Genomic DNA, 228,231 nt, shown 5'->3' on the forward strand with positions numbered 1-228,231 from the left:
GCTGAAGCGCTCGCAGCCGGGCATAAACAAATGATAGACGTCTGCAAATCGGATGACAGCTATTTTTTGAACTTCTGGGGGATCGGGCTGATCACTGAAGCATCGAGCCATATTAATGAAAAAGAAAAGGCATTGCTCGGGAAAATCAGCTATTTCACGAGCGCCTTGCGGACGATGACAAGCGCAAACCCTTTTCCCGTCAGATTGACGATCGACGGTGAGGTGAAAGAAGACGAAGCCGTTATGGTGCTTGTTATGAACGGGCATTTTATCGGGACAAACAGAGTTCCCCTGCCTGATGCCAGCCTTCAGGACGGGTTAGCCGATGTGTTAATCTGCCGCAGCACAAGCCTTGCCGCTTTGCGGGAGCTGATGACGATGGAGCAGGGTTCATTTGATGATTTTAAAGGGGAGCTTTCGTATATTCAGGCTTCCAGGATTGAAATCGAAACTGAACGTGAAATGGACGCGGATACGGACGGCGAAGTATATGGAAAGGCGCCTTGCACGATCGAAGTAAAAAAACATCATCTCACCATGCTCGTTCCCGAAGATTCAGAATGAAACTGAAAAAAACTCCCTTTGCCGCCAGGGCAAAAGGGAGTTTTTTTTAATAGACTGAAGTATTTTCGTCAATGTTTTCTAAAATTTCTTTGACGCGTCCGAGGAAACGGCCGCATACGAGCCCGTCAAGCACTCTGTGATCTAAAGACAGGCAAAGATTAACCATATCACGCACGGCAATCATCCCGTTATTCATGACAACCGGACGTTTGACGATTGATTCTACCTGAAGAATGGCTGCCTGCGGATGATTGATAATGCCCATAGACTGAACCGAGCCGAAAGATCCCGTGTTATTGACGGTAAAGGTGCCGCCCTGCATATCATCGGCGGCAAGTCTTCCGTCTCTCACTTTTTTCGCAAGATCCGTTATTTCTCTGGCTATGCCTTTAATCGTTTTTTCATCAGCATGCTTAATAACCGGAACAAACAGCGAATCTTCTGTGGCAACGGCAATGGAGATGTTGATGTCTTTCTTTTGGACGATTTTGTCCCCCGCCCACATGCTGTTCATTTGCGGGAACTCTTTAAGAGCCTGCGCCGCCGCTTTTACAAAGAAAGCGAAGAATGTTAAATTGAAGCCTTCTTTTTGTTTAAACGAGTCTTTAATGCTGTTTCTGTACGCCGTCATGTTCGTGACGTCAACTTCCATCATCGTCCAGGCATGCGGAATTTCTGTTTTGCTTTTATGCATATTGGCTGCGATGGCTTTTCTGACGCCTGTAACCGGAATTTCAATATCACCGGCTGACAGAGCTGGTGCCGGCGCTTGTTTTTGCTGCTGTTTCGGCGCTTGTTGCGTTGTCTGGACGGCAGCCGGTGCCGGTGCTTCCGTCTTCTGCTGCATTCCCGAATCAATGATCTTTTGAATGTCTTTTCGCGTAATTCTTCCGCCTGCACCCGTTCCTTCAACTTCTTCAAGCTGAATGCCGTGTTCTCCCGCTAATCTGAGCACAGCCGGCGAATATCGCGCTTTATTTGACTGATCTTTACCTGCACGGTTTGAATCGGTGTCTGCAGGGGGATTCTGCACTTCTTCCCGCTTCGGCGCCTCTTCGGCTGCCGTTTCTTCTGTTTCAATTTTGCAGATGATCTCGCCTACTGCAAGAGTCTGCCCTTCTTCCCCTACTAGTTCTGTAATCGTACCGGTAAAAGAAGACGGCACCTCTGCATTCACTTTATCTGTCATGACCTCCGCGATGGGGTCATATTTATTCACTTGATCACCCGGGGATACCAGCCATTTGCTGATCGTCCCTTCCGTCACGCTCTCTCCGAGCTGAGGCATAGCCATTTGTTCAATCGCCATGTCAAAAACCTCCTTACGTCTTTAAAACTCCGCTAATTCTCTCATCGCGGCTTCTGCTTTGTCAGGATTCATCATGAAGTATTTTTCCATTGCCGGCGCATAAGGCATCGCCGGAACGTCAGGACCCGCAAGCCGCTTGATCGGTGCGTCTAAATCAAATAAGCAGTTCTCAGAAATAATGGCGGCGACTTCGCTCATAATGCCGCCTTCTTTCGTATCTTCTGTGATCAGCAATACTTTACCCGTTTTAGATGCGGCTTCAATGATGGCTTCTTTATCTAACGGATAGACCGTACGCAAATCTAATATGTGCGCGGAAATTCCGTCTTTTTCAAGACGCTCGGCAGCCTGCAGAGCGAAATGGACGCATAAACCGTACGTAATGACAGTAATGTCGCTGCCTTCGCGTTTTACATCCGCCTTACCGATCGGAAGGACGTAATCATCAGCAGGGACTTCGCCTTTAATCAGGCGGTACGCCCGCTTATGCTCAAAAAACAGTACGGGGTCTTCGTCACGGACAGCAGCTTTTAACAGCCCTTTTGCATCATAAGGAGTTGAAGGCATGACAATTTTAAGGCCCGGCTGGTTGGCAAAGATGGCCTCCACAGATTGGGAATGATACAACGCCCCGTGCACGCCGCCGCCATAAGGCGCTCTGATGACCATCGGACAGCTCCAATCATTGTTTGAACGGTAGCGGATTTTTGCCGCTTCTGAAATGATTTGGTTGACCGCAGGAAGAATGAAATCGGCAAACTGCATCTCCGCGATCGGACGCATGCCGTACATGGCGGCGCCGATGCCGACACCCGCAATCGCTGATTCCGCAAGCGGCGTATCCATCACCCGCTCTTCTCCGAACTGCTCATAGAGACCTGCCGTGGCTTTAAACACGCCGCCTTTTCTCCCGACGTCTTCCCCGAGAACAAAAACGCGCGGATCTCTTTCCATTTCTTCTTTCATTGCTGCATTAATACTGTCAATATAAGACATTACAGACATAAGTATTCCTCCCTACTTCGCATAAACGTGATCAAGCGTTGATTCAGGAGATGCATATGGCGCTTTCTCCGCTTCGTCTGTCGCTTCGTTTACGATCGCCATGATGTCATCCAGCATGGTCTTTTCTTCTTCTTCACTAAGAAGCCCGGCTTCTTGAAGGTATGTTTTGTATATAAGAAGCGGATCTTGTTTCTTTGCTTCTTCTACTTCTTTGCGTTCTCTGTAGCTGCTGTCGTCGTCGTCACTCGAATGCGGCGTCAAACGGTAGGAAACCGTTTCGATTAATGTAGGGCCTTCGCCTTTAGACGCACGTTCGCGCGCTTCTTTCACGACACGATAAACTTCAAGCAGATCGTTTCCGTCAACAGTGATGCCCGGCATGCCGTAGCCTACCGCCCGGTCGGAGATATTCTCGCAGGCCACCTGTTTGTCATACGGGACAGAAATGGCATACTTATTGTTTTCACACATGAAAATGACCGGCAATTTATGCACGGCGGCAAAGTTCGCCCCTTCGTGAAAATCTCCCTGATTGGAAGAGCCTTCTCCAAAGGTCACGAAAGAAACGATATCCTTTTTATCCATGCGTCCCGCAAGCGCGATCCCGACTGCGTGAGGGACCTGCGTCGTAACAGGAGAGGAGCCCGTTACGATTCTGTTTTTCTTTTGACCGAAGTGTCCCGGCATCTGCCTTCCGCCTGAGTTCGGGTCAGCCGCTTTCGCAAAACCGGACATCATCAAATCCTTTGCAGTCATACCGAATGCAAGCACAACCCCCATATCTCTGTAGTAAGGAAGCACATAGTCGGTATCGCGGTTTAAAGCATAGGCCGCGCCTACTTGTGCCGCTTCCTGCCCTTGACATGAAATAACGAACGGAATTTTGCCCGAGCGGTTTAACAGCCACATTCTTTCGTCGATTTTTCTGGCTAACAGCATGGTTCTATACATTTCAACGGCTTCCGCGTCAGAAAGCCCTAATGCTTGATGGCGGTTTGTAGTCATTCAAACCCCTCCTTCTTTCCTTTTAAAAATGAATCGCGTTTCCGTCTGCGGCTAGTGCAGCTTCTCCAATCGCCTCTGAAAGCGACGGGTGCGGGTGTATGGACTGGCCGATTTCCCACGGCGTCGCATCGAGCACCTTGGCAAGCCCCGCTTCAGAGATCATATCAGTGACGTGCGGACCGATCATATGAACACCGAGAATATCATCTGTGTTCCGGTCGGCGACGATTTTGACAAAGCCGTCGCTTTCCCCGTAAACAAGAGCTTTTCCGATCGCCATGAACGGAAACTTTCCGATCTTAAGTTCGTGTCCTTTGCGTTCGGCTTCTTCTTCTGTCAAACCGACACTCGCAGCTTCCGGATTTGAATAAATGCATTTTGGCACAAGAGCGGCATCAAGAGGCGCCGGATTAAGACCCGCCATATGCTCAACGGCAATGATGCCTTCACGGGATGCCACATGTGCAAGCTGCAGTCCGCCGACAACATCACCGATCGCATAAATGTGCGATTCCTTCGTCTGTCCGGCTTCATTTACGACGACAGAACCGTTTTCCGTTACAATGTCCGTGTTTTCAAGGCCGATTCCTTCAATGTTCGGCTGGCGGCCGATGGAAACAAGCATTTTTTCTGCATGATACGTTTCGCTTTTTCCATTCTTTTCAGCATCAATTGAAACACCGTCCGCTTTCTTCAATGTATCCGGAAGCACTTTCGCACCCGTCACGATCTTAATTCCTTTTTTCGTTAACAGTTTTTCCATTTCGCTTGAAATATCACGGTCCTCAGTCGGCAAAATGCGGTCCGCATATTCGATCACAGTGATATCGACGCCGAAATCGTTCAGCATGGATGCCCATTCAATACCGATGACACCGCCGCCGACGATCATCATGGATTGGGGCAGACGTTCAAGCTCAAGCGCTTCATCTGACGTCAGAATATATGTACCGTCAGCTTCTAAACCCGGCAGCATTTTCGGTCTCGAACCGGTTGCGATAATCAATTGTTTCGGTATCAGCATGTCGTTTTCTTCGCCATTTGCGTATTCAACGGAAACTGTACCTGGAAGAGGTGAGAAGATGGAAGGGCCGAGCATACGTCCGTACCCGTTGAATACATCAATCTTCCCCTTTTTCATCAGGTGGGCTACACCGCCGGCCAGCCGGTCAACGATTCCCTGCTTTCGTTTTTGCACACTGTCAAAACGGAGGGAGACACCTTCCGTTTCAATGCCGAACGATGCCGCTTCCTTTGCGGTTCGATACACTTCCGCGCTTCTTAACAGCGCTTTACTCGGGATACATCCTTTATGAAGGCATGTTCCGCCGAGTTTTTCTTTTTCTACAACGGCCGTTTTTAAGCCGAGCTGGGCCGCTCTGATGGCGGCGACATAACCGCCAGTTCCGCCGCCCAGAATGACCACATCATACTCAGTCGCCATCTGTTTTCACTCCTTCGCCGATCTGATATTGTTTTGCCTGCTCCTCACCGGCTAAAACCCGAAGTGCGCCTTGCGCGAGAGATTGCAGTTCATTTTCTCCCGGATACACCAGTACATCCGAAATCCAATCTATGTACGATCTGATGGCGGATACGAAACGTTTCCCGTACGCTAATCCGCCCGTCAGGACGATAATGTCTACTTTTCCTTTTAAAACGGCGCTTGCCGCCCCGATTTCTTTTGCTACTTGATAAGCCATGGCATCATAAATGAGCCTTGCATGCTCATCTCCGTCCTGAATTCGTTTTTCCACTTTCAACGCGTCCGTTGTTCCCAGGTAGCCGGACAGTCCGCCGGTGCCGACAAGTTTTTTCATCATATCGGCTTTTGAATATTTGCCGGAAAAACACATTTCCACCAGATCTCCAGCCGGAACGGTTCCCGCACGTTCCGGACTTAAAGGTCCTTCACCGTGAAGCCCGTTGTTGACATCCGTCACCCTTCCGCAGTCATGAACGCCGACTGTGATCCCTCCGCCCATGTGGGTGACGACCATCTTCATCTGTTCATACCGCTTGCCGAGGGACGCCGCCGCCTGACGGGCAACGGCTTTTTGGTTTAAAGCATGAAAAATGCTTTTCCGCTTGATTTCAGGCATCCCTGATACTTTAGCGAGCGGAGTCATCTCATCCACCACGACCGGATCGACGATGTATGCCGGGATATTTAGCCCGTCAGCAATTTCCCTGGCAATAATTCCGCCCAGATTGGAAGCATGCTGGCCGTTGTAGCCGTTTTTCAAATCAGTGATCATGGCGTCATTCACTTCATATGTTCCGCCCTCAATCGGTCTGAGCAGGCCGCCTCTGGCACAAACGGCATCAAACTTTGAAATGTTGATGCCCTGTTCGTGCAGAGACTCAAGTATGCTTATTTTTCGAAATTCGTATTGGGCGATAATGCTGTTAAATGTTTTCAGCTCTTCTTCGGGGTGCCGCAGCGTCTTTTCAAATATACAGCGTTCATTGTGAAAGACGCCGATTTTCGTTGATGTTGAGCCTGGATTCAGAATGAGAATGCGTTTTTCCTGTTCGAACATTTTCATACCTCCAGATCAATTTCCTACCGTCTGCTTAATATGCTTTGGCCGTTTTGCAGAAACTGGCTTCTTGAACGGCGCATGCGCTCAATTCGTTCCTCAGCAAGACGGTCAGCCGCTAAGTATGTCGGAATGCCGTCACGCGCAGAAATATCGAGCACCCGTTCAATGTTTGCATAGATGCCTTCAACCTTTTTCAAAGCCCGCTCTGCATTGTAGCCGTAAAGCTCATCTGCTACATTGATGACGCCGCCGGCATTGATGACATAGTCCGGTGCGTATACGATTCCCATCTCATGAATGGTATCGCCGTGACGTGTTTCTTTCAGCTGGTTATTGGCCGCTCCCGCAATGACTTTCGCCTTCAGCTGTTTAATCGTGTCATCGTTAATGACAGCGCCGAGAGCACACGGAGCATAAATATCGCACGCCTGTGAGTAAATGTCGTCCGGATCGACTGCACGGGCGCCAAAGTCCTCAACGGCACGTTTAACAGATTCTTTATTGATATCCGTCACGATTAAAGAAGCGCCTTCTTCGTGAAGGTGGCGGCAAAGATTATAAGCCACATTTCCCACGCCTTGCACAGCAATTGTTTTTCCTTCCAATGAATCAGTGCCGAACGCCGCTTTAGCAGCAGCTTTCATCCCTTTGTATACGCCGTACGCCGTAACCGGAGACGGATTTCCTGAGGAACCGAATGCAGGAGAAATCCCTGTTACATAGTCTGTTTCATCATGAATAATATCCATATCTTCAACGGTGGTGCCGACGTCTTCCGCCGTAATATATCTTCCGTTTAAGCCTTGGATGTACCGGCCGAATGCACGGAACATTTCTTCATTTTTATCCTTGCGCGGGTCCCCGATAATAACGGTTTTCCCGCCGCCCAGGTTTAGTCCGGCAGCCGCATTTTTATAAGTCATGCCTTTTGCGAGTCTTAATGCATCTTCAATCGCAGCTTCTTCACTGTCATATGTCCACATTCTTGTTCCGCCGAGTGCAGGACCGAGCGTTGTATCATGAATCGCGATGATCGCTTTTAATCCAGATTGTTCATCTTGGCAGAATACCAATTGTTCGTAATCATAAGTCTCCATATATTTAAAAATTTCCATAGGTTCGTTCCTCCTACTGTTCTTGTGATGCGCAAATCGCAAGCGCAATTGAATACAGTTTATTTTCTGCGGTATCCGCTCTGCTCGTTAATGCAATCGGCGCCTTCGCACCGGCGATGACGGCAGCAACATTTGCTTTCGCAAAATAAATCATTGACTTGTAAAGCATATTTCCGGCCTCAATTGAAGGAACCAAGAGAATATCCGCCTGGCCCGCAACGCTTCCGGAAATTCCTTTTTGGAGCGCGGCCGCTTGGGATACGGCATTATCCAAAGCAAGCGGTCCGTCCGCAATGCAGCCCGTAATTTGTCCTCTATTGCACATTTGGACGATTGCAGCGGCGTTCAGCGTCGCCTCCATTTTCGGGTTGACCGTTTCAATTGCGGCAAGGACTGCAGCTTTTGGCATAGGGTTCCCTACTGAATGCGCGACATAAACCGCATTTTGCAGAATATGCCGAAGCTCTTCAAGAGACGGGGCAATGTTCAGCGCCGAATCCGTTACATACATCAGCCGGTCATAGTCCGGCACCTCAAAAACGGCTACATGTGATAACACCTTTTTTGAACGCAGCCCTTCCTGTCGGTTTAACACCGATTTCAGAAGAGTTGAGCTCGGCAGATTCCCTTTCATTAAAATATCAGCCTCTTGTTCACGCACTGCCCGCACTGCTTTTGCCGCAGATTCTTCAGGTGAATCGGCGTGGACGATTTCAGCATTAAACTTCGGCTCGTTTGCCAGGAGTTCTTTCAGCTTTTCACTGTCACCCGTCAGTAAAAATCGTGCCGATAAGTGTTCTGCCGCCATTTTGACGGCTTGGATCACTTCTTTATCTGCTGCGTGGGCCACTGCAATGGTTTTTGCGTTTTTTGCCGCGGCTTTTTCAACTAGGTCTCTCAGCTTCATTTTGTACCACCTTCCTTGTGCGAATCCGCTTTTATCAATGCAAGTTCCGTGCCAAATATGCGGGAGGGTTATTCCGGCCTTTTTTCAAGAAAACATGCAGCTGGTTGCGCTGTTTCTGCAATTTATTGCATGCCGTCATTTGCAAGGCCGTACTTGTCCATTTTGTAGTACAGATTCCGAATGCTGACGCCAAGCGCTTTTGCCGTTTTGGTTCGGTTGAATTTGTGCTTTTCAAGTGTTTTTTGAATGACATGCGCTTCAAATTTTTCAACGGCTTGAGAGAGTTTTTCTCCTTCCACATCCGGAAAATCACTTTGAGCGCCGTTTTTTTCATTCAGCTCTGTTTCAAAAACAGGCAGATGCTGCTGTTCGATCCGCTCCATGTTCGGCTCTAAAAATATCATCGCCCGGCCGAGCACATTTTCAAGCTCTCGTACGTTTCCAGGCCAGCTGTAGGCTGATAAAGCACGCAGCGCGTTGGGCGAGAGTCCCTTTACATTGCGTCCGTAATCCTGATTGATTTTTTCAATGAGCCGAATGCTCAGCGCTTCAATATCTTCTTTACGCTGCCGAAGCGGCGGGATGGAGATCGGATAACGGTTAATCCGGTAATACAGGTCTTCCCGGAACGTCCCTTCCGCCATGGCTTTTTCGATGTTGACATTTGTCGCTGCGATAATTCTGACATTGACAGGAATCGCTTTAGCGCCGCCGACTCTGATAATTTCTTTTTCCTGCAGAACCCTGAGCAGCTTCGCCTGGGTGCTTTGGGTCAGCTCCCCGATTTCATCTAAGAAAATGCTGCCGTTATTCGCTTCTTCAAAAAGCCCTTTTTTGCCCCCGCGCCTCGCGCCCGTAAACGCGCCTTCCTCATAGCCGAAAAGCTCGGATTCAAGCAGGGATTCAGACAGGGCTGCACAATTGACCCTGATGAATTTATTGTATTTTCGGTCGCTTTCGTTATGGATGGCGTGGGCGAAAAGTTCTTTCCCGGTGCCGGATTCTCCCCGCAGCAGAATCGTCGCCGGCGTTTTCGCCCCGAGCTTCGCCTGTTCAAGGGCGACCAGCATTTGTTCACTCGTGCCGATAATGTCATCAAACGTGTATTTCGCTTCAAGCGTGCGGATGATCTGGCGCGCCCGGTTCAATTCAGCCGTCAGCGTTTTAATTTCTGACACATCGTGAATGACGCCGACGCTGCCTTTTAAAATACCGTCGACAATAACAGGGGCAACATTCACGATGACATCCTTTTTATTGGGGCCGACTTTCATCCTTACCCCCCGTACGGGCCGCCTTGTCCCCAATACTTTCAGATGCATGCTTTCCCCTTCCGAAATATCGGTGGAGGCGGGTTTTCCGATGACTTCGCTTTCTGCCAGTCCGGTCATTTTTGTATACGCTTTGTTGATTAACATTCCGATGCCGTTTTCATCAACGACGGAAATGGCTTCGTCTGACGATTGAATAATCGCTTCAAGCATAGTGCGGATTTGTTTTAAGTTCGTGACCTCTTCTGCCAGCTCAACCGCGTCCGTGATGTCTTTAAACACACATAACGCCCCGAGAAGCTTCCCGCCTTCATCAATGATCGGCAGTCTTGTCGTGACAATCTGAAGGTGCTTTCCGAGGAGCTGCTTCTGGTTATACTCCGGCTCTCTCGTTTCCAGAATCCGCGGCAGTTTTGTATTCGGCACTACGTCTTTAATTTGGCGGCCGATGACATCTTCCCGTTTTTGACCGACCATTTTTTCAGCCATTTGATTAAATAAAATGATCGTTTCATTGACGTCTATAAAAATCATGCCGTCATGCGTTGAATTAAAAATCCGGTCATGCTTATACGTCTGGGACTTCAGCATTTGAATAAGCTCCTGTTTTTCCTCCATCAGCTGAAACATCATGTACGCCAATTTTCCCGGCATGACGATGGTTTGTTCTTTTTTTTGTTGGAGCAGCTCATCCATGACCGCCTTGTCGCCCGTTGTATGGATGATGATATCTATATCTTCGGTTATGTAAGATTTCCAATCTGATGAGGTTGCAATTCCATATTTCCGGGCTTCTTGCAGCCCTTGCGCCTCCGGATCTTGATCAACCACCGCAATAATTTGGATCAGCTTTGTTTTCATCAAAATCTGTAAGAGCGCCGTGCCTCCTTTACCAGCACCTATAATCAGCACCTTCTGCATCCCGATACCCCTTTATATGAAAAAATTTGCACACCTGTATTTTCCGTTGCAATAATTTGCACAACCCCTATGTTACCATGTTTTCATCTCTTGACAAAATATTTTTTCGATTGGACAATAAAGGAAATCACATCGTAAAGGGGTTTTCTGAATATGAGCCGGCTTGTTGCGCTTTTGATTCTCGTCCTCCCCGGCGCTGTCGCGGCGCTCGGCATTAAGCTGATGAGAGATGCATTATTCGGGCATGTGTTTGCCCCGTTTCCGTCCTTTTTTCTTCAGGGAGCTGCCGGACTGGCGTTTTTTTTATTCGGCCTTTATATTGTGGCAGGGTTTATTCTGTACAGAGATCGGAAACGCAACCAAGTCAGCCCGCGGTTCAGGAAAAAAAAGCTGTAAAAAAAGCCCTTGCAAAAAAGGGCTTTTTCAGTCGTCCGGCAGTATCGTTTTAGCAATGGATTGATCCAGTTCTTCATAGTCATCGTAAGCGATCGTTTCATATAATTCTTTTCTCGTCTGCATATCGGAAAGCCCCGCTTTTTGCGAGCCTTCTTCTTTTATAAGGCGGAAAATACGCTCAAAGGCCTTGGCCGCCGTTCTGAGTGATGTGACCGGGTAAATGACCATGTGACAGCCCATATCGGAAAATTCTTCCGCACTGTAATACGGCGTTTTTCCGAACTCGGTCATATTTGCGAGAACCGGCACACTGGTTTGTTTGGAAAACGCTCTGAATTCGCTTTCTGATTGGAGCGCTTCCGGAAAAATAGCGTCAGCCCCCGCTTTTATATAAGCGGCCGCTCTTTTTACGGCGCCATCCAGCCCTTCCTGCTGTCTGGCGTCTGTCCTTGCAACAACGAGAAGAGTCGGCGCGGCCTGCTTGACCGCTTTGATTTTCTGCGCCATTTCTTCAATCGGCACGAGCTGCTTCCCATTCAGATGCCCGCATTTTTTCGGCAGGCGCTGATCCTCCATCTGCACGGCGGCTGCGCGCGCTTCATACATTTCTTTCGCCGTCCGGGCAGCGTTCAGGATACCTCCGAAACCCGTATCAATATCCACAAGGACCGGCAGATCAGACGAGCGGACCAAATCTTTAACCCGTTCAGCCATTTCCGCCGACGTGATGATGCCTAAATCGGGCAGCCCCCTGCTCGCCGTGTAAGCCGCACCTGATAAATAAAGAGCCGAAAACCCCGTTTTCTTGGCGATAAGAGCAGCCATCGCATCATGAGCGCCGGGGATCTGCAATACATCCGGCGCTGTCATCAGCGTACGGAACCGCTCTGCAAGCTCCTCTTGAGACGACTGCCTGCTGACGATCCACGTCATGTTTGTCACCCTCCTATTTTATATGAGAAATAAGTCCATAAATTCAATAACGCTGAGCTGCTGCATCCGTCCGCTATGTCTGCAGGCTTCTTCTATTTTACGCTGCTGCTTCAATGAAAAATGAGTGCTGATGTTTGCTGAAAACTTGGCAAGAATATTCGGTACGGCTTCGTTTCTGCGGAACCGGTGCCCGAGCGGGTATTCACATTCGATCCGTTCCGTAGCTGTGCCGTCTGTAAAATGCACCTGTACGGCATTTGAGATGGATCGCTTATGCGGGTCTAAGTAATCCTTTGAGTACGCTTTGTGTTCCGTCACCTCCATTTTACCCCGCAATGTATCAATTCGCGGGTCAGACGCCGTTTCCTCTTCATAATGATCTGCCTTTATATCTCCGAAAAGAAGCCCGATTGCCGTAATGTACTGCAGGCAATGATCCCGGTCTGCCGGATTGTGAAGCGGCCCTTTTTTATCGATAATCCGGATTGCTGATTCATGCGTCATAATCGTGATCCTGTCGATTTCCCCGATGCGGCCTTTCACCTGCGGATGGAGCCGGACCGCGCATTCCGCCGCTGTCTGGGCGTGGAATTCTGCCGGATAGGATACTTTAAACAATACATTCTCCATCACATAGGACCCAAGCGGGCGGGCAAGCTTTATTTCCTGCCGGTTAAATAATACGTCTTGAAATCCCCACACCGGTGCGGTCAGCGCCGTCGGGTACCCCATTTCACCTTTTTGCGCCACGAGGGCCAAATACACGCCTCTGCTTGTCGCGTCACCGGCCGCCCATGATTTGCGCGACCCGGTGTTCGGCGCATGCCGGTACGTTCTGAGGCTTGAATTATCAAGCCAGGCGTGAGATACGGCGTTATTGATTTCCGCTTTTGAGCCTCCCAGCATGTGGGCGCAAACAGCCGCAGTCGCCACTTTCACAAACAGCACATGGTCAAGCCCGACTCTGTTTAAACTGTTTTCTAAAGCGAGAATCCCTTGAATTTCGTGCGCTTTGATCATTGCGCGAAGCACATCGCGCACGGTAAGCGGTTCTTTCCCTTCAGACATTCTCACTCTGGAAATATAGTCCGCACAAGCTAATATGCCTCCGAGATTGTCAGACGGATGACCCCATTCAGCCGCAAGCCACGTATCATTATAATCGAGCCACCTGTTGATGCATCCGATATTAAAGGCGGCAGTGACGGGGTCTAATACAAAAGGCGTGCCCGGGACCCGGCTGCCGTTCGGCACAACGGTTCCCGGGACAATCGGGCCGAGCAGCTTTGTACATTCGGGATAGCTGAGCGCCAAAATTCCGCACCCTATCGTATCAAGAAGCACATGTCCTGCCGTAGTGAAAGCTTCTGAACTGTCAATCTCCTGATGGAGCACGTAATCAGAAATCTCTTCGATCACGGCGTCCATTCGGCGGGTTTCTGTCATGATTTTCATCTTCCTTTCTTATCTGTTTACAGGCGCGCTCCGGTATAGCGGACACGCGGGCGGAAAAGCCGGTTTCTGCTGTGCTGTTCAATGATGTGCGCACACAGGCCGACGGTTCGTGCGCTGAAAAATATAGGCGTGTACAGCGGTATCGGAATGCCGAGCATGTAATAGACCGGCGCTGCGTAGTAATCTAAATTCGGATAAAGGCCTTTTTTCTCCCGCATGACGGTTTCGCCGGCTTCACACATGTGATAGAGACGGAAATCCCCCGAGAGATCAGACAGCTTTTTCAATGCTTCTTTCATCATGAGCGCCCTCGGATCCATTTTTTTCATGTAGACACGATGGCCGAAGCCCATGATTTTTTCTTTGTTTGCGAGTTTCTGAGTTAACAATTGAATAAACCCGTCTGTATCCTTCGCTTCTTCAAGCATGTACATAACCGCTTCGTTCGCTCCGCCGTGAAGGTTTCCCTTAAGCGAGGCGACGGCTCCGGTGAGAGCGCCGTAAATATCCGATTGCGTCGAAGCGATGACACGGGCTGTAAATGTTGAGTTCGGCAATTCATGCTCACTGTATAAAAGAAGCGACCTGTCGAATATTTCTTCTTCCAAGGAGGACGGCGTTTTTCCGGTAATCATATATAAAAAGTTTGCGCTGTACGATAAGGTTCCGACAGGCGCTAAAGGTTCCTGACCGTTTATGACACGATAGCTGTTGACGGTCAGATTGGGCATTTTGCCTATCAGCCCGCGTACACGGTGCCGATTTACAGAAGAGGTGCGGTCATCAATATTCTTGTCAAAGCCGCCAAGTGCGGACAAGCCTGTCCTCAGACCGTCCATCGGATGAGTATGTTCAGGCAGCAGACGGCATATATGCAAGATTTCCTCGGGAAGGTCTCCGCCGCGCCGGATGTCATCTTCAAGCGCCGCCTTCTCTTTCGCATCAGGAAGTCTGTCTTCCAATAAGAGATGGACAATATCCATATAGCCGGCCGTTTTAGAAAGCTCGATCAGATCATGGCCTTTGATTAAAATCCTGCCCTGCTGTGTATCCAGAAAAGAAATCCCCGTTTCCACCGCAATGACGCCATCTAAACCGGGAGAATAAGATTCCATGGTTTCGCTCCTTTTCCGCGCTTTTTATTGAAGAAGATACTTAGAAATAATCAGCCTTTGAATCTCATTGGTGCCCTCATAGATTTGCGTGACCTTCGCATCCCGAAATAAACGCTCCGCGGGATACTCTTTCATATAGCCGTAGCCGCCGTGAATCTGCACAGCCTCCACTGCCGCTTTCATCGCCGCATCAGACGCGAATTGCTTTGCCATCGATGCTTCTTTTCCGCACGGAAGCCCGCGCTGATACAGATCAGCGGCATGATAGACCAATAATTTGGCAGCTTCCGCATTCGTCGCCATGTCAGAAAGTTTAAAAGAAACCGCCTGATTCGAGGCAATGGGCCTGCCGAACTGGCTGCGGGTTTTGGCGTATTCCGCCGAGCAGCCGAGCGCCGCTTCGATAATTCCGAGCGCCTGAGCCGCTATGCCGATCCGTCCGACATCTAAGTTTTTCATGGCGATTGAAAAACCCTCGCCCTCTTCGCCGAGCCGGTTTTCAATTGGAATTTCCGCTTGGTCAAATTGCAATTCGACGGTATTGGAACCTAACAATCCGAGCTTTTTTTCTTTCTTTCCGACAGAAAAGCCGGGTGTGTTTTTTTCAACGATAAAAGCGGAAATCCCCTTTCTCCCTTTTCCCGGGTCCGTTAAGGCAAATGTCAGATACAGATCTGCCGCTCCGCCGTTTGTAATAAAGATTTTTGAACCGTTCAGAATATATGAACCGCCTTTTCGCACAGCCGTTGTTTTCAGGCTTCCCGCATCAGATCCGGATTGAGGCTCAGTAAGCGCAAAAGCCCCGACGTATTCGCCCGCTGCCAGCTTTGGAATATACCTTTGTTTTTGGGCTTCTGTCCCGAAATGCAGAATCGGGTTTGTCCCTACCGATGTGTGGACGGATAAAATGACGCCGACAGCCGCGCTGACTTTTGATATTTCATGAATCGCTAAAATGTAAGATGTTGTATCAGCCCCCGCTCCGCCGTATGCTTCCGGGACGGGGATGCCCATTAAACCCGCTTCTCCCATTTTTTTAATCAGCCGGTCCGGAAATTCATCGGTTGTTTCCATGATTTCAACCATCGGTGCGATTTCCTTGCGTGCAAAATCGCGCACCATTTTTCTCATCATGATGTGCTCTTCTGTAAAATGCACGGCTGCAGGCCTCCCCCATGATTTTTATGTCATCTGTTGTACTCATAAAAACCGCGCCCGCTTTTTTTGCCGAGCCAGCCGGCGCTGACATATTTTCTGAGCAACGGGCATGGGCGGTATTTCGAATCTCCGAACCCCGCATAGAGAACCTCCATTATGGAAAGGCATGTATCCAATCCGATGAAGTCGGCTAATGTTAAAGGCCCCATCGGATGACGCATGCCGAGCTTCATCACTTCATCAATCGCTTCCTTTGAAGCCGCCCCTTCGTAAAGGCAATAAACGGCCTCGTTAATCATCGGCATTAATATACGGTTAGATATAAAGCCTGGAAAATCATTGACTTCGACAGGCGTTTTTTTCATCCGGACGGCAAGCTTCTTTACTGTTTCAGCCGTTTCTTCCGACGTAGCAAGCCCTCTGATGACCTCGACAAGCTCCATGACAGGAACCGGATTCATAAAATGCATGCCGATTACTTTGTCAGGCCTTTTTGTGACAGCGGCAAGTTCCGTAATGGGAAGAGAAGACGTATTGCTTGCCAATACGGTATGAGGGGGACACATTTTGTCAAGTGTGCCGAGTAATTCAGTCTTTGCTGTTTTGTTTTCGGCAATGGCTTCTATTACAAAATCAGCATCTCCCGCTTCTGTGAGCGCTGCCGGGGAGATGCGGCTGAAAACGGATTCTGTTTCATGCCGTGTCTTGCGTCCTTTCGCCTGATCTTTCTCCAGATTTGTCTTTATGCGGTAAAGGCCTTTTGTCACCGATTCCGGCTCCACATCGTATAACATGACGGAAAACCCAGCTTCTGCAGCCGTCTGCGCGATACCTGCTCCCATCTGACCGGCACCTGCGACCATGATTGTTTTCATCTTCATCTGACGCTCCCCTCGTTATATCAGTACACCTCCAGCAGGACGGCGTCTCCTTGGGCCGCTCCGCTGCATATTGCCGCTATGCCTAAACCTCCCCCGCGCCGCTTTAATTCGTATATCAAACTCATGATGATTCTGGCGCCGCTTGCGCCGATCGGATGGCCAAACGCGATCGCCCCTCCGTTTACATTCACTTTCTGCCGGCTGAATCCGGCAATCTTTTCGCTGACGAGCACGACGGACGCAAATGCTTCGTTTACTTCAAACAAATCAATATCGTCAACGGACAGTCCGGTTTTTTTCAAAAGCCGGCTGATCGCTTCTCCCGGTGCGCTGGCAAGCTCAGACGCTTCCAGTCCGACAGACGCAAAGCCAAGTATCGCAGCGAGCGGTCTGACATGCTGCTTCGCGGCCTTTTCCTCTGACATCAGCACAAATGCTCCGGCGCCGTCATTTACACCGGGAGCGTTTCCCGCTGTAACCGTTCCGCCGGCTGTAAAAATAGGCTTAAGCTTTGCGAGCTGCTCAAGGCTCGTATCAGGGCGCAGCCCCTCATCCTGCGTAACAGTATGCTGTTTTCCCTTTTTGCCGGTCCAGGTAACCGGAACGATTTCTTCTTGCAATTTGCCCGTCTCAGCCGCCTCGGCCGCGCGTTTCTGGCTTGAAAGAGCGTAATTATCCTGTTCATCTCGGGAAATGCCGTACTTTTCGGCCGCAGCGCTTCCGTGGACAGCCATATGCACCTGATCGAACGCACAGGTCAGCCCGTCATGGACCATTAAATCCTGAAAAACCCCGTCTCCCATTCTTATACCCCAGCGGCCGGCCGGAATGGCGTACGGGATGTTGCTCATGCTTTCCATTCCGCCTGCAATCAGCACGTCGGCATCATTTGCCCGGATGATTTGATCACAGAAGGTAACGGCTCTAAGCCCCGATGCACAAACCTTATTAATGGTTTCAGCCGGAACGGACCATGGAAGCCCGGCATACCTTGCAGCCTGCCGTGCCGGAATCTGCCCCGCACCCGCTTGGACAACCATTCCCATCACCGCTCCTTCTGCTTCGCTTTCACCGATGCCGGCGCGCTTGATTGCTTCTTTTATGGCAATGCCGCCAAGCTCGGCTGCTTTTACCTCTTTTAATGCACCGCCGAATTTTCCGAACGGTGTTCTTGCCGCACTGACGATAACCGTTTTCCCCACACTTTTGCCTCACTTTCAGTAAAATAAAAGATAACGCTTACATAAAACGCCCTGTTACACTATATGAACCTCCTGATCACGTTATGATCGCCCCTCCGGTTTCTGCCCATAAAAAAAAGACTGTCTGAACAGTCTTCTTAATGGCGGCATTCTTCTTTTATAGAAACAGCCAGCTTTGGATAATCGGTAAAAAATGCGTCTGCTCCCGCTTTTATCAGCTGCTTCATATCTTCCGGACGATTAACGGTGAACGGACGGAGCTTCACTTGGTGTTTTACAAGATATTTGATCGCTTCAGTGCTGACCGCCGGCGTACCAAGCTTAGGATGATAACCTGAAGCAGGGATTGAAGCGAGATACTGTTCAGGTCGGTACAGCACATCCATCGTCAGCACCGCCCGTTCAATCTCAGGCGCCAAGGCATGGCAAAGCGCAAGGCTCTCATGATTAAATGAAGAAAAAATAACGCGCTTTTCCAATCCGTAATACCTGACTTTTTTGATCACTTCTTTTTCCATACCCTCGTAGCGGAATACACTGTTTTTCAGCTCAATATTGATCAGAAAATCGGCGCGCTCCGCAAAACGCAGCACGTCTGACAAAAGCGGAATTCTGAATCCTTTAAAAGAATCTTTCCATTTTCCGGCGGCATCGGCGGTTCTGATTTTGTCATACGCCGTATCTTTCACAAATCCTTGTAAAGACGTCGTTCGGTCAAGGGCTTCATCGTGAATGACCACGATACGGCCGTCTTTTGTCATCTGTACGTCAAGTTCGATTCCGTCCGCCCCGTCCTCAATCGCTTTTGTGAACGCGGGCATCGTATTTTCGGGATAGTCGCCCGACGCCCCCCGGTGGGCAAAAATAGTCGTCATATGTGTCACCTCAGGTGTTTGTCATCGGTTTTCTCTATTATAATCGTTATGCACGTAAGGTGGTCGCTATTTTCACATATTTTACGATTATTGGCCGCTGTAATAGGTTTCGATTCCATTTACAATGGCGTCGGCGGCGTGTTCTTGCCCGTCAGCGTTTTTCAGCTTGTCCGCATCTTGAGGATTTGTGATAAAGCCTAATTCAGCCAGCACACTAGGCATTTTTGAATATGTAATGACATAAAAAGGGGCTTCTTTTACACCTCTGTCCCTCATCTCTAGAGACGAGACAAGCTGCTGTTGGATATCAGAAGCAAGCCTTTCGCTGTCTGCTCCTTCATATGTTGAATTAAAATACGTTTCTGTACCCGATGCCGTCGATACGGCTGAGTTCGTATGAAGGCTGACGAATAAATCGGATTGGCTGGCGCTTGCTTTCGCCACCCGCTCGTCCAAACTCAAAAAAGTATCGTCAGTCCTTGACGCAACAGGTGTTGCACCTTCTGCTTCCAATTTGGCGGCTACCTTGTTTGACACCGCTAAATTGATGTTTTTCTCCAGCAGTCCATTTCCCCCGGCCCCGCTGTCCTCTCCGCCATGTCCGGCATCAATATAGATGGTCTTCCCTTGCAAAGGCTCGGCTGCATAAGCGGACGGCGCAAGCAGAAGAAGGGCGGCACCGAATGCAGCAGCGCTTTTTGTCAGTAGGCCCACGTTTTTTCCTCCCCGTTTTTCACATATCTGTTTCTTTTTTCAGTTCTTCAAGCCGTAATTGTCCATTGCTCTCTTTTTTATAGGTGATTTGCACCGCCGTATGTTCAGGCAGAAACTGACATTCAAGCCGCTTAGCAAAAGGCACCTTCACCTCTTGCCTTTCTCCGTCAATTTCGACCGCGATCATATCTTTTCCGGCCGCTTTTATAAATGTTCCGTCCTGTGTAAATGACGGCGCCGCATCAGCCTCCGCGGTATACTCGCACCCTGATAACAGCCATGCGGTGAAGATCAGAAGTATGGCAGACTTCACACAGATCACCTCACGTTTTCTCATTCGGCTTTATCTTTGAACAGAATGGCCGATTTGTAAAGGGAGCCTCCATCCCTCCAGCGCTTTTCCATATTTGGAATAAAGGCTTTCTGACCCGCTGATTACCTGAACTTAGAAAGAAAGCGAGCTGATCCGTCTATGAAAAAGGTTCTGTCTTATGGCCGGATATGCAAAATTTAACGGAAACGGACGACTTTCTATTCATTTTGAAAAAATGACAGATCGGCAAAAAAAGAGAGCCCGTCATGCGCTCTCCCGAACAGAATGATTCATATTTATTTTGAGCTTTTCATAAAATGAACGGGACAACTTAAAAGAGCAGCGTATTGACGGCAATGATGAGAATAATCACTCCGCTCAGCACCGTGCTGAACTGTCCGACATGGAAAGAACCGATGCGCAGTGACGCAGCTTTTTTCCCAAGCAGGCAGCCGATCCATATGGTCAGAAAGCTTCCGATCGCCGCAGTGATGGAAATGGCAGCGGGAGAAAGCCCGATCAGGCCCGCGCTTAATCCGTTGGTCAGCGCATTTGCGGATACGGCCACCCCGAGAACCATGGATTCCAATATACCGATTTCTCCCGAACCGTCAGCATCCGCTGTCTCCGGATTTTGCAGCAGACCGGCGAAACGGCCTTTTTTTCCAGATGTGTCAGCAGGCGCTGTATTTTCTTTTTTTCTCGGCACGGCCAGCAGGATGATGCGAATGCCGATCACAGATAAAATAAAAGCCGCCAGCAAAACGGGAAAAAAGCCCGGTAAAACGGCTGAAATCCATTTGCCGAAATAAATTCCGATATAACTGAATAAAAAACAGATAAAAGCGATCATTATATTTGATGCGTGCGATATTTTGATCTTTCTGATGCCGTATGACATCCCCACTCCTAAATTATCAATGCTCGAGGACACTGCCAAACCTAAAATCAATAACCAAGCCATGTTATGTTCTCCCCATTCTTTGATGTCTTTTCAACATGTTGTGCTGTTCCAATCTACACTATCCTATTCATCAGCACAGAAAAGGTACCTTTTCTGCAAAAATTATTGACTGATTATCATCATTCCGGCGGAAACGAGGTGACACCCTTGGCAGAAAATGAACATAAGACATTGGGCCCCCTTTTAAAATCACTGCTTGATAAGCACTCTCTCTCCATGAGAAAACTCGGCGCATTAGCCAACATTGATACGGCCACCATCTCCCGGATTATAAACGGCAAGCAGAAGGCCAATTTAAAGCATCTTCAGGAATTTTCAAAGCACCTCCGCACCCCGCTGGAGGAATTGCTTGAAGCGTCAGGAATAGACATCGGCCATGAAAAAGAGACTGCGCCGCAAGATCCGATGCACGCGATTCAGGATATGCTGAACATGGCGGAGATGTTTGATCAGCCTTTTTCCCGTGAACAAATTGAACGCGAGCTGACCAGGTATGAACAATATGCCAAAACCCAGCAGGGCCATCGCCTGATTTGTGATGAGTTTCAAAAGAAAATGAATAATGAAGAAAGTGTCGGCCCTTTTATTGATCACTTGAAAAACATGCATCATCAATATATGGATGAATCAACACCGGCTGAAGACCGCCCGATTCTCGGGAGTGCGCTCCTGTATTATATTTTAGCGACAGACGTGATTCCGGATTACATGTTTCCGATCGGCTATCTGGATGACGCCATCGCCGTTCAAATCGCTTTGCATCGGCTGAAAAAAAAGTAAAGGCGCCTAAAAAGCGCCCTTTTTTGTTGAAAAATATGAAACACCGCATTACGGTTTTGTCAAAACAGAGACAGCTGTCATATGATACATTAACCTAACAAAAAGGAGGGTGTCTTCTATGGACAGCAACACAGTTGTGGCAGTCTGCGCTCTGTTAAGTGTTGTGATTCAGATCGGAACGATATTCGCCGCAGGAAAGTGGAAAAAAGAATAAAAACAAATTTGACGGTTTTTTCACACAAGCGTATGCTTATAAATAACCTTGTAAAAGATAAGAAAGAAGATATGCATATGAAAAAAATCATTCTCCTATTCGCCGCCGCTGTCATATTCAGCTCGATCGGCCATCAAATTTCAGGCGGGTATAAAGACCCTGAAAAGGAACGGAGAAAACCGTTCCAGTCGTTTAAATGGTTCGGCCGGTCATAACCTCAGGAAGAAGAACAAGCAAAATAATTGCACACAATTAAAACATAAGCTAGAATACGGACGAGTTAAACTTTTAAGGAAGAAGGCGAAATAATGAAGCAAACATATAAACCGCTGTTTGAACCTTTTACGTTCGAAAGCGGCGTTACCATACCAAACCGTATTTCCGTTGCACCGATGACACACTATTCATCAAACGATGACGGAACGATTTCCGAACGTGAATTGAGCTACATTACTCCCCGTTCAAAAGAAATGGGCATGGTTATTACGGCATGTGCAAACGTAACACCTGACGGCAAAGCGTTTCCCGGCCAGCCCGGCATCTATGATGATTCTCACATTCCCGGCTTGAAAAAACTCGCTCAAGCGATCCAGTCTCAAGGAGCGAAAGCCGTTGTGCAGATTCACCATGGCGGATTGGAATGCCCTCCTGAACTCGTGCCGAATAACGACGTCGTCAGCCCAAGCGGTTCAGAAGAAGACGGCAGACAAACTTCCCGGGCTCTCACTGAACAAGAGATTGAGCACATTGTAAAAGCATTCGGCGAAGCGACACGCAGAGCGATTGAAGCCGGCTTTGACGGTGTTGAAATTCACGGGGCAAACGGATACTTGATTCAACAATTTTATTCTCCGAAAACAAATCAGCGCACAGACCGCTGGGGCGGAAGCGATGAAAAGCGCCTTGCGTTCCCGCTTGCAGTCGTTGACGCTGTCAAACAGGCGATTGATGCACACGCTGAACATCCATTTGTTCTCGGCTACCGTCTGTCACCGGAAGAGCCGGAAACGCCGGGGCTTACAATGAAAGAAACATTCATGCTAGCTGATGCACTTGCGGAAGAAAACTTGGATTATCTGCATATTTCACTGATGGATGTCAATTCCAAAGCCCGCCGCGGCGCAGATACTTCACGGACACGGATGGATTTATTAAACGAACGCGTCGGCCACAAAGTGCCGCTGATGGCGGTCGGTTCCATCTATACCGCGGACGAAGCGCTCGCCGTATTAGAAAGCGGGATTCCGCTGGTGGCTCTGGGACGTGTCATTTTAATTAACCCTGAATGGGCGGTGCTGGTCAAAGAAGGCCGCGAACAGGAAATCGAAAAAGCCATTAAAGCATCTGAAATTGAGAAATACCGACTTCCTGAACCGTTATGGGAAATGATCCAGAATACAGGCGGCTGGGTGCCGTTTGAAAAGTAATCAAAAAACTGCCGGACGTCCGGCAGTTTTTTTGTTTCATAACTTTTTACCGCTTTGTTTACTCCTATTTCTGATTCGCAGCGTACATATAGTAAATAGATTAATAGAAAGGAGACCGTATATGATGGCTGGTTTTCCTATTACGATTAACAGTCTTTCCGGAAACGGAGTTGTCAATGTCGGCGGGGCGTTTTCGATAAGCCCTTTAACCGTATCAAAAACCGTCTACGGCTCAGGAGGAGGAAATATAGGTATTGTTCTGCAATTAAACCAATTCAGCACGTCTCAATCTCTAAACTCGCAATTCTCTGATCAAAATGTAACGAAAACACTATGATATCTGTATTTCCCTCCCTTTCCGGCTCACAGCAGCCGGTTTTTTTTGCCGTTTTGTTTAATCTTATTTCATATTACAGCGTACATATAGATAGTAGACTGTGAGAGAAAGGAGAAAAAATAGAATGAGCGGTTGCCCGATTACGATAAACAACGTATCAGGAAACGGCGTTGTCAATGTTGGCGGCGCCATATCCATCAGTCCGCTGACTGCATCAAAAACCGTTTTCGGTTCCGGAGGGGGAAATATCGGCATTGTCATTCAAAACAATGCTGTAAGCCAGTCCAAAATGTTTGAACACCAATTTTCAGATCAGAATATTGTGAAGTCAATTTAAGGGCTGCCATGCAGCCCTTACTGCATAAATAAAGCAGGCGCACTGATTTCCCGAAAACCCGATTTTAAACATCAGCGGTCACCTTCTCATGTTTTGAATGATTTCAGTTCAGTGTGAATAAAATGCAGATTGAAAGCATGAAAACACGTCAGTACTGAATCTCATTAAGGAAAGAAGGAATCGCGATGAAAAAACTTTGCCGGGAAGTTTGGATTGAAGTTGACCTTGATGCGATAAAAAAGAATGTACGGGCGATCCGCCGCCATATTCCGAAGAAGTCAAAGATTATGGCCGTCGTAAAAGCAAATGCTTATGGCCACGGCTCTGTGGAAGTAGCGCGGCAGGCACTGGAAAGCGGCGCGAGCGAGCTCGCGGTTGCCAGCGTCGAAGAGGGAATTGTGTTACGGAGAGCGGGAATTAAGGCACCTATCCTTGTGCTCGGCTTTACAGCTCTCAGCTGTGTAAAAAAATCTGCCTTGTGGAATATAACATTATCAGCGTTTCAAGTCAGCTGGGTCAAAAAAGCAAATCAGATATTGGAAAAAGAAGCTGATTCGAAACGGCTGTCCATTCATATCAATGTGGATACCGGAATGGGCCGGCTCGGTGTACGCACAGAAGAAGACCTTTTAGCAGTTGTAAAAGCGCTCAAGTCGAGTACATACCTGTCATGGGACGGGATCTTTACCCATTTTTCAACAGCGGATGAACCTGATACTGAATTGACAATGCTGCAGCATGAAAAGTTTATCAGCTTTCTCCGCTTTTTAAAAAATCAAGACATCCCGCTGCCTACTGTCCATATGTGCAACACAGCCGCCGCTATCGCTTTTCCCGAATTCAGCGCCGATATGATCCGTTTAGGCATCGGTTTATATGGACTATACCCGTCCGCTTATATAAAGGAGCTGAACCTCGTAGATCTCACGCCCGCACTCAGCTTAAAGGCGCGTATCGCTTATGTGAAAGCCATGGTGACAGAGCCCCGGACCGTCAGTTATGGCGCCACATATATCGCCGAACCGGGTGAAATCATCGCGACAATTCCGATCGGCTATGCTGACGGCTACTCGCGCGCCCTTTCCAACCGCGGGTTTATTCTTCACCGCGGCAGAAGAGTGCCGGTGGCAGGGAGAGTGACGATGGATATGATTATGGTCAGTTTGGGTGATAGTGAGGGCAAACAAGGAGAAGAAGTCGTCATTTACGGCAAACAAAAAGGAGCCGAGATTTCCGTTGATGAAATTGCCGAAATGCTCGGTACGATTAACTACGAAGTCGTATCTGCGTTAAGCCGCCGTGTCCCCCGCTTTTATATCAGAGACGGCGAAATCATCAAAGTATCAGCTCCCGTGTTATATGTGTAGATGCCGTAAATCCCGCTTTTATGCAGCATTAAGATTCCTCGGGCCGGAGAGATCATCGTCAGAAAAACTCAAAACGCCTTCTCTTCCGCATTCATGCACGGAAAAGAAGGCGTAAAACGTCATCTTGCCATAAAGCTTGCGTTACGAAGCTTTATGCTCCAATCTCAGCTTGTCAGCAACCATCGCAATGAATTCTGAGTTGGTTGGTTTTGCTTTTGTCATGCTTACGGTATACCCGAACAGCGAAGAAATGGAATCAATATTTCCCCTGCTCCAAGCGACTTCAATCGCGTGGCGGATGGCCCGTTCTACACGGCTTGCGGTCGTGTTGAATTTTTTGGCGATGTCGGGATAAAGGACTTTTGTGATGCTGCCGAGGAGTTCAATATCGTTGTACACCATGGAAATGGCTTCCCGCAAATAAAGATAGCCTTTAATATGGGCAGGCACACCGATCTCATGGATAATGCTTGTAATGCTGGCATCGAGATTTTTCCGTTTCGGCTCCGGCTGGCTGCGGATAATGCTGCTTTGTGCAGACGGCGCACGGTGTGTGACGCTGCTGACATTTCCGCTTACCTGGCGGATATGGCCGACAAGGTTTTCCATATCAAACGGCTTCAGGATGAAATAGGACGCTCCTAAATCGACGGCTTTTTTCGTAACGTCTTCCTGACCGAATGCCGTCAGCATGATAACGTTCGGCTGTTTCTCAAGCTCTGATTCACGGAGCCGCTCCAAAACCGCCAGTCCGTCCAGATGCGGCATAATAATATCTAAAACGAGCACATCGGGATTTTTATCTTTAAACAAAGAAAGACATTCCTGTCCGTTATAAGCAACGCCGATTACTTCCATATCATCCTGTCCCTCTATATATTCACTCAACAGGCTTACAAGCTCTCGATTATCATCAGCAACACAAACTTTAATTTTCTCCACGTTTCTTCCTCCCCCAATGTATTAACAGGACACAACCTATTTGACTGCTACATGTTACATTCGACAAAACCACTACTTCCCCTTTTAAAAAATCCATATTTACCAATAATAGTGGAATATCTTTGTTTTTCTAGCATTTTCTAGGTTTTTCGACTAAAAATTAAGTTTGACAAATCAGGAAACGTGAATTTGTCGAAAAATCTTCATGTCTTATTTTACATGAATCCTGGAAAGAAGTGAAGAACGCGCACATAAAAAAAACTGCCGGATGATCCGGCAGTCAGCTTGCTTTGTCTTTTCCATAAACATCAACACCCGCTTCAGAAAGCATCCATTCGATATGAACGCCGTAGCCGCTTGTCGGATCATTGACAAACACGTGGGTTACGGCTCCGACGACCTTCCCGTTTTGGATGATCGGGCTTCCGCTCATTCCCTGAACGATTCCGCCGGTTTTTTTCAGCAGTTTCGGATCGGTCACTTTTAACACCATTCCCTTAGTTGCCGGGAATTTTTGCGGAGTGGTGCTGACGATTTCAATATCAAATTTCTCTACTTTATCGTTTTCAATAACCGTCAGCATTTGCGCCGGTCCTTTTTTCACTTCATTTGACAAAGCAATCGGAAGCGCTTTGTCTGAGATGTTGTTTTTAATCGGCTGATGCAGTTTCCCGAAAATGCCGAACGGACTGTTGCGGTTAATATCGCCGATCGTTTTCCGTTCTGACGAAAACCTCGCCAGTTTTTCGCCGGGATTGCCGCCTTTTCCTTTTTCAATTGATGTTACAGTTGAACGGACGATTTCGCCGTCTTCCACAACAATCGGTTTTTTCGTATCCATATCAGAAATGACGTGGCCCAATGCGCCGTATTTTTTTGTTTTCGGTTCAAAAAATGTCATCGTGCCGATGCCGGCTGCCGAATCACGAATATAAAGGCCGATTCGATATTTTCCCTCAGCTTCGTCCTTTGTCGGAATCAGCTTTGTCTTGATTTTTTGCTTATCGCGTTTCACCAACAAATCCAAAGATTCCCCGGTCTTACCCGCTTTTTGAATAAACGGGGCGATGTCGCTCATTTTTTCAATTTTATGTCCGTTCATTTTAATAATGATGTCGCCAGATTCAATTCCCGCTTGTTCTCCCGGAGACTTTTTCCCATCCTTTGTCATCACCTGGTGAAAGCCGACGACCAAAACACCGACTGAATGCAGTTTTACACCGATGGACTGTCCGCCCGGAATGACCTTCAATTCAGGAAGGACACGCACTTTCGTTTTTTTAATGGGAAACCCGGCAAGATCATATACTACTTCTGACCGGCCTTGTTTTTGCCCTGTTATGTTTGCATGACCGTGCTCTTCTCTCAGCGTAAAGGCTTCTGATAATTCACCCTTTTCAGCGCTTATTGATGCATTGACCGGAACGGCTTGTGTCTGGTTTTCAAAGACGCTCATTTCTGACGGTATCAGTAAATATTCTTTAAATGGCTTAAAAAAGCCTACACTTAGTAAAGAAACAAGGAGAATTACACCTATTGCTTTCCTCATGTTATCGTGCATTCATTCCTTCACTCTCCTCGCTCCTATCCCACACCACTTTCTTTTTCTGCTACCTCTATACTTTTGCCTTTCTGCACTTGATTTATAACCGGCATACGAAGAAAAACATTGGATACACTGTTAGAGAAATGGAACAAAAAAATAAGCTGCCTGTATCAGCAGCTTATCCTGTCGTTTTTACCTGTCCGGCCTGTTTTAAAAGCTCTTGCGCATGCCGTTTTGTCAGATCGGTCACTTCAACACCCGCAATCATGCGGCCGATTTCCGCTACCTTATCCTGCTTGGAAAGCGGCGTGACATGTGTTGTCGTCCGTCCGTCTTTGAATTCTTTTGCGATCAAAAGGTGCGTATCCGCCATAGCGGCAACCTGCGGCAGGTGTGTAATGCAGAGCACCTGTGAACCGGTCGATACTTTATGGATTTTTTCCGCGATGGCTTGAGCAACCCGCCCGCTTACGCCAGTGTCCACTTCATCAAAGATGATGGAAGTGACATCCTGCTGGGAAGAAAAAATACTCTTCAGCGCCAGCATCACCCTTGAAAGTTCGCCGCCGGATGCGACCTTTGACAGCGGTTTTAACGGCTCACCTGTGTTCGTTGAAATTAAAAATTTCACGAGGTCAATTCCCTTTTGGGTAAGCTGCACGGGCTGGCCGTTGACAACCGGCGCTTCACTGGCAGACGGATCGGTTTTCACGAGAAATTCCGTATCAAACGTTGATTTGCCCATATACAGGCTTTTTAATTCCCGATGAATTGCTTCCGCCAGTTTTTTCGCCCAGGCTTTTCTGATTTTTGATAAATTGGCGGCTTCTACGGCCACATCTTTGCCGACGGACTCCAGTTCCTTCTTCAGCGCTTCAAGGTGGCTGTCGCGGTTTTCGATTTGATCGATTTCCTCTTCTATTTTGGAGCCGTATTCCAGAATGTCTTCGACCGTCGCTCCGTATTTACGCTTCAGCTGTTTAATCTCGTTTAAACGGGTTTCAATAAAATTCAGCCGTTCCGGGTCATACTCCAGATCATCTAGCAGATTGCGCATTTGAAAGGTTGCATCCTCCAGCAGATAATAGGAACTTGACACACTTTCTGACAGCTTTTGCAGCGGTTCATTGATATCCGAAATGTCTTCAAGCTGGGCAGAGGCCATTCCGACCCAGTCAAGCCCCCCCTGTTCGCTGCGGAGCGCATTATAGGCGTTTTGCAATGATTCATAAATTTTTTCAAAGTTGGATATCTGCTTCCGCTCTTCTTGAAGAAGCTCGTCTTCATTCAATTCAAGCTTCGCTGATTCGATTTCTTCAAGCTGAAATTGGATCAGATCTAACCGATGCGCCATTTCCTGTTCGCTTTCCGACAGCTTCTTCACTTTTTTGAGCAGCTTCATATAACGGTCGTAGCCTTCTTGGTATGCCTGAAGCGCTGATTCGGCCTCAGCGCCCGCAAATTTATCCAAAAGCTCTAAATGTTTGTCATCTTCCATTAAAAGCTGGTTGTCATGCTGCCCGTGAATATCTAATAAAAGTCTGCCGATCTCCCTCAAAGCCGCAATCGTTACTAATTTTCCGTTGACACGGCAGACGCTTTTTCCCCCGGCATTAATGTCTCTTCTCATGACAATCATGTCGTCAGATGCGTCTATTCCCTGCTCACGGCACACCTCAAAAACGGGATGGCCGCTGTCCAAAAGAAACAGTCCTTCAAGCTCGGCCTTTGTTTCACCGTAACGGACAAATTCAGACGACCCGCGGCCGCCGACTAACAGGGAAACGGCGTCTATAATAATTGACTTGCCGGCCCCTGTTTCTCCCGTCAGGACGGTGAGCCCCCGTTCAAACGAAATCGTCAGTTCCTCTATAATGGCAAAGTTTTTTATTGATAGTTCAGCTAACAAACAGCATTCCACCTTTTATCTGATAATTACGCTACAGCAGCTCCAAAAGACGGCTTTGAACGCCCTCCGTATCTTCAGGCGTCCTGCAGATGATTAAAATTGTGTCATCTCCGCAGATCGTGCCCATGATTTCTTCCCATTCGAGATTATCCATCAAAGCGCCGATTGCCTGCGCATTCCCCGGCATCGTTTTTAATACAATCATGTGGCTTGCTGAGTCAATTTTTACGAACGCATCCATTAATGAACGCTTCAGTTTTGACAGCGGGTTGAACCGCTGATCCGCCGGCAGGCTGTATTTGTAGGAACCGTTATTGGTCGGCACCTTTACGAGATGCAGTTCTTTAATGTCCCTGGAAACAGTCGCCTGGGTTACCTTATACCCTTCTTCTCTCAGCATGTCAACTAAGTCATCCTGCGTTTCAATCTCATGGCTTGTAATAAGCTCTCTGATTTTTATATGCCTTTGGCCTTTTGTCATGTAAGCACCTCTGTTTTCAAGCTGTTCTTGTCATTATGTTAACCGCTTCTTGATAAAAAGTACATGATGGCAGAAAAAAGGAATAATAGCCCCCTATTATTCCGGTACATCTGTCTTTTTGGCTTTTAATGTTTCATGTGCTTCGCGGACGGTACGGAGAATATCTTCTTCCGGCAGTTCAGCGCCGCTTCCGTCTTCTCCCTCCCACTTCAAATGAAGCAGAAACTCGATATTGCCGTCTCCCCCTGTAATCGGTGAGAAGGACAGTCCTTTCACTGTATATCCTTCAGAAGCGGCAAACTGATTCATACGGCGGAGAACGTCAGCATGAACGCCGGGATCTCTGACAATGCCTTTTTTTCCGACTGATTCACGTCCGGCTTCAAATTGCGGCTTCACCAGTGCGATACAATCGCTTCCCGGCACAAGCAGCGTTTTTAAAACCGGCAGAATAAGACGGAGTGAGATGAAAGAAACATCGATCGTCGCGAATTCCGGCAGACCCTCTGTGAAATCGGAAGGCTCGGAATAGCGGAAATTCGTCCGTTCCATGACGACGACCCTCTCGTCCTGTCTCAGCTTCCAAGCAAGCTGATTATAGCCGACATCCACTGCGTAGGACCGCTCAGCTCCGTTTTGGAGGGCGCAATCCGTGAATCCCCCTGTAGACGAGCCGATATCAATCATCGTTTTGCCTTTTACTGAGACGGGAAACACCCCAAGAGCTTTCTCAAGCTTTAATCCGCCTCTGCTGACGTATTTAAGAGGGTTTCCTTTTACCGTTAACGGAAGATCCCGGGCGATTTTTTCACCCGGTTTGTCCAATCGGTTTTCATTTGAGTATACGATGCCCGCCATAATGGCGCGTTTCGCTTTTTCCCGCGTTTCCGCAAGGCCTTTTTCTACAAGAAGTACATCTAATCGTTCTTTTTTTGCTGTCATGATCCAATTCCTTTATGTGTCTTCGGCGGCATCAGCAGTTTAATCCGGTTCATAACCTCAGCCTTTGTGAGACCGATTTCTTCAAGCAGGGCGGTTACGCTTCCGTGCTCAATGAACCGGTCAGGAATGCCCATTCTGTCAATCGGCGTATGATACATGCCGAGGTCATGAGCGAATTCAAGAATCGTGCTTCCGAATCCGCCTTCAAGCACGGCTTCTTCAATCGTTAAAATCGGCAGACCTTCATTAAGAATCGCCTTCATCATTTGTTTATCAATCGGTTTTATGAACCGCGCATTGACGACACGCACGGACAGGCCTTCTTTTTGCAGTTCTTCAGCCGCTTCGAGCGCCATTTCAATGGTCGTTCCAAACGTTAAAATCACCGCGTCTTTTCCGGGACGGAGCACTTCCCATGTTCCGATCGGGATGGTTTTCAGCTCTTTATCCATCTTTACGCCGAGCCCGTTTCCGCGCGGGAAGCGCATCGCGATCGGACCCTCCTCATAAGCAAGAGCTGTATTGACCATATGGCGGCCTTCATTTTCATCCTTCGGCATCATTAAAACGAGGTTCGGTATATGACGCAAAAAGGCAATGTCAAAGACGCCTTGATGGGTCTCCCCGTCAGCGCCGACCAAACCCGCGCGATCAATGCCGATAAATACATTCGCGTTTTGACGGCAGATGTCATGGACGACCTGGTCATACGCCCGCTGCAAAAAGGTCGAATAGATCGCGAGAAACGGCTTCATGCCTTGAAGCGCCATTCCCGCGGCCATCGTCGCCGCATGCTGTTCTGCGATTCCGACATCAAACATGCGCTCCGGAAATTCTTTCGCAAACCCTTCCAGCTTAGAACCGACCGGCATGGCCGGTGTAATCGCGACAATTCTGTCATCCTCGCGCGCCAGCTCCTGCACGGTGCCGCTGACGAGTCCGCTCCATGAAGGCGCCGCGGCTTTCGGCTTGACGAAATCACCCGTATTGATTTTGTACGGGCCAGTCCCGTGCCATGTCCCGATTGTGTCGGTCTCTGCCGGTTTATAGCCTTTGCCCTTTTTTGTGATGACATGTAAAAGGACTGGGCCTTTTGTTTTTTTGGCGTATTGCAGGTTTTCAAACAGCTCGTGGTAGGAATGACCGTCTACCGGGCCTAAATACGTAAAGCCCAGCTCTTCAAAAAACATGCCTGACACAAGCATATATTTTAAGCTGTCTTTTATCCGCTCAGCCGTGGCGGCCAATTTTCCGCCGACGGCCGGGATGCGCTTAAATAAATATTCAAGCTCGTCTTTTACCCATTGATATTTGCCGGCCGTGCGAAGCCGGCCGAGCATAGAATGAATCGCCCCGACATTCGGCGCAATGCTCATCTCATTATCATTCAGGATGACGATCATATCTTTTTTCTCGTCGCCGATATGGTTCAGTGCTTCAAGCGCCATTCCTCCGGTTAAAGCGCCATCCCCGATAATCGGGATGATATATTCTTTCGTCCCTTTAATATCGCGGGCGGCAGCCATTCCCATCGCGCCTGAGAGCGATGTTGAGCTGTGGCCTGTTTCCCATACGTCATGTTCGCTTTCGCTGCGTTTCGGGAAACCGCAAAGCCCTTTATATTGGCGCAAGGTTTCAAACTCCTTGCCGCGTCCGGTTAACAGTTTATGAACATAGGACTGATGTCCGACATCCCATAAAAATTTATCTTTCGGACTGTCAAATTCTTTGTGAAGCGCAATCGTCAGCTCGACAACCCCAAGGTTCGGCCCGATATGGCCGCCTGAGGCAGACAGCGATGTGATGAGAAAATTGCGGATTTCCTCACCCAGCTCTTCCAGCTGTTCAATTGACATCTTTTTAAGAAATGACGGGTCCTGTATTGATAAAAGATCCAAAGCGGATCAACTCACTTTCAGCATGAATTTCTGCAAATTAAACAGTGTCTTTTTGAAAAAAGAAAAAGACTCTCTTTTTATTTTCATCGAAACTGCTTACATTTTACCATAGGAGCGGCAGCCCCTTCAAATCAGGATCGTTTTAATGATCTCTCGCCGCTATTAAATCGCAGAGGTCATGCAGCAGTTCTTTCTGAAGAGACAGGCCGCTGATGATCCGTTTCGCCTCGCTGATATGATACGAAAGCTTCTCTTTCGCACCTTCAAGCGTTAAAAGCGACGGATACGTTGATTTTTCATTCGTCGTGTCTGAACCGACCGGTTTGCCGATCTTCTCCTCATGCCCTTCAATATCAAGGATGTCGTCTCTGATTTGAAATCCGATGCCGATATGGCTGCTGAACAGACGCAGCTTTTCGATTTCATCCTCCGGCGCATCTGCCAAAATAGCGCCTGCCGTCACGGAAAAACCGAGGAGCTTGGCCGTTTTCCGCTCATGGATGGATTCCAGCTCCTCAAGCGTTACCTGCTTTTGTTCCGCTTCCATGTCGGCAGCCTGCCCGCCGACCATTCCTTCCGTTCCTGCCGCTTGGATCAGTTCCTCGACGAGACGGAGCCGTTTTTCCGCTGAAACCGCGTCAGACACGTGTGATGTGATTAATTTAAAGCTTTCTGTCAGAAGTCCGTCTCCGGCCAATACAGCTGCCGCTTCTCCGAAGACTTTATGGTTTGTCGGCTTTCCCCGGCGCAAATCATCATCGTCCATGCAAGGCAGATCATCATGGATTAAAGAATACGTATGAATCATTTCAACAGCGCATCCGACCGGAATCCCGTCTTTTTCATCTTTTCCGTAAGCATTCAAAACGGCTAAGACAACGAGGGGGCGCAGCCTCTTTCCGCCCGCTTCCAAAGAATACAGCATAGATTTTTTGAGGGTTTCCGGCATGGCGAGCCGTTCTGTATACAAGGAAAGATTCCGCTCAATCAGTTGTTTGCGCGATGCTAAAAATGCGTCCAGTTTATTTGTCACCTTCGTCTTCCTCCTGAACGCTGAAAGGTGCAAGTTCTCCGTTATCTTTTAAAATAAAGTCCATTTGTTTTTCGACATGCTGAAGCTTTTCATGGCACATTTTTGAAAGGGCCATTCCTTCCTGAAAATAATTAATCGCCTGCTCCAGCGGCACGTCTCCTTCTTCAAGCTTTGCGACAATGCCTTCAAGGCCTTTCATCGCCTCTTCAAATGTCAGCTCTTCACTTTTTTTGGTTTCTGTCATTATCGTTCGCCTCTCTTTTGCAATACTTCACACGTCAAAACGCCGTCTGTCATCTTTACTTCAAGCGTATCATGTTGTTCCACTTGATCAACGCTTTTGATCAGCTCTTTGTCTTTATAGGCCAGACTGTATCCTCTCTCCATAACTTGAAGGGGACTTAATGCATTCAGTTTACCAAGAACCGTCTGAAACTGCGAATGAAGCTGCTTCAGCTGGACATTCATGCTCCGCGTCAGCTGATTTGAGCGCTCTTCGTACCGTTTTTTCGCCTGTTTCAGCTGGGTTTCAGGGTGAAGCGCCGTTAATCTGTACGTATTCCGCTCCAGCTGCCTTTCTTTCCGCTCCGTAAGCCCTGTGAGCTGTGCTTGGAATTGCTGATACAAAAGATCAAACTGCTGTTCTTTTTGGGTATACAATCGTTTCGGAAAACGGAATGCGTAAGATGACTGGAGCGATTGAACCCGTTCTTTTTTCTTGCCGATATGCTGCTGCATCGCTCTTGTCAGGCGGACTTCTGCCGTTTTTGTCCGTTCCATTAAGTCCGTCGTGTGAGGAACGGCGATTTCTGCCGCTCCTGTAGGCGTTGCAGCCCGGATATCCGCGACGAAATCACTGATTGTAAAGTCTGTTTCATGTCCGACGGCCGATATAACCGGAATGGCGGAAGCAAAAATCGCCCGGGCGACGATTTCTTCGTTAAACGCCCACAATTCTTCGATCGAGCCCCCTCCCCTTCCGACGATCAGAACGTCACACATCTTTTGCGAATTGGCTTCTTCAATGCGCTTCACAATCGATCTGCTGGCGTTTTCACCCTGAACGAGCGCGGGAAGCACAATGACTTTCACCAGAGGGTATCTTCTTTTGAGTGTGGTAATGACGTCTCTGACGGCCGCTCCCGTCGGTGACGTGACAACCCCGATCGTGGCTGGAAAAGCGGGGATGGCCTGCTTATGCCGGTCATCAAACAACCCTTCGCCGGCAAGTTTTTTCTTTAATTCTTCATAGGCTAAGTAAAGCGCCCCAACACCGTCCGGCTGCATTTCTTTCGCGTACAGCTGATAGCTTCCGCTCGGTTCATAGACGGAGATGCCGCCTCTTACGATGACCTTCATTCCGTCCTCAGGCTTAAACGCAAGCCTTGAACTTTGCCTTTGAAACATGACGGCCTGCATGCGGGCATGCTCATCTTTTAAAGTAAAATAGATGTGGCCTCTTGTATGGATTTTAACGTTGGACAGCTCACCTTTAATCCAAATGTCTTCAAGATGAGGGTCTACATCGAATTTTCGTTTAATATATTTGGTCAGTGCGGAAACCGTGACATATGCCGCTTCACTCACATCCTGCACTCCTTTCATAAAGGCTTTTTGCCCTAAACTAAGAAAAAAACCCGCTCTGGCTGAAAGGAGCCTTAAGAAGCGGGTATCGTGCTCATTGTCACACTTTTTGTGACTGCCTCCGGTTATCTATGATAACGTACGTCTGGCAGATTTAACAGTATTATGCGCAAGCATCGTGATGGTCATCGGACCTACTCCGCCCGGGACCGGCGTAATGAAAGATGCTTTTTCTTTCGCTTCATCAAACTGAACGTCTCCGCAGAGTTTTCCGCTTTCGAGGCGGTTGACGCCGACATCAATGACAATGGCGCCCTCTTTAATTTGATCAGCTGTGATGAAGTTCGCTTTACCGACCGCAACCACAAGAATATCTGCTTTTTTCGTATGCTCAGACATATTTTTTGTACGGGAATGGCAATATGTGACGGTCGCATTTTCGTTCAGCAGCAGCTGGCCGACCGGTTTACCGACAATATTGCTTCGTCCGACTACAACAACTTCTTTGCCGGAAAGATCTACGTTCGTCTTTTTCAATAACTCGACAATTCCGTGCGGTGTGCAAGGAAGAAATGTATCTTCTCCAAGCAGCATTTTCCCGACGTTGAGAGGGTGGAAACCATCAACATCCTTATCAGGGGAGATCCGCTCGATGACGGCTTTTTCAGAAATATGATCCGGGAGCGGCAGCTGGACGAGAATGCCGTGAAATTCCGGATTTTGATTGTACTCGTCAATCACTGTTAAAAGCTCCGCTTCGGTTAAGCTTGAGTCAAAGCGGTCAAGCTTAAACTTCATTCCCATTGTTTCAGCGGCTTTTTTCTTGCCTGTCACATATGAAACAGAGGCGGGATCGTCGCCGATTAAAATGACCGCCAAGCCCGGCACTACGCCTTGTGCTTTCAGCTCTTCTACTTCTTTTGCCAATTGTTCGCGTTTTTCTTTAGCCGTTTCTTTTCCGTCGATGATTGTTGCAGTCATTTTCTTTCCTCCTATGATTCAATATCAGTTTTGATGTTAGAAAGAACCCCGTTTACGAATTTTGCAGCTTTATCGTCGCCGAACCGTTTTGCCAGCTCGATGGCTTCGTTTAATGACACGTTAGCAGGAATGTCGTCAGTATAAACCATTTCATACACCGCCAGACGGAGGATCGCGCGGTCTACGTTTGCAATCCGGTCAAGCTTCCAATTGACGAGATGGCCGGAAATCATTTCATCAAGCTGCACCTGATGTTCAAGCACTCCGTACACCAGCTGTTCAAAGAAGTCATCTGTTTTTCCGCCATCAAGCGCGTGCTCGATGGCCTCGTTCGGTGCAATATCGCTGACATCAATCTGAAAAAGTGCCTGCAAAGCTTTTTCTCTAGCTGTTCTTCTTTTCATTTTCTTTCTCCTTCAGATCCTCTTTATCCGCTTGTCGTTAAGCCTAAAGAGATCATAACATATTTTTTTCCCAATCGCATGTCGAAATTTAGGTTTTTTCACCCTAATACCGAATGTTTTTACAAACCCTTCGAATTTCATTCGGATTTCACAGCATGAAGAAACTCGGCTGCCGTTTGTAAGCCGGCTTTCTTCATGCCTGAAAAGAAGGGAAACGTATAAAAAACCAAAGGGCTGCCCATCCCCTTGGTTTTTATACGCTCATTACATTTCTTCGTCGATTTCGACTTCTTGGGCTTTCGTGTCAAATTGAATGCCGACGATATGAATATTGATTTCATTGATGGTCAGAGACGTCATATTTAATAAGGTTTGGCGGATATTCTCCTGAACGCTTGCCGCCACTTTCGGGATCGAAATCCCGAATTGAACGACGCAATAGACGTCAATAGTAATCCCGTCATCGGCTAAATCGACCTTTACGCCTTTGCCGTGATTGATTTTGCCGAAGCGTTCTACGACGCCTGTGGCGAAATTGCCGCGCATTTCAGCTATTCCTTCAACCTCGGAAGCGGCGATGCCGGCAATGACTTCAATGACTTCAGGAGCAATTTCAACTTTGCCTAAATGACCCTCATCATGATCCATTTTAAGCACACTGTTGTCTTCCATTCAATTCACCTCCCGCAAAAATTATGAGCCCATTACATCATATGTTTCTAAAAACTTTGTATTAAACTCTCCGCTGACAAATGTTTCATGTTCAAGCAGTTTCAGATGGAACGGAATCGTTGTTTCAATACCTTCAATCACAAATTCGCTCAGCGCGCGTTTCATCCGTGCGACCGCCTCATCACGCGTTGTTCCGTATGTGATGACTTTGGCAATCATGCTGTCATAGTACGGCGGGATCGAATAGCCCGGATATGCGGCTGAATCCACGCGCACGCCGAGTCCGCCCGGCGGCAGGTACATGTTAATCTTACCAGGTGAAGGCATGAAGTTTTTCGCAGGATTTTCAGCGTTGATGCGGCATTCAATCGCCCAGCCGTTAAATTCAACGTCTTCCTGTCTGAGCGAGAGCTCCTGTCCGGATGCCACTTTGATCTGTTCTTTGATCAGATCCGTTCCCGTCACCATTTCTGTGACAGGGTGCTCTACTTGAATACGCGTGTTCATCTCCATGAAGTAATAGCGCTGTTCTCTGTAGTCATAAATGAACTCTACTGTACCGGCTCCCGTGTAACCGACGGCCTTCGCTGCTTTTACCGCTGCTTCACCCATCTGCTCTCTGATTTCAGAATCAAGCGCAGGTGACGGCGACTCTTCAAGAAGTTTTTGCAGACGTCTTTGGATAGAACAGTCACGCTCTCCAAGATGGATCGTGTTTCCGTAATTATCGGCAAGCACCTGAATTTCAACATGGCGGAAATCTTCTATGTACTTCTCGATGTACACACCCGGATTTCCGAATGCCGTAGCGGCCTCCTGCTGGGTGATTTCGATGCCTTTAATCATCTCTTCTTCTGTGCGTGCGACCCGGATGCCTTTTCCGCCTCCGCCCGCAGTGGCTTTTATAATCACAGGATACCCAATTTCACCCGCAAGCGAAACCGCTTCTTCGGTATTTTTTATGATTCCTTTTGAACCGGGCACAATCGGCACGCCCGCTTGCTGCATCGTGTCACGTGCGATATCTTTTGTCCCCATCTTCGAAATGGCGTCAGCCGAAGGGCCGACAAACGTCACGTTTAATTCCTCGCACAGCTCGGCAAAATCGGCGTTTTCAGCTAAGAATCCGTATCCCGGATGAATCGCATCCGTACCGGTCAGCTTTGCGACGCTGACGATGTTCGTTACATTTAAATAGCTGTCTTTTGATGTTTTCGGCCCGATACAAAAAGCCTCATCGGCCATTTGGACATGCAGGGCCTCTTTATCTGCCTCAGAATAAACGGCTACAGTTTCAATGCCAAGCTCTTTGCAGGCCCGGATGATTCTGACGGCAATTTCTCCTCGGTTGGCGATCAATAGCTTTTTAATCATAATAGCAGGTCTCCTTACTCAGCTTTTACAAGAAATAGAGGTTGTCCGTATTCGACCAGCTGGCCGTTTTCAACTAACACTTCAACGATTTCTCCTTTTACTTCCGCTTCAATCTCGTTAAAGAGTTTCATTGCTTCTACGATACAAACCACTGTATTTTCGTTCACTTTTGAACCTTGGTTTACGTAAGGGCCGGCTTCCGGCGATGAAGAAGCATAAAACGTTCCGACCATCGGAGACGTAATTTTGTGCAGGTTTTCATCTTGTTTCGGCGCTTCCTGAACAGGATCAGCTTCGCGCGCTTCCGGTTTTGCAGCCTGCGGAGCAGGTGCGTAAGCGGCGGGAACAGCTGGAGCTTGTCCCGTTATATTCACTGCCGGCGCTTCATTTTTTTTCAGCTTCAGACTTACGCCTTCCATCTCGTAAACAAATTCGTCAATGGAAGATTCATCGATTCTTTTTATCAGTTCATGAATTTCGTTGATTTTTAACATCAGTTCCACTCCTATGTATAAAAAATAGAAATTTATGGGTTGCTACTAAAAGTACATACTATGTTTATCTTACAGGAGCGGTTGTGTAAATTCAACACTGATCTAAAATGACAGCAAAAAAGCCCGCAGCGGGTGCGGGCGGTTCAGGCATCTTATTTTGTCGGTTCAAACGTAACGGCGACGTCTTTCATCGACTTGATTTCTTTTTTCACCAGGTCAATGATGGCGGAAGCTTTTGCGTTGGAATGTTTGTCAGACATGACCGTAATGTTGATTTTGTCACCTTCAGCATCCACGAGCGCATCTTTGTAGCCTTGCGTTTTAATGAGCGTTTCCAGCTGTTTTTCTTTCCCTTCCGCATTGCTCAGCGCCGTCATTTTATCGTAGGCTTCGCTTTTTTCTTTTGCTGTCGCATCATCGCTTGAAACGATGCTGTTTAACTGTTCTCTTTCTTTGCTTCTCGCGTCTTCAAGTTCCAAGCGGTATGCGGTAAATAAATTTTCATCAGCTGTTTCTGTGGCGACCGATCCGTCTTTTTCCGATGCTTCGGCTGACGTTTCTTTATCCTCTTTTGTGCCTTTAGAATCTTTCGTTCCTTTTGTTCCGTCTTCTTTTTCTGTGCCGCCTTCGCTCTTTTCTTCCGTTTTAGGAGCCGGCGTTTTTTCTGTGGCGATTTCCCCGCTGCTTTTTTCGGTTTTCATCTGCACGGCATTTTTGCTTTCCGGCGACATAATATAATAAACACTTAATACCACGACGAGACTGAGCATTGTTAAAAGCCAAACCGTTTGTTTTTTCAGCATGATTTATGAATCCTCCTTGATTTTTTTAGGGGCAACCGCTACACGGTAGCTCGGAACATCAAGCACCCTTGTGACGGCATCAATGATGGTTTTTTTTATTTGAACGTTGTCCACTCCTTGAGCAACAACGAGTACACCGCGGATATCGGGTTTTTTCGTCTGAACGACGACCGGGGTTTCCTGATCCCCGTTTCGAATCATGACAATTTGTTCTTCAGAGGTTTGATCGGTTACGCTTCTTTTGCCGCCTTCTTTATCGGTTTCTTCAGTGGTGGTGTCTTTTTTCGTTTTATTTTTCTCAAACACTTTTAAAGATGTGGCGTCTACGTTTACGACTATTGATACATCCTCCACGCCGATAATCGTTTCAAGGATCTCTTTCAGCTGGTTTTCATAGTCTCTCTCGTAATCATCAATCGTGTTTTTGGCGCTGCTGTCTTTTGATGCTTTAAAAACGGGTGCGCTTTTTTGCCCGCTCTTATCGTCTGTACGGCCGGACATGACGGTCTGCGCCGTTTCGCCCTTCCCGGTTTTTTCCGGTGAAGAGAACATCTGGCTGACCAGCATAAAAGATACGCCGAGCACAAACACGAACAGAAAGTAATGATATTTTGTCAGTTTTGGTTTTTCTCCGTCTTTCGCCTGTCCGATCATCAGCTGTTTTTTGAGTGTGGTCCATAGTCCGTTTTTATTCATGGCCGTTTTTCTCCCCGCCTTCCATATAAACCGTAATTTTCTCACTGCCGATTTCCCATATATCCGCAAGTTTTTCTTTGATGACTGCGGCCTCCTTTTTGCCGGCTGCGCCTTCGGGTTCGTATTTGCGGTCTGTGCGGATGTCGATCGGTGCGACGGTTTGCACGGTTTTTTCAGAAGATGGGGCCATATACACGCTGATCGTTTTTACATCTTCTTCTGAACGAACCTGTTCTTCCGCTGTAAGGCGGATGTCGTCTATTTTGTATTCGTCATGACTGAACATCTCCTCCGCTTTCTTTTTTAGTTGGACAGCCATTTCTTCTAAAACATATGCGCGGTTTGATGCTTGTATTTCTTTTTTTTCTGATTTGATTTGATTTTTTATGTCAGCGGATTGAGATTGCTCTTGTTTTGTCAAATAATCGAAGATGATCTCCGGGTCTGTTTTGAAAAGTTTGAATATCGGGTTGAGCATGACAATGATTAACAGCAGGCTGACAACCATCTTTGCGTATTTTTGCATACTGGAGCTGGGCAGCAGCATGTCGATGACGATGGCAAATAAGATAAACAAAATAATGCTTGTCAGCCATTCTGTTAAAAAGCTCATATCCAATGGGCCTCCTTTATTTCATCATCATGGTGAGATTTCCTGCTGTAATAATGACTGTGATGCTGAGGAAAAACATGAGAGAGACAATGGCGAGCGCCGCAAAAATATAGAGCACGCTTCTGCTGATGACGCCGAGACACGTAATGACGGGCCCGCCTCCGAGCGGCTGCAGAATGGCGGCCGCGAGCTTATAAATAAAAGCGAGAGAAAGCACTTTGATCGCCGGAAATGCGGAGATACAGATCAAAATTCCGACACCGAGGATTCCCACAGTGTTTTTTAATAAGAGTGAGGCGCTGATGACCGTATCGGTCGCATCCGTAAACATCCGGCCGAGCACGGGAATAAAATTGCCCGTTATAAATTTTGCAGTCCTGAGGGTGATCCCGTCTGTCACGGCAGCCGAAGCCCCCTGAACGGAGATGACGCCGAGAAACACGGTGAGGAATACGGCAAGCGCGCCGATCGCGATATTTCTGAGGAGATTGGCAAGCTGTGTGACTTTGTATTGATCTGTCATTGTACTGACGATGCTTAAAATCGCTGACAGGAAGATAAGCGGCATGACGATGTTTTGAATGAGCAGGCCGCTCGTATTCATCAGAAATAAAATAACGGGGTGAAAAAAGGCAGCGGAAACGGCTCCACCGGAAGATGCCAAAAGCGCGAGCAAAAGCGGGATCAGCGCGAGAATGAAGCTTGTCATCGTCTGAATCGCTTCACTGGCATAATTGACGGCAACATGAAAGCTGTTTAAAGCGAGAATAATCAGTACCATATAAACAATCGCATAAGCCACTTTGCTGACGGTGCTCTGCTGGAACGCATTTTGCAGCAGCTGCAGAATGACGCAAAAAATGGTGAGAAGGATTAAAGTTCCCAGAAGTTTTCCGTTTGCGAGCACTTCATGAAACAGATAGGAAAATAAGGCCTTCAGCCACGCCTCAGGCGAGAACGTTTTTTCTCCGTTAATAAAGTCGATGATGCTTCCCTTTTGGCTTTCCGGCAGAAGACCGCCGTATTCTGTCATAATGTCGTCCCAGAACTTTCCGATGCCTTCTGTTTTCAGCGCTTCGGCCTGCTTTTTCGCCGCTTCATCAGCCGTTTCTTGGTGAACTGCGGTTTCCTGCGCCGCACCGTCTGTTCCGGCAGCTTGTACACATTCAGTCTGAAAAATTAAGAGGAGGATGAACAAAAAAGCCCCCGCCCACCGAAAGCGCTTCATTTTTTGCGCCCCCTTTCCCTTTATGATTAAGAAGGAATAAGTCCGAGAATCGTTTCAATAATAACGGTCAGTATCGGCACGGCCATCACGAGGATCAAAATCTTCCCGGCCAGCTCTATTTTCGAAGCAATCGCTCCCTGGCCCGCATCTTTTGTCAGCTGTGCTCCGAATTCAGCGATGTAGGCGATGCCGATAATTTTTAAAATGGTTTCCACATAGACCATATTGACATTTGCATTGACGGCTATTTTTTCTATCATTCTGATAATGTCGTAAATCTGGTCGATGAGATAAAGAAAGATCACGCAGCCGCTGAAGACGACAATCATAAACGCGAAAGTCGGTTTCTGTTCTTTTACGATCAGGGAGAGAAACGTGGCAATCAGGCCTAAACCTACAATTTGAACAATCTCAATCTGTAAGCCCCCCTATCCTTGGAATAGAAACACAGCTTTGATCTTTTTGAACAGGTCATCGACAATCGTCGCCACCATAAATAAAATATAGATAAAGCCAAGCAGCGTCACCCATTGGGCGTATTCTTTTTTTCCCATTTGATCAAGTATGGTGTGCAGAAACGCAACCACGATACCGACTCCGGCGATTTGAAAAATGACATTTACGTCGACTCCCATTTTATGTTTGCTCCCCTCATGTTTACATCAATAGAAGAATGAGTAACAGTCCGGCTAAAAACCCTAAACTTTTCACCATTTTTTCATTTTTCGCCTGCGCCCGTCCGGCATCCGCTTCCGCCGCTTCCAAATGTGTAAGCGCAAGCTTGATATGTTTCTGCTGAGAAACGCGGTCATGGAGCCCAAGCGTCTCCCCAAATTGCTTCAGCACATCGTATTCGCTTTTTTTCATCGCCATGGAGGGCCAGTTATGTTTCAAGCTCTGTTCCCAGGCTGTTTTGGCGGAATCGCTTCCCTGCTCAAGCCTCCTGCTGAAAGCTTGAAACAATGACGATACAGGCTTGGAAAGCTGTGCGGCGATTTGTCCCGAAGCAATGTGCAGCGGCGTATGCCCGAACATAATTTCCGCTTCAAGCGATTGCAGCGCCGCACGCAGCTGACGGATCTGTCTCGGCCTTTCAATATAGATTTTGGCGATCTCAAATCCCGTCCATGTCGTCGCCGTCAGAATGAACACGGCACCCAAAAGCTTCAGCATGTCATCACGCTCTCAGCATGCGGAACCGGTTCTCCGTCCTTTCCATACATCCTGCTGATCGTTCCCGGACCGCGGCGTCTTGACAGCTCTACATACCGGTCAAACACTTTTTCCTCCCAAAGCATTTTCAGCGACGGCCTCTTGACCAAGTCTTTCATATTCCATCCGTGCGCGGATACGATAACGGTTACGCCGGCATGGAGCGCCTCCATCAGCGCTTTTGAGTCTTCCATTCTCCCGATCTCATCTGCGATCATGACATCGGGACTCATAGAGCGGATCATCATCATCAGCCCTTCCGCTTTCGGACAGGCGTCAAGAACATCCACTCTGCGGCCGAAACTGTGCTGGGGAATGCCCCGCAGGCAGCCGGCAATTTCTGAGCGTTCATCTACGATAGCGGTCTTTTTCGCCGGAATACGTTTCGATCCGGTGCTTGAAAGCCGGGCCAAATCACGAAGCAAGGTCGTTTTCCCCGTTTGCGGAGGGCCGATGATCAGCGTATTCAGCCAGTTTTCTTTCCATAAGAAAGGGATGAGCGGTTCTGCGATGCCAAGCTTCTCCCGGGCGATTCGAATATTAAAGGAGGTAATATCCCGGAGTCCTTTGACGGCTCCGTTTTCGACGATGACTCTTCCGGCGAGCCCCACACGGTGGCCTCCTCTGATTGTGATATATCCTTTTTTCAGCTCTTCTTCCAGCGTGTACATGCTGTAATTGCTGAGCCGGCTGAGGATCAGCTGTGCGTCGCCGGCCGTACAGATATATGACAAAAACAAAGGTTGTCCTTTTCGGATCAGTTCAACCGGCCTGCCGACGCGGATTCTGATTTCCTCTGTATCCCGCCACGCTTCTTCAGACACGGCGGAGATGTTATCTCTCAATAATTCAGGGAGAACCTCTGTAATTTCATTCAATAGAGTCTCCTCCTTTTTTACCGATTGGCTTCTTTAAAATGTATGATCCGGGACAGACTTTATGACACCCGGACCCCTATTTGTGAACACCAGCTAGAATCAGCACAACCCCCGCGAAAATCAAAATCAATTTTGCATATGAAAGCTGTCCGGCAATCTGATAAATACCGATCGTCATCGTGATGATAAAAATCAGCGGGCCGACGATTGCCAAAATACTATTTACCACAACCGCTTTTCTGATGTCGTTTGTAACAAGCATGATAATGGCCGCCGATAATTCAATGAGAGAGGACAAAACTCGTAAACCGGCCATCGTTAAAACAGTAGAATTGATTGAACCAAACAAAAATTTCATTGCAATCCCCCAACTTCAAGCATTTTGTTACACTATATGCTCTAGCTGACGGAAGTAGTCTCACTATTTTCATATAGAAGAAAGATTCTGTTTCAGAACGCAAAAAAAGCCTGCCCCGTAAAAGGAGCAGACTTCGTATGTCTTTGACTATGCTCTTGACACGTAAGAGCCGTCTGATGTATTTACAACAAGCGTATCGCCTTCGTTCACGAAGAACGGTACGTTTACGACAAGACCTGTTTCCGTTTTGGCAGGTTTTGTGCCGCCTGACGCCGTGTCGCCTTTAATTCCCGGCTCTGTTTCAACAACTTTCAGTTCAACTGTGTTCGGCAGTTCAATACCGAGCGTTTCAGATTGATACATCATGATGTGCACAGACATATTTTCCAAAAGATATTTTAATTCTTCTTCGATTTGGTTTTCGTTCAATTCAAGCTGTTCATATGAGCTTGTATCCATGAACACGTGCTGATCTCCGTTGGCATAAAGATACTGCATCGTTTTTGTTTCGATTTGCGCTTTCGCCACTTTTTCACCAGCACGGAATGTTTTCTCCTGAATAGCACCCGTGCGCAGATTGCGAAGTTTAGAACGGACAAATGCCGCGCCTTTTCCCGGCTTTACGTGCTGGAAGTCAACGACGCGCCAAATGCCGCCGTCTACTTCAATCGTTAATCCTGTACGAAAATCGTTAACTGAAATCATGTTTGATGTCCTCCTATATTCCAATCACAAAATAATTAATTCTTTAGGGGAATGCGTAATTGTCCGGTTGCCGTCCTCTGTGATGATGATATCATCTTCGATTCTTGCGCCCCCAACTTCCGGTATGTATATGCCCGGCTCAACCGTTACCGCCATGCCCGGCTCAAGAACGGCCGATGACCTGAAAGACAGCCCCGGTGATTCATGGACCTCCATTCCGAATCCGTGTCCTGTTGAATGGCCGAAATACTGTCCGTAGCCTTTTGCGGTGATGTGATCCCTCGTCAGGGCATCCGCTTCTTTTCCCGTCATGCCGGGTTTAATATGCAAAACGCCAAGCGCCTGGGCATCGTATACGACCTGATAAATTTCTTTCAGTTTATCACTAGGCTCTCCGACCGCGACGGTGCGTGTGATATCAGAACAATAGCCTTTATAATACGCGCCGAAATCGAGCGTGACCAAGTCTCCCTTTTCAATCAATTTGCCGCTTGCCACTCCGTGCGGAAGGCTGGATCTCACTCCCGAGGCGACGATCATATCAAAGGAAGAACCGTCTGCTCCCTGACGTCTCATATAAAATTCAAGCTCATTCGCAACTGAAATCTCTGAGATGCCCGGTTTGATAAACGTCAGAATATGTTCAAACGCATCATCCGCAATCTTCGCAGCTTCCTCTAATATCTTAATCTCTTCACTTGACTTAATCAAGCGCAACTTTTCAACGGAATCCGCGACGGGAACCATCTCCGATTCCTGCAGCACCGCTTGGTAGGATGCATATGTTCCGTACGTCATGCTGTTTTGCTCAAAGCCGAGTTTTTTAATGCCGTACTCAAGAATTGTATCCGCAGCGGTTTGGATTAAGCTTCCGCCGTGCTCGATAATATCGAAGCCCTTTACTTGCGCCTTCGCCTGCTCGGTGTAACGGAAATCCGTGATAAATGCCGCGCGTTCTTTCGATATGACCGCAAGGCCTGACGAACCCGTAAATCCCGTCATATACTGCAGATTGGCAGAGCTTGTCACCAACATTCCGTCTATATCCAGCTGACCGAACAGATTTCGCAATTTCTCAAGTTTCATTCCCTTTCTCCTCCTCGCCGATTCTTGACTGCCGCCTGACACCGCGGGAGCATCCCCATCCGGTTTTCAGCATAAAAAATGTTCACTTCTCGTGAACATTTTACCATACCGGACAGGGATTATACACTTATTCACTTGTTGCCGAGCGCCCTTGCAAGCTTGTCTGACGTAAGCTCATTGTAGTTGAAAGAAATCGAGTAGCCGACAAACAAACCATACAGAATGTAAAGGCAAATCGTCGTCACGATTGTATCTGATTTCAATTCAGTGACAGATTTCACGTCTTCGAAAATCGGATTGAATAAGAAAAAAACCGCGCACCATAAAATGACGCCGTATACCATCCCCGGCCACATCGTTTTAAAACGCTTCAGACAGACGAAATATATAAATGCCCCGGCAATCGAAATGAATCCGATGACAACGATGCTGACCATCGTGCCGAGCCATTGTTTTTTCCATTCTCCGATCATAAACGGCTGAAGAATCATGTTGGGACTGATCTCTGAAAAATGAAAGATATATCCGAGATAGCCGATCAAACTCCAAAATACACCGCCGGCAAATCCGATACCGCAAATTCTGCCGGTAAATGAAACAGGCTGCTGATCATCACCCTGATTCTTTTTTTCTTCCTGTTCTGAATGTTTTTCGCTGGTCATCATGGCACCTCCAGTCATAGAATGCCCCAAAATTGAAAAGTCATAAAAAGTTCCGCCATATTTTCATTTAATGAGTAAATTCTAAGGAAACCGGGTATACTGCTTGTAGAAAAAGCATTGATTTTCCGGCTGTCAAACTAGAGGTTTACTGCTGTTTCCTGTACAATAGAGTGAAAGGAAATGGTTAGTAAATCCTAAGAAAACAGGCAGGTTGATAAACAATGTCCAAACACAAAACGCCGCCCGCATACGGCGGTCAGGCTGTCGTTGAAGGGGTTATGTTCGGCGGCAGAAAAAATTATGTTACCGCCATCCGCAGGAATGACGGAAGCATTGATTTTTTCAAGCTTCCGAGAGTGCCGAACCCCAAGCTTTCGGTTTTAAAAAAGATTCCTTTTTTGCGGGGAATCGTCGCAATTATCGAGGCAAGCGCCAACGGCACAAAGCATTTAAACTTCTCCAGCGAACGTTACGGGCTTGACCCCCAAGATGACGCCAAGCTGGAACAGGAAGATAAGAAGGGTTCGGGATTATCGATGTTTTTCAGCCTGGCGGTGATCGGCGTTCTATCGTTTTTGTTCAGCAAATTCGTTTTTACGCTCGTCCCGGTCTTTTTAGCTGAGCTTGTAAGGCCCGTTTTTTCCTCAGACGCAGCGCAGATCGGCATCGAAAGCCTGTTTAAGCTTATCCTGCTTCTCGGCTACATTTATTTTTTATCAATGACGCCGTTAATTAAAAGAGTGTTTCAATATCATGGAGCCGAACATAAGGTCATAAACTGTTATGAACAGAATTTACCAATTACGATAGAAAATGTTCAGAAACAGTCGCGGCTGCATTACCGATGCGGTTCAAGCTTTATCTTATTTACGATCATTGTCGGCATGTTTGTCTATTTACTCGTTCCGACAGATCCGCTTTGGGTGCGGATTTTAGACAGGATTGCGCTTATACCGGCCGTCCTCGGCATCTCCTTTGAAGTGCTTCAGCTGACGAACAGGGTTCGGAATATCCCCGTTTTGAAGGTGCTCGGTTATCCCGGCCTGTGGCTGCAGCTTTTAACGACAAAGGAACCGGAAGATGACCAAGTCGAGGTTGCCATAGAAAGCTTTAACGAGCTTCTCAGACTGGAAGACATTTCAGAACAGAGCGAAAAGCCGTCTCACAACGCAATCTGAACCGTTACCTGTTATTATTTTCGGAGGTGGGCAGTTATGAATCATCGTGTACAACCTTTTTTTGCTGTATTAATAGCGCTTGGCGCATTCGGTTTCATTTATGCGGCGGTCACAAACCCCGGACAGATGATCTCAAGAGCGATCACCGTCATTATCGCAGGCATCATTATTTATTTTATCGTGAGATCGGTCCTGAACCGCCGCGCCGGACGTGACGGAACCGCTTTCAGAAAAGCGGCCAAACAATCGCGGCTCCGAATGAAGGAGCAAAAAGCGAAGCACCGCGCCGGCCACAGGGGGCGGGTCAGCCATTTGCGGAGCGTGCCGAGCAGCAGCAGACCGAAGCCGATGATTCTTAAGAAAAAAAGCGAGACCCAGCTTACCGTCATAGAAGGTAAAAAGAATAAAAAGAAAAACAGAGCGCTTTTTTAATAGCTCCATTTCTTCAAAAATTGCTCTGTTTTGCTTTTTCCTAGCTCAATGAGAGCTAGTTTTTTTTGCGGTGTGAGGTGAAACTCCGTCGCCATCACATGTTCCACGGGAATAAAAATAATATTCTGTTCGTACTTTGTCGCGATATGTCTGGCATCATGAGCGTCTTTCATCGTTTCAAACAAAGCGCCGAACAGCTCAAAAGCGTTCCGGATTGATTTCTTCGGACGCTCTTTTTCATTAGGGGAAAGTGAAATTCCGATGACCGGCCGTTTGCGCTCTTTTGAAAACAGCCAAATCGGAAAATTGCTTAACACGCCGCCGTCAACAACCGTTGAAATGCCTTTTTCGGTCTTCAGTTTAATCGGTTCAAAAAAATAAGGGATGCTGCAGCTCATTCTGACAGCTCTGGCAACCGGGAACACCTCCGGATTTAATCCGTAGCGGGGAAGGTCGTCGGGAAGCACGATCATCGTTCCGTTCGTCAGATCTGAAGCGATCAGACGGAGCGATCCTTTTTTCATATCGCCGAACGCGATGATGCCCTTCGCTTTTAATTTATCCGCAATCCACTTTTCCAGCACATCGCCTCTGTATAATCCGAGGCGCCAATATATCGACACCCACTGCAGGATTTTCAGCGGGAGGAATGAGCATCTCTGATCAAGCAATTGCCTTCCGTCCACATCATCGATGATCGCATGAACCTCTCTGCTCGTGTAGCCCGCAGCGATCAATGCGGCAATAATCGCGCCGGCGCTTGTTCCGGCGAGCCTTTCAAAGCGAAAGCCCTTTTCTTCCAGCGCTTCATAAGCGCCGGCAAGCGCCACCCCTTTTATTCCCCCGCCCGAAAATACGCCGTCAATCTGCATAGCGCGCCCTCTCCCTTCCATCCAAGGTGTATTATTATTTTAAGAAACGGCTTGGGGAAATAGACCAAAGAATGAAGACATTAAAAAAAGGGCGCCCTATTTGGGCCGCCCTTTTATTCACCGGGAGTTTCGGTTTTTTTCTGTACGGATTTCAATTCTTTTTTCCGGCTGTCGTCATCTTCAAAATACTGGACGAGATCGCCGATGCGGTCAATGCTGTTCCAGCTCAGATGATGTTCGATTCCTTCTACATCATTGTAAATCTTCTCTTCATCAACACCAATGATTCGTAAAAACTGCTCAAGCAATTCGTGTCTGTATACGAGCCGTTTGCCGATCTTTTTGCCTTTTGACGTCAATACGAGCCCGCGATATTTTTCATAAATCAAATACTCGTCTTTATCTAGTTTTTGAACCATTTTCGTTACAGAGGAGGGATGGACTGCCAAAGCTTCCGCGATATCAGAAACCCGCGCATATCCTTTTTCTTCTATCAGCATATAAATCTGTTCAATATAATCTTCCATACTTGGTGTTGTCATCGTACCCCTCCCAAAAAGCACCTTAACTTAATAAACCATTACAAGTTTACACTAACGGTTATGAAAAAACAAGGATGCTTCCGGCCTGTCAAGCCTTAATCAGCGCTTATAATTCCATTCGTCAGACGCGTATTTCGTCTCGGCCAGCTCATTGACAAACGCAAGCTCTTCAGGAGTGAGCGTGTAAGGTTCAAGATGAATGTTCAGGCCTTCCTCAAAGCCAGCTTTAAAAGCGGTTCTGGCTTCATCCATCGTTACCGGTTTTTGGGCTAAGGCGTTGATGGCTACCGCTTTGTTTTTGAAATTCCGCTGCATGCGCTCACGGACTCTGTCGCTCGGATATAAAAACAGATCAAACAGCTTGTCCTCATCAATGTCAAGCAGGATGGAGCCGTGCTGAAGAATAACGCCTTTTTGGCGTGTCTGGGCGCTTCCCGCAACTTTCCGTCCTTCGACGACCAGCTCATACCACGAAGGCGCATCAAAGCAAACGGACGAGCGCGGATTTTTCAGGCTTTCTTTTTCTTTCTCCGTGCGCGGAATCGCAAAGTAGGCATCAAGCCCAAGGTTTCTGAATCCCTGCAGAATGCCTTCTGAAATGACCCGGTACGCCTCTGTCACCGTGGCCGGCATTTCCGGGTGATCCTCTGAAACGATGACGCTGTATGTCAATTCTTTATCATGCAGAACACCCCGTCCGCCTGTCGGTCTTCTGACAAACCCGAGACCGTGTTTATGTACTGCGTCAAAGTTAATTTCCTTCTTAATATTTTGAAAATATCCGACAGACAATGTTGCCGGATTCCACCCGTAAAAACGGATCACCGGGGGAATTTTCTTTTGGCTGTGCCAATATAAAAGCGCTTCATCCAGCGCCATGTTAAATGCCGGGCTTTCGTTCTCTGAGTCAATAAACCGCCATGTTTCTTTTTCCATACACTGAACCCTTCTTTATCATTTTAATAAAATCAGTTTATCAAACTGCCGTGAAAATGAAAAATATTTCGTTTCATTAAGGATGACAATCGCTCCATGCTTTACTATAATAGTATTTGTCCCAAAACGTCCGGTGAGCCTTGTTTTCAGGAAGCAGGGTTTTGATTTTATAAGCTAAAGGAGTAGAATCGCATTGTCTAATATGATTGCTTTAATTATTGTTGCGGCGTTTATCGTTTATATGATCGTGTCGTATTTTTACCAACAGCGTTTAATGAAAACACTTACGGAAGAGGAATTCCGCGCGGGCTACAGAAAAGCGCAGCTGATTGACGTCCGTGAACCGAATGAATTTGAAGGCGGCCATATTCTCGGCGCGCGCAACATTCCGCTGTCACAGCTGAAACAGCGCAAAAGCGAAATCCGTCCTGATAAACCCGTTTATCTGTACTGCCAAAACAATGTCCGCAGCGGACGCGCGGCACAGACGCTCCGCAAACACGGCTGCAAGGATATTTACAACCTGAAAGGCGGATTTAAAAAATGGGGCGGAAAAATTAAAGCAAAGAACCAATAATGAAAAAGAGCTTTCCGTTTATACGGAAGCTCTTTTTTTTACACCCCTTCAGATGTATGTTCGTATTTTAAAACCGGCTTTCTTGCGGCCTTGGTTTCATCCATTCTTTTGACTACCGTGGTATGCGGCGCCTCCTGAACGATTTCAGGCGATTCCTCCGCCTCCCGCGCAATTTGAATCATCGCATCTATAAACGCATCAAGCGTTTCCTTGGATTCCGTTTCCGTCGGTTCGATCATGATGCTTTCTTCAACATTCAGCGGGAAATACACAGTCGGCGGGTGATAACCGAAATCTAAAAGCCGTTTAGCGATATCAAGCGTTCTTACGCCGAGCTTTTTCTGCCTTCTTCCCGATAACACAAATTCATGCTTGCAATGACGATCATACGGGAGATCATAATAAGGCGCGAGTCTTCTCATCATATAATTTGCATTTAAAACCGCGTTTTCGGTCACTGCTTTTAAGCCGTCAGGCCCCATAGAACGGATATACGTGTAGGCTCTGACATTAATGCCGAAGTTGCCGTAATAAGGCTTTACGCGCCCGATCGATTGCGGGCGGTCATCGTCAAAAGTCAAACGGCCCTCTTTTTTCGTGAGAACGGGTTTCGGCAGATACGGAATGAATTCTTTTTTTACTCCGACCGGCCCCGAACCCGGTCCTCCCCCGCCGTGCGGCCCGGTAAATGTTTTATGCAGATTAAGGTGAACGACGTCAAATCCCATATCTCCCGGTCTTGCTTTACTTAAAACGGCATTTAAATTCGCTCCGTCATAGTAAAGTTTTCCGCCGGCCTGATGGACGATTTCAGCCATTTCCGTAATGTTTTCCTCAAATAATCCGAGGGTGTTCGGATTCGTCAGCATCAGCGCCGCTGTTTCTTCATTTACCGCTCTTTTCAGATCTTCAATGTCAACCAATCCGTGTTCATTCGACTTGACGGTAATTGTTTCAAAACCGGCGACCGTAGCGGATGCCGGATTCGTGCCGTGAGCTGAATCAGGGACAATGACCTTCGTCCGTCCGAAGTCCCCGCGCGCTTCATGATAGGCGCGGATCATCATCAGGCCGGTCCATTCGCCGTGAGCGCCCGCGGCAGGCTGCAGCGTCACCTCGTCCATGCCGGTAATTTCCTCCAAATGTCCGCTTAAATCGTATAAAAGCTCAAGTGCCCCCTGAACCGTGTCCTCGTCCTGAAGCGGGTGAATGGCGGAAAAGCCAGGGAACCGGGCAATTTTTTCATTTAATTTCGGATTGTATTTCATCGTACAGGAGCCGAGCGGATAAAAACCTGAATCAACTCCGTGGTTTCTTCTGGAAAGAGCGGTATAATGCCGCATTATATCAAGCTCTGATACTTCCGGCAGCTTTGCGTCTTCATCGCGGATGTAGTCACCGGGAAGAAGGCTTTCAAGCTCTGTTTCCGGCACATCAAGCTCCGGAAGGCTGTAACCGATACGCCCTTCGCGGGACATTTCAAAAATAAGCGCCTGATCTTGATTATTCATGTTGATCCCCCAATCCCGCAATAAGCGAATCGATCTCTTCTTTTGTTCTCAGCTCTGTGACGGCAATGAGCATATGCTGATTCAATTCCGGATACGCAAGGCCTAAGTCATATCCGCCGATGATGCCGTCATTGAGGAGCCGCCGGTTTGCTTCCTTGACGGGGAGGTTCAGCCTGACGGCAAATTCATTAAACATCGGGCCGTCGAATGCTACGTGCAAGCCGGCTTTTTTCGCTTGGCGTCTCGCGTAATCGGCTTTCAGTATATTTTGGCGGGCCATGTCTTTGACGCCGTTTTTTCCGAGCGCCGTCATCGCGACTGAAGCTGCTAACGCATTCAGCGCCTGGTTTGAGCAGATGTTAGAGGTGGCTTTGTCTCTTCTGATATGCTGCTCGCGCGCCTGAAGGGTGAGAACAAAACCTCTCCGCCCGTTTTCATCCTCCGTTTGGCCGACAAGCCGGCCCGGCACCTTTCTCATCAGTTTTTTCGTTACTGCAAAATAGCCGCAGTGCGGGCCGCCGAACGCCGCAGGTATGCCGAAAGGCTGCGCGTCCCCGACGACGATATCAGCTCCGTATGCTCCGGGCGGAGTCAAAATACCGAGGGCGAGCGGGTTAGAAGAAACAATCAGCTGGCTGTTCCCTTTATGTGCGAGCGGCTCAATGTCCTTTAACGGCTCAATTTGTCCGAAGAAGTTCGGATACTGGACGATTACGGCGGCCGTTTCATCACAGACGGCATGTTCTAATGCGTCAAGGTCTGTGACGCCGTTTTTTGCAGGCACCTCTACAACTTCAATATATTGGCCTTTTGCGTATGTTTTCAGGACATCTCGTGATTCCGGATGCACGGCGGCGGAAATGACGATTTTTTTCTTTTTCGTATGTCCTGACGCAAGCATCGCCGCTTCTGCCAGCGCCGTTCCCCCGTCGTACATGGAGGAGTTTGCGATATCCATACCTGTTAATTCGCAAATCATCGTTTGAAATTCAAAAATCGCCTGCAGCTCTCCTTGTGAAATTTCCGGCTGGTAAGGCGTATATGCCGTGTAGAACTCTGACCGGGAAATCACATGATCGACGATAACCGGCTGATAGTGATCGTACACTCCCGCCCCCAGAAAAGATGCATATGTAACAGCGTCCTTATTTTTCGCCGCAAGCTTTGTCAGCTCTCTCGTCAGCTCTGTTTCTGATTTTGCTTTTTTAATTTGGTAGTCTTTTTGAAACCTCACATTTTCCGGAATATCGGCAAACAGTTCATCAATTGAATGTGCGCCGATGGCTTTCAGCATTTCTTTTTTATCCTGTTCTGTCGCGGGCAAATATCGATGCTTCATATGACTCTCCTTTTTCAGCTCTGTTTTGGGCGTTTATAAAACGGTGTGCGGACAATCTTTGCTTTTACCGTTTTTTTGCGGATTTCCACTTCGACTTCCGTTCCGATTTCACTGAATTCCGTTTTGATTAAGGCAAGGCCGATATTTTTCTTTAACGTCGGGGATTGTGTGCCTGTCGTGACTTCCCCGATCAGAGCACCGTCTTTTTTTACGGCATAACCGTGTCTCGGAATCCCCTTTTCAATCATCTCAAGCCCGACCAGCTTACGCGGAGCTCCTTTTTCTTTCTGTTCACTCAATACAGACTTCCCGAAAAAGTCGGAATCTTTCTTGTGTTTTACGGCAAATCCGATCCCGGCTTCAATCGGCGTAATGTCTTTCGTCAATTCCTGACCGTATAAAGCGAGCTTCGCTTCAAATCTCAGCGTATCACGCGCGCCGAGACCGCACGGAACGATTCCTTCATTCTCTCCCGCTGTAAGAATCTCCTTAAACAGAAGAACCGCATCTTCATTTTTACAATAGAGTTCAAACCCGTCTTCACCGGTATAGCCTGTTCTTGAAAGCAGAACTTGGCGGCCGGCAACGTCAGCTCCATCAATAAACGTAAACGGTTTTAAGGAAGACAAATCACGTTCAGTCAGCTTCGCAAGAACCGCCTGAGCATTCGGCCCCTGAACGGCCAGCAGTGAAATCCCGTCAGACTGATTGGTCAGCGTGACATCCCCTTCCGCGTGTTCTGTCAGCCAAGCGATGTCTTTTTCAATATTGGACGCGTTAATCACAAGCAGATAGCAGCTCTCGCTTTTCTGATAGATCAGCAAATCATCGACCGTACCGCCGTCAGGATAACACATGGCGGTATAGAGGGCGCTTCCCGGATTTAAATCGGCAACGTCATTTGTCATCATTTTTTGCAGAAAAGACAGGGCGTCTTTACCGGAGACTTCGACTTCTCCCATATGGGATACATCAAACAGACCCGCCTTTGTGCGGACGGCTTCATGCTCCTCTTTAATAGAAGAAAATTGAACCGGCAGCTCCCATCCTCCAAAATCAATCGTTTTTCCGCCGTATTCTTTATACACGTCATAAAGCGGTGTTCGTTTCAGCATCATCTTCCCCCTTCAGTCATTGGCGCATTGTAAAGACATATAAAAAAGGACAGAGAAACACCTCATAAAAATGAAGGTTTCTCTGTCCCGGCACCTGAAAGTTTACTTTATGAAAACATCATAAAGACGTCCCCTTTGGTGGTCTGCTGCTTCAAATCGCAGACACTCTCCAGAGTTGCGTCGAGCAAGAGTTCTTTTGCCTGAGAGATTCACTCCGCAGTTTGCTCCTTCGGCGCCCGGATGCACATTTTTCGTCCGAGTCTCTCCCCTTGCTGTCATTCGCTCATATTTACCAATTGTTATGGACATACTAAAGCAATATCTTTTAGTGAAATGATTACTTATATCCTACCACCCTCACTTACGTCCGGCAACAAAAATGATGATAAATCAGTTTTTTAAAAGAAAGGCGGTTTTGTTACATATGACAGCAGAGATCATATTTGATGCAAACTGGCCGGGAGAGTTTTCTGAGCGGCTGAAAACCGACGGTCCCTGGTCAAATTGGGAGATGTACAAACTGTCGGCTGAAGTCCAGCAGACCCTTGCCATTCCTGAATTCGAAGGGTTGAGGGCTCCTTTGTACCTTCCCGATTTCACTCCGCTTCCCCATCAGCTTGAGGTCGCGCAGAAAGTCGTTGAAAAAATGAACGGCAAAGCGATTTTGGCTGATGAAGTGGGGCTCGGAAAAACGGTCGAAGCGGGACTGATTTTAAAAGAATACATGATTCGCGGGCTGGCCAAAAAAATCCTGATTCTTGTGCCGGCATCACTCGTTTCCCAGTGGGTGAAAGAGCTTCAGGAGAAGTTTTTAATACCCGCTGTTGAACAGAAAAAAAGCTATGTGTGGGAACAGTGCGATATCGTCGTTTCTTCTATTGATACGGCCAAGCGTTCGCCTCACAAGGAGATTGTGCTTTCGATTCCGTATGATCTCGTCATTATTGACGAAGCGCATAAGCTCAAAAACAGCAAAACGAAAAATTATGAATTTGCGAGAAGTCTTGTGAAGAAATACTGCCTGCTTCTGACGGCGACGCCGATTCAAAACCGGATCGAAGAAATCTTCAATTTAGTGTCACTGTTAAAACCCGGCCACTTAGGAAATGAAAGCGGATTTCAGGAAACGTTCAATCAAAAGGACGGGATTGACGCTCATGAGCATTTGAAAGAGCTCGTCAATAAGGTGATGATCCGCAACACACGGAGCGACACGGGGCTTACATGGACGAAGCGCCACGTGGAAACAGTGCCGATCACCTTTTCACCGACGGAACAGGCGCTCTACGATGACATTAACGCACTGAAAAACGGCACGGAAAAGCCTGCAAGCGCATTTTCCATTATGACACTGCAACGGGAGTGCTGTTCAAGCAGGGAAGCCGTGTATATGACACTTAAAAAAATGCTTGATCAAAAAGACAAACAAGCGCCCGCTTTCGATGAACAGACGATCGCCAATTTAATGGACCGCATCAATCAAGTCACGCAAAACTCAAAAGCGATTCAAGTTGTTGACTTGATTAAAAAGATTAATGACAAGGTCATTATTTTTACTGAGTATCGGGCGACACAGATTTATCTGCAATGGTTTCTCCAGCAGAACGGCATAAGCTCCGTTCCGTTCAGAGGCGGATTTAAACGCGGGAAAAAAGACTGGATGAAGGATCTCTTCCGCGGCAAAGTGCAGGTCCTGATCGCTACAGAAGCCGGAGGGGAAGGAATCAACCTGCAATTTTGCAACCATATTATCAACTATGACCTCCCGTGGAACCCGATGCGGCTCGAACAAAGAATCGGAAGGATTCACAGACTCGGTCAGGAAAGAGATGTCCACATCTACAATATGGCGACAAAACATACGGTGGAAGAGCATATCTTAAAACTCTTGTATGACAAAATTCATTTATTTGAAAATGTCGTCGGAGAACTAGATGACATTTTAACAAAAATCAAAGTGAGCAATTTTGAAGATCATTTACATGATATTTTATGCCACTCGCTGACAGAGGAAGAAATGCGGATCAAAATGGACAACCTTACCTCTTTCTTATCGTACGGTACGGAAAAACCCGCCAGAAAAAAAGGCTCTTAATCTAAAAGGAGGAAGCGCGACATGAGACAGCAGGAGGTTCACCAATTTTTACTGCGCTTTTTTGAAGCGAACCACTGCCCGATTACTGAACACGGGCCGGGTTTTATGACGGTTCAGTTGACGGTCGAGATGGACAAACAAATTATGAACCGCCCGTTTTATTGGCATTGGCGTGAAAAAACGGGCGGCGAACCGAACCCGATGAAGATTACGTTCATCACTGATAAAGAAATGGCTCCGGAGGATATGGACGGCGAGTTTATTTACTTTGGAGCCCCGCGCCTCTTTCAAATCTTTCAAGCAGTTAAACAAAATGGGAGATTTACAAGAATATATGAGAAAATTGTATCAGCCGGAGCCAGAGTGCCGCTTCAGCCCTGGCTTGGATTAAATGTAGTGATTTCATACCAATCCGACATGAAAAAAGACAGACTTTTGTCTTTAGGCCTGCATCTTGTTTCTGGAACAATCGTTGAGGGATTTCAGCAGAAGCTTGCACCTCTGCCGATGACATCACAAATATCAGACTATTGCTTTACCATATCGCCGATGATTAAGCCGGAAAGCGGAATTAAAAGGATGGAGCATTACTTAAAAGACGCTGCCGCCAAAGAGCCGTCAGACTGGGCTGACAGCGCGATCGCCAGATGGAAAAAGGACCTCAGGCTGCTCGATCAGTTTTATGAGCAGACAGAAGAAAAACCTGAGGAATACCATTTGGAAAAACAAGCGCTGAAAGCCTTATATCAGCCGAAAATTCATATTCAGATTGAAAACGGCGGTTTATTTTTCCTGCAAAGTAATTTTTCTGGATAAGCGTTATCCATTCGACACCTTTCCCGTTTTTTCTGGAAATTCTATATTATAATAAAAGTATATAGAAAAAATTTCTGGCGTTTCGCATGCGATGAATCACTTCCAGACATGTAAAGATAAGGTCATGGGCGGATTGGCTGAAATACATAAACAAGTATTTTAGGAGGAGAAAATGCATGAAAAATGCAAAAATGGAATTTTCGCAATTAGATAAGGAATGGGTTGAGCTGATATTAGAAGCTCAAAAAGCAAATATCAGCCTGGAAGAAATACGCAAATACCTGCATTCGCATAAAAAGTCTTCTCAACATATCCAGGCCGCCAGAAGTCATACCGTAAATCCTTTCTGAATGTGCTATAATATCACAAGGAAGGTGATGACATTGATTGGCCAGCGTATTAAACAATACCGAAAAGAAAAAGGCTACTCACTATCAGAACTAGCTGAAAAAGCTGGGGTAGCGAAGTCTTATTTAAGCTCAATAGAACGAAATTTACAGACGAACCCCTCCATTCAATTTCTAGAAAAAGTCTCCGCTGTTCTGGACGTCTCGGTTCATACTTTACTTGATGAAAAACATGAAACCGAATACGATGGTCAATTAGATAGTGAATGGGAGAAATTAGTTCGTGATGCGATGACATCCGGGGTATCAAAAAAACAATTTCGTGAATTTTTAGATTATCAAAAATGGAGAAAATCGCAAAAAGAGGAGTAGTGCCGCCATATGTGCACAACTCCTCTTTTATCTGCCCGACGTTCGGATTAGTTTTTATCCTCACTGTGAGCCTTTTCGTTTTCCTTCACGTAACCGTCTTTATCCGTATGATCTTTTGTAATGGTCAAGCCGTTCCATTGCGTCGCTTCAAAAGAGAATTGAAGAGAAATCGCATTGCCTTGGAATTTGTTTTGGACACTCAGTCCGTCCGCACCTTTTGCGGTATCATTTTTAAATTGGATTTCCATCCGCACCTGATCATAATCAACAGGCGTTTTCGGAACTCCGTCATACTCAGGCGCCGTCTTGCCGTTAATGGTTGCCACATTGACTTTTCCGCTTGCACTCAAGAATTTCGGATCAATGTGTTTGCTGATCGCTTCGGCAGCTGCTTTATCCTGTTTTGTTGACATTAAGTATAAGTCTTTCAGGCTGGCTGCCTTCAAAATGATATTTTTAGGATAGCCGTTGCCGCCTTCTTTGCCGACTGTCAGAACTGTAATTTCAAACTGGCTGAGGAAATCTTCCGCAGATTCGTTTCCTTTTTTCGCTCCTTTGAAGTCAGTAAAATTCAAAGCCATCAGCACTTCTTTAATGGCAAGTGAACCATTATTTCTAAATTCAAAATCTTTCGTCAATTTATCACCTGGTTTTAAGTTTGACAAATTGACATTGGCTGATTGTTCTTTAGCTGATAAATCAAGCGTTCCTGACGCAAATGTGGCGTCCGTCGACTTCACATCATTAAATGCGGCCCATGTGCCTCCTCCCACTAATGCTAAACCGAGTGCGGCTGAGGCAACGCCCAAGCTTAATTTCTTTTTCATACCCATGTTTGTATTCCCCCTACTTTTTCTTTTTTGTTATCAAATCCTGTCGCCAGGTTGCAACCGTATTCATGTGGACATCGTCCCGTTTTTCGCATGTTCTTCCAACGCTTTCGTCTTCCGCTCGATATCGCGGAGAGCGCTGACAATAACTGTTATTGAGTAAATCAAAAGCATGACGCCGGGAACGATTAGCAGAATCGCCGTTCCGATCGGCTGGCTTGCCAAATGTATGACATATCCCGCATACGGAAGCTGATATCCCGTATACTGAGCCACCACGTTTTCAGCTTGAACAGGAGCGGCATCCGGAGCGGCATTATGGTCTCCTTTTGTCTCAAACATCAGGTGCCCGCCCTTTTTTGTGATCCCGATAATTCTGTGTGTTACGGCTGATCCGTCATTTTGTGTAAAAGTGATGACATCGCCTTTTTTTAAATCATTCACGTCAGAAATTTTCTTTACCGCTATGAGCGAACCCGTCTTAAATTCCGGGTCCATTGAACCCGACAGCACGGATTTCAGCGTATAGCCGAAGATGGCCGGCTCACCGCCGGAAGCCCGGGTCGAGATCACCGTTAAGGTCAGCACAATAATCAAACTGAAAATGACGGCATACAAAATATTACTGATCAGTTTCAGCGTTCTTTTCATGTTCTTCCCCGCTTTCTTTTACCGGCTCAGCCGGTTGTTTTTCTGTTTTCTTCTGATCGGAAGCCGTCGCCTTTTCCTGGCATTTGACAAGCTTCATCGGTTTTGACCACTCATACTTTTCATCATTCGCAGGATACCCTTCAGGCTTGTAAACCTTGAATGCGTATATGCCTGGCTGCAGGGCCCGCTTTGACTCAATTTTATAAATCGTTTTGCTTTTTTTATCAGTAATAAGCCCTTTATCCACAACATTTCCGTTTTGCAGAGGCTGTTGCTGAGAGGCGATTTTATGGAGTTCCCACCTCCAGTCAGAAACAGTCCGCTCTTTTCCCCTATTCTCCAGCTCTGCATAGAGTTGAAGCGGCGCACACACGGCGCCCGACGTATCAGTTTGATTTGTTATATGTAAATCACTTTGATCCCAGCGTTCGTCATAACGGCAATTGTCATCTGTATATCGAAAATCTCCGCACGTTTGAACCGGAAGACTGAAGCTTTTCACATCATTAAAGGAGGAACTCGTGTCACCCGTAAACTGAGCACATATCGTCACGGACAGGCAGAAAATGAATGAAAGCCGCAAAAACAGCATTATCCTCCATCTCCCCTTACCCCTTTTCTCCATTCGCCACAATCGGAACATGCCTTACCCCCTGTAAAACTGTTAATAAATATAACAATCGTTCTTTTTAAAGAACTGCACAAACAAAGTATAATCAAGGTTTATCGTCTTGAAAAATGTCAAAAACGGTCAAATTGTTCGTTTTTAAGAATATAATCTTTTAAAAACATCGTTTTGCTCCAAATTACACACCTTTTTGGAATTTTTTCTAATAAAATGTGAGAAAATAATGAAGTGTTCAGAACAAATTGGAAATCATATACAGCGAAAGGACGAAGAATGATGATCAAACAAAGTCTGATTTGCCTTTCTCTTCTTGTTTTCGGGGTTTCAGGAATGGATCAGGCGGAAGCGGCGCCTTACTATGCTGTTCACCATAAATCAAAATGGGAAAAAATCGCGGAAAAAGAAGCTAAAAAAAGATATCCGCTCGCTCAAACGTTATTTATTCAAAAGGTGTGGGACCGTAAAAGAACAGATGAAGCGGTAAAACAATACCACCTGACATTGCGGGAAGGCGCTAAAGAATTTGGTGTGTTTGTTACGATTTCTTTTAATCCCTACAGCCAAAAAGTAAATAAAATTGCCGTCATTGAGGAATACCAATAAAGGCCCTCCTGTATCAGGAGGACCTTCGTGTGTTACACTTTATTTTTTCCGCTGCATCCACAGCTTAAAACCATACGGCAATATTCCGAACCAGTGCTGGGAAGCTGGCACTTTCTTTTCTTTCCGCACTTCTTTTCGCTCTTTCCGTTCCTGTTTCGGCGTATCGAAATATTTAACGAATTGCTCAGTCATATATTTTACATAATCGTTTGTTTTCACGGCTCTCACCTCATATTGCTGTCTTTACTATGAAGTGTTGTCCCGCCGCCTCTTTTTTATACTTCTGTCCATTGAATCAGCTGTTTCTTCTTCTGATTGAACAAAAGGTGAACCTCCCGTCTCGTCCCTGACGCTGTTTCCGCCTGAATTGCAACCTGAACCGTTTCCGGGTTATCGCTTTCGGTGATCTGAAAGGAAACGGTTCCGTACGGAAAACGATGTGTACCGGTTCGGTCCTTTTGTCCCTGTATCACATGACGGCTTGACAGCAGCGCGCCGTTTTGAAGCAGGTTCTCACCGATCCAGTACTCCCCGGCCTCTTTTGCAAAGGTTTTTCGGGTGATGAAATCAGATGAAGTATAGCTGATGACAAGTAAAACCGCGGCAGAAACAAACAGAACCGCGGGATATATAAACCCGTCAGATTTGTACATTTAATCACCTTTTAAAGAGCTGTAAACCGGAATGGCTGCCTGATTCTTTTTACCTGTATCGCTTGAGATCTCTAATAAAAGCAGGCCGTTTTTCACTCCAGCCGTTAAAGATGCCGCATGATGCAGGATCGGCACGTGGCCTTTTCCGTTCACTCTTTTCCTTATCATCGTATGGTAGATTTCAAAACGCACTTCTTCGCCTCCTGTTTTCCGGCAGCTTAATGCCCGTCCGCCGTCCGCCGGCTTTACAGTCTCTGCCTGTTTACATTCATTCATAATCTGCTGAACGGCAATGTGATACTCCCGGCTGTCTATTCCGCCGTTATCGCTTTGGCCTGATAAAAACAAATGTAAAATCGGGCTCAGGGTGCTTGATAAGAAGAGACAGACTGCCAAGGAAAACAAAACATTAAGAAGCGTAAAGCCAGTCTGTTTTGAGAATGCTGAGACACATTTCTTTTTCGCCGCGGACAGCCGTACAAACTTTATAATAATCACCATCCTCCTTCCACGTCACACCGGAAGACGGCTGCTTTTTTCCGGACATCATATAAGCGCTGATACGTTCCTGGAGAAGCTGGCGCGCTTTTTGACGTTCCTCTGTTTTCAGATTATCCGTCAGCATGTCCGTCCAGACCGGAACGATAGAAATCATAAGAAACAGCCAAATGGCCATTGCTGATAGTGTTTCAATAGTAGAGAACCCTTTATTTCCGTTCTGCATGGACATTTCCGCTCCCTAGGTAAACTGTTATTTCATAAGTGACCCCTGCGTGCTTCAATTGAATCTTTCCGCCGGAATTCGGATGGCCTTTTTCATTAAATTCAAGGCTCTCCGGCAAGGTCATAAGTGTAATATGAAGCGAATCAAATGAACGCTCGACAGCCTTTCCGGCTGACTGGAACTTGTATTTATGCTCTTTTGGGAGAAAAATGATTTTTGTTCTTTTATGCTCTGCGACAGCCGTTTCCTGAACAAGCTGGATATCTTTTTGGAGCTGTTCCGTTTTTTGCCGAACGGCCAGATGGGTATAAACCGGCGGAAGCGCCGTGAACAAGACTGTCAGCAGAACGGACGCCAGGCTTAACACAATCAGGCTTTCAAGAAGGGTGAATCCGCTTTCTGTCAGCCTGTTATTGTTCAACTATAACTTCCCCGCCGCTAATTAAAATCTGTTTTCCATTCGGACAGGCTGTATTCTTTTTGATATATCCCTCTGACTGTAAGTCTTTCATATCCGGCATTTTTCCTTCATGGTCGATTTCGTACGCCGTCACTTGGGCTTTCACCATATTCTGCAGTCCTTCACAGCCTTTATGCTGTATGCTTTGATTATGTTTTGTAACGTTAGGAATCGTTATTAAAAGCAGAATTGAAACGATAAATAACACGATCAGCATTTCAATTAAAGTAAATCCATCTTGATTTTTCAGACGAAGCACTCCCTTACATTTGGTTCATCATCTGGTACATCGGCATCATCATTGACATATAGACAATCAGAATCATACCGGCCACAACGCCGTAAATGACAGGCTGGAGAATGCCTGTATACTTCTCCGCGTTTTGTTCAAGGCGCTCCATCATAAACTGACTGTACGTATAAAGCTCGCGATGAAGCCTGCCGTTTGCCTGTCCGTGGCTGACTGCAGCCGCTAGATCTTTTTCATAACACGGATGCCCGGAAAGAGCGGATTCTATTGTCTCACCTGCTTTCAAACGTGTAATGAGCATATCCGCTTCTTCACGATAAAAAGGCAGAAAAGATTGTTCCTTAAAAGCCGTTAAGCTGTCATAGATAGAAAGACCGGATTTCAGAAGGCTGCTGAGCTGTAAAGAGAAAAAGTAGCTGTTAAAAAGAACGGCTGCTTTTCCTATTAAGGGGATTTTCACAACAATAAGCATTTTGTCTTGCGGGGATTTTTTCTTACATAAAAACCAAACGAACAAAAACAAGCTGAGAGCGGCTGACAGCACCAGTGCGCAAGCTTCGTGAAAATGCTGAAAAAACGAAAAAATGAAACTGACGCAACCGGAAGTATTCATATTCATTGATTGATAAATCCCTGAAAATTGCGGGATGATCATACTTTGCAGAATATAAAACATGACAAAGACGGAGCAGATTAAAAACATCGGATACCGGAGCATTTTTTTGACTTGATTCGTCTGCATGAGCTTTCTCTGTAACAATTCGCCGCTTTGTTTCATCGCCCCGGGCAATTCTCCGTGTTTTTCCGCGAAATAGCAGATAGAGACGGCTTCTTTATGAAAAGACAATGCCTCAAGCACTTCGTAAAACGCATCGCCTTCCCTCAGCCGGCGGATTCCGTCCGTCAGCTCTGCAAGCTGGCGTTTATGAAGCTGGAGTTTCAGCAGTCTGAGCCCTTCGATCAGACTGTACCCTTTTTCGGTCATTTCACCGAGCCTTTTCAAAAAAGCCGCTTGATCCTTCAACGGCCAGGTTCTTTTAATCCGCTTCATGATACACCCACCGATCGTAGTTGTCAGTCGTGACATAGCCGAGCGCGATTCCTTTTCGGATCAGCCTGCGGAGCGTCTGATATTGAAAATTGGCGTGCTCTCCTTTTGCTTCCTGAAAGCATTGGGTGAGATTTTTCCCGTAAAGCAGTTCATATATTCCCGCACGGCGCGTCTGCCTGTACAGCCGGCAGTACACGGAACAGTTTTCCGCTTTGCAAAACGGACATGTTAAATCAACCAGACGCTGAGCGGCAATGGCAATAACGGTTTGTTCAATTTCCGTCATGTTCACCCCAAACTCCAGCAGCCTGTATATAGCGCCTTTTGCATCTCTTGTATGCAGGCTTGAAAGAACAAGATGCCCCGTCATAGCCGCGCGGACTGCGATTTCAGCCGTCTCGGCATCCCTGATTTCCCCTAAGATGATCATATCGGGGTCATGTCTTAAAATCGCTTTTAAACCGGCGGAATATGTGACTCCGGCTTTTTCATTCACCTGAACTTGTAAAACATCTTCATCTCTCGTTTCTACGGGATCTTCAAGCGTGACAATCCGCCGGTTGAAATGACGTTTTGCATAATTGACAAGCGAGTAAAGAGTGGTCGTTTTTCCAGATCCGGTCGGACCGGTAAAAAGAATCAAGCCGTGGGAATGCTTCAGAAAGGACAAGAGTGCGGCGCCTGCCCCCGGAAATAAGGACAGTTTATCCAGAGGGGGAATCTGCCGCTTAGGCAACAGCCTGATGACAAGACTTTCATCATTCATTGTCGGTAAGGTTGACATCCTTAAATGAACGGTTTCGGATGGAAGCGGCAGAGACAATGATCCGTTTTGCGGCTTTCGTCTTTCTCCTATATCCATCGCCGATAAAAACTTAAAATGAGAAATAAGCCTTACGCATTCCTCTTTTTTTAAAACTCTTTTTTTCACAAGAGCATGACCAATGCGAAAATGAATGAAAGCATCCCTTTCACGCGGCACAATGTGTATATCTGAAGCTCTTGCCGTATAGGCCTCGTTTATAATGTTCCTGCTGTATGTTTCTATATTCTCCATAAGATTTCCCTCCTTCCGACACGTATTGTAAATCAAATAGACAAGAGCCGGCAAAAGAGAAATAATGCTTTTTACACAGTGTAAAACGTAAAAAAATCAAAAATCAGCTGTATGATATTGATTTACTGAATGAAATCCGGAACCATTCAGTCATTTTCGGCCGCCAAAAAAGCAGGCATGTGCCTGCTCTTCTTAGCGTTTCTTCTCTTTCCGCAAATATTTCTTTTGATTCTCCCGCAGAATATCCCCTGTCCAGCCCTTCTGCCGCAGATAAATGTAAATCAGCAGGGTGGATACGATAATAAGCACGATGGAACAAATATACGAATATTTCCAATGAAGCTCCGGCATATTATCAAAGTTCATCCCCCAGAGAGCGCCAAGTGCCGTCATCGGTGTAAAGAGAGTTGTAAAGATCGTCAATGCTTTTACAATTTCATTTCCTCTTTGAGAGGTGATGACTTCCTCGGCATGCAGCAGATTGCTCAGCTCCTGATCGAACTCATTGATATATGTAATCCCTCTTTCCATCTTTTGATGAGCCCTGAGGTAATCTTTCTGCCTGTCATTTTTCGGAAGAAACGCTTCTTTTAAAGCCATTTCCACTTTTTTAGCCCCCAGTATCAGGCCTTTCCAAATGAACAGCTCATGGCGCAGCTTATGCACGTTTTCCAAGATTCCTTTGCTGTTGTCATCATGAATCTGCCATTTGAGCGTCCGCTGCTTGACTTCAAATTCATCCAGTCCGATCAGATAGGAATTCATCAGCTCTCCCAGCAGAACAAAAAAGCCTTCAATCGGATTTTCACAGGTTTGAATCTGCTGTGTGGCATGCTTTTCTTTTACACCGCGCAGCAGCGAAAAATCAAAATTAATCGTAAAAAAGAAGTCTCTCGTAATATAAAAGTGAAATACGGTATGGTTTTTTTCATCATCTAATCCTTGATGATAGATTAAAGATCCGAAAACTGCTTCATTATTTTGATCATTTGTATCTGCACGCAGAAAGTTTATATGATTTTCATGTTCAAACCACTTTTCGCATTGCGGCCAGTGATTGTGGTGGATCATTTTTTTTGCTTCCGCTTTTTCATGCGGACCGAGCTGGTACCAAAACCAGTCCGTCCCCGAATGTATCTTCATCTCTTGTCAGCCTCCAGTTTCGCTTTCTTGTTTTTAATTACCGTAAATGAAGTTGGCTAAACCAGGTTTGATGTTTGAGCAGCTTTCCAGAGTGGTATTATTCCGAAAAAAGGGAGGTGCAAGCCTTCCTTCGCGGAAGGCGTTACATTGTATATCATCAAACTGACTGCCATCGTACTATTTATTTTATTAACGGCGTGTTTTGTCGCCATCGAGTTTTCAATCGTTAAAGCAAGGCGCTCCCGCATCAATCAGCTCATTCAGGAAGGTGTGAAAGGGGCAAAAGCAGCCAAGCATGTCATTACACACCTTGATGAATATTTATCGGCGTGCCAATTGGGCATCACCGTAACCGCCTTGGGACTCGGCTGGCTTGGTGAACCGACAGTCAAAGCAATGCTTCAGCCGTTATTTTTAAAAACCGGGCTTCATGAAGCGGTTTCCCATGTACTGTCGCTGATTATCGCATTTTTGCTTGTTACATATGTGAATGTTGTCATCGGTGAACTCGCCCCGAAAAGTTTTGCCATTCAAAAAGCCGAGCGGATTACGCTTTTGTTTGCCAGACCGATCATTTTGTTTTATAAGTTAATGTTTCCGTTCATCTGGCTGCTTAACCATTCCGCCCGCCTGATTACAGCCCTGTTCGGCTTGAAGCCGGCTTCAGAACATGAAATGGCTTATACGGAAGAAGAATTGCGGGTGCTGCTTGCTGAAAGCTACCGAAGCGGCATGATTAAAAAAAGCGAGCTGCATTACGTAAATAACATTTTCACATTTGATAAGCGCACTGCGAAAGAAATCATGGTGCCCCGGAATGAAATGGTGAGCCTGCCGTTAGACAGCGGATCAGGACATAAGCTCCGCGACATTATCAAAACAAATAAATATACCCGGTATCCCGTCGTAAAGGGAGATAAAGATCATGTTGTCGGCATCATCAATATAAAAGAAGTTTTATTCAGATTCCTGTCTGAAGGGGCATCGTTTACAAAACACGAGCTCAGCCCTTACATTCAGCCGGCCATCCACGTGATTGAGACGATCCCGATTTATCAATTGTTCGTAAAAATGCAGCGGGAACACGCCCATATGGCCATTCTCATTGATGAGTACGGCGGAACCGCGGGATTAGTAACCGTGGAAGACATCATTGAAGAGATCGTCGGCGAGATCCGGGACGAATTTGATACGGATGAGACACCTTCCGTTCAAAAGCTTGGAGACAGCCGTTATCTTCTGAACGCCAAATTGCTGATCAGTGACGTCAATGACGTACTCGGAACTGAGATTACGGCCGATCAAGTCGATACACTCGGGGGCTGGTTCCTTACTCAGCATATTGATGCAAAACCCGGAAGCACCATTGATTTTGAAGGGTACACATTTACAGTAAAAGAAATCGACAGCCATCATATCATTACGATTGAAGCTGACAAAGCTGAATAGCTGAGGGGAGAATCCCTCTCGGCCATTCAGCTTTATATCATCTTAATGATTCTTTTACGACAAAACCGTTTTTTGCCAGCGCCTTCGCCAGACTCTGCTCTGTTTTCACCTGAGAAAAGTCGATGCCGAGCTTCACGACGGTTTGCGCGATTTCCGGCCGGATGCCTGAGATTGTCGTTTCTATGCCAAGAAGTTTTGTGCTGTCAATCACTTTAAAAATTTGATAAGCGACCATCGTATCCACAATCGGCACACCTGATATATCGAGAAATAAATAAGAAAGCCGGAGCGAGGAACATTGGTCAAGCACCGATTCCAAAATCATTTTTGCCCGGTAAGTGTCAATTTCGCCGACAAGCGGCAAAATTCCAATACCGTCGGCAATCGGCATAATCGGCGCACTTAGTTCGTTAATCATTTCTTTTTGGGCGTTTAATTGCGTTATCGTCACTTTATGATATTCCTCTGTAAATACTTCAATCATATGGTCAATTGCTTGGTTCAGCTTTTCTCCCCATGTAAATACCGCATTTGTATCAGGCTTCTCAGACATCGTTTCACTGCATGTCTGTATGCGGTTCCAGACCAATCTCCGGAATTCTTTAAAGCTTGCGACGCTTTCATAGACCGGGACTTCATGCACGGCCCTGTCTCTTGCGAACTGCAGCGCCCACTTTGTCAGCTCCTCTTCTCCGCCGTCTTTCCCCGATAAAATGCCGGCAACGATTTCAATTAACAGGCGGTGCTGCGTTTCCGCTTTCTGATCATCTGAAGGCCGCCCCGGTTCGGGGATGAGCAGCCATTGACGTATGATTTCGCCTGATTCTTCAATTAATACTTGAGATAATACTTCATTTAAATGTTTCACGGGTTTCCTCCATTCAAATCTGACTTAGTATGTATAAACCGGCGCCGGATGCACATACTGTAATTAGCATTCGATGGGCTATAGCCAAGCGGTAAGGCAATGGACTTTGACTCCGTGATCGTTGGTTCGAATCCAGCTAGCCCAGTCCTGGAACCGCAAAAAACGAAGATTAGCTGATAATGTTTGATCAGCGGATCTTCGTTTTTTTCTTATGATACAGATTGATGTACCGTTTTTTTCTTCGTCAGCTTCATCAATTCTCCTGGATTATATCCGACAACAAGCTTTTTGCGATCGATCAGGATCGGACGCCGCAGCAGCTTCGGCTTTTCAGTCAAAAGCTTCAGAACTTCATTTACAGTCATTTCTTCAATGTTCAGGTTGAGGTTTTTAAATGTTTGGCTCCTCGTCGCTAATATTTCATCAATTCCTTCGGTTGTTAAGGATAAGATTTGCTTCAATTCATCAATTGACGGTGTCTCCCTGAATAGGTGGCGCTCTTGAAAGTCAATATTGTGGGCTTTTAACCAATGTTTCGTTTTTCGGCATGATGTGCAGCTCGGGTATGAATAAAAAATAAGATCTTTCATTTTTAAAAATTCCTCCCTCGGATTATCCGTCTCTTTGTTAACATAAGTACCCTGAACTTTTTTTCACTAAACATCTTTCAAAAAGATTTTTCGGATCTTTTTTAGAGAACGGCATAAGATATAAAACACAGGGAAAGACATAAATTCCACAATAAATATAATCATGAAAATGTTTACATTTTAACTGCCGATCTATTATAATAAACTTCAGATAGACTCTCGGGAGGGGATAAGGAATGAATCGCATGTTCCGGGTGTTAGGATTTTGGACGGGGATTTTTGCAGTCATGTTTTTTTTAGGCGGCATGAAAGACGCATCTCTTTTGTTTTTTGGACAGACGATCTTTTTCGTATTTCTTTCTTATTTGAATCTGACTGAGCGGATGTATATTTATATTTTCGGAGCGTACTTAACCGTATTTTTCGCCGGATTTACATATTACTCTATTTTTATTATGACACCGGGCGGCGGAACCCACTGACTGAAAAAGACAGACCGATTACGGTCTGTCTTTTTTCGTTTACAATGAAAATCCATTAATAAACGGATTTCGCTCCTGCTCTGTCTGGATGTCCGTTTCCGCGCCATGACCGCTTAACACAAGTGTATGTACGGGAAGCGTGAGCAGTTTTTGATGGATGGAATCAAGCAATACGTCTTGATTTCCTCCATGTAAATCCGTCCGGCCGATGCCTCCCTGAAAGAGAACATCGCCTGAAATCACCAAATCAGCGTCCTTCACATAATAAGAAACGCTTCCAGGTGAATGTCCCGGCGTAAACAGCGTCTCCAAATGGAAAGGACCGATGTCCAATATGCCGTCGCCTTCAATCAGCCGATCGGCGGGCCGTGCCGTGACAGCGATGCCGCGCAATATGCCTGATCCGTTTAAGGAAGAGTCCTCCAGCCACTTTTCTTCATTTTTGTGAAGATATACGGGAACATCCCATCTGTCTCTTACCTCGTCAAGCGCGCCAATATGGTCAAAATGGGCGTGCGTCAGCAAGATCGCAAGCGGCTTCAAATTGTTTTCTTTTATGTAATTGTTGAGTTTGTCCGCTTCCCCGCCCGGATCGAAAATTAGACAGGATTGATCCTCGCTGACGAGAAAATAGGCGTTTGCCTGAATCGGACCGGCCGGCATTCGTCTCCATTTCACTTTCATCACCTCTTTATGTATATGCCCTTATTATGAAGGTTTTCTGCCGAAGATTCAATGAATGCGGCTGGGAAAACACTATCGACAAACAAAATGAAAACGGTTAAAATAAAATGGAAAGATTTTCAGGTTCCAATGACAAAGGGGGAGCATGATGTTACTTGTTGTAATCTTCGGCCTTGTCGCATTATTAGCTGTGTTAGGAGTCCTGCGGGCTGTCAGACAGAGAAATATCCTGGGATTTTTGTTAGCCGCCGCCACACTGGGCGTGTTCGGCTGGTTTACCGTAATGACCGTTGTTACAAGCGGATATCCGACTGCACATTAAAAGCCTGTATCCATTAGGATACAGGCTTATTTTTTATTGCTGCAAATGTTTGCTGACACTTTTGATTTTGCTCTCCAGCGTCGTTTCTTTATCACGCCTGTCATCAATGCGGATATTGGTCGCCACTCTGTGCAGCCCTTTTTGGAACGGGGCTTCGTGGATCTCCTGAATGCCCGCGAACAAGTCGCTCAGCTCCCCTTCAATCAAAGTGTTCATCGGTGTGAGCTGAAATTTGATTTTGCCGGCTGCTTTGTAGCCTTCCAAAATCTTTTGCACATCCGCTACATACTCACTGACGCTTGGTGTTTTTGTCCCGATCGGAATAATTGTCACATCTGCGATTGCCATTTGATTCAAACTCCTTTTTCATTTGTTATGATTGGTTCTGTCAGTCCTGTTTTCAGTGAAATCAGACGATCATACGTAAAGCCGTATAAAGCGTATTCCCCGTTCGGAGAGATCTGAATCGGTTCCATTTCCGTATTGTTAAGCACCGTCCGCTCCCGTTTGTCCCCCAAGTCAAAGCTGATCAGCCTGTATAACCGGCCCTCCGGCTTAAACGTGTAAAACCGCTTGTGGGTCTGATCGTAATCATATTCCATCGGCGCAAAGCTCTCATACTTTTTTTGAAGAGGAAAGCGGTGTGTCACGGATGCCGGCTTTTGGAAAAGGAACTCGCCGTCGCCGTCCGGTTTATCCGTTTGTCTGACGGCAAGCGTCATACCCGGGCGGGAACCTGCCCAGATGACATGCTGTAGCACTCTTTTTTCTTTTGCCGTCTGCAGATCATAAGAATATAATGGGCCCTCTTCCTCCGTTTTTCCTTGCTTAATATATTGAAATTCATCGGAGGACGTCCAATGGACAAAGGGGGCTTGAACGGGACTCATTTTTAAAATGCCGCGTTTCATATCGGCTGTATAGGTTGTGAAGTCCCATGTTGCAGAAAAAACGGTAATCATCATTTGGTACGGGTCATATGGATTCCAAGCCGTCTCCAGCTCATAAGAGTTAAAGGCTTTGTGATAAAGTCTTTTCCCCTGCTTGTTCATGAGCACAAGCTCAGTCTGTCCGCTGTTTGTCACTTGAACGAGAATCAGCTTTTTTTTCAGGCTGATCTTTACATTGACAATATGGCCCTTTGTTTCGCAGAGCGGTTCGGATTTTCCGCTGAAAAGGTCATATTTCATCAGCTGATTATGTGCTGTATACAGAATGGTCCTGTTATCCAGCCATCCTTCCGTTTTCTCCGCTTCATTTTTACTGAGCGGAACGATTTTTTGTTCTGCTGCTTTTGCTGAGACGTCTGTGTCAGGCTGCTGATGAGATGGTTCACAGGCCGCTAAACACAGAACGAACGCGGACAGCAGAACACAACACAAGTATCTCACCAGCCTTCCCTCCATTCTTTTCTATTGTCCCATATTTGTTAATATAAACAAATGAGAAATTTCACAGATGTCTCAAAAAACAAGCGCCCTCCACAATATTCCTTCCGTCGCTTGATAAATATCTGAAAACTGATGAAAAGGCAAAGGATTTTTCCCCTTCCCGAGCTCAACGGTATAGCCCTCTTTTCCGTATTGCTGTATAAACCAATCCCTGAAACCGGCATGGCTGTCAATGGTTTTTACACCTTGATAGCGGTTTCCGCTTATCGCTTCGAACTCCCGGATGACCTCACATGATTGCTCCGGTTCACATCCTTCGTACCCCCAATAAATCTCTTCTCCCTGTGTATGAAGCGCGATCAGCCTGTCAGGCGGCTGCTCCGTTATCAGCCGGTGCATTGCCTGCGCCTCCGGTTCAGTGAGCGGCGCCGTGCCCGGAAAATCACGGTACGAGGGAGCCTTCGGTTTGCGCCTCTGTTCAATCTCCCAATTCGATGGGAAATGTTTATTTAAATCAACGCCGTTTATATTCGCCTTCCATTCGCGGAAATCCGGGCGGTGCTCATTTAATTCATTGAGAAATTCATTTTTTTCTGATAAATCTTCACATCCGTAAAGTACGAGATCCACACCGTCAGGATTTACGAGCGGAACGAATGATAAGGATGTCCGGCTGAATATATCAATAGCGGAATGTCCGAAAACCGTTTTATTTTCGCATAATGCCGCGCAATATTCTTTGCACCATTTAATCGCAACTGACGTGGTAATCCATTCATTGGCATGAAAAGAGGCGTTTACATGCACGTTTCTCTCGGCCGTATCCGCGCCTATTCTCAGCTCATAGAGCGGTTTTCCCAAAACGGAACTGCCGATTTTACGGCACGTGACAAACGGAAAGACATCCGTTATTTTCTCAATTTCTTCATAAACCGATTGAGAGCCATACACCTTTTCTTCCTTCACCCATTGATCAGCGGAAAGAACGCTTTCATAGTGCCGGATGTATTGCGAAAGCCCGCTAAGCGTTTCTATCGGACATTCTGGCTGACCGCTCACGAGGAAGCCGGGACAAAATAATTCATCGCTTTCCGCCATTTTATTGGCGTCTTCCAACAGTTTTTCATCAATTGAAAGCACCTGTGCAACATCTTTCATATGCCGTTTTATTTCAGGTTTGACACGAATTCCCGCCATGTTCATCCCCCTTTTTTAAAACTATATGACAGGGGAGATAAAAAAAGAAAGCCGCCCGTTATATGGGCAGGCAGACTTTCTCTAGCAGTTTTGATATTTAAGCCATTCATTTTTGGCAATCCACGCTCCGCCGATGACTCCGGCGTCATTTCCCAGTGCCGCAATCGAAATATCGGCCGCTTCCGCAGAACGCGGGAACGCGGTGATTTTGAAGGTCTCTTCCACTTTTGACCGCAGTATTTCGCCTGCTTTAGACACGCCTCCGCCGAGCACGATTTTCGTCGGGTTCATGGCGCTTGCCAGATTTCCGAGCACGAGGCCTAAATGTTTTGCGACATAATCAACGACTTCAAGCGCTGTCTTATCCTGCTGTTTTGCCGCATCGAACACGTCACGTGCCGTCAGATCACTCACCTGCAAGAGCGAAGAGTCGGAAACCGACGCAAGTTTTTCTTTTGCGATGCGGACGATGCCGGTTGCGGACGCAATCGTTTCGATACAGCCGGATTTTCCGCAGTTGCACGGAGCTCCCCCTTCCGGAATGCTGCAAATATGACCGATTTCTCCGCCGGCCCCGTTTTTACCGTGAACAATTTCACCGTTGACGATGATGCCTCCGCCGACACCGGTTCCGAGCGTCACTAAAATGACATCTTTGGCTCCGTCACCTGCGCCTTTCCACATTTCTCCGAGCGCCGCGATATTGGCATCGTTTTCAATAACGGCCGGAATACCCGTTTCCGCCTCCAGATGGTCTTTCAAAGGATAGTTTTTCCACCCCATATTAGTCGTCTCATAAACCATCCCTGTCGCTATTTCCACGGGTCCGGGCGCTCCCATGCCGATCCATTTCAAGATTCGTTTCGGCTTGTTCAATTCTTCCAGCTTCTGGTCAAGCGCTTTTGCAATCGTGACCGTTATAGTGTTTCCTGTCTTATCGGTCGGAACCTCCCATTTATGCTGGATTTCACCGTACATATTGATAAAGGCCAGCTTGATAGTTGTTCCGCCAAGATCAATCCCCGCAAACCAAGTCTCTTCCATAATGATCTCCTTTTCTTATTAAATCCTGCTGTTGTCTCTTCTTTTGATCCTCTCAGATTCCTGCTGTAGAACTCCGGAGGCCTTCAGCCATAAGTCTCTTTCAATCACGTTTGACAAGTACATTTCCTTTAATTCATCTTTCATAAAGTCAATTTCAGCTTGTCTGTCACCGAAATACACGATATGTCCGAATGACTTAAACAGCTGCTGTACGTCATAAAATGAATTCATCTTTTTCACCATTTCTTTTCTTCTCAGTATAAGCGTATTTCATCTCTAAAGCAGGCGTCAAGTAAAAAACAATTGGATAAAATTCACTTGTGTCTTTTTGGTAAAACCTATATTCATAATTGTAAAAAAACACTCATTTATGCGTTTTTCTGTTACAATACTTTCGTGCCCAAAAGCACAAAAGGATTAAAGTTTGATGGGGTGTTGTTTTGAAACAAGAAAAAAGGCTGACGTTCATTTCAGCCATCGGTTTATTTGTTTTAATGTTAGCAGTCATTATTTCCTGCCTGTTTTTCTTTCATACGGAGCCGCATATGCCGCTGTTTTTTTGTGTCATTATTCTGTCTCTGGCAGGTTTGCGGCTCGGTTTCTCGTGGGGCAGTCTTGAAAAAGGAATTGTCAGCGGATTGAAAAACGGTGTACAGCCGATTATCGTGCTGGCTTTGATCGGTGTGCTGATCGGCGCCTGGATGTACAGCGGGGCCATTCCCGCCGTCACCGTTTACGCTTTATCGATTATACAGCCGAGCCAGCTGCTTTTGACCGCATTATTTTCATGCATGATCATCAGCACGCTTGTCGGCTCAAGTCTGACAACTGTCAGTACAATCGGCGTCGCGCTGTTAGGGGTGGCAAGCGCGGCGGGAGTTCCGCTCGAATGGACGGCGGGAGCAGTTATTTGCGGGGCTTGTTTCGGTGATAAAATGTCACCGATGTCCGACACGACGAATTTTGCCGCCGGTATCGGCGAAATTCCGATTTTTAAGCATATCCGCCATATGATGGGCACGACCGTTCCGGCACTTCTGATCACAATCGTTCTTTTTTATATTCTCGGTTCATCCGTTTCAATAAATGCCGCTTCAACGCAAAATATTGAGGCGGTCATTTCCGGAATTAAAGAGGCCGTGCACGTTACGCCTTGGTCGCTTCTTTCACCTCTTTTGGTGATCATTTTGGCGGTCAGACGGGTTTCTGTTATTCCGGTGCTTACCGCCGGTATTATTTCCGCAGGGCTTCTGACTGCCGTTTTTATTCCCGACAGCAGCATTCAAGGATTTATATCCGCCCTGCAAAGCGGCACGGCTTTTAAAACCGGCGACCAGGCTGTAGCCAGCATTATCAACAGAGGAGGACTCCAATCCATGATGGGGTCAGTCTCTCTGATCATGATCGCCTTTGCGCTCGGCGGCCTGATGGAAAAAACAGGCCTGATCGCAGCGCTGCTTCAAGGATTGATAAAAGGCGTGCATACGAAAGGACGTCTTGTCATGGCGACCGTCTTCTCAAGCATTGGCGTAAACCTTGCGACAGGCGAGCAATACTTGTCGATCTTAATTCCAGGTCAGTCTTATAAACCTTTATATGACAGGCTCAGCATTAAGCGGCTTCACCTTGCACGATCGATTGAGGACGGCGGAACATTGATCAATCCGCTGATTCCTTGGGGAGTAAGCGGCGCTTTCATGGCAAGCGCATTAGGGGTTTCTGTCATCGATTACCTGCCGTTTACCTTTTTCCTGTACATTTCATCGATCATTTCAATCCTTCTCGGTTTCCTGAAAAAAAACTGATATTACGAGAAAAACCTGCCGTCATTACAGGCAGGTTTTTTCATGCAAAAAATCCCGCTGAAAACGGGATTTGTTTAAAAGGCCTGCTGAATGAACTTATTTCTGATAAACGGTATTTTTAAAAAGAGATGAATAAACGACCGTCTGATCCCCGGCTGGCTGAGCACGGTGTTCATCAGACGGTAGCGGTTTTGGTAAACGGCAAAAACAGAGACGGCGCATAATGAGTAGATCAACAATTTTTTCATTTTATCCCTCCTGCCCCTATCGTTTGTCAAACAGCGAGAATTATTCGGGTGCAAGAGGTTTTTTATGCGATGGTTTCAGATTCAGTCACGATCATATCGACCGGGATATCGTGGGGCATGCGGGGAATGCGGTCTGTCAGCTGGCAGTCGAAGAGAAGCGACACGGTACGGCCTTCATAACCGGTCAGAAACCGATCATAATATCCGCCGCCGTATCCGATTCTGAAGCCTTCCCGGTCAAAAGCCACACCGGGCACAATAACAAGATCAATGTCTTTTTGAGCCGCTTTTTCAGTCAGGCTTTCGATCGGTTCACTGAGACCGGCATATACGGTTTCCAGCTGATTATCAGCAGAAAATGTACGGAATTCCATCGCTCCCGTCTGGGGGAAGCATTTCGGGATACAGACTTGTTTTCCCTCTTTCCAAGCCTGTTCAATAATCGGCCGTGTCGGAATTTCCAAGCGTTTCGAGATGGTCACGGCAATCATGCGGGCTTGTTTCCATTCTTTTAAAGAAAACAGCGTTTTGTGCATGCTGCGGCTTTTTGCCTCCCATTCACTTTCTGTTATGCCGGAAAGCTTTGCTTTTATATCGGTTCTGATTTGTGCTTTCACGTTTCTCAAACCTCCCTGAAAGACAAAAAAGCCAGAACTTTATTGAAAGCTCCAGCTTTTTCCGCCGTTTTAAACAGCTTATTTTGTTTCACGGTGTAACGTAGATTTTTTATCACGTGGGCAATATTTTTTAAATTCAACGCGGTCCGGATTGTTGCGTTTGTTCTTTTTAGAAATATAGTTACGCTCACCACATTCAGTGCAAGCCAAAGTAATATTAACGCGCATTATTTTCCCTCCAAACTAAATATCATTTACTTATTCAGACTTATACATAATACCACTATAATGCACGGAATGCTAGAGCTGATTTACATGAAATGTTGTTTAAGTGCAGAAAACATCAGATTATGTTTCTGATCCTCTGAGTGACCTTGCGCAAGACACATACAAAAAATGACGAAACAGGACAAAAAAGGGCTTTCATATGCGAAACCTATAGAGAAATATCCGTTTGCCCCCCGAATAAAAAAGATTTTCCGACAAAATTCTGTTTTTTTCTCTATTTCCTTTAGAATGGCGGCGTTTTATGGTATAAAAAAGAAGGGCAAATTAATAATAGAAGGTGATGAAACGTGGAAATTGCTATTATTGCGTTGTTTATCGTCAGTATAGCGCTTATTGCATTCTCATATTCTCAAAGAGATCCGATGAAAGACGTGGAACAGGAGCTTGAAACGCTTCAGCTTTCCGCCATGCAGGAAATTTACAAGTTAAAAAAGAAAATGACGGTGCTTGAAGAAGAATTGCTGGAAACCAACCTCGTCATCCGCAAAACCAAAAGCAGCGGCATTAACCAAAAAATCGCCAAACAAATCATTTCAAAATATAACAACGGGATGTCTGCCGAAGCCATCGCAAAAGCGGAACACGTGTCTGTCGAGGATGTCAATACCATTATTAAAGATAATGAGAAGGTGCTCGTATGACAAAACGGGGCATTCAGGCTTTTGCAGCAGGCATGATTTTAGCGACGGCCGTCCTCGCCGCTGTCTTCTATTTGACTGACCATGACCAGGCAGCTGCCGTTAAAACTGAAAAAACAGCATTGACAGAAAAAGAAGTAAACAGCTACCTCGACTCTCAGCAAAAAGTCTCCGTCAAACGGGATGACTATCAAAAACTGCTTGACGCTAAAGAAAAATCGTTAAACAACGATCAAAACACGGACGCCAAAAAGAAAAAGGTCACATACAAACTTACGATCAAAGACGGAATGAGCACTGCTGATGTGTCATCCATCCTTGAAAAAGAAGGAATTATTCCTTCAGCGAAGGACTTTAATGATTACGTCATCGACGCAGGCTACCACAAAGAAATCCGCGCCGGCCATTTCAAAGTCGACTCAGATATGAGCTTCAAAAAAATCGTCAAAACATTAACCCGCTAAAAAAGCTTGCAGGCATCGTCCATTCATGGATACGGCCGGCAGGCTTTTTTAATAGGCCATATAAAACGGGCCCGGTCAATGGCCGGGCCCGTTTTTTCATCCGAATTTTCCGGTGATATAATCATGTGTTTTTTGATGATCCGGCTGGGAAAAGATTTTGCCCGTATCGCCCCGCTCTACAAGTTCGCTCATATAGAAAAACGCGGTTTGATCAGAAACTCTCGCAGCCTGCTGCATGTTGTGCGTCACAATGACAATTGTATACTTCTCTTTTAAGGCCAGAATCAGCTCTTCTATTTTCCGGGTGGACACGGGATCAAGAGCAGACGTCGGTTCATCCATCAAAAGGACATCCGGTTTTGTGGCGAGCGCCCTTGCGATGCACAGCCGCTGCTGCTGTCCGCCTGACAGGGAAAGCGCCTGCTGATGGAGACGATCCTTCACTTCATCCCAGAGCGCTGCTGCCTTTAATGATTCTTCGGCGATTTCATGCAGTTTCTTTTTATTTTTTTCGCCGTGTATTCTCGGTCCGTACACGACATTTTCAAATATGGACTGCGGAAACGGATTGCCTTTTTGAAACACCATACCGATCTGCTTTCTTAATTCTGCCGCATCCGTCTTTTCCTTCAGCAGATTGCGCCCGTTATAAATCATATCGCCTGTCACTTTGACATTCGGAGCCATTTGCAGCATTAAGTTTAATGTTTTAATAAACGTGGATTTCCCGCAGCCGGACGGACCGATGATGGCAGTTACCTTGCGCTCCTCAAACCCGATCGTAATGTTTTTCAAGGCCTGATGAGCTCCATACCATACGTTCATGCCTTGAATATCAAATAGATTCTGTGTGTGCACCGCTTCTTTTACAACGCTCACGGTCCTTCCCCCTATCCGAACTTTCCGTTAATATAGTCATCCGTCTTTTGCTCTTTAGGACTAGTAAAAATCTGTTCTGTCTGTCCGTACTCCACCACTTCTCCGTTTAAAAAGAAAGCCGTGCGGTCAGACACCCTCAGCGCCTGCTGCATGTTATGCGTAACGATAACAATCGAATAATCTTTTTTCAGTTCTGTCAAAAGCGTCTCGATTCTGGCGTTTGAGATGGGATCCAGAGCTGAGGCCGGTTCATCTAAAAGAAGCACGGCAGGTTTCATCGCAAGCGTCCGGGCGATGCAAAGGCGCTGCTGCTGGCCGCCTGATAATGAAAGAGCCGATGAATGAAGACGGTCTTTGACTTCATCCCAAAGCGCAGCTTTCGTTAAGCTTTCCTCTACCGCTTCGTCCAAAACGGCTTTTCTTCGTTCACCCGCATACTTCAGAGCATGTGTGATGTTATTGTAAATGGATTTGGGGAACGGATTCGGTTTTTGAAACACCATACCGATCTCCCGTCTGAGAGACACGACATTAATCTCTTCCCCCAAAATATTCAGTCCTTCATAAAGGATTTCCCCCTCGCTTCTTGCAGAAGGGATGGCATCGTTCATTCTGTTGATCTGCCTCAGAAATGTTGATTTCCCGCAGCCGGACGGGCCGATCAGAGCCGTCACCGCATGTTTTTCAATATCCATATTCACACGCTTAACCGCTTGTTTGTCTCCGTAGTAAATGGACAAATGATTCACTTCCAAAATCGACGACTCCGGCGAGCGCTCTGTCTGTTCCGCTTGTTCCCTGACGATGTGATCAATCATGTTTTCGCCTCTTTCCGATTAATTTGCCGTAAGCTTTTTATAAATGGCAGATCCGAGCCATCTTGCACAAAGGTTAAACAAGAGCACTGAAATCACCAGCACTGCCGAGCCGCCGTTTGCTATTGCTTCTGCATCGGGAATGATCCCCTGGGTATTGACGCTCCATATATGAACCGCCAGCGTCTCAGCCGGCCTGAAAATGTTTAATGGAGAGGCTTCAGAAAACGGGTTTAAATCGGTAAAATTCAGCCGCGGCGTTGTCAGTCCCGCTGTAAATAACAATGCCGCCGCTTCTCCGAACACTCTTCCTGATGCCAAAATGGCTCCGGTTAAAATCGAAGGAATCGCGCTCGGAATCAGCACCGTTTTGACGGTATGCCATCTCGATACGCCTAAAGCGAGAGAAGCTTCTTTCAGTTCTTTAGGAACTGCAGTGAGCGCGCCTTCTGTCACCCGGACCATTACGGGAAGGTTAAAGACCGTTAAGGCGAGCGCGCCCCCGATAATCGTGTACCCCCACCCCGTCAGGTTCACAAACATCAGCATGCCGAACATCCCGATGACAATCGACGGAAGCGACGACAGAACTTCAATACAGGTTCTGATAAAATCAGTGATTTTATTTTGCGGCGCATATTCAGCCATAAAGACGCCGCCCCCCACACCAAGCGGTATCGTGATCAGCATGGTGATGAACAGAATGTAAAAGGAGTTAAAAAGCTGATCCCGAATCCCGCCGCCTGACGCGATAGCGCTTGATTTTGACGTAAGAAAATGCAATGTGATTTCCGAGACGCCGTGAATCAGAATATACAAAAACAATCCTGCTAAAATCGCCGCAAGCACAGCGGCGCATAAACCGAATACACCGGTGGCCAATTTATCCGTTATTTTCCGGTTCATTATACTTTCCTCCTAGATGACAAGTAGCGTATGAGCAGTATAAACAGAAACGACATGATAAGAAGAACAAGCCCCATCGACCACAGCGTATTATTTTCGATACTTCCGTATGTGGTATGGCCCATGTTTAACGTGATAATCGTCGTTAACGTCCCCGCCGTATCAAGCAGGCTTTCCGGGAGAAGCTTTGTATTTCCGATAACCATCTGTACAGCGAGAGCTTCTCCGAACGCTCTTGCCATTCCAAGCACGACAGCGGTCAGCAGTGTCGGAAACGCCGCCGGGATAAGCACTTTCCTGATTGTCTGCCATCTCGTTGCACCTAGCGCATATGAACCGTCACGAAGGTGTTTCGGTAATGACGCAAGCGCATCAGCGGAAATCGACGTAACGGTCGGCAGAATCATCACCGAAAGTACGATCGTTCCCGCCAGCAGACTGTGACCCGTTCCGCTTGATTTAAAAGATCCGATAAACGGAACCAATACTGTAAGACCTATGAATCCATAAACGACGGACGGAATGCCGACAAGCAGCTCGATTACTGGCTGCAGCACTTTTTTTCCCCAAGTCGGCGCAATTTCCGTCATAAACACGGCACCCGCAATCCCGAGGGGCGCGGCGATCAGAGCGGATAGAACCGTGACCGCGAATGATCCGAAAATAAAAGGCAGCGCGCCGAACTCAGGCTTTGCCTGGGTTGGATTCCAATTCAGACTTGTTAAGAATTCAATCGGGCTTACACCATTTACAAAAAAAGATTGCAGCCCCTTTATGCCGAGAAAGATGGTGATTGCCGCTGATGCCGCAATGATAATCGCCGCACATACAGACACAATCACTCTTCCGCGGACTTCATCCAATTGCCTGTTTTGTTTTGAGCTTATTAAGCGTTCGCTTACAGACTCTTTTTCTCTGTGATTTATCATTTGTTTACACTCCTATAAAGAAGAAGGACGGGGAGCCCGCCCTCCCCTCAGCTTTGCTTGCCTTTTGCGTCACGTGTGACTTTCATATCAGAGATCGGAATGTAGCCCTGATCTTTTACGATACTTTTCTGTACTTCATCGCTGTTCAAATAGTCAAGAAATGTTTTGGTCAGGCCAGATGCTTCACCTTTCGTATAAGAGTGCTCGTAAGCCCAAATCGGATATTCGCCTGTTACAACATTTTTCTCTTCGGGTTTGATGCCGCCGATTGATAAAGGCGTTACTTTGTCATCGTTTATATAAGAGAAAGCCAGATAACCGATTGCTCCCGGTGTTTCCGCAATGATTTTTTTGACTGTATTGGAGGAATCCTCTGTGATGCCCTCTGCAGGCTCCGCTCCGTCAAGCGCATATTTGACGAACGTAGCGCGTGTGCCTGATGAATCAGGACGGTTGACGAGTGTAATCTTTTGATCTTTGCCGCCAAGCTCTTTCCAGTTTTTAATTTTGCCTGTAAAGACGTCTGCCAGCTGTTTTTTGGTTAAATCCTTTACGCCCGCACCCGGGTTGACCGCAGCCGCCATCGCAACTACCGCTACACGGTGATCATTCAGGGCTTTAGCATCAATGCCTTCCTTTTCTTCAGCAAAGACGTCTGAGTTACCGATTTGCACTGCACCTTCAGACACTTGTGAAAGACCTGTTCCTGAACCTCCCGCTTGCACCTGCACATCAGCATCCGGATGTTTTTCCATAAACTTTTCCGCCGCTGCCAGTACTAACGGCTGCATGGCTGATGAACCAGAAATGGTTAAAGAACCTGATGCTTTTTTATCCTCACTTGCAGATTGGCCGTCCGTCTTGCCGCTTTCCTTTGCATTTCCGCATGCTGCAGCAACGATCATAACAGCAGCCATCAGAAGCATAAGCATCCATTTGTTTTTTTTCATTTCCTGAATTCCCCCTGCGTTTAATGTGTAATTTGTCCTACACGTATAGAGTAAAGGGTTCGTGTAAAATGCGTATAAATCGAATGTTAAGGTTTTGTAAATCCGGATGTTTTTTTGTATAAAAAAAACGCCCACAGACTGTGAGCGTTTCTTCTATCAGTTATTTGTATTGCCGTTAGCGGCGTCTTCCTGAATTTTATCTTCGTTTTTCTGCTTCGTATTATTATCTTCTTGTTTCTTTTTCAGCTCGAAGTATTTATCCAGAGCTGCTTCCCCAATGTCATTAGTTATAGAATACCTGTCATTATAATCTTCATAAGCCCATGGAACCACTACCGAAATAGCAACTTCAGGATGATCTGCAGGAGCATAAGCCACTAAGGTTGTGTTATAAGTAGAAGCACCAGTTCTTGATTTTATAGGTCCATCATAGAAAGCTTGTGCTGTTCCAGTTTTACCGGCAGGGTGATAACTTTTATTAGCAAAATTTGCTCTCGCAGTCCCTTGAGCTCCATTCATAACAAGTTTAAAACCTTGTTGAACACGTTTAATTTCACTTTCCGTCATATCAAGACGGTTCATCACTTCCGGATTAACAGATTCAACGACGGCCCCGATACCTTTTTTGGAAGGTTTTCTTACTTCTTTCACGACTTGGGGCTTCATACGATAGCCGCCATTAGCAATGGTCGATACATACTGAGCCATTTGAAGCGGAGTGTATGTGTCATATTGGCCAATCGCAAAATCAAGCAAGAAACCTGACTGTCTTTTAGTTCCCACATATCCTGTAGCTTCGTTAGGCAAATCAATTCCTGTTTTTACCCCTAAACCGAATTCACTGAAGTAATAACGAAATTTATCAAATGCGCTGTAATCAAGCGGCAATGGATGTCCTGATATATATTTACCCTTACCAATTGCAATCGCAGTTTTAAACATATAAACGTTAGATGAGCGCTCAAGTGCAGTTAAATCATTTATCGGCCCCATTACACTTACCGATTTTTTAGGAGGAGAGTCTTTAATATTTAAAACTTCATCCGTAAATATATTTCCGATTTTAATAGCACCTGTTTGATAACCCGTTAACAGTGTTGCCCCTTTTACAGCTGAGCCCATGTTGTACGAGGAAGTCATTGTTCCTAGTGCATAATCATCAATTTTATATTTGCCGTCTACTTGTTTAATCTGTTTACCCGCCATTGTAAGCACTTCTCCATTACGGGGATCCATCATTACGACAAATGCTCTGTCAAGCAACTGTGTACTCGGCCTTGCCTTTGCAGCCCTTAAATTTTTCTCAATAATTTTTTCAACGTCTTTTTGCAATTCGGTATCTATAGTGAGCACTAAATCATCCCCGGCTTTACCTTTTGAAACCGTTTCTGTATCTGTTACGTTTCCAGAGGAATCTGTCACACTTCTCACTTTTTCTTTTTGTCCCTGCAACAGATTTTCATATTGATACTCTAAATAACTTTTTCCTACTCTGTCATTCCTGCTGTAGCCGAGTGACAAATAATGCTCAAGAAGATTTGAAGGGAGTCCCTCATTGGAGCTCGAGACACTGCCGAGAACTGATTTTAACAACCCTTTATTTGGATAAGACCGTTCCCAGTCAGACGTCACGTCAACCCCTGGCAGCTCATCTAAATGTTCGCTGACGACGGCCATTTCTTTTGCTGACACTCCTTCATTTTTGATGTATTGAGGCGTCAGTGAGTAGCCTGAATCCATCTGCCTTTTGATCGCGAGGATCTGCATATCTTTTGAAGTGAGTTCATTCAGCTGTTTGTCCGTAATGCGTTTCAGCTGGAGCTGGTATAAATCATCATCAGACAGTTTTTTGTCTTCAGCTTTTTGCTTTTCTTTGGCCGTAATCAGTTTTTTCGCTTCATCAGGCCTCGTTAACATCCAATAGTCTTTTTTATCGCGTTCAGTCACCTTTTTGGTGCTTACCTTAATCATACCCGACAGTTTTTTTGCGATTTTCAAACGCTGTGCCTGGGTGGTTGAGGCTGAACGTGTATATGTAATCGCATTTAATGCTTTATTCGTTACGATGGGATTAAGGTTCCGGTCGTATATTTTCCCTCTCGGAACAGCTGTGCTGACATCAGACTCTTCTTGCTTATTGGCGGCGTTTTTATAGTCATCACCCTGAACGATCTGCTTGATGCCAAGCTCGACGATAATCCACGTGAAAATAAGAAACGCGGCCAAAAACAAAAAATTAAGCCGGATCGGCAATGATTTTTTCTTTTCTTTGCTTACTGCTATTTTCTTTTTATTTCTCCTCATGACATCACCTTTTCTTATTTACAGAAAGAAATGACACCTTTTGTTCAGGTGCCATTTTTCATTCTAAAGGTTTTTTCGATAATTTTCTACAGATAACCCTTTTATCTTTCTCCTTTTATAAAATTCGGTTCACCCGCCTGTTTTTGTCGGTCCTCTTCCACTGTTTCATCAGAAGTTTCCGTATCCAGTTTGACGTCTTTAATAAAGTAATAAATCAGCGGATGACCGGCTCCGAGCAGCACGAGCGCCGCCGGTATTCCCACTTTTTCCTTCAGCAATGTAACGATCAAAAGAAAGCACAGGATGGAAACGATCCGGCCTGCATTTAAAAACAATTCCCTGAGCACGATGTACTCAATTCTGGCCTTTCTGGCAAGCCGCGCCCGGCCTATTACATCATATGTAAGCGAGACATACGGCACGAGCAGAACAGGATAGCCGATCGCAATAAACACTCCGTATATAAGAAGCGTCGTAAAGCTCATATGAAAAATAATGAGAAACAGGGCGCCGTACACAATCAATCCGCCGATAAGAATCGCCTTTTTACGCGATCTTTTTTTGATGAGCCTTGATGCAAAATAGTAAGCAAAAAAAGAAACAGCGGAATTGACGAGACCGAATGTCCCGAGCGCCAGCTCACTGTTTGTCGCAATGAACACAAATACGCTGATTAAAAAAACAAAAATCCCTTCTCTCAACCCTTGAAAAAAGTGCGCGTTTGTAATCCGCCGCCAATTCAGATTCGTGTGACGCTCATCATAAACTTTTTTCAGCATAAACCGGCCTTTCGACTCTCTCCGCTTGAGAAAAAAGCTCATGACCACGGCAAGGGCAAATAAGCCGAGCGACAGGCTGAAAATGACTGTATACCCCGTATTGTTTTGAAGTCTTGAGATGACAAACCCGGCCACAATCGGGCCGATCATCCCTGCCGACGAAGATAAAATGCCTAAAAATCCGTTGAAAAAATCTCTCGTTTCAGGTTCCGTAATTTCGAAAGTCAGCACATTAAAGGCCAGCCAGTAAAAACCGTATCCCACTCCGAGCACGGCACCGATCAAAATGAGGCGGGAAGCCGCATTTTCCCCGGCAAGGAGCACACTTAAATAAAAAGCCGCCAAAAAGATAACACCGAACCTGAGAATAAACACCCTGTCAATTTTTTTAGCCAGCCGGCCCGCCAGAAGAAAGGTAATCGGCTGCATCGTCACGACCGATAAATTGTATATGGCCAAATCAATGAATTTCCCTGACTGTTTCCATAAATACACATTGACAAATGTATTTGACAGCGCGATGCCTAATGAGTAAAGGCCGCCAATCGTCAATAACAGCAGCAGACCTTTATTTACTTCGATGTCGCCGATAATTTTTTTTATTTTGCTCATCATTGACTCCCCTTTACTACACATTAGTCTGTCTCACTCAAACTGAGATATGTAAAAAGGAATCAAAGTCAATAAAAAAACAAGGCCTCCTCGGGAGACCTTGTTTGATTGAACGATTTATTTTGCTTCGCTGTAAAGGCGGGCAACTTCATCCCAATTTACAACATTCCAGAAAGCTGAAATGTAATCAGGACGGCGGTTTTGGTAGTTCAGGTAGTAAGCGTGCTCCCAAACATCAAGACCGAGGATAGGCGTTTTACCCTCTGAAAGCGGTGAATCTTGGTTTGGCGTGCTTGTAATTTCAAGTTTGCCGTTGTTTACAACAAGCCAAGCCCAGCCGGAACCGAAACGGCCGGCAGCAGCTGCAGCGAATTTTTCTTTAAATTGATCGAAGCTTCCGAACGTGCTTTTGATCTCTTCAGCAAGCTCACCAGTCGGTTCGCCTCCGCCGTTTGGAGATAAAAGAGTCCAGAATAAAGAGTGGTTTGCATGTCCGCCGCCATTGTTGCGGACAGCTGTGCGGATATCCTCCGGCACTGCGTTTAAATCAGCGACAAGCTCTTCTACAGATTTCTCTGCAAGAGCTGATCCTTCGATCGCTTTGTTCAGGTTTGTAACGTATGTGTTATGGTGCTTCGTGTGGTGAATCGTCATTGTTTCCTTATCGATATGCGGTTCTAAAGCATCATAAGCGTAAGGCAGTTCTGGAAGTTTGTAAGCCATAATTTTTTCCTCCTTTAAATATATGTACTGAAATGCCGCTTTTAGCGAACTTTTCTAATCTCAATGTAACAAAAGAAAGCATGGTAATCAATGAAAAAGCTCACAATCCGGCGATTCCAGCAGACATATTACACTTTATCCGTTCACGGCCGAAATTAAACCTTCTAAAGCACCGTCCATAAGAAGTATCCAATCATAAAGAGCTGAATGACTCCTTTGGCCGCGACGCTTGTTAAAAAGCCGATTAACGAGCCCAGTCCCACTTTTGCCGCAGACTTGATATCCTTTTGATGAACAAATATCTCAGCGCAGACAGCACCGATAAACGGGCCTAATATAATGCCTGCCACGGGAATAACGAAGGGCCCGATCAATAATCCGATCGTGCTCCCCCAGATCGCCGCCCTGCTTCCTCCGTACCTTTTGATGCCAAGTAAGTTTGACACATAGTCAGCTGCAAATAAAACGGCTGCAAATACCGCTTCAATGAGCCAGAAGAGGTAAGAATAAGGACTGAAAGAAAACAGAAATCCGTAGAGGAGAAAACCGGCCACGATAAATATAACGCTTGGGATCACCGGATAGACAAGACCGATGAAAGCAATGACGAAGACCGCAATAATAATCAGCCAATACAAAACACTCATGACTTAAACACCCTCCTTTGTTTTACGGAGCATTACCGCCTCCGCTTTTTCTTAATATGTATGATTCCTTACTGCCGCTTTAAATACTCTCACTTGTGTTCATCTCCGGTGAACGATACAATAAGCAACATATACCAGTTTAGGCTAGGAAGTGAAGATGTTGAACATATTTACGGCTTTATTGAAAAGTACATACTCTCCGGCAGATATTGCAAAAACACGGTTTCAGGGGATAGGAAAAGCGATCCTTTATGTATTTTTGCTGTCTGTCCTTTTTACGCTGCCGAGCGCTTATTACCTTTGCTCCGGCACCGTAAACTCAATGAACGGTTTCAAAACCGTGTTAGAAAAAGATTTCCCTGATTTCAAAATTTCAAACGGTGAATTGCAGACGAAAGCTTCCGCCTCTAAGGAAACGGAAGCGAACGGTTTTGTCATCGTGTTTGATCCCACTGATGCGTACGGCGCTAAACAAATAGCGGCGAAACAAAACGCGATCGGCATTTTGAAGAATAAAATGGTGCTTGCAGTAGACGGACAGGCGACAGAAATGAATTATTCATTAATGCCTGCTGATATCACTAAAAGTGAAATCATATCAGCTTTAAACCAAAATAAAACGATGATCGTCACCGTCCTTTCCGTTTTGCTGTTCATTATGACGGCGGCCGGCAAATTCATTGAAGTCTCATTTCTCGCCGTCATCGGCCTGATTATAAAAAATGCGCAAAGAAAGACATTGAATTATCAGCAGCTTTGGAAGCTTTCAGCTTATTCCATTACGCTCTCCACCATATTCTTTACGATTATGCGCGCGCTTGTCATTACGGTGCCGAGCGAATTTTTAGTGAATTGGTTTGTAAACTTTATCATCCTTTTCCTCGTCTTAAAAGAGATACCGCCAAGAAAGACTGCTGTGTAACAAAGACCGCCCCGGCGGTCTTCTTTTTTTGTCATGAACAAAATGGGACAAGCATACAATGAAGTAAACATGTATGCGGGAGGCGGTTGGAATGAAGCGGCTTACTTTTGTATTCGGCAGTTTATTTGTGATATTTATTATCTTTTATGATCTTAAAATCGGCACGATCCCTTCTCAAGGCCTTCCTGCATACGCTGCGGCGGCTCAGCCTGCAAATCAGGAAACATCATACAGAACGGTTACGGTCAAAAAAGGTGATACGGTAATGTCGATCGTCGGCGCACATAAAGCGCCGGATGATATTGTACAAGATTTTGAAGCGCTGAATCCGAATGTGAAAGCAAACGCCATTCAGGCGGGCACCGCTTATAAATTCCCCGTCTACCGTAATTAAACGTTAATTTCTTGTCAGTTCGGCAAATACACTGTTACAATATAATATGTAAATAGAAGTTGCCTGACATGTAAAAGGCTCAGCCTGCAGAAGCGGTAACTACAATTAAGGAGCGATTGACAAGTGAGTGAAATCACACATCGTACAAAAACGCGTCCCGTCAAAGTGGGACCTTTAACAATAGGCGGAAATAACGAAGTCGTCATTCAAAGTATGACGACGACCAAAACACACGACGTAGAAGCAACAGTGGCGGAAATCAACCGTTTAGCCGAAGCCGGCTGCCAAATTGTCCGGGTGGCATGCCCTGACGAACGCGCGGCGAACGCAATTGCCGACATCAAAAAACGAATTTCCATCCCTCTCGTTGTCGATATTCATTTTGATTACAAGCTCGCATTAAAAGCAATTGAGGGCGGCGCCGACAAAATCAGAATCAACCCCGGTAATATCGGCCGCCGTGAAAAAGTGGAAGCGGTCGTAAAAGCGGCTAAAGAAAAAGGAATTCCGATCCGGATCGGCGTAAACGCGGGATCATTGGAAAAACGAATTCTTGAAAAGTACGGCTATCCGACTGCTGACGGCATGGTTGAGAGTGCGCTTCATCATATAAAAATCCTGGAAGACCTTGATTTTCATGACATCATCGTCAGCATGAAAGCGTCTGACGTCAATCTCGCCATAGAAGCATACGAAAAAGCGTCAAAAGCATTTGATTATCCGCTCCACCTTGGAATTACAGAATCAGGCACGCTGTTTGCAGGAACGGTAAAAAGCGCGGCCGGACTCGGAGCGATATTAAGCAAAGGAATCGGAAACACGCTCCGGATCTCCCTGAGCGCCGACCCTGTTGAAGAAGTAAAAGTAGCCAGAGAGCTGCTGAAATCATTCGGTCTCGCTTCAAACGCGGCTACGCTTATTTCTTGCCCGACATGCGGACGGATCGAAATTGATCTCATCAGCATCGCAAATGAAGTCGAAGAATACATTTCTAAAGTCAAAGCGCCGATTAAAGTAGCCGTTCTCGGGTGCGCCGTTAACGGACCGGGCGAAGCAAGAGAAGCCGATATCGGTATTGCCGGCGCCCGCGGCGAAGGACTTCTTTTCCGCAAAGGCCAAATCGTCCGCAAAGTCCCTGAAGAAACAATGGTCGAAGAGCTGAAGAAAGAAATCGACAAGCTGGCAGAAGAACACTACGCAAAGCTTGAAGCAGAAAAAGCAAAAGCAGAACAAGAAACACAAAAAGCTTGACGGATAATCCGCCAAGCTTTTTTTTGCGTGTTAGAAAAACGGTGTAATGAAGATGCCCAGCACAAGGGAAACAATACCGATTCCCATCGCCCAGCCGCCTAGAGCGCCCGCTCCTCTTCTTCTGGCGATATAGCCGACGATAATGCCGCATGCCCCTAATAAAACTGGGAGCACGAACAGGGAGATGATAGAAATAGCCAATGCTGCATACCCTATACCCCGGCCTTCGCTTACTCCGTCCCGGTTATCATCGCGGTCTGCTGCTCGGTCAGAAGCACGATATGGCTCTGAAATTTCGGCCGCTGTCTCTTCTGAATAAACATCACGCGTGATATCCGTTCCTTCCGATCCATGATCCACATAGTAGTCGTTGCCTTTTCGATTTTCGTAATCGTATGCCACCTTCAATTCCCCCTTTTTCTTTTATGAAAGGAGCTTTTTTAGTTTCCGCGTTTTTCACGGAATCATGTTTGCTAAACTTTGCTGGTATTGTCAATTGTTTATGTTACACTTGAAGGGATGAAAATATAGGAGTGTGGACATGTTACGGTTAGGTATAGATATTGACGGCACGGTTACAGCACAGGATACATTTGTCCCTTATTTAAACCGCTCATTTCATCTTTCCATTACCTTGGATGATATGACTGATTATGATCTGACCAAGCTTTTGAACATTACAGCTGAGGAGTTTTGGGAATGGATGAATGTTCATGAAGCAGCCATATATAAAGAAGCGCAGCTCGCGGAATTTGCGAAGCAGGCGCTGGACGGACTGAAAGAAGAGCATCGCCTCATTTACATTACGGCAAGACGCAGCCACTTAGAAGATGTCACGCTGGACTGGTTTGCAAACCGGGACGTTCATTACGATCACATTGAGCTTGTCGGGAGTCATCACAAAGTGGAGGCCGTCAAAAAACACGGCATTGACCTGTTTTTCGAAGATCACCACGGCAACGCGACAATGATCGCAAAAGAAGCAGGCATTCCGGTTATCCTTTTTGATTCCCCTTATAACCAGCTCCCCACCGATTCCAACATTATCAGGGTGCAGAATTGGCTTGAAGCCGTCGCCTGGATCAATAAAAACAAACACAGTCTTCAGCATGTCAGAAGCTGAAAAAACCTCCTGCTTATACAGGAGGTTTTTTTATCGGCACGCCGGACAGGTGCCGTAAATTTCAAATTTATGACCGCTGATGTCATACCCTTCCAAATCATCGTGAAGCTTATCCATCGGACAGGACTCAATTTCCTTCGTCTTCCCGCAGGTTAAACAGATAAAATGGTGGTGGTGATGGGTATAAGAGCATGTAAATCGGAACAGTTTTTCCCCGGACAGCTCCGTCGTTTCTAAAATACCGAGTTCTTCATATAACGAAAGATTTCGGTATATGGTATCAAAGCTCAAACCCGGATAGTCGTCGTTTAATGCGGCAAGCACGTTTTTGGCCGTCAGATATTTATCAGAATCAGCAAAAAGCTGCAGCATGTCTTCTCGCTTACTCGTATATTTATACCCTTTTTCTTTCAGCAGGTTCAACGCTTCTTGGACGTTCATGAGGACCTCCCCTTTACAACACGGTATCGCTCCAAAAAGAAAATGGCAGCTGACTGAACAGCAGGCCATTTTCTTATGCTGTATAAAATTATACCTATAAAATGACGAAAAGTAAACGAAAGCCTAGTGAATCGCGGTTTTGAACTTACCGCCCCTCGTTTCATGGGTATTCATGATCGTAATAAATGCGTTTTTATCAATTTCAAACACAATGGATTTCAATTTAGTCACTTCAAGCCTTGTCACGACCGCGTAAATGACTTCTTTGGTTTCATCCGTATATCCGCCTTTTCCCTGAAGCTTGGTAGTTCCCCTTCCAAGCCGGTGCAAGATCGCGTCTGAAATTTCCGCATACTGGTCTGCCACAATAATGACCGCTTTTGTTTCATCGAGACCCTGAATGACGGCGTCAATCGTTTTCATGGCAATATAATAAGTCATGAAAGAATACATCGCCTGCTCCGGACCGAACACAAAACCGGCCCAAATAAAAATAAACACATTGATGAGCATAACGAATTCTCCGACTGAAAAGGGCAGCTTTTTTGTGAGAAGGATACCGAGTATTTCAGTACCGTCCATCGAGCCTCCGTTTCGGATGACAAGGCCTACCCCGAAACCGAGCAAAAGCCCGCCGAATACCGTCGCCAAAATAGGCTGGGTCGTAAAGGCCTCCACATGGTGCAAGGAGGATTCAATCAGCGCTAAACCGACGATTCCGATAACCGTAGAGATGAGAAATGTTTTTCCGATATATTTATATCCGAAAATCATAAATGGAATGTTGAGTAACACAACGAATAAGGCGAAATTGAGGAGGGGATTGGACATAAAGAGGTGGTCTAAAATTAATGAAACACCGATAATGCCTCCGTCGATAAAATTATTAGGGACCAGAAACAATTCAATACTTACGGCGGCTGAACCCGCCCCGATCAGAATCATGATGACCCTGAAGATAAAGTGTAAAAATGATTCTTTTTTGTGCTGTTTATTTGGGGTCATAAAATCTCCTTTCCTGTAATAACTATTTTAAACAGTAAGCAACTTCATTTTACCATTAAAAGCTGTAACATTTTAATAATTTGCTCAATACATTATGTCTAAAGAGGTGAAAGTATCGATGATTTTAATACAAAGAATCATTTTGCAGCGGCTCAATCAAGCCACTGCGGACGACCTGCTGAAATATTCAAAGCAATACGGAATCAGCATTACGAGAAGCCAAGCGGCTGAGGTAGCGGCTCTGATGCACGGAAAAAACATCAATATTTTTGATGAACAGGAGCGGCTTCGCCTGCTGAAAAAAGTGGAAACGATTACCTCAAAAGAAACGGCTCGGAAAGTTAACGAACTTTTCAATCAATTTTCAGGGTAAAAAAAGGAGGGGCAATTCCCCCTCCTTTTTATTGAGCTGATATTTTTTCAAGAAGCTCCTTGTCAAACTGCTTTTCTTTCAGCATTTCGATTTCAAAACGGTATGGCGGCTTCTTATTTTTCTTGTCTTCGCCTACATACGGTGTTTCGAGGATTTTCGGAATATCGGCAAGCTGCTCGTGATGAACAATGTACTGCAGAGCGTCAAAACCGATCTCTCCGAACCCGATGTTTTCATGACGGTCTTTACGGGCTCCCCTGATATTCTTGCTGTCATTCACATGAAGGACTTTTATCCGGTCGATGCCGACGATTTTATCAAACTCATTAAGAACACCGTCAAAATCATTGGCAACATTATATCCTGCATCATGGGTGTGACAAGTGTCAAAGCAGACGGAAAGATGTTCATTATGTGTGACGCCCGCAATGATCTCGGCAAGCTCTTCAAAACTTCTTCCGCATTCTGACCCTTTGCCCGCCATTGTCTCCAGCGCAATCTGGACGCTTTGGCCCGGATCAATCACTTCGTTTAATCCTTCAATGATCTTTTTGATGCCCGTTTCAGCACCGGCTCCGACATGCGCTCCTGGATGAAGCACGATCTGTTTCGCGCCGATCGCTGCCGTTCTTTCAATTTCAGAACGCAGAAAATCAACGCCCAGCTCAAACGTTGCCGGGTTTGTCGTATTTCCGATGTTAATGATGTACGGCGCATGCACGACAATGTCACCGATGCCGTTTTCCTTCATATGGGCGCGGCCCGCTTCAATATTCAAGTCTTCAATTTTTTTGCGGCGCGTATTTTGGGGAGCGCCCGTATATATCATAAATGTGTTCGCCCCGTATGAAACGGCTTCCTTGCTTGCGGCAAGGAGCATATGTTTTCCGCTCATTGAGACGTGTGAACCTATTTTCAGCAACCCGATTCCCCCTACTTTCCTCTGTTAGATTGGTTTCTTCTCTGCTTCTTTCTGATTTTTTCCATTTCGTAGCTCATTTTCTTTTTATAGCCCGGCTTTACTTTTTTCGGCTTTTTCACAAGGCGTTTCGCCATTTGGTCAGCCTCATTTGCCGTCTTTTTGCGATTTTTACGGCGGTGGCGGTCATCGCCTTTCTTCCATTCCCCGTTTACAAGCTCCGCATAGTCAAACACAATGCCCATCTTTTCGAGTTTTGCGAGCGCATCTTCGTCAGAAAGCTCGTATATAGTCAGTGCTTGGCCTGATGAACCGGCGCGTGCGGTTCTTCCGACGCGGTGAACATAAAAATCCAGATCGTCCGGAAGCTCGTAGTTGATGACATGGCTTACGCCTTTAATGTCAATTCCTCTTGCCGCAAGGTCTGTCGCAATGACATAAGTGAATTCCAGATCATTAATCTGCTTCATTACCTTTTTGCGTTCACGCGGCGTTAATCCCCCGTGCAGAAGGCCGACTCTCATGCCTTTTTCGGTCAGGTATTTCGCAATATGATCAGCCGTATTTTTCGTATTGGCAAACACGATGCCCAGATAAGGATTCAGATTCGACATCATATCAAAAAGCAGTTTGTCTTTATCACGCTGTTTAGAAGGAACCAAAACATGTTCAATCTTTTCGGCTGTGATCCTTTTCGGCTCAACATGAGCGTATTTCGGATTTTCCATATACTTTTTCAAAAACGGCTTCAGCTTTTCCGGAATCGTAGCTGAGAAAACAAGCATCTGCAGTTGTTCCGGCATACGGGATCCGATGTAATCAACGTCTTCTAAAAAGCCCATATCAAGCATCAGATCAGCTTCGTCAATGACGAGAGACTGCGCTTTATAGACGTTCAATGCCTGCGCTTTAATCAGATCCGCAATCCGGCCCGGCGTTCCGACGACGAGATGTGGCTGTGTTTTCAGCTTATCAATTGATTTTTGCTTGTCCGTTCCGCCGATAAAGCATTTTGTCCGGATCGGCCCGTCCTCGGCACCCTGTGTGATTTTGAGCGCTTCCTGATAAATCTGATTGGCAAGCTCTCTCGTCGGCGCCGTGATAACAGCCTGCACCGTATCAGAATCCGAATCAATCCGATTCAGAATAGGCAATAAATAGGCGTGGGTTTTTCCCGTCCCCGTCTGGGACTGCCCGATCACGCTTTCGTTTTTCAATACAGCAGGTATCAGCCGCTTTTGAATATCTGTCGGTTCATAAAAACCAAGGCGGTGAACTGCATCTATAATAAACGGTTTTAAGTTGTATCCATCAAATTTAGTTTCTTTCATTTTTCCCAGCTCCTTAAAGCGGCACATTCTGTGTCCATCATCACATTATAACCGATTTTACTTAAAAACACCATGTCTTGGGGGAATCCTGTTTTCTGGACAGAAAAGCAAATGCCCCCTCAGATGCATATTGTAATAGCAGAGAGACAGAAAGGAGGTACAAGTATGTTTCCACAGCAGCCGATGAGAAATATGGCGCAGCAGGGCCGGCCGTTGATGAACCCGCGGATGATGATGAGAGGCAGACCGTCATTGCCGGGCCGGCAGATGATGCAGCAGGGCCGGCAGTTTTTCCCTCAGCAGCAGATGGCCGGAGCAGGTTTGAGAAACGCAGGCACAGGCGGAGGAGGCTTAAAAGGAATGCTTTCCCGTTTTTTACCCGGATCAGGAGGAAGCGCTGCCGGGTCCGCACCGGCAGCGGCCAGCGGAGGAGCAGGCGCAGGCCTGCAGGGATTGCAGGGAATTCAGAGTCTGGCAAGTCCGGCATCCCTGTCGAGCATGCTCGGCAATGTTCAGAAGGTGCTCGGCGTGGCGCAGCAGGTTACGCCGATGATCCAGCAGTACGGCCCTTTAGTCCGGAATCTGCCAGCCATGATGAAGCTTTACAGTCAATTAAGCAGCAGCGATGATGAGAATGAAGATAGTGAATCCGGCGAGACAAAAGAAACAGCCGAACAGGACAAAAAGGATGAAGATGAAAAAACGGACGAAACTGAAGGTGAAAACAAATCAGACGCCTCATCTAAAACATCAAAGAAGACATCTGAAAAAGCATCCGCTTCACAAGAAAAAGACGAAACTGAAGCAACATCAGCGGAACAGCCGCGTCCAAAAAGAACATCGGGCAGATCAAAGCCGAAATTATATATTTAACATTCTTTGATATCTCACGAAAGATTAGCTATAATGAGATCAGAAGAATGCAAGATTTGAGCCGTTTAACTACGGCTTTTTATATTGCCTCTACACTCACTTTTGATAGGAGGACATCTAATTGGACGTTATCAAAATCTCGCCGCGCGGCTATTGTTACGGCGTTGTTGATGCCATGGTCATAGCCAAAAACGCGGCACTCGATAAAAATTTGCCAAGACCTATATATATACTCGGAATGATCGTTCATAATAAGCATGTCACAGATGCGTTTGAAGAAGACGGAATTTACACGCTTGACGGCACTAACCGTCTGGAGATTTTAAAGCAGGTGGAAAAAGGAACCGTTATTTTCACCGCACACGGAGTATCTCCGGAAGTAAGAAAAGCCGCTGAGGAAAAAGGGCTTGTTACGATTGACGCCACATGCCCGGACGTCACGAAAACACATGACTTAATCCGAAAAGTAAAAGCAGAGGGCTACCACGTCATTTATATCGGCAAAAAAGGCCACCCCGAGCCAGAAGGAGCCGTCGGCGTCGCCCCTGAAATCGTTCATCTCGTTGAAACAGAGGAAGACGTGAGAAACCTCGATATTCAGGCTGAGAAATTAATCGTTACAAACCAAACGACCATGTCCCAGTGGGACGTCCATGATATTATGGAATCAGTCCAAGAAAAGTACCCGCACGTGGAATATCACCAGGAAATCTGCCTGGCTACACAGGTTCGTCAAGAAGCTGTCTCAGAGCAAGCAAAGAAAGCGGACTTAACCATTGTTGTCGGCGATCCGAAAAGCAATAACTCCAACAGGCTGGCTCAAGTGTCAGAAGAAATCGCCGGAACAAAAGCCTACCGCATCGGAGACATCAGTGAATTGAAACTCGAATGGCTCAAAGACGTCAATACCGTCGCCGTTACCGCGGGCGCGTCAACACCGACGCCGATTACAAAGGAAGTCATCCGGTTTTTAGAGCAATTTGACCATAACGATGAATCGACATGGCAGCTTGAGCACAATGTGCCGCTCAAAAAAATCCTTCCGAAAGTAAAAATAAAAAACTGAGGCCCCGGGCCTCAGTTTTTTTATAGGAAGGTAAATGGATTTGTGTCTGTTTCGGAAGCAAAAATACGCACGTCGTAATTTTTCTCCCCGGCCATTGCCGTAAGCTTCTCAGCAGTTCCTTTTCTCATGATCTTTTCAGCATAATGCCCCGGGTCCACGACGTTTAACCCCATCATCATCGCATCATGCGCTACATGGAAATAAAGGTCGCCCGTCACGTAAACATCTGCACCCTTCCTCTTAGCCTGGTAAATATATTTATTTCCGTCACCGCCAAGCACTGCGACTTTTTTCACCTTGCTGGTTCGCTCTCCGACCATCCGGACTCCGTTAACGTCAAATTTTTCTTTCACAAACAGCGCAAACTCTTCAAGCGTCATGTCTTGCTGAAGTTTTCCGATGCGGCCGAGTCCTTTTTCAAGCGGGGACTGCTCCACCGGATAAATATCATACGCCACCTCTTCATACGGATGGCTTTTTTTCAGCGCTTTTATGATGGTTTTCTCCATACTGGCCGGATAAACGGTCTCAAGTCTCACTTCATGGACGAGTTCCAGCTCTCCCGTCTGTCCGATAAACGGGTCTGCCCCGTCCAGCGGTTTAAAGCTGCCGATTCCCTCAGAAGAGAATGCGCAATGGCTGTAATTGCCGATATGTCCCGCTCCGGCATTGCCGAGTGCGGTTCTTACAGCTTCTTCATAGTCTTTCGGCACATACACGGCAAGCTTTTTCAGCGGGTCCGAATATGTCGGAACGAGCACTTCTGTGTCTGTCAGGCCGAGAGCTTCCGCAAGCAGATCGTTAACACCGCCGTCCGCCACATCGAGATTCGTATGAGCCGCATATACGGCAATATCATGCTTTATACATTTCTCAATCAATCTTCCGCCAGGCTGATCAGTGGTGATCTGTTTAAGCGGCCGAAAAATCGGCGGATGATGAGCGATAATTAAGTCAACCTTTTTTTCGATGGCTTCGTCCACCGTCTGTTCCAAAACATCCAGCGTGACCATGACGTTTTTCACCGGCTTATTCAATGTGCCGATCTGCAGACCGATTTTGTCTCCTTCCACCGCAAAAGCCTTCGGTGAAAATTGTTCAAACAGCTGGATGATTTCCTGTCCGTTCACATGTTTAGGCATGTCCGATTACCTCCTTCAGCAGTAAGATCCGCTCTTTCAGTTCAGCTAATTTTTCCTGGTTTTCATTCTTTGCGCTGCGGCTGATCTGTTCATAAATTTGTTCAGTATGCTTAAGTTCCTGGGTCCATTTCCGAAGAAACACTTCACCCTTTTCTTTTAACAAAAACGGACCGGCAAGCATTCCGGCAGCCATCGTGGTGTCCCGGTACGGCGCATCACGGTCGCCGGTTTCTGCGACGAGTATTTCATAACACTTTCCATCTTCTTCGAGAATCACTTCGTCAATCAGTTCATAGCCTTCCTGATAAAGCCACTCTCTTATATGAACGGCATGAATATTCGGCTGCAGAATCAGCCGTTCACGCCCCGTCAGTTTTGTTTTTCCGGACTCCAAAATATGAGCGATCAGCGCTCCGCCCATGCCCGCGATTGTGATGGCGTCCGCTTCTCCCTTTTCAAGGACGCTCAGCCCGTCACCTTTCCTTACGGAGATAAGAGCGCTTAAGTCCAGTTTTTCTACCTGCTGTTTGGCGGATAGAAACGGCCCGTCTGTAATTTCACCGGCGATTGCGCGGCTTGCCAAATGATTCAAAACGGCATAGCAGGGAAGATACGCATGGTCTGACCCGATATCAGCCACCAGGGCACCCGGAGGGATATATTCCGCTACAGACTGCAATCTTTTAGATAACTTCATTTCATTCACAATATCACAACTTTTCTCAGGTTCTTTTTCCTTTACTATCATATAAAAAAACCGCCCGGAATCCAAGCGGCGGATAGAGTTTTTCATATGTCTTTTATATAGGGACAGGTAAAGCTTTATTTAATCTCAGAAACCCATTTTGCCATGTCATCCAGCTTTTCGGCCGGGACAAGGCCGGCTGGCATCCCGTTGCCGCCTTTTTCAATTCTCGTTTTAATCGCAGCGACATCTTTTCTTTTGCCGACGCCTTTTAAGCTCGGACCTGAGACACCTTCATAGTTTTCCCCGTGACAGGTGATGCAGTTCGCTTTATAAATCTCTTCAGGTGAAGCGTTTGCAGTTTCCTTTTCGGCATTTTTGCTTTCACCACCGCTTGCGATCTGATGTGCATCTCCATTTCCTTTTACTGACAGAAAGAAAGTCAGCCCTATTCCCAGAACTGCGATGAGCAAAAAAGGAATCAGCGGATTCCACTTCATATCTCCATCCCCCTTTTTCATTCTCCCCCTATGTAAACACTTCTAATTCTAACTTATTTTTACAAAATGTAAATGGTCTCATTAAGCAAATTCATTGATTTCACAATTTATACATAAACAAAAATAACTGTTTTGTTTACCCAAAATTGTCTTTATTCTATTGTATAATGAATTGTATACGCTTACAATAAGGAATATAAATTAACTTATCCCGCTTTCCCTCTATTCAGGACATGCCGCATTTTTTCCGAACCCATTTGCAAAACACATGCTTATCCAGTAAAATAAAGGTATATTATCCATATATCTTATACGTAAAAAAGAACGGATCAACAGACCCGTTCCATTCTATTCGAGAAAATCCTTCAGACGTTTGCTTCTGCTTGGATGTCTCAATTTACGAAGCGCTTTTGCTTCAATTTGGCGAATACGCTCTCTCGTTACTCCAAACACTTTGCCGACTTCTTCAAGCGTTCTTGTGCGTCCGTCATCCAGACCGAAACGGAGACGCAGCACGTTTTCTTCACGATCCGTCAACGTATCCAGCACATCTTCCAGCTGTTCTTTCAAAAGCTCATATGCCGCATGATCCGACGGAGACGTCGCTTCCTGGTCTTCAATGAAATCACCGAGATGTGAATCATCTTCTTCACCGATCGGCGTTTCTAAAGAAACAGGCTCTTGGGCAATTTTTAATATTTCACGAACTTTTTCAGGCGTAAGATCCATGTCTTCAGCAATCTCTTCCGGTGACGGCTCTCTGCCCAGATCCTGAAGAAGCTGACGCTGCACACGGATTAATTTGTTGATCGTTTCCACCATGTGAACCGGGATACGGATCGTTCTCGCCTGGTCAGCGATGGCGCGTGTAATCGCCTGTCTGATCCACCAAGTCGCATACGTACTGAATTTATATCCTTTACGGTAGTCAAACTTTTCGACGGCTTTCATGAGACCCATGTTTCCTTCTTGAATCAAGTCTAAGAAAAGCATGCCGCGGCCGACATACCGTTTAGCAATGCTGACAACTAAACGAAGGTTTGCTTCAGCCAATCTGCGTTTAGATTCTTCGTCACCTTCTTCAATTTTTTGAGCATAGGTGATTTCTTCTTTAGCAGAAAGAAGATTTACCCGTCCGATTTCCTTAAGGTACATGCGGACTGGATCATTGATCTTTACGCCAGGCGGTACGCTGAGGTCATTAAGGTCAAATTCTTCTTCGGCTTTGGCAAGCTGTTGAATATTAGGATCTTCCGTTTCTTCATTTTCACTAATTAATTCAACACCTTGTTCTCCTAAAAATTCATAATACTCATCCATTTGGTCTGATTCAATTTCAAAGCTGGACATGCGTTCAGCAATTTCTTCATATGTTAAAACGCCACGTTTTTTTCCGGTTTCAGTAAGCTGGTCTTTTACCTGATCCAGTGTAAGTTCTGTTTCTGTCTCGTGGGTTTGTTTATCAGCCATTATGGATCCCTCCTTCCAAAGCTTGCAACGAATTCTAAAAGCGGTATGTTTCTTATCCGTCCCGGGAGCCTTCTCTCTTTTTCAGCATGCAGGGCAGCGGATAATAAGTGACAATTCATGATGAGGTTAAGCGATCTATTTGCTCCTCCGCAAGGAATCATTGCCAAGAGAACGCAAGCCTCTTTTTTGATGTTATTTTAATGATCGGTTCAATGCGACAATTTCTTGAGCCAGAGACGCAGCTTTCACAAAGTCTTTCTGCCTCTCTGCATCCGCTCGTTCTGCTTCTTTTTCCTTTATCATTGACCATTTTCGGTGATCCAACACTTTTTTTACGTAATCGGATAACTCGGCCTCTGAGAGCTCCTCGTTTATTTGGAGCATCCCTATATCTGAAAGCAGCTGGCTGATTTCATCATCCTGCATTCTCGCCATAAGATGCTGCGGCGTCATTTCAGCGCCCTCTTCATAAACAGCGTACAGATATGCTGCCAGCGCACGATGTCCGTCAATGTTAAATTCAAAGCCGACACGCTCAATCACTTTCTTTATGACGTTTCGGTCTCTCAGCATATGAGCGAGAAGAAGTCTTTCCGCATTCTCATAGGCGGGACGGAGACGGCGCCGTTTCGCTTTTGTCATCACCCGGGCCCGTCTTGGCTGCGGTTCGGCGTTTTTGCCGCCAGGGGCGTTTTGGGCGGCATAGATGGAAAGCTGTTCAGTCAAAGATTCTACCGAAAGAGAAAATTCGGAGGCGAGCTGCTTCACATACATTTCCTGCTCAAGCGACCCTGAAAGAGCGCTGATTTCTTTCAGCACTTCTTTCATGTAAGCGAGCCGGTCTCCTTCGTCAGATAAGTTTTTCCCTTTGCGGAAATATTGCATTTTAAAAGCCATGACCGTAACGCTTGCATCAATGATATCTGTCTTGAATTTTTCTCCGCCCTGAGTTCTGACATAGTCATCAGGATCAAGACCGTCAGGCATCATGCTTACTCTTACCTTACAATCAGCTTTCTGAAGCAGGTCGGCCGCTTTCAGCGTAGCTTCGTACCCGGCTTTATCCGAATCGTAGCAGAGAATGACCTCCTGAACATTTCTTCTCAGGATTTTCACATGCTCTTCGGTGAGCGACGTCCCCATTGTGGCGATACTTTCTTTTACGCCTGAGCTGACGGCGGAAATGACATCCGCAAAGCCTTCAAACAGAACGGCTCTCTCCTCTTTCCTGATCGGCAGGCGGGCCTTATGGAAGTTGTACAGCAGCTTAGATTTATGAAACAGCGGCGTTTCCGGACTGTTCATATATTTCGGCTGCTGGCTTCCGAGCGCCCTTCCTGAAAAAGCCGCCACGGCTCCGTGATGATCATGAATGGGAAACATGATTCTGTTTCTGAAACGGTCAAAATATCCGCTGCCGTCTTCCCTTCTGATCAGCAGACCCGCTTTCTCCATCAGTTCTTCCTCAAAACCGCGCTTTTTCAAGAATTTCGTCATGAAATCCCAGGAATCCAGCGCGTAGCCGATTTCAAACTCATCTATGAGCTCTTTCGTAAAACCCCTTGATAAAAGGTAATCTAACGCTTCCTGGCCTTCCTTTGTATTCATTAGCAAATGATGGTAAAATTTCTTCAGAAGCTCGTGAGCTTCCGCCATCTTCTGGTCTCCGGAAGATTCCGGCCTGGATGCAGAGTGAATCGTTATATCATCAGGGAAATCAATCTGATATTTATCAGCAAGGTGAGAAACAGCTTCCGTAAATGAATAGCCTTCCATCTGCCGTAAGAAAGAGAAAACGTTCCCGCCCGCTCCGCATCCGAAGCAATGAAAGATCTGCTTATCACTGGAGACGGAAAACGAGGGCGTGTTTTCACCGTGAAACGGACAGAGCCCAAAGTAGTTGCGGCCTTGCTTTTTCAATTGGACATAATCACCTATGACTTCAACAATGTCTGCTGACTGCTGCACCTGATTAACTACTTCATCTGGTATGCGGTTTCCCATCTTATAACACTCCGTCGTACATTATTCGATGTTTTGATTTGAAATCCCTTCATCATTCGACAGGATTTTTTTAAGCAGGGTAACAAATCGATTCCGATCTTCTTTATTTAATTTTTTAGGTCCTTTGGAATAGATGCCGCTTCTTCTCATTTTGCCCGACATATGACGGCTCATCAGAGCGAAGTCAATCGTGTCTTCAGTATAAGAACGGCCCCTTTCCGATAAGACGGCGATATTTCTGTTCAGCAGAAGAGATGCTAAACCGATATCCTGCGTGACTACGACGTCTCCCGATCTCACATGGTTTGCGATGTATAAATCTGCCGCTTCTTTATGAGGATCAACGTATATCCAGTTCTCGTCTTTGCTTCTGGAAAGCTGGTAGTGTTCAAATGATGCGACGAAAATAACACGAACGCTGAATTGCGATGCAATGAGCAAGATTTCCTCTTTTACGGGGCATGCGTCTGCATCGACAAAAATCGTCTTTTCTTTTTCATTTAGAAGACTAATTCTCCATCCCTCCATCAATCTCCTGCATAAAAACAAGCGAAATCGCATATGCTCCATGACTGCGGATCTATTTTGAGTCTTTGTCGAAAAATTTCCGGGAGTTATTCTTGACATCTTACCCGTAATAGTTTATTCGTATCACACTAAGCTTAAACCTAAAAATAAACATTTTATCACAATTTTTTATTATAATACAAACTTCGCGAAGATGCCATCCTTTTTGTTTATTCCCTATTTGCATACCCAAAAACCCAGGATAAAGCGTCCTGAGTTATCGGCCCTTTGTTTTCAGATGATGAATGATGTTCGCTGTTTCCTCGACCGCTTTGTTCGAAACGTCAACGACTTGGCAGCCGATCCGATCCACGATTTTCTCAAAATACTCCAGCTCTTCTTTAATTCTGTTGATGTTAGCGTAAATGGCTTTGTCATTTAAGCCGAGAGATTTTAACCGTTCTTTTCGAATATGGTTCAGTTTATCAGGGCTGATTTTTAACCCGATGCATTTTTTCGGATCAACGCTGAACAGTTCTTCCGGCGGATCGACTTCAGGTACGATCGGCACGTTGGCCACTTTCAGGCGCTTATGGGCAAGATATTGAGATAATGGGGTTTTAGACGTTCTTGATACGCCAAGCAGGATGATATCGGCTTTTAAAATGCCTCTTGGGTCCCTGCCGTCGTCATATTTAACGGCAAACTCGATCGCCTCGACCTTTTTGAAATAATCTTCATCAAGCTGGCGGACGCGGCCCGGTTCATATTTCGCCGTCAGACCGTAGGCTGTTTCCATTTTGTCGATGAGCGGACCGATAATATCGTAGTACATCACATTCGCTTTTTCCGCTTGTTCAACTAAGTATTTGCGCATTTCAGGAACAACGAGCGTAAAACAGATAATGCCGCCGTCCGCTTTGGCGAGAGACACGACTTCATTAATGGTGCCGATATCTTCCACATAAGGTATTCTTCTGATATGCGTATCATCGGCTGAGCCGTTAAACTGGCTGAGCGAGGCTTTTACAACGAGTTCGGCGGTTTCTCCGACTGAGTCTGATACTACATAAATGATGCGATTGTCCATGTTATCCCCCCGTTAGTTTTCAAGCTTATATGATTTCATTCTCTGATAAACTGACAAGTATCTTGGTCATATTCGTTTTGGTAAAGCGGCCGATGACCTCAAAGCCTTTATCCGTATCTTTAATAACGGGCAGGGCATCGATTTGTTTCTCAATCAAATATTTGGCGATGTCCATCACATAATCGTCACGCCGGCAGACGGCGATATTCGGCATTCTGGTCATAATAATATGAACCGGTATTGAGGCAAGTTCCTGCTGGCCGATGCTCGCCCGCAGCAAATCTTTGCGTGACAGCACACCGACTAAGACAGCATCACGATCTACGACAAATAACGTGCCGACATCTTCTAAAAACATGGTGCAGATGGCATCGTATACCGAGACGTTTTCATTGATGACGACAGGGATCGATTGAAAATCTTTCACTTGCAGCTTTTTCAGTTTATCCGCAAGCAGCTGATTTCCCGTTTTTCCGGTATAAAAATAACCGACCCGCGGACGGGCCTCTAAGAAGCCTGACATGGTGAGTATGGCCAAGTCCGGCCGCAGCGTGGCTCTTGTTAAATTGAGCTGTTCTGCAATATGCTCTCCGGTAATCGGGCCGTTTTCCTTTACAATTTGTAAAATTTGTTCTTGCCGTTTATTTAATTCGATCGTACTCACCACCTTTATGGAAGGGTTTCATTATCTATGTTTTTCATTCTGTGATGTTTATGTAAAAGGGGAAAAGACGATTGCCGATCACACAGCAACCGTCTTTTTCTTTATTTTACAATAAGATGATTCATATTAGCAAAAGACTTGATCACATCTGCAAGTGCAGTCATTTGCGCTAAACGGTTGGTTTTTAATGCTTCATTGTCCGCATTTACCATCGTGTGATTAAAGTAATCTTCGATCGGCTCCTTTAACCCGCTGAGCGCGGCCAGCGCCTGTTCATAGTTTTTAGAGGCAAAGCTTTCCGCGACACTGTCTTTTGTTTTTTGATAAGCGTCAAACAGCTTTTTCTCCTGTTCATTTTCAAACAGATCAGGCTTGATATCACGGCTCTCGCCTTTTTTACTGATGGAGATGACCCGTCCCAATGATTCAGCCGTTTCTTTAAATCCAGGTGTGCCGAGGTGTTTCTCAAGCACTTTTGCTTTAGAAACAGCTGCATACGGCTCAAGCTCTGTGCTGTCCAGAACGGCTTCAATCACATCATGACGGATGTCTTCAGCGTTTAAGACGTATTTCAGACGCTGTGTAAAGAAATCGAGAAGCTCATTTTCTTTTTCCGTTTCTGTCAATGACAGCAGTTCTTTAAAAGAGATGCCCCAGTTGCGGTCGATCAGAATGGAAACGATGCCGCTTGCCTGACGGCGCAATCCGTACGGATCCTGAGAACCTGTCGGGATCACGTCAATGCTGAAGAAGGAAGCAATCGTGTCCAGTTTATCGGCTAATGCCACGACCGCACCGATAAAGGTTGAAGGCACCTCTCCCCCGGCCGCTCTCGGCATGTAGTGCTCATTTACCGCGGCAGCGACGGCTTCATCTTCACCGAGCATGCGCGCATATTTTTCTCCCATGACGCCTTGAAGCTCAGGGAACTCATAAATCATATGTGTAACAAGGTCAAATTTAGAAATCTCTGCGGCGCGCTTCACATGTTTTTGCGTCTGTTCATCAGCCTTCAGGCGGACGGCTAGTTTACCCGCAATGGTGACCACTCTTCTTACTTTATCCCCAAGGGAACCGAGCTCTTCATGGAAAACGACATTTTCCAGTTTCTTCACATTTTCATCAATGTTCAGCTTTTGGTCTTCCTTGTAGAAGAACGCAGCATCTGAAAGTCTTGCTCTCAGCACTTTCTCGTTTCCGCGGGCAACATTTTCAAGGGCATGGCTGTTCCCGTTTCTTACCGTAATAAAATGAGGCAGCAGATTCCCGTTTTCATCTTTTACCGGGAAGTAGCGCTGATGCTCTTTCATGGTTGTCACAAGCACTTCTTCAGGTAAAGAAAGAAACTCGGGTTCAAAAGAGCCGTAAAGCGCTGTCGGATATTCCACCAGATGATTGACTTCGTTCAGCAGATCTTCATCTATCGGAATATTCCATTTCTTTTCGTTTGCAAGCGCGTCCAGCTGCCCCTGAATCATTTGTTTGCGCACTTTCGGGTCGGCAATGACGTGCTGTTCTTTCAGCAGCTCTTCGTATGATGACGGTGCATCAACAGATACTTCTTGGCCGAGAAAACGATGTCCCTGTGTGTTCCGGCCCGTCTCTACGTTCGTGATGTCAAACGGAATGACGTCTTTTCCGAAGAGAGCGGCAATCCATTTGATCGGACGGATATAACGCAGATCCTGTGTGCCCCAGCGCATGTTTTTCGGGAAATGCATTCCGGTAATCAAGTTTTCCAGCTGCGGTAAAAGTGTTTTCGTCTCTTGTCCCGCCTGGAATTTTTGGACGAAAACATATTCCGTGCCATTTACATCTTTAATATACAGGTCATCCACTCCGGCGCCTTGGCCTTTGGAAAAACCGATAGCGGCTTTTGTCCAGTTTCCGTCAGCATCGAGAGCGATTTTTTTAGCCGGTCCTTTTGCTTCTTCCTGAATATCAGCCTGTTTTTCTGCTACGTCTTTTATATATACTGCCAGACGTCTCGGTGTATTAAAAAGTTTCACTTCACCGTGGGCAATATTTTTTTCAGCCAGCCAGCCGGTCAGTTTGTCACCGAGCTGCACCATGCTGTCATGTAAAAAACGCGCCGGCATTTCCTCGAGTCCGATCTCTAAAAGCAAATCTTGTTTACTCATGGGAAGAGCCCTCCTCTTTAAACATTGGGAACCCTAATTTTTCCCGTTCTTCATAATACGTTTTTGCTACTTTTCTCGCTAAGTTGCGGACCCTTCCGATATAACCCGTCCGCTCTGTCACTGAGATTGCGCCTTTTGCGTCAAGCAGGTTAAATGTGTGAGAGCATTTCAGCACATAATCATAGGCCGGATGCACAAGGCCGTTATCCATTTGTCTGATTGCTTCTTTTTCGTAAGTGCTGAACAAATGGAAAAGCATATCCACATCTGATGTTTCAAATGTATAAACGGAATGTTCATATTCAGCCATCATAAACAAATCTTTCACTGTGAATCCTGATGTCCATTCCAGATCAAAGACGTTTTCTTTATCCTGAATATAAGACGCAAGACGCTCAATACCGTACGTAATCTCAACAGACACCGGTTTACATTCAATTCCGCCCACCTGCTGGAAGTACGTAAACTGGGTGATTTCCATACCGTCAAGCCATACTTCCCAGCCAAGGCCTGCACAGCCTAAAGACGGGTTTTCCCAGTTGTCTTCTACGAAACGAATATCATGCTCGAGCGGATCAATACCGAGCGCGCGCAATGAATCTAGGAAAAGCTCCTGGATGTTATCAGGCGACGGCTTGATAATGACTTGGAATTGGTGATGCTGATAAAGCCTGTTCGGGTTTTCTCCGTACCGTCCGTCCGCAGGCCGTCTGGAAGGCTCAACGTAAGCCACTTTCCACGGCTCGGGTCCGATGCTTCGTAAAAATGTATACGGGCTCATTGTGCCTGCGCCTTTCTCCACATCATACGACTGCATGAGCACACAGCCTTCATTAGACCAGTGCTTCTGCAAGGTTAAAATCATATCTTGAATGTTCATTTCAAGCACCTCCACTTTCTCCATTCTTTTACAAGTGCGGCGGCAATCAAAAAACTCCCGTCTCTATGCTTGCCAGCCGCAAACATAGGGACGAGAGTTCTCCCGCGGTTCCACCCTAGTTGCTGAGGATGTGAATCGCTCAGCCTCTTTTTAAAGAGTTGCTCAAGAATGCCTTTCGTTGCGCGCTCATCCCTAGCTTACACTGTCCTAAGGTCGCTTATATGAGTTGGACGCAAGTACTTCTTTCTGTCACTGCAACATATTTTATAATAAATCATCATATAAAAAGATGGGCAGAATGTCAACTTTTGTTTTCATCCAAAAGGTTCTTCATGCTTTCCATCTGATCTAAAAACCGCTTTGACTTTAAATAAAGCCCTGAATATTCCTCGTAATACAGATCAATGACCCGTTTTATTTCATTTTTGGTTTCGTGCTTTAACGAGACGCTGCCGAGCCTTCCGATATCAAAGTAATAAAAAAGCCTTAGCAGCCTTGCCGTTTGCGGCGAAATCGGAACTTTGTACGGATCCTTTTCAAAGCAGCGGTGGCAGATAAAACCGTTATCTCTTATGGAAAAATGAAACGTCCCGTCCCGGCTTTTACAGTGGACACAATGATTCAGCTCCGGATACAGCCCCATGACGCCAAGCATTTTCATCTGAACGATAAAGGTGATCACGTCCGGGTCAGTCCCCTCATTCAGCCTCTTAAAGGATTCGAGAATCAATTCGAATAAATAGGGGTTCGGTTTCTTCTCCTCCGTTCCTTTGTCAGTGAGTTCAGCGATAAAAGCGGCATATGCCGTCAAAAACAAGTCTTCTCTGATCGTTCTCATGCCGAGAATCATTTCACCCTGCTGGAGCGTGCCGAGTCCGGATGTTCTTTGCATTAAAAATGACCCGTACAAAAAAGGCTGGCTGACTGCTGACAGCCGGCTGGCTGACTTCCTGGCACCCCTTGCCATGACGCCGATTTTGCCGTGTTCCCTCGTCAGCAATGTCACGATTTTATTCGTCTCTCCGTAGTCATTCGTACGAAGCACGATTCCTTCACATTTTGTCAGCATTTCCGCACCTTCCAACAACGGGAGGGGCCAAGAGGTTTACAAAATTGGAAAATCAATACGGGCTAGCTCATCTTCCGGTTCTTCGGGTCTTTCCAGGTTCTCTTTTTCCAGTTCTTTAAAAAGAAGGTACGTATCAACACTTCCTGTTTGAGAAAATACGTTCCAGGTAAAATTCAACACAAAAAACCCACCTTTCATCATTAAACTAGCTTGCCAATCCAAATTCTTACCCTTATCTTGACCTGATGTCCTCCTTTTCATGTTAAACAAATTTTGCTAACGAATCCCTGTTTCTGTGAGGTAATCCCACACATCAGGCATGCGCCTCAGATGACTTAATATTCATCCTCTTTGAAGCCGAAATCACGCAGCTGAGACATTTTATTCCGCCAGTCCTTCTGCACCTTCACCCAAAGTTCCAGGTAAACACGTGAGCCCAGCAGCGCTTCAATATCAGCCCGCGCTCTTTTGCCGACTTCTTTCAGAAGAGCTCCTTTTTTCCCGATGACGATTCCTTTTTGAGAATCCCGCTCGACCACGATGGTGGCGGCGACATGGACGGAGCCGTTCTCCTGCCCTTTAATGGACTCGATAGCGACAGCGATGCTGTGCGGCACTTCTTCCCTTGTAAGATGGAGCACCTTTTCCCTGATCAGTTCAGAAATAATAAACCGCTCAGGATGGTCAGTCACCTGATCGCTCGGATAGAACTGAGGCCCTTCCGGTAAATACGCTTCAATCTGCGTGAGCAGGGTCTCGACGTTGTTTCCTTCCAAAGCTGAGATCGGCACGATTTCCTTAAACGGATAGCGCGAACGGTACTCATCAATTAAAAGAAGGAGCTGATCAGGGTGGATCTTATCAATTTTGTTTACGATCAAAAAGACCGGCGTGGACGTCTGTCCAAGCTTTTCAATGATAAACTCGTCGCCCTTTCCGTATCCTTCCTCGGCGTTAATCATAAATAACACCAAGTCAACTTCTTTCAGCGTGTTCTGCGCCACTTTCATCATAAAATCGCCAAGCTTGTGCTTCGGTTTGTGAATGCCCGGTGTATCAATAAAAATGGTCTGCGATGTGCCTGTTGTCAGCACCCCTTGGACTTTATTTCTCGTTGTCTGGGGTTTGTCGCTCATGATGGCGATCTTTTGACCGATGACCCTGTTTAAAAAGGTCGACTTTCCAACATTCGGTCTTCCGATGATTGATACAAATCCTGATTTAAAGCTTTCGTTCGTCATGTAAATCCTCCGATGAAAATGCGCCCGGCAATAATTCTTCCGCAGTCATTTCTTTTATTTGTCCTTGTAAGTTGGTCAGAATAACAAGCATATCCTTTGAGCACAGCTCGGAAATTACTTGTCTGCAGGCTCCGCACGGTGAAACCGGTCCCGGAGTGTCCGCAGCCACGGCGAGCATCGCAAATTCCGTATCCCCCTCGGAAACAGCTTTGAATATCGCCGTGCGTTCAGCACAGTTGCACATGCTGTATGCCGCATTCTCAATGTTGCAGCCTCTGTACACTTTTCCGTCTTTGGTAAGAAGAGCGGCTCCCACTCTGAAGTTTGAATACGGCACATATGCTGTGTCCCGTGCTGTTAATGCTTCTTGAATCAATTCTTGTCTGTTCATGTGTACTTTTCCTCTCTTACCTTAATCCTGAATGATACCGCTGTCACTTTTATTTTACATAATTATGATTGGTTTTTCACGCCCATTTTTGGCAATGTAAAATAATTGTAAGAATCTTCTGCTAACATATCTTCGGCAAGAAGATGAGTAAACCAATAATACACGAAATCACGGCAAAGACGCAAACGGCTCCGGCGGCCGCATCCTTTGCCGCTTTTGCGAGCGGATGATACTGATCGGTAACTAAATCAACAACATGCTCTATCGCCGTATTTACAAGCTCAAGAGCAAGCATTCCGCCAATCAGGATCAAAATAACGGCCCATTCGGCCGTACTGAGCCCGGTGAGAAAACCGCAAAGGATAACGGCGCAGGCTGCGATAATATGAAATTGAAAATTCCGCTCTGACCGCGCCGTTTTCCAGATTCCCCTCCATGCATGGACAAAGCTTTTCAGGAATCTGCTCCACTCGTTTTTATGATCTCGTGAGTCCATACTCATCCAGCAAATCCTTTTGCTTTGAAAACATTTCTTCCTCTTCTTCTTTTGTCATGTGATCATAGCCCAGCAGATGCAAAAAGCCGTGGACGGCCAGAAAGCCGAGCTCTCTCATAAACGAATGGCCGTACTCTTCAGCCTGCTCCTTCGTTCTGTCGGCACTGATGATAATATCTCCTAAAACAGGCGGCATGTCGGCGCCTACGATTTCAACCTCGTCTTCGCCTTCTTCTTCAAGCGCAAACGAAATGACGTCAGTCGGAGTGTCTTTTCCCCGGTAGTCTCTGTTGATTTCTCTGATTTCTTCATTTGTCACAATCGTGACCGATACTTCAGCCTGATCCTGAACGCCTTCTTTTTCTGCCGCGAATTGGAGCAGCTTCTCCACTTCTTGGAGCGCATCAGCTGAGACGCTGTTCGTTTCATCAACAATATCTATGAGTAAACCCATTTATTTCACCTTCTTCGTAGCCTCCGGATATTCAATCCGGGAGTGGAAAATTCCTTTTAAAGTCGCACATAGTGTTTTGGCGATCGTATCCAGTTCTCGGAACGTGAGATCACATTCTGAGAATTGTCCGTCCTGAAGCTTATCGGATATAATTCCCCGCACCAGTTTTTCGATCCGCTCGGGATTGGGATTATGCATGGAACGGACGGCGGCTTCAACGCTGTCGGCCACTGAGATAATAGCCGCTTCTTTCGATTGCGGCTTCGGCCCCGGGTAGCGGAACTCTTTCTCTGTAATCTGGTCGCCCTTTTCTTTCGCTTTATAATAAAAGAATTTTAAAAGGGACGTTCCGTGATGCTGCTCCGCGATATCCACAAGCTCTTTCGGAAACTTATAGCTTCTGAGCATATTCGCACCGTCTGTCGTATGCGCGATAATGATATTTTTGCTGAGCTGAGGAGACAGCTTGTCATGCGGATTATCCATATTCATTTGATTTTCAATAAAATATTGCGGGCGTTTCGTTTTGCCGAGATCGTGATAATACGCACCGACCCTTGCCAAAAGACCGTTTGCCCCTACAGCTTCACAGGCCGCTTCCGACAAATTCGCCACCATGACGCTGTGATGATATGTACCGGGTGTTTCCGTTAAAATCTTTCGAAGCAGGGGATGGTTCGGATTAGACAGTTCAATCAGCCTCATCGTAGAAAGAATGCCGAATCCCGTCTCAAAAAACGGCATCAGACCGATAATCAAAACGGATGAAGCCAGTCCCGAGACGACCCCCATCAGCATCAGCGTTCCGATTTCAACAGGCGACAGCGCCGTGTTTTGGATTAATAAAAGCGACAGCACGATAATCATATTAATAAATGAGACGAACAATCCCGCCTGCAATATTTTAGATCTCGCGTTATGTTTCCCCAAAAACAGAATGCCTGAAATGCTGCTGATTAAATAGTAAATGCCGATGACGTAATTAAATGTTCCCGTCACACCCTGATTAAACATCATACTGCCGCAGATCGCCAGAATGATGCTTCCTAAAATGGCAAGCCTTTCATTGAGCAGCAGCCTGATCAAAATCGCGCCGGCGGCGATCGGAACCAGATACCCGATGTTGGTGTATTCAATCTTCTGAAAGAGACTGACGACTTCCATTATGACGAGAATAAGCGTTGTAATGATAGAAAACAGCAATAGGGATTTATTTTTCAGCTTAAGCTCCTGCTGCTGTTTCTCGAAATAGTAGACAAGCGTGGCAATAAACAGCCCGATCATCAGAAGAAGACCGCTGATCGGCTTTAATAGGTTGGAATTATTCAAAAGCCCCGTCAGTTCGAGCTTTCTGTATACTTCCCGGTCGATCAGGTCATTCTCTTCCACGAGAACCTGTCCTTGTTTGATCTGCACCGGCTGAACGCTGTCTGACGCTTCCTGACGTTTTTCATCGGTCGCTTTCGGATCAAATACGTAATTCGGGATTACCGCATATTTTCCGATTTCAGTCGCAGCCGCTAAATATTTTGACGGCACGGAGGCGCTTTTCAGCTCTTTGGCGACCTTATCCTTCGCTTCTGCAAGCTTTTCAGAAGGAATTTCACTGCTCATCACCGTGTTCACCGCGGTTATGACAGAATCCCTCACAAATGAAAAATCTTCATTGTTCGCATGGAGAAGCGATTTAATGGCATCTTCCGAGATGGATTCATTGACATCCTGTGTCAGCTTGCTTTTCACCGATTTGACCAGCGATTTTTCCGAAGGTGACTTTTTGTCTTTATCCGCATCTGTTTTCACTTCGCCGATGCTGTCAAATATGGAAGTGATCAGGTCAAGCCGGTTGTCGGTATAGCCTTTTTTCAGAGTGTATTGATCTTCTACTGCATCTTCGGCCGCTTGTTTTTTCGCTTCCGTCGCCTGCTGATCTTCCACTGTGGCGGGCGCGTAAATCGTCTTATCACTGACTGAGAACAAATCCAAATTAAGTGATTCAGGTTTTACATGAATAAAGAGCAAACCAAACATGATCGCTGAAAGCAGCAGATACAGCAGCACATGGGCTGAGCGGGCATGTCTGAAAGTGCGGAACCGTTCCCGGGCGCTTTTACCCTTTCCCTTCTTTTTCAAAACAAGAACCTCCTCCCTGAAACATCAGGAACACATCATATAAAAATGACCCGATAACGGGAGATCGGGTCATTTTTGCATTACTTTTGCTTATCATAAGCTTCAATAATCTTTGCAACAAGCGGATGTCTGACCACATCTGTCTGGTCAAGTTCAATCACGGAAATGCCGTTTATGTTCTTCAGCATATCCCTCGCTACTGCAAGTCCCGATGTGACGCCTTTCGGCAGGTCAATTTGGCTTACGTCGCCCGTAATGATCATTTTAGAGCCAAAACCCAATCTCGTCAAAAACATTTTCATTTGAGCGGGAGTGGTATTCTGGGCTTCATCAAGAATCACATACGCGTCGTCAAGCGTCCGCCCTCTCATATAGGCAAGCGGGGCGATTTCGATAACCCCTCTTTCCATCAGACGCTCCGTATGGTCGCTTCCGAGCACATCGTGGAGCGCGTCATACAGCGGGCGCAGATAAGGATCTACTTTTTCCTTTAAGTCTCCGGGCAGAAAACCGAGGCTTTCGCCGGCTTCCACAGCGGGTCTTGTTAAAATGATTTTTTTAATGTGGCCGTTTTTTAAAGCATGCACCGCTTTTACGACCGCCAAATATGTTTTGCCGGTTCCCGCCGGCCCGATGCCGAACACCATGTCGTTTTTCTTCATCGCCGCAACATATTCTCTCTGGCCGATGGTTTTGACGCGGATCGGCTTGCCTTTTGCCGTTTTCGTTATTTCCTCTTCATACATGCTTTCAAAATAGTCCAGTTCATCTTTCTTTGCCATTTTCACGGCATACAGCACATCACGTTCCGAAATCTCGATCCCCTTGCGGATTAAAGTAAGGAGCGAGCCCAATAATCTGTCAGCAATCTCAAAAGACTCATCATTGCCGGAAACGTAAATGGTTTCACCGCGTGTGATGATGCTTACGCCCAGATCCTTCTCCATTAAATGTAAAAAGGCATCTTGGCTGCCGAACAAAGAAAGTGCTTCATCCGGGCTTTTCAGTTTGTGATTAATCGCAAGTAAATGTTCTGCCATTCTTTAGTCTCCCTGAACAATAGGTGTGGTTTGCACGATATCTTCTATAACTTGGTAGAGAATAATCAACTTTACTTTACCATTCTCAACGGATTGGTGCAAAACTTTTTCACTTTCCACCTCTCCGCTGCCGCTTAATCGCTTCTCTACGTCTTGTCTGCCCATTTTGATGCCGGCCTGAACCGCTTCGTCCTTCGTATAAGACCGCACGGAGTTTTCACTTTCTCTTGTCTGTTCTTTGACGTAAGATACCGGAAGCTTCAGCCCCAGAAATTGAAACGGATGCTTTTCTTCCTCTGTTTTCGGATGTTTCAGCGGCGGCTCATTAAACCCGAAGCCCCAAAAAGGCACGCCCCATGATCCGAAAGACAGCTTGTGCTTCGTCCTTACTTTACCCGTATATAGCGTAAATGATGTTTCAAGAGGCACAGTTACTTCTGACTTGTACCATGTTTCTCCGTAGATTTCCGCTTTTGAGGCAACTTTTCGGTCTTCATTTCCGATCAGTCCTGAGACGAGGAGCTGTCCTTTGTCAACATGATCGTTCACAAAAGCCATCGGCTGCCCCTTTTGCACGAACATCCTTTTGATGACCGCCTTCTTTTTGGCAACGATATGGCGGGGGCTCACGTACTTTTCTTTTGTCGGTTCATTTTTTTCAACCACTTTCATATGAAGGGCTGTCCCGTTCAATTCCACACCGACCCACGTAATATTATCGATGCCGTTTGTTAATGATTTTTGAATTTTCTCCGGCGTCATCATCAGAAATTGCAAACGGCCTTTTTTCACACCGATTTCTTCCAGGTGCTTCATCATCTGATGCTCGGTTTCAGGCTTGGCCCCTTTAATATCAATGTCCCAAATCATGTTGGACAAAAGAAACAATATAATGAAAAATATCACAAACCCTGCAGTAAAGCCCATGTTTAATTTTGATTTGAGAAGCAGAAAGGGCAGGCCCTTTCTTTTCGTAAAGCTTGCTTTGCATTCATGTTTTCTGATGACTCTTCTGAAAGCATGTACATCTTGAAGCTGAATCATCAGCAGAACACAGTCTTGCTTTTTTTTCACCGCAAAGATGGCGATTCCGTTTCTCGTGCATTCATTAAGCAGCCGTTCAATCCCTTTTCCTTTGACTTCCATTTGGACTTTACCCGAAAAAAATGACAGCCATTTGTTTTTCACATTATTTCCCCCCGGCTTTATGAATCGACATATCTTACGTGATCTATCGTGCCTTCCAAAAGAATTTCTTCAGGAAGGATTGCCTTAATGACCAAGTTTTTTCCTGATATGATACATTGCCCCTGCTTGAGCATCAGCCTGACTTCTTCTTCGCTGAACAGCAAGAGACCTCTGTGATTCTCTATGTAGATATGAAGTCTGCCGACCATCGTAATGCGAGGCAGATCCATCATAACGTCCGGGGGAATTTCCAATGCTCTAGTCAGCCACGCCTTTACACGATTCTTTCTTTGCCCCATAAAAAAAGAACCCCCTTTCATCTCATATGTATGATTTGAAAAGGGGTTCTAACACTTTAATTTTTACCGATGCTCCGCATGGTCCGGTGCGGTTTTTTTGCACGGGGCGGACCTAAAATCTCACTGAATATGATGCCCTGCACCGCAGTTTCTTTCTTAATTTTGAGGGCTGATTTCTTCAGAGACGCATTTCGTGCGCGTTGAGATGTCAGCTTATATTCCAGCCCATTGAACATCTGCTCTGTCTCCGCAAGGCGCTTTTCAGCTTCCCTTCTTTTTTGCTCAAAAGGGTTCTCTTTGGAAACGGCAGGCATTTCTTCCGCTTCCGGCTTGTGCTCTTTCGGCGGCTGTGTGTGATCCTGCTTTTTTTTCTGATCTGCGGGACGTCTATTCGGCGGGCGTTTTTCATCTTTGTTTTTCTTGCCGAATATTGCCGATATAATGCCGATGACGGCGGCAATGACGAGCGGATTTGTCAGAATCTCGTGCATATAGCGGCTCCCTCCTTAATAGAGAGGTTATTGTTGGTCTTCATCTTGCTGGTCATTCGTCAGCTTGCCGATAGAATCCCTCATGTCCGTGTCAGCGTCGATATTTTTTATGTTCATATAATCCATGACACCGATGTTTCCTTCACGTAAGGCTTCAGCCATCGCAAGCGGCACTTCCGCTTCAGCTTCCACGACTTTCGCACGCATTTCTTCTACGCGCGCACGCATTTCCTGCTCTTGGGCGACGGCCATGGCACGGCGTTCTTCGGCTTTGGCCTGCGCAATGTTTTTGTCTGCTTCCGCCTGGTCTGTCTGCAGAATCGCTCCGATGTTTTTGCCGATATCCACGTCGGCGATGTCAATCGAGAGAATTTCAAATGCGGTGCCTGAATCCAGCCCTTTGCCAAGTACGGTCTGCGAAATCATATCAGGGTTTTCAAGCACTTTTTTATGATTATGTGAAGAACCGATTGTTGAGACAATCCCTTCTCCGACACGGGCGACAACCGTCTCTTCTCCCGCTCCTCCGACAAGGCGCTCAATATTGGCTCTTACCGTGATTCTGGCTTTTGCTTTTACTTCTATTCCGTCCATGGCGACACCCGCGATAAACGGTGTTTCAATGACCTTCGGATTGACGCTCATCTGTACAGCTTCCAACACGTCACGCCCGGCCAGGTCAATGGCTGCGCAGCGTTCAAATGTCAGCTCAATATTGGCGCGCTGTGCCGCAATTAGGGCATTGACTACCCTATCGACATTACCTCCGGCCAGGTAATGGCTTTCGAGCTGATTTGTTGTTGCGGACAGGCCGGCTTTGTGCGCTTTAATTAACGGATTGACAACGCGGCTTGGAATGACGCGGCGCAGCCTCATCCCGACCAAAGTGAAAATGCTGATTCTGACTCCTGCTGCAAGTGCCGAAATCCATAGCATTACCGGTACAAAGGTGAAGAATATGGCTAACACAATTATGGCAGCTGCAACTATTGCTAAAATCGCCAAACTTGACAGTTCCATCTAATTCCTCCTCAAGATTATCATCTATATTTCTCTCACGACAATGCGTGAGCCTTCCGCTTTCACCACTTTCACCTGTCTGTCTTTTTCAGTGAATGATCCTTCTGAAACGACATCAAGGCGTTCATCATCAATAATAACGGTGCCTGACGGTCTGAGGGCTGTAGCGGTAACACCGACTTTCCCCAACAGCTCCGTCCGGTTCTGATTTGAAACATAACCGTTCTCTGTGCTTGTTGAATCAGTTAATATCAATTTCTTAAAGAATTTCATTCGTTTCCCCAACACCCTTGTTAATATGATAAAGGCAGCAATAGACACACTAAAGGCGATCAAGAGAGAAACCGCCATTACAGTAAAGCTGCCCGCAGCGAGAAAGAGGCTCGCGATGACACCTGCAACACCGATAAGACCGATTATGCCTCCGGGCAGAAATATCTCTAAAAGGATAAAAGCCAAGCCCGCGCAAAACAAGAATACACTGTCATAGCCGGCGAATCCGGCAGCGATATGCCCGGTGAAAAACAGCAGCATGGCCGTCAGTCCGACGGCGCCCGGTATGCCGAGGCCCGGCGAGAACAATTCAATGGTCAAACCAAGCAAAGCGAGCGTTAATAAGACGGGGACAACAAACGGGTTTGTCAGCCATCTTCCCAATTTTCCGACAAAACCCTCTTTTGCATGGTGAACATCGGCTTTGTCAAAACCGAGCTTTGTATATAAAGCATCGAGGTTTGAAACCGTTCCCTCCGAATATCCGACTTCCTTGGCTTTTTCAGCTGTCAGTGTCAGCAGTTTTCCCTTTGGAGCGCCCGCTTCTTTTGCATTGATGGCGGGGTCTGCCATGGCCAGGGCGTATTTCGGATTTCGGTTGTTTTTAGCGGCTGCGTCCTCCATTTCTGCATGCCACAGTGATTGGGCCTTTTTGTCTGCCGCGTTTCCTTTGCCGTCGATGATGGCTGCGGCACCCATTTTTCCGCCCGGCGCCATATAAATGTCATCCGCCTGAAGCGCTATATATGCCCCGGCAGAAAGCGCCCGTTTGTTCACGTAAGCGGTAACAGGCACATCCGCGCCGCCGATGACATCTGCAATATCCAAAGCTGATTGAACGGCGCCTCCCGGTGTATTGATGTCAAGAATAATGTGTGACGCGCCGGATTCCTTCGCTTCTTTGAAAGAACGCGTTAAAAAAGCGGCAAGCCCATGTTCGACATTTTTCTCAACCGGGATGACATAAACCGATGGACGATCAGCTTTTGCGTTCAATTGAACTCCTAATAAAGATAATACAAATAAGCCCAATAGAGCAACAGCAATTCCGGATTTTTTTCGGAACAAGGCAGATATACCCTCCTTCCCGTTTCATTCTTCTTTATATACGTAACAAATGTACTTTAGTTTCATTTTTTTATGTATAAAAAAAGACATCTCTCGAGGAAAGATGTCTTTTTCTTCGTCAATTAAGATAATTGACTGCTGACAAGCCTGTTAATCACGCTGCCGTCAGCTTTACCTTTTACTTTAGGCATAATAGCACTCATCACTTTGCCCATGTCCGCTTTCGAGCTCGCACCGACTTCAGCGATGGTTTCATTTACGATTGTCTGCAGCTCTTCTTCAGAAAGCTGTTTCGGTAAATAAACTTCTAAAATGTCCAGCTCTTTTTGAACTTTATCTACTAAATCTAAACGATTAGCGTTTGAAAATTCATGGAGGGAGTCTTTACGTTGCTTAAGTTCACGAGATAGGACAGTAAGTTCCTCATCCTCGGTCAAACTGTCTTTCTTAAGCTTAATTGCTTCGTTTTGAAGTGAAGCTTTCACCATTCGAACGACAGTCAGTTTGTCTTTCTCACGGCTTTTCATATACAGCTTCATATCTTGGTTAAGTCGCTCAAGAAGACTCATAAATCCACCCTCTTTTAGAATTTGCGTTTTCTAGCAGCTTCTGACTTTTTCTTGCGCTTTACGCTAGGTTTTTCATAAAATTCGCGCTTTCTTGCTTCTTGCAAAGTACCTGTCTTTGATACACTGCGTTTGAAGCGACGAAGAGCATCTTCAAGCGATTCGTTTTTTCTAACGACCGTTTTTGACATTCTCTTTCCCTCCCTCCGAATACACCAATCGACTACCTTTAAAAAGATACACATATAAACATGTACTTTGACATTATAATATAAGCCATGAGTCAGGTCAACTAAGTGAGTTCACTTTTCCGTCATGAATAACGCGGCTTGTCTATATAATGATGGAAAGGGGTGTTTCGTTTGCTGATACTGATTCTCTTTACCGCACTTATCCTGGTTTTTTTACTCGGAATGAGCCTGCTCAGACAGGGGCTGATCGCTTTAACGTATTCAAAAATTGAGAAGAGCCTCCTCTTGTTTACCGACCACCCTTTGAAAGCTTTTCTCATCAGCATTGTATTCACGGGTTTTCTTCAGAGCAGCTCAGCTTTTATGGTTATTGTGATCGGCTTTGTCAGTGCAGGCGCTTTACCTTTTAAACGGACCATTCCGATGATTCTCGGCACGAATGTCGGCTCCACATTTACGACGGAGTTTTTGGCCATAAAGATGGATGTGCTCATCTGGGTGCTTTTGATCGGCGGCCTTGTGTTTATTCTTATCCGGAAATATCCGTTCAGGCAGATCGGCGTAAGCTTTCTCGGTCTCGGCATCATCTTTTTTTGCATCACGTGCTTCAGCCGTCTTGCCGTTCCGCTGACAGAAATGAAGGCGGGAGCGGGAGTTTTGCGCCATGTAAATGATTCAAGCTGGTCCGCTCTTTTGATTGGCATGATATTGACGGCCATCATTCATTCAAGCTCCGTCTGCATCGGCATTTTAATGAGCTTTATGAACGAAGGGATGATCGGCATTGAACAGGCGGTCAGCGTCGTTCTCGGATCTAATATCGGGACATGCGTCACGGCCGTCATGGCTGCTGTTTCAGGGGGTTATGCCGCGAGACAGACCGCCGGCGCTCACGTGGTCTTTAATATTCTCGGCGTACTTCTTGTCTTTCCCTTCCTGTCCGCAGCAGCAGGTTTTACAGAGCGGCTGTCTGACGATCCCGCGCAAATGATCGCGCATTTCAGCCTTTTGTTTAATGTTGTCACCGCGTTATTATTTCTACCGTTCACGCATTTATTTTATCGGCTGATTGACAGGCTGATCCCTCCGAAACCGTAAAAAACCGATGCGTGAAAGCATCGGTTTTTTATCTGTTACGAAGACATGCGAATGTTCTGAGTCATTTCTTCTTCAACAACGCGGACGAATTGTCCTTCATTGTACGGATAGCCCGCTTTTTGAATTTTGACTTTGACAAGTTTGCCGATTAAATCTTCCGTGCCTTTGAAGACGACTTTCATGTAGTTGTCTGTATAGCCAACGAACATGCCGTCTTCATCAGACTCTTTAAACGTCTCTTCCGGAATGATTTCAAGAACCTCTCCTTCATAATCGGAGGCGTATTCTTTGGCAAGCTGGTCAGACAGAGCAATCAGCTTGTGCACCCGTTCATTTTTCACATTCTCGTCAACCTGGTCTTCCATTCTGGCCGCAGGCGTTCCGGTGCGTTTGCTGTATGGGAACACGTGAAGCTCAGAAAATTTATGTTCTTTAATGAACCGGTATGTTTCCATAAATTCTTCTTCCGTTTCACCCGGGAAACCGACGATAACATCAGAAGTGACAGCAAGACCCGGCAGCGCTTCTTTCAGCTTATTTAAACGGTCCGCGAAAAATTCCATCGTATATTTGCGTCTCATCCGTTTCAGAACGGTGTTTGATCCTGACTGAATCGGGATGTGAAGGTGGCGGACAATTTTATCAGACGCATCCAGCACTTCAATCACTTCATCAGTGATTTGGCTTGCTTCAATAGATGAAATTCTGATCCTTTTCAGTCCCTCTACACGTGTATCCAATTCACGGAGAAGCTTGGCGAAATTATAATCTTTCATATCTTCGCCGTAGCCGCCCGTATGAATCCCCGTTAGAACGATTTCTTTATAACCGGCATCCACCAGCTGCTGCGCCTGTTTAATGACTTCTTCAGGATCGCGGGAACGAAGCAGGCCGCGCGCCCAAGGGATGATGCAGAACGTACAGAAGTTGTTGCAGCCTTCTTGGATTTTCAATGACGCTCTTGTCCGGTCAGTAAAAGCGGGAACATCCAGCTCTTCAAACACGCGTGCTTTCATAATGTTGCCGACGCCGTTGATCGGCTGACGCTCTTCTCTGTACTGCTCAATGTAACCGAGCATTTTTTCTCGATCCTGCGTGCCGACGACGATGTCAACGCCCGGGATGGCCATAATTTCTGCCGGAGATGTTTGCGCATAGCACCCTGTTACGCAGATGACGCCTTCAGGATTTTGGCGGATCGCCCGTCTGATGACTTGACGGCTTTTTTTATCTCCCGTGTTTGTTACCGTACATGTATTAATGACATATACATCTGCTGTCTGCTCGAATTCTTTTCGTTCATAACCCGCATCTTTAAACAGCTGCCAGATTGCTTCTGTTTCATAATGATTGACCTTGCAGCCAAGGGTATGAAAAGCAACAGTTGCCATTACTGATCACCTCTTAATAACTCTGTATGATAGGAAACTGCGCTTAACGCGTAAAGCGGCGCAGTTTCAGTCCGTAAAATTCTTGGTCCGAGGCCGCATAAGACGGCGCCTTTTTCTGAAAGCTGCTGAACTTCAGACTCAGTCAGACCGCCTTCAGGGCCGAATACGATGAGAAGAGACGAACCTTTCGGAAGGCTTTTGAGCTCCGCAGCGAAAGCGCCCGTTTCTCCCTGTTTTGATGACTCCTCGTATGCAACGACACATTTATCGACATTCTCCGCCATTTCAAGCAGCTGCCGGAACGTATGAACGGTTTTCACTTCGGGAATTTCATTGCGGTACGATTGCTCCGCCGCCTCCTTCGCGATTTTCGCCCATCTTTCCCGCTTCTTCTTTGCCTTTTTGTCATCAAGCTTAACGACGGATCTGGCGCCTTGAAAGGGGATGAACATACTTGCCCCGAGCTCGGTCCCTTTTTGAATAATCCATTCAAGCTTATCGCCTTTCGGAAGGCCGCTGGCGATCCTGATTTTTAACGGCAGCTCACGGTTTTCACCCGTCCATTCAGCAATGCTGCATGATATATGATCTTTAGAAACCTCTTTGAGCAGGCATAACGCTTCATGGCCGTCTTTCGAACAGCAGATTATCCGATCTCCTGCACTCATTCTCATGACGTTTGCAATGTGGTGGACGTCTTCTCCCGTAATTTGAAAATCGGGGGTTTCGTCCATCTCCTGCTTCGTGAGCTCGATAAAATATCGTTGCATACGCTGTGACACCTACTAACTGTTATTTTTTCGCGATGATGCTGACCCAATCTTCCATAGACAGAATTTCTGTAATGGTAAAACCGGCTTTTTCCAACGCTTCTTTTACTTCCTGTTTTTTCTGGCCGATAATGCCTGAAGTAATAAAGTGGCCTCCGTCTTTTAGCAGGTCGTACGCCTGCGATGTAAAGCGGAGAATCACTTCCGCCAAAATATTCGCGACAATGACATCGTGTTCGCCTGTGATGCCGTCTAACAAATTGTTCTGTTTCACTTCGGCCGTATCGCTTACTTTGTTCAATTTCACATTCAGACGCGCGCTTTCGACAGCGACCGGGTCAAGATCATACGCATGAACCGATTCAGCCTCAAGCATGGCGGCTGCAATGCTCAAAATTCCTGAACCGGTGCCGACATCAATGACACGGTCGCCTTTTTGAACGATACGCTCAAGCGCCTGAATGCACAGAACGGTTGTCGGATGCGTTCCCGTACCGAATGCCATGCCCGGATCCATTTCGATAATCAGTTCATCGGTATTCACGGGTGTGTACGTTTCCCATGTGGGTACGATCGTAAATTTTTCAGAAATTTTGACCGGATGATAATACTTTTTCCAAGCTGTCGCCCATTCCTCTTCATTAACTTCAGAAATGGTGATTGTGTTTCTGCCTAAATCAATGTCGTACAAAAGCAGATTATTAATCGTCTCTTTAATGCCGTCGACCGTTTCACCGAGGAAACTGTTAATCGGCAGATACGCTTTGACAATGACACCCTCATCGGGGTAATCATTGGGGTCGAGCTGGTAGATTTCCCCGTAAACATTCTCACGCTCTTTCATTAAATCAAGCGGATCTTCGATGACAACCCCGCTCGCACCAGCTTCATGCAAAATATTTGAGATGGGTTCAACCGCTTCATGTGTTGTGTGAATGCTGATTTCGGACCATTTCAAAACTACCAACTCCTATCCAATCATTACTCGCCTTTAAATGCGCGTTTTACTTTGTCAAAGAAACTCATTTCTTGTTCATCCGGCAGGTTGCCGCTGACTTCAGCGAACTCACGGATGATGTCTTTTTGTTTATCTGTCAGATTCGTCGGCGTAACGACGCGGACGACAATGTGCTGGTCGCCTTGTCCGTAGCCGCGGACATTCTGCACGCCTTTGCCTCTTAATCTGAATTTTGTGCCGGTTTGTGTGCCGGCAGGAATTTTTAATTTCACTTTTCCGTGAAGCGTCGGCACTTCAACTTCGTCTCCGAGTGCCGCTTGGGCAAACGTTAACGGCATTTCACAGTAAATATCATCTCCGTCACGCTCAAAGAACTCGTGGGCGCGCACATGGAATACGACAAACAGATCTCCCGGAGGGCCTCCGTTTACACCTGGTTCACCTTGACCCGGTACGCGGAGCTGCTGTCCGTCGTCCACACCGGCAGGGATCGTAACGTTGATTTTTTTCCGTTTTTTCACTTTGCCCGTGCCGCCGCAGTCAGAGCACTTGTTTTTAATGATTTTTCCTGTTCCTTCACAGTGGTGGCAGACTCTTCGGTTAACTACTTTGCCAAACGGCGTGTTCTGTTCGACATTCAGCTGGCCTGAACCGCCGCAATGCGAGCATGTTTCCGGCTTTGTCCCCGGCTTCGCGCCTGAGCCTTTGCATGTTTCACAATTCTCTTCACGAGGAATTTCAATGATCGTCTCTTTTCCGAAAGCCGCATCTTCAAATGACAGGGTCATTGTATACTGCAGATCCGCGCCCTGCCGCGGCGCGTTCGGATCACGGCGTCTCGTGCCGCCGCCGAAGATGCTTGAGAAGATGTCATCGAAACCGAAGCCGCCGAAGTCTCCTCCGCCGCCGAAACCGCCGCCGAAGCCCTGATTAGGGTCAGTATGGCCGAATTGATCATATTGAGCCCGTTTTTGGTCATCTGAGAGCGCTTCGTATGCTTCTTTTACCTCTTTGAATTTTTCATCTGCTCCGGATTCTTTATTGATATCAGGATGATATTTTTTTGAAAGCTTCCGATAGGCTTTTTTGATTTCATCCTTTGAAGCGCTCTTACTTACTCCAAGCACTTCATAGTAATCACGCTTACTCATCTCGCTTCACTCTCCCGAATTTCTCACATAAATTAGATTGTATCATTTTGAATTATGTTTTTTCAATTCCTTTTATCCCGGGCAAGAAAAAAAGTCAAAGCCAAGAGATGCCTGACTTTGACTTTCTGTCTGTTGAATCAGAATATGCTGTGTGTTCTTCCGCGTTCTGCGGAAAGAACTTATTTTTTCGTTTCGTCGTCTTTTACTTCTTCGTATTCCGCATCGACAACGTTATCGTCCGCTTTTTTGCCTTCAGCGTTTGCTGCGCCTTCAGCCTGCTGCGCTTTTGCCGCTTCTTCATAAAGCTTCATGGAAAGCTCTTGAACGATTGTTTGAAGCTCATCTTTTTTCGCTTTGATCTCTTCAATTTCGTTTTTCTCGATAGCTGCTTTCAGCGCGTCTTTCGCGTCGTTTGCTTTTTTCACTTGCTCTTCATCCACTTTGCCTTCCAGGTCTTTTAATGTTTTTTCCGTTTGGAACACAAGCTGGTCAGCTTCGTTGCGGACTTCGATTTCTTCTTTTTTCTTCGCATCAGCGTCAGCGTTTTCTTCCGCTTCTTTCACCATGCGTTCGATTTCGTCATCAGAAAGACCTGAAGAAGATTTGATTGTAATGTTTTGTTCTTTGCCTGTGCCTAAGTCTTTCGCTCTTACGTTTACGATACCGTTTTTGTCAATATCGAAAGAAACTTCGATTTGCGGCACGCCGCGCGGTGCTGGCGGGATATCAGTAAGCTGGAAGCGGCCGAGTGTTTTGTTGTCGGCAGACATCGGGCGCTCACCTTGAAGCACGTGAATGTCAACGGCTGTTTGGTTATCAGCAGCAGTTGAGAACACTTGTGATTTGCTTGTCGGAATTGTCGTATTGCGATCGATCAGTTTCGTGAATACGCCGCCCATTGTTTCAATACCGAGTGACAGCGGTGTAACGTCAAGAAGAACAACGTCTTTTACGTCTCCTGTGATGACGCCGCCTTGAATTGCAGCACCAAGCGCTACAACTTCATCAGGGTTTACGCCTTTATGCGCTTCTTTGCCTGTTTCTTTTTTGATTGCTTCCTGTACGGCAGGAATACGTGTAGATCCGCCGACAAGGATAACTTTGTCGATTTCGCTTGCAGAAAGATCCGCATCTTGAAGAGCCTGACGGACAGGAGCCATTGTGCGCTCAACGAGATGAGCGGAAAGCTCTTCGAATTTAGCGCGGGTCAGTGTCAGTTCAAGGTGAAGAGGACCTGCGTCTCCCGCTGTGATAAACGGTAAAGAAATTTGCGTAGATGATACGCCGGAAAGATCTTTTTTCGCTTTCTCAGCCGCATCTTTCAAACGCTGAAGCGCCATTTTGTCTTTTGACAGATCAATGCCGTTTTCTTTTTTGAATTCTGCTACGAGATGGTCGATGATGACTTGGTCAAAGTCGTCCCCGCCAAGACGGTTGTCACCGGCAGTTGAACGGACTTCAAACACGCCGTCGCCAAGTTCAAGCACAGATACGTCAAACGTACCGCCGCCAAGGTCGTAAACAAGAATCGTTTGGTCTTCGTCCGTTTTATCAAGTCCGTATGCAAGCGCTGCTGCAGTCGGCTCGTTGATAATACGCTCTACTTCAAGACCGGCAATTTTACCGGCATCTTTTGTCGCTTGGCGTTCTGCATCGTTGAAGTATGCAGGAACCGTGATAACAGCTTTAGAAACTGTTTCGCCAAGATAGCTTTCAGCGTATGCTTTCAGATGCTGAAGGATAATGGCTGACACTTCTTGAGGTGTGTAGTCTTTTCCTTCGATTTCTACTTTATAGTCAGTACCCATATGGCGTTTGATAGACATGATTGTGTTAGGGTTTGTGATAGATTGGCGTTTTGCCACTTCCCCTACTTGGCGCTCGCCGTTTTTAAATGCAACGACTGACGGAGTAGTACGGTTACCCTCAGCGTTGGCGATAACTGTCGGCTCGCCGCCTTCAAGCACTGCCACACATGAGTTTGTCGTACCCAAGTCAATTCCGATTACTTTACTCACTTTGAATTACCTCCTGCTATGTAGTTATTGATTCACTTTAACCATTGAAGGACGGATGACGCGGTCCTTCAGTTTGTAGCCTTTTTGCAGTTCTTCGATAACAATATTGCTGCCGAAGTTTTCATCTTCCACCTGCATGACGGCTTGGTGAAGGTTCGGATCAAATTCCTGACCGACAGCTTCGATGGCTTCAACGCCTTCTCTTTCAAGAGCGTCCATCAGCTGGCGGCGGACCATTTCCATACCTTGCAGCAAGCTTTTTGTCTGCTCGCTTTCAGCTTCTACCTGTAAGGCCCGTTCAAAGTTGTCGAGAGCCGGAAGGATTTCCGTTACGACGTTTTGAGAACGGTATTTCTGAGCAGCTTCCATTTCAAGGCGGCTGCGTCGTTTATAGTTTTCAAAGTCTGCTTGAACACGCAAAAGCTTATTTTCTTTTTCATCAAGCAAACCCTGCAATTCATCAATTTGGTGCTGAAGGGCTTCTTCCTGACCTGCCGTTTCTTCATGCTGTTCTTGTGAAGCGGCTTGTTCTGCCTGTTCTGTCGTTTCTTCTTGTTCTGCTGCTTCAACCTGTTCTGCGGTTTGTTTTTCTTCTGACATTGTGTTCACCTCCCTCAAATGCTGTAAAAAGATGACTGAAAATGATTGCCAAAATTCCCTTATTCATCATACAAACTTGTGAATGCTTTTGACAAGTCCGAAGTCACATGCTGCAGCAGGCTGACGACTCTTGAATAATTCATGCGCGTCGGCCCGATAATGGCGATTGATCCGATCTGCTTCGTGTCAACCGTATAGGTGGCCGTGATCAGGCTGCAGTTTTCCATTTCTTCGTAGTCGTTTTCTTTTCCGATTTTAATTGAAATCCCGGCTTTTGACGACTGAAACAGCTTCAGAACATCCTGCTCTTTTTCAATTAAGGATAAGAGCGAGCGGACCCGTTCAATATCATGGAACTCCGGCTGATTCAGCATATTGATTTTTCCGCCGAAAAATAATTTCTCCACATGGCCCGCCGGATGGAATGTGGAGCGGAGCGATTCGAGAATGCTGTCATAGTTGGCGATATGCTGCCTTAAATATGTGACAACCTCTTTAAAAATACGCTCATTCAGTTCGTCCATCGGAACGCCCGCTAATCGGTCGTTCAATATATTGACCAGTTTTTCAATATCGGCCAAATCCACTTTAGCCGGGAAATTGATCGTGCGGTTTTCGACATGCCCCGTATTCGTAACGAGGATGGCGACCGCCTTATCCGGCTGGATCGGAACGATTTGAATCTGCTTAAGATAATTCTCGCTCAGCGTCGGCCCGAGAACAATCGATGTGTAGTTTGTCAGTTCGGACAGGATCTGCGCTGATTTTTGGACTGTTTTTTCAAGCTCGAAGATTTTTTCTTTAAATATCGAGTGAATTAAATCCAGATCGGTTTTTGTCAGCTTGACAGGTGACAGCAAATGATCGACATAATACCTGTACCCTTTTTCCGACGGAATCCGTCCTGAGGATGAATGGGTTTTTTCAATAAAGCCCAATTCCTCCAAGTCAGCCATCTCGTTTCTGATCGTTGCAGAGCTGAATGTAATCTCGTCTTTTTTTGAAAGAGTTCTTGATCCTACAGGCTGCGCTGATTGTATAAAATCATTAATAATCACTTGCAGGATCAACAGCTGACGATTTGTTAACATCATCATCACCCCTGTTAGCACTCAAGGTCAGCGAGTGCTAATTCTATATCAAAAGTAACAAACGAAAAGAAAAATGTCAATTATAACTCACCCAAAAAAGCGCCAAAAACCTCATTTCCTAATAATTTGCCTTCATGCGTTAATGCTACCGATTTTTCCGAGTCACAGATCAGGCCTTTTTCAGTTAAATCTTTGAAAATATCAGGAAACAGTTCGTCGACTGAACGTCCGAATTTATCCAAGAAAGCTTTTTTTTGCACGCCTGACATTTTTCTGAGACCGAGGAACATTTCTTCCTCAATCTGCTCTTCACGTGTCACCTCGTGCGTGTCCCGGTAAGGCAGCCCTTTTTCTTCGATGAGCTGAATATAATGTTTCACGGGGCCGGCGTTGACGGTGCGGGTGCCGCTGATATATCCGTGAGCCCCTGCGCCAAAACCGAAATACTCTTCATTGCTCCAATAGGTCAGATTATGCTGCGACTCGTACCCGGGCTTTGCAAAGTTGCTGATTTCGTATTGGCGGATGCCCGCTTCACTCATCTGCTTCATGACCGTTTCATACATCTCAGCCTCTTGTTCTTGCGCCGGGAGATGCAGGCGGCCTTTTTGCATTAAATTATAAAACACCGTTTTCGGCTCGACGATCAGCGAGTAAACGGAATAGTGCTCTGCATCCAGCGACAAAGCCGTTTTAACAGAATTGTCAAGGTCAGCCAGCGTCTGTCCTGGCAAGCCGAACATTAAATCGAGACTGATGTTGTCAAAACCGAGCGCCCTCGCCCGTTCAAAGGAGCTGAATACGTCTTTTTGTTTATGCACCCTGCCGATTTTCTGCAAAAGCGCGTCTTCGAAAGTTTGAACACCGAAGCTCAGCCGATTGACACCGGCATTTTTCAGGATTTTTAATTTTTCCGAGGACAAGTCATCCGGATTCGCTTCCGCGGCAAATTCAATGAGTCCGTCAGAAGGCTTGAGCACGCGGTGAATGGAATCCATCAGTTTTTCAAGCTGGGCGGGTGAGAGCGAAGTCGGCGTGCCTCCCCCGATAAAAATTGTGCGAAGATCAGGGCGGCCCGTACGTTCTATCGTATTTATCATTTCCTTTTCGAGTGAGTTTAAGTACTCATCGACAGGCTGGCTCTGAATAAAATATTTATTGAAATCGCAATAGTGGCAGATATGCTCACAAAACGGAATATGAATATAAGCTGATTTCATTTGAAACACCTTCTTCTTTACAGAAAGAAGCCGCAGTGCGGGACTGCGGCGGCTTCCGTTATTTTTTAGGGCTGTCATCCATTTTAAGGACGGCCATAAACGCTTCCTGCGGCACTTCGACTGAGCCGACCTGCTTCATCCGGCGTTTTCCTTCTTTTTGTTTTTCAAGAAGCTTCCGTTTCCGCGAGATGTCTCCGCCGTAACATTTTGCAAGAACGTTTTTCCTCATGGCTTTAATGGTTGAGCGCGCCACGATTTTCTGTCCGATCGCCGCCTGCACCGGCACTTCGAATTGCTGGCGCGGGATCAGCTCTTTTAATTTTTCGACGATGACTTTTCCGCGCTCGTATGCGTAATCGCGGTGGACGATAAATGACAGCGCATCAATTTTTTCTGCATTCAGCATAATGTCCATTTTGACGAGTTTAGACGGCTTGTAGCCGATCAGCTCGTAATCGAAAGAGGCGTACCCTTTCGTACTGGACTTCAGCTGATCAAAAAATTCATAAACAATTTCCGCAAGAGGCATCTCGTATACAATGCTGACCCGGTTAGCGTCTAAGTACTGCATATCGATAAAGTTGCCCCGTTTCCCCTGACAAAGCTCCATAACCGCTCCGACATAATCGTTCGGAACCATCATCGTCGCTTTGACATAAGGCTCTTCCACCCGTTCTATTTTTTGCGGGTCAGGCATGTTTGACGGGTTATCGACGACGATCTTTTCACCGTCCGTCATATATACGTCATAAATAACGCTCGGCGCGGTCGTGATGAGATCAATTTTAAATTCCCGTTCAATCCGTTCTTGAATGATCTCCATGTGAAGCATTCCTAAAAAGCCGCAGCGGAAGCCGAAGCCGAGAGCTTGTGACGTCTCCGCCTCGTATTGAAGGGAGGAGTCATTCAATTCAAGTTTTTCCAGAGCCTCGCGCAAGTCATTATATTTGGCTGTGTCAATCGGATAAAGTCCGCAATAGACCATCGGATTGAGTTTGCGGTAGCCCGGAAGCGCTTCTGCCGCAGGTTTAACCGCGCTTGTAATCGTATCACCGACTCGGGTGTCGCCGACATTTTTAATTGCGGCTGTCAAATAGCCTACATCACCGACTGTCAATTCGTCAGCGGGCTGTGCTTTCGGCGTGAAGACGCCGACTTCGATGACTTCAAACTCTTTTCCGGTCGCCATCATTTTAATTTTCTGGCCAGGTTTTACCGTTCCTTCTACGACTCTGATATACGCGACGACTCCGCGGTACGCGTCATAAAGGGAGTCAAAGATGAGCGCTTTCAGCGGAGCTTCCGGATCTCCTGAGGGAGCAGGCACTTTTTCTACGATCTGCTCTAAAATGTCTTCGATGCCGATACCCGCTTTCGCTGAAGCGAGGACGGCGTCTGAAGCGTCAAGGCCGATAACGTCCTCAACTTCTTGACGCACACGTTCCGGCTCTGCGCTCGGGAGATCGATTTTATTAATGACAGGAAGAATCTCAAGGTCATTATCAAGCGCCAGATAGACGTTCGCCAATGTCTGCGCTTCAATTCCCTGGGCCGCATCAACAACGAGAATCGCGCCTTCACAAGCAGCCAGGCTTCGTGATACTTCATATGTAAAGTCGACGTGTCCGGGCGTGTCGATGAGATGGAATATATATTCTTCTCCGTCTTTTGCTTTGTATTTCAGCTGAACGGAATTTAATTTGATGGTAATTCCCCGTTCGCGTTCAAGGTCCATTGAATCAAGCAATTGTTCTTTCATTTCCCGCTGGGTGATCGCCGATGTTTTTTCTAAAATCCGATCCGCCAAGGTCGATTTGCCGTGGTCTATATGGGCGATGATCGAGAAATTCCGGATTCTTGACTGCCTCTCTAAACGCTTTTCTTTATCTGTCACAATCTATCACTCCTACTATTAAACGCAAAATACACTAGCTTAGATTATATCAATAGGATTGTAAACATTCAATTAAAACAAGAAAGAGAAAAGCTTCCTGTTTGGAATCGTCCGCTTTTCTCCTTAAAATGCTATCGGTTCAGTTTCGAAACCCACTCGTACATCGCCTGGGCTGAGTCCGTCACGGTATTTGAAAGGGTTTCCCCGGCTTTTGAAAACAGGTTGAAGGTTTCCGCCTGTTCCAGCTGTTTTTGTTTTTCTTCCAGATCTTTCGCCGTAACGGTTTGGCCCAAAATGGATGCCTCTTTTTCCTGACCCTCTCCGCCGCTAAGCGTGAATGCACCTTTTAAGGAGGGGTCTTTGTATCCTTTCATATCAAGCATTCCGCTGTTTGCCTGCTGCATGCCGAACAAAACGCCGACAAACATGACGATGGCGATCAGCAGGCATTTGCCGGTAAATCGGATCATTTGCATCACCTGATTTCTATTGTTTTTTCTTCTCTCCTGATTGCGAGCTGACTTTTTCAGCATCCCAGTACAGTTCGCTGAATACATCGGCTACGGCTTCGGATGCGCGTCTCAGTTCTTCAAGGTTGTTATCCACGCCTCCGAATTCCAGCAGAAGCGACCGGTCGTTTAAATCCTGGTTGTATACTCCATTATCTCCCGGAGAGCCTTTTGATAAAACACCGACGCTTAAGCCGGGGTATTTTTTCTCCATGAGCTTATGAAGTTCACTTGCGAGCTTATAGTTTTCTTCAAAATTGGCGCTTTTTTTGCCGACGACGATGGCCACTCTGGCATAGCTTTTTCCTTTAATATCGGCTGTCGTATTTTTCTTACGGCGGGAATCCCGGTGAATATCTATGGTATATTGCAGATTTTTATTTTTGGCGAGCGCACTTTTTACAACCGGTCTTGATTCGTCATAGCTTCGCGCATAATTTAAACCGTCTTTGTTCAGGCGGCCCTGAATGTCGGTTTTATCTACGTCCGCTCCTACGCCTTGCGCTTCCAGCGCTTTTCCGAACATATCTCCGACAAGCGTGACATTGGCCTTCGAATGGCGGGCGTTATCCGGATTTGTTTCCCCTTTTAACAGAGGGAGATAGGATTCGGTATTGTGAGTGTGATAAATAAAGACGACTTTTTTGCTGCCGGTCGAATGCTTCGGCGGCGCCGTTTCTTCTTTTTTCGTTTTATTTTCGATTTCTGCAAGATTCACTTCTTTTTCTTTTTCCATCACCTTTGACGGCGGCGGAGATTCAGCCGGCATATTCGTATAGTCCGTCCCCTGCCCCGCCAACAGGATCTCCGTATCGTATTGGGCGAATCCCGGCAGCTCACGTCCCAAGAAGCTCCGCGGGTCTTCCAGATTAATGCTTGTCGCCAGTTTTAAGGAAAGCCGTGACAGCTGAAATGAGTCTTTTTCAGGAAGCTCTGATGCGAAATAATGATTTTCCATGCCAAGGAGGTGTGCAAACGCGTCACCCGGAAGCTCTCCGGCAATTCCGTGAAGAGAATCGGAAGAAAGCCTCAGTTCAGGGCGAAGCGATGTGAGCACACCGGATAATACGAAAATAACGATAAGGCTTGTCATAAACAAAAACATGCCCTTGAGCGCATTTCCACCGTTTACTGCAATGACAATTTGACGGTTTCTGCGTTTTTTTCTCATGATTTGAATCCCTCCAGCGCTTGTCTAGTAATTACTCTATGAACAAGCTAGAGGAGGTAGAACCATTTTAATGATTATAAGAACCTTTGTTATCTTGTGAGACCTTTTCATGAAGGGCGGTGTTTAACCCGTTTGCTAGCACGTTCGCCATATCATCAATAAAGGTGTCAATCTCCTTCGGCGTGACCATCAGATTATGGCCGAGCGGAGAAAGGACTTCATGAATCAGCTGGCGTTTTTCGTTTTCGTCCAGCGTGCCGACAATGCCTAAAAAAGATTGGCGCTCTTTTTCTCCGGGAAGATCTTCATCTGTGAGCACCTTCTTTTTGCCGAAGTTCATTCCGGCGGGCACCAAAGACCTCGACGGGCTGTCATCTTTCATTTCTCTGCCGAAATGCTTTAATATGTAGTCCACTGTATCGCTTGCGATCGTAACCGCATCAACGACAGTCGGGACACCGATTGCGATGACTGGGATGCCGAGCGTTTCTTTGCTTAATTCTTTTCTCTTATTGCCGACGCCTGATCCCGGGTGAATGCCCGTATCAGAAAATTGGATGGTCGTGTTCACCCTTTCAACGGCTCTTGCCGCAAGAGCGTCTACAGCAATCACAAAATCCGGCTTCGATTCTTTGATCACGCCTTGAATAATATCGCTCGTTTCAATTCCCGTTAATCCCATCACTCCGGGAGCAAGCGCGCTGACCGGCCTGTACCCTTCCTGCACATTTTCCGGCTGAAGCTTGAACAAATGCCGCGTCACAAGCAGATTTTCGGTCACGAGAGGGCCGAGTGCATCAGGCGTCACATTCCAGTTGCCGAGACCGACGATCAAACAGCTTGCATCCTTTGGAATGTTTAATGCCGACAGATAGGCGGAAAATTCCTCGGCAAACACTTCCGTTACTTTTTCCTGCATTTCAGAGTCATGCTCCCTCACACCCTGCGCTTCGATCGTGACATAGCGCCCCTGCTTTTTGCCCGATAGCTCGGCGCCTTCTTTTGTAATATCCACCGTTCTGACTTTAATGCCGCCCTTGTCGCGTTCTTTTTCAATAAACCCGTTTATTTCTTTTTTCTGACCGGCTTGTCTGTCTTTTACCGCCTGTTTTGTTTCTACCGCTAAATCCGTCCGTATCAGAAATTGATTGACATCCAGTTCGTTGTTTTTCACGGGGAAGACCTCCTTCAATCATCGTGGTACATAGTGTGGCCATTTGTAAAACGAATCATGCGAATTTACCCATCAACGAAAAATACTTTACATTTATATTGCAATCTAAAGTTCTGTTTGATAGAATACAATTTGTTCTATTGTGAAGAAGATTTAACCTTAAGACACTGTGCTACAGGTTGTATCTTAGGAGGTGAAACACATGCCAAACATTAAATCAGCGATTAAACGTACAAAAACAAACAACGAACGCCGCGCTCATAACGCGACAATCAAATCTGCTATGCGTACTGCAATCAAACAAGTAGAAGCTTCTGTTGCCAACAACGAAGCGGATAAAGCGAAAACTGCTCTTTCTGAAGCAGCGAAACGCATTGATAAAGCAGTGAAAACAGGTCTTGTACACAAAAATGCCGCAGCTCGATACAAATCTAGACTTGCGAAACAAGTGAACGGACTTTCTGCATAATACAAAAACGATCCCTGGTAACGGGGATCGTTTTTTTCATTCGGTCCGGAGAAGTTCAAGGAGAAAGAGCTCCAGCAAGAGCTGCTTGTCCTTTTTCCCGGTTTTCATTTCGTAATCCATCACTGCGAGTTTCTCTATAATACGTCTGAGCTCTTCTTCAGAAAAAAGCCTCGCCTGGTCCATCGCCAGCTTTACCCGGAAAGGGTGCACCTTTAAATTGGATGCGATTTGCTTTTGACCGTATCCTTGTTCGGCAAAATACTTCGTCTGCATAATGAGACGGAACTGGTTGGCGATCAGCGCCATGATTTTGATCGGTTCTTCGTTTTGTTTTAAAAGATCATAAAATATTTGAAGGCTTTCCGTCCGTTTTCGGTTCACGATTTTGTTGATCAGCTCAAAAATATTCTGCTCTAAACTTCTCGCGACAAGCTCCCGGACATCTTCAAGCGTAATCTCATGTCTGTCTCCGGTGTAGGCGGAGAGTTTTTGTATTTCCTGGTATATGGAGGACAGGTGGCCGTTTGCAAGCAGAACCAAATGCTCGGCAGCTTCTGTGTCAATCGTTTTATTTTCGGATTTTGCCAGATTAATCGTAAAGTCAGTCGTCTCCTTTGCATTCAGCTCCTTCGCTTCAATCATCAGAGCTTGCTGCTTCAGCGCCTTCGTCAGTTTTTTCCGCTCATCCAGCTTCTCATACGGAGCCACAATCACAAAAACCGTATAAGGCGCAGGCTCCTTCAGATAAGTCTCAAGAGCGCCTGTATTGTGCTCTATTTTTTCTTTCTTTTTTTCCCCTGTTAAAAAAGACGGGTTTTTCACAATGACCAGCCGCTTCTCCCCCATAAACGGAAACGTTTCCGCATCGGTTATTGCCTGGTCAAGCGGATCCTCTTCAAGATCAAAAACAGACAGGTTAAAATCTTTTGTCCCCTCATCAACGACAGCTTGTCTGATCCGGCTGACAGTCTCTTGGAGAAGATACGTTTCTTTTCCGTATAAACAATAAACGGAGCGGACATCCCCTTTTTTCAGGGCTTTCCAAACATCAAATACCATGATCGTATGACTTCCTCTCTTTCTTGATCCCCTTCTATCCTAAATTGAGTTAGGCAAATAGTAAAGAGGAAGCTTTAAAAAGGACAGCTTCCTCATTTATAATAAACGCCTGATTCACAAGCTCCCGGGGCTGCTTGTAAAAAGGCGATAATCACAAGAACAGAAAACGTTACCATCACTTCTAGATTTTTCAAAACAATTCCAGTATACTTAGGGAAGTCAGGAGGGATGAAATTGAATGATTTTGAAAAAAACGTTCAAAGCAAACGAAATGATGCTGTTGACTCAGCTGTCGGTTTTGTCGTGTCCTTCGGATTTTTCGCCTTTTTGTTCGTGATGGCAACAGCCATCCATCTTATCGGCTCTTAGCCGCATTCCGGGCTGCTGTCAATCGGCAGTCTTTTTTACTTCCTGCGCCCTGGTTTCTTCTATATCATATGGAGGAAAGACAGAAAACGTTCCGGCGCCTTTTTTAAATCTGTATTGAATCGTTCCGCTGAGATCGGTGCGAAGTACATTGACAGAGTACGCTTTCAAACGATCCAGCACCTCTTCATGCGGATGATGGTAACGATTATCTTCACCTGCCGAAATCAGTGCCGCTTCCGGCTGAAGCTGTTTCAAAAAAGCTTCACTCGTAGAGCTTTTGCTGCCGTGATGACCGGCCTTCAATATATCAGCCTTCAGATTCGGATACGCTTTCAGCACTTCCGTTTCGCCGTCCGATTCTAAATCTCCCGTCAAAAGCCAGCTCACTCCGCCTAAAACCGTCCAAAGCACCAGTGACGAATCATTTTTACTCTTTCCGTCAGACGACTCCGGGGACAGCACCTGAAATTGAAGATTACCGGCTGTAATGGTGTCGCCCCGCTTTGCTTCGGCAACGGGAATGTTGTTTTCCTTCGCCATCTTCAATATGTCCTGGTCCTTCGGTTCCTTCACGAATCCCGTGGGAACAATCAACCGTTTGACTCTATGTTTTTTGATTAATACTCCGGCTTCCCCGATATGATCCTGATCCGCATGGGTTAAAATCAGCGCATCCAGCTTTTTCACCCCTTTTCCGTTCAAAAACGGAATCAAAACCTTCTCACCGATAGAATACGGGTGGCGTTTTTCTTTCCATGATTCTCCCGGATAAGCCACCACTCCCCCTGTATCAACCATTACGGTTCCTTTGCGGTGCGGCGCACTTATAAACAGCGAGTCTCCCTGCCCGATATCAAGCATATCCGCTTCTCCCCAGGGACTGAAATAAGGACGGAACATTAAATAAACCAAAACCGTGCAGAAAAAAAGAGGCGATTTTCTGAGTTTCAAAAAACTCCCTTTTTCCAAAGCTGCAAAAAGCGTAAACACGGAAACCGCAAGCAGAAGAAGGGAAAGAAAGTCAGGCTTTGACACAATCATTGTAAATAAATCAACGGATGCCGCATATGTCATGAAATCATGCACAGGCTTCATCACAAGGTCAAACATATAAAACAAACATTCCCCCATCTGCCTTGAAAGTAAGAGAAGAAGGAAACCGATGACCGAAAACGGAATGACAAATAACGTATAAAAAGGCACCATCACCATATTCATCGGAAAACTGACAAGCGAAATCTGCTGAAAATGATAGAGCAGAAACGGAAGCGAACTGAGCTCCGCAATGAATGAGGCCATCGCAAGCCCGGCAAGTCTTCTTTTCCCTGCTTTCTTTAAAATGGAGGATGACAGAATTAAAGCGGCGCTTACCGCAAAAGAAAGCTGGAAGCCCGCCTGCCAAAGGAGGTAAGGATTAAACATGAGGAGCAGCAGATAAGATACGGACAATGCAGCCGAGGAATGAATTCTGCGTTTAAAAAGAGTTCCGGCGATATAAAATCCCAGCATGAGGGATGCGCGCAATACGGACGGGGCCGCACCGCTTAACAGCGTATACACCGGTAAAAAAAATAGCAGTAAAACCCCCGCCTTTTCTCTTGTCAGCCCGATTCTGATCAGAACATAAAATATTCCTGCGGTAATCAGACCGACATGCATTCCGGAAATGGCCATTAAATGAACGACTCCCAGATTTTGATAAGCGTTCAGTATATCGTCCTCTATAGAAAATCTTTCACCCAAGGTCAGCGCTTCGACAATTCCGGCAGAGGATTCAGGCACGTGATTTTGAATGATCGAAATCAAATTCTTTCTGATGTTCAGCAGTTTATACAGCGGCATGCCGGATTTTTTACACTGCTGAATGGAAGTCACGGAAAATAACCAGTGAATATGCTGAGAATTAAGATATTCCTTATAATCAAAACCTCCGGGAATCGTCGCGTGTCCGGGCTGTTCCAAAGAGCCGGTAAACACGCAGCGCATCCCCGGTTCCAGCTGTTCAATCAGACCTTTTTCTTCAAGAGACCGGATTTTGTATGAAGCGGCCCATTTTTCTTTGTCATGAGTTCGGATAACGGCTGACATTTTCGCCCCGTCAACCTTCGGAATATTTGTGATGACGGCCTGTTCAGTATAGCTCCCGGCCTGATACCGGGATACATTCGCAGCGTCATAAACCGTATACAGAAAGAAATAAAGACAAAAAGAAACGAGGCTGATGATAAACGGTGTGTACTGCTTTGTTTTCACAAAAATAAAGAGAAGATACAGAAGGAAAAAGAATAGAACCCAGAAGAAATTTGCGGCGGCAATTCCCGCGGTTGCAGAAACCGCCGCCAGAGGCAGAAGAAGGTATTTATATTTCATTTATACGTAACTGGTAAACAGCTCATTGGCCTGTTCATGAATTTTTTTCAGTTCATCCGCCTTAACTCCCGCATCAGATAATTGCTGAATCAGACCGGCTACAAAAGACAATTTTTCGCGGTTTTTCAGATCAATGATCATTTCATCAAGTTCAACCTGCTCCACCTTGACTCCGGCTTGGGTGAACAGCTCTTTTGCGTATGGCTGTGTTTTGTAATCTTCGGCATAATAGACCGTTTTGATGCCCGCCTGAATAATTGATTTACAGCATTGAATACAAGGATAATGCGTCACATAAATTTCGGCGCCCTCAGTCGGCACACCGAACTTAGAACATTGCAGAATTGCATTCATCTCTGCATGTATGGTCCGCTGGCAGTGATTATCTATTAAAAGACATCCTTCATCAGCACAATGGACGCCGCCGGCAATTGAACCGTTGTACCCGCCGGCAATCATCCGCTTGTCTCTGACAACGGTTGCTCCGACTGACAGTCTCGGACATGTGCTTCTCAGCGCCAGCAAATGGCTTTGCGCCATAAAATATTGATTCCATGAGATTCGTTCCACAAGTGTTCCCTCCAAAAGTCTTGTTGCTTTTCTAAGTTTACATAGTTTTGAGCAAAGCCGTCAATTCACTTTACCGTAATGGAAGTTTTTATCCGCTCAAATGACTTTTCTCCAAAACCTGATACATTCATCAAATCTTCAGCAGTCTGAAAACGTCCGTTTTCTTCCCGGTAGGCGATAATCGCTTCCGCTTTTTTCTGTCCCACACCGGAAATCGCCTGAAGTTCGTCCAGAGTTGCCGTATTGATATTGACAGGGGCATCTTCCTTTTCACCTGCTGCAGTTTTCGGGCGATTCTCCTCTTCGCCTTTACTCGGAATATAAACGACCGTCCCATCTTGCAGCTGCTCTGCTAAATTAACATTCAGTTCATCCGCCTTTTCCTTCAGGCCGCCGGCTTTCTCAATGGCTTGTGTCACTCTGTCTCCCGCCTTCATTTCATACACGCCGGGATTTCGGACCGCGCCTTTCATATCAATCATAATCTTATCGTCTGCGGTTTCTGTTTTGTCCGTGCCGGATGCTGAGGCTGTTTGGCCGAGCACGGACTGCTGTTTGACCGGTTCTTCTTTTTCAGGACGAAACAGCCAAATGCAGATGAAAATCGCTCCTGCCGCAAGACAAACACCCAGAATTTTCAGGTTCCGCCGCAGCTGCTCCGTCATCATCGCTTTCGTCATATTGCATTGCCTCCCCGCATAAGGTTTAGAGGATTAAGGGAAAAAGGAGGGGAATTCATTGAAAATAGGCTTTATCGGCACCGGAAACATGGGAACGATCCTGATTGAATCGTTAATTGAATCAAACGCTGCCGATCCCTCACATATCACCATCACAAACAGAACAATCGAAAAAGCATTAAAACTAAAAGAGCGTTTCAGCGGCATCCAAGTCACCGAGGATCAGGAAAAGCTCGTACAGGAAAATGAAATGATATTCATTTGTGTAAAACCGCTGGATATATATCCTTTGCTGAAGAAGCTCACACCTCATTTACGAAAAGATCACATTTTAATCTCCATTACCAGCCCCGTTCAAACGGAACAGATTGAACATACGGTTCCGTGCCAGACGGCCCGTGTCATTCCGAGCATTACAAACCGCGCCTTTGCCGGTGTCTCGCTTGTTACGTTCGGCAATAGCTGCAGTGAGGCTGCAAAAGCGGATATCCAAACGCTGATCACTCATATTTCAAAGCCTGTAGAAATCAACAGCGGCATAACAAGGGCGGCGTCAGACATTGTCAGCTGCGGCCCTGCTTTTATGAGTTATCTCGTTCAGCGCTTTATTGACGCGGCAGTGGAAGAAACGGACATCACCAAAGAAGAAGCCGTAATTATGTCGACGGAAATGCTTGTCGGTCTCGGAAGGCTTCTGGAAACAGGGCATTACACCCTTCCCGCCTTGCAGGAAAAAGTATGCGTAAAAGGCGGCGTCACCGGAGAAGGACTGAAGGCGCTTGAAAGCGGTGTACAGGATATGTTCAACCGTGTCTTTCAGCGTACACATGACAAATACGATGAAGATATATCTTTAGTGAAGAAGCAATTTCACGTGTAAATGAGTATGCCATAAAACGCTATAACGCGCCAATCGGCAAAAATGCATTTTAAAAACCATCGTTTTGTTTAAACGATGGTTTTTGGTTTGCCTGCCGTAAAGAAAAGACGCTCGGACTCTCTTGAAGGAGGCCGGTCTGTAAAATCAGCCGTCACTTTCTTCAGTTCAAATCCTGTCTCTGCAAGCATTTGTTCATATTCTTCAATGTAAAATGTTTTTTGCTCATGCGTCTCGTCATAGCGGTCATAAGTTTGTCCGTTCCATACGAAAAAGGACATATCATGGATGACAGAAAGCTCTTCATCGCCGGCAAAGCTTTGCCAAATATAGCTGATCTGCTCATCCTGGTCCGCATGGGTGCTGTCCGGAAAAAGCTCCGTCATTTTATATGGGGAATGGACGTCAAACAGAAGCAGGCCGCCCTCCTTCAAAACTTGAAAAACACTTTTGAAGGTGTTCAAGACATCATTTTTCGTTTTTAAGTAATTGAGGGAATCACAGCAGATGACTACAGCATCAAACTGTTCTTCAAAACCGGAAAGCTCTCTCATATCCTGCTGGAGAAAAAGAATCGGCTTTCCCGTTTTTTTCTGCTGGGCACAGCTCAGCATGTCTTCACTCAAATCAATCCCCGTGACTTCGCAGCCTTTTTCGGCAAGCCTGATGGATATTTCTCCGGTTCCGCAGGCAAGATCAAGCACCCTTCCCTTTTCCGGAAGAGAGGCTTCGATCCAGCCCGCCCATTCATCATACGGCGCATGGGACATTAACTCGTCATATACGCCGGCGAAGCCTTGGTAAATCATGAGTTCAAGCCGAGTTCAAGCTCTGCGAGCGGCGCGTCGCCCCATAGCTTTTCAAGATTGTAGTAGCTTCTTTCATCTTTATGGAAAACGTGAACAATGACATCGCCGAGATCAACTAAAATCCAGCGGGCCTCATCAAACCCTTCCATCTTTTTGACATCAATGCCGTTTTCTTCTGCCTGATCTTTAATTTCACGTGCAATTGCCTGAACCTGTTTATCAGAATTCCCGTGGCAGATTAAAAAGTAATCCGCTACAAGTGAGATTCCTTCCATGTCCAGCGCTAAAATATCCTCTGCACGTTTATCGTCGCATGCTTTTGCTGCGATTTTTAATACGGAAGCTTGATCCATTTCCATATTCCTCCTGTCAATTTTGAGACACCAGCCAGTTATAGGTTGCAAACGTCTCCGGGAAGACCGGCTGGTTTTTTTTCATCAGAAATATCATTGTATTTTTCATTGCTTGTATTAGCGCTTCGTTCAGATCCTTTTCTGCCAGGCGCCGCACATCTTCCACCCCCGGAAAATGGCGGCCTGGTTCAATGTAATCCGCCACGTAAATGACTTTGTCTAAAAGGGTCATTCCGGGACGCCCTGACGTGTGATAGCGGATCGCGTCTAATATCTCGGGGTCAGTGATCCCCGCTTCCTTCTCAGCCAGATACGCCCCCGCAGGAGCATGCCACAGCTCGGCATTGTAATCCAAAAGCTCAGCCGGCATTTTTTCCCGCACGATGATCTGCTTCATTTCTTCTTTCGGCCGGAATTTGGCGTAATCATGAAAAATAGCCGCCATTTCCGCTTTTTTCGGATCTGCTCCGAACCGGCCTGCGAGAATAACCGCCGTATCTGTCACGCCGATTGTGTGGATGTAGCGATGCTCGGTCAGCTGTTCTTTGACGCAGGCAAGTGCTTCCTCACGATTCATATAAATCATTCTCCTCTATATACTGCCTCACTTTATCCGGCATTAAGTATTGCGTCGTTTTTTTTGCTTTGAGACGTTCTCTCACCATCGTTGACGATACGTCAAATTCCGGAACGTCAGCAAAAAGCAGCGGATACGGGGTCTCAATATGATACCCCGGGCGCCGCACTCCGATAAATTGAATGAGTGTAAGCAGTTCGTCCAGTTTGTACCATTTCGGCAGATATTCAATCATATCCGCCCCGATAATAAAGAAAAGCTTGTCGTTCGGGTGCCGCTCCTTCAGTAAACGGACAGTATCATAGGTATAAGAAGGACCTTTCCGCTCCATTTCCGCCAGCTCAAGCTTAAAACCGGGATTTGAGCTGATGGCAAGCTTCAGCATCTCAACCCGGTGCCGGCTGTCGGTAAAGTCTTCATTCTGCTTATGCGGGGGAATTTTATTCGGCATAAACCAAATCTCATCGAGCTCCGCCTGATGAAGGACTTCATTAGCCATCAGAAGATGACCGTTATGCGGAGGGTCAAATGTGCCCCCGAATATTCCGATTTTCTTCATGTCAACCACCTTACGGAAGCTCGATTTGTTTATTTTCCTTTGATTCCTTATACAATACGATCGTATTTCCGATCGTCTGCACCAATTGTGAACGGCTGCCTTTCACAAGGGCTTCTGCGACATCGTTTTTATCGTCTTCGCAGTTTTGAAGCACGCTGACTTTAATCAGCTCTCTTGCCTCTAAAGCCTCGGCAATCTGTTTCACCATGTTTTCGTTGACTCCGCCCTTTCCCACTTGAAAAATAGGCGTTAAATGATGCGCTTTTGAACGCAAAAACCGTTTTTGTTTTCCTGTTAACATTGTGTTCCTCCTAGTTTTCCTTCAACAATTGCTCTCATCAGGCCGCTGTCAGGCTCCTGTTCCGTCCACAGCTTGAAGGACAGTGCGGCCTGTTCCACAAACATGCCGACGCCGTCAAGGGTAGTCAAACCTCTTTTTTCGGCTTCTTTTAATAACGCCGTTTGAATCGGGTTGTATACGATATCACAAACGATGGCGCCCGCTTTGGCCCGTTCCAATGAGAGCGGCACGGCATCCGTGTTCGGATACATGCCGACAGATGTTGTATGAATAATGACGTCATATTGCTCAAGCTGATTTTCAGCTTCTTCTAATGTAAGAGCGCGTTTCTGCTGAAAAGAGGGAGCGGCCGCAATCAGACTTTCTGCTTTTTCCGGCGTGCGGTTGCAAACGTCAAACTGTTTCGGCTCTTTGCGGACGATCGTCGTAAAAATCGCTCTTGCCGCCCCTCCCGCTCCTATCATTAGAATGGAGAGCTCTGATATCGGTTTGTCCAAAACTTTGACTAAGGATTTATAAAATCCATCTCCGTCAGTATTATACCCGATGAGCCTGTCTCCCTCTCTTTTGACGGTATTTACAGCCCCGAGTACTTTTGCGCTTTCATGTATTTCATCCAGATGCTCCATGATCGCGACTTTATGCGGGACTGTAACGTTAATTCCGCAGATGCCCAGTGCTTTAATTCCGTTAACGGCGTCCTTGAGGTTGTGAGGTTCCACCTGAAACGCAAAATACTGCCCGTTGATGTTCTTATCTTTCAAAGCCGCGTTATGAATATCGGGTGACATTGAATGCCCGATCGGATTTCCGATTACTCCGTACAATTGTTTCATGCTCCCTCTCCCCTTCTCTCTATATTAATGAACGGCGGACAAATACGTGTACGCCTTTCGGAGCGTATGCCGTTATTTTTTTATCTGACTGCTGCACCGTGACCCATCCGAGACCGGAAAAAACGATATCCGTCTTTCCTTCTTTAATCGTAAACGTGTGAGCCGTAAGCTCCGGAAATTCATCCAAATGATCTTTCCCGGGCGGGGTGAGCAGTTCACCCGCGTGCTTTTCGTATAAGGCGTCAGCATTTTCAAGCTTTGTTCTGTGAATCATCAATTCATTCGGCATATAGCAGACAAACGCCGATTTATCGCCTGAAACATAATCAAACCGGGCAAGCCCGCCGAAGTAAAGCGTTTGTTTCTCATTCAGCTGGAAAGTGCGCGGCTTCAGTTCTTTTTTCGGTGTCAGCACCTTTAAGTCACGCTTGTCGACATAATGCGCCATCTGGTGATGGTTAATGATTCCCGGGGTATCATAAAGCGCGGACCCGTCATCAAGCGGGATTTCAATTGCATCAAGCGTCGTGCCCGGAAATTGAGATGTGGTAATGATATTCTCTTCCCCTGAGACCTCTTTAATAATCCGGTTGATAAATGTTGATTTGCCGACATTCGTACAGCCCACCACATACACATCGCGGCCTTCGCGGTAATGTTCAATGGCGTCAATGACTTCTTTCATCCCTTGCCCGCGTGAAGCGCTGATTAAAAAGACATCAAGAGGTTTTAAGCCGTATTCTTTCGCTTCGCGTTTCATCCATTGAACGAGCCGTTCCCGTTTTACGGATTTCGGAAGGATATCAGCCTTATTACCGACAAGAATGATCGGATTTCCGCCGACAAAGCGGTTCAGTCCGTTTATCCAGCTTCCGTTAAAATCAAAAATATCAACGACTTTGACAATAAGAGAGTCAGTATCGCCGATTGTGTGCAAGATATTTAAAAAGTCATCGTCCGTTAATGAAACATCTTGAATTTCATTGTAGTTTTTCAGTCTGAAGCAGCGCTGACAGATGACATTCTCTTTTGTGAGCGATGCCTTCGGCGCATACCCGAGACCTTGTTTATCCTCGGTCTGGATCGTTACTCCGCAGCCGATGCAAACAACCTTTTCCATTTCTAATCCTCCCACTGAATATGGCCTTTACGTTTCAAAGAACTCAATATTCTCCGTTCAATCCGGCGGTTAAAGCGCGTCATGACCCCGTCAGAGGAAGCGACCGGCACGACGAGGATCGTATGATACCCGTGTCTGTTTCCGCCGAGAACATCAGTAAGCAGCTGATCGCCGATGACCACACAGTCTTCTTTTTTCAGATCCATGCTGCTGACGGCTCTTTTAAAGGCGCGTCCCATCGGTTTTCTTGCCTTATAAATAAACGGTATGCCAAGCGGCTCCGAGAATAATTTCACTCTTCGTTCATTATTATTGGAGACGATCGTGACTTTAATGCCGTGCTCCTTCATTTCTTCAAACCACTCGATTAATCGAGGTGTCGCACTCGGTCTGTCCCACTCCACAAGCGTATTGTCAAGGTCTGTAATAATCCCTTTCACATTGCGCTCCTTGAGCTTTTCCGGTGTGATATGAAATATATTTTTCACAAATTCGTCAGGTAAAAAAAACTTTTTTAACAAAACCCGCACCCTTCCCTTTTTCTTTCTATCATCTATATGTCGAAACCTGTCGGATTTAAAAACAAAGTCGGACTCAGCAAAAAAATTTCGACAAAAATTGGGTTTCTTCACCAGTTGTGGATAAAATTACACACATTATCCACTCTTATTACATCCGGATTTATCCAGATTATAAACAAGATACTAACAAGTTATCCACTTATGAGTGTGGATAACAGAACGATTGTTCTTATTTGTATTTCATGGTAGATTAAAGATAACCTCACCATGATTGAAACGCAACCTTCCATCATATGCTCGCGTCTGATGATTGATTACAACTGTTAAGGAGGTGCCACTCCCATTAATTGGGTCCCCGGCATGAGAAAGCTTTCTGATGAATTACTAATAGAATCTTATTTCAAAGCCAATGAAATGAATTTGAGCCGTGAATTTATCGAGTTAATTGAAAACGAAATCAAAAGAAGATCGCTCGGACACATTATTTCCGTTTCTTCTTAAACAGAAAAATTTTCCGGGCGAATTCCCTTTTTTTACTCAGATGACTGATATTATATCACTTCGGTTATACGCTTTACTACCACTTTCAACAAAAAACACCCCTAACAGAGGTGTTTAAGAGGACGGCTGTTAAATTTTGAACCAATACAGGCCGCCCAGAACGAGAAAAACGACGAGCAGCACAACAAAAAATGCGTACCAGTACCCCGCACTCACCCGAGGAGGCGGGCATACAGGATATGGCGGAGGGAAACCGCGGTTCATAGCAAATCGCCTCCAAAAAGATGTTTTTCTACAGCCTATGATGCACGAGCAAAACGGCTTAGGCAGCTGACGACGTCAGCGTTCCAAAATCCGCCCATTTTTTATGCCTTCAATTAAGATTCTGGCCCCTTTTGGCGTCATGTGATTTCCGGAAGGATCTATCAGTCCGGATTGGATGAGCGCCCGGTCTGTATCTTTGCCGCCGTCCGCGCGTATAAAGTGCTTCCAATTATCCACCAGAGGCACTTTTAACTCTTTTGCAACCTGCCTTGTAATACCGTTATAGGAATTATGCCATTTTCTCGCTCCGCCTTTTTCTTTAAAGGCTGAAGCTTTATATCTTGAATAGTAATAGAGATGATGCGTTCCGTTTCCTTCTATAACTGGGATGCACGTCATTAAAATCGGCTTTATGCGGTGCTTCCGGCTTTCGTTTACAAAATAAGTCAGGTTTTCTTTAAACCGTTTCTTTGATACTCGCGGCTGTTGTCCCGTCAAAATGCCTGCATCATTTGTTCCGAACATGATAAATAAATATTGAGGCTTGCGGTCAAGCACGTCGCTTTGAAATCGCAGGCGCGCATCCTCAGTCGTCTGACCGCCTATTCCCGCATTTATAACCGTAAGACGGCCGCGTTCCGTTGTTTTTAACATGTTTACCCACTGCTGCGCCTTTGGATAATCACGATAATCCCAATTGGAACCGCGCGTATTGCTGTCACCGAAAGCGACAGCGCTTTTCTCTTTGCCCGCGGCGCATCCTGATAACAGACAGGCTATCGTAATAAAAAGAACAGCAAACTTCATTTTTTTCTCCCCCCAAACCTTACATCCTATATGGTACACGTCTCTTTTGCGGCTTTCAACGCGGCGCTCTCTTTACTGGATATGAAAAGGGCCGGCATCCTCTCCGATCAAATCCGAAACCTTAACAAACGTGTAGCCCTGCTTTTTCAGCTGGGGAATAATTTCTTTCAAAGCCTCAACCGTCTGGCGCCGGTTGCCTCCGCCGTCATGCAGAAGAATAATATCTCCATCTCTGGCATGTGAAACAACGTGTCTGACGATTTTTCCTTTTCCGGGCCTTCTCCAGTCCCTCGGATCTTGGTTCCAAGACCACATGATGATATGATAGCCCTCTTTTAAGATGCTTTTGAAAGCCGTATGGTTCAGCGATCCTCCCGGCGGGCGGAATAACTTGTCCCCTTCCGGCTGAAGCGATGTGATATGATGCGCTGAGCTGTGAAGCTCTTTTAAAATGTCTTTGCGTTTCAGACGGTGAAAATAAACATGGTTCATCGTATGGTTGCCGATTTCATGTCCTTCTTCAATAATGCGCTTTGCCGTTATAGGGTAATTGTCTATACGGCTTCCAATACAAAAAAAAGTCGCTTTAACATTGTACTGTTTCAGCACGTCTAACACAGCCTCTGTATAGACAGGGTGGGGGCCGTCATCGAAGGTTAAAGACAGTTTCTTTTTTTCAGACCTTATATCCCAATACACGTTTCCCGTCTTCTCCATGTCACTTCTTTTTAATGATTTTGCATCGGCGGACACGGCAGTGAGACTCGTGAGGACGCATATCATAATGATCAGATGAAAGCATCTCAACGTTTACACCTCCAGTAAACACTACTGTTAACGTGTCCCCTTTTTTAAAAATCATTCTCGCGCAAATAATGTACATCACCCGCTTCTGCTGTAAGAAACAGGTAATGTCGAATTATGACAGCACTGCTGCCAGCTTGTCTTTCGTTTTCGGACCGTAAATCCTGTCAGCCTGCAAGCCGTTCATGATTTGGAACCGCTTTACGGCATTGGCGGTTTTGGGTCGTATATTCCGTCAACTCCATGATTTTCCGTATTTTTATCAGGATAAAAATCAGCGGCGGCAAGGACTCTTTGCACTTGAGTCACCTTTTCGCCCTTTGTATAAGGGGTCGTCAGTTTAATGATTTATTTGCAGAGTCGTCAGAGCCGTTTACGCCTTTAAAAGGCTTCCCAGCTGTTCAGCAGCCTGCCGGGGCAATTTTTTATGGGGAACGGCGCGATCAAGAGGTATATTATGATCTTTCATGAGCTTTTTGCGCGCATCTTCGCGTCTGCGCCCTTGTCCGTGTTGGATGTATGATGGGCGGTAATATAATCCGGGTCCATTGCATATCTCGGCCGGTTGCCGTTTGATCTCGGTATCGGGTCTTTTTTTTATGGATATCATTTTATCCCTCTCCTATTAAACAATGCAAAAGCACGCTTATCGGACACTCTTTTTTAATAGAAGGAGATAGATTTGTACTGTATACTATTTGAAAAGAGGTGAACGTACAGATGATAAAAAAAGGATTCAGTCTTGCCGTTATCATTGCTGTTGTGGTGATCGGTTTTATGCAAAAAGACGTCTGGCTCGGCATGATTCGGGCGGGCGGAATGTACGCCGTGCTCATGAGTATCCTGCTGGTCGCAGCTGACGTATTTTTCCCGATTGTTCCATTCGCCATTATCGCGGCCTTAAACGGAGCGGTTTTCGGGATTGTAAACGGGGTGTGGATTACATTGTCAGGCGCGATGCTCGGGACAATGGCCTTGTTTTTTCTCGTTCGGTACGGATTCAGAGACTGGGCCAGAAAAAAGCTGCGGTCTTACCCGGCCGCGGCCCAATATGAAGATTCATTTCATCAGCACGCATTTACGGCGGTGCTTTTCGGGCGGCTGATTCCGATTATACCGTCGCTTGCCATGAATACCGTATGCGGGCTGAGCAACATACGATGGCCTATCTTTTTTTCCGCATCGGCGCTCGGCAAAATTCCGAACATTGTGATCGTGACAGTCGCAGGCGCTTCATTTACAAGCAACAAACTGCTGTCTTTCGGAATTTACGGAATGTATATGCTCGTGTTAATGGCGGTCATTTATAAAAAGTTTCCCGGCCTTTTAAAAACGACGAAAAAATGAAGCGCGTACCGCCCTCTATACCGGCGGTACGGCTCCTCTCATTCTGAGAACCTTTCCGTTTAATTCTGAACCGAGCACTTTCAGGTTTTGCTTTTTGTAAAATGACAGGGCCGCTTTATTGTCCGGAGAAACTCTAAGATGATATTCCGAAACACCATTCGTTCTGAAAAACTGATTCGCGTATTGATGGAGCTTCGTCCCGTACCCCATTCCCCTCTGCCGCTCAGTAATATAGTAAAGGTGCACATAACCGATTTTTTGATCGCGATAAGGTTTAATGGAGGCTTCAAGCTGTCCGATCGGCTGCCCGTTATGAAAAAGCAGCACAAAACCGTCGGGAAAGCTCTTGATTTGAGATGACAGCCATCTGAGATACTCATCCTTATTAAAATGATCCGCCGTGCCAAAGCTGACGTGAAACGAATCTTCGCGAAATGAAACGGCCGTCTCTTTATGTTTGTTTAAATTGATTCGCTTGAAATCCATCAAGTGTCCTCCTTTTTGCGGCCGCAAGTAAGAATGAGCATAAAACGGCTGCCAACATCAGCATAACGGCTGCGCCTGTGATGACGATATGGCGGACGGAAGAACTGACTGCCGCCGCTCCGAAAACCGCCGTTATCAATATAATGAAGACGGCTTCAACTAATGAATAAAAGCTGCCCACCCTCCCCATAATGTCCACCGGAACATTTTTTTGATAAAACGTCTGAAATCCCGTATTGGCAAATGCCAAGAAAAAAGCCAGAATGAAAAACCCGCAAGCAGCCGTCCAAAAAACGTGAGAAAACGCATAAATCATATATCCCGCCGCTGTGAAAAAAGAGCCCATTCCCATCAATAAAGAAGCCGGCATTTTTTTATTAAAGAACACATTGGCAAGCGCCCCCGCTATAACCCCTGCCCCTGACACACTGACGAGAAAACCGTAATCAGCATCAGTCAGCTGAAGAACCTCTTTTGAAAAAGCGACTTCAAGCGAATCAAGTGCAGACAACATCACGGTCATGACCAGACTGAATAAAAAATAAATGATCATGACGTTTCGCGCCGTTCGGCTGAAGCGATAGACGAGCTTCCAATCTTCTTTGCACACTGCCAAAGAAAGCTTCTGCCTGGGAGAATGTACGTGAGGCTCATTTTCAAGATTCGGCAGCATCATCGTGATGAAACCGGACAGCATTAAAGCAGCCGCATTCACCCAAATCGCAAAAATCGGCGTGCCGACGATAAAAAGCAGCCCGGTCGCAGCCGGCCCGAGGAGAAAAGCCCCTGATTCCGGCAAAGCCCTTAGTGAATTGAATCGTTTTCTCCTTTCAGCCGGGATAAGCATCGTCACATACGCCATGGAACACGGATGAAACATCGCATTAGCCATATGAATCAAAAACACGATACAATAAACGGAAAATAGAGACCCTGCAGTAAACATCAGCGGCAGAACGGCAATGAATCCAGCCCGGATGAAATCAAGCGACATCATCATACTTCGTTTGTTACACCTGTCGATGATGCTGCCCGCCCACCCATTTGTCATCAAAACAGCCGCAGGCCTGATTAAATAAAGAATGGAAACTGCAAAAGCAGACCCTGTTTCTTTTAAGACAATAAGATTAAGAGACAGAAAATAAATCCATTCACCAATATTCGCCACCCCGATTCCGGTTAACAAAAGCACCGGGTGCCGCCAAGACTTCCAGTTTTTCATCTTATCCCTCCCTCAGAAAATAAAAAACGCCCTCAAGACAATGAAGTCTTGAGGACGGGAAACAGCCCGCTATGCCACCTCAATTCGGTTTGGCGCCGGCCTTGCCGGTACAAAGCTTACTCGGTAACAGGAGTATCCGCCGCATCATCCTCGTTTTGCATGATTCCGATGCGAAGCTAAGAGGTTTGTTTCAACACATCCATTCATACTCCTTCCCAGCTCCCGGAGCTCTCTGTCATGAATGATATCTGTCTACTCTTCTCTTCAGCGCTTTTCACGTTATATTCTTTTCGACCTTACTTTTTTTAACAATATATAGGCTCAATCAGAAAAAATCAAGAGGCTGTAAGAAATAAAACTTGCCTTTGATTAATTTCCCTGTACAGACACAAACAGCCTGACTGCCACATACAGTTACATATAGGCTTTTGCCTACATAACTTTGTGGAGGTGAGGATGGTGACAGGTGTTTTTGCAGCGCTCGGGTTTATTGTGAAAGAACTCGTGTTTTTAGTATCATACGTGAAAAATAATGCCTTTCCACAACCGCTCTCAAATAGTGAGGAGAAAAAATACTTAGACCTTATGGCTGAAGGAGATGAACACGCCCGCAATATGCTGATCGAACATAATCTCCGTTTAGTCGCCCATATTGTAAAAAAATTCGAAAACACGGGAGAAGACGCAGAAGATCTGATCTCCATCGGTACAATCGGGCTGATTAAAGGCATCGAAAGCTATTCAGCCGGAAAAGGCACGAAGCTTGCGACATATGCCGCACGATGTATTGAGAATGAGATTTTAATGCATCTGCGCGCCTTGAAAAAAACGAAAAAAGACGTTTCCCTTCATGATCCGATCGGCCAGGATAAAGAAGGGAATGAAATAAGCCTGATCGATGTGCTCAAGTCGGAAAGCGAAGATGTGATTGACACCATTCAGCTCAACATGGAGCTTGAAAAGGTCAAAAAATATATCGACATTTTAGACGACCGCGAAAAAGAAGTGATCGTCGGCCGCTTCGGCCTTGATTTAAAAAAAGAAAAGACGCAGCGCGAGATCGCGAAAGAGCTCGGCATTTCAAGGAGCTATGTATCCCGGATTGAAAAACGCGCGCTGATGAAGATGTTTCATGAGTTTTACCGGGCGGAGAAAGAGAAGCGGAAGAAGTCGAAGGGAAAGTAAGCGAAAAGCCGGATCTGACATTCCGGCTTTTTCTGTTTTATCTTTTTCAACACAAGCAGCAGAATATATGAAAAATCGTTCCTTACATATACTCTATCAACCTGGATCAAAAAGCTGAATATCCCCCTGTTTATTCACTCCACATGCAGCTTAATATCTCATCAATTATATGTTCATTCAGGTATAACGAACGCGGCATGATCAATACAACATAAGATGCATTTCATTTCCCTCTTAGAGTTAATTTATTTAACCGTCACAAATACTCATATATACTTAAGTTATTGAATTATTTCCCTTTAATATCCGCACATTGTTATCAATAAAATATATTTCATTTCACAATCATGATTTGATTATTTTAGAAATTTTGCTGATTCACCTGATACTAAAAGGAACTAAAGTGACAAAAAGTAACTAAAAAAAGAGATATCAACCTTTTTAATTCAAAGTACCCAAATACATTTCCATTATTTTTGTTACAATAAATGCATAAGTTATTTTTCATCCATATTTATTGAAGGAGGACATATAATATGGGCGAGTCGAAAGATTTACAACCTAAAGTAGAAAAAAGTTTCGAGATAATTGGAAAAAAATGGACAGGGTTAATTATTTATGTGCTAATGAGCGGTCCTAAGCGCTTTAGTGAGCTAAGCGAGAGCATGCCTTCCTTAAGCAGAAGGATATTAACGGAACGGATTAAAGAATTAGAAGAACAGGGAATTGTTGTCCGAAATGTAATCCCCGATCGTCCGATACGTTCTGAGTACTCTTTAACTCAAAAAGGAACAGAATTAGGAAAAATATTAGGACCGATTAGTCAATGGGCGGAAAGCTGGGTCAAGGATTGACAGTTCTTTTAGTATCTATGCCAATAAACACAGCGCTGTTTTTCATTATCTAATAAGGAAGGAAGATCTCCATGTCTAATGTTCTCTATATCACAGCACATCCTCTGCCTGAAGATGAATCACTCAGCATGACCGTAGGAAAAGAATTCATTGAAAGCTACAAACAAACACATCCTGAAGATGATGTTGTCCATTTAGATTTATATAAAGCTGATATTCCTTATCTAGACGCAGATGTATTTAATGGTTGGAAAAAACTTCGCTCTCAAGCTTCACTTCAAGATTTATCAGTAGATGAACGGTTAAAAGTCGCCCGTTTAGCTGAATTAGGCGGACAGTTTTTGTTAGCTGATAAATATATTTTTGTAACACCTATGTGGAATTTTTCCGTTCCGGCCATCATGAAGACCTATATTGATGCAATCGCAGTGTCAGGTAAAACCTTCAAGTATACTAAAGAAGGTTCAAAAGGATTACTAAAAGGAAAAAAAGCTCTCCATATACAATCGCGGGGAGACATCTACTCACATGGTCCTGAAATGGAAAGAGAGATGGGAAACCGATACTTAGAAGCGGTTATGGATTTCTTTGGTATCAAATCGTTTGAAAGTATTATTATTGAAGGGCAAATGAAGTTTCCGGAACAAGCTTCTCTAATTAAAGATAAAGCAATGCAGCAAGCCAAAGAGATGGCTAAACAATTTTAATCCAACACATCATAAGGCCTTGAACCTTATCAAGGCCCTTCAATTTTGTTTTATACATCTTCCTATACTGATTCCTCTTTTTCTTTAAACATAAATAGCTGCCGCACACCTCTGACCTGCATGATTTATACGACTGTGCCCTCAATAAACACTTTCCCAGCAGATATTAATGTTTCTGCCACTTGAGTTTCACCTTTCTTTTTATGTTAGTTAACAAACCACTCATACCTATGCGATAAACTAACCTAAGTAACCAATAGTAACTTAGGTTAGTTTTTTTCGTTGCGACTGATTTTTTCTTTTGAAATCAGATTTCTTATAAATGAACCATTTTTATTATTCCAGACCCGAAACATCAAGAAAGGTCTAATTGAAGAACTAATCAGAAAAAAAGAAATGCAAGATGAAATCATTGACTATTTTAGTTACCTAGGTTACTATTAGTAACGTAAAGTGACGAAACAAAACTAGCCACTTTCAATACATCAAGGGTTTGGGAAAGAAGGTTTGCATCAAATGGATATTTTCTTAGCCATTCTTCCTGCAATATTTTGGGGAAGTATCGTCCTCTTCAATGTCAAGTTAGGCGGAGGACCTTATAGTCAAACACTTGGAACAACGATTGGAGCACTGATCTTTTCAGCTGTTATCTATCTCGTTATCCATCCTGTATTGACGCCTTTTATCTTTATTGTAGGAATCGTTTCTGGGTTGTTTTGGGCTGTTGGACAAAGTAATCAGTTAAAAACCATTGAATATATTGGTGTTTCTAAAACGATGCCGATTTCAACAGGTATGCAGCTCGTATCAACAGCTTTGTTTGGGGTGATTGTTTTTCATGAGTGGTCAACAGTCACTACAGTTCTATTGGGAATACTAGCCCTCATTTTTATCGTGATTGGGATTGTGTTAACCTCTCTTGAAAGCAAAAAAAATAAAGAGCAATCTGGGCAATTTAAAAAGGGCATTATCACACTCATCATATCTACGATTGGATATTTAGTATATGTGGTCGTTGCACGTTTGTTTAACGTTGATGGCTGGGTGGCTTTATTCCCTCAAGCTATCGGTATGTTTATCGGCGGACTCATCCTCACTTATAAACATAAGCCTTTTAATAAATACACAATTCGCAACATTATTCCCGGTCTTATATGGGCTGCGGGTAATATGTTCTTATTTATTTCCCAACCTAAGGTAGGGGTAGCGACAAGTTTTTCACTATCACAAATGGGAATCGTCGTTTCAACGCTTGGAGGTATCTTCTTACTAGGCGAAAAGAAAACAAACCGTCAGCTTATTTCGATTTCAATTGGCATTGTGCTCATTATTTTGGGCGGAGTGCTGCTGGGAATAGCAAAAAGTTAAAATACATTAACCTAAACAGTAAGAATATCTATTAAAAAATAATCGTTAGAACCAGGAGGAACTTATCATGTATAAAGATTTAAAAGATAAAGTAGTCGTAATCACAGGCGGAGCTACAGGCCTTGGACGTGCAATGGCTGTTCGCTTCGGTCAAGAACAAGCAAAAGTGGTCATTAACTATCGTAATAATGAAAATGAAGCATTAGAAGCTAAAAAAGAAGTGGAAGAAGCAGGCGGACAAGCTATTATTGTACCTGGTGATGTAACAGTAGAAGGAGATGTCATCAACCTTGTACAAACAGCTGTAAAAGAATTCGGCACATTGAATGTAATGATTAACAATGCTGGTGTTGAAAACCCTGTACCGTCTCATGAACTTTCTTTAGACAATTGGAACAAGGTAATCGACACAAACTTAACAGGAGCATTCCTTGGCAGCCGTGAAGCGATCAAATACTTTGTAGAAAATGATATTAAAGGAAATGTCATTAACATGTCCAGTGTACATGAAATGATTCCTTGGCCGCTATTTGTTCACTATGCAGCTAGTAAAGGCGGTATGAAGCTAATGACAGAAACATTGGCACTTGAATATGCACCAAAAGGAATTCGCGTGAACAATATTGGACCAGGAGCAATGAACACACCAATCAATGCTGAAAAATTTGCAGATCCGGTACAACGTGCAGATGTTGAAAGCATGATTCCAATGGGTTACATCGGTAAACCGGAAGAAGTAGCCTCTGTAGCAGCATTCTTAGCATCTTCTGAAGCAAGTTATGTAACAGGTATTACACTCTTTGCAGATGGCGGTATGACGAAATATCCTTCTTTCCAAGCTGGAAGAGGTTAATAAGAGTAAGGCTTTAGAGAAATAAAAAATAGAAGTCTGCGGACACTGAACTTATAGCACTGGTGCTGTTGGTTTGGTGTCCTTTTTTATATACTTTCAAAGCAGCTGATTATATTGAACAAATAGGTTCATTTTATCCACTTGTGTGTTTTTTTATATTTGGCCAGAAAAAGGGCACTGTTTTCAGTCCGTCCAAGTAAAAAAGGAAGGGTCCTTCCCTTCCTTTAGCCCTAACTTGATCTCCTTCAATTTTAAAACCAACATTTGAAGCTGGATCGCGCTTTATTGACAGAATTTTCACAATACACTTAGTACATTTCTGCTATTATGATAGCAAATAAATAGATGATAAATTTACAGTTCAATCATAAGTTACAGATCGAATTTCATAGCGCCTATCGCTTTTACAATTTTCGGATCTTGGTGCGATCCGAAAAGACTTTCTCCTTTATCAAGGGCGGAAATTTTTTCGATATCCTCTAAGCTCAACTCAAAATCGAAAATGTCAAAGTTTTCTACAATCCGTTCTTTGCGCACCGATTTTGGAATCGTAACGACTTCACGCTGAACAAGCCAACGCAGCACGACCTGGGCGACGGATTTATTGTGTTTTTCCGCAATGGAAGTCAACACTTCGTTGCTGAACATGTTATTGCGTCCTTCAGCGAACGGTGCCCACGACTCGTGTTGTACTCCCTGCTCTTTCATAAAAGCAGCACTTTCTTTTTGCTGATAGAATGGATGTGTTTCGACTTGATTGACGGCTGGCACGACTTCATTATGCATGATGAGATCCATAAGACGGTCGGGATAGAAGTTGCTGACTCCGATTGCTCTGATTTTTCCTTCGCGGTACAGGTCCTCCATCGCACGCCAAGCGCCGTAGTAATCGCCGTATGGTTGGTGAATAAGGTATAAATCAAGATAATCCAGCTGCAGCTTACTCAATGATTTGGAAAAGGCTGTCTTGGCGCTTTCATAGCCGGCATCCTGAATCCAGAGCTTGGTCGTAATGAATAGCTCCTCACGCGGTACGCCGCTCCGCTTAATTGCACGTCCAACCGCTTCCTCGTTTAGGTAACCGGAAGCGGTGTCAATCAGGCGGTAACCGGTCATCAGCGCTTCATATACTGCGTTTTCACATTCTTGAGCATCGGGGACTTGGTACACACCGAAGCCGATAATTGGCATTTTCACTCCATTGTTTAATGTTACGGTTTGCATTGTAATTCCTCCTATTGTTCAAATGTAGAACGACAAACGGCACGCATCCCGAAAATCGGGCACTGCAGAATGAATTCCGCTGCGGCTGGTTTGCGTTATAATAAGCTTATTATCTTCGTGTAACACGAAGGCAAGCACTTTTTTAAAAATGTTTAAAGGAGGATTACACATGCATACAGTCAAAGAAGCAGCGATGATAACCGGACTCACCGAGCATGCGGTGCGCTTCTACACGGATAAAGGCCTGGTGCCGAGCGTACAACGCAATAAAAACAATATTCGTTTGTTCGACGAAGAATCAATCAACTGGCTGTTTGGCGTCAAATGCCTTAGGCAATCCGGGATGCCGATTGAAGACATTAAAACGTACGTGAATCTCTGTCTTGAAGGAGATTCGACCATTCCACAACGGTACACACTCATGATGGAACATAAAGAAGATGCGCTCGCCCAGCTCGAAGAAGCCAAACAGCACATTGCCCATTTGGAACAAAAAACCGCCCTGTATCAGGCCATTATGGAGCACCGCTCTTTTGATACAACCAATCCCGCCAACTGGGAAAAAATACAGCATATGCATAGTGACGTATTTTACTCGCCAGATGCTCGGAAAGTGTGAGAGATACTTATGAGCACATCAATGGCTCTTAAACTCCTAAATTGGGATCCATATTGAGTATGCTAAGTTTGATGACATATTATGAGGGATTAAATTTGTTTATACGGCTATAGAGCTGCAAATCCTTAAATTTTTTCTTACGGTTACTTTCTATTGATAGAAGTCGCATCTGTATGCGACTTCTTGTTCGATGTTGTTTTCAAGTGTGTCATAGGTAATGTTAAACTTCAGCAATTACTTCTTTTGTGCTTAAGTTAACTGTGCTAGTTGATGGAACTGATTTTTGATCCTTAGTCAGCGCAACTTCCTCTTGGGCTGCTCTTAAAATACACTGACCAAAACCGATCTTCTCGATTTTCTGTGTGTCATAATCCATTTGGATAACTCGCGCATCTCTTAAAATCGTTGGCATGTCTTGAACCATTCGGATAAATCATTAATAACTAACTGCTTTTTAGAAAGAATCCCCCACTTGCTCAAAACTGCTTTTCATACAGTCTTAAGAGCCATCGCGTCCCAGTCATTTTTCCATCCAACATCAGACTTACTGAATTTCTTTTTGTGCTTTTCTGCTTGTGACTTTGTCCAGTACACTGTTTTTCGGAAGCCATTTATCAACTCAAAATAAGCTGCATAACCAATTACCGCATCTGATTCTCGTTTTTCAAAATCAATCTCTTTCTCCTCTGTCAGCGGATTCCACTTCTGCAATTCGTCTTCATGAATCGGTATGCAATTGATGGACGTTGCAAAGCAAGCTGTATGTACCCTTTGTATCCAAGCTGGAATTGATCCTTTCCAGGCATAACCCTAAGTTTTTATGTATAGGCAGGTTGAGTGTAGCTGCCACAGGAGCGCTTATCATACATACTAATAAAACCTTGTTAAAACTTTACAAGACAAACTGAATTGACTATAGTCTAATTAGACCAAATATTGATGTAAAGAAGTGAAAAATAAGATGATAAAGTCTTTTTTGATGTTGGGGCAGTCGAATATGGCGGGCCGTGGATTTTTGAATGAAGTAGATCCTATCTATAATGAAAAAATAAAAATGCTGCGCAATGGACAGTGGCAGATGATGACAGAGCCGATTAATTGCGACCGCCCGGTTTCCGGCGTTGGCCTGGCGGCATCTTTTGCAGATGCATGGTCGAAAGCTCATCCCGATGAAGAAATTGGCTTAATCCCTTGTGCGGAAGGTGGCAGTTCATTGAATGACTGGCATCCGGAAGGCATCCTTTTTCAGCATGCTTTGTCCGAAGCCCGCTTCGCCCTCCGATCCAGTCAAATTTGCGGAATCCTTTGGCACCAAGGTGAGAGTGACAGTTATCGTTCGCTGCATGAAACTTATTACGAGAAATTAACCCTTATCATCGAGACGCTAAGAAGCGAGTTGAAACTTGATGAGGTACCGTTGATGATTGGAGGGCTTGGTGACTTTCTTGGGAAGACCGGTTTTGGACAGCACGCGATTGAATTTCGACAGGTTAATGAACAATTGCTGCGTTTCGCTAATGAACAACCGAATTGTTATTTTGTTACTGCAACGGGTTTGACTGCGAATCCTGATGGCATTCATTTAGACGCAGCTTCACAACGCAAATTCGGTTACCGCTATTTCGAGGCTTTTTCGAAAAAGTGCCATATCCTGAAACCTATTTCGGGAGAGGAGCAATCACTGAAAGTGAATAGTGACTATTCTAAAACAGAACAGATTTACCTTCATAGTATGGATTTGGCATCGGGCAAAATCACGTACGCGGAATTTGAGGCGCGGATGGCGAAGGTGATGAAACCATAATTCCCTTACTTATCCTTGGCCTGCTCATCCAAAACCCCGGCGCTCATGGCTATGAACTTCTGGCCTTAATGGAAAAACGTCATTACAAATACATTGTTAACTTCACGAAAGGTTCATTTTATTACAATCTGCAGCAACTTGAAGAAAAGTGTTTTATCGAACAGATTCATCAGAAACCCTCAACCAGCGGGCGTGAAATCCGTAACTTTAACGTCACAGAATCGGGAAGGGCAGAATTCGAGAAATTAATGATCAAATACGGCACCAAATCGGAATATGTGAACCTGCAATTTTATGGGGCGTTACTCTTTGCCGATGAATTCGACAAAAATAAATTACTGGATCTGATCCAATCACAAATCAATCAGACTAAAACTCGAATCGAGCTCCTTGATGAATACCTGTCCATCACTCAAGAAATTCCCGGCACAATCAATTACTTTCGCCGTATGAACGAAAATTCCCGTTCACATCACTTGGTTAATTTAGAATGGTTCGAAAAATTGAAAGCAGAAATAGAATGAACGATTGCATAATAAAAAAATGCACTGTTAAATATATAAGAAGATGAGTTACCTACATATAAAACCTGTGTCGCAGATATCTCGTAACATCATTGACACAGGTTTTATACTCCTTCTTTAATTAAACCAGTAATAGGGTTGTCAACACTTGCCCCCCCAACAAGAGCAAGTGAATCTGCTGCGTGTTCTTCTTTTTCAATCCTTCGTATTAATAGCCACTTTTTACACCATTTAGCATTCTGATTTTTCTCCTTCTTCCGCTAAACAGATGCTTCACTTGCGAAAAGCCGGATCTGACATCCCGGCTTTTTCTTATTTTCTTTTTAATATAAAACAATGATAATTTTCTTTCATCTTATGAAACCCAATCAGTTATGAGGTGTTTTCTTTATCTGTACAAATACAGGTGAATCACTTAATTTATTACATATAAGTTATCCTGCAAAACTGTGCACGGAATGTCGGGTAGATACATTTCGCTCCTGTTATTCTTTTGTTAAAGGAGGTCAAATAAATGGATTCGCTTAAAAGGATGAATAGCGCATTAACGTATATTGAAGAAAACCTCACGAACGATATTGATTTCAAAGAAGCAGCAAGGCTTGCTTTCTGCTCTGAATATCATTTTAAAAGGATGTTTTCCTTCCTTGCAGGTATTTCATTATCGGAATATATTCGTCGACGACGTCTTACTCTTGCAGCTTTTGAACTTAAAGACAGCAGCGTAAAGGTGATTGATCTTGCAATAAAATACGGTTATCACTCACCAGATTCTTTCGCACGAGCATTTAAACATTTGCATGGCATAAGACCATCAGAAGCTAAACATAATGGCCATTCACTTAAAGCTTATCCGCGAATGACCTTCCAGTTATCAATCAAAGGAGGAAATGAAATGAACTATCGCATTGAAGAAAAAGAGGCATTTCGCATCGTCGGCATTAAAAAAAGAGTCCCTATTTTGTTCAAAGGAGTGAATCCTGACATTGCATCGATGTGGGAGAGTTTAGATGAAGCAGCAATCAATCAACTAAAAGAGCTTTCTAATGCAGCGCCTGTAGGACTCATTAGTGCATCCACGAACTTTTCTGAAGGCCGGACAGAGGAAAATGGAGAGCTTGATCACTATATTGGCGCAGCCACAACAAAACATTGCCCAAATCATCTATCACAGCTTGAAGTCCTTGCCTCAACGTGGGCTGTATTCGAAGCAGCCGGATCATTTCCGAATGCACTGCAGGAAGTATGGGGGCGGATTTATTCCGAATGGTTTCCATCGTCAAATTATGAACAAATTGAAGGCCCAGAAATACTGTGGAATGAGCATAAAGATGTAACATCGCCATCTTTTAAAAGTGAAATTTGGATACCCATTTCAAAAAAGTAATGTATCTTATAGGAAGGGGTCTCATCCCTTCCTCACTAACCCGATCTGCGGCAATATTGATGCCACTAATCTACGAATTGAGTTTTTTTATGAGCAGAGCCTTTCTTACAGAAAATCTAAATTGAGGTGTCCTATTGCGTTTTGATGCTCTGCATCGCGCCTCTTATTTCCCGCTTTAATGTCCGACCCTTTCTGCAATTGCTTCTGCAAAGTCTGACGTTAATGATTGACCTCCAAGATCTCCCGTTTTGATTCCTGCCTTCACGGTTTCCTGAAGTGAGTTTTCTATGCTTCTGTTCGTTTATTTAGAATTCAGATAATCCAAGACACGGTCAACTCTTTCATTGACTGAGTAATCTCCTTCAATTTTTAACACTGGACAAGATAAATCTGCCATCCAATGTTCGTGTAAAGCTTTACTTCTAACTTCCATTCCAGCATTATCATATAAAGATGCCCACTCTAAAAATGTTTTTGATTCTTCATATTTACTGCCGCCGGCTAACACTTCGTTTCCATAACGTTGAAATTCCCTATGCCTTAATCTCTCAAGCCGGATATCTTGCGGAATCCATAAGAAGATGACAAGGTCAAAATCACTTTTTAGATCATCGCCCCAGCGGCACACTGCGCCGGAAAGAATCCATTTCTCATTTATTGTTAAGTCTTTTTCAAGCAGCTTTCTTCTTTCAGGAATTTCTCTTTTTTTAGTGAATTTATCTGTCCAATAGTAATCATCAGTATCAAGATGCGTATGAGGCAAATGCTTTGATAATGCAGCACCCAATGTTGAAGTGCCGACTCCAGAGGCTCCCAGTATGTGAATATTATTTTTCATAGTTCCCCCCTCCTTATGAAGCAACGAAACTCCCTGTCCGCTGCATAAGGTTCTGACTATTATTTTAACATAAATCCCCAAAACCTTTGCTTTTCCAGGGGAATCCAGATGCGTGTTAAGACCATAATACTTACGAACTTCATGGTCATTTTCAAACAGAATGATTAACTTTTTCTCCGGCCTATTTTAATATCCTCATACACTTTTTCAAAAGTCTCGATTGGCAGTGAAAACTTAGTTGTTTTCTCGTTACGGTAATTGATCACAATCTCAATTTGATTATTTTTTTGTTCAAACTCAATAAGTGCATTCTCCCATTTATCTCTGATTGATATGATACAATTTCCATTTTTCTTTTCCTTTTTCTTATAAATGTAATTCACCTTAACTCTCCTTTCATTGATCGACAAAAGGTTTCGGAATAAGGAAGCTCCTCAAAAAAGGATCAAAACTTTTATCAAGTTTGATCCTTTTCCCTTTTTAGTCATTTCTCCGCGAACGTTTATAGACATTCAGAGTTACCAGCCAGCTCATAACGATGATTCCTGCAAATAGGACCAGCATATTACTGTACAAATAAGCGGAATGATCAGCGTTAACAGGCAGCAGCCTTTGATCCAGCAAACGGATCGATAATAAACCGCCTGCAATCGCAATGCCCGTTCCCTCTGATAGAAAGCTCGTAAAATTAAGCAAACTCATTCCGGCCCCGGCTTCCTTTTGTTTTAAACTGCCAGACACAATTGTAGATATAACCGTTTTTGTGAAGGAGAGCCCCCCAAAAACAAAAACGATTATAACGGTCATGAGCCAAGGTGTCGCATCTATAAAAAAGGCAGCGATTAAAAAGCTGGAAGACATCAATACAATCCCAATGGTGAGCACATATAAAGAACCTTTCCGATCAACAAGCAATCCTCCAATGTAACCGAAGATGATGACGCTCATCGTCCCGGGGAACATAATCCCGCTTCCAATTGCCGCAGTACTTAAATGGTGAACATCTTTCATCATATAAGGAACCATAGACACAAATCCTGCAGCAGTGCCGAATATCAGGCCTCCGCAAAGGACGCCCATCATAAACAAGACATTTTTCCCCAGTGCAGGGTCAACAAAGGGATCTTGAGTTTTCCTAATATGTTTCACAAATATCAGGAAAGCTAGAATACTGATGGTCAGAAAAGACATTCTATATGACGTTGTAAACAGCAGAAAAAATACGATGCCTGCAGACATTAATATAATCCCCGCCATATCAAAGCGCCCGCTGATTCTTTCTTCCTTTTCAAGCAGTTTTATCAGGAATGGAACAGTGATAACTGTTGCTGTTGGAATAAGCAGCAAATATGACCAGTGAATATAATGAGCGATCATTCCGCCAATAGCTGGTCCGACACCTTCCCCCATTGCCACCAGCGACCCGATCAGACCAAATGCTTTACCCCTGTTTTCTGTCGGAATATAGCGTACGACTGCAACCATTACAAGTGCCGGGAATGCGGCAGCACCAGCCCCTTGAATAAATCGGGCCAGAATGAGTACAGAAAAGAAAGAGTGTCCGACAAATCCAATGATTGATCCGAAGCCATTGACCATAATCCCAAACAGGAGCAGCTTTTTGATGCCCAGTTGATCTGATAACTTCCCATACAGAGCAGTTCCGATGGAAAAGGTGAGCATAAAGGCTGTGTTCACCCAGTTTGCACTCGCTGGCAGTTTATGAAAATCGTTGGCGATATCAGGTAACGAGACGTTCAAAACCATTTCATTTAATACGCTGAAAAATGACAGAACACAAAGCCAAATGAACACTTGGTTGTGCCGTAAAGTTGATTGTGAATAAGGTGTATTCACAATTTCCCCTCCATTAATGAGGGCATACGCAGTTTATAGGGCCATTGATACGCTTCCCTCTTTTAATTGTACCCTGTTCATTTTTTTGCACTTCATACTTAACTCCCCCTGCATAGATTGATATATCTTATTATATACAGATTAAGGTATACAACAATAAGGCTCGATGCAAAAAAGAAAAATCCTCAATCCGATATTATGAATACATTGCGACACACACCCGCTATATGCTGTTGAAAAATTGCAATAACGCATTGTATCGGCCGCTCCTATGACAAAGTTATTTTTAGCATAAAAATGACAAGCTGAAACGTTAATATCTTGTGTTTCAAACATGAGACCGCATAAATGATTCTCCTTTGTCCACTCAATCGCTTTATGTAATAAAGCCGTCCCGACACCATTTTTTCTATTTGCAACGTCAATGTCTTCAATCAGTGCGTATCCATTCCAATTAGAACGAAGCTTACTCCGGCCGACACAGTGGTTCTCTGCGTAATAAAAAAAGACAACTTTATCCTCTTCTTCAATATAACTGACATCAATTTCTTCATCGTCATATTTTTTGACATAAGGTTCAGCAAATATCTCCTCTGTATATGTCCACACATTTTTCATATGAAGGGATGATTCTCCCTGAAACAACGAAAGGTTCGTTTGGTTTATTGAAGTCTTTCATATTGAATCGAGTCATTTTAGTTATCATAATAATCAACTTTCTGCATTTATTCACCTTGCTTTATATCTTTTTAACTGTGATTCGTGGCATTTCATGGTCCCGGTTTAATAACTCTAAGACTAAAACAAAAAAAATACCAACATCGATTGGTATTATCTATTCATTCGAGCTCTTACAACAACATCCTATTCCGGAGCTTCCAATCCAAACTTTTTCCATTCCTCTTTTGCCGGGCCATAAATACCCGGAACAGGTAAACCCGCCTGTCTCATAAGAACGGTCATTTGTCCCCGATGATGACTTTGATGTTGAATTAAAAACAGTAAAAGTGAACCATTGGGCAACTGCTGACCCATAAAGCTGATTCGTTCTTCAAGTGTATCGTCAATCCATTGCGTTTTTAACGCCTGCACGAACGCATTGCTTGCTTGATGATAGCCGTCTGCTATCAACTGGGCCGAAGAGGGAACAGGATAATCTTCAGCTGGGGCGCGAAACGTTAAATCTGTGTTTAATATGATGATGCGAATAGCAGCAACAGTATGCCAAGCAATACGGCCTAAAGTCCAGTTCTGTGAAGTGATTTCTTGTTTTAGTGATTTATCAGTCAGAGTATTTAATAGTTTCTGTGTCGCATCGGCTTCGAACTCCCAAGATTTCAAAAAATGGTCTAAGGTTTGAAACATAAAAATCCTCCTTTTTTCCATGTGCCTCGAGTTCAATAATCATGCTCCGTTAAGTAAAAAGAACAAAACTTTAAACAGACATGTCTAATGACATTTTTAACAGAAAGCCCGATCTGACAATAACATACAAAATAATAATCCAACAGATAATCGATAAAAAGAAGTATAGCTGTGCAAACAGGATTCTTCTATCTAATAGTTTCGCTTTGCAAAAGTCCATATCGTCTTAGTGATTGAACCGGAGATAAAACAGCTCCCCGTCATCATAGCCACCCAAATGAAAAATGTCGGCTCGGCACCTATTACAATAAACATAAATATCAAGGACAAAATGAAAACAATACCTACCATCATCCATACTTTTTTGAAGATGAAATATCCTAAAATCCCCAACAGAAAAGAAGCCGCCGGAAGAAAGATGAGAATGATATACGCAGGACTCAACAGCGGACTCATACAAACACCTCCTCATTATTACGTTCCATTCCATTTATTACATATTACACCAATATACTCAATCATATATAGATATTTATTTATTTTTAAAATATCGGGAGTGTATTAAAGAGGAAGTAATTGCAGAAAAAAAGCAGCCTTCGGATAGTCTGCTTTTTTTCGTCCCCTAGTAAGTCCTTGCGCACCGACTTCAGCACACGCGATTTACCCATTCGATGTCTTCATGTTCTGTTCCTGCAGCGCTAATATTCTCATAATCGTATGCATGACGCCGCTTTCCTCATTTGATTTAATGACAAAATGCGCCGCATCTTTTATTTCGTCAATGGCGTTTTTGACCGCAAAGCTGTAGGATGCCGCTTCCATCAATTCTTTGTCATTGCGTCCGTCTCCGAACGCCATTGTTTCATCGGGCGAAACCCCTAACAATCGCTGCAGTTCCTGTACGGTTGTTCCTTTGTGTATTCCGATATTTGATATGTCCATCCAGGTGTCTTCTGATGCTACGATATATAATTGATGAAAAAATTCATGCAGCTTTTCTCTCGTTTCCTGACAGTTGGCGTCGGGGTCATGAACCGTAATCTTGATAAAGTCGTCTTTTATCTCAGTGAAATCAGCTATTTTCGTTACATGAGCATAAGAGGCATTCACGAATTTCATTTCACTTTCAGACAGGTTCTCTTTCACCATCGCGCCTTTTTTTGTGCAGGCAATAATGCTGTGCCCGCAGCTGATTTTTTCCAAAACCTTTATAATTGACAGTCCCGCTTCATTGCTGATCAAAGATTCATATATGAATTTGCCGTTCTTTTTCATACGTGTGGCACTGTCTCCTAAAATCCAAAAATCCTTCGCATCTTCTCCGAATAAAGCCTCCACCCTTTCACACTGTTTTCCGGTACAGAGGGCGAAAGCGACATGCTGTTCCGCCATTACTCGTTTAGTCTCTTCAAATAATGTTCGGTCAAAATCGCCTTGATTATTTAAAAATGTGCCGTCTAAATCCGTAATCACTAACTTAATCATCGTTCAGCACCTCCGCAGTTAAAACGTCTTTTTCAGACAAACGGTTTTTCATCTTTGAGAATGGCATCAATCGCGTTTAAGACCCCTTCTTCATTGTTGGATTGCGTGATATGCGCGGCAGCCTGTTTAATGCTTTCATGCGCATTGTCCATGGCGACTCCGTATTTCACGGCGGACACCATCTCCAAATCATTCCCGCTGTCTCCGAAGGCCGCGCATTCTTCATCATTTATCCCCCATTGTTTCTGGAGAAGCTTCATCCCGCTTGCTTTATGAAGCCCCGGTATGATCAGATCTATGTCACCGTGCCCGCTTGATACAGGCGTCACGAAAGATCCGATGTCGTTTTTCAAATGGCTCAGCAGTGCGGAACAATGTTCGGCGGGGAAACTGATGGAAAATTTAAAAATGTCATCATCGATGTTTTCAAAATGCGGCACCCTTTTTAACACATGATAATACTTACCGGCATGCAGATATTCATCTTCTCCGGCATTTTCATGAATATACGCGCTATTTTTTCCGCAGACAATGACGTTTTTCACATCATACCGCTCTAAAGCATCGAATACCGCTTGTATTGTATCTTCAGACATTTTACCCGCGAATAATTCTTCTCCGGCATTCACGACAAAAGCGCCATTCTCAGCAACGAAAGCGATTTCACTTTCGATTTCCGGAAAGAAAGATTTCAGCTGGGCATATTGGTTGCCGCTTGCTACGGCAAATTTAATTCCCCGCGCTTTTAATTCACGATACTGATTCATAAAACGCTCTTTGTTATATGCCATTTCATCATTCAGAAACGTCCCGTCCATATCAACGGCTATCAGCTTAACACCCATATTGTCCTCCTTTTTTCAGACCCTTGAAGAAATGATTCGAATAGCGTATGAACGAATTATATCCGCACTTTATTCATCCCGTAAATCATTGGGTGACGTCTTGTTCTGAATGACACAATAAGTGATTTGTCACGTACATATAACGCTATGTTTCTTATAAAATGATATGTTACGATTAGATGTACATTCACCATTCTCATGAAAAGGAGAATCCCTCTGCATGTTCACACACGAAATGATTGCTTCATTTAACGAGCTTGAAACTTCTTTATACAACTACATCTCTCAAAACAGCGAGAAAGTCGTCTATATGCGGATCCGTGAGCTGGCAGATGAAACCCATGTATCTACGGCTTCTATTTTACGTTTCTGCAAAAAAATAAACTGTGAAGGGTTTTCGGAATTTAAGGTCAAGCTGAAAATGCATGCGGAGGCAAATAAAAAAACAAATGTAAAGAGCCCCCATCATTCCGTTGCCGAATTTTTTGAGAGGACAATGAGCGGGGGCATGGAAGAAAAGCTGAAGAAAGCCGCAGCCCTTGCGGCCGATGCAGAAAGCGTCATTTTTATCGGAGTGGGAAGTTCGGGAATTCTTGCCGAATACGGGGCCAGATATTTTTCATGCTTAGGGAAACTCTCCATGTACATTAAAGATCCTTACTTTCCGGTCCATTCCCATTTCCGCCAAAACAGCATAACAATCGCTCTGTCGGTTTCAGGTGAAGGCCACTCTACGGTCACTCATCTGAATCAGCTGAAACAAGAAGGCAGCCGGGTCATCAGTATTACAAACCATAAACACTCGACCATCGCCAAAATGTCCGATGTAAACCTTTCATATTACGTGACGGAAGAATGGGTTGAAAATGCGAATATCACCACCCAAATCCCCGCCATGTACATACTTGAATCCATGGCACGGGAAGTATACAAGCTGAGAGAATAAACACTCATGCAAAATACCCCCAGCAAGAGAACTGGGGGGCAGGAAAATCGATATGTTAAACAGCTTTGGCTGAACCAGAAACTTTAAACAGCCGAACAGCGGTTTTTCGTCTCGGAAATGACTTCTTCTCTATTCGTTACAGCCAAAATGTCTCTCCGAGCGCTAATGCTTTCAGTTTTTCCGGAGGTAATGCAAGTCGGTCCCATTCGCTGTGCAGTCTGCTTAATGCTTCCGGTCCTGTATCATCAGCAAGCCGGAATGCCCCGTAATGCATGGGAATGAAGCTGTCAGCCTTCAGCTCCAAAAACGCTTTCACGGCATCTTCCGGATTGATATGTGACACTTTCATAAACCATTCCGGTTCGTACGCGCCTATCGGCATCAGAGCCGCCTTAATATGAAACCTTTCTCCGATTTCTTTGAAGCCTTCAAAATAGCCGGTATCTCCTGCAAAATAGATGGATTCACCGTTTTCGCTTTCTATGACCCAGCCTCCCCAGTGAGAGGTATCGGTATCCCAAAGCGTTCTCCGTGTCCAGTGCTGGGCAGGCACAAATGATATGTTCACTCCCCGCATCTCAAAACGATCCCACCAATTCATTTCAAATACCTTTTTGCAGCCTTTTTTGATGAACAGCTTTTTCAGTCCTGCAGGCACGTAAAAATCCGGATTTCCTCTCAGTTTTTTTATACTCGGAAAATCAAGATGGTCATAATGCCCGTGTGAAATGAGCACGGCATCAATCTCAGGCAGTTCGCTCAATTCGTATCCGGGATCTGTCAGCCTTTTTTGAAAGCCCATCCGCCGCGCCCATACAGGGTCGGTGATCATGTTAAGCCCTTGTATTTGGATCAGAAATGAAGAATGGCCGATCCATGTAATGGCCGTTTTTGTCCGATTGATGGCAACATCATGAACATCCCTGCCGGCCGCTTTCGGAATGTTCTCGCTTAAGTCTTTACTTTTCTCTCTTCGTTCCTTCATCCATTTCCACATGTCCCTGAATCCATGTTCATTCTTCACGCCATTCAAGTTTTCGTATCTTTTTCTCATATCATTCTCCCTTGAAACGTGTATTTCGTTCGATTCATTGGACATTTATACAATGTCTGTAAAGGATGCCCGGCTTACTGCGGCTAAATCTTGAGGCGCTAATTTCACCTGCAATCCGATTTTCCCCGCACTGACAATCATAAACTCCAGTGTTTCGGCGGATTTATCAATAAAAGTCGGAAACCATTTTTTCATGCCGATCGGAGAACAGCCTCCGCGCATATAGCCGGTGATTCTCAAAAGGTCCTTCATGGCAATCATTTCTATTTTCTTCTCACCTGCTGCCTTTGCAGCCTTTTTCAGATTCAGTTCCTTTGCAACGGGAACAACAAAAACGTAATAACGCTCTGTTCCTGCCGATGTTACTAGCGTTTTATAGACATTTTCGGCGGGATATCCGATTTTCTCCGAAACGGAAAGGCCGTCTGCAGGCTGTCCCCCATCTGTTTTGTAACTTAATAGCTCATAGGAAATGTTTTGCTGTTCAATGATACGGACGGCATTTGTTTTAACTGTTTTTTTCGCCATGACGCTCCTCCGTTACCTGTATTTCTTTCTGTTTTATATGATCTATTTTAGCCGCTGCAATGAAGCTGTCAATTTGATGATGAAAGTTCATTTTCGGCTTCTCTCCTTCCTTCATAACCTATACGCATTAATTCCATAGTTATTATAAATTAGGCACATTGAAATGAAAAGCGTACGATACACATATAAGCAACAGTGAGAAAAGAGGGACATTCATGACGTTTATTCAGCCTCATACAAAGGCGTACAGAAAGGCCAGCTTGGCTCTGTTTATCAGCGGATTTGTGACATTTGCCACGCTTTACACGACACAGCCGCTTTTGCCTTTGTTTTCGGAAGAGTTTCATATTTCCGCTGCGGCCGCCAGCTTAACTTTATCCATCTCAACAGCCGTTTTGGCATTTTCATTATTGGCAGCCGCTTCGTTATCTGACGGATTCGGAAGAAAAAAATTGATGGTGCTGTCGTTAACCGCCACTTCTGTTTTAGGTCTATTAACAGCGTTCAGTCCGGCTTTTCCGGCGCTTTTGGCGATGAGAGGTCTGCTCGGTATTTTTCTGGCAGGCGTTCCGGCTGTCGCTATGACATATGTAGGCGAGGAGTTTGATCCGAAGGGCCTCGGGAAAATGATGGGCCTGTATATCAGCGGCACAAGCATCGGGGGAATGAGCGGGAGGCTGTTAACAGGGCTTCTGACCGATTTATTCGGCTGGCGGCCGGCGCTTGCCATCATCGGTATTCTTTCTATAATATTAAGCTATTTGTTTTGGCGTTTTCTTCCGGCTCCGCGCCACTCATCTCAGCGGCATGCTGGCGTAAAAGCGGCATTTAAAGAATATGGAGCGGTCATACACCGCAAGCGGCTGCTTTTATTAATTTCTCTGGGGTTTATATTAATGGGGAGTTTTGTCACTTTATATAACTATATCGGTTTTCATCTAATGGCTGCTCCTTATCATTTGTCGCAGACTGTGATCGGCTTTATTTTTATCGTCTATCTCGCGGGAACGTTCAGCTCTGTCTATATGGGAAAAAAAGCGGACCTTTTCGGAAGCTCAAAAATGATTAAGATTGCGATTTTGATTATGCTGGCCGGTGCAGCGGTGACACTTTTGCCCCAGCTTGCCCTTAAAATTGCAGGCATTGCCGTGTTTACCTTCGGCTTCTTCGGCGCACATTCAATCGCAAGCGCCTGGGTCGGCCGGGCAGCCGGTGATCATCGCGCGCAAGCTTCTTCATTATATCTGCTTGCATATTATATCGGTTCAAGTGCGGCTGGGTCTTGCGGCGGTTTCTTTTGGACGCATTTTCATTGGATCGGCATCATTTCTTTTATTTCGGCTTTGCTGGTATTGTCTTATCCGATTTTATTTATGGCGGAATTCAAAAAAAGAAAACATAGCCGCCTGCATATAAATCAATAAAAACATTAAAGGTTTGTGTCTTTTGTCCGATAATAAAAATAAGGCCGGCACGATACTCCCTATAACTATTCCTTTTGATTCAGTAGATTTCAAATATCGTGCCGGCTTTCTTCAATTAAATAACATTCTTCATTTGCCTCACGCTTCTGTTACACACCTGCCCAAACATCTTTCGCATATCTTCCTTCTGCTTGCAGCTGTTCAAGCCAATTTAAGGAAACTTTTGAATCAGTGTTATGCACCTTTTCATACGCCTGAAGCAGTACGTTTTCCACAGCCGGAGCCATTTTGCTTCCGTCACCGCATATATAGAGATGGCCGCCTTGGTCAAGAAGCGCAATAATCTGTGCAGTCTCGCGAAGCAGGACATCCTGTACATATACTTTACAATCCTGATCTAACCTGGAATACGCCCGATGCACGGTAACAAGGCCGTTTTTCTCCGCCTGGTCGAATTCATCTTTGTACAGGTCGTCTTCTTCAGGATGCCTGCAGCCGAAGTATAAATGAGCTTCGCCCAGGCTGTGACCGGACATTTTTTCGGCAGCCCGCGCCTGGATAAAGCCCCTGAACGGCGCAATTCCGGTGCCCGCCCCGACCATAATGAGAGGTGTTTTCGTATTTTCAGGCAGTGAAAAACCGGACTGCGGTGAGCGGATGAAACATACGGCATGATCGCCATTCTGTAATCCGGCTAAATAGTTCGAAGCCACGCCCCGGTATTCTCCACGGCCGCTCCACGCCGGAGCCGTCACAACGCCGACTGTGATACTGAGCTCTCCGCTTTTTGCCTTCGGTGAGCTTGAGATTGAATAATAGCGCGCCTTCAATGACGGCAGAAGTTCTAAAAAGCGTGCAAACGGCAGTTCACAAGCCGGATATTCTTCAAGCAGATCAAGCATGGTCATTCGTTTTTTCAGCACGTTTTCTTTATATGCCGCGTCATCAGAATAAAGATGCTCCAATTCTTTTTGGTGCGGCGGGCATACGGTATGAGCCGCGAGTTCGCGAAGCTGGGCTCTCGTTGCCGGTTCCTGCAGCTCTACATGTGACGCCAAAATCTCCGGCGCATTAACTGCCCGGTCCATTGGGAGATGAGGCAACTGCCGCCCCTTGATCTTAAAGGGCTGATTCGGATCAAGACCGAACCGGCGAATAACACGGCTGATCAGTTTCCCGCTGTTTTGCGGAAGCACCCCAAGATGGTCTCCTTCCTGATAAGTTTCTGTTTCCGGAAGACGCAGCTCAATATGCCGGACTGAGCGCTTGCTGCTTTCGGTATGAAGCTCTTTGTTTGTAATCACTTCCGCCTCAAATGCTTTATACGTTTTGGCAATCGGCGTTTCAGCTGCTTCACTTACGTATTCTATTGATAACTGTGATTTATTCTGCTGTTTTGGAGCGGCTTCTATATGAAAAGCCTTGATGATGTCCTGCCAGAATGAGTCTTCCCAAGCTTCCTGACTGTACTCAAAATCATCGGCATTGTCGCCCTCTCCGAGAGAGGTCAGCCGTGCTGCCCCTTTTTCTTCAAGCACTTTGTCTATAAGGCGTGGGATCCTCTGGTAAGTGGCGGCCCAGTTGCGGTCTCCGCAGCCGAAGACGGCGTAAGAAACACCCTTTAATTCCTGGTCTTCAAGGGTTTCCATCCATTTCACAAAACCCGCCGCATTATCAGGCGGCGCTCCGTTGTAAGAAGCCGTAACAATAACGACAGCGCCTTTTACAGGCAATTTCCCGGCATAATCATCGAGCGGGCCGGTTTCAGTTGAAAAACCTTTGCTTCTGCCGATGTCAGCCAGCTCTTCCGCGATTCCTTCCGCAGTTCCTAAATTTGATCCGTAAAGAATGAGAAGCGGAGTTCCGTGAGACGGTATTTCTTCCGTTTTTTCTTTGTGACCGCTGTTTTCAGCTTTATGGTTCTGTGCGGGCTGCTGATTGGACACGTCCTTGTTTTTCACACGGATTTTAAAATCACCGGGCTTAATGGTTAAAGCTTCTTTAATCGTAAGCTCATAATCCGTGTGATCAATCAGTTCAAAGTGTTTAAGGACAAGCCCGAGCACCATTGTCGCTTCCTGAAGGGCAAACTGCATCCCGATGCATGCGCGCTGTCCGTTTCCGAACGGCTTATACGCATCGGCCGGAATTGCCGCGGGATCACTGAACCTTTCCGGGCGGAATAACTCGGCATCTTCTCCCCACGCGCTTTTATCCCGGTGCAGCTGCGGAGTCAGAATCGTCACCGGCTGTCCTTTCTCAATCGGATATTTTCCGCCGAGAACCGTATCTTCCTTCGCGTACAGGGAAAATGCCGGGGCAGTCGGATAAAGCCGCAATGTTTCGTTTAACACCATGCGGATATATGTCAGCTGCTGAATCTGCTTATATTCAGGTGTCTCTCCCGTCAGCACCCGTTCGGCTTCCTCAGCGGCTTTTTCCAATTTATCTTTATTTTTCAGCAGGCAGTAAATCGCGAATGAAAGCAGTCCGCTTGTGGTTTCATGCCCAGCGATCAAAAAAGTAATGATTTGATAGCGGATATTTTCATCATCCAGCCTTTCACCCGTTACAGGATCTTTCGCTTCAAGCATCAATGATAAAAGGTCAGACAGATTCTCATCCGGATTTTCCCTCCGCTCAGCAATAATCCGGTCTACGAGTTCATTCATCACTTCAATATCCTGCTGGAACTGATGCCTCGTTTTGATCATCAGCTTGTCCTGCAGGCTGTGTCTTTGTGATTGGCGCATTGCCTCCTGCAGCGCACGAAGCATGCTCGTGATAAAAGGGTGCTGTGTATCGCGGTAAAAGCTGTTAAAGCGGTAATGAAATCCGCACAGGCCGATTGTATCCAGCGTCAGGCGCGTCATATCTTCAGCGACGTCAATTTCTTCGTTCGGATTTAATCTGCTCCACTTCTGCACGAGCTGCATGGCAATATCAAGCATCATTGAGTGATAGCCTTTCATTGCTTTCTGGCTGAAACTCGGCAGTAAAATCCGATGCGCTTTCTGCCAATTCTTTTCGTTTGTCCAGCTCGTAAATAATCCGTCACCGCCAAATTCACGGACTTTGAGCAAGGCTTTGCTGAGGTTTTTGTCAAATCGCTTTTCATCACAGACTTCTGCCGCAAGTTCACGGCCTGATACAAAAACCCCGACAGAGCTCGGAAATTCAAAACGAAAGATCGGGCCGTATTCTTCGGCAATTTTCCAAAGCGATTGTGAAAGTTTTTCTTTTTCCAAGTGAGGGAGGTTTTTCAGTGGTCCGTATGTTTTCGGCTGCGGTATAGCGTTTAGCTGTTTCATATCGATCTTCCTTCCTTCGGCGAATAATTAATGAGTTCGGATGGCGTCCCAAGAACATTGCTCCAATTCTTTCAGAAACGGTTTTGTGATTTCAACGCTTCCCGTCCGGACAAGCTGATAGAGTTTGAGATATGCCCCCAGCAAAATCGCCATCAGCACATCGGACGGCAGATTCCGGAGCACGCCTTCAGACTTGCCGCGCTGAAAAAAGACGTCAAGCATCTGTGTGATTTCATCAAGAAGCTTACGGCTCGTTTCATTCAGAAAGTAGGCGTCCTTATTCGTTTCAAGAAAAAACAATGCATACTCGCTTTCCTTTGTAAAATCAATCAGGCAATAAAAAAGGTGATGGAACCCTTCTCTTACAGATATTTTCGAAAAATCAGTTTTGACTTTTTTCATAAAACGCTGCGCACTTTCCTGATACAGCACATTAACAAGCGTTTCTTTACTGTCAAAGTAACGGTAAATTGTGCCGGTTCCGACATCCGCCTGAGCGGCAATCATCGGGATCGTCGTTGCGTCAAATCCTCTCTCTGTAAACAAAGTAAGCGACGCTTTCATAATGAGTTCAACTTTGTTTGAAGCTGTCATCTAATCCCCCTTTTAAATACGGAATGAATATTCATTCCGTTTGTTCAAAATTTTTAATGTACGGTCATCTGATCATTATTGTATAAGAAAAAAACTTTTTTTAATATAAAACATGTGTGAAATAGCCAAAAATAAGGAAATATGCCCAAATTATAAAAAAGAGCTGCCATGACTTAAGCAGCTCTTTTATTTCCCAAGAAATATTCTATTTAATGGCAGTAATAAAATGGAATGCATCTCTGCTGACAACTGAAATGTCTCTGAAATGCTGATCACGCAGCACCTGAATTACATCATTTTCGCTCATTCGTGAAGGCTTCAAAACCATATAAAAGGACCCGTCAATTTGAAGCACGCGGTACACTTCTTTACATGCTGTCCGGTAATCGCTGACCGTTTCAGCAGTATGTAACGAGAAGACTTTATGAAAGCTGCGGTCGTCGAACGGAATGCTTTCAGGCCGCCCATGCTGAATGTTTCCGAGTCCGGCTTTTATGGCCGAACGGTTTGCGCGCTGTGTTTTCCGTATTTTACGTTTTGATGTTTCTATACTTTTAAGACTGCCCTTTTCAAGCTGTCCGATGATTTGTTTAAACATTGAGCCGTTTCCGGTTCCGATTTCCAGAATGCGGTCGTATTCCTGTATATCCATCATAATTTGCCGAATGACTGGTTGTGCCGGTTCTGATGTAGCAAAGTATTTCGCGCGCATTCGTTTTAATGCTGAAGATGTATGTTGCAACATTGTATAACACCCGCTTTTCTATTTCTGAGATTTATTATTCAGAAATAATATTACCTCCTATTAGTACGAGGTGCTAATTAGACGCACTTCTCTTCATAAATGTTTCGTTTTAATTGAAATTTATATCAGTTTTCATAAAAAAAAGACGGAAAACGTAGGTTTTCCGCCTGCTCTAATACCAATAATACGGTGTTATATATCTTGTCTGCCGGGAAAGCGCCGCCATTCTCTGACGGCGATACGGGTTGCCGTAGCCGTGTTTAAATGAATGGGGCATTGACGCATACCCGTGTCCGATAGATGGAATTTTGTTCTGCCCGCTCTGCATGCTATCACCCGCTTACCGATTTATCTTTCTTTACCATGGTATGCAGGCCGTCTGCGCGGTGACAGCAAAATTCCAGCTAAACCTGGTCCTTCTCCATTGTGTAATGATTCAGCAGTTCAATTCTGAACATGATGATCTCCTCCTTCTTCCCCAATTTGGCTCTTTTTGTTCACTCAGTTCATATAAAAATGTTTCATCTGGCGTTCTTTCGCTTCATTGTAAAACTCTTCGACCTGCTGTTCTCGTTCATATTCTTCAGCACTTTTAAAACGCTTTGAAATGGTCAGTGTCAAAAAGAAGAGATTAATGGTCATTATCGCTCACCCCCTTTCAATATCCGCACAAGCGAAAATAACCCGCAGCAAACTTCATATGTGCTGCGGGCAGACAAAATCCGCAGACAAAAGAAGCAGGTGCTTCTTTCCCTGCGGGGAGCTGCGAATGTCCTGATACTCCGAAATTAACGTGCTTGACAGGCAGAGGTTAAGGAAGGACACGAACTCTTCCACAGGCTGAATCGGTTCAATTTTCGGTTTTGCTTGCCGTTTAACGTTGTCATGTGACTCAACCTCCCTTTGCTTTTTTTCTTACTTTGTAAGTATATCCACCGTCTTCCAATTTGTAAACATTATTTTCAAGATTTGGACGGAAAATGTGCTGGAATTCCGCTTCAATTGTCCATGTTTTCCGGCATCTTTCTTACCTCAGGAAACTCTTTTCATCCCTTGTTTATTCTGATCCTTTTTTGAATATGCAATAAAATAAATAAGGCCGACAAACACTGCGCCGCCGATCACATTCCCGATAAAAGCCGGAATGAGATTAAGAATCAGATCCCCCCATGAAAAAGAGCCTGCAAAAATCGCAGCCGGGATGATAAACATATTGGCGACAACGTGCTGAAAACCGATTGCGACAAACGCCATAATCGGAAACCATATACCCGCGATTTTACCGGCTCCGTCTTCTGCCCCGAAAGAAAGCCAGACGGCTAAACAGACAAGCCAGTTGCAGCCGATCGCCGACACAATGACTTTTCCAAACGGCATATCCAATTTGCCTTGTGCGACCGCAATCGTTTTTTCCAAATACGGCCCCGTTTCAGTTAATCCGACAACATGTCCGAAAAAGTAAGCGACAAACAGCGCGCCGACAAGATTCATTAACGTCACGATCATCCAATTTTTCACTAAAGAACCGGCGGATATTCTTCTGGAAAACAGCGCCATGGATACTGACATCATATTTCCCGTAATCAGCTCCGCGCCGGCAAGAACGACAAGCACCAGTCCGACGGGAAACACGGCCGCGCCGATTAAACTTGACAGGCTGCCCCATTCTTTCGGAAGATCTCCGATGACACGGATATCAAGCAAATAACCGAGTGCGATAAACGCTCCTCCTAAAAATCCTAATACGATCAGTGCTGAAAGCGGTGATTGCACCTTTTTTACCCCTGATTCGACCGCAAGCTCCGCTATTTCGTCCGGTTTACGAAAAGCCATCATTAAACCCCTCCATTATCAATTCATCCGGCAGTTTTCAAAAGGAACTTAATAAAAAAGGCAGCATTCAAACAGCCCGTCTGAAACGGGTGTGAATGCTGCCTAACTTGTATGCATGCCCATACAACAATATCAAGCAGAATGAAAATGTTAGCTATAGAACATGTACAGCTCATGCACACATTCCATAAAAAATCGTCCTTAAGCCACTGCTGGCAGTTCATATCATATCAAATGTGACAATTTCGTGTCAATTGAATTTTTTCAGCTTTTGATTTCTTCACGCCGCTCTTCAATTGTTCGATCAAATACAAATACAGACACCGCAATATTCTCTTCGATCTTGATGTCTGAAAACAGATGCACGAGTTTTGCCCCGATGAGCTCTTCCATTCCTTCAGGCGTTTGTTTGGAATACAGCTCCTGAATTAAGCTGGTCCGCGCGGCGTGAACCATTTCCCTTCCTTCAGGGGTGCGTGCGATAAACTGCTCACTTGCGCTTAAATTGCCGTAAAGCGTAGATACCGCCATGTTATCCACAAAAACGGTGTGAATTCGTTCCGGCCCTTTTCCAAATAATTCTTTGCGCAATTTCCGGATAATATCGTTAAATTCATGAATTTTTTTAGACATATTGTCCCCTCCGATTTCAGCCGATGAAAGACATTCCCGGTTCCCCTTTGCAGCATTTCACCTGGTTAAAGTTTTCCTTTCGTATTGTATTATAATAAATATCACCTTATAATAAAAGCAGTGAAGATGGATTCGTAATAGGAAACGTGTTATGAGTCTATCGTTTTATACAGATAGGATTGGTCTGTTAGTAAGACTTGCTAGTGAACTATTCCGCCATGCGTATTTATACCGATCTCTGCACAGGAGGCCGGTATCTATGTGCATGGCTTTTTTCGATTTTAAAAGATGGAGGGGAATTGGAAGTGACAGACGTTCAGTCTATCCGTGTCACAATCGACGGCACGGAGTATGAAGCACCAGAGGGGACTAAAATTTTAGATATTTTAAATCAAAACGGAATTGAGATTCCGCAAATATGCCATGTACCGGAAGTGGATCCGATTCAAACATGCGACACCTGTATTGTTGAAGTAAACGGAAAATTGCAGCGCTCTTGTTCCACCGCAGCAGAAAACGGAATGTCAATCTCGCTTACGTCAGGAAGGGTAAAAGAGGCTCAGACAGAGGCCATGGACCGCCTGCTCGAAAATCATCTGCTTTACTGCACAGTATGCGATAACAACAACGGAAACTGCACGCTGCATAATACAGCGGAAATGATGGGAATTGAGCACCAGAAATATCCGTATACACCGAAAGACGATTCAAAGTGCGCGGTGGATATGTCTCACCCATTTTACCGCTATGATCCGAATCAATGTATCGCCTGCGGCCAATGTGTGGAAGTGTGCCAAAACCTTCAGGTGAATGAGACCCTTTCCATTGATTGGGAGCGCGACCGCCCGCGGGTCATTTGGGACGAAGGCGTCGCCATTAATGAATCTTCCTGTGTCAGCTGCGGCCAGTGTGTCACTGTCTGTCCTTGTAACGCACTGATGGAAAAATCAATGCTCGGCCAGGCCGGATTTATGACCGGCATCAAAGAAGATGTCATGGAGCCGATGATTGATTTAGTCAAAAATGTGGAGCCCGACTATACAAGCATCTTCGCCGTGTCAGAAGTGGAAGCGGCTATGCGCGATAAACGGACGAAAAAAACAAAAACAGTCTGCACGTTCTGCGGTGTCGGATGCTCTTTTGAAGTATGGACAAAAGGTCGTGACATCCTGAAAATTCAGCCTGTTTCTGATGCTCCGGTTAATGCGATTTCCACTTGTGTCAAAGGGAAATTCGGCTGGGACTTCGTGAATTCGGAAGAACGGATTACAAAACCGCTCATCCGGAAAAACGGCGCATTTGTTGAATCGTCATGGGAAGAAGCCCTTGATCTTGTCGCTTCAAGACTCGGTTCGATCAAGGCCGAGCACGGCAACGGTTCTGTCGGTTTTATTTCTTCTTCTAAAATTACGAATGAAGACAACTACGTCATCCAAAAATTAGCGCGCCAAGTATTTGAAACCAACAACGTGGATAACTGCTCACGCTACTGCCAGTCACCGGCAACGGACGGCTTATTCCGCACCGTCGGTATGGGCGGAGACGCCGGCACAATTAAAGATATTGCAAAAGCGGGCCTCGTGCTCATCGTCGGCGCCAATCCGGCGGAAGGACATCCCGTTCTGGCCACACGCGTGAAACGCGCGCATAAGCTGCACGGACAAAAATTAATTGTTGCCGATCTGCGCAGAAATGAAATGGCTGAACGGTCCGACCTCTTTATCAGCCCGAAACAAGGGACTGACCAAGTATGGCTCATGGCAGTGACGAAATATATGATTGACCAGGGCTGGCACGATCAAGCGTTTATTGATGAGAATGTCAACTACTTTGAAGATTATAAAGAAACGCTGAAAAAGTATACATTAGAATATGCGGAGCGCATCACCGGACTTTCTCAGGATACGATCATCCGCATTGCCGAAATGATTCGTGATGCAGACGGCACTTGTGTTCTTTGGGGCATGGGCGTTACTCAAAATACAGGCGGCTCTGATACATCAGCGGCGATTTCCAATCTGCTGCTAGCCACAGGGAACTACCGCCGCCCGGGTGCCGGAGCTTATCCGCTGCGGGGACATAACAACGTTCAAGGCGCTTGCGACATGGGAACTCTCCCGGGCTGGCTTCCGGGATATCAGCATATTACCGATGATGCGGCCCGTGCTAAATTCGAAAAAGCTTACGGTGTCGAGATTGACGGCAAGCCGGGTCTTGATAATATTGAAATGCTCCATGCGATTGAAGAAGGAAAGATGAAGGCGATGTATCTTGTCGGTGAAGACATGGCGCTCGTCGATTCAAACGCCAACCATGTTCATGACATTTTATCCAGCCTTGATTTCTTTGTTGTGCAGGATATTTTCCTTTCAAGAACGGCGCAATACGCGGATGTCATCCTGCCTGCGGTTCCTTCTCTTGAAAAAGACGGAACATTTACAAACACAGAGCGGCGTGTGCAAAGATTGTATCAGGCGCTTCCGACACTTGGTGATGCAAAACCGGACTGGTGGATTATTCAGGAAGTCGCCAATCGTTTAGGCGCTGATTGGAATTACACGCATCCAAGCGATATTTTCTCAGAAATGGCGAGCCTTTCTCCGCTGTTCGGAAAAGCTAGCTATGACGTACTTACCGGCTGGAACAGCTTCCTGTGGGGAAGCTTTACGGGAGAAAGCACTCCGCTTCTTTATGAAGACGGCTTTAACTTCCCTGACAAAAAAGCCCGTTTTGCCCTTAGCGATTGGGTGGAGCCTGCCGTATTCCCTGAAGAATATGACTTGCACATTAATAACGGGCGGATGCTTGAACATTTCCACGAAGGAAATATGACTAACAAATCGAAAGGCATTCAGTCTAAAGTGCCGGGCGTATTTGTTGAAGTATCGCCGGAGCTCGCGGCTGAACGCGGAATTTGCGACGGAACAATGATCCGCCTCGTCTCTCCTTTTGGAGCGGTTAAATTGAACGCGCTTGTAACAGACCGCGTCCGCGCAAATGAGCTTTATCTGCCGATGAACTCTACAGATAAAGATTCGGCGATTAATTTCCTGACCGGGCCAGCGTATGATTCACGGACACATACGCCTGCCTATAAGCAGACAAAAGTCCGCATGGAAGTGCTCGGTTCCTGTGATACTCCGCCGCTTCCGAAAACGAATCCGCGGAACAAAAAACGTCATCCGCAAAATGGTGTGGAAGCTCAGCGAAAATGGAACCGTCCGGGCTATGTGCACTTAACGGATTAAGGAAAGGAGGAAGCATTATGGCAAGCCCAATTACTGAAATTCAAAAAGAAACGAAAACGGAGGAACAGCTGAAAGCAGAAAAGCTGGAAGAGCTGAAGACGCTTCTCGCAGAAAATGAAGAAGCCGTCGCAAAAACGATGTCTATTATGGCGGAGCTGAATGGCTTGGGCATTTTTGATGCCGCCGGCTATATGCTCCAGGCGAAAGAGGAAATTGCCAAAATCGCGCTCGGACAGATTTCCCGGGAACCTGTCACAAATCTCCTGAATACGATGATGGCAGCGGGAGGCGCGCTGTCAAAAGCTGATCCTGAATTTATGGGCAAACTTTTAGAAAGCGTCATGGCCGGAACGGATCAGGCGCAAAGCTTTTTAAAAGAAGACCGGAAAGTCAGTATGTTTGAACTGATGAAAGCCGCCGGTGATCCCGATATTAACCGCGCGCTCGGCTTCGGTCTGCAGTTTTTAAAAGGAATGGGAAAAGAATTACGCGAAACCCCGTCTGAATAAGAAATGAAAAAGCCATTGTCAAAAGACAATGGCTTTTTTTTATTCATCGGCCTCTTCCAGCCTCTTTTTATATATAAGTGAACGGTCCACGCAGAAATAAGCGCCCGCTAAAAATACACAATCCGTTACAAACATCAGCATTTTCTGGCCCGCCGTCAGCCCTTGTCCGGGAAGAACCGCGCCGATATAAATGAAGGTGCTGACTGCAAGCAGAATAAATGCGTAATGCTTAAAATCTTCTATTAATGATTTCAGTCTTTTGTTCTCCATATAAGGTCACCTGCCAGTTTTATAGTCTACCAACATTATAATACAAGCTGACAGCCGACAGAGAATGTAAATCTATCCATTCTTTATAAAAGGGAATCAAGCGCCTGTTTCACATCCGCCGTTAAATCCTCAGTATCCTCAATACCGACTGAGATCCGTACGAGCCCGTCTGTTATGCCAAGTGCAAGCCGGCGGTCGCGCGGGATAGAAGCATGCGTCATTCTGGACGGCACGGAGATTAAGCTTTCAACCGCTCCTAAGCTTTCCGCGATCGTAAACAGGTTCAATTTTTCTAAAAATGCGTCGACGCGTTCGCTGCTGCCGATATCAAAGGAAATCATTCCTCCGAAACCGGAGCTTTGCGCTTTTGTCAGCTCATGGCCCGGATGCTTCGCTGATCCCGGATAGTAGAGCGTCTGAACGGCATCATGCGCTTCAAGCAGCTCGGCGATTTTTCCGGCGCTGTGATTGATGGCATCCATTCTGAGTCCCAGTGTTTTAATGCCTCTCATTAAAAGCCATGAATCCTGCGGTCCTAAAACGCCGCCTGTTGAGTTTTGCACGTAATGAAGCTTTTCACCGAGCTCTTTATCAGCCGTCACGACTAAGCCGCCGACGACATCGCTGTGGCCGCCGAGATATTTTGTCGCGCTGTGCAGCACGATGTCAGCGCCGAAGCTGAGCGGCTGCTGGAAATACGGCGTGTAAAACGTATTATCGACGATAAGAAATACGCCCGCTTCTTTTGCGATGTCAGACATCAGTTTGAGGTCAGTCACTTTCAAAAGCGGGTTTGTCGGCGTTTCGATATAAATCGCTTTCGTATTCGGACGGATGGCTTTTTGGACTTTTTCTTTGCTGCTCGTATCGACAAAGTCCGCTTCAATGCCGAAGCGGTTCAGCACACCTGTCATCACCCGGTAAGTGCCGCCGTATACATCATCCGTCAAAATAACATGATCGCCGCTGTCAAACAGCATCATGACGGCTGTAATCGCAGCCATACCAGAACCGAATGCATATCCCGCCGCGCCGCCTTCAAGCTCCGTAATTAAACTTTCAAGAGCCGTCCGCGTCGGATTGGCCGTTCTTGAATATTCATAGCCCGTGTGCTCGCCCGCTTTCGGCTGCTGGTACGTGCTTACTTGATAAATCGGTACGGAAACCGCTCCGGTCTTTTCATCTCCCGTAATTCCTCCGTGCACCATCAGCGTTTTTTTCTTCATCTTACTGACCTCCTTGGAAAATGTTTTTGCTTATATAACGATCGCTGCCATCTGGGAAAATGGTGACGATATTTGAGCCGGCGGGCGCTTTTTTCGCTTCTTCCAGCGCCGCATATAGAGCCGCCCCTGATGAGCTTCCGATTAAAAGGCCTTCTTTCTCGGCCGCTTCTCTGACAAACGAAAACGCCTTATCGTCTTCCACCGTGTAAATGGCGTCAAAATGGCTCTCGTCCATATAATCCGGGATAAACTCCATACCGATGCCTTCCGTTTTATGGGCATGCGGTTCTCCGCCGTTCAGGATGGAGCCTTCCGGTTCAACGATCACCGTTTTGACGGCAGGATTTTTTTCTTTTAAATAAGCTGCCGTGCCGGCAAAGGTCCCGCCGGAACCCGCTCCGGCGACAAAGGTGTGGATATTGCCACCGAGTGCGTTCCAAATTTCGGGACCGAGGGTTTTATAGTAAGTCAATGGATTTACTCGGTTTTTAAATTGCAGAACGGCATAAGAATTACTGATCTCTCTCTCCAGCTCAAGCGCTTTTCGGATGGCTCCCTGCATGCCTTCTTCTCTCGGCGTATGCACAATCTCCGCTCCGAGCGCTTTCATAATCTGCTGCTTTTCTCTGCTGAAATGTTCCGGGACGCAAAAAACGGCGCGAAGCCGGTGCTTTCTGGCGCACAGAGCGAGTCCGATTCCGGTGTTCCCGGCTGTCGCTTCAATGATAACGCCGCCCGGTTTCACCTTGCCCGTGTGAAGCGCATCTTCAATGAGCATCTCGCCCAGCCTGTCTTTAATGCTGCCGCCCGGATTCATCATCTCAAGCTTAGCATAAACCGCTGTTCCCTCCGGTATATCAAAATGCTTGAGACGGAGCAGCGGTGTATGTCCGATCAGTTCTGTAATATCTGTTATCACGTTCAATATGGTGTCCTCCCCCTGAAAGCGGAGGAGAACGAGAATCCCCCGCTTAGTGAATTCGTTTGATGACATTCAGGACAAGCTCAGTTGAATGAACGGCTGCCTGTTCTAAAAATTTATCAAATGAAACGTCAGATTCTTTTCCGGCAATATCAGATAGAGCTCTGATGACAACAAAAGGCGTTTTGAACTGGTGGCACACCTGTGCGACAGCTGCAGCTTCCATCTCAACCGCGTACAAACCCGCAAACTTGGCGCGTACGTCTTCAACCCGCTTCGGATCATTCATAAAAGAATCTCCAGTAGCGATTGTGCCTTTTGCGACTTGAATGCCGTTCAGTTCAGAAACCGCTTCCTCGGTAATGCTGATCAGCTTTTCATCAGCCTTGTATGCTGCCGGAAGACCCGGCACCTGTCCGTATTCATAGTCAAACGCCGTCACGTCCACGTCATGATGGCGGACATCTGTTGAGATGACGACGTCTCCTACATTCAATGTATGATGAAATCCGCCCGCTGAGCCTGTGTTAATCACATAATCAGGTTTGAAACGGTCAAGCAGAAGCGTCGTGCTGATCGCCGCGTTGACTTTTCCGATGCCTGATTTCAGCAAGATAACTTCGACGCCTTCATAGCTTCCCGTCGTAAACTCACAGTGAGCGATCATTTCTTGTTTTGCGTCTTTCAGTTTGCTTCTTAAAATCGTAACTTCTTCTTCCATTGCTCCGATGACTGCCAGTTTCATTTATACACAATCCCTTCGATTTACCGTTTAATCGCCTCCATTATCCAGACAAAGTCGTTTTGCTGCGTAAATCTTGCGACAAATCCCTCAGCTGAAAAGATGTTTTTCATTGTCCCGAGTGTCGGATAATGTTCCGTCTTTAAATCGTCCGCTAATTGGTGATAGCCGTTTCGGTTTGCTTTTCTGACGGCTTCCCCGTATGCTTCATGATCTTTAAAGACGGTATCGGCAAACACTATTTTATCATGCTTCTGAAGGATTGTGCCATATTGCTTTACAGCCGCTTGCTTTTCTTCATCGGTTAAATGATGAAATGCGTACGAGCTGACGATGGTATCTATTTGGAAAGGCGGAGCGGGAAACTCCAGAAAATCCCCGTCACTGAACACAGCTCTGTCAGAAAGCTTGTCAGCTGCCAGTTTTCTCATTGACGGAGACGGTTCTACACCAAACACTTTTTTGTTCGCGGCGGCTAATTTCGCAGTTAAATTCCCTGTGCCCGGTCCGAACTCTAAAACGTTAGAACCCGAAAGTGCAACAATGCTGTCAAGAATCTTGTCATACCCTTTAAACACTTCAGCATATTGTTCGTCAGCTCCGTGCACCGTGGCGTCATAAGTCGCTGCCCAATCTTCAAATAAAGGAATAAATTCACGGCCCATATTTTTCACTCTCCATAATTTATAATTCCTATGAGTATAGTATGGATTAATCATGGAACAGTTCCTATCCTATCACAAAAAAGAGCGAAAGGGTACTAAAATACTTTGGGATTATTGCGCAATTACAGCAGAAAGGCTTATACTTTCATTGACTCAGAAGAAAAATCAGGAGGATCTATACTGATGAATTTTCAATTGGATTTAATTAAAGATAAAATAGAATTTTTTGAAGCGGCATCTTTGCAGGAGCTGGAAAAGAAAATAAACGTACAGATTGAAAACAACCAGGCGATTATGCTTCGCGTCCGTTCTGTATCCCATCAGGTGACCGCCGTTGACGGCAGAATCCTTTACAGCGCGTCGGTGCATTTTTCAGCTGACGTATGACAGAAAAAAGCAGCTGAAAAATCAGCTGCTTTTTTGCGGTTATTTTAAGGTTTCTACTTTTGTCGGCTTCCAGCCTTTTTTGTCTTCCCAAGTGATGGTGACCTGATACTTTTTGCCGTTCGTTTTGTCTAAAACTTTACCCTTCGCATCTTGCGGGCTTCCATTGTTTCCGAGCCACAGCACTGTCATGTGATCTTTTGACACGCCGGTTGCGTAAGAGATGGCGTCAAGCATTTCGGACCAGTCTTCGGAGCTTGAGTCATACGTCGCCGCATGTTCTCCCGTCTGCTTTGTGCCGACTGGTTTCCATTTTGAGTTAACAATTGTTTTATCGACATCGCTGGATGAGCCGCCCTCTGTTATTTTTGCTCCTTTAAAAGGGTCGCTTGAATCAGAGGCTTTTTTGCTGTCATCACTTTTCGATGAATCATCGTCTTTTTTGCTGTCAGAGTCTGAAGATGAATCGGATTTGTCCTTATCCTGTTTATCTTTTTTGTCATCGTCTGAGGCCGTATCTTTTTTGCTGTCTTTTATGTCCTCATCTGAGGTCTGCTTCGTCTTGCCTGATGCAGGGGTTTCCTGCTTCTGGCTCACGTCGCTGGACGGACTGTTGATGAAGAGGCTGACTGCAACGACGACAATAAGAATAGATACGATAGCAATTAAAATGTTAAGCACCAAATTTGCTTTTCTGCGCTTATCACGGTTTTCAAAACGAGATTGTTTATTGCTCAATCATTCTGCACTCCTTTATCCCTCTTGCTCAGCATATATTTTAACATGGGCTGAGCGGTTGTTCTATGTCTGATTTGTTTCATTTTCATGTACCTTTTTAACAATATCATAAAACACTGTATTTGTCAGAGCCTTATCTCCCGGCGTGTCCATGTGCAGCACAACGAGAGCGTATTTCGGCTTGTCTGCGGGAAAGTATCCCGCAAACCATTTGTTGTAAAGCGTCTGTTTATCTTTTGTAAACATTCCCGTCTGGGCCGTTCCGGATTTTCCCGCCACCGCATACGGCAGATCTTGAAATCTTCTGCCGGTTCCTTTCGGTGAAGTAACGACTTCTCTGAGAATTTTTTGAAGCTGCTGGGCCGTATATTTATCGATCGTTTTCCCCTTTAACGGCTGATCTTTGAATGAAGCCATCGTCGTTCCGTTTTTGTATTCGATTTTGTCCGCGATTTTGACTTGTTTTTTTTCACCGCCGCGCGCGATCGTCGCCATCATATTGGCGACTTCAAGCGGGGTGACTTTCACGTTTTTCTGTCCGATCGCCGTCTGGGCTACTGCTCTTTTGACGGTTTTGTCTTTGGCATCTCCCCAAATGACGCCGCTTTTTTCATTATACAGCTGCCTGAATCCGTCTTCCCGGTACAGCTTGCCTTCCCAGCCCGCCCGCTGTGTGAGACCGAGTTTTTCCGCCATGTTTTCAATAGCGGAGTCATCTTTTTTGACCAATTTTTCCGCAAGACTTGTAAACGTATAATTGCAGCTTTGGGCAAAGCTTTCTCCAAAACTGAGCGTGCCTTTGTCGTCACCCGGCTCTCCGTACAGGTTGAGACTGCAGTTAAAGGATGTGCCCGGCTTCACTTCATTTTGTTCAATTGCAGCTGCGGCGACCACCGTTTTAAACACAGATCCCGGATAAATCGGCGTCAGCATGTAATTTTGCAGTGTCTGCTGCTTTGACATGTCGGCGTCAGGCTTTGATACCATTCCGAGCACACTGCTTTTTTCAATGTCTAAAAGGACGGCTCCCCCCTTTTTTAACCCGCGGTCTTTCAATACATCTTCCATTGCTTTTTGAATATTGCGGTCGATGGAGGTTTTGACTTGCAGCGGATAAAACGCGTTTGCTTCTGCCGTATATTTGACGTCCATTCCGAATAAAGGGTTTCCCCTTCCGTCGACATGATACAAAAGTTTTGTGTCCTGATCCGCCAGCAAAAACTCATCAAACGTCCGTTCCATCCCGCTTGTCCCGATTTTTGCCGTGATCGGCAGTTCCTTACGGCCGGGATATTTCTTTTTCAAAAGCTCCGGGTCCTGATTTGTCGCGCCCAACAGATGAGCGGCTATGTTTGTTTCTTTGCTGTCTTTCATATATACGCCGTAAATGCCCGGATATTTCAAAGAATTGATATTTGACACGGATTGTTTCGTCAGATGTTTTATTTTTCTGCTGTTTAGGATCACTGGTTTTTTCGCTTCCGTGAGAAGCTGCCTGAGCTCATCCTGTTTCATCCCGAGAATGGCGGATACCCGGTCAATCGGCCAATCCTGCGTCACGAGAAAGGGAAACAGAACGACGGCAGGCTGCTTTTTTCCGGTCAGCTCTTTGCCGTTCCGATCAAGAAAAGAGCCGCGTCCGTCTGAAATAAGGACTTCTTCAGTCCGCTGCTTGACGCTTTCCTGAATCAGATTAATATTAGATTTTGAAAAAGATTCTGTAAAAAACAGCTGAATTTCAGCCAGCCTGGCAAGCAAAAAGAAAAACACGAGCAGAAAACAAATCACGGCCGTTTTCAGCCTTTTTGATACGATCATAAAAAACACCTCATCCACATTTTGGACGAGGTGTTTCATTGTTAAACGGATCTTATGAAATTTTCACAATTTTCACGAGCATTTCTCCGCCCGGCGTCTGAACAGTAACTTCTTCGTCCACTTTTCTGCCGAGCAGGCTTTTGGCAATCGGCGAGTCGTTTGAGATTTTTCCTTCAAACGGATCAGCTTCAGCGCTTCCGACGATCGTGTAAGATTCTTCTTCACCGTCAGGCAATTCGATGAATGATACGGTTTTTCCCAAACCGACAACATTTGAACCGCCGTCGTCCTCGATGATTTTCGCATTGCGGATCATATTTTCAAGCGTCGTGATGCGCCCTTCCACAAATGCCTGTTCTTCTTTTGCAGAATCATACTCAGAGTTCTCTGACAGATCTCCGAAGCTTCTTGCGATTTTGATGCGTTCTACTACTTCTTTACGTTTAACCGTTTTCAATTGCTCTAATTCTTGTTCAAGTTTTTGTTTTCCTTCTTGAGTCATCGGAAAAACTTTTTCTTGTGCCATGTTCCTTCACTCCTTGGTGGTTGTCCCTCAACAATAACGTGTGATTATGTATGAGAGCATAAACGAAAAAATCAAGAATGAGAACACAGGGCAGTCCTCGTTCTTCTCTCCCATATAGGTACTGTTTATCTTAAACTGAATGTGTGTTTTCTGCAAATGTTTCGGTTTATAAACAGGGAAAGAAGGGAACTGTCTCATTCCCTTCCATCCTATACATAATATGGTCTGAGTTATTTATGTCTATGCTATGGTATTACAAAATTGCATTTTGTTCAAGGATCGTTTGAATCTTCGTGACCATCAGATCAATTGCGACGTGGTTTTGGCCGCCTTCCGGAATAATGATGTCCGCGTAGCGTTTCGTCGGTTCAACAAACTGATTGTGCATCGGTCTGACGACGGATACATACTGCTCAATGACAGAATCAATAGAACGGCCTCTTTCGTTAATATCTCTCATAATCCGTCTGATGATACGGAGATCCGCGTCCGTGTCGACATAAAGTTTTATGTCCATGAGGTCGCGAAGCCTTTTATCTTCAAGAACGAGAATGCCTTCCAAAATAATGACATCCTTCGGCTCAACCGGAATGGTTTCCTCAGAACGCGTATGGAGTTTATAATCATAAATCGGCTTTTCTATCGGCCGGTAATTCAAAAGCTCTTGAATATGCTCGATTAAATAGTCATTATCAAATGCAAGCGGGTGATCATAGTTTGTGTTGAGCCTTTCTTCAAACGGAAGATGGCTTTGGTCTTTATAATAAAGGTCTTGCTGGATCATTAAAATCGAGTGTCCTTTAAACTGTTCGTATATGGAACGGGTGACGCTTGTTTTTCCTGATCCGGAACCTCCGGCGATGCCTATAACTACAGGACTCTTACCCATTGGGATTACTTCCCCTTTCTCATCATGTTGCTCGGATAAATCTTTTTGTCTACTTTAAATGTAACGATTTGCAGGGGATGGCGGGCAGCATCAAGCTCGTTTCCGTCTTCGTCCCAAATAGTGCCGATGGTGAATGTGAAATTGTCAATTTCAGGACCGAAAAATTCAACTTCGTCACCTTGTTTAAAGAAATTGCGCTGCTGGAGCGTCACCATTTGAGTTTCCTCGTTATATGCGAGCACGAGACCGGCAAAATCAAATGTTGTTTTCTTTCCGTGTTCGCCGAACATCTGCTCCTCAAAACCTGGCGTGCCTTCAAAGAAAGCAGGCGCAGTATCCCGGTTTGCACATTTGTCCAGCTCATCAAGCCATTCTTTTTGAATGACGAAGTTTTCAGGATCAGCGCAGTATGCGTCGATGACTTTGCGATACACGCTGACAACCGTCGCAATGTAATGAATCGATTTCATCCGGCCTTCAATTTTCAGACTGTCGATGCCCATCTCGATCATTTGCGGTATGGATTCAATCAACTTTAAATCTTTCGGGCTCATCGCAAACGGAGCGTCTTCTTCGTCATAGAGCGCGACCGCGTTTGCACCGTCTGTTTGATACAGGTCATAATCCCAGCGGCACGACTGACAGCAGCCGCCGCGGTTGGAATCACGGGCCGTCATGTGATTGCTCAGCACACATCGGCCTGAATAAGCGATACACATGGCGCCATGGATAAAGGTTTCGATTTCAATATCCACCTTTTCCTTCATTTCTTTAATTTCCAGTCCGCTCGTTTCACGGGCAAGCACCACACGGTCAAGACCTTCTTCTTTCCAGAACTGCACCGCTTTCCAGTTGGAAAGGGACTGCTGTGTGCTGAGATGAATCTCTACGTCCGGGGCGACTCTCCGGCATGTTTCAATAATCAGCGGATCAGCGACGATAATTCCGGCAACTTTTGCGTCTCCCAACGCTTTTAAGTATTCTTCCAGACCGTCCATATTTTCATTATGAGCGAAAATGTTTGTTGTCACATATATTTTCGCCCCGTATTTTTTGGCAAATTCTACGCCCTCTGCGATTTCTTCTATAGAAAAGTTATCCGCATTAGAGCGGAGCCCGTATTCCTGCCCTCCGATAAAAACCGCGTCCGCTCCGTAATGAACGGCAATTTTTAATTTTTCAAGGTTTCCTGCCGGAGCAAGAAGTTCAGGTTTTTTCGTAATGACGCGTTTTCCGTTTACGACTTTGGAAATGGTTTGATTTACGGCTGTCATCCGTTGCACCCTCCTTTTTAATAGACCGTTTCTTTAAAGAAGAATCCTGTGTCGATGCTTCTGTTCACAGGCTGAATGCTTTCAATCCGCTCTATCCAGCTCTCTTTTTTCTCTTCGTATGTCTCGCGGCTTTCGATGCACAAATCGATTGCCTCTCTGTACATGCGGGTCACTTCGGTTAAGTATTCAGGAGACTTCAACACTCCGTCGATTTTGAAAGAATCAATGCCGGCGTCTATCAGATCCTCTAATTCATCAATCATGCACACATCGTTCGGACTCATGATGTGCGTGCCGTTTTCGTCTTCAAAAATCGGGTATTTATTGCCCCGTTCTTTGTCATGCAGAAACATGCCCGCTTCTTTTTTCTTCTGTTCGATGTCCATGACTTTTCCTTGGTATTCGAAGTAATGGCCCACTAATGAACGCTTAGATTGGAACATGCACGTCATGCCGTGGATTTGAATTTCAATTTCCACTTCGGCGTTTTCTTTTATGTCAATGACGCTGTCCATATTTAATTCCTTAGCCAGCACTGCCCGCCGTGCGCCTTTGCGTCCCCAGTAATTGCAGGAATAGTAGTTGGTTCCCGTTGTTTCCGTGCTCCAGTGCAGTTTGAGCCCGGGAGCCGCTTCACGCGCCGCCATTAAAACGGCCGGATCACCGAAAACAGCCGCATCCACGCCGGCTTCCTGCAAAAAAGCAAGATAGCCGTTCAGCTCGTCCACTTTTTCATTGTGAAAAATAGCATTGACGGCAGCGTACACTTTCGCGCCTTTTTGATGAGCTGTTTTTACGGCTTCTTTAATATCTTCTCTTGAAAATTCCCCGGCCAGTCTCAGGCCGTATCTTTGTTCTCCGACTAACAGCGCCGTTGCCCCCGCTTGAATGAGCGGAAGAATATCCTGTACGGAAGTCGGAGTCACCAAAAGTTCAGGTTTTTTCATGATCATTCACCTCTTCTTTTTACTGATGGCGATGCCGTCTCCGACCGGCAGTATGACCGTTTGATAGTCAGGCCGGTTCATCAGCCATTGGTTATATTGATCAATTTTTTCAACAAGCTTCCGTCTTCTTTTCGGCTCAATTTCCGAGTGATCTTGTGCCACCAGCCCTTTAAACAGAACATTGTCTGTGAAAATGACCCCGTCCGGCGCAAGCATCGGTTCATAGAGCTCAAAAAAGTTCGTGTACTGGCCTTTTGCCGCGTCGATAAAAATGGCATCATAAGGAGCCGTGACACGGACAGACTCAGAAAGTTCAAGCGCATCCCCGTACAGTACGTGAATCCGATTTTCCATTTCAAAGTCTTTTATATTGTTCACAGCTTCTTCATAGCGTTTGTCGTCCCGTTCAATCGTGTAAATATTCGCATCCGGAAGTTCAAGCGCCATCCGTATAGCCGAATATCCGATTGCCGTGCCGATTTCCAAGATGTTTTTCGCCTGTTGAATCGACAGCATTTGAAGCAGCACTTCAATGCCCGCTTCTTCCATAATCGGAACATGGTGCTCTTTTGCATAGGCTTCAAGCTTTTTCACTTTATCAGGCCGAGGCTTCAGCATCGCGTTTATATACTCGTTTATTTGTTCATACCGATCATTCACGGCAAACAGCCTCCGTTCTAAAAAGGAGTGCCCCTGACGAATCCGCGGGGACACTCTCTTAAGACACTTCTTTATCCATAAGTAAACAACCCGATATATTTTATCATAAAACCTTTCAGAATGGAATAAAAGGAGAGCTTTTGCCCTCCTTTATTCACTGTCTTTTTTGGAAATATACTTTTCCTTCGCTTTATTATGATCTTTTAATGTTTTCGTGAATACGACCTCACCGTTTGATTTTGCCAGGAAATAGAGATAATCCGTTTTGTCAGGGTTAAGAGCCGCTTCCCACGATGAATCCCCGGCGTTTGCAATCGGTCCCGGCGGCAGCCCCTTATGTTTATACGTGTTAAACGGCGAATCAATTTTCAGGTCTTTGTAGAAGACCCGGCTCTTATGCCTTCCGGCCGCATATAATACCGTCGGGTCAGTCTGCAGCGGCATTTTTTCTGCAAGTCTGTTGTAAAAGACGCTTGCGATTTTGTGACGGTCGGCTTTGGCTGTGGCTTCCTCTTCGATAAGCGATGCCATCGTCAGCGCGTTATGGACGGAAAGTTTCTTTTTTTCCAGTTCAGATTTATATGTTTCGATACGGGTGTTTGTTTCCTGAATCATTGCCGTCAAAATCTTATCAAGCGATGCATCCGGATCATTAAACGGATATGTGGCCGGGTATAAATAGCCTTCGAGCGGATGCTTAAGCTTCTTGTTTGAAAGAGCGTCTGTTATTGTATCAGGAAACTGTTTTTTCAGTTTGTCGATAAATGTTTTGTCGTCCAGTTTTGCCATGATCTCTTCTTTAGAATATGATGTTTCTTTTGCGATCGCGTCGGCAATCTGTGTCAGCTGTTTTCCTTCGGGAACGGTGATCTGAAAGGCATACCCCGTAGATCCCGCGGTCAGTTTTTTGATAATCGCATCAGCGTCCATTCCTTTATTCAGATGGTAAAATCCCGCCTGAAATCCGGAAGCGCCTTTATACTTCACATACAGCTGGAATGCTTTTTTGCTTTTGATGACATGCTGATCCTCAAGAATTCCGGCGATTGCCGAAACCGAAGAACCGCTCGGAATATTAATATTGACTGTCGTTTTGCTGCCTTTGTCAACCGGGGACAGCAGAGATTTTCCATAGAAAAAAGCACCGCAAATGATGATGATCAGAGCGATCACGGAGGACAGTATTATCGTCGTTTTTTTGTTTTTGCGCAGAAATGAATTTTTAGTCTGATTGATGTTCATACAAGTATTTTCCTCCCAACAGCTCTTATACTACATGAATCGCGGGCATTCGGCAATTTATTACAGAAAAAGCCGAAGCGGCATATGCGCTCCGGCTTTTTCTGTTCATTTTATTCTTCGTCTTCTTCCGCTAAAAACGTATTCAGCGTTTCTTCGATCATTTCCCACTCTTCATCCGTTTCAATCGGCATCAGTTCGCCGTCTTCACCGTTTTCGTTCGGCTCGAAGCTTGAAGCGTGAATTTCGATTTCATCATCGTCTTGAGCATCAATCGGATAATAAAGAACATAAGATTTGTTGAATGTGTCGTTTTCAAATGTAAACAGCACTTCGCAAAGCTGTTCGTTACCTTGATCATCGACAATTGTAATGTGTTTTTCGCCGTGTTCCATTTCTTTCACCTCTTAGTTTAAACTGTCCAGATATCCTTGAAGGATCATGACAGCCGCCATTTTATCAATGACTTTTTTTCGTTTTTGTCTGCTGACGTCAGCCGCGATCAGCATTTTTTCAGCCGCCATCGTCGTCAGACGCTCGTCCCACAGCACAACAGGGACATTGTACGCTGTTTCAAGCAGTTTCGCAAATGTTTGGCTGGCTTCGCCTCTCGGACCGATCGTCCCGTTCATGTTTTTCGGAAAACCGAGTACGACCTTCTCTACATTATAGTCTTTCATCAGCTCGGATAAACGGTCCAGACCGTAATCTCCTTCAGCTTCGTTTATTTTTATCGTCTCAATGCCCTGAGCGGTCCAGCCCATCTCATCGCTTAAAGCGACGCCGAGTGTTTTCGTTCCCAGATCAAGTCCCAATATTCTCATGAGTATATTTACGCCTCTTTATGCTGTTCTAGATAGGATTTTACCAATTCCTCAATTAATTCGTCACGTTCCAGTTTGCGAATTAAGTTCCGGGCGTCGCGATGCCTAGGAATGTATGCAGGGTCTCCAGACAGCAAGTATCCGACAATCTGGTTGATAGGATTGTACCCCTTTTCCTGAAGCGCATCATATACTGTAATCAGCACTTCTTCGACGTTTGTTTCAGCAGAATCATCGGAGAAATTAAATTTCATCGTTTTATCAAACGAGCTCACCGTTTTGCACCTCTTTCCCAAATTCGCAGGCAAAGTTCAGCCTGAGGTCCTCATCTTATCATCATTCTACACTAGTTGAAAGGATTATAAAACGGATTTTATCCAATCTTCCGCAGATGCGAGCGCCTCTTCCAATTTCTCAGGCTGCTTTCCGCCGGCCTGCGCCATGTCCGGACGGCCTCCGCCTCCGCCTCCGCAGACTTCTGCCGCTTGTTTGACCATTTTGCCGGCGTGAAGGCCTTTTTCGATCAGATCTTTTGTTACGCCCGCTGACAGGTTGACTTTGTCATTTTGCACGGCGCCGAGAATGATGACCGCAGAACCGAGCTTCGCCTTCAGGTCATCCACCATTGTGCGAAGGTGGTTCATGTCTTTCGCGTTTACTTTTTCAGCCAGCACTTTTACGCCGCCGATGTCTTTTACTTTAGACAAAATGGCTCCGGCTTCCACATTGCCGAGTTTACTGAGCAATGATTCATTTTCTCTTTGCGCTTCTTTCAGTTCCGCTTGAAGAGACTGGATTCGCTTCGGCACGTCTTTTACGTTTGATTTCAGCTCGTCCGCAGCGTGCTGCAGGAGGCTGAGCTGGCTGTTCATTTCCTGATAAGCGCCTTTTCCTGTCACGGCTTCAATTCTTCGCGTACCTGCGCCGATCCCTGATTCGGATACGATTTTAAACAGGCCGATTTCAGCCGTATTCGTGACATGGCATCCGCCGCAAAGCTCCAGACTGTAATCGCCGACTTGTACGACACGTACAATATCGCCGTATTTCTCGCCGAACAGGGCCATTGCGCCCATTTCTTTTGCTTCATTGATCGGTTTCAGATCAATCGCTACCGGAATGCTCTCCCAGATTTTTTCGTTGACGATTCCTTCAATGCGTTCAAGTTCTTCTTTCGTTACTTGACCGAAGTGAGAGAAGTCAAAACGCAGACGGTTTTCGGTAACGAGTGAGCCGGCTTGGTTGACATGTGTGCCGAGAACGTCTTTCAGCGCCTGATGCAGAAGGTGGGTTGCCGTATGGTTTTTCACCACGCCGCTTCTCATTTGGTCCTCCACTTCAGCGGTGACGCTTGCGCCTTTTTGAAGCGTGCCGCTATCCACTGTGCCTTCGTGTACATGCTGGCCGTTCGGAGCTTTTTTCACGTCTTTAATGGTTACGACAGCCTGTGGGCTTCTCAGCACTCCTCTGTCACCGATCTGTCCGCCGCTTTCAGCATAGAAAGGCGTTTCATCAAGAAGAATCTGAACGGTATCCCCTTCATGCGCCTCGCTGATTAATTGCCCGTCATGAAGAAGCTCAATCACCTTCGCTTCAGTTTTTACGGAACTGTAGCCGACAAACGTGCTTTCTGCAGTAATGTCGCGCAATGCGCCGCCCTGCACCTGCATGCTTCCTACATCTTGACGCGCATTTCTCGCCCGTTCACGCTGTTTTTCCATTTCGGCTTCAAAGCCTTTATGATCAACCTTCATTTGCTCATCTTCCGCGTATTCCTCTGTCAATTCAACCGGGAATCCGTACGTATCGTACAGTTTGAATACGTCTTTTCCGGAGATGATGCCGCTGCCTTTTTCCTTTTCTTTCTTTATCACGTCAGATAAAATGGCAAGACCTTCGTTCAATGTTTCATGGAAGCGCTCTTCCTCCGTTTTGATGACTTTGGCGATAAACTCTTGCTTTTCTTTCACCTCCGGATAGAAAGCGTCCATAATTCCTGCAACAGTCGGTACCAGCTCATACATAAACGGACGGCTGATACCGATTGTTTTCGCGTATCGTACAGCCCGGCGAAGGAGGCGTCTCAGAACATACCCGCGCCCTTCGTTTGACGGCAGAGCTCCGTCGCTTACCGCAAATGCGACCGTTCTGATATGATCGGCAATTACTTTAAAGGCTGTGTCCTTCACTGCATCCTTTCCGTAAGCATCTCCGGAAATACGCTCTGCCGCTTCAATAATCGGCATAAACAAATCAGTGTCAAAGTTTGTCGGAACGTCTTGAATAACGGAGACCATCCGTTCAAGCCCCATGCCCGTATCAATGTTTTTCTTCGGAAGCGGTGTGTACGTGCCGTCCGGATTGTGGTTGAACTCTGAAAATACCAGGTTCCACACTTCAAGATAACGATCATTTTCGCCGCCCGGATACAATTCAGAATCTGACGGGTCATTGCCGTATTTCTCGCCGCGGTCATAGAAAATTTCCGTATTCGGTCCGCTCGGGCCTTCGCCGATATCCCAGAAGTTCCCTTCCAGACGGATGATTCTTTCTTCCGGAACGCCGATTTTTTCCGCCCATAGCGTATAAGCTTCTTCATCCTCAGGATGAACCGTTACAGACAGCAGCTCCGGATCAAAGCCGATCCACTTTTCGCTCGTTAAAAACTCCCATGCCCACGTGATGGCTTCTTCTTTAAAATAATCGCCGATGGAAAAGTTTCCGAGCATCTCAAAGAACGTATGGTGGCGCGCCGTTTTTCCCACATTTTCAATATCATTTGTACGGATTGATTTTTGCGCGTTCACAATTCTCGGATTCTCCGGCACAACGCGGCCGTCAAAGTATTTTTTCAGCGTCGCAACGCCGCTGTTGATCCACAATAAAGACGGATCTTCATGCGGAACCAATGAGGCGCTCGGTTCAACGGCATGGCCTTTTTCTTTAAAAAAATCTAAAAACATTTGACGCACTTCAGCAGAAGTTAAGTGTTTCATCTATATTCCTCCTTATCACTACCCGAAATTCTCTTTCGCGACAGCAAAAAAGCCCTCTCCCTATGCAAACCATGCGTTCACACAGGGACGAGAGCTGTCTCGCGGTACCACCCTGATTACAGGCCGAAAAAGGCCCGTCACCTTTCATCCCGTAACGCAGGACTGCGGCAGCCTTTAACTGCACTCAGGATTAGCTTCGGCCGATCTTCTGCTGAAGCTCCTTTCAGCGTATCGGAGCTTCTCTCTTAAACAGGGCTTCGGCGTACTCATATCCGTCACTCGAGATTCGTATGTATTCTACTCGAAATTATAGACAAGCAGAACCCGAATGTCAATGTTCCGTCCTGATCCGCAAAAAGTGAATGGCCGTCACTTTTAAAACGGCTGCTGCAGGAACAGCGAGAATCATGCCGGGAATGCCCGCAAGCTCTCCTCCGGCAAGAAGTGCAAGCATAATCACGACGGGATGCATTCTGAGACTGCGCCCGACAATAAGCGGGCTCAAAATGTTTCCTTCTATAAATTGAAGAATAAAAATCGTGACGATTACGATGATCACAGCTTTAGCAGAAATCGCCAGCGAAAGGAGCAGCGCCGGAACAGCGCCGATAAACGGACCGAAATACGGTATGACATTCGTAATCCCGATGGCAAGACCTAAGATCAGCGGATAAGGAAGGCCGAACAGCCAGAAAGAAACGCCGGCTATTAATCCGAGCAAAAAACATACGAGAAGCTGCCCGCGGATATAATCGCCGAGAGAGTCGTCCACATCCCGCAGAAATTCACTCCCCCTTTTCCTCCAAGACTTCGGCGTCAAATACCAGACCGTCTTTTTCATGACGTCTATATCCTTCACCATATAGAAAACGAGAAAAGGAATCGTCGCCGCGATCAGGATATAATCAAGCACGAAACGGATGCTTCTGATCGTGCTCTCAATCGTGCCGGCAAGAAACGTTTCTGTCTGCTGAATCATTTTATCCATCCGATGGTGCATGCCGTCAGGCCAATGATCCGTATGATTATGCAGATGTCTCAGCATGCTGTTGTAGTTTTCGGCAAGACCGGGAATGCTCTCAGACAGATCCTGCAGCTGTTCAATTAATACAGGAACCCCTTTATAAGCCCCCCAGCCGATTCCGCCGAAAAACAGGCAATAAATCAGAAGCAGGCTTAAAGTTCTAGGCATTCCTTTCTTATGAAGCCATTCAGTAATCGGAAGCAAAAGATAAGCAATAAATACTGCGATGAATATAGGAATAAAGAGAGATTTTATAACAAGCCATATGGGTGACCATAACATATCGAGCATACAAAAGACATACACTGTTAACAAAACGAGCAGACATACAGCCGTCCACATTAAGAGCTGCAGCGGTTTTTGAAGCATGATGTTTCACCTCTTGCTTTATCTTTTGACAGAAAGCCGGAATTATTCCCGTTTCCTAAAGTCAGCCTTATGTCGCAGACCTCATGGTGGAATTAATTATCTGAAATTACAAAAAAGTTTGAATATATTTTCCGAAAATTTGTATAATCATCGTAACGTTAAAGAAATTTCCATAACTGTTAGTCAATATGACGCATGTTTTTCCAAGGAGGATGACCATGATCTCATTTCAGGATGTAAATAAGCACTACGGACAGTTCCACGTGCTCAAAAACATTAATCTGCACATTAAAAAAGGAGAAGTCGTCGTTGTCATCGGACCATCAGGATCGGGAAAAAGCACGCTTCTCCGCTGCATTAATCAGCTGGAAACGGTTGATGGAGGCGTTTTAACGGTAAACGGCGCCTCCATCCATGACAAAAAAACGGATATGAATAAAGTCCGCCGCAATATCGGCATGGTGTTTCAGCATTTTCATCTGTATCCGCATAAAACCGTTCTGCAAAACATTATGCTCGCGCCGATCAAAGTGCTCAAGCAATCAAGAGAAGAAGCAAAAGAAACGGCTTTATATTACTTGAAAAAAGTCGGCATACCCGACAAAGCGGACGCTTACCCTTCACAGCTTTCAGGCGGCCAGCAGCAGCGCGTCGCCATCGCCAGAGGACTTGCGATGAAGCCCGAGGTGATGCTGTTTGATGAACCGACATCCGCGCTTGATCCGGAAATGATCGGAGAAGTGCTGGATGTCATGAAAACACTCGCAAAGGAAGGCATGACCATGGTAGTCGTCACACATGAAATGGGATTCGCCAAAGAAGTGGCGGACCGCATCGTGTTTATCGACAGCGGCTCCATCTTAGAGGAAGCTGCACCGGCTGAGTTTTACGAAAGCCCGCGTGAAGAGAGGGCGCGTTTATTCTTAAGCCGTATTTTAAATCACTGAAAAGAAACGGGGGAACGCTTATGTCACGCGTAACAAAATGGTTATCTTTCGGATTGATCTCACTGCTGGCCGTCTTGATGCTGGCCGCCTGCGGAGGGAAAGAAACGTCCGGGGGTTCAAAGGGCACGGGAAAAGACACGTTAGCTTCTATTAAAGACGGAGACAAAATCATCTTCGGCGTTAAAACCGATACGAGATTATTCGGACTGAAAAACCCAAGCTCCGGGGATATCGAAGGTTTTGATATTGATATCGCCAAACAGATTGCAAAAGATATTCTGGGAGATGAGAAAAAAGCGGAGTTTAAAGAAGTGACGTCAAAAACGAGAATTCCGATGCTGCAAAACGGCGATATCGACGCCATCACGGCCACGATGACGATCACGGATGAGCGGAAAAAAGAAGTTGATTTCTCAGACGTTTATTTTGAAGCCGGGCAGTCCCTGCTCGTCAAAAAAGGAAGCCGGATCAAAAGCACCGAGGACCTGGGAAAAGGCTCAAAAGTATTGGCGGTAAAAGGCTCCACATCCTCACAGAACATCAGGGAAAAAGCGCCCGACGCCTCAGTGCTGGAATTTGAAAATTACGCCGAAGCGTTCACTGCGCTTAAAGCGGGACAGGGAGATGCGCTCACCACGGATAATGCGATTTTATACGGCATGGCAGATGAAAATAAACAATATCAGCTGACAGGCGACACATTCACCGATGAACCTTATGGAATCGCCGTTAAAAAAGGCCAATCCGGGCTCGTCAAAGAAATCAACGCCTCTTTGAAAAAAATGAAAGCCGACGGCAGGTACGAAAAAATCTACAAAAAATGGATTAAAGAAGAACCGGCAAAATAGAATCGACCGCGGGATGAGCAGACATGCTCATCCCCGTTTTATAAGGAGTGAAAAACATGAACTTTACAATCTTAACGGAAAACTTCGATATGTATCTGGACGGTTTTCTGCACACACTGCTTGCGAGCTTCATCGCGCTGGCCGGCAGCTTCGCTCTTGGCGTTCTGATCGCAGTCATGAGAATCACGACGCTCAAACCGCTCCAATGGATCGGCACTGCGTATGTGGAATTTATCCGGAACATTCCGCTTCTCCTCATCACATTCGTTTTTTATTTCGGACTTCCGAATGCCGGATTGAGACTGGACGGCTTTCAGGCGGGAACGATCGCACTGACGATTTATACATCCGCCTTTATCGCAGAAGCCATCAGAGCCGGAATTCAGACTGTCTCTAAGGGACAAATGGAAGCGGCCAGATCGTCAGGCTTCACCTACAGTCAGGCAATGAGATACGTGATTCTCCCTCAGGCTGTTAAAATCGTAATTCCCCCGCTCGGAAACCAATTTCTCAACCTTGTCAAAAACTCATCAATTCTCGGCGTGGTGGCGGGACTGGATTTGATGTATCAGGCCGATCTCGTTTCTTCAAGCACTCTCGTCGTGTTTGATGTTTATATCTTTGTGGCGCTTTTTTATTTGATTTTAACGGTACCGCTCAGCATCGGGGTTCACTATTTGGAAAGACGCCTCGGAAAAAGTTATTAAAGAAGGAGAGTGAACAACATGGATTTTAGCGGCGCCTATACACCTGACCATCTGCTGTTTTTATGGAACGGCTTTTTGATCACGCTTTATGTTGCGCTTATTTCCATTGTCCTGAGTTTTATTTTCGGGCTTGCCGCCGGCACTTTGCGCTATGCGAAAATCCCTGCTGTCTCTGGCATAATAGCCGCCATTGTCGAAACCATCCGCAACCTGCCGCTGTTATTAATCATTTTCTTTACGTTTTTTGCCCTTCCGGAAATCGGCATCAAACTGGAAATTACCGCAGCCGCCATCACAGCGCTGACGATTTTTGAATCAGCCATGCTGTCAGAAATCATCAGAAGCGGTTTGCAATCCGTTGAGAAAGGCCAGATTGAAGCGGCGCGTTCTTCAGGGCTGACCTACACGCAGACTCTTTTTCTCGTTGTCATGCCGCAGGCGCTCAGGCGTATGGTCCCTCCGATTGTGAGCCAATTTATTTCTTTATTAAAGGATACGTCACTTGCGGTGGTCATCGCTCTGCCCGAGCTGGTTCATAATGCTCAGATTTTAAACGGACAAAGCGCTGACGGGGGTTATTTTTTTCCGGTTTTTCTGCTGGCGGCCCTGATGTACTTTGCGGTCAATTACAGCTTATCTCTTCTAGCCCGGCGGCTGGAAGCGAGACAAACGTAAAAAGGATACTTCCGAAGAAGTATCCTTTTTTCTGCTTAGAACATTTTCATAACTCGTCTTCTCATCCGTTTCATACCTTTTTTATTAAGCATATCGGACTGAGAAGCCATACGATACATAACGGCTCCAGCTCCTAAAGCCAATAGAGAGGTCATTGTTCTGCCCATCGCGCGTATCTCCTTTCAACATTAAAAATTGATACTGCGTTCGTCTTCAGAAAACAAATCATCAAGACTGCTTAACGTGCCGTCTTCCTCTACTTGATGTGTCGCAATTTTGCCTTTGGCCACCGTCAGCTCTATGAAGCAGCCCCAGCAATAGTATTGGTTTACGCCGATTTTGCCGATATCTTTACTTTTGCAGTTCGGACATACAAGCACAGACTACACCTCTTATCCGTTCAGGACGATGCCGTCTTTCCCCGCTTCAATAAGCGTATCGGCAGCGCGCCGCACTTGGCGTCTGCCTGCCAGATCTGAAAAGAAGCCGTCCGAGAGTTCATATGCTACGATTATGCCCTTGTCCAAACAAAAGTATACATCTTCCAGCAAACCGAACATTTCACCATCAGGCGATTTCACCGGCTGCATCTTAATCTGTTCAAAGGTGAAACAGCTCTTCGGCAAAGGCTGCAAGTGAGCTCTGGCGGCAGCTACGGCTTCTTGTTCCATCTCTTTTATATCACTGGCTGCTAAAAAAAGATGGCGGTTGTGAAACAGGCGTTTCTGCTCAAGCACGAAACCGAGAAACCGGCCGTCAAGAGAGAAACACACATCCGATATCATCCCCAGGCTGCGCCGGGTGTGTTCGTCATATACGATTCGTCCTTCAGCTGCATGGCATGTTCTCAAAGTGTGATCAACCACCTTTTGTTGAACACGTATAGGTTTTGCCAAGAAGCCGGGCGCCATACTTTGAAATGACTTCCACAGGCGAAAACCCGGCGCATGAACATACGCCGGGTTTTATTTACGCTTTTTCTTCCATAAAGTCAAAAGGCGTGATGCCTTCCATTCCAATATTCGCATCGTATACACTGAACGGCAGCTCTTTTTGCAGGGCGGCCAATTCTGCATCCATCTCTTCAGTCTGCTCTGTGAGCCTGTTTTTAAGTGACGTCTGTCTGACGGTGGCATCATTGTTTTTGACGCCCCATTCAAGCGCTTCTTCTTCTCCGCAAAGAATCAGAAATTTTTTGGCTCTTGTAATGGCGGTATAAAGGAGATTTCTCCTGAGCATTCGATAATAGCCTTTAACGACAGGCAGGACGACAATCGGAAATTCGCTGCCCTGCGACTTATGAATGGAACAGCAGTAAGCGTGGGTAAACTGGCTGAAATCCTTTTTCGTAAAGGTGATTTCGTTCCCGTCAAACGAGACGACGACCATGTCTTCTTTTTCCGTATTTTCTTTGGCATAAAAGATAGACACGATTTCGCCGATATCTCCGTTAAACACATTGTTTTCCGGCTGGTTGACAAGCTGTAATATTTTATCGCCCGTCCTGTAGACGACATCTCCGAATTTCAGCTCCCGCCTTTTTTCTTTCGGCGGATTCATGATGTCTTGAAGAAGCACGTTCAGTTCGTTAATTCCCGCTTTTCCCCTGTACATCGGCGCGAGCACTTGAATGTCTTTGGAAGTATACCCCTTTTTTAGCGCATTCGAGACGACTTGATCCACGACTTCTTTAATTTGTGAAGAATTACAGCGGATAAACGAGCGGTCCTTTGTGGGCGCGGTCAGCCCTTTGGGAAGCAGTCCCTTTTTCATATCATGCGCAAGTTCAACGATGGATGACCCTTCAGCCTGACGGTAAATATCTGTCAGACGCACGGTCGGCAGCACCTCAGAAGCCAAAAGGTCTCTCAGCACCTGCCCGGGCCCTACGGAAGGAAGCTGGTCTTCATCACCGACGACGATAAGCTGAATGTGCTTAGGGAGCGCCTTAAACAAATGGCTGGCGAGCCAAATATCGAGCATACTCGCTTCGTCTATAATAATCAGTTTCCCTTCAATCGGCTGATCTTCATTGTAGGTAAAGCCTTCAGCGCCATTCCAGCCGAGCAGCCTGTGAATCGTAACAGCCGGCAGACCCGTTGATTCGCTCATTCGCTTTGCGGCTCTTCCGGTCGGCGCGGCAAGCAGCACCGGAAAGGCTTCATCTTTTTTATAATCACCAGGGTCAAGCGATACTCCGTGCAGTTCACTGTACAATTCCACGATGCCTTTGATAACGGTCGTTTTTCCCGTGCCCGGTCCCCCGGTCAGTAAAAGCATCGGCGAGGACAGCGCTTTTTGAATCGCATCCTTTTGACTCGGAGCGTATTGAACGTTCATCCGTTCTTCCAGTTCACCGAGCGCAAGAAGAAATTCCGATTCAGGAAACTGATCGGCATACTCCGTCTGGGCCGCAATGTCGAGCACGCGTTTTGCGACGTTTTGTTCCGCGTAAAACAAGGACGGAAAATAGCAGCGTTCTCCTTCTATGACGATGTCCTTACTCTCCCCGAGGGCGATGATGCCGTCAGCCGCATCCATTTCCGTGACGCGGCCGCCTTCAGCTGACTGATTCAGAAGCGTTTGCGTATTGATAATCAGCTGCTTTGTCTCTATGTACGTATGACCTTCTGAAAGACACGTTGATTCAATCGTATATAAGATAGCCGCTTTGACCCGCTCCGGGTGGTTTCCTGACAGCCCCATTTTCCCGCCCAGCTCGTCGGCTTTCACAAAACCGATGCCTTCAACGTCTTTTACAAGCTGATAAGGATTTTCCTGAATTTTCTCCAAGGTTTCCGTTTCGTAAGCCTGATAAATTTTCATGGATAGCTGAGGTCCGAAACCGTATTGGTTCAGAGAGATCATAATCTGCTCCAGCCCCTGATGCCGCTGCAGCTCTCCCGCCAGTTTGTCCGCTTTCTTTTTTGACATTTTCGGCACATCATAAAGCACCGATGCATCAGCCAGAATTTTATTAAGCGCGCCGTCTCCAAGCTTTTTGACGATTTCTTCCGCCGTTTTTTTTCCGATTCCTTCAAACAGATCACTTGATAAATAGTGAATGATCCCTTCTTTTGTGGTCGGAATTTCTTTTTTAAAGTGTTCAGCCTGAAATTGCAGGCCGAACTTGGGGTGTGTGGCGGTTTTTCCGTAAAATGTGTAAGTCTCATCTTCTTGCAGCAGAGGGAAGTAGCCCGTTACGGATACGACCTTGTCTTCGATCGCCTCAGACGTTTCTGCAACCTTGACTTTCAGCACTGTATACAGGTTGGTGTCATTGTGGTAAATGACCGTATGAATGACGCCTTTTACATACGGCTGTTCTTCGATGTTCAGCTGATCCACGAGCCTTCCCTCCTTTTGTTATGATTGAGTGATAAGCTGTTTCGCATGAAGTGCGAGCATATGATCAGGCTGTATGCCGATTGCGCCTTCAAGCATCTCAAGCGCCTTTTCACGATTTTCTTTGTAAGCGTAAGCGACCCCGGCATTATAAAATGCGTCCGCATGGCTTGGGTCCTGTTCAATCACCGTCTCAAACTGCGCCAATGCTTCATCCAGCATTTCTTCGTTTGCGAGACACATTCCGAACTGGAAGCGCGCTTCCGTGTCATTTTCGTTTAATTCAACGGCCCGCTGCAAATACGGCAGCGCAAGCTTCGGCTGCTCTAATTTGACGAGAACGGTTCCGAGCATATAAAACAAGTCTCCGTTTTCCATTTCGGAGCGAAGCGCTTTTTCAAACATATCCTTCGCCTCGGAAAACGATTCCTTCATCACGTATACATTTCCCGCTCCGTAATAAGCGGCTGCCGCTGAATTGTCCAATTCAAGCGCTCTATTGTAAAATGCAAGCGCGCGTTCAAGTTCGTTCACTGAAGAAAGCAGATTTGCGAAGTTGATGTACGGCACCGGATCTTGGCCGTTTTCCTCAATCGCTTTCGTGAAAGCCTCTGCCGCTTTTTCAAAATCGCCCTCCTGCATGGCATCAATTCCGATTTTATTATAATCCATTTTTAACTTCCTTTCGCTAAAAAACCCCAACATGCGAGTTGAGGTTTTTTACATGTGTTATACGTACCACAATTTTGTTCCGTCTTTATAAACGTCATCTATCGTTCCGCCGCCGAGGCACTCTTCTCCGTCATAAAAAACAACGGCTTGTCCCGGCGTTACGGCGCGGACCTGCCCGTCGAAAATGATTTCCGCTTCATCGGCACCCGTCATTTTCACCGTTACTTTGTGATCTTCCTGACGGTAGCGGAATTTCGCCGTGCATGTCATTTCGCCGCTGTCCATCAGACCGGGACGCGTCCAGCTGATATTTGTCGCCGTGATTTTATCGGAATACAGAAGCGGATTGTGGAATCCCTGATCGACATACAGAATGTTTTTCTCGAGATCTTTACCGACTGCGAACCACGGCTCGCCGCTTCCGCCGATTCCAAGACCGTGGCGCTGTCCGATCGTATAATACATCAGTCCGTCATGACGCCCTTTTACTTCTCCGTCCATTGTCATCATATCGCCCGGCTGAGCAGGGAGATATTGGCTGAGAAACGTTTTGAAGTTGCGTTCGCCGATAAAGCAGATTCCCGTGCTGTCTTTTTTCGCAGCTGTCGCAAGTTCCGCTTCTTTGGCGATTTCCCGCACGCGGCTTTTTTGCAGATCACCGATCGGGAACATGACTTTGCTGAGCTGTTCCTGATTGAGCTGATTCAGAAAATAAGTCTGGTCCTTGTTTTCATCCAGACCGCGAAGCATGCGCACTGTACCTGCGCTTCTGTCCACGCGGGCGTAATGGCCCGTCGCAAGGTAATCCGCGCCAAGTGATAAAGCATGATCCAAGAAAGCCTTAAACTTAATTTCTTTATTGCACATGACATCCGGATTAGGGGTTCTTCCGGCTTTATATTCATCAAGGAAATACTGAAATACCTTTTCCCAATATTGCTTTTCAAAATTGACGGCATAATACGGAATTCCGATTTGGTTGCAGACCCGGATGACGTCTTCATAATCTTCCGTCGCCGTGCAAAAACCGTTTTCGTCCGTATCATCCCAGTTTTTCATAAAAATTCCGATTACATCGTAGCCCTGCTCCTTCAGCAGAAGGGCCGCCACAGAAGAGTCCACTCCGCCGGACATGCCGACTACGACTCTTGTATTCTCCGGCCGTTTTTCCATTTGCATTCACTCCATTAAAAACGTAAGTCCGCCGTTTTAAGCAAGCCGTTTAACGACGTCGGCAAGCTTTTCGGCGGCTGTTTCGATTTGTTCCGCCGTATTGCCGAGGCCGAAGCTGAGACGGATTGACGAGGTCAGTCTGCCGCTTTCACTTCCGAACATGGCCGTAAGCACATGGGACGGAAGAACGGATCCCGCCGTACACGCGGATCCGCTGGAGACGGCAACGCCTTCCATGTCAAGATTGACCAGCAGCGCTTCCACCGGCACACCGGGAAAGTAAAGATTTAAAATATGAGGCAGGCAGTTCTCGGCATCTCCGTTCACCTCCGCTGTCACGCCGGCTCTTTCCAGCGTGCTCATGATGATGTTTTTAAACTCCTTAAACTTCGCTGTTTTCTCTTCCCGCTCACGGTTTGAAAGAACGACCGCTTCTTTTAAGCCGGCGATGCCCGGTACATTTTCCGTCCCCGCGCGGCGCTTTCGTTCCTGCTCTCCCCCGAGAAGAATCGGTGACAGCTTCACCTCTTGATTTACATATAAAAAGCCTGTCCCTTTTGGCCCGTTAAGCTTGTGACCGGAAACAGACAGCATGTCAATTCTGCTTTTTTTCACGTCAATCGGCATATAACCGAATGCCTGGACGGCATCTGTGTGAAAATAGGCCTGATGCCCGCTTAACAGCTCTCCGATTTCGTCAATCGGCTGAATGGTTCCGACTTCGTTATTGCCATACATGACGGTAACAAGGATTGTATCATCACGGAGCGCTTCTTTCACCTGATTTGCACTGATCCGTCCTGATGGGCCGGGGTTGAGGTATGTCACCTCAAAACCGTCTTCTTCCAGCTTTTCGCAAGCGTGCAGTACGGCATGATGCTCAACAGCGGTCGTAATGATATGCTTCCCTTCATTCTTCCGCGCGGCAGCCGTCCCGAAAATCGCTAAATTATCAGCCTCCGTGCCGCCGCTTGTGAAAATGATTTCCTGTTCTTTCGCACTGATTTCACGGGCGATGTCCGCTCTCGCTTCGTCGACCCATTTCCGGGACTCTCTTCCGAATGAATGGATGCTTGACGGGTTGCCGAAGCTGCCGAAGAAATGCGGCTTCATTTTTTCAAGCACACGCTCATCCATCGGAGAAGTCGCGGCGTGATCTAAATAAATCCGTTCCATTGTTTTTTACACCTCTGGTTTAAATATAGAACATATAAGCTTCCTGCTCGCCGTCCGTGTAGCTCGCAAGGTCTTCTAACGTCGTGCTGTCCAGCACGTCTTTTACGGCGTCGCGGATGCGGATCCATAGCTCCCGCTTGGCAGGCTCTTCATCCTCAAGAACTTCCACCGGGCTGATCGGTCCTTCCAGCACTCTGATAATATCTCCGGCCGTGATCTCTTCAGGCTGCCCGCCGAGCACATAACCCCCGTAAGCGCCTCTGATGCTTTTTACGAGTCCGGCGTTTCTGAGCGGTGATACAAGCTGTTCCAAGTAATGCTCAGAAAGGCTGTTTGTTTGGGCGATGCTTTTGAGCGACGTCGGACCGTCTCCGTGCTTTTTCGCCAATTCGATCATAATGGTGAGCCCGTATCTTCCCTTTGTCGATATTTTCAATATGAACACCCCAGTCAATTCTAATTGTTAATTTATACAAGTAAATGGATATGAATAATCTGTTTAGTATCTTATAGACCAACTGTTATTATAACATAACTTATCCTAATTTTCATTGAAACACGGGGCCTGCCGCAATTCGCTTTTCTAATCGTCCGTTTTCCGTTACCCTGTATATGTAAGGAGAGATGTTCATGAAACCACTGGCGTATCGGATGCGGCCTGCCAATATCGAAGACATTATCGGCCAGGAACACCTGGTCAAAGAAGATAAAATCATCGGCAGAATGGTGCGTGCAAAGCACTTATCCTCCATGATCCTGTACGGTCCGCCGGGCATCGGAAAAACGTCCATCGCCACGGCGATCGCAGGATCGACAAGCATCGCATTCAGGAAATTGAATGCCGTCATTCATAATAAAAAAGACATGGAGATTGTCGTACAGGAAGCGAAAATGTCAGGCCAGGTCATTTTAATCCTTGATGAAGTGCACAGGCTTGATAAGGGGAAACAGGATTTTCTGCTGCCCTATTTAGAAAACGGCATGATTATTTTAATCGGCGCGACGACTGCCAATCCTTATCATGCCATTAACCCGGCCATCAGAAGCCGGACCCAGATATTCGAGCTCGAACCGTTAACACCCGATCTGATTAAGCAGGCATTGAAAAGAGCGCTTACAGATGAACACCGCGGACTCGGTTCTTACAGCGTTTCGGTGGACGACGACGCGATGGATCATTTCGCGCAAGGGTGCGGAGGAGACGTCCGCTCCGCTTTGAACGCGCTGGAGCTTGCCGTGCTCTCCACAAAGGAATCAAGCGACGGCACGATCCGGATTACACGGGAAACAGCGGAGGAATGTCTGCAGAAAAAAAGCTATACCCATGATAAAGACGGAGATGCGCATTATGACGTGTTATCCGCGTTCCAAAAATCAATCCGGGGCTCTGACGCAAACGCAGCCCTTCATTATTTGGCCCGTCTGATCGAAGCCGGCGACCTTGAAAGCATATCAAGAAGACTTCTCGTGATCGCCTATGAGGATATCGGCCTTGCAAGCCCGCAGGCAGGCCCCAGGGTGCTGAGCGCGATTCAGACCGCAGAACGGATCGGCTTTCCGGAAGCGAGAATTCCGCTGGCCAATGCGGTCATCGAATTATGCCTCTCGCCAAAATCAAACTCCGCCATCTCAGCCGTTGATGAGGCGATCAAAGATATCAGAGCGGGTAAAATCGGCGATGTGCCGAAACATTTAAAAGACGCCCACTATAAAGGGGCCCAAGAGCTCGGACGCGGGATCGGCTATCAATATCCTCACGATTTCGAGAACGGATGGGTCGAACAGCAATACTTGCCCGATCCGTTAAAAAACAAACAATACTATAAACCGAAACAAACGGGGAAATTTGAAGCCGCCATAAAGCAAGTATATGAAAAACTGATGAAGAAAAAATAACCGGGCAAGGACACCCCATGTGTTCTTGTCTTTTTTGTTTGATACATGCCAAACCGTCCGTACAAGCGGCGGATTCAAATAAAAAACAGCCTTTCTTAAAGAAGGCTGTTTTTCTTTTTATTTATCTTTAACCCGTTTAATCTTGATGTCCTTTAAGAGCTCCATCACGACATGTCCGCCCATAATCAGACCGGCCACTGACGGAACCCAGGCGTTGGAAGACGGCGGCATTTGCGCTTTGCGGATTTTCGCTTCATCATTCCCGACTTCTTTTCTGACGTCTTCACGGATGACGATCGGGCTTTCATCAGAAAAAATGACCTGTACGCCTTTTTTAATACCCTCTTTACGAAGCCTTGTGCGGACGACTTTGGCAATCGGATCAGTATGGGTTTTTGAAATATCAGCAATCTGAAAGCGTGTCGGGTCTGTTTTATTCGCCGCTCCCATGCTCGAAATCAGCGGAACATCCCGTTTCAGACATTCTTTCATCAGATGAATTTTATAATGAATCGTATCCGACGCGTCAATGACGTAATCGAGCGGATACTCAAAGAACTGCTCATATGTCTCTTCTGTATAAAACATTTTTAAGGCGACGACATCGCAATCCGGATTAATATCCGCGATCCGCGCTTTCATCAAGTCCGTTTTCGGCTGCCCCACCGTCGACAAGAGCGCATGCAGCTGGCGGTTTACGTTTGTAATGTCAACATCATCTTTATCGACAAGGACGATCCGTCCCACTCCGGACCTCGCCAGTGCTTCGGCTGCGAATGAACCGACTCCGCCGACGCCGAGAACGGCCACCGTGCTGTTTTTTAACGTGTCCAGCCCTTCTTTTCCAATCGCTAGCTCATTTCTGGAAAACTGATGTAACAAGAACCTCACTCCACATTCTGGTTTTATAAACTCGGCTTGTCAAAAAGCCGCTGGTTTCAGCGCACAAAAAATAAAGTCCCAATTGTGCCGTTGCAGCTTTCCTTCGTTTTGAACCCGCTCTCAGCAGGTGGGTGCCCTTTTTCAAATCTTGTAAGTCCTCTTTACCGAATGAAAAGAGGCATGTACGCCATTTAAAAATACGGGCTCCCAAAGCAAAAAAATGTTCGGTCAAAACTAGGTGTACAACTAACACATCAGGACTTTATTTAACTTGTCAAAATCATATCACAGCAGATTTTGATTTTCAAGAAACAAACTGCTGATCTTTACTGTTTCACTTTTCTTTTGACAGAAAGGTGAAGTTCTTCAAGCTGGGCGTCGCTCACTTCGCCGGGCGCTTCCGTAAGAAGGCAGCTTGCGCTTGCCGTTTTCGGGAAAGCGATCGTATCTCTTAAGTTTGTACGGCCTGCAAGAAGCATAACGATACGGTCCAGACCGAGCGCGATTCCGCCGTGCGGAGGAGCGCCGTATTCAAAGGCTTCAAGAAGGTATCCGAACTCCGCCTCCGCTTCTTCTTGTGTAAAGCCGAGAAGCCCGAACATTTTTTCCTGAACGTCTTTTTCAAAAATCCGGATGGAGCCTCCGCCGAGTTCATAACCGTTTAAGACGAGGTCGTAAGCCTGCGCTTTCATATCTTCAGGCGCTGTTTCAATCAGATCAAGGTCTTCACGGACAGGCATAGTAAACGGATGGTGAGCCGCATAGAAACGGCCTTCTTCCTCGTCATGCTCCAGTAACGGCCAGTCCACAACCCACAGGAAGTTGAAGAGGCTTTCGTCAATCAGGCCGCGTTCTTTACCGAGCTTTAAGCGCAGCGCACCGAGGGATTGAGCCACAACGTCAAACTTATCAGCGCCGAACAGGAGCAGATCGCCTTCAGAAGCATCCAGCGCTTCAGCCAGTTTTGCCTGCTTCTCATCATCAAAGAATTTCGCAATCGGGCCTTTTACGCCGTCAGCTTCAACTTTGACCCAAGCGAGACCTTTCGCGCCGTAATTTCCGGCAAAAACGCCGAGCGCATCAATATCTTTTCTGGAGTAGTCGCCGGCAGCTCCTTTAACATTGATCGCTTTTACAACACCGCCGTTGGCTACAGCTGATGAGAACACCTTAAATTCAGTATCTTTCACAATGTCTGATACGTCCGTCAGCAGCATGCCGAAGCGGGTGTCAGGCTTGTCGGAACCGTAGCTGTTCATCGCTTCTTCATATGTCATTCGCGGAAGCGGCAGCGATACTTCGACGCCTTTTGTTTCGAGCACGACTTTCGCCATCATCTTTTCCGCCAGAGCCATGATGTCTTCTTGACTCATAAAGGACATTTCGATATCAATCTGCGTAAATTCCGGCTGGCGGTCGGCACGCAGGTCTTCATCGCGGAAACAGCGGGCCACTTGATAATACCGTTCAAAACCAGATACCATCAGAAGCTGTTTAAAAATCTGCGGCGATTGCGGAAGAGCGTAAAATTCCCCTTCATGCACCCGGCTCGGCACCAAGTAATCACGGGCGCCTTCCGGAGAGCTTTTCGTTAAAATCGGGGTTTCAATATCAAGAAATCCGTTTTCATCCAAGAAATGGCGGATGGATTTTGTGACTTGATGGCGCATTTGCAATGTTTGAAACATCGCCGGGCGGCGCAAATCCAAATAGCGGTGTTTTAACCGGACGTCTTCAGAAACGTCAGCCGCCTGGTCACTGATCGGAAACGGCGGCGTTTTCGCCGTGCTGAGTACCGTCACCGCTTCGGCTTTAATTTCAATTTTACCGGTTTTCAGGTTAGGGTTCACCGTGCCTTCTTCACGGGCAGAAACCGTGCCTTCGATATCAAGCACATATTCGTTTCTGATTGCTTCTGCCGCGGCAAGGGCTTCTTTCGAGACGTCAGGATTGAACACGACTTGCACAATACCCGAACGGTCGCGCAAATCAATGAAAATCAAGCCGCCGAGATCGCGCCTTTTCTGCACCCATCCTTTCAGTTTGACGGTTTCGCCAATCGCTTTTTCAGTTATCTCGCCACAATAATATGTTCTTCCAAACATAGCGTTCCTCTCCTTCACTGCTTTTGATCTGCCTTTAACACTTGTATCAGCTCGTCTAACACCACTTCACGCTGCTCGCCTGTTTCCGCATCTTTTACATTGATTTTATTTTGGGCAAGTTCATCTTCCCCTAAAATCGCAATAAAGCGTGCGCCGAGGCGGTCAGCCGTTTTGAATTGGCCCTTCATTTTTTTGTTTTCATAATCGATTTCACTTGAGATGCCCGCTTCTCTCAGTTTGTACACGAGGGAAACGGAATAATCCTTCGCTTTTTCTCCGAGCGTCACGATATAGCAGTCAATCCCCTGATTGACGGGAAGCTCTGCTTTCTCAGCGTCAATGGCTGCCAGCAGACGTTCGATGCTCATTGCAAATCCGATACCCGGCGCTTCAGGTCCGCCGATCTGTTCAACAAGCCCGTCATAGCGGCCCCCTCCGGCAAGTGTTGTAATCGCTCCGAAACCTTCCGCGTTGCTCATGATTTCAAAAGCGGTATGATTGTAGTAGTCAAGTCCTCTGACAAGGTTCGGATCAATTTCAAACGGGATGCCGAGACCGTTTAAGTATTGTTTGACTTTCTCAAAATAAGCGGCTGATTCTTCATTTAAGTAATCAAGAATGGACGGTGCCGATTTCATCAGTTCATGTTCTCTGTCTTTCTTGCAATCAAGAATTCTGAGCGGATTTGTGTGCAGGCGCGACTGGCAGTCTGAGCAAAATTCTCCGATGCGCGGTTCAAAATGTTTGACGAGTGCTTCACGGTAGGCTTTGCGGCTCTCCTGGTCACCGAGGCTGTTCAGCACAAGCTTGACATTTTTCAAACCGGCTTTACGGTAAATGCTCATCGCAAGCGCAATGACTTCAGCATCCACAGCCGGATCTTTGGAGCCGATCGCTTCAATTCCGAATTGATAGAATTGGCGGAAGCGTCCCGTCTGCGGACGTTCATAACGGAACATCGGTCCGACATAATACAGCTTCGTCGGCTGCACCGGGTTCGCAAATAATTTATTTTCATTGAACGCGCGGACTGCGGCGGCTGTTCCTTCCGGCCGAAGCGTCAGGCTTCTCCCTTTACGGTCTTCAAACGTGTACATTTCTTTCTGCACGATATCTGTAGATTCACCGACGCCTCTTGCGAACAATTCCGTATGCTCGAAAATCGGCGTGCGGATTTCTTTATATTGATAAGTGCGGCACGTCTCTCTCATAATTTGTTCGACGAACTGCCATCTGTCTGATTCACCCGGCAGTATATCCTGTGTGCCTCTTGGAATGTGATATGCCATGTAACAGGCCTCCTTAATGTCTTTCTTCAAATAAAAAAACTCCCGCTCCTACTATACATGTATAGTAGGGACGAGAGTTATACCCGTGGTGCCACCCTAGTTGGAATGCTGAAGCATCCCCGCTCTGACCGTTAACGCAGGTTCACGTCCGCTGCCTAATGACTCGCAAAAGCGTTCAGCAGGGAACCTCCGGAGTGTTGTTTCGAGAAAGATGCAGTGCGGATCCGCTTTCAGCCCGGGACGGTTCCTCTCTTCTCCATGCATTCTGACCTACTCTTCTCCATTATCGGTTCAAAATCGTTATTTTGACTTATGTACATCAATTTCTATTATAATAATGGGATTGCACTCCCCTGTCAAGTTTTATTCCGTCTGTTTTTCCTTGCGACTGCATCTTTCGATAAAAGACCGAACTCCGTCGCCGTCTCTTCAAGAAAACCCGCCTTCTCTTTATCGCTCTGATCACTGAAGTGCAGATTTCCTTCCGCATCATGCAGCGCGCGTCCCATTTTTGGTTGATATTTCATGATTTGCACACCTTTTCGCTGTATTTACAACTAGTATAAACAAACCATTTTATTTTTATTTAACATTCAACAAGGAAAATACGATATTATACAAGAATGTATTTTAGTTAGTTCAGAAAGGAGGACAGCCATGAATAAGAAAACTCTTGCTCTTATTTTATGCGGCGTCATCATCACGGCACTTCTTCCGTCATTTCATACCGCAATCGCCGCTGAGGGAGAAGCGGTTATCGCGACAGACAAGATCAATGTCAGAGGCGGTCCCGGCCTGAGCTATGGAATAAAGGCTGAAGTGAAAAAAGGGGAAAGATACCCGATCACAAAAGAAGAGGGAGACTGGGTACAGCTCCAGCTGAGTCCCGGTAAGACCGGATGGGTCGTTTCCTGGCTGATATCAAAAACAGCCGGAGGAGCAGACCATTCATCCGCAACAAGCGGAACGGTCACTTCCAACGACCCTGATCTCCGCATCAGAAAAGGCCCGGGGACATCATATGAAGTCATCGGCAAACTTCCGCAAGGCGCACATGCTTCTGTGCTGGACAAGAACAGCGGCTGGGTGAATATTTCTTATCAAGGCACAAGCGGGTGGGTTTCTTCCGAATACGTCACCGCAGACAGCGGCGGATCGGATTCGAAAGCAACTTCATCCCAAAACGGTTCAAAGAACGGGACGGTAGGCGTTTCTTCATTGAATGTCAGAAGTGCAGCGTCACATGATTCAGCGATTATCACTAAATTATCACGCGGAGCAAAGGTTTCCATCTTAAGCGAAGACCACGGCTGGCTGAAAATTGAAGCAAACGGGCAAAAAGGCTGGGCAGCAAGCCACTACATCATAAAGGATTCCGACTCATCGGACACCCCGACCGAATCGGGAGACGGCTCTGAGGGCTCAGGCTCCTCGAAAAAAGCGTATATCGTTTACGGCGGCACCAACCTAAGGAGCTCAGCCTCGACTTCCGCTTCTATCGTAAAAAGAGCGGATAAAGGCTCAGCCTATCCGATAGTCGGTTCAAGCGGCAAGTGGTATGAAGTCCGGCTGGAAAACGGTCAAACGGCATATGTGGCAAACTGGGTCGTGCAAACGTCAAAAAGCGGTGAAGAAACAGGAGAAGCACCTTCTCCCAACACGTCAGGCGGCAGCGGATCGCTCAAAAACAAAACGATCGTCGTTGATCCCGGACACGGAGGAAAAGACAGCGGAACGATCGGCTACTCCGGAAAGTTTGAAAAAAACGTAACGATTAAAACAGCTAAGCTGTTAGCCGGAAAATTGAGAGCGGCCGGGGCAAACGTGTATATCACAAGGCAGGATGATACATTTATCAGCCTGCAGGCCAGGGTTTCAACGTCCCATTACCGGAATGCGGATGCCTTTATCAGCATCCACTATGACAGCTATGCCGATACGTCAACGAGAGGAAGCACGGCTTATTATTACAGTCCGTCTAAGGACCGCCAGCTTGCCTCAGACGTCCATTCTGAAGTAGCGAAGCGTTCACCTATTCCTGATCGCGGCGTTTTGTTTGGAGATTATTACGTCCTGAGGGAAAATAAACGGCCTGCCATGCTGTATGAGCTCGGCTATCTCAGTCAACCGCAAGAAGAAACAATCATACATAGCGGCTCTTACCAGGAAAAAGTGACAGACGGAATTGAAAGCGGATTGGAACATTATTTTCAATCATAAAAAAAAGCTGCCGAACGGCAGCTTTTTTATTGTTTAGAATCCATAATCAATGTAACGGGCCCGGAATTCGTCAGCTGAACATCCATCATGGCCCCGAATATTCCCGTTTCAACTTTGACTCCTTTTTCCCGAAGAAGTTCGTTCCACTTTTCATAAAGGAGCAGAGCCTGATCCGGCTTGGCCGCATTCATAAAATTCGGGCGTCTCCCTTTCTTCGTTTCGCCGTAAAGCGTAAACTGGGAAACTGATAAAATCTCTCCGCCCGTATCTAAAAGCGATAAATTCATCTTGCCGCTTTCGTCCTCAAAAATCCGGAGATTCACGATTTTATCCGCCAAGTAAGCGGCATCTTCCTCTGTATCTTCATGAGTGACGCCGACAAGCGCCATAATACCGGGTCCGATCCGGCCGGCGACAGCGCCGTCAACCGTCACACTCGCTTCTGTTACACGCTGAACAACTAATTTCATAGCAAGCTCCTTTTAGTTCATAACCCGTCGGACTGAATAGATGTCTCTGATCTGCTTAATCCGCTCGACCACTTTATGCAGATGATTGATGTTTTGAATAAAAATCGCCATATGAATCGTAGCGACTTTATTGCGGTCGGATTTGCCGGATACAGACGAAATGTTGGTTTTCGTTTCATTTACGGCCTGGAGCACTTCATTTAACAGCCCGAGACGGTCATACCCCAAAATCTCAATCTCAACGTTATATTCTTTGCGTCTTTGAACCTGTGATTCATGTTCCCATTCAACAGGGATCAGACGTTCCTGCGCTTCATTCGTTTTTACATTCGGACAGTCATCACGGTGAACGGATACACCGCGGCCTTTTGTAATAAAACCGACAATATGGTCTCCGGGCACGGGATTGCAGCATTTCGACAAACGGACGAGAAGGTTGTCGATGCCTTTCACGCGCACACCCGCTTCCCGTTTTCTTCCTTGCGGATACTGTTTCGGCTCGGAAGCGACTTCCTGAACGATTTTTTCCTGTTCTTCCTGATCACGCAGCTTCCGTTCTTTTTCAGTGAGCCTGTTGGCCACCTGCAAAGCGGTAATGCCGTTATACCCGACAGCCGCGTACATATCCTCTTCATTTGAGAAATTAAACTTGTCGGCAACCTTTTGAAGGTTTTCGAGCGTTAAAACATCCTTCACTTCAAAATCAAGATTTTTAATTTCTTTCTCGACAAGTTCACGGCCTTTTTCGACGTTTTCTTCACGGCGCTGTTTCTTAAAGAACTGGCGGATTTTGTGTTTGGCCTGCGACGTCTGAGCGAGTTTGACCCAGTCTTGGCTCGGTCCGTACGAATGCTTGGACGTCAGGATTTCAACGATGTCGCCCGTCCGGAGCTTATGGTCAAGCGTCACCATTTTCCCGTTCACTTTCGCTCCGATTGTTTTATTGCCGATTTCCGAGTGAATCCTGTAGGAAAAATCAATCGGCACAGAGCCTGACGGCAGTTCAATGACATCGCCTTTTGGCGTAAATACGTATACCATGTCAGAAAACAGATCGATTTTCAGCGATTCCATAAATTCTTCCGCGTCGGTAGACTCGTTTTGGAATTCCAGAATTTCGCGGAACCAGGACAGTTTTTTCTCAAATGTCGCTTCTTCGTTTGCAGCCTTGCCTTCTTTATATGCCCAGTGCGCGGCCACCCCGTATTCAGCGATCTCATGCATCTCAAATGTTCTGATCTGCACTTCCAGCGGGTCGCCTTTAGGCCCGATTACGGTCGTATGCAGGGACTGATACATATTCGGCTTAGGCATCGCAATATAATCCTTGAATCTGCCCGGCATCGGCTTCCAGCACGTATGAATAATGCCGAGTACGGCGTAGCAGTCTTTAATGCTTCCGACAAGAATACGGACGGCGAGCAGATCATATATTTCATTGAACTGTTTATTTTGCAGCGCCATCTTGCGGTAAATGCTGTAGATGTGCTTCGGACGTCCTGAAAAGTCCGCTTTAATATTCACTTCTTCAACGCGTTTTTTCACTTCATTGACAACCTCTTCGACATAAAGTTCGCGTTCCGCGCGCTTTTTCTTCATGAGGTTGACGATTCTGTAATATTGCTGAGGATTCAAATAACGGAGAGCGGTGTCTTCCAGCTCCCATTTAATTTTCGAAATCCCGAGCCGATGTGCCAGCGGAGCGAAAATCTCCAGCGTCTCATTTGAAATTCTCCGCTGCTTTTCCTGCGGAAGATGCTTTAACGTCCGCATATTATGAAGGCGATCCGCCAGCTTGATCAATATGACTCTGATATCCTGAGCCATAGCGACAAACATTTTTCGGTGGTTTTCCGCCTGCTGCTCTTCTTGAGATTTATACTTAATTTTACCGAGCTTCGTTACACCGTCGACAAGCATCGCCACTTCTTCAGAGAATGCTTCCTTCAGGTCATCGAGGGTGACATCCGTGTCTTCCACCACATCATGCAGAAAACCGCCCGCAATCGTGGAAGGGTCCATTTCCAGATCGACGAGGATTCCCGCCACCTGAATCGGATGAATGATGTACGGCTCACCTGATTTGCGGTACTGTTCGCGATGCGCGTCTTGCGCATACAGGTAAGCTTTCTCAACAAACGCAATCTGCTCCTCCGGCAGATACGTGCGCGCTTTATCTATTACTTGCTCGGCAGTCAATACTTGTTCGTTCGCCATGGAATCACCTTTTTTAAATGTAAACTGTATTAGTTTATTATCAAGAAAAAAACGAGAGATGTAAAGGGCAGAAGTTCAAAACACCTAAAGAATCTGTCAGGATGATGAAATAACAGGAAAAAAGCACCCTGACACGAGTGCTTTTTTCCATATGCGGTTAATATTTCATTAATGTTAAAATATCGTAATCGTCAAGCTTGTCTCTGCCGTCAAGGTAAGAAAGCTCGATTAAAAACGCAATACCGGCTACGACGCCGCCCAGTTCTTCGACAAGCTTAATCGTTGCTTCGATCGTGCCGCCTGTTGCAAGCAAGTCATCAGTAATCAGCACGCGCTGTCCCGGCAGGATCGCATCTTTATGAATCGTCAGTACGTCTTTTCCGTACTCCAAACCGTAATCGACTTTAATGACTTCACGCGGAAGTTTTCCTTCTTTCCGAACCGGCGCAAAACCGACTCCGAGAGCGTATGCAACCGGACAGCCGATAATAAAGCCGCGCGCTTCAGGTCCGACAACTAAGTCAATTTCTTTTTCTTTTGCATATTCAACAATTTGGTCAGTGGCGTAACGGTATACGTCGCCTTTGTCCATCAATGTCGTAATATCTTTAAATTGTACGCCTTCTTTCGGGTAATCGGGCACAATTGTTACGTATTTTTTAAGATCCATCTGTTCTATGTCCTCCTCGTACTTTCATAAGCCTCTGAACCTTGGTTCATCAGCTTATTCAGCCATTCCTTCAGCTCATGGGCCGCGGAATAATTGAGCTTCTGGTCTAATTCCATCAGCTGCTGTTTTACCTGGTAGGTTTGCGAATCTGCGAGGTCGCGTTTTTTCGCGCCGCTCACGACAGACAGCACACCATCTTCTATTTTAACAAAACCGAGATCAAAAAACACCTTTGTCATGAAATTGATTGTGTCAATTGACCATCCTTTGTGTCTCGCAAGCTCCGAACCATGCTTACTTAAGTCAAAATTGCCCCTTTTCAAGAGAAATGCGTAAAACCACTTGAAATCACTCCGCGATGGAAATGAGGACAGAAAATGTTCTTCATGATTGATAAAAACAAAATAAATCCGTTCCGGCTTCTTCCCGTCAAGCAAACGCTTGAGCCGCTCCTCTGACGGCGGCACATCCAGAAAGACGGCATACTTTCCGTCAAGCGGAAGAGCCTCCGCCTCGGATTCCGACGCGATCTGAACCAGCTCGTCCGGCAGCTCTTCGCCACGAAGTTTTCGGACAGTTTTTTCGTTAAAACTGATGAGCACCCGTTTTTCCTTCGGCAGCGCAGCAACCGTATCTTCCCACGTCCGCTTGCCTCTGATATCAAAAAGCTGCCATTCCAGCACCGCAGCGTCTTTAATCATCAGCTGAGGTTTCTTTCTGTTGTTCCATTCATTAATGGACATTTCGCCGACAATGGAAATCGCTGATCCGGGGACAATTCCGGCTTCCAGCTCTCCTTTGTTAAAGCCGACGCAATCGAGAACGGCGGCATCATTTTTCACCGTCATTTTCACGTGATTTTTATTCGCTCCGATCAAGCGCACTTCATCAAGCACGGCGTTTTCCACCATGACATGCGGTTTAGGGTTAAGCATGCCGAACGGCGAGAGCATATTCAATTCTGTAATGCTTTCAACGGTTATGTCTTCGACGCCGCAGACAAGATCAACCTCCTGAATCGGGATAAAATCCTCTTCCGTAAGGGTTTCTTCAGCTAATTGATTCAGCCTGTCTCTTAAATCCGGCACATCTTCAGCCTTTAACGTCATTCCTGCGGCCATCGGATGCCCGCCGAAATGAGGAAGAATGTCTCTGCACTGTGAAAGGCTCGTAAAAAGGTTGAAACCCGTGATGCTTCGCGCCGAGCCTTTGGCGATTCCCTGCTCCTCATCTATCCCCAGCACGACAGCGGGGCGATAAAAACGTTCAGCGAGCTTCGATGCGACAATACCGACAACCCCCGGGTTCCAGCCGACTTTTGCAACTACAATAGCAGACGGGTTTCCGTCTTGCTGCTGAACCATTTCAGCAGCCTCTTCGGTCATGGTTTTCACCATTTTCTGGCGTTCCTTATTCAGCCGGTCAATATCCGAAGCCAATTCCTCCGCTTCAAACTGGTCTTCGGTCATCAGCAGGTGCACGGCGGGATCAGCTTGTTCTATTCTTCCGACGGCATTCAGCCTCGGTGCAACCTGAAACCCGATCGTTTCCTCATCAGCTTGTCCGATATCCCCGCCGGAAAGCTTAATCAGAGCTTTGAGACCCGGCCGATTTGTCGTCCGAAGCTTTTCGATCCCAAGTGACGCAATTAATCTGTTTTCATCGTGCAGCGGCACCAGATCCGCAACCGTACCGATTGCCGCTAAGTCCAGCATAGCTTCCGGCAAAGAACCCGTAAGCGCGTGGGCAAGCTTAAACGCCACACCGACGCCGGCCAATTCTTTAAACGGATAGCTGCAGCCCGGCTGCTTCGGGTGGATGATCGCAAATACGTCAGGAAGCTCGGGTCCCGGCTCATGGTGGTCGGTAATAATGACGTCTAGGCCCAGCTCTTTTGCGACTTCAGCTTCATGAACGGCGGCGATGCCCGTATCCACTGTAATGATAAGCGAAAAACCCCGCTCTTTTATGGAGCGGAAAGCTTGTTCATTCGGGCCGTAGCCTTCTGTGAAACGGTCGGGAATATAAAAATCAACGTTTGCTGACAGCTGTCTGAGTGCCGTCAGCATCACTGATGTGCTTGTAACGCCGTCTGCATCGTAATCTCCGTAAATCATAATCGGTTCCCCTTGAGAAACCGCCAGCTTTATCCGATCAACTGCTTCCCGCATTCCTTTTAATTCATACGGGTCATAAAAGTCTGCATCCTTTGTATGTAAAAAATGCCTTGCGCTTTCGGCAGTATCAAAACCTCTTTTTACAAGCAGCGATGCCACAAGAGGTGTTATGTCCAATTGTTCTGTGAGTGATTTGACCTTTTCCTGATCAGGCTGCTGGATTTCCCAGCGCATTTTTGACGCTAACATAAATTCACCCCTCAACCACCCTATTATACTAGAGCGGACTGAGGGGTTTCAAATGTTATTCTGATCCTTTTTTCTCTTCCAGTATTTCTTCCGGCGGTGCGGCCGGTTTTCTGCCGTCCGGATCAGCCGGCAATTCAGCAGCGGATCTGTTTTCTTTCCGCAGCATTTTAATTTCCCGCTTCAGCTTCATCACTTGAAATATACCTGCTGAAAATACGATCAGCGCTCCCATTAACACAGAGCCTAAAATGACTAAAATCAGCGGCCATTCAGCGGTGCCGAACAGATAATCAACCTCAACCGCCCGCACGTTAATGACAGCAAAAATGGCGACAATCAGAGTAAATAGTAAAGCGAATATAATAGTCCATTGTTTATTCATACGTCAGCCCCCAATTATTAATTCTTATCTTTTCCCTCATTTTCCAGGGATTAAACCCCGGTCTCAGGAAATCCGGGCCGTTAACTGCTCACGGACCAGCCTTTTCAATCCGCTTCTTTCCCCGGATAAGACGAGGGTGTCCCCTTCTTCAATCACGGTATCAATGCCGGGACTCAGCTGTTTTTGCCGGTTTTTCTTTACGATCGCAATAATCTGGACGTTGTAATGCTTCTTGATATCCAAATCTCCGATTGTGCGGCTGACAGCCGGTGCGCGGGATTCGGCTTTAAACCATTCAATAACGAGATCATCAAGTGCAACTTCCACAGATTCCAGCGTTTTCGGCTTATACGTCATCCCGCCTAAAATAGCGGAAATCTGCCTCGCCTCTTCATCGTTAAATTCAACGGATGCCAAGCATTCGTCATGGTCTTTCTCATCGAAGTAATAGAGCTCTCTTCTGCCGTCATCATGAAGAATAATACTGATTTTATCATGATTTTTCGTAATGATTTCAACTTTCTGGCCGATGCCCGGAAGTTCCGACTCACGAACATTCATAAGAACCCTCCTACATGTTTTTACAATGATGATTGATTATGTAAGCGTATGTCATTATAGCAAATGCAGGTTTTAAGTTCAACGCAGCCTAAAAAACAGGCTGCCTTCTGCAAGACAGCCTGTTCCCATTTTACTCTTCGATTGATTTTTTCCCTTTAAATTCTTTTCCTTTCCATACAAGCCACAGCTGTGAAGCGATGTAAAGAGAAGAATAAACCCCTGTCAATAAACCGACCAATAAGGCGACTGAGAAGTTCGTAATTGACGATGAGCCTAAAATAAGCAGCACGACGACTACAATCACA

At 45.9% G+C, this 228,231-nt stretch carries 248 protein-coding genes, 1 tRNA gene, 1 other RNA gene, 7 pseudogenes, 1 riboswitch and 2 other annotated features (2 of these 260 running past the window's edge); of the genes and pseudogenes, 56 read left to right on the forward strand and 201 right to left on the reverse strand.

Features of this window, described 5'->3' with window-relative positions; genetic code table 11:
• On the forward strand, positions 1-564 hold the 3' portion of the coding sequence (locus AD710_RS00140; RefSeq protein WP_049626985.1) for a YegS/Rv2252/BmrU family lipid kinase. 333 nt of this gene lie to the left of the window's left edge; the window shows 564 of its 897 coding nt (coding positions 334-897); the start codon falls outside the window, past its left edge; its stop codon occupies positions 562-564.
• Positions 565-610: 46 nt separating this feature from the next.
• Here AD710_RS00140 and AD710_RS00145 read toward each other — a convergent pair whose 3' ends face one another.
• The 8 genes from AD710_RS00145 to AD710_RS00180 form a co-directional block, all read right to left on the reverse strand.
• On the reverse strand, positions 611-1,873 hold the full coding sequence (locus tag AD710_RS00145; RefSeq protein WP_049626986.1) for a dihydrolipoamide acetyltransferase family protein: 1,263 nt from the start codon (positions 1,871-1,873) through the stop codon (positions 611-613).
• A gap of 21 nt (positions 1,874-1,894) precedes the next feature.
• Positions 1,895-2,878 (reverse strand): 3-methyl-2-oxobutanoate dehydrogenase subunit beta, encoded by a 984-nt coding sequence (gene bfmBAB / locus AD710_RS00150; protein WP_045927155.1) that lies wholly within the window; start codon positions 2,876-2,878, stop codon positions 1,895-1,897.
• Positions 2,879-2,890: 12 nt separating this feature from the next.
• On the reverse strand, positions 2,891-3,883 hold the full coding sequence (locus AD710_RS00155) for a thiamine pyrophosphate-dependent dehydrogenase E1 component subunit alpha (protein WP_049626987.1): 993 nt from the start codon (positions 3,881-3,883) through the stop codon (positions 2,891-2,893).
• Between the two features lie 22 nt (positions 3,884-3,905).
• Complete coding sequence (gene lpdA / locus AD710_RS00160; protein WP_016939030.1) at positions 3,906-5,327, reverse strand: dihydrolipoyl dehydrogenase; 1,422 nt, start codon at positions 5,325-5,327, stop codon at positions 3,906-3,908.
• Positions 5,317-6,432 (reverse strand): butyrate kinase, encoded by a 1,116-nt coding sequence (gene buk, locus AD710_RS00165; RefSeq protein WP_095241629.1) that lies wholly within the window; start codon positions 6,430-6,432, stop codon positions 5,317-5,319. Before buk ends, lpdA begins: the two co-directional genes overlap by 11 nt.
• Before the next feature lie 17 nt (positions 6,433-6,449).
• Positions 6,450-7,544: a branched-chain amino acid dehydrogenase gene (gene bcd, locus AD710_RS00170; protein WP_007612452.1), complete on the reverse strand. Its 1,095-nt coding sequence runs from the start codon at positions 7,542-7,544 to the stop codon at positions 6,450-6,452.
• A 13-nt stretch (positions 7,545-7,557) separates the two neighbouring features.
• Complete coding sequence (yqiS, locus tag AD710_RS00175; protein WP_049626988.1) at positions 7,558-8,451, reverse strand: phosphate butyryltransferase; 894 nt, start codon at positions 8,449-8,451, stop codon at positions 7,558-7,560.
• 122 nt (positions 8,452-8,573) lie between these two features.
• Positions 8,574-10,643, reverse strand: coding sequence for a sigma-54 interaction domain-containing protein (locus tag AD710_RS00180; protein ID WP_049626989.1), 2,070 nt, complete (start codon positions 10,641-10,643; stop codon positions 8,574-8,576).
• 153 nt (positions 10,644-10,796) lie between these two features.
• Between AD710_RS00180 and AD710_RS00185 the strand changes: the two genes are divergently transcribed.
• Complete coding sequence (locus AD710_RS00185; RefSeq protein ID WP_049626990.1) at positions 10,797-11,039, forward strand: DUF2627 domain-containing protein; 243 nt, start codon at positions 10,797-10,799, stop codon at positions 11,037-11,039.
• Between the two features lie 27 nt (positions 11,040-11,066).
• Here the strand turns inward: AD710_RS00185 and prpB are convergent, their stop codons facing one another.
• The 10 genes from prpB to ytaF all read right to left on the reverse strand — a co-directional run bounded on the left by prpB (position 11,067) and on the right by ytaF (position 20,649).
• Complete coding sequence (prpB, locus tag AD710_RS00190; RefSeq protein ID WP_049626991.1) at positions 11,067-11,972, reverse strand: methylisocitrate lyase; 906 nt, start codon at positions 11,970-11,972, stop codon at positions 11,067-11,069.
• Positions 11,973-11,990: 18 nt separating this feature from the next.
• Positions 11,991-13,418, reverse strand: coding sequence for a bifunctional 2-methylcitrate dehydratase/aconitate hydratase (locus AD710_RS00195; RefSeq protein ID WP_156187145.1), 1,428 nt, complete (start codon positions 13,416-13,418; stop codon positions 11,991-11,993).
• Positions 13,419-13,444: 26 nt separating this feature from the next.
• Positions 13,445-14,542 carry a citrate synthase gene (mmgD, locus tag AD710_RS00200; RefSeq protein ID WP_049626993.1) on the reverse strand — a complete coding sequence of 366 codons (1,098 nt, stop codon included), beginning with the start codon at positions 14,540-14,542 and terminating at the stop codon, positions 13,445-13,447.
• Between the two features lie 24 nt (positions 14,543-14,566).
• Positions 14,567-15,700: an acyl-CoA dehydrogenase gene (locus tag AD710_RS00205; RefSeq protein WP_016939022.1), complete on the reverse strand. Its 1,134-nt coding sequence runs from the start codon at positions 15,698-15,700 to the stop codon at positions 14,567-14,569.
• 29 nt (positions 15,701-15,729) lie between these two features.
• Positions 15,730-16,581, reverse strand: coding sequence for a 3-hydroxybutyryl-CoA dehydrogenase (locus AD710_RS00210; protein ID WP_049626994.1), 852 nt, complete (start codon positions 16,579-16,581; stop codon positions 15,730-15,732).
• Between the two features lie 20 nt (positions 16,582-16,601).
• Entirely contained in the window at positions 16,602-17,783 is a 1,182-nt protein-coding gene (locus AD710_RS00215) for an acetyl-CoA C-acetyltransferase (RefSeq protein ID WP_049626995.1), read from the reverse strand.
• Between the two features lie 137 nt (positions 17,784-17,920).
• A complete protein-coding gene (locus tag AD710_RS00220) occupies positions 17,921-18,658 on the reverse strand; it encodes a glycerophosphodiester phosphodiesterase (RefSeq protein ID WP_049626996.1) in 738 nt (245 codons plus the stop codon).
• Positions 18,659-18,745: 87 nt separating this feature from the next.
• Positions 18,746-19,372 (reverse strand): N-acetylmuramoyl-L-alanine amidase family protein, encoded by a 627-nt coding sequence (locus AD710_RS00225; protein ID WP_047475651.1) that lies wholly within the window; start codon positions 19,370-19,372, stop codon positions 18,746-18,748.
• Between the two features lie 19 nt (positions 19,373-19,391).
• The gene (locus AD710_RS00230; protein WP_049626997.1) at positions 19,392-19,709 is read right to left on the reverse strand and encodes a hypothetical protein; all 318 of its coding nucleotides are present in this window, start codon (positions 19,707-19,709) and stop codon (positions 19,392-19,394) included.
• Between the two features lie 307 nt (positions 19,710-20,016).
• Complete coding sequence (gene ytaF / locus AD710_RS00235) at positions 20,017-20,649, reverse strand: sporulation membrane protein YtaF (protein ID WP_047475649.1); 633 nt, start codon at positions 20,647-20,649, stop codon at positions 20,017-20,019.
• A gap of 147 nt (positions 20,650-20,796) precedes the next feature.
• On the opposite strand from ytaF, the gene AD710_RS00240 reads away from it, so the two are divergent.
• The 6 genes from AD710_RS00240 (at position 20,797) to alr (ending at position 25,111) form a co-directional block, all read left to right on the forward strand.
• Positions 20,797-21,429, forward strand: a complete 633-nt coding sequence (locus AD710_RS00240) for a helix-turn-helix domain-containing protein (RefSeq protein WP_016939014.1) — start codon at positions 20,797-20,799, stop codon at positions 21,427-21,429.
• Positions 21,430-21,720: 291 nt separating this feature from the next.
• The gene (locus tag AD710_RS19720) at positions 21,721-21,858 is read left to right on the forward strand and encodes a hypothetical protein (protein WP_162829239.1); all 138 of its coding nucleotides are present in this window, start codon (positions 21,721-21,723) and stop codon (positions 21,856-21,858) included.
• A 93-nt stretch (positions 21,859-21,951) separates the two neighbouring features.
• The gene (locus AD710_RS00250) at positions 21,952-23,070 is read left to right on the forward strand and encodes an NADH-dependent flavin oxidoreductase (RefSeq protein WP_016939012.1); all 1,119 of its coding nucleotides are present in this window, start codon (positions 21,952-21,954) and stop codon (positions 23,068-23,070) included.
• Between the two features lie 124 nt (positions 23,071-23,194).
• The gene (locus AD710_RS00255) at positions 23,195-23,407 is read left to right on the forward strand and encodes a spore germination protein (RefSeq protein ID WP_032864884.1); all 213 of its coding nucleotides are present in this window, start codon (positions 23,195-23,197) and stop codon (positions 23,405-23,407) included.
• Positions 23,408-23,531: 124 nt separating this feature from the next.
• A complete protein-coding gene (locus AD710_RS00260; protein WP_016939010.1) occupies positions 23,532-23,744 on the forward strand; it encodes a spore germination protein in 213 nt (70 codons plus the stop codon).
• 185 nt (positions 23,745-23,929) lie between these two features.
• A complete protein-coding gene (alr, locus tag AD710_RS00265; protein WP_016939009.1) occupies positions 23,930-25,111 on the forward strand; it encodes an alanine racemase in 1,182 nt (393 codons plus the stop codon).
• 141 nt (positions 25,112-25,252) lie between these two features.
• Here alr and spo0A read toward each other — a convergent pair whose 3' ends face one another.
• The 26 genes from spo0A to AD710_RS00395 form a co-directional block, all read right to left on the reverse strand.
• The gene (spo0A, locus tag AD710_RS00270) at positions 25,253-26,053 is read right to left on the reverse strand and encodes a sporulation transcription factor Spo0A (protein ID WP_003153177.1); all 801 of its coding nucleotides are present in this window, start codon (positions 26,051-26,053) and stop codon (positions 25,253-25,255) included.
• Between the two features lie 280 nt (positions 26,054-26,333).
• Positions 26,334-27,614, reverse strand: a complete 1,281-nt coding sequence (gene spoIVB / locus AD710_RS00275; protein ID WP_049626998.1) for a SpoIVB peptidase — start codon at positions 27,612-27,614, stop codon at positions 26,334-26,336.
• 163 nt (positions 27,615-27,777) lie between these two features.
• Entirely contained in the window at positions 27,778-29,508 is a 1,731-nt protein-coding gene (gene recN / locus AD710_RS00280) for a DNA repair protein RecN (protein WP_049626999.1), read from the reverse strand.
• Between the two features lie 31 nt (positions 29,509-29,539).
• Positions 29,540-29,989 carry a transcriptional regulator AhrC/ArgR gene (gene ahrC / locus AD710_RS00285; protein ID WP_003153173.1) on the reverse strand — a complete coding sequence of 150 codons (450 nt, stop codon included), beginning with the start codon at positions 29,987-29,989 and terminating at the stop codon, positions 29,540-29,542.
• Positions 29,990-30,085: 96 nt separating this feature from the next.
• A complete protein-coding gene (locus tag AD710_RS00290; protein WP_049627000.1) occupies positions 30,086-30,931 on the reverse strand; it encodes a TlyA family RNA methyltransferase in 846 nt (281 codons plus the stop codon).
• Positions 30,928-32,829, reverse strand: a complete 1,902-nt coding sequence (gene dxs, locus AD710_RS00295) for a 1-deoxy-D-xylulose-5-phosphate synthase (protein WP_016939005.1) — start codon at positions 32,827-32,829, stop codon at positions 30,928-30,930. Before dxs ends, AD710_RS00290 begins: the two co-directional genes overlap by 4 nt.
• 142 nt (positions 32,830-32,971) lie before the next feature.
• Complete coding sequence (locus AD710_RS00300; protein WP_016939004.1) at positions 32,972-33,862, reverse strand: polyprenyl synthetase family protein; 891 nt, start codon at positions 33,860-33,862, stop codon at positions 32,972-32,974.
• Entirely contained in the window at positions 33,852-34,106 is a 255-nt protein-coding gene (locus AD710_RS00305; protein ID WP_007408352.1) for an exodeoxyribonuclease VII small subunit, read from the reverse strand. Before AD710_RS00305 ends, AD710_RS00300 begins: the two co-directional genes overlap by 11 nt.
• Complete coding sequence (gene xseA / locus AD710_RS00310) at positions 34,106-35,449, reverse strand: exodeoxyribonuclease VII large subunit (protein WP_049627001.1); 1,344 nt, start codon at positions 35,447-35,449, stop codon at positions 34,106-34,108. The genes AD710_RS00305 and xseA overlap by 1 nt, the downstream gene beginning before the upstream one ends.
• A 126-nt stretch (positions 35,450-35,575) precedes the next feature.
• Entirely contained in the window at positions 35,576-36,427 is an 852-nt protein-coding gene (folD, locus tag AD710_RS00315) for a bifunctional methylenetetrahydrofolate dehydrogenase/methenyltetrahydrofolate cyclohydrolase FolD (protein WP_016939002.1), read from the reverse strand.
• A gap of 11 nt (positions 36,428-36,438) precedes the next feature.
• Positions 36,439-36,831 (reverse strand): transcription antitermination factor NusB, encoded by a 393-nt coding sequence (nusB, locus tag AD710_RS00320; RefSeq protein ID WP_016939001.1) that lies wholly within the window; start codon positions 36,829-36,831, stop codon positions 36,439-36,441.
• 264 nt (positions 36,832-37,095) lie between these two features.
• Positions 37,096-37,503 carry an Asp23/Gls24 family envelope stress response protein gene (locus AD710_RS00325; protein ID WP_016938999.1) on the reverse strand — a complete coding sequence of 136 codons (408 nt, stop codon included), beginning with the start codon at positions 37,501-37,503 and terminating at the stop codon, positions 37,096-37,098.
• A 21-nt stretch (positions 37,504-37,524) separates the two neighbouring features.
• Positions 37,525-38,877: an acetyl-CoA carboxylase biotin carboxylase subunit gene (accC, locus tag AD710_RS00330; protein WP_016938998.1), complete on the reverse strand. Its 1,353-nt coding sequence runs from the start codon at positions 38,875-38,877 to the stop codon at positions 37,525-37,527.
• A gap of 14 nt (positions 38,878-38,891) precedes the next feature.
• The gene (gene accB / locus AD710_RS00335) at positions 38,892-39,371 is read right to left on the reverse strand and encodes an acetyl-CoA carboxylase biotin carboxyl carrier protein (protein ID WP_016938997.1); all 480 of its coding nucleotides are present in this window, start codon (positions 39,369-39,371) and stop codon (positions 38,892-38,894) included.
• Between the two features lie 152 nt (positions 39,372-39,523).
• A complete protein-coding gene (locus AD710_RS00340; RefSeq protein WP_049627002.1) occupies positions 39,524-40,174 on the reverse strand; it encodes a SpoIIIAH-like family protein in 651 nt (216 codons plus the stop codon).
• A gap of 3 nt (positions 40,175-40,177) precedes the next feature.
• Positions 40,178-40,870, reverse strand: a complete 693-nt coding sequence (spoIIIAG, locus tag AD710_RS00345; protein WP_049627003.1) for a stage III sporulation protein AG — start codon at positions 40,868-40,870, stop codon at positions 40,178-40,180.
• Entirely contained in the window at positions 40,863-41,483 is a 621-nt protein-coding gene (gene spoIIIAF / locus AD710_RS00350; RefSeq protein WP_049627004.1) for a stage III sporulation protein AF, read from the reverse strand. The genes spoIIIAG and spoIIIAF overlap by 8 nt, the downstream gene beginning before the upstream one ends.
• Before the next feature lie 16 nt (positions 41,484-41,499).
• Entirely contained in the window at positions 41,500-42,711 is a 1,212-nt protein-coding gene (gene spoIIIAE / locus AD710_RS00355; protein WP_045926705.1) for a stage III sporulation protein AE, read from the reverse strand.
• A gap of 26 nt (positions 42,712-42,737) precedes the next feature.
• On the reverse strand, positions 42,738-43,127 hold the full coding sequence (gene spoIIIAD, locus AD710_RS00360) for a stage III sporulation protein AD (protein WP_071392571.1): 390 nt from the start codon (positions 43,125-43,127) through the stop codon (positions 42,738-42,740).
• 12 nt (positions 43,128-43,139) lie between these two features.
• Positions 43,140-43,346 (reverse strand): stage III sporulation protein AC, encoded by a 207-nt coding sequence (spoIIIAC, locus tag AD710_RS00365; protein ID WP_003153142.1) that lies wholly within the window; start codon positions 43,344-43,346, stop codon positions 43,140-43,142.
• Between the two features lie 22 nt (positions 43,347-43,368).
• Positions 43,369-43,884, reverse strand: coding sequence for a stage III sporulation protein SpoIIIAB (spoIIIAB, locus tag AD710_RS00370; RefSeq protein ID WP_016938992.1), 516 nt, complete (start codon positions 43,882-43,884; stop codon positions 43,369-43,371).
• A complete protein-coding gene (gene spoIIIAA, locus AD710_RS00375) occupies positions 43,878-44,801 on the reverse strand; it encodes a stage III sporulation protein AA (RefSeq protein ID WP_049627005.1) in 924 nt (307 codons plus the stop codon). Before spoIIIAA ends, spoIIIAB begins: the two co-directional genes overlap by 7 nt.
• A gap of 76 nt (positions 44,802-44,877) precedes the next feature.
• The gene (locus AD710_RS00380; RefSeq protein WP_016938990.1) at positions 44,878-45,159 is read right to left on the reverse strand and encodes a YqhV family protein; all 282 of its coding nucleotides are present in this window, start codon (positions 45,157-45,159) and stop codon (positions 44,878-44,880) included.
• A 147-nt stretch (positions 45,160-45,306) separates the two neighbouring features.
• On the reverse strand, positions 45,307-45,864 hold the full coding sequence (gene efp, locus AD710_RS00385; protein ID WP_003153123.1) for an elongation factor P: 558 nt from the start codon (positions 45,862-45,864) through the stop codon (positions 45,307-45,309).
• A 24-nt stretch (positions 45,865-45,888) separates the two neighbouring features.
• Positions 45,889-46,950, reverse strand: coding sequence for a M24 family metallopeptidase (locus AD710_RS00390; protein WP_047475638.1), 1,062 nt, complete (start codon positions 46,948-46,950; stop codon positions 45,889-45,891).
• 131 nt (positions 46,951-47,081) lie between these two features.
• Positions 47,082-47,612 (reverse strand): YqhR family membrane protein, encoded by a 531-nt coding sequence (locus tag AD710_RS00395; RefSeq protein WP_049627006.1) that lies wholly within the window; start codon positions 47,610-47,612, stop codon positions 47,082-47,084.
• A 221-nt stretch (positions 47,613-47,833) separates the two neighbouring features.
• Between AD710_RS00395 and AD710_RS00400 the strand changes: the two genes are divergently transcribed.
• Complete coding sequence (locus tag AD710_RS00400; RefSeq protein WP_047475637.1) at positions 47,834-48,790, forward strand: DUF1385 domain-containing protein; 957 nt, start codon at positions 47,834-47,836, stop codon at positions 48,788-48,790.
• 36 nt (positions 48,791-48,826) lie between these two features.
• Positions 48,827-49,222, forward strand: coding sequence for an SA1362 family protein (locus AD710_RS00405; RefSeq protein ID WP_049627007.1), 396 nt, complete (start codon positions 48,827-48,829; stop codon positions 49,220-49,222).
• On the opposite strand, the gene AD710_RS00410 is transcribed toward AD710_RS00405, so the two are convergent.
• From AD710_RS00410 to AD710_RS00420, 3 genes are all read right to left on the reverse strand, one after another.
• Positions 49,219-50,094 (reverse strand): patatin-like phospholipase family protein, encoded by an 876-nt coding sequence (locus AD710_RS00410; protein WP_049627008.1) that lies wholly within the window; start codon positions 50,092-50,094, stop codon positions 49,219-49,221. The genes AD710_RS00405 and AD710_RS00410 overlap by 4 nt on opposite strands.
• 113 nt (positions 50,095-50,207) lie before the next feature.
• Positions 50,208-50,636, reverse strand: a complete 429-nt coding sequence (gene mntR, locus AD710_RS00415; protein ID WP_016938984.1) for a transcriptional regulator MntR — start codon at positions 50,634-50,636, stop codon at positions 50,208-50,210.
• A gap of 99 nt (positions 50,637-50,735) precedes the next feature.
• The gene (locus AD710_RS00420) at positions 50,736-51,572 is read right to left on the reverse strand and encodes a lipoate--protein ligase family protein (protein WP_049627009.1); all 837 of its coding nucleotides are present in this window, start codon (positions 51,570-51,572) and stop codon (positions 50,736-50,738) included.
• A 193-nt stretch (positions 51,573-51,765) separates the two neighbouring features.
• Between AD710_RS00420 and AD710_RS00425 the strand changes: the two genes are divergently transcribed.
• On the forward strand, positions 51,766-52,149 hold the full coding sequence (locus tag AD710_RS00425; RefSeq protein WP_013352854.1) for a rhodanese-like domain-containing protein: 384 nt from the start codon (positions 51,766-51,768) through the stop codon (positions 52,147-52,149).
• A 38-nt stretch (positions 52,150-52,187) separates the two neighbouring features.
• Here AD710_RS00425 and gcvPB read toward each other — a convergent pair whose 3' ends face one another.
• From gcvPB to gcvT, 3 genes are read right to left on the reverse strand one after another with little or no spacing between them, the layout of a single operon-like run.
• Positions 52,188-53,660 carry an aminomethyl-transferring glycine dehydrogenase subunit GcvPB gene (gcvPB, locus tag AD710_RS00430; RefSeq protein ID WP_047475636.1) on the reverse strand — a complete coding sequence of 491 codons (1,473 nt, stop codon included), beginning with the start codon at positions 53,658-53,660 and terminating at the stop codon, positions 52,188-52,190.
• Positions 53,653-54,999 (reverse strand): aminomethyl-transferring glycine dehydrogenase subunit GcvPA, encoded by a 1,347-nt coding sequence (gene gcvPA, locus AD710_RS00435; protein WP_049627010.1) that lies wholly within the window; start codon positions 54,997-54,999, stop codon positions 53,653-53,655. Before gcvPA ends, gcvPB begins: the two co-directional genes overlap by 8 nt.
• A gap of 14 nt (positions 55,000-55,013) precedes the next feature.
• Positions 55,014-56,114: a glycine cleavage system aminomethyltransferase GcvT gene (gene gcvT / locus AD710_RS00440; protein WP_049627011.1), complete on the reverse strand. Its 1,101-nt coding sequence runs from the start codon at positions 56,112-56,114 to the stop codon at positions 55,014-55,016.
• A gap of 178 nt (positions 56,115-56,292) precedes the next feature.
• Positions 56,293-56,393, reverse strand: a riboswitch (glycine riboswitch).
• A gap of 145 nt (positions 56,394-56,538) precedes the next feature.
• On the opposite strand from gcvT, the gene AD710_RS00445 reads away from it, so the two are divergent.
• The 4 genes from AD710_RS00445 (at position 56,539) to sinR (ending at position 59,744) form a co-directional block, all read left to right on the forward strand.
• Positions 56,539-58,209 carry a DEAD/DEAH box helicase gene (locus AD710_RS00445; protein ID WP_045926712.1) on the forward strand — a complete coding sequence of 557 codons (1,671 nt, stop codon included), beginning with the start codon at positions 56,539-56,541 and terminating at the stop codon, positions 58,207-58,209.
• A 21-nt stretch (positions 58,210-58,230) separates the two neighbouring features.
• Entirely contained in the window at positions 58,231-59,025 is a 795-nt protein-coding gene (locus tag AD710_RS00450; RefSeq protein ID WP_016938978.1) for a YqhG family protein, read from the forward strand.
• A gap of 176 nt (positions 59,026-59,201) precedes the next feature.
• Positions 59,202-59,375 (forward strand): anti-repressor SinI, encoded by a 174-nt coding sequence (gene sinI, locus AD710_RS00455; protein ID WP_016938977.1) that lies wholly within the window; start codon positions 59,202-59,204, stop codon positions 59,373-59,375.
• A gap of 33 nt (positions 59,376-59,408) precedes the next feature.
• The gene (gene sinR, locus AD710_RS00460) at positions 59,409-59,744 is read left to right on the forward strand and encodes a transcriptional regulator SinR (RefSeq protein ID WP_003226345.1); all 336 of its coding nucleotides are present in this window, start codon (positions 59,409-59,411) and stop codon (positions 59,742-59,744) included.
• A 47-nt stretch (positions 59,745-59,791) separates the two neighbouring features.
• Here sinR and tasA read toward each other — a convergent pair whose 3' ends face one another.
• The 3 genes from tasA to tapA form a co-directional block, all read right to left on the reverse strand.
• Positions 59,792-60,577 carry a biofilm matrix protein TasA gene (gene tasA, locus AD710_RS00465; protein ID WP_047475632.1) on the reverse strand — a complete coding sequence of 262 codons (786 nt, stop codon included), beginning with the start codon at positions 60,575-60,577 and terminating at the stop codon, positions 59,792-59,794.
• Between the two features lie 63 nt (positions 60,578-60,640).
• Entirely contained in the window at positions 60,641-61,225 is a 585-nt protein-coding gene (gene sipW / locus AD710_RS00470; RefSeq protein ID WP_049627012.1) for a signal peptidase I SipW, read from the reverse strand.
• The gene (tapA, locus tag AD710_RS00475; RefSeq protein WP_049627013.1) at positions 61,197-61,868 is read right to left on the reverse strand and encodes an amyloid fiber anchoring/assembly protein TapA; all 672 of its coding nucleotides are present in this window, start codon (positions 61,866-61,868) and stop codon (positions 61,197-61,199) included. Before tapA ends, sipW begins: the two co-directional genes overlap by 29 nt.
• A 258-nt stretch (positions 61,869-62,126) precedes the next feature.
• Here tapA and AD710_RS00480 point away from each other — a divergent pair, with 258 nt between their 5' ends.
• Positions 62,127-62,456 carry a DUF3889 domain-containing protein gene (locus AD710_RS00480; protein ID WP_016938972.1) on the forward strand — a complete coding sequence of 110 codons (330 nt, stop codon included), beginning with the start codon at positions 62,127-62,129 and terminating at the stop codon, positions 62,454-62,456.
• 39 nt (positions 62,457-62,495) lie between these two features.
• On the opposite strand, the gene AD710_RS00485 is transcribed toward AD710_RS00480, so the two are convergent.
• The 9 genes from AD710_RS00485 to AD710_RS00525 all read right to left on the reverse strand — a co-directional run bounded on the left by AD710_RS00485 (position 62,496) and on the right by AD710_RS00525 (position 67,794).
• On the reverse strand, positions 62,496-62,675 hold the full coding sequence (locus AD710_RS00485; RefSeq protein ID WP_016938971.1) for a YqzE family protein: 180 nt from the start codon (positions 62,673-62,675) through the stop codon (positions 62,496-62,498).
• 56 nt (positions 62,676-62,731) lie between these two features.
• Positions 62,732-63,109, reverse strand: coding sequence for a competence type IV pilus minor pilin ComGG (gene comGG / locus AD710_RS00490; protein ID WP_047475629.1), 378 nt, complete (start codon positions 63,107-63,109; stop codon positions 62,732-62,734).
• Positions 63,110-63,610 carry a competence type IV pilus minor pilin ComGF gene (gene comGF, locus AD710_RS00495; protein ID WP_197083926.1) on the reverse strand — a complete coding sequence of 167 codons (501 nt, stop codon included), beginning with the start codon at positions 63,608-63,610 and terminating at the stop codon, positions 63,110-63,112. It abuts the gene before it with no gap.
• Positions 63,519-63,833 carry a competence type IV pilus minor pilin ComGE gene (comGE, locus tag AD710_RS00500; protein WP_049627015.1) on the reverse strand — a complete coding sequence of 105 codons (315 nt, stop codon included), beginning with the start codon at positions 63,831-63,833 and terminating at the stop codon, positions 63,519-63,521. The genes comGF and comGE overlap by 92 nt, the downstream gene beginning before the upstream one ends.
• On the reverse strand, positions 63,817-64,254 hold the full coding sequence (gene comGD, locus AD710_RS00505) for a competence type IV pilus minor pilin ComGD (protein ID WP_045926719.1): 438 nt from the start codon (positions 64,252-64,254) through the stop codon (positions 63,817-63,819). The genes comGE and comGD overlap by 17 nt, the downstream gene beginning before the upstream one ends.
• Complete coding sequence (gene comGC, locus AD710_RS00510; protein ID WP_082197851.1) at positions 64,244-64,552, reverse strand: competence type IV pilus major pilin ComGC; 309 nt, start codon at positions 64,550-64,552, stop codon at positions 64,244-64,246. The genes comGD and comGC overlap by 11 nt, the downstream gene beginning before the upstream one ends.
• Before the next feature lie 4 nt (positions 64,553-64,556).
• Complete coding sequence (gene comGB / locus AD710_RS00515) at positions 64,557-65,594, reverse strand: competence type IV pilus assembly protein ComGB (RefSeq protein WP_049627016.1); 1,038 nt, start codon at positions 65,592-65,594, stop codon at positions 64,557-64,559.
• A complete protein-coding gene (comGA, locus tag AD710_RS00520; RefSeq protein ID WP_045926720.1) occupies positions 65,581-66,651 on the reverse strand; it encodes a competence type IV pilus ATPase ComGA in 1,071 nt (356 codons plus the stop codon). The genes comGB and comGA overlap by 14 nt, the downstream gene beginning before the upstream one ends.
• A gap of 192 nt (positions 66,652-66,843) precedes the next feature.
• Positions 66,844-67,794: a magnesium transporter CorA family protein gene (locus AD710_RS00525; protein WP_049627017.1), complete on the reverse strand. Its 951-nt coding sequence runs from the start codon at positions 67,792-67,794 to the stop codon at positions 66,844-66,846.
• Positions 67,795-67,941: 147 nt separating this feature from the next.
• Here AD710_RS00525 and AD710_RS00530 point away from each other — a divergent pair, with 147 nt between their 5' ends.
• Positions 67,942-69,243, forward strand: coding sequence for a hemolysin family protein (locus AD710_RS00530; protein WP_016938962.1), 1,302 nt, complete (start codon positions 67,942-67,944; stop codon positions 69,241-69,243).
• A 37-nt stretch (positions 69,244-69,280) separates the two neighbouring features.
• On the opposite strand, the gene AD710_RS00535 is transcribed toward AD710_RS00530, so the two are convergent.
• Entirely contained in the window at positions 69,281-70,111 is an 831-nt protein-coding gene (locus tag AD710_RS00535) for an STAS domain-containing protein (RefSeq protein ID WP_049627018.1), read from the reverse strand.
• 74 nt (positions 70,112-70,185) lie between these two features.
• Here AD710_RS00535 and AD710_RS00540 point away from each other — a divergent pair.
• A tRNA-Gln gene (locus tag AD710_RS00540) sits at positions 70,186-70,256 on the forward strand.
• 64 nt (positions 70,257-70,320) lie between these two features.
• Here the strand turns inward: AD710_RS00540 and AD710_RS00545 are convergent.
• Positions 70,321-70,701, reverse strand: coding sequence for a Spx/MgsR family RNA polymerase-binding regulatory protein (locus AD710_RS00545; protein WP_045926723.1), 381 nt, complete (start codon positions 70,699-70,701; stop codon positions 70,321-70,323).
• Positions 70,702-70,937: 236 nt separating this feature from the next.
• Between AD710_RS00545 and AD710_RS00550 the strand changes: the two genes are divergently transcribed.
• Positions 70,938-71,183 (forward strand): DUF2626 domain-containing protein, encoded by a 246-nt coding sequence (locus tag AD710_RS00550; protein WP_003153078.1) that lies wholly within the window; start codon positions 70,938-70,940, stop codon positions 71,181-71,183.
• Between the two features lie 39 nt (positions 71,184-71,222).
• Here AD710_RS00550 and AD710_RS00555 read toward each other — a convergent pair whose 3' ends face one another.
• Positions 71,223-71,861, reverse strand: coding sequence for an MBL fold metallo-hydrolase (locus AD710_RS00555; RefSeq protein WP_049627019.1), 639 nt, complete (start codon positions 71,859-71,861; stop codon positions 71,223-71,225).
• 154 nt (positions 71,862-72,015) lie between these two features.
• Between AD710_RS00555 and AD710_RS18790 the strand changes: the two genes are divergently transcribed.
• A complete protein-coding gene (locus AD710_RS18790; RefSeq protein ID WP_003153076.1) occupies positions 72,016-72,189 on the forward strand; it encodes a DUF2759 domain-containing protein in 174 nt (57 codons plus the stop codon).
• A 33-nt stretch (positions 72,190-72,222) separates the two neighbouring features.
• On the opposite strand, the gene AD710_RS00565 is transcribed toward AD710_RS18790, so the two are convergent.
• The 5 genes from AD710_RS00565 to AD710_RS00585 form a co-directional block, all read right to left on the reverse strand.
• The gene (locus AD710_RS00565; protein WP_049627020.1) at positions 72,223-72,537 is read right to left on the reverse strand and encodes an MTH1187 family thiamine-binding protein; all 315 of its coding nucleotides are present in this window, start codon (positions 72,535-72,537) and stop codon (positions 72,223-72,225) included.
• 5 nt (positions 72,538-72,542) lie between these two features.
• Positions 72,543-73,580: a YqgU-like beta propeller domain-containing protein gene (locus tag AD710_RS00570; protein ID WP_049627021.1), complete on the reverse strand. Its 1,038-nt coding sequence runs from the start codon at positions 73,578-73,580 to the stop codon at positions 72,543-72,545.
• A gap of 72 nt (positions 73,581-73,652) precedes the next feature.
• Positions 73,653-74,777 (reverse strand): M14 family metallopeptidase, encoded by a 1,125-nt coding sequence (locus AD710_RS00575; RefSeq protein WP_049627022.1) that lies wholly within the window; start codon positions 74,775-74,777, stop codon positions 73,653-73,655.
• Between the two features lie 81 nt (positions 74,778-74,858).
• Entirely contained in the window at positions 74,859-75,821 is a 963-nt protein-coding gene (glcK, locus tag AD710_RS00580; protein ID WP_045926727.1) for a glucose kinase GlcK, read from the reverse strand.
• Positions 75,822-75,839: 18 nt separating this feature from the next.
• On the reverse strand, positions 75,840-76,064 hold the full coding sequence (locus tag AD710_RS00585) for a YqgQ family protein (RefSeq protein WP_016938954.1): 225 nt from the start codon (positions 76,062-76,064) through the stop codon (positions 75,840-75,842).
• A gap of 197 nt (positions 76,065-76,261) precedes the next feature.
• Between AD710_RS00585 and nhaC the strand changes: the two genes are divergently transcribed.
• Positions 76,262-77,626 carry a Na+/H+ antiporter NhaC gene (gene nhaC, locus AD710_RS00590; protein ID WP_082197852.1) on the forward strand — a complete coding sequence of 455 codons (1,365 nt, stop codon included), beginning with the start codon at positions 76,262-76,264 and terminating at the stop codon, positions 77,624-77,626.
• 74 nt (positions 77,627-77,700) lie between these two features.
• Here nhaC and AD710_RS19445 read toward each other — a convergent pair whose 3' ends face one another.
• The 3 genes from AD710_RS19445 to rpmG all read right to left on the reverse strand — a co-directional run bounded on the left by AD710_RS19445 (position 77,701) and on the right by rpmG (position 78,719).
• The gene (locus AD710_RS19445; protein ID WP_016938952.1) at positions 77,701-77,874 is read right to left on the reverse strand and encodes a hypothetical protein; all 174 of its coding nucleotides are present in this window, start codon (positions 77,872-77,874) and stop codon (positions 77,701-77,703) included.
• Positions 77,875-77,936: 62 nt separating this feature from the next.
• Entirely contained in the window at positions 77,937-78,491 is a 555-nt protein-coding gene (locus AD710_RS00595) for a 5-formyltetrahydrofolate cyclo-ligase (RefSeq protein WP_049627023.1), read from the reverse strand.
• 78 nt (positions 78,492-78,569) lie between these two features.
• Positions 78,570-78,719 (reverse strand): 50S ribosomal protein L33, encoded by a 150-nt coding sequence (rpmG, locus tag AD710_RS18795; RefSeq protein WP_003153056.1) that lies wholly within the window; start codon positions 78,717-78,719, stop codon positions 78,570-78,572.
• A 347-nt stretch (positions 78,720-79,066) separates the two neighbouring features.
• Between rpmG and AD710_RS00600 the strand changes: the two genes are divergently transcribed.
• On the forward strand, positions 79,067-79,420 hold the full coding sequence (locus tag AD710_RS00600) for a hypothetical protein (RefSeq protein WP_016938950.1): 354 nt from the start codon (positions 79,067-79,069) through the stop codon (positions 79,418-79,420).
• Positions 79,417-79,881 (forward strand): endolytic transglycosylase MltG, encoded by a 465-nt coding sequence (locus tag AD710_RS00605; protein ID WP_016938949.1) that lies wholly within the window; start codon positions 79,417-79,419, stop codon positions 79,879-79,881. Before AD710_RS00600 ends, AD710_RS00605 begins: the two co-directional genes overlap by 4 nt.
• A 96-nt stretch (positions 79,882-79,977) precedes the next feature.
• On the opposite strand, the gene pstB (AD710_RS00610) is transcribed toward AD710_RS00605, so the two are convergent.
• From pstB (AD710_RS00610) to AD710_RS00650, 9 genes are all read right to left on the reverse strand, one after another.
• Positions 79,978-80,760, reverse strand: coding sequence for a phosphate ABC transporter ATP-binding protein PstB (gene pstB, locus AD710_RS00610; RefSeq protein ID WP_049627024.1), 783 nt, complete (start codon positions 80,758-80,760; stop codon positions 79,978-79,980).
• Between the two features lie 11 nt (positions 80,761-80,771).
• Positions 80,772-81,578: a phosphate ABC transporter ATP-binding protein PstB gene (gene pstB, locus AD710_RS00615; RefSeq protein WP_049627025.1), complete on the reverse strand. Its 807-nt coding sequence runs from the start codon at positions 81,576-81,578 to the stop codon at positions 80,772-80,774.
• Between the two features lie 18 nt (positions 81,579-81,596).
• Positions 81,597-82,481, reverse strand: coding sequence for a phosphate ABC transporter permease PstA (gene pstA, locus AD710_RS00620; RefSeq protein WP_049627026.1), 885 nt, complete (start codon positions 82,479-82,481; stop codon positions 81,597-81,599).
• On the reverse strand, positions 82,481-83,410 hold the full coding sequence (pstC, locus tag AD710_RS00625) for a phosphate ABC transporter permease subunit PstC (RefSeq protein WP_007612605.1): 930 nt from the start codon (positions 83,408-83,410) through the stop codon (positions 82,481-82,483). Before pstC ends, pstA begins: the two co-directional genes overlap by 1 nt.
• A gap of 47 nt (positions 83,411-83,457) precedes the next feature.
• Entirely contained in the window at positions 83,458-84,360 is a 903-nt protein-coding gene (locus AD710_RS00630) for a phosphate ABC transporter substrate-binding protein (RefSeq protein WP_049627027.1), read from the reverse strand.
• A 156-nt stretch (positions 84,361-84,516) separates the two neighbouring features.
• Complete coding sequence (locus AD710_RS00635; RefSeq protein ID WP_049627028.1) at positions 84,517-86,664, reverse strand: peptidoglycan D,D-transpeptidase FtsI family protein; 2,148 nt, start codon at positions 86,662-86,664, stop codon at positions 84,517-84,519.
• 101 nt (positions 86,665-86,765) lie between these two features.
• Positions 86,766-88,055: an MFS transporter gene (locus tag AD710_RS00640; RefSeq protein WP_047475615.1), complete on the reverse strand. Its 1,290-nt coding sequence runs from the start codon at positions 88,053-88,055 to the stop codon at positions 86,766-86,768.
• Between the two features lie 117 nt (positions 88,056-88,172).
• Positions 88,173-88,778 (reverse strand): superoxide dismutase SodA, encoded by a 606-nt coding sequence (gene sodA, locus AD710_RS00645; RefSeq protein WP_016938941.1) that lies wholly within the window; start codon positions 88,776-88,778, stop codon positions 88,173-88,175.
• A 164-nt stretch (positions 88,779-88,942) separates the two neighbouring features.
• A complete protein-coding gene (locus tag AD710_RS00650; protein ID WP_045926733.1) occupies positions 88,943-89,425 on the reverse strand; it encodes a DUF456 domain-containing protein in 483 nt (160 codons plus the stop codon).
• Between the two features lie 157 nt (positions 89,426-89,582).
• Here AD710_RS00650 and AD710_RS00655 point away from each other — a divergent pair, with 157 nt between their 5' ends.
• The 3 genes from AD710_RS00655 (at position 89,583) to ispG (ending at position 91,992) form a co-directional block, all read left to right on the forward strand.
• Positions 89,583-90,347: a DUF1189 domain-containing protein gene (locus tag AD710_RS00655; protein WP_016938939.1), complete on the forward strand. Its 765-nt coding sequence runs from the start codon at positions 89,583-89,585 to the stop codon at positions 90,345-90,347.
• A 91-nt stretch (positions 90,348-90,438) separates the two neighbouring features.
• Positions 90,439-90,741, forward strand: coding sequence for a LysM peptidoglycan-binding domain-containing protein (locus AD710_RS00660; RefSeq protein ID WP_016938938.1), 303 nt, complete (start codon positions 90,439-90,441; stop codon positions 90,739-90,741).
• A gap of 132 nt (positions 90,742-90,873) precedes the next feature.
• Positions 90,874-91,992 carry a flavodoxin-dependent (E)-4-hydroxy-3-methylbut-2-enyl-diphosphate synthase gene (ispG, locus tag AD710_RS00665; RefSeq protein WP_173363136.1) on the forward strand — a complete coding sequence of 373 codons (1,119 nt, stop codon included), beginning with the start codon at positions 90,874-90,876 and terminating at the stop codon, positions 91,990-91,992.
• A 30-nt stretch (positions 91,993-92,022) separates the two neighbouring features.
• Here ispG and AD710_RS00670 read toward each other — a convergent pair whose 3' ends face one another.
• Positions 92,023-92,400, reverse strand: coding sequence for a DUF308 domain-containing protein (locus AD710_RS00670; protein WP_087920773.1), 378 nt, complete (start codon positions 92,398-92,400; stop codon positions 92,023-92,025).
• Positions 92,401-92,533: 133 nt separating this feature from the next.
• Here AD710_RS00670 and AD710_RS00675 point away from each other — a divergent pair, with 133 nt between their 5' ends.
• Complete coding sequence (locus tag AD710_RS00675) at positions 92,534-93,115, forward strand: 5' nucleotidase, NT5C type (RefSeq protein ID WP_016938936.1); 582 nt, start codon at positions 92,534-92,536, stop codon at positions 93,113-93,115.
• Positions 93,116-93,145: 30 nt separating this feature from the next.
• Here AD710_RS00675 and AD710_RS00680 read toward each other — a convergent pair whose 3' ends face one another.
• Complete coding sequence (locus tag AD710_RS00680; protein WP_007612627.1) at positions 93,146-93,556, reverse strand: zinc uptake transcriptional repressor Zur; 411 nt, start codon at positions 93,554-93,556, stop codon at positions 93,146-93,148.
• Between the two features lie 123 nt (positions 93,557-93,679).
• Positions 93,680-94,561 (reverse strand): YitT family protein, encoded by an 882-nt coding sequence (locus tag AD710_RS00685; protein ID WP_016938935.1) that lies wholly within the window; start codon positions 94,559-94,561, stop codon positions 93,680-93,682.
• 118 nt (positions 94,562-94,679) lie between these two features.
• On the opposite strand from AD710_RS00685, the gene AD710_RS00690 reads away from it, so the two are divergent.
• Positions 94,680-94,934, forward strand: coding sequence for a DUF2624 domain-containing protein (locus AD710_RS00690; protein WP_049627029.1), 255 nt, complete (start codon positions 94,680-94,682; stop codon positions 94,932-94,934).
• A gap of 28 nt (positions 94,935-94,962) precedes the next feature.
• Here AD710_RS00690 and AD710_RS00695 read toward each other — a convergent pair whose 3' ends face one another.
• Together AD710_RS00695 and AD710_RS00700 are read right to left on the reverse strand one after the other, a co-directional pair.
• Positions 94,963-95,856, reverse strand: a complete 894-nt coding sequence (locus AD710_RS00695) for a deoxyribonuclease IV (RefSeq protein ID WP_049627030.1) — start codon at positions 95,854-95,856, stop codon at positions 94,963-94,965.
• Between the two features lie 11 nt (positions 95,857-95,867).
• Positions 95,868-97,184, reverse strand: coding sequence for a DEAD/DEAH box helicase (locus AD710_RS00700; protein WP_049627031.1), 1,317 nt, complete (start codon positions 97,182-97,184; stop codon positions 95,868-95,870).
• A gap of 165 nt (positions 97,185-97,349) precedes the next feature.
• Between AD710_RS00700 and vrrA the strand changes: the two genes are divergently transcribed.
• Together vrrA and AD710_RS00710 are read left to right on the forward strand one after the other, a co-directional pair.
• Positions 97,350-98,057: a VrrA/YqfQ family protein gene (gene vrrA / locus AD710_RS00705; RefSeq protein WP_049627032.1), complete on the forward strand. Its 708-nt coding sequence runs from the start codon at positions 97,350-97,352 to the stop codon at positions 98,055-98,057.
• A 121-nt stretch (positions 98,058-98,178) separates the two neighbouring features.
• Positions 98,179-99,123, forward strand: a complete 945-nt coding sequence (locus AD710_RS00710; RefSeq protein WP_049627033.1) for a 4-hydroxy-3-methylbut-2-enyl diphosphate reductase — start codon at positions 98,179-98,181, stop codon at positions 99,121-99,123.
• Positions 99,124-99,143: 20 nt separating this feature from the next.
• Here the strand turns inward: AD710_RS00710 and AD710_RS00715 are convergent, their stop codons facing one another.
• The 25 genes and pseudogenes from AD710_RS00715 to rpsU all read right to left on the reverse strand — a co-directional run bounded on the left by AD710_RS00715 (position 99,144) and on the right by rpsU (position 122,126).
• The gene (locus AD710_RS00715; RefSeq protein WP_049627034.1) at positions 99,144-100,265 is read right to left on the reverse strand and encodes a Nif3-like dinuclear metal center hexameric protein; all 1,122 of its coding nucleotides are present in this window, start codon (positions 100,263-100,265) and stop codon (positions 99,144-99,146) included.
• A complete protein-coding gene (locus AD710_RS00720) occupies positions 100,258-100,905 on the reverse strand; it encodes a tRNA (adenine(22)-N(1))-methyltransferase (RefSeq protein WP_231595035.1) in 648 nt (215 codons plus the stop codon). The genes AD710_RS00715 and AD710_RS00720 overlap by 8 nt, the downstream gene beginning before the upstream one ends.
• Before the next feature lie 182 nt (positions 100,906-101,087).
• Positions 101,088-101,450, reverse strand: a complete 363-nt coding sequence (gene cccA / locus AD710_RS00725) for a cytochrome c550 (RefSeq protein ID WP_016938927.1) — start codon at positions 101,448-101,450, stop codon at positions 101,088-101,090.
• A gap of 348 nt (positions 101,451-101,798) precedes the next feature.
• On the reverse strand, positions 101,799-102,920 hold the full coding sequence (rpoD, locus tag AD710_RS00730; protein WP_016938926.1) for an RNA polymerase sigma factor RpoD: 1,122 nt from the start codon (positions 102,918-102,920) through the stop codon (positions 101,799-101,801).
• A 192-nt stretch (positions 102,921-103,112) separates the two neighbouring features.
• Positions 103,113-104,924, reverse strand: coding sequence for a DNA primase (gene dnaG / locus AD710_RS00735; RefSeq protein ID WP_049627036.1), 1,812 nt, complete (start codon positions 104,922-104,924; stop codon positions 103,113-103,115).
• 21 nt (positions 104,925-104,945) lie between these two features.
• The gene (locus AD710_RS00740; protein WP_045926739.1) at positions 104,946-105,452 is read right to left on the reverse strand and encodes a YaiI/YqxD family protein; all 507 of its coding nucleotides are present in this window, start codon (positions 105,450-105,452) and stop codon (positions 104,946-104,948) included.
• 256 nt (positions 105,453-105,708) lie between these two features.
• Entirely contained in the window at positions 105,709-106,521 is an 813-nt protein-coding gene (locus tag AD710_RS00745; protein ID WP_016938923.1) for a pyruvate, water dikinase regulatory protein, read from the reverse strand.
• Between the two features lie 25 nt (positions 106,522-106,546).
• The gene (gene ccpN / locus AD710_RS00750) at positions 106,547-107,185 is read right to left on the reverse strand and encodes a transcriptional regulator CcpN (RefSeq protein WP_003152989.1); all 639 of its coding nucleotides are present in this window, start codon (positions 107,183-107,185) and stop codon (positions 106,547-106,549) included.
• Between the two features lie 101 nt (positions 107,186-107,286).
• Complete coding sequence (gene glyS / locus AD710_RS00755; RefSeq protein ID WP_049627037.1) at positions 107,287-109,326, reverse strand: glycine--tRNA ligase subunit beta; 2,040 nt, start codon at positions 109,324-109,326, stop codon at positions 107,287-107,289.
• Positions 109,319-110,206 (reverse strand): glycine--tRNA ligase subunit alpha, encoded by an 888-nt coding sequence (gene glyQ, locus AD710_RS00760; RefSeq protein WP_049627038.1) that lies wholly within the window; start codon positions 110,204-110,206, stop codon positions 109,319-109,321. The genes glyS and glyQ overlap by 8 nt, the downstream gene beginning before the upstream one ends.
• A gap of 301 nt (positions 110,207-110,507) precedes the next feature.
• Entirely contained in the window at positions 110,508-111,275 is a 768-nt protein-coding gene (recO, locus tag AD710_RS00765; protein ID WP_049627039.1) for a DNA repair protein RecO, read from the reverse strand.
• 36 nt (positions 111,276-111,311) lie between these two features.
• The gene (locus tag AD710_RS18800) at positions 111,312-111,455 is read right to left on the reverse strand and encodes a YqzL family protein (RefSeq protein ID WP_007408286.1); all 144 of its coding nucleotides are present in this window, start codon (positions 111,453-111,455) and stop codon (positions 111,312-111,314) included.
• 155 nt (positions 111,456-111,610) lie between these two features.
• Complete coding sequence (era, locus tag AD710_RS00770; RefSeq protein ID WP_016938919.1) at positions 111,611-112,516, reverse strand: GTPase Era; 906 nt, start codon at positions 112,514-112,516, stop codon at positions 111,611-111,613.
• Positions 112,497-112,907 carry a cytidine deaminase gene (locus tag AD710_RS00775; RefSeq protein ID WP_016938918.1) on the reverse strand — a complete coding sequence of 137 codons (411 nt, stop codon included), beginning with the start codon at positions 112,905-112,907 and terminating at the stop codon, positions 112,497-112,499. Before AD710_RS00775 ends, era begins: the two co-directional genes overlap by 20 nt.
• A 121-nt stretch (positions 112,908-113,028) precedes the next feature.
• The gene (locus tag AD710_RS00780) at positions 113,029-113,403 is read right to left on the reverse strand and encodes a diacylglycerol kinase family protein (RefSeq protein ID WP_016938917.1); all 375 of its coding nucleotides are present in this window, start codon (positions 113,401-113,403) and stop codon (positions 113,029-113,031) included.
• On the reverse strand, positions 113,384-113,857 hold the full coding sequence (gene ybeY, locus AD710_RS00785; RefSeq protein ID WP_003152973.1) for an rRNA maturation RNase YbeY: 474 nt from the start codon (positions 113,855-113,857) through the stop codon (positions 113,384-113,386). Before ybeY ends, AD710_RS00780 begins: the two co-directional genes overlap by 20 nt.
• Complete coding sequence (locus AD710_RS00790) at positions 113,858-115,990, reverse strand: HD family phosphohydrolase (RefSeq protein ID WP_049627040.1); 2,133 nt, start codon at positions 115,988-115,990, stop codon at positions 113,858-113,860.
• Positions 115,991-116,070: 80 nt separating this feature from the next.
• On the reverse strand, positions 116,071-117,030 hold the full coding sequence (locus AD710_RS00795; protein WP_049627041.1) for a PhoH family protein: 960 nt from the start codon (positions 117,028-117,030) through the stop codon (positions 116,071-116,073).
• Positions 116,994-118,218: pseudogene (gene yqfD / locus AD710_RS00800) on the reverse strand (sporulation protein YqfD). Before yqfD ends, AD710_RS00795 begins: the two are co-directional and overlap by 37 nt.
• Positions 118,219-118,235: 17 nt before the next feature.
• On the reverse strand, positions 118,236-118,517 hold the full coding sequence (gene yqfC / locus AD710_RS00805; RefSeq protein WP_003152966.1) for a sporulation protein YqfC: 282 nt from the start codon (positions 118,515-118,517) through the stop codon (positions 118,236-118,238).
• Positions 118,518-118,573: 56 nt separating this feature from the next.
• Complete coding sequence (locus AD710_RS00810) at positions 118,574-119,008, reverse strand: hypothetical protein (protein WP_049627043.1); 435 nt, start codon at positions 119,006-119,008, stop codon at positions 118,574-118,576.
• A 27-nt stretch (positions 119,009-119,035) separates the two neighbouring features.
• Entirely contained in the window at positions 119,036-120,028 is a 993-nt protein-coding gene (gene floA, locus AD710_RS00815; RefSeq protein ID WP_016938912.1) for a flotillin-like protein FloA, read from the reverse strand.
• A gap of 24 nt (positions 120,029-120,052) precedes the next feature.
• The gene (locus AD710_RS00820; RefSeq protein ID WP_047475602.1) at positions 120,053-121,369 is read right to left on the reverse strand and encodes an NfeD family protein; all 1,317 of its coding nucleotides are present in this window, start codon (positions 121,367-121,369) and stop codon (positions 120,053-120,055) included.
• Between the two features lie 122 nt (positions 121,370-121,491).
• Positions 121,492-121,938, reverse strand: coding sequence for a GatB/YqeY domain-containing protein (locus AD710_RS00825; protein ID WP_007408278.1), 447 nt, complete (start codon positions 121,936-121,938; stop codon positions 121,492-121,494).
• A gap of 14 nt (positions 121,939-121,952) precedes the next feature.
• Entirely contained in the window at positions 121,953-122,126 is a 174-nt protein-coding gene (gene rpsU / locus AD710_RS00830; RefSeq protein WP_003152957.1) for a 30S ribosomal protein S21, read from the reverse strand.
• A 171-nt stretch (positions 122,127-122,297) separates the two neighbouring features.
• Between rpsU and AD710_RS00835 the strand changes: the two genes are divergently transcribed.
• The gene (locus tag AD710_RS00835) at positions 122,298-123,224 is read left to right on the forward strand and encodes a Na/Pi symporter (RefSeq protein WP_049627044.1); all 927 of its coding nucleotides are present in this window, start codon (positions 122,298-122,300) and stop codon (positions 123,222-123,224) included.
• A 35-nt stretch (positions 123,225-123,259) separates the two neighbouring features.
• Here the strand turns inward: AD710_RS00835 and mtaB are convergent, their stop codons facing one another.
• The 12 genes from mtaB to gpr form a co-directional block, all read right to left on the reverse strand.
• Positions 123,260-124,615: a tRNA (N(6)-L-threonylcarbamoyladenosine(37)-C(2))-methylthiotransferase MtaB gene (gene mtaB / locus AD710_RS00840; protein ID WP_049627045.1), complete on the reverse strand. Its 1,356-nt coding sequence runs from the start codon at positions 124,613-124,615 to the stop codon at positions 123,260-123,262.
• Positions 124,615-125,385: a 16S rRNA (uracil(1498)-N(3))-methyltransferase gene (locus AD710_RS00845; protein ID WP_016938908.1), complete on the reverse strand. Its 771-nt coding sequence runs from the start codon at positions 125,383-125,385 to the stop codon at positions 124,615-124,617. Before AD710_RS00845 ends, mtaB begins: the two co-directional genes overlap by 1 nt.
• A 22-nt stretch (positions 125,386-125,407) precedes the next feature.
• A complete protein-coding gene (gene prmA / locus AD710_RS00850; RefSeq protein ID WP_045926748.1) occupies positions 125,408-126,343 on the reverse strand; it encodes a 50S ribosomal protein L11 methyltransferase in 936 nt (311 codons plus the stop codon).
• A 23-nt stretch (positions 126,344-126,366) separates the two neighbouring features.
• Complete coding sequence (dnaJ, locus tag AD710_RS00855) at positions 126,367-127,494, reverse strand: molecular chaperone DnaJ (protein ID WP_016938906.1); 1,128 nt, start codon at positions 127,492-127,494, stop codon at positions 126,367-126,369.
• 179 nt (positions 127,495-127,673) lie between these two features.
• Positions 127,674-129,512, reverse strand: a complete 1,839-nt coding sequence (gene dnaK / locus AD710_RS00860; RefSeq protein WP_049627046.1) for a molecular chaperone DnaK — start codon at positions 129,510-129,512, stop codon at positions 127,674-127,676.
• A gap of 24 nt (positions 129,513-129,536) precedes the next feature.
• Positions 129,537-130,112, reverse strand: a complete 576-nt coding sequence (grpE, locus tag AD710_RS00865; RefSeq protein WP_016938904.1) for a nucleotide exchange factor GrpE — start codon at positions 130,110-130,112, stop codon at positions 129,537-129,539.
• 59 nt (positions 130,113-130,171) lie between these two features.
• Positions 130,172-131,203, reverse strand: coding sequence for a heat-inducible transcriptional repressor HrcA (gene hrcA / locus AD710_RS00870; protein WP_016938903.1), 1,032 nt, complete (start codon positions 131,201-131,203; stop codon positions 130,172-130,174).
• Between the two features lie 80 nt (positions 131,204-131,283).
• Positions 131,284-132,423, reverse strand: coding sequence for a radical SAM family heme chaperone HemW (gene hemW / locus AD710_RS00875; protein ID WP_049628743.1), 1,140 nt, complete (start codon positions 132,421-132,423; stop codon positions 131,284-131,286).
• A gap of 58 nt (positions 132,424-132,481) precedes the next feature.
• Positions 132,482-134,317: a translation elongation factor 4 gene (gene lepA / locus AD710_RS00880; protein ID WP_016938901.1), complete on the reverse strand. Its 1,836-nt coding sequence runs from the start codon at positions 134,315-134,317 to the stop codon at positions 132,482-132,484.
• Between the two features lie 131 nt (positions 134,318-134,448).
• Positions 134,449-134,787, reverse strand: coding sequence for a YqxA family protein (locus AD710_RS00885; RefSeq protein ID WP_016938900.1), 339 nt, complete (start codon positions 134,785-134,787; stop codon positions 134,449-134,451).
• Positions 134,788-134,803: 16 nt separating this feature from the next.
• Entirely contained in the window at positions 134,804-135,997 is a 1,194-nt protein-coding gene (gene spoIIP / locus AD710_RS00890; protein WP_049627047.1) for a stage II sporulation protein P, read from the reverse strand.
• A gap of 67 nt (positions 135,998-136,064) precedes the next feature.
• Positions 136,065-137,171 (reverse strand): GPR endopeptidase, encoded by a 1,107-nt coding sequence (gpr, locus tag AD710_RS00895; RefSeq protein WP_049627048.1) that lies wholly within the window; start codon positions 137,169-137,171, stop codon positions 136,065-136,067.
• A gap of 202 nt (positions 137,172-137,373) precedes the next feature.
• Between gpr and rpsT the strand changes: the two genes are divergently transcribed.
• Positions 137,374-137,640 carry a 30S ribosomal protein S20 gene (rpsT, locus tag AD710_RS00900; protein WP_003152876.1) on the forward strand — a complete coding sequence of 89 codons (267 nt, stop codon included), beginning with the start codon at positions 137,374-137,376 and terminating at the stop codon, positions 137,638-137,640.
• 17 nt (positions 137,641-137,657) lie between these two features.
• On the opposite strand, the pseudogene holA reads toward rpsT, so the two are convergent.
• Positions 137,658-138,699, reverse strand: a pseudogene (gene holA, locus AD710_RS00905) (DNA polymerase III subunit delta); the annotation flags it as partial.
• Between the two features lie 39 nt (positions 138,700-138,738).
• Positions 138,739-138,893 (reverse strand): annotated as a pseudogene (locus AD710_RS19450) (hypothetical protein).
• A 40-nt stretch (positions 138,894-138,933) separates the two neighbouring features.
• Between AD710_RS19450 and AD710_RS18805 the strand changes: the two are divergent.
• A complete protein-coding gene (locus AD710_RS18805; RefSeq protein WP_003152870.1) occupies positions 138,934-139,068 on the forward strand; it encodes a YqzM family protein in 135 nt (44 codons plus the stop codon).
• Positions 139,069-139,086: 18 nt separating this feature from the next.
• Here the strand turns inward: AD710_RS18805 and AD710_RS00915 are convergent, their stop codons facing one another.
• The 3 genes from AD710_RS00915 to AD710_RS00925 form a co-directional block, all read right to left on the reverse strand.
• Positions 139,087-141,438, reverse strand: coding sequence for a DNA internalization-related competence protein ComEC/Rec2 (locus AD710_RS00915; protein ID WP_049627049.1), 2,352 nt, complete (start codon positions 141,436-141,438; stop codon positions 139,087-139,089).
• Complete coding sequence (locus AD710_RS00920) at positions 141,439-142,008, reverse strand: ComE operon protein 2 (RefSeq protein WP_016938895.1); 570 nt, start codon at positions 142,006-142,008, stop codon at positions 141,439-141,441.
• A 65-nt stretch (positions 142,009-142,073) separates the two neighbouring features.
• A complete protein-coding gene (locus AD710_RS00925) occupies positions 142,074-142,688 on the reverse strand; it encodes a helix-hairpin-helix domain-containing protein (protein ID WP_049627050.1) in 615 nt (204 codons plus the stop codon).
• A 58-nt stretch (positions 142,689-142,746) separates the two neighbouring features.
• On the opposite strand from AD710_RS00925, the gene comER reads away from it, so the two are divergent.
• On the forward strand, positions 142,747-143,568 hold the full coding sequence (gene comER, locus AD710_RS00930; protein ID WP_049627051.1) for a late competence protein ComER: 822 nt from the start codon (positions 142,747-142,749) through the stop codon (positions 143,566-143,568).
• A 68-nt stretch (positions 143,569-143,636) separates the two neighbouring features.
• Here comER and AD710_RS00935 read toward each other — a convergent pair whose 3' ends face one another.
• The 8 genes from AD710_RS00935 to AD710_RS00970 are packed head-to-tail and all read right to left on the reverse strand — an operon-like array spanning position 143,637 to position 148,641.
• Entirely contained in the window at positions 143,637-144,374 is a 738-nt protein-coding gene (locus tag AD710_RS00935; protein ID WP_049627052.1) for a class I SAM-dependent DNA methyltransferase, read from the reverse strand.
• Positions 144,371-144,727 carry a ribosome silencing factor gene (gene rsfS / locus AD710_RS00940; protein WP_016938891.1) on the reverse strand — a complete coding sequence of 119 codons (357 nt, stop codon included), beginning with the start codon at positions 144,725-144,727 and terminating at the stop codon, positions 144,371-144,373. The genes AD710_RS00935 and rsfS overlap by 4 nt, the downstream gene beginning before the upstream one ends.
• Positions 144,728-144,743: 16 nt before the next feature.
• Complete coding sequence (gene yqeK, locus AD710_RS00945) at positions 144,744-145,304, reverse strand: bis(5'-nucleosyl)-tetraphosphatase (symmetrical) YqeK (RefSeq protein WP_049627053.1); 561 nt, start codon at positions 145,302-145,304, stop codon at positions 144,744-144,746.
• A complete protein-coding gene (locus AD710_RS00950) occupies positions 145,294-145,863 on the reverse strand; it encodes a nicotinate-nucleotide adenylyltransferase (protein ID WP_045926759.1) in 570 nt (189 codons plus the stop codon). Before AD710_RS00950 ends, yqeK begins: the two co-directional genes overlap by 11 nt.
• A 10-nt stretch (positions 145,864-145,873) precedes the next feature.
• The gene (yhbY, locus tag AD710_RS00955; protein ID WP_003152858.1) at positions 145,874-146,164 is read right to left on the reverse strand and encodes a ribosome assembly RNA-binding protein YhbY; all 291 of its coding nucleotides are present in this window, start codon (positions 146,162-146,164) and stop codon (positions 145,874-145,876) included.
• Complete coding sequence (gene aroE / locus AD710_RS00960) at positions 146,158-147,000, reverse strand: shikimate dehydrogenase (RefSeq protein ID WP_049627054.1); 843 nt, start codon at positions 146,998-147,000, stop codon at positions 146,158-146,160. The genes yhbY and aroE overlap by 7 nt, the downstream gene beginning before the upstream one ends.
• Positions 147,001-147,019: 19 nt before the next feature.
• On the reverse strand, positions 147,020-148,120 hold the full coding sequence (yqeH, locus tag AD710_RS00965) for a ribosome biogenesis GTPase YqeH (RefSeq protein WP_049627055.1): 1,101 nt from the start codon (positions 148,118-148,120) through the stop codon (positions 147,020-147,022).
• A gap of 2 nt (positions 148,121-148,122) precedes the next feature.
• A complete protein-coding gene (locus AD710_RS00970; RefSeq protein ID WP_014470710.1) occupies positions 148,123-148,641 on the reverse strand; it encodes a YqeG family HAD IIIA-type phosphatase in 519 nt (172 codons plus the stop codon).
• A 360-nt stretch (positions 148,642-149,001) separates the two neighbouring features.
• Between AD710_RS00970 and AD710_RS00975 the strand changes: the two genes are divergently transcribed.
• A complete protein-coding gene (locus AD710_RS00975) occupies positions 149,002-149,142 on the forward strand; it encodes a sporulation histidine kinase inhibitor Sda (protein WP_003152850.1) in 141 nt (46 codons plus the stop codon).
• A 339-nt stretch (positions 149,143-149,481) separates the two neighbouring features.
• On the opposite strand, the gene AD710_RS00980 is transcribed toward AD710_RS00975, so the two are convergent.
• The 3 genes and pseudogenes from AD710_RS00980 to AD710_RS20155 all read right to left on the reverse strand — a co-directional run.
• Positions 149,482-150,213 carry an SGNH/GDSL hydrolase family protein gene (locus AD710_RS00980; RefSeq protein ID WP_049627056.1) on the reverse strand — a complete coding sequence of 244 codons (732 nt, stop codon included), beginning with the start codon at positions 150,211-150,213 and terminating at the stop codon, positions 149,482-149,484.
• A 72-nt stretch (positions 150,214-150,285) separates the two neighbouring features.
• Positions 150,286-151,020, reverse strand: coding sequence for a polysaccharide deacetylase family protein (locus AD710_RS00985; protein ID WP_049627057.1), 735 nt, complete (start codon positions 151,018-151,020; stop codon positions 150,286-150,288).
• 112 nt (positions 151,021-151,132) lie between these two features.
• Positions 151,133-151,365: pseudogene (locus tag AD710_RS20155) on the reverse strand (peptidoglycan-binding domain-containing protein); the annotation flags it as partial.
• A gap of 372 nt (positions 151,366-151,737) precedes the next feature.
• Here AD710_RS20155 and AD710_RS00995 point away from each other — a divergent pair.
• Entirely contained in the window at positions 151,738-152,364 is a 627-nt protein-coding gene (locus tag AD710_RS00995; protein ID WP_049627059.1) for a TVP38/TMEM64 family protein, read from the forward strand.
• A gap of 15 nt (positions 152,365-152,379) precedes the next feature.
• Here the strand turns inward: AD710_RS00995 and AD710_RS01000 are convergent, their stop codons facing one another.
• Together AD710_RS01000 and AD710_RS01005 are read right to left on the reverse strand one after the other, a co-directional pair.
• On the reverse strand, positions 152,380-152,850 hold the full coding sequence (locus AD710_RS01000; protein ID WP_049627060.1) for a GNAT family N-acetyltransferase: 471 nt from the start codon (positions 152,848-152,850) through the stop codon (positions 152,380-152,382).
• The gene (locus tag AD710_RS01005) at positions 152,816-154,072 is read right to left on the reverse strand and encodes an MFS transporter (protein WP_049627061.1); all 1,257 of its coding nucleotides are present in this window, start codon (positions 154,070-154,072) and stop codon (positions 152,816-152,818) included. Before AD710_RS01005 ends, AD710_RS01000 begins: the two co-directional genes overlap by 35 nt.
• Positions 154,073-154,119: 47 nt before the next feature.
• Positions 154,120-154,349 (reverse strand) — a binding site (T-box leader).
• 179 nt (positions 154,350-154,528) lie between these two features.
• Between AD710_RS01005 and sigK the strand changes: the two genes are divergently transcribed.
• The 5 genes from sigK to gdh all read left to right on the forward strand — a co-directional run bounded on the left by sigK (position 154,529) and on the right by gdh (position 159,039).
• Positions 154,529-155,257, forward strand: coding sequence for an RNA polymerase sporulation sigma factor SigK (gene sigK, locus AD710_RS01010; RefSeq protein ID WP_016938880.1), 729 nt, complete (start codon positions 154,529-154,531; stop codon positions 155,255-155,257).
• Between the two features lie 536 nt (positions 155,258-155,793).
• Positions 155,794-156,111, forward strand: a complete 318-nt coding sequence (locus AD710_RS01015; protein ID WP_016938879.1) for a winged helix-turn-helix transcriptional regulator — start codon at positions 155,794-155,796, stop codon at positions 156,109-156,111.
• A gap of 71 nt (positions 156,112-156,182) precedes the next feature.
• Positions 156,183-156,818 (forward strand): FMN-dependent NADH-azoreductase, encoded by a 636-nt coding sequence (locus AD710_RS01020; RefSeq protein WP_049627062.1) that lies wholly within the window; start codon positions 156,183-156,185, stop codon positions 156,816-156,818.
• Between the two features lie 516 nt (positions 156,819-157,334).
• On the forward strand, positions 157,335-158,186 hold the full coding sequence (locus tag AD710_RS01025; RefSeq protein ID WP_049627063.1) for a RhaT/GlcU family sugar-proton symporter: 852 nt from the start codon (positions 157,335-157,337) through the stop codon (positions 158,184-158,186).
• A 67-nt stretch (positions 158,187-158,253) separates the two neighbouring features.
• A complete protein-coding gene (gene gdh, locus AD710_RS01030) occupies positions 158,254-159,039 on the forward strand; it encodes a glucose 1-dehydrogenase (RefSeq protein WP_016938876.1) in 786 nt (261 codons plus the stop codon).
• 372 nt (positions 159,040-159,411) lie between these two features.
• On the opposite strand, the gene AD710_RS01035 is transcribed toward gdh, so the two are convergent.
• Positions 159,412-160,263 (reverse strand): aldo/keto reductase, encoded by an 852-nt coding sequence (locus tag AD710_RS01035; protein WP_049627064.1) that lies wholly within the window; start codon positions 160,261-160,263, stop codon positions 159,412-159,414.
• Between the two features lie 169 nt (positions 160,264-160,432).
• On the opposite strand from AD710_RS01035, the gene AD710_RS01040 reads away from it, so the two are divergent.
• Positions 160,433-160,882 (forward strand): MerR family transcriptional regulator, encoded by a 450-nt coding sequence (locus AD710_RS01040; RefSeq protein ID WP_049627065.1) that lies wholly within the window; start codon positions 160,433-160,435, stop codon positions 160,880-160,882.
• A 180-nt stretch (positions 160,883-161,062) separates the two neighbouring features.
• On the opposite strand, the pseudogene AD710_RS01045 reads toward AD710_RS01040, so the two are convergent.
• Together AD710_RS01045 and AD710_RS01050 are read right to left on the reverse strand one after the other, a co-directional pair.
• A pseudogene (locus tag AD710_RS01045) lies at positions 161,063-161,315 on the reverse strand (phage major capsid protein); the annotation flags it as partial.
• Positions 161,316-161,374: 59 nt separating this feature from the next.
• Positions 161,375-161,741 (reverse strand): annotated as a pseudogene (locus AD710_RS01050) (recombinase RecT); the annotation flags it as partial.
• A 102-nt stretch (positions 161,742-161,843) separates the two neighbouring features.
• Between AD710_RS01050 and AD710_RS01055 the strand changes: the two are divergent.
• The 3 genes from AD710_RS01055 (at position 161,844) to AD710_RS01065 (ending at position 164,597) form a co-directional block, all read left to right on the forward strand.
• Positions 161,844-162,686: a sialate O-acetylesterase gene (locus AD710_RS01055; protein WP_049627067.1), complete on the forward strand. Its 843-nt coding sequence runs from the start codon at positions 161,844-161,846 to the stop codon at positions 162,684-162,686.
• A complete protein-coding gene (locus AD710_RS01060; protein ID WP_049627068.1) occupies positions 162,683-163,210 on the forward strand; it encodes a PadR family transcriptional regulator in 528 nt (175 codons plus the stop codon). Before AD710_RS01055 ends, AD710_RS01060 begins: the two co-directional genes overlap by 4 nt.
• A 514-nt stretch (positions 163,211-163,724) precedes the next feature.
• A complete protein-coding gene (locus AD710_RS01065; protein WP_049627069.1) occupies positions 163,725-164,597 on the forward strand; it encodes an AraC family transcriptional regulator in 873 nt (290 codons plus the stop codon).
• A gap of 301 nt (positions 164,598-164,898) precedes the next feature.
• Here AD710_RS01065 and AD710_RS01070 read toward each other — a convergent pair whose 3' ends face one another.
• The 9 genes and pseudogenes from AD710_RS01070 to AD710_RS01105 all read right to left on the reverse strand — a co-directional run bounded on the left by AD710_RS01070 (position 164,899) and on the right by AD710_RS01105 (position 170,987).
• Positions 164,899-165,435: an ATP-binding protein gene (locus tag AD710_RS01070; RefSeq protein ID WP_049627070.1), complete on the reverse strand. Its 537-nt coding sequence runs from the start codon at positions 165,433-165,435 to the stop codon at positions 164,899-164,901.
• Between the two features lie 164 nt (positions 165,436-165,599).
• A complete protein-coding gene (locus AD710_RS01075) occupies positions 165,600-165,818 on the reverse strand; it encodes a hypothetical protein (protein WP_049627071.1) in 219 nt (72 codons plus the stop codon).
• Positions 165,819-165,915: 97 nt separating this feature from the next.
• A complete protein-coding gene (gene tet / locus AD710_RS01080) occupies positions 165,916-167,292 on the reverse strand; it encodes a Tet(L)/Tet(K)/Tet(45) family tetracycline efflux MFS transporter (protein WP_049627072.1) in 1,377 nt (458 codons plus the stop codon).
• 33 nt (positions 167,293-167,325) lie between these two features.
• Positions 167,326-167,388: a tetracycline resistance efflux system leader peptide gene (locus tag AD710_RS20300; RefSeq protein WP_134816631.1), complete on the reverse strand. Its 63-nt coding sequence runs from the start codon at positions 167,386-167,388 to the stop codon at positions 167,326-167,328.
• A gap of 45 nt (positions 167,389-167,433) precedes the next feature.
• Positions 167,434-167,998: pseudogene (locus AD710_RS01085) on the reverse strand (GNAT family N-acetyltransferase).
• 158 nt (positions 167,999-168,156) lie between these two features.
• On the reverse strand, positions 168,157-168,657 hold the full coding sequence (locus AD710_RS01090) for a DinB family protein (protein ID WP_049627073.1): 501 nt from the start codon (positions 168,655-168,657) through the stop codon (positions 168,157-168,159).
• A gap of 192 nt (positions 168,658-168,849) precedes the next feature.
• A complete protein-coding gene (locus AD710_RS01095) occupies positions 168,850-169,113 on the reverse strand; it encodes a DUF2651 family protein (RefSeq protein ID WP_231595036.1) in 264 nt (87 codons plus the stop codon).
• A 204-nt stretch (positions 169,114-169,317) separates the two neighbouring features.
• Positions 169,318-170,142 (reverse strand): Cof-type HAD-IIB family hydrolase, encoded by an 825-nt coding sequence (locus AD710_RS01100; protein ID WP_049627074.1) that lies wholly within the window; start codon positions 170,140-170,142, stop codon positions 169,318-169,320.
• Positions 170,143-170,174: 32 nt separating this feature from the next.
• Positions 170,175-170,987, reverse strand: coding sequence for a Cof-type HAD-IIB family hydrolase (locus tag AD710_RS01105; protein WP_049627075.1), 813 nt, complete (start codon positions 170,985-170,987; stop codon positions 170,175-170,177).
• Positions 170,988-171,207: 220 nt separating this feature from the next.
• Here AD710_RS01105 and AD710_RS01110 point away from each other — a divergent pair, with 220 nt between their 5' ends.
• Positions 171,208-171,933 (forward strand): MurR/RpiR family transcriptional regulator, encoded by a 726-nt coding sequence (locus AD710_RS01110; protein WP_045926778.1) that lies wholly within the window; start codon positions 171,208-171,210, stop codon positions 171,931-171,933.
• A gap of 136 nt (positions 171,934-172,069) precedes the next feature.
• Here the strand turns inward: AD710_RS01110 and AD710_RS01115 are convergent, their stop codons facing one another.
• Both AD710_RS01115 and ybaK read right to left on the reverse strand, forming a co-directional pair.
• Positions 172,070-172,987, reverse strand: a complete 918-nt coding sequence (locus tag AD710_RS01115; RefSeq protein WP_049627076.1) for an MBL fold metallo-hydrolase — start codon at positions 172,985-172,987, stop codon at positions 172,070-172,072.
• A gap of 45 nt (positions 172,988-173,032) precedes the next feature.
• Positions 173,033-173,515: a Cys-tRNA(Pro) deacylase gene (gene ybaK / locus AD710_RS01120; protein WP_049627077.1), complete on the reverse strand. Its 483-nt coding sequence runs from the start codon at positions 173,513-173,515 to the stop codon at positions 173,033-173,035.
• A 215-nt stretch (positions 173,516-173,730) separates the two neighbouring features.
• Between ybaK and AD710_RS01125 the strand changes: the two genes are divergently transcribed.
• Entirely contained in the window at positions 173,731-174,939 is a 1,209-nt protein-coding gene (locus AD710_RS01125) for an MFS transporter (protein ID WP_049627078.1), read from the forward strand.
• A 149-nt stretch (positions 174,940-175,088) separates the two neighbouring features.
• On the opposite strand, the gene AD710_RS01130 is transcribed toward AD710_RS01125, so the two are convergent.
• The 7 genes from AD710_RS01130 to AD710_RS01150 all read right to left on the reverse strand — a co-directional run bounded on the left by AD710_RS01130 (position 175,089) and on the right by AD710_RS01150 (position 182,055).
• The gene (locus AD710_RS01130) at positions 175,089-178,250 is read right to left on the reverse strand and encodes a bifunctional cytochrome P450/NADPH--P450 reductase (protein ID WP_049627079.1); all 3,162 of its coding nucleotides are present in this window, start codon (positions 178,248-178,250) and stop codon (positions 175,089-175,091) included.
• 27 nt (positions 178,251-178,277) lie between these two features.
• Entirely contained in the window at positions 178,278-178,844 is a 567-nt protein-coding gene (locus tag AD710_RS01135; protein WP_016938851.1) for a TetR/AcrR family transcriptional regulator, read from the reverse strand.
• A 205-nt stretch (positions 178,845-179,049) separates the two neighbouring features.
• The gene (locus tag AD710_RS01140) at positions 179,050-179,589 is read right to left on the reverse strand and encodes a class I SAM-dependent methyltransferase (RefSeq protein ID WP_016938850.1); all 540 of its coding nucleotides are present in this window, start codon (positions 179,587-179,589) and stop codon (positions 179,050-179,052) included.
• A gap of 172 nt (positions 179,590-179,761) precedes the next feature.
• On the reverse strand, positions 179,762-179,917 hold the full coding sequence (locus tag AD710_RS19730) for a hypothetical protein (protein WP_162829238.1): 156 nt from the start codon (positions 179,915-179,917) through the stop codon (positions 179,762-179,764).
• Between the two features lie 173 nt (positions 179,918-180,090).
• Positions 180,091-180,231: a YrzI family small protein gene (locus tag AD710_RS18815; protein ID WP_016938849.1), complete on the reverse strand. Its 141-nt coding sequence runs from the start codon at positions 180,229-180,231 to the stop codon at positions 180,091-180,093.
• 390 nt (positions 180,232-180,621) lie between these two features.
• The gene (locus AD710_RS01145) at positions 180,622-181,422 is read right to left on the reverse strand and encodes a formate/nitrite transporter family protein (RefSeq protein WP_045926805.1); all 801 of its coding nucleotides are present in this window, start codon (positions 181,420-181,422) and stop codon (positions 180,622-180,624) included.
• A 264-nt stretch (positions 181,423-181,686) separates the two neighbouring features.
• Positions 181,687-182,055, reverse strand: coding sequence for a Na-translocating system protein MpsC family protein (locus AD710_RS01150; RefSeq protein ID WP_016938847.1), 369 nt, complete (start codon positions 182,053-182,055; stop codon positions 181,687-181,689).
• 305 nt (positions 182,056-182,360) lie between these two features.
• Between AD710_RS01150 and fdhF the strand changes: the two genes are divergently transcribed.
• Entirely contained in the window at positions 182,361-185,303 is a 2,943-nt protein-coding gene (gene fdhF, locus AD710_RS01155; protein WP_156187146.1) for a formate dehydrogenase subunit alpha, read from the forward strand.
• Between the two features lie 17 nt (positions 185,304-185,320).
• On the forward strand, positions 185,321-185,812 hold the full coding sequence (locus AD710_RS01160) for a helical membrane plugin domain-containing protein (RefSeq protein ID WP_049627081.1): 492 nt from the start codon (positions 185,321-185,323) through the stop codon (positions 185,810-185,812).
• A gap of 39 nt (positions 185,813-185,851) precedes the next feature.
• Here AD710_RS01160 and AD710_RS01165 read toward each other — a convergent pair whose 3' ends face one another.
• The 5 genes from AD710_RS01165 to AD710_RS01185 form a co-directional block, all read right to left on the reverse strand.
• Positions 185,852-186,082 (reverse strand): YrhC family protein, encoded by a 231-nt coding sequence (locus AD710_RS01165; protein ID WP_049627082.1) that lies wholly within the window; start codon positions 186,080-186,082, stop codon positions 185,852-185,854.
• Between the two features lie 83 nt (positions 186,083-186,165).
• Positions 186,166-187,308, reverse strand: coding sequence for a bifunctional cystathionine gamma-lyase/homocysteine desulfhydrase (locus tag AD710_RS01170; protein WP_049627083.1), 1,143 nt, complete (start codon positions 187,306-187,308; stop codon positions 186,166-186,168).
• A 1-nt stretch (position 187,309) separates the two neighbouring features.
• A complete protein-coding gene (locus tag AD710_RS01175) occupies positions 187,310-188,233 on the reverse strand; it encodes an O-acetylserine dependent cystathionine beta-synthase (RefSeq protein ID WP_049627084.1) in 924 nt (307 codons plus the stop codon).
• A gap of 46 nt (positions 188,234-188,279) precedes the next feature.
• The gene (gene mtnN, locus AD710_RS01180; RefSeq protein ID WP_049627085.1) at positions 188,280-188,975 is read right to left on the reverse strand and encodes a 5'-methylthioadenosine/S-adenosylhomocysteine nucleosidase; all 696 of its coding nucleotides are present in this window, start codon (positions 188,973-188,975) and stop codon (positions 188,280-188,282) included.
• Between the two features lie 20 nt (positions 188,976-188,995).
• Complete coding sequence (locus tag AD710_RS01185) at positions 188,996-189,637, reverse strand: class I SAM-dependent methyltransferase (RefSeq protein WP_049627086.1); 642 nt, start codon at positions 189,635-189,637, stop codon at positions 188,996-188,998.
• A 183-nt stretch (positions 189,638-189,820) separates the two neighbouring features.
• Here AD710_RS01185 and AD710_RS01190 point away from each other — a divergent pair, with 183 nt between their 5' ends.
• Positions 189,821-190,024, forward strand: coding sequence for a YrzA family protein (locus tag AD710_RS01190; RefSeq protein ID WP_049627087.1), 204 nt, complete (start codon positions 189,821-189,823; stop codon positions 190,022-190,024).
• 39 nt (positions 190,025-190,063) lie between these two features.
• Here AD710_RS01190 and AD710_RS01195 read toward each other — a convergent pair whose 3' ends face one another.
• The 13 genes from AD710_RS01195 to AD710_RS01255 form a co-directional block, all read right to left on the reverse strand.
• Entirely contained in the window at positions 190,064-190,759 is a 696-nt protein-coding gene (locus AD710_RS01195; RefSeq protein ID WP_016938840.1) for a YrrS family protein, read from the reverse strand.
• 63 nt (positions 190,760-190,822) lie between these two features.
• Positions 190,823-192,577, reverse strand: coding sequence for a peptidoglycan D,D-transpeptidase FtsI family protein (locus tag AD710_RS01200; RefSeq protein ID WP_049627088.1), 1,755 nt, complete (start codon positions 192,575-192,577; stop codon positions 190,823-190,825).
• Between the two features lie 52 nt (positions 192,578-192,629).
• Positions 192,630-193,103, reverse strand: coding sequence for a transcription elongation factor GreA (gene greA, locus AD710_RS01205; protein WP_014470754.1), 474 nt, complete (start codon positions 193,101-193,103; stop codon positions 192,630-192,632).
• 253 nt (positions 193,104-193,356) lie between these two features.
• Positions 193,357-193,992, reverse strand: coding sequence for a uridine kinase (udk, locus tag AD710_RS01210; protein ID WP_016938838.1), 636 nt, complete (start codon positions 193,990-193,992; stop codon positions 193,357-193,359).
• A 5-nt stretch (positions 193,993-193,997) separates the two neighbouring features.
• Positions 193,998-195,266 carry a peptidase U32 family protein gene (locus tag AD710_RS01215; RefSeq protein WP_049627089.1) on the reverse strand — a complete coding sequence of 423 codons (1,269 nt, stop codon included), beginning with the start codon at positions 195,264-195,266 and terminating at the stop codon, positions 193,998-194,000.
• Between the two features lie 17 nt (positions 195,267-195,283).
• Positions 195,284-196,213: a peptidase U32 family protein gene (locus tag AD710_RS01220; protein ID WP_049628745.1), complete on the reverse strand. Its 930-nt coding sequence runs from the start codon at positions 196,211-196,213 to the stop codon at positions 195,284-195,286.
• Positions 196,214-196,219: 6 nt separating this feature from the next.
• Entirely contained in the window at positions 196,220-196,873 is a 654-nt protein-coding gene (locus AD710_RS01225; RefSeq protein ID WP_016938835.1) for an O-methyltransferase, read from the reverse strand.
• A 150-nt stretch (positions 196,874-197,023) separates the two neighbouring features.
• Complete coding sequence (gene mltG, locus AD710_RS01230; RefSeq protein ID WP_045926788.1) at positions 197,024-198,115, reverse strand: endolytic transglycosylase MltG; 1,092 nt, start codon at positions 198,113-198,115, stop codon at positions 197,024-197,026.
• 110 nt (positions 198,116-198,225) lie between these two features.
• Positions 198,226-198,507 carry a DUF1292 domain-containing protein gene (locus AD710_RS01235; protein ID WP_003152751.1) on the reverse strand — a complete coding sequence of 94 codons (282 nt, stop codon included), beginning with the start codon at positions 198,505-198,507 and terminating at the stop codon, positions 198,226-198,228.
• A 12-nt stretch (positions 198,508-198,519) separates the two neighbouring features.
• On the reverse strand, positions 198,520-198,936 hold the full coding sequence (gene ruvX, locus AD710_RS01240) for a Holliday junction resolvase RuvX (protein ID WP_016938833.1): 417 nt from the start codon (positions 198,934-198,936) through the stop codon (positions 198,520-198,522).
• 8 nt (positions 198,937-198,944) lie between these two features.
• On the reverse strand, positions 198,945-199,211 hold the full coding sequence (locus AD710_RS01245) for an IreB family regulatory phosphoprotein (protein ID WP_003152749.1): 267 nt from the start codon (positions 199,209-199,211) through the stop codon (positions 198,945-198,947).
• Positions 199,212-199,295: 84 nt separating this feature from the next.
• Positions 199,296-201,932, reverse strand: coding sequence for an alanine--tRNA ligase (gene alaS, locus AD710_RS01250; protein WP_045926789.1), 2,637 nt, complete (start codon positions 201,930-201,932; stop codon positions 199,296-199,298).
• A 331-nt stretch (positions 201,933-202,263) separates the two neighbouring features.
• Positions 202,264-203,325 (reverse strand): AI-2E family transporter, encoded by a 1,062-nt coding sequence (locus tag AD710_RS01255; protein ID WP_049627090.1) that lies wholly within the window; start codon positions 203,323-203,325, stop codon positions 202,264-202,266.
• A 218-nt stretch (positions 203,326-203,543) separates the two neighbouring features.
• Between AD710_RS01255 and AD710_RS01260 the strand changes: the two genes are divergently transcribed.
• The 4 genes from AD710_RS01260 to AD710_RS01275 are packed head-to-tail and all read left to right on the forward strand — an operon-like array spanning position 203,544 to position 206,502.
• Positions 203,544-204,272 (forward strand): amino acid ABC transporter ATP-binding protein, encoded by a 729-nt coding sequence (locus AD710_RS01260; protein ID WP_049627091.1) that lies wholly within the window; start codon positions 203,544-203,546, stop codon positions 204,270-204,272.
• A gap of 20 nt (positions 204,273-204,292) precedes the next feature.
• On the forward strand, positions 204,293-205,120 hold the full coding sequence (locus tag AD710_RS01265) for a transporter substrate-binding domain-containing protein (protein ID WP_049627092.1): 828 nt from the start codon (positions 204,293-204,295) through the stop codon (positions 205,118-205,120).
• Between the two features lie 56 nt (positions 205,121-205,176).
• A complete protein-coding gene (locus tag AD710_RS01270; RefSeq protein WP_049627093.1) occupies positions 205,177-205,827 on the forward strand; it encodes an amino acid ABC transporter permease in 651 nt (216 codons plus the stop codon).
• An 18-nt stretch (positions 205,828-205,845) separates the two neighbouring features.
• The gene (locus AD710_RS01275) at positions 205,846-206,502 is read left to right on the forward strand and encodes an amino acid ABC transporter permease (RefSeq protein ID WP_049627094.1); all 657 of its coding nucleotides are present in this window, start codon (positions 205,846-205,848) and stop codon (positions 206,500-206,502) included.
• Positions 206,503-206,537: 35 nt separating this feature from the next.
• Here AD710_RS01275 and AD710_RS18825 read toward each other — a convergent pair whose 3' ends face one another.
• The 8 genes from AD710_RS18825 to cymR form a co-directional block, all read right to left on the reverse strand.
• Positions 206,538-206,669: a YrzQ family protein gene (locus tag AD710_RS18825; protein ID WP_003152741.1), complete on the reverse strand. Its 132-nt coding sequence runs from the start codon at positions 206,667-206,669 to the stop codon at positions 206,538-206,540.
• 21 nt (positions 206,670-206,690) lie between these two features.
• A complete protein-coding gene (locus tag AD710_RS01280; RefSeq protein ID WP_003152738.1) occupies positions 206,691-206,882 on the reverse strand; it encodes a hypothetical protein in 192 nt (63 codons plus the stop codon).
• A 12-nt stretch (positions 206,883-206,894) separates the two neighbouring features.
• The gene (locus AD710_RS01285) at positions 206,895-207,353 is read right to left on the reverse strand and encodes a PRC-barrel domain-containing protein (RefSeq protein ID WP_049627095.1); all 459 of its coding nucleotides are present in this window, start codon (positions 207,351-207,353) and stop codon (positions 206,895-206,897) included.
• A gap of 118 nt (positions 207,354-207,471) precedes the next feature.
• Entirely contained in the window at positions 207,472-209,850 is a 2,379-nt protein-coding gene (recD2, locus tag AD710_RS01290; protein ID WP_049627096.1) for an SF1B family DNA helicase RecD2, read from the reverse strand.
• Positions 209,851-209,868: 18 nt separating this feature from the next.
• Positions 209,869-210,489 (reverse strand): tetratricopeptide repeat protein, encoded by a 621-nt coding sequence (locus tag AD710_RS01295; protein WP_156187184.1) that lies wholly within the window; start codon positions 210,487-210,489, stop codon positions 209,869-209,871.
• 87 nt (positions 210,490-210,576) lie between these two features.
• Positions 210,577-211,692, reverse strand: a complete 1,116-nt coding sequence (gene mnmA, locus AD710_RS01300; protein ID WP_049627098.1) for a tRNA 2-thiouridine(34) synthase MnmA — start codon at positions 211,690-211,692, stop codon at positions 210,577-210,579.
• 36 nt (positions 211,693-211,728) lie between these two features.
• Positions 211,729-212,868: a cysteine desulfurase family protein gene (locus AD710_RS01305; RefSeq protein ID WP_049627099.1), complete on the reverse strand. Its 1,140-nt coding sequence runs from the start codon at positions 212,866-212,868 to the stop codon at positions 211,729-211,731.
• Positions 212,869-212,887: 19 nt separating this feature from the next.
• A complete protein-coding gene (cymR, locus tag AD710_RS01310) occupies positions 212,888-213,304 on the reverse strand; it encodes a cysteine metabolism transcriptional regulator CymR (protein ID WP_003152730.1) in 417 nt (138 codons plus the stop codon).
• 194 nt (positions 213,305-213,498) lie between these two features.
• Here cymR and AD710_RS01315 point away from each other — a divergent pair, with 194 nt between their 5' ends.
• On the forward strand, positions 213,499-214,764 hold the full coding sequence (locus AD710_RS01315) for a replication-associated recombination protein A (protein ID WP_049627100.1): 1,266 nt from the start codon (positions 213,499-213,501) through the stop codon (positions 214,762-214,764).
• 117 nt (positions 214,765-214,881) lie between these two features.
• On the opposite strand, the gene AD710_RS01320 is transcribed toward AD710_RS01315, so the two are convergent.
• From AD710_RS01320 to AD710_RS19735, 5 genes are all read right to left on the reverse strand, one after another.
• Entirely contained in the window at positions 214,882-215,646 is a 765-nt protein-coding gene (locus AD710_RS01320) for a tRNA threonylcarbamoyladenosine dehydratase (protein WP_016938820.1), read from the reverse strand.
• A 71-nt stretch (positions 215,647-215,717) separates the two neighbouring features.
• A non-coding RNA gene (gene ssrS / locus AD710_RS18830) (6S RNA) lies at positions 215,718-215,910 on the reverse strand.
• Between the two features lie 62 nt (positions 215,911-215,972).
• Positions 215,973-217,751, reverse strand: coding sequence for an aspartate--tRNA ligase (gene aspS, locus AD710_RS01325; RefSeq protein WP_045926799.1), 1,779 nt, complete (start codon positions 217,749-217,751; stop codon positions 215,973-215,975).
• Positions 217,752-217,765: 14 nt separating this feature from the next.
• Positions 217,766-219,040, reverse strand: coding sequence for a histidine--tRNA ligase (gene hisS / locus AD710_RS01330; protein WP_045926800.1), 1,275 nt, complete (start codon positions 219,038-219,040; stop codon positions 217,766-217,768).
• 63 nt (positions 219,041-219,103) lie between these two features.
• Positions 219,104-219,336 (reverse strand) — a binding site (T-box leader).
• A 60-nt stretch (positions 219,337-219,396) separates the two neighbouring features.
• Complete coding sequence (locus AD710_RS19735) at positions 219,397-219,567, reverse strand: YrzK family protein (RefSeq protein ID WP_016938816.1); 171 nt, start codon at positions 219,565-219,567, stop codon at positions 219,397-219,399.
• 130 nt (positions 219,568-219,697) lie between these two features.
• Here AD710_RS19735 and AD710_RS01335 point away from each other — a divergent pair, with 130 nt between their 5' ends.
• Positions 219,698-221,260, forward strand: coding sequence for an N-acetylmuramoyl-L-alanine amidase family protein (locus tag AD710_RS01335; RefSeq protein ID WP_049627101.1), 1,563 nt, complete (start codon positions 219,698-219,700; stop codon positions 221,258-221,260).
• Between the two features lie 26 nt (positions 221,261-221,286).
• On the opposite strand, the gene dtd is transcribed toward AD710_RS01335, so the two are convergent.
• From dtd to secDF, 7 genes are all read right to left on the reverse strand, one after another.
• Entirely contained in the window at positions 221,287-221,730 is a 444-nt protein-coding gene (dtd, locus tag AD710_RS01340; protein WP_016938814.1) for a D-aminoacyl-tRNA deacylase, read from the reverse strand.
• Between the two features lie 12 nt (positions 221,731-221,742).
• Entirely contained in the window at positions 221,743-223,947 is a 2,205-nt protein-coding gene (gene relA / locus AD710_RS01345) for a GTP diphosphokinase (RefSeq protein ID WP_045926492.1), read from the reverse strand.
• 157 nt (positions 223,948-224,104) lie between these two features.
• Positions 224,105-224,617, reverse strand: a complete 513-nt coding sequence (locus AD710_RS01350; protein WP_003152714.1) for an adenine phosphoribosyltransferase — start codon at positions 224,615-224,617, stop codon at positions 224,105-224,107.
• Between the two features lie 5 nt (positions 224,618-224,622).
• The gene (gene recJ / locus AD710_RS01355) at positions 224,623-226,983 is read right to left on the reverse strand and encodes a single-stranded-DNA-specific exonuclease RecJ (protein ID WP_049627102.1); all 2,361 of its coding nucleotides are present in this window, start codon (positions 226,981-226,983) and stop codon (positions 224,623-224,625) included.
• 55 nt (positions 226,984-227,038) lie between these two features.
• Positions 227,039-227,365 (reverse strand): LapA family protein, encoded by a 327-nt coding sequence (locus AD710_RS01360; RefSeq protein WP_016938811.1) that lies wholly within the window; start codon positions 227,363-227,365, stop codon positions 227,039-227,041.
• Positions 227,366-227,428: 63 nt separating this feature from the next.
• Entirely contained in the window at positions 227,429-227,926 is a 498-nt protein-coding gene (locus AD710_RS01365) for a cation:proton antiporter regulatory subunit (protein WP_049627103.1), read from the reverse strand.
• Between the two features lie 130 nt (positions 227,927-228,056).
• On the reverse strand, positions 228,057-228,231 hold the end of the coding sequence (secDF, locus tag AD710_RS01370; RefSeq protein WP_049627104.1) for a protein translocase subunit SecDF. It continues 2,045 nt past the right edge of the window; 175 of the gene's 2,220 nt are visible here — the last part of the coding sequence; its start codon lies beyond the right edge, outside the window; the stop codon is at positions 228,057-228,059.

Source organism: Bacillus sp. JFL15 (assembly GCF_001184225.1).
In the GTDB taxonomy this organism is placed as follows: Bacteria; Bacillota; Bacilli; order Bacillales; family Bacillaceae; genus Bacillus; species Bacillus siamensis.

Coding starts and splice junctions, on each gene's coding strand:
- dtd (WP_016938814.1), bottom strand. CDS start 221,730: ATGAAATTAGTTGTTCAGCGTGTAACAGAAGCGAGTGTGACGGTTGAC.
- AD710_RS01020 (WP_049627062.1), top strand. CDS start 156,183: ATGTCTAATGTTCTCTATATCACAGCACATCCTCTGCCTGAAGATGAA.
- rpmG (WP_003153056.1), bottom strand. CDS start 78,719: ATGCGCGTTAATATTACTTTGGCTTGCACTGAATGTGGTGAGCGTAAC.
- AD710_RS01115 (WP_049627076.1), bottom strand. CDS start 172,987: ATGAGAAAAAGATACGAAAACTTGAATGGCGTGAAGAATGAACATGGA.
- recO (WP_049627039.1), bottom strand. CDS start 111,275: ATGCTGACAAAATGTGAAGGAATCGTGCTTCGTACGAATGACTACGGA.
- AD710_RS18815 (WP_016938849.1), bottom strand. CDS start 180,231: ATGACCATTAATCTCTTCTTTTTGACACTGACCATTTCAAAGCGTTTT.
- AD710_RS00980 (WP_049627056.1), bottom strand. CDS start 150,213: ATGAAGTTTGCTGTTCTTTTTATTACGATAGCCTGTCTGTTATCAGGA.
- AD710_RS00545 (WP_045926723.1), bottom strand. CDS start 70,701: ATGAAAGATCTTATTTTTTATTCATACCCGAGCTGCACATCATGCCGA.
- AD710_RS01135 (WP_016938851.1), bottom strand. CDS start 178,844: ATGACAGCTTCAAACAAAGTTGAACTCATTATGAAAGCGTCGCTTACT.
- sodA (WP_016938941.1), bottom strand. CDS start 88,778: ATGGCTTACAAACTTCCAGAACTGCCTTACGCTTATGATGCTTTAGAA.
- rsfS (WP_016938891.1), bottom strand. CDS start 144,727: ATGGATCAAGCTTCCGTATTAAAAATCGCAGCAAAAGCATGCGACGAT.
- pstB (WP_049627025.1), bottom strand. CDS start 81,578: ATGATTGATCACATCGTCAGGGAACAAGCGGAACAGACAGAGCGCTCG.
- AD710_RS00405 (WP_049627007.1), top strand. CDS start 48,827: ATGAATCATCGTGTACAACCTTTTTTTGCTGTATTAATAGCGCTTGGC.
- AD710_RS01025 (WP_049627063.1), top strand. CDS start 157,335: ATGGATATTTTCTTAGCCATTCTTCCTGCAATATTTTGGGGAAGTATC.
- udk (WP_016938838.1), bottom strand. CDS start 193,992: ATGGGTAAGAGTCCTGTAGTTATAGGCATCGCCGGAGGTTCCGGATCA.
- AD710_RS00660 (WP_016938938.1), top strand. CDS start 90,439: ATGAAGCGGCTTACTTTTGTATTCGGCAGTTTATTTGTGATATTTATT.
- AD710_RS01150 (WP_016938847.1), bottom strand. CDS start 182,055: ATGTCTAAAAAAATTCATGAATTTAACGATATTATCCGGAAATTGCGC.
- era (WP_016938919.1), bottom strand. CDS start 112,516: ATGACGAACGAAAGCTTTAAATCAGGATTTGTATCAATCATCGGAAGA.
- AD710_RS01305 (WP_049627099.1), bottom strand. CDS start 212,868: ATGGAACGGATTTATTTAGATCACGCCGCGACTTCTCCGATGGATGAG.
- rpsU (WP_003152957.1), bottom strand. CDS start 122,126: ATGTCAAAAACGGTCGTTAGAAAAAACGAATCGCTTGAAGATGCTCTT.
- AD710_RS01100 (WP_049627074.1), bottom strand. CDS start 170,142: ATGATTAAGTTAGTGATTACGGATTTAGACGGCACATTTTTAAATAAT.
- glcK (WP_045926727.1), bottom strand. CDS start 75,821: ATGGAAGAGACTTGGTTTGCGGGGATTGATCTTGGCGGAACAACTATC.
- greA (WP_014470754.1), bottom strand. CDS start 193,103: ATGGCACAAGAAAAAGTTTTTCCGATGACTCAAGAAGGAAAACAAAAA.
- comGB (WP_049627016.1), bottom strand. CDS start 65,594: ATGAAGCGGATTAAAAGAACCTGGCCGTTGAAGGATCAAGCGGCTTTT.
- AD710_RS01235 (WP_003152751.1), bottom strand. CDS start 198,507: ATGGAACACGGCGAAAAACACATTACAATTGTCGATGATCAAGGTAAC.
- hisS (WP_045926800.1), bottom strand. CDS start 219,040: ATGGCATATCACATTCCAAGAGGCACACAGGATATACTGCCGGGTGAA.
- glyQ (WP_049627038.1), bottom strand. CDS start 110,206: ATGAACATTCAAGATATGATTTTAACCTTGCAGAAGCACTGGTCTAAT.
- AD710_RS00995 (WP_049627059.1), top strand. CDS start 151,738: ATGATAAAAAAAGGATTCAGTCTTGCCGTTATCATTGCTGTTGTGGTG.
- mntR (WP_016938984.1), bottom strand. CDS start 50,636: ATGACAACACCAAGTATGGAAGATTATATTGAACAGATTTATATGCTG.
- ahrC (WP_003153173.1), bottom strand. CDS start 29,989: ATGACAAAAGGCCAAAGGCATATAAAAATCAGAGAGCTTATTACAAGC.
- AD710_RS00605 (WP_016938949.1), top strand. CDS start 79,417: ATGACAAAACGGGGCATTCAGGCTTTTGCAGCAGGCATGATTTTAGCG.
- dnaG (WP_049627036.1), bottom strand. CDS start 104,924: ATGGGAAACCGCATACCAGATGAAGTAGTTAATCAGGTGCAGCAGTCA.
- dnaJ (WP_016938906.1), bottom strand. CDS start 127,494: ATGAGTAAGCGTGATTACTATGAAGTGCTTGGAGTAAGTAAGAGCGCT.
- ytaF (WP_047475649.1), bottom strand. CDS start 20,649: ATGGCTTGGTTATTGATTTTAGGTTTGGCAGTGTCCTCGAGCATTGAT.
- AD710_RS01110 (WP_045926778.1), top strand. CDS start 171,208: ATGTTCACACACGAAATGATTGCTTCATTTAACGAGCTTGAAACTTCT.
- AD710_RS00180 (WP_049626989.1), bottom strand. CDS start 10,643: ATGCAGAAGGTGCTGATTATAGGTGCTGGTAAAGGAGGCACGGCGCTC.
- sinI (WP_016938977.1), top strand. CDS start 59,202: ATGAAAAATGCAAAAATGGAATTTTCGCAATTAGATAAGGAATGGGTT.
- AD710_RS00685 (WP_016938935.1), bottom strand. CDS start 94,561: ATGACCCCAAATAAACAGCACAAAAAAGAATCATTTTTACACTTTATC.
- AD710_RS01190 (WP_049627087.1), top strand. CDS start 189,821: ATGAATTTTCAATTGGATTTAATTAAAGATAAAATAGAATTTTTTGAA.
- ruvX (WP_016938833.1), bottom strand. CDS start 198,936: ATGAGAATATTGGGACTTGATCTGGGAACGAAAACACTCGGCGTCGCT.
- yqeH (WP_049627055.1), bottom strand. CDS start 148,120: ATGGAAAAGGTTGTTTGCATCGGCTGCGGAGTAACGATCCAGACCGAG.
- mtnN (WP_049627085.1), bottom strand. CDS start 188,975: ATGAAACTGGCAGTCATCGGAGCAATGGAAGAAGAAGTTACGATTTTA.
- recJ (WP_049627102.1), bottom strand. CDS start 226,983: ATGTTAGCGTCAAAAATGCGCTGGGAAATCCAGCAGCCTGATCAGGAA.
- sipW (WP_049627012.1), bottom strand. CDS start 61,225: ATGAAAAGAACGCTGAAACTGATCAGTAATATTTTGTATGCCGTCATT.
- AD710_RS00260 (WP_016939010.1), top strand. CDS start 23,532: ATGAGCGGTTGCCCGATTACGATAAACAACGTATCAGGAAACGGCGTT.
- AD710_RS00655 (WP_016938939.1), top strand. CDS start 89,583: ATGTTGAACATATTTACGGCTTTATTGAAAAGTACATACTCTCCGGCA.
- AD710_RS00795 (WP_049627041.1), bottom strand. CDS start 117,030: ATGGCAGAACATTTACTTGCGATTAATCACAAACTGAAAAGCCCGGAT.
- rpoD (WP_016938926.1), bottom strand. CDS start 102,920: ATGGCTGATAAACAAACCCACGAGACAGAAACAGAACTTACACTGGAT.
- ybaK (WP_049627077.1), bottom strand. CDS start 173,515: ATGGCGAAAAAAACAGTTAAAACAAATGCCGTCCGTATCATTGAACAG.
- nusB (WP_016939001.1), bottom strand. CDS start 36,831: ATGAAAAGAAGAACAGCTAGAGAAAAAGCTTTGCAGGCACTTTTTCAG.
- hemW (WP_049628743.1), bottom strand. CDS start 132,423: ATGAAATCAGCTTATATTCATATTCCGTTTTGTGAGCATATCTGCCAC.
- AD710_RS01015 (WP_016938879.1), top strand. CDS start 155,794: ATGGGCGAGTCGAAAGATTTACAACCTAAAGTAGAAAAAAGTTTCGAG.
- AD710_RS00145 (WP_049626986.1), bottom strand. CDS start 1,873: ATGGCGATTGAACAAATGGCTATGCCTCAGCTCGGAGAGAGCGTGACG.
- spoIIIAF (WP_049627004.1), bottom strand. CDS start 41,483: ATGAGCTTTTTAACAGAATGGCTGACAAGCATTATTTTGTTTATCTTA.
- AD710_RS01275 (WP_049627094.1), top strand. CDS start 205,846: ATGGATTTTAGCGGCGCCTATACACCTGACCATCTGCTGTTTTTATGG.
- tasA (WP_047475632.1), bottom strand. CDS start 60,577: ATGGGTATGAAAAAGAAATTAAGCTTGGGCGTTGCCTCAGCCGCACTC.
- AD710_RS01350 (WP_003152714.1), bottom strand. CDS start 224,617: ATGGATCTTAAAAAATACGTAACAATTGTGCCCGATTACCCGAAAGAA.
- tapA (WP_049627013.1), bottom strand. CDS start 61,868: ATGTTCCGATTGTGGCGAATGGAGAAAAGGGGTAAGGGGAGATGGAGG.
- AD710_RS00715 (WP_049627034.1), bottom strand. CDS start 100,265: ATGCCTAAACATGTGAACGGACAGGAAATCATCCAGCTGTTTGAACAA.
- comGG (WP_047475629.1), bottom strand. CDS start 63,109: ATGTACAAATCTGACGGGTTTATATATCCCGCGGTTCTGTTTGTTTCT.
- spoIIIAC (WP_003153142.1), bottom strand. CDS start 43,346: ATGGGAGTCGACGTAAATGTCATTTTTCAAATCGCCGGAGTCGGTATC.
- comGE (WP_049627015.1), bottom strand. CDS start 63,833: ATGCAGAACGGAAATAAAGGGTTCTCTACTATTGAAACACTATCAGCA.
- AD710_RS01200 (WP_049627088.1), bottom strand. CDS start 192,577: ATGATCGTATCAAAAAGGCTGAAAACGGCCGTGATTTGTTTTCTGCTC.
- mtaB (WP_049627045.1), bottom strand. CDS start 124,615: ATGGCAACTGTTGCTTTTCATACCCTTGGCTGCAAGGTCAATCATTAT.
- AD710_RS00700 (WP_049627031.1), bottom strand. CDS start 97,184: ATGAAAGAAACTAAATTTGATGGATACAACTTAAAACCGTTTATTATA.
- buk (WP_095241629.1), bottom strand. CDS start 6,432: ATGAAAATGTTCGAACAGGAAAAACGCATTCTCATTCTGAATCCAGGC.
- AD710_RS00640 (WP_047475615.1), bottom strand. CDS start 88,055: ATGAGCAAAATAAAAAAAATTATCGGCGACATCGAAGTAAATAAAGGT.
- AD710_RS00400 (WP_047475637.1), top strand. CDS start 47,834: ATGTCCAAACACAAAACGCCGCCCGCATACGGCGGTCAGGCTGTCGTT.
- AD710_RS19730 (WP_162829238.1), bottom strand. CDS start 179,917: ATGCAGAGCGGGCAGAACAAAATTCCATCTATCGGACACGGGTATGCG.
- spoIIIAG (WP_049627003.1), bottom strand. CDS start 40,870: ATGAATAAAAACGGACTATGGACCACACTCAAAAAACAGCTGATGATC.
- bfmBAB (WP_045927155.1), bottom strand. CDS start 2,878: ATGTCTGTAATGTCTTATATTGACAGTATTAATGCAGCAATGAAAGAA.
- pstA (WP_049627026.1), bottom strand. CDS start 82,481: ATGAACCGGAAAATAACGGATAAATTGGCCACCGGTGTATTCGGTTTA.
- AD710_RS00780 (WP_016938917.1), bottom strand. CDS start 113,403: ATGGACTCACGAGATCATAAAAACGAGTGGAGCAGATTCCTGAAAAGC.
- hrcA (WP_016938903.1), bottom strand. CDS start 131,203: ATGTTAACAAATCGTCAGCTGTTGATCCTGCAAGTGATTATTAATGAT.
- AD710_RS01040 (WP_049627065.1), top strand. CDS start 160,433: ATGCATACAGTCAAAGAAGCAGCGATGATAACCGGACTCACCGAGCAT.
- AD710_RS00380 (WP_016938990.1), bottom strand. CDS start 45,159: ATGAAATTTTTGTTTGGTTCAATCAATTCTACTGTTTTAACGATGGCC.
- AD710_RS01220 (WP_049628745.1), bottom strand. CDS start 196,213: ATGAAAAAACCTGAACTTTTGGTGACTCCGACTTCCGTACAGGATATT.
- AD710_RS01105 (WP_049627075.1), bottom strand. CDS start 170,987: ATGGGTGTTAAGCTGATAGCCGTTGATATGGACGGGACGTTTCTGAAT.
- AD710_RS00935 (WP_049627052.1), bottom strand. CDS start 144,374: ATGATTTACCAAGGCTTCGCCGGCGTATATGACGAGTTAATGTCCCAT.
- AD710_RS00680 (WP_007612627.1), bottom strand. CDS start 93,556: ATGAACGTCCAAGAAGCGTTGAACCTGCTGAAAGAAAAAGGGTATAAA.
- yhbY (WP_003152858.1), bottom strand. CDS start 146,164: ATGTTAACAGGAAAACAAAAACGGTTTTTGCGTTCAAAAGCGCATCAT.
- AD710_RS00340 (WP_049627002.1), bottom strand. CDS start 40,174: ATGCTGAAAAAACAAACGGTTTGGCTTTTAACAATGCTCAGTCTCGTC.
- grpE (WP_016938904.1), bottom strand. CDS start 130,112: ATGTCAGAAGAAAAACAAACCGCAGAACAGGTTGAAGCAGCAGAACAA.
- AD710_RS01125 (WP_049627078.1), top strand. CDS start 173,731: ATGACGTTTATTCAGCCTCATACAAAGGCGTACAGAAAGGCCAGCTTG.
- AD710_RS00575 (WP_049627022.1), bottom strand. CDS start 74,777: ATGGCGGGAATTCGTGTCAAACCTGAAATAAAACGGCATATGAAAGAT.
- lpdA (WP_016939030.1), bottom strand. CDS start 5,327: ATGGCGACTGAGTATGATGTGGTCATTCTGGGCGGCGGAACTGGCGGT.
- AD710_RS01130 (WP_049627079.1), bottom strand. CDS start 178,250: ATGAAACAGCTAAACGCTATACCGCAGCCGAAAACATACGGACCACTG.
- yqfC (WP_003152966.1), bottom strand. CDS start 118,517: ATGGGGCAAAGAAAGAATCGTGTAAAGGCGTGGCTGACTAGAGCATTG.
- AD710_RS01090 (WP_049627073.1), bottom strand. CDS start 168,657: ATGTTTCAAACCTTAGACCATTTTTTGAAATCTTGGGAGTTCGAAGCC.
- AD710_RS01055 (WP_049627067.1), top strand. CDS start 161,844: ATGATAAAGTCTTTTTTGATGTTGGGGCAGTCGAATATGGCGGGCCGT.
- AD710_RS01365 (WP_049627103.1), bottom strand. CDS start 227,926: ATGAATGTTCGTGAGTCGGAACTTCCGGGCATCGGCCAGAAAGTTGAA.
- AD710_RS00410 (WP_049627008.1), bottom strand. CDS start 50,094: ATGCAGATTGACGGCGTATTTTCGGGCGGGGGAATAAAAGGGGTGGCG.
- AD710_RS01165 (WP_049627082.1), bottom strand. CDS start 186,082: ATGGAGAACAAAAGACTGAAATCATTAATAGAAGATTTTAAGCATTAC.
- AD710_RS00250 (WP_016939012.1), top strand. CDS start 21,952: ATGAAGCAAACATATAAACCGCTGTTTGAACCTTTTACGTTCGAAAGC.
- AD710_RS01160 (WP_049627081.1), top strand. CDS start 185,321: ATGGCAAGCCCAATTACTGAAATTCAAAAAGAAACGAAAACGGAGGAA.
- AD710_RS00635 (WP_049627028.1), bottom strand. CDS start 86,664: ATGAGGAGAAATAAAAAGAAAATAGCAGTAAGCAAAGAAAAGAAAAAA.
- accC (WP_016938998.1), bottom strand. CDS start 38,877: ATGATTAAAAAGCTATTGATCGCCAACCGAGGAGAAATTGCCGTCAGA.
- bcd (WP_007612452.1), bottom strand. CDS start 7,544: ATGGAAATTTTTAAATATATGGAGACTTATGATTACGAACAATTGGTA.
- AD710_RS18825 (WP_003152741.1), bottom strand. CDS start 206,669: ATGGGCAGAACAATGACCTCTCTATTGGCTTTAGGAGCTGGAGCCGTT.
- comGF (WP_197083926.1), bottom strand. CDS start 63,610: ATGGTGATTATTATAAAGTTTGTACGGCTGTCCGCGGCGAAAAAGAAA.
- AD710_RS00395 (WP_049627006.1), bottom strand. CDS start 47,612: ATGACCAGCGAAAAACATTCAGAACAGGAAGAAAAAAAGAATCAGGGT.
- AD710_RS01270 (WP_049627093.1), top strand. CDS start 205,177: ATGAACTTTACAATCTTAACGGAAAACTTCGATATGTATCTGGACGGT.
- aspS (WP_045926799.1), bottom strand. CDS start 217,751: ATGTTTGGAAGAACATATTATTGTGGCGAGATAACTGAAAAAGCGATT.
- AD710_RS00925 (WP_049627050.1), bottom strand. CDS start 142,688: ATGACGAAAGCGATGATGACGGAGCAGCTGCGGCGGAACCTGAAAATT.
- ybeY (WP_003152973.1), bottom strand. CDS start 113,857: ATGGGTTTACTCATAGATATTGTTGATGAAACGAACAGCGTCTCAGCT.
- AD710_RS00810 (WP_049627043.1), bottom strand. CDS start 119,008: ATGCACGAGATTCTGACAAATCCGCTCGTCATTGCCGCCGTCATCGGC.
- AD710_RS01335 (WP_049627101.1), top strand. CDS start 219,698: ATGAATAAGAAAACTCTTGCTCTTATTTTATGCGGCGTCATCATCACG.
- AD710_RS01215 (WP_049627089.1), bottom strand. CDS start 195,266: ATGACAGCCGTAAATCAAACCATTTCCAAAGTCGTAAACGGAAAACGC.
- AD710_RS01145 (WP_045926805.1), bottom strand. CDS start 181,422: ATGGCTTTTCGTAAACCGGACGAAATAGCGGAGCTTGCGGTCGAATCA.
- AD710_RS19735 (WP_016938816.1), bottom strand. CDS start 219,567: ATGAAATATCAACCAAAAATGGGACGCGCGCTGCATGATGCGGAAGGA.
- AD710_RS00915 (WP_049627049.1), bottom strand. CDS start 141,438: ATGAAATATAAATACCTTCTTCTGCCTCTGGCGGCGGTTTCTGCAACC.
- relA (WP_045926492.1), bottom strand. CDS start 223,947: ATGGCGAACGAACAAGTATTGACTGCCGAGCAAGTAATAGATAAAGCG.
- AD710_RS00630 (WP_049627027.1), bottom strand. CDS start 84,360: ATGAAAAAAAACAAATGGATGCTTATGCTTCTGATGGCTGCTGTTATG.
- AD710_RS00885 (WP_016938900.1), bottom strand. CDS start 134,787: ATGATCCGATTTACCGGCAAATGCCTGCTGATCGCCATCGTCATGTTT.
- aroE (WP_049627054.1), bottom strand. CDS start 147,000: ATGAAACAATTGTACGGAGTAATCGGAAATCCGATCGGGCATTCAATG.
- alaS (WP_045926789.1), bottom strand. CDS start 201,932: ATGAAACACTTAACTTCTGCTGAAGTGCGTCAAATGTTTTTAGATTTT.
- AD710_RS00675 (WP_016938936.1), top strand. CDS start 92,534: ATGTTACGGTTAGGTATAGATATTGACGGCACGGTTACAGCACAGGAT.
- AD710_RS00290 (WP_049627000.1), bottom strand. CDS start 30,931: ATGACAGCAAAAAAAGAACGATTAGATGTACTTCTTGTAGAAAAAGGC.
- AD710_RS00420 (WP_049627009.1), bottom strand. CDS start 51,572: ATGGAAAAAGAAACATGGCGGTTTATTGACTCAGAGAACGAAAGCCCG.
- AD710_RS00950 (WP_045926759.1), bottom strand. CDS start 145,863: ATGAAGAAAATCGGAATATTCGGGGGCACATTTGACCCTCCGCATAAC.
- pstC (WP_007612605.1), bottom strand. CDS start 83,410: ATGATAAATCACAGAGAAAAAGAGTCTGTAAGCGAACGCTTAATAAGC.
- alr (WP_016939009.1), top strand. CDS start 23,930: ATGAAAAAACTTTGCCGGGAAGTTTGGATTGAAGTTGACCTTGATGCG.
- gcvPA (WP_049627010.1), bottom strand. CDS start 54,999: ATGAAGCATCGATATTTGCCCGCGACAGAACAGGATAAAAAAGAAATG.
- AD710_RS01005 (WP_049627061.1), bottom strand. CDS start 154,072: ATGAAAAACTGGAAGTCTTGGCGGCACCCGGTGCTTTTGTTAACCGGA.
- AD710_RS01035 (WP_049627064.1), bottom strand. CDS start 160,263: ATGCAAACCGTAACATTAAACAATGGAGTGAAAATGCCAATTATCGGC.
- AD710_RS00585 (WP_016938954.1), bottom strand. CDS start 76,064: ATGGTGAAAAAGATGAATTCATTTTATGACGTACAGCAGCTGTTTAAG.
- glyS (WP_049627037.1), bottom strand. CDS start 109,326: ATGAGTAAACAAGATTTGCTTTTAGAGATCGGACTCGAGGAAATGCCG.
- AD710_RS00305 (WP_007408352.1), bottom strand. CDS start 34,106: ATGACAGAAACCAAAAAAAGTGAAGAGCTGACATTTGAAGAGGCGATG.
- AD710_RS01315 (WP_049627100.1), top strand. CDS start 213,499: ATGAAACCACTGGCGTATCGGATGCGGCCTGCCAATATCGAAGACATT.
- AD710_RS00195 (WP_156187145.1), bottom strand. CDS start 13,418: ATGACAGAAACCCGCCGAATGGACGCCGTGATCGAAGAGATTTCTGAT.
- AD710_RS01295 (WP_156187184.1), bottom strand. CDS start 210,489: ATGCAGGAGGGCGATTTTGAAAAAGCGGCAGAGGCTTTCACGAAAGCG.
- vrrA (WP_049627032.1), top strand. CDS start 97,350: ATGTTTCCACAGCAGCCGATGAGAAATATGGCGCAGCAGGGCCGGCCG.
- AD710_RS00845 (WP_016938908.1), bottom strand. CDS start 125,385: ATGCAACGATATTTTATCGAGCTCACGAAGCAGGAGATGGACGAAACC.
- spoIVB (WP_049626998.1), bottom strand. CDS start 27,614: ATGCACGATAACATGAGGAAAGCAATAGGTGTAATTCTCCTTGTTTCT.
- gcvT (WP_049627011.1), bottom strand. CDS start 56,114: ATGCTGAAACGAACACCGCTTTATGACGTGTATAAAGAATACGGCGGA.
- AD710_RS01000 (WP_049627060.1), bottom strand. CDS start 152,850: ATGGATTTCAAGCGAATCAATTTAAACAAACATAAAGAGACGGCCGTT.
- AD710_RS00975 (WP_003152850.1), top strand. CDS start 149,002: ATGAGAAAGCTTTCTGATGAATTACTAATAGAATCTTATTTCAAAGCC.
- AD710_RS00450 (WP_016938978.1), top strand. CDS start 58,231: ATGAGACAGCAGGAGGTTCACCAATTTTTACTGCGCTTTTTTGAAGCG.
- AD710_RS00390 (WP_047475638.1), bottom strand. CDS start 46,950: ATGAAACTTGAGAAATTGCGAAATCTGTTCGGTCAGCTGGATATAGAC.
- AD710_RS01140 (WP_016938850.1), bottom strand. CDS start 179,589: ATGTTGCAACATACATCTTCAGCATTAAAACGAATGCGCGCGAAATAC.
- AD710_RS01185 (WP_049627086.1), bottom strand. CDS start 189,637: ATGGGCCGTGAATTTATTCCTTTATTTGAAGATTGGGCAGCGACTTAT.
- AD710_RS00155 (WP_049626987.1), bottom strand. CDS start 3,883: ATGACTACAAACCGCCATCAAGCATTAGGGCTTTCTGACGCGGAAGCC.
- AD710_RS01265 (WP_049627092.1), top strand. CDS start 204,293: ATGTCACGCGTAACAAAATGGTTATCTTTCGGATTGATCTCACTGCTG.
- spoIIIAE (WP_045926705.1), bottom strand. CDS start 42,711: ATGAAGCGCTTTCGGTGGGCGGGGGCTTTTTTGTTCATCCTCCTCTTA.
- AD710_RS00525 (WP_049627017.1), bottom strand. CDS start 67,794: ATGAAGATACATTCGGGGACGGACTGGTTTTGGTACCAGCTCGGTCCG.
- efp (WP_003153123.1), bottom strand. CDS start 45,864: ATGATTTCAGTTAACGATTTTCGTACAGGATTAACGATTGAAGTAGAC.
- AD710_RS00745 (WP_016938923.1), bottom strand. CDS start 106,521: ATGGACAATCGCATCATTTATGTAGTATCAGACTCAGTCGGAGAAACC.
- AD710_RS19445 (WP_016938952.1), bottom strand. CDS start 77,874: ATGAAAAAATTGTTGATCTACTCATTATGCGCCGTCTCTGTTTTTGCC.
- gdh (WP_016938876.1), top strand. CDS start 158,254: ATGTATAAAGATTTAAAAGATAAAGTAGTCGTAATCACAGGCGGAGCT.
- comGA (WP_045926720.1), bottom strand. CDS start 66,651: ATGGAGAATATAGAAACATACAGCAGGAACATTATAAACGAGGCCTAT.
- AD710_RS00565 (WP_049627020.1), bottom strand. CDS start 72,537: ATGGCAATCGCAGATGTGACAATTATTCCGATCGGGACAAAAACACCA.
- AD710_RS19720 (WP_162829239.1), top strand. CDS start 21,721: ATGAAAAAAATCATTCTCCTATTCGCCGCCGCTGTCATATTCAGCTCG.
- floA (WP_016938912.1), bottom strand. CDS start 120,028: ATGGAACTGTCAAGTTTGGCGATTTTAGCAATAGTTGCAGCTGCCATA.
- rpsT (WP_003152876.1), top strand. CDS start 137,374: ATGCCAAACATTAAATCAGCGATTAAACGTACAAAAACAAACAACGAA.
- gcvPB (WP_047475636.1), bottom strand. CDS start 53,660: ATGAATAATCAAGATCAGGCGCTTATTTTTGAAATGTCCCGCGAAGGG.
- mnmA (WP_049627098.1), bottom strand. CDS start 211,692: ATGGAAAAACGGCCGGAGAATACAAGAGTCGTAGTCGGCATGTCCGGC.
- prpB (WP_049626991.1), bottom strand. CDS start 11,972: ATGACGTGGATCGTCAGCAGGCAGTCGTCTCAAGAGGAGCTTGCAGAG.
- AD710_RS00690 (WP_049627029.1), top strand. CDS start 94,680: ATGATTTTAATACAAAGAATCATTTTGCAGCGGCTCAATCAAGCCACT.
- AD710_RS00210 (WP_049626994.1), bottom strand. CDS start 16,581: ATGAAGATGAAAACAATCATGGTCGCAGGTGCCGGTCAGATGGGAGCA.
- AD710_RS00650 (WP_045926733.1), bottom strand. CDS start 89,425: ATGAGTGTTTTGTATTGGCTGATTATTATTGCGGTCTTCGTCATTGCT.
- yqiS (WP_049626988.1), bottom strand. CDS start 8,451: ATGAAGCTGAGAGACCTAGTTGAAAAAGCCGCGGCAAAAAACGCAAAA.
- AD710_RS00325 (WP_016938999.1), bottom strand. CDS start 37,503: ATGGAAGACAACAGTGTGCTTAAAATGGATCATGATGAGGGTCATTTA.
- AD710_RS18790 (WP_003153076.1), top strand. CDS start 72,016: ATGTTACTTGTTGTAATCTTCGGCCTTGTCGCATTATTAGCTGTGTTA.
- AD710_RS00220 (WP_049626996.1), bottom strand. CDS start 18,658: ATGACGACTATTTTTGCCCACCGGGGGGCGTCGGGCGACTATCCCGAA.
- AD710_RS00255 (WP_032864884.1), top strand. CDS start 23,195: ATGGCTGGTTTTCCTATTACGATTAACAGTCTTTCCGGAAACGGAGTT.
- AD710_RS00230 (WP_049626997.1), bottom strand. CDS start 19,709: ATGAGAAAACGTGAGGTGATCTGTGTGAAGTCTGCCATACTTCTGATC.
- folD (WP_016939002.1), bottom strand. CDS start 36,427: ATGACTGCAACAATCATCGACGGAAAAGAAACGGCTAAAGAAAAACGC.
- AD710_RS01095 (WP_231595036.1), bottom strand. CDS start 169,113: ATGAGTCCGCTGTTGAGTCCTGCGTATATCATTCTCATCTTTCTTCCG.
- AD710_RS01360 (WP_016938811.1), bottom strand. CDS start 227,365: ATGAATAAACAATGGACTATTATATTCGCTTTACTATTTACTCTGATT.
- AD710_RS01255 (WP_049627090.1), bottom strand. CDS start 203,325: ATGCTTCAAAAACCGCTGCAGCTCTTAATGTGGACGGCTGTATGTCTG.
- AD710_RS00740 (WP_045926739.1), bottom strand. CDS start 105,452: ATGGAGGGATGGAGAATTAGTCTTCTAAATGAAAAAGAAAAGACGATT.
- AD710_RS01065 (WP_049627069.1), top strand. CDS start 163,725: ATGGATTCGCTTAAAAGGATGAATAGCGCATTAACGTATATTGAAGAA.
- AD710_RS01070 (WP_049627070.1), bottom strand. CDS start 165,435: ATGAAAAATAATATTCACATACTGGGAGCCTCTGGAGTCGGCACTTCA.
- AD710_RS00825 (WP_007408278.1), bottom strand. CDS start 121,938: ATGAGTCTTCTTGAGCGACTTAACCAAGATATGAAGCTGTATATGAAA.
- AD710_RS00775 (WP_016938918.1), bottom strand. CDS start 112,907: ATGAACAGACAAGAATTGATTCAAGAAGCATTAACAGCACGGGACACA.
- cccA (WP_016938927.1), bottom strand. CDS start 101,450: ATGAAGTGGAATCCGCTGATTCCTTTTTTGCTCATCGCAGTTCTGGGA.
- AD710_RS00480 (WP_016938972.1), top strand. CDS start 62,127: ATGATGATCAAACAAAGTCTGATTTGCCTTTCTCTTCTTGTTTTCGGG.
- sigK (WP_016938880.1), top strand. CDS start 154,529: ATGGTGACAGGTGTTTTTGCAGCGCTCGGGTTTATTGTGAAAGAACTC.
- AD710_RS00550 (WP_003153078.1), top strand. CDS start 70,938: ATGAATCGCATGTTCCGGGTGTTAGGATTTTGGACGGGGATTTTTGCA.
- spoIIP (WP_049627047.1), bottom strand. CDS start 135,997: ATGAGAAAAAAACGCAGAAACCGTCAAATTGTCATTGCAGTAAACGGT.
- AD710_RS00185 (WP_049626990.1), top strand. CDS start 10,797: ATGAGCCGGCTTGTTGCGCTTTTGATTCTCGTCCTCCCCGGCGCTGTC.
- AD710_RS00445 (WP_045926712.1), top strand. CDS start 56,539: ATGACAGCAGAGATCATATTTGATGCAAACTGGCCGGGAGAGTTTTCT.
- yqeK (WP_049627053.1), bottom strand. CDS start 145,304: ATGAATCGTGAGGAAGCACTTGCCTGCGTCAAAGAACAGCTGACCGAG.
- accB (WP_016938997.1), bottom strand. CDS start 39,371: ATGTTAAAAATCAACGAAATTCATGAACTGATAAAAAGAATCGATGAA.
- AD710_RS01170 (WP_049627083.1), bottom strand. CDS start 187,308: ATGAAGAAAAAAACGCTGATGGTGCACGGAGGAATTACGGGAGATGAA.
- AD710_RS01260 (WP_049627091.1), top strand. CDS start 203,544: ATGATCTCATTTCAGGATGTAAATAAGCACTACGGACAGTTCCACGTG.
- mltG (WP_045926788.1), bottom strand. CDS start 198,115: ATGAACATCAATCAGACTAAAAATTCATTTCTGCGCAAAAACAAAAAA.
- mmgD (WP_049626993.1), bottom strand. CDS start 14,542: ATGGAATCTTATTCTCCCGGTTTAGATGGCGTCATTGCGGTGGAAACG.
- spoIIIAB (WP_016938992.1), bottom strand. CDS start 43,884: ATGCTGAAGCTTTTGGGTGCCGTGTTCATTCTGACGGCGACGACATGG.